The organism is Ruegeria sp. BG11, assembly GCF_056538565.1.
The window spans coordinates 561,821-783,386 of the sequence record NZ_JBQFTH010000001.1 but is presented as its reverse complement, the minus strand read 5'-3'; the positions used below and the strand labels follow the sequence as shown (position 1 = coordinate 783,386).

231 protein-coding genes, 1 tRNA gene, 1 pseudogene and 1 riboswitch (2 of these 234 cut by a window edge) are annotated in these 221,566 nt (G+C 59.0%); of the genes and pseudogenes, 116 read left to right on the top strand and 117 right to left on the bottom strand.

Features of this window, described 5'->3' with window-relative positions; genetic code table 11:
* The 3 genes in view from ACR0JF_RS03930 to ACR0JF_RS03920 are tightly spaced (each overlapping or abutting the next) and all read right to left on the bottom strand, a layout consistent with a single transcriptional unit that may run on beyond the window.
* Nucleotides 1-757, bottom strand: partial view of a quinone-dependent dihydroorotate dehydrogenase gene (locus tag ACR0JF_RS03930; RefSeq protein ID WP_170660278.1) — the 5' portion only. 302 nt of this gene lie to the left of the window's left edge; only the first 757 of its 1,059 coding nucleotides appear in the window; it begins with the start codon at nt 755-757; the stop codon falls past the left edge of the window.
* Nucleotides 754-1,185 carry a DUF1330 domain-containing protein gene (locus ACR0JF_RS03925; protein WP_170660277.1) on the bottom strand — a complete coding sequence of 144 codons (432 nt, stop codon included), beginning with the start codon at nt 1,183-1,185 and terminating at the stop codon, nt 754-756. The genes ACR0JF_RS03930 and ACR0JF_RS03925 overlap by 4 nt, the downstream gene beginning before the upstream one ends.
* Nucleotides 1,182-1,520 (bottom strand): DUF952 domain-containing protein, encoded by a 339-nt coding sequence (locus tag ACR0JF_RS03920; RefSeq protein ID WP_170660276.1) that lies wholly within the window; start codon nt 1,518-1,520, stop codon nt 1,182-1,184. The genes ACR0JF_RS03925 and ACR0JF_RS03920 overlap by 4 nt, the downstream gene beginning before the upstream one ends.
* A 108-nt stretch (nt 1,521-1,628) precedes the next feature.
* On the opposite strand from ACR0JF_RS03920, the gene ACR0JF_RS03915 reads away from it, so the two are divergent.
* From ACR0JF_RS03915 to mnmH, 3 genes are all read left to right on the top strand, one after another.
* Nucleotides 1,629-3,212 (top strand): bifunctional metallophosphatase/5'-nucleotidase, encoded by a 1,584-nt coding sequence (locus ACR0JF_RS03915; protein ID WP_170660275.1) that lies wholly within the window; start codon nt 1,629-1,631, stop codon nt 3,210-3,212.
* 88 nt (nt 3,213-3,300) lie between these two features.
* Entirely contained in the window at nt 3,301-3,966 is a 666-nt protein-coding gene (locus ACR0JF_RS03910; RefSeq protein WP_170660309.1) for an SOS response-associated peptidase, read from the top strand.
* A gap of 47 nt (nt 3,967-4,013) precedes the next feature.
* A complete protein-coding gene (mnmH, locus tag ACR0JF_RS03905) occupies nt 4,014-5,066 on the top strand; it encodes a tRNA 2-selenouridine(34) synthase MnmH (protein ID WP_170660274.1) in 1,053 nt (350 codons plus the stop codon).
* On the opposite strand, the gene selD is transcribed toward mnmH, so the two are convergent.
* Genes selD through ACR0JF_RS03870 form a run of 7 tightly spaced genes read right to left on the bottom strand, consistent with a single transcriptional unit; the run spans nt 5,057 to nt 13,140 of the window.
* On the bottom strand, nt 5,057-7,216 hold the full coding sequence (selD, locus tag ACR0JF_RS03900) for a selenide, water dikinase SelD (RefSeq protein WP_170660273.1): 2,160 nt from the start codon (nt 7,214-7,216) through the stop codon (nt 5,057-5,059). The genes mnmH and selD overlap by 10 nt on opposite strands.
* 5 nt (nt 7,217-7,221) lie before the next feature.
* A complete protein-coding gene (locus ACR0JF_RS03895) occupies nt 7,222-7,608 on the bottom strand; it encodes a Na+/H+ antiporter subunit G (RefSeq protein ID WP_170374220.1) in 387 nt (128 codons plus the stop codon).
* Nucleotides 7,609-7,615: 7 nt separating this feature from the next.
* Nucleotides 7,616-7,885, bottom strand: coding sequence for a K+/H+ antiporter subunit F (locus ACR0JF_RS03890; RefSeq protein WP_152457439.1), 270 nt, complete (start codon nt 7,883-7,885; stop codon nt 7,616-7,618).
* On the bottom strand, nt 7,882-8,379 hold the full coding sequence (locus tag ACR0JF_RS03885; protein ID WP_170467657.1) for a Na+/H+ antiporter subunit E: 498 nt from the start codon (nt 8,377-8,379) through the stop codon (nt 7,882-7,884). Before ACR0JF_RS03885 ends, ACR0JF_RS03890 begins: the two co-directional genes overlap by 4 nt.
* Nucleotides 8,379-9,914 carry a monovalent cation/H+ antiporter subunit D gene (locus ACR0JF_RS03880; protein ID WP_170660272.1) on the bottom strand — a complete coding sequence of 512 codons (1,536 nt, stop codon included), beginning with the start codon at nt 9,912-9,914 and terminating at the stop codon, nt 8,379-8,381. Before ACR0JF_RS03880 ends, ACR0JF_RS03885 begins: the two co-directional genes overlap by 1 nt.
* Complete coding sequence (locus ACR0JF_RS03875) at nt 9,911-10,270, bottom strand: Na+/H+ antiporter subunit C (RefSeq protein WP_170374216.1); 360 nt, start codon at nt 10,268-10,270, stop codon at nt 9,911-9,913. The genes ACR0JF_RS03880 and ACR0JF_RS03875 overlap by 4 nt, the downstream gene beginning before the upstream one ends.
* Nucleotides 10,270-13,140, bottom strand: coding sequence for a monovalent cation/H+ antiporter subunit A (locus tag ACR0JF_RS03870; protein ID WP_170660271.1), 2,871 nt, complete (start codon nt 13,138-13,140; stop codon nt 10,270-10,272). Before ACR0JF_RS03870 ends, ACR0JF_RS03875 begins: the two co-directional genes overlap by 1 nt.
* A 218-nt stretch (nt 13,141-13,358) precedes the next feature.
* On the opposite strand from ACR0JF_RS03870, the gene ACR0JF_RS03865 reads away from it, so the two are divergent.
* Together ACR0JF_RS03865 and ACR0JF_RS03860 are read left to right on the top strand one after the other, a co-directional pair.
* On the top strand, nt 13,359-13,829 hold the full coding sequence (locus tag ACR0JF_RS03865) for a rhodanese-like domain-containing protein (protein ID WP_170660270.1): 471 nt from the start codon (nt 13,359-13,361) through the stop codon (nt 13,827-13,829).
* The gene (locus ACR0JF_RS03860; RefSeq protein WP_170660269.1) at nt 13,829-14,653 is read left to right on the top strand and encodes an alpha/beta fold hydrolase; all 825 of its coding nucleotides are present in this window, start codon (nt 13,829-13,831) and stop codon (nt 14,651-14,653) included. Before ACR0JF_RS03865 ends, ACR0JF_RS03860 begins: the two co-directional genes overlap by 1 nt.
* On the opposite strand, the gene mdoH is transcribed toward ACR0JF_RS03860, so the two are convergent.
* From mdoH to cbiE, 13 genes are all read right to left on the bottom strand, one after another.
* The gene (mdoH, locus tag ACR0JF_RS03855; RefSeq protein WP_170660268.1) at nt 14,654-16,522 is read right to left on the bottom strand and encodes a glucans biosynthesis glucosyltransferase MdoH; all 1,869 of its coding nucleotides are present in this window, start codon (nt 16,520-16,522) and stop codon (nt 14,654-14,656) included.
* The gene (locus tag ACR0JF_RS03850; RefSeq protein WP_170660267.1) at nt 16,519-18,018 is read right to left on the bottom strand and encodes a glucan biosynthesis protein G; all 1,500 of its coding nucleotides are present in this window, start codon (nt 18,016-18,018) and stop codon (nt 16,519-16,521) included. Before ACR0JF_RS03850 ends, mdoH begins: the two co-directional genes overlap by 4 nt.
* The gene (locus ACR0JF_RS03845; RefSeq protein WP_170660266.1) at nt 18,015-19,235 is read right to left on the bottom strand and encodes an OpgC domain-containing protein; all 1,221 of its coding nucleotides are present in this window, start codon (nt 19,233-19,235) and stop codon (nt 18,015-18,017) included. The genes ACR0JF_RS03850 and ACR0JF_RS03845 overlap by 4 nt, the downstream gene beginning before the upstream one ends.
* Before the next feature lie 28 nt (nt 19,236-19,263).
* A complete protein-coding gene (locus ACR0JF_RS03840) occupies nt 19,264-20,634 on the bottom strand; it encodes a tetratricopeptide repeat protein (protein ID WP_170660265.1) in 1,371 nt (456 codons plus the stop codon).
* A 179-nt stretch (nt 20,635-20,813) separates the two neighbouring features.
* Nucleotides 20,814-21,998 (bottom strand): CoA transferase, encoded by a 1,185-nt coding sequence (locus tag ACR0JF_RS03835; RefSeq protein ID WP_170660264.1) that lies wholly within the window; start codon nt 21,996-21,998, stop codon nt 20,814-20,816.
* Nucleotides 21,985-23,604, bottom strand: a complete 1,620-nt coding sequence (locus ACR0JF_RS03830; RefSeq protein ID WP_170660263.1) for a thiamine pyrophosphate-binding protein — start codon at nt 23,602-23,604, stop codon at nt 21,985-21,987. Before ACR0JF_RS03830 ends, ACR0JF_RS03835 begins: the two co-directional genes overlap by 14 nt.
* 81 nt (nt 23,605-23,685) lie before the next feature.
* A complete protein-coding gene (locus ACR0JF_RS03825; RefSeq protein ID WP_480668893.1) occupies nt 23,686-24,144 on the bottom strand; it encodes a DUF302 domain-containing protein in 459 nt (152 codons plus the stop codon).
* Between the two features lie 77 nt (nt 24,145-24,221).
* Nucleotides 24,222-24,965, bottom strand: coding sequence for a precorrin-6A synthase (deacetylating) (cobF, locus tag ACR0JF_RS03820; protein WP_170660261.1), 744 nt, complete (start codon nt 24,963-24,965; stop codon nt 24,222-24,224).
* Nucleotides 24,958-25,686, bottom strand: coding sequence for a uroporphyrinogen-III C-methyltransferase (cobA, locus tag ACR0JF_RS03815; protein ID WP_170660260.1), 729 nt, complete (start codon nt 25,684-25,686; stop codon nt 24,958-24,960). The genes cobF and cobA overlap by 8 nt, the downstream gene beginning before the upstream one ends.
* Nucleotides 25,683-27,011, bottom strand: a complete 1,329-nt coding sequence (locus ACR0JF_RS03810) for a cobyrinic acid a,c-diamide synthase CobB (RefSeq protein ID WP_170660259.1) — start codon at nt 27,009-27,011, stop codon at nt 25,683-25,685. The genes cobA and ACR0JF_RS03810 overlap by 4 nt, the downstream gene beginning before the upstream one ends.
* Nucleotides 27,004-27,798 carry a precorrin-4 C(11)-methyltransferase gene (gene cobM / locus ACR0JF_RS03805; protein WP_170660258.1) on the bottom strand — a complete coding sequence of 265 codons (795 nt, stop codon included), beginning with the start codon at nt 27,796-27,798 and terminating at the stop codon, nt 27,004-27,006. Before cobM ends, ACR0JF_RS03810 begins: the two co-directional genes overlap by 8 nt.
* Nucleotides 27,795-28,163, bottom strand: a complete 369-nt coding sequence (locus tag ACR0JF_RS03800; RefSeq protein ID WP_170660308.1) for a cobalamin biosynthesis protein — start codon at nt 28,161-28,163, stop codon at nt 27,795-27,797. Before ACR0JF_RS03800 ends, cobM begins: the two co-directional genes overlap by 4 nt.
* A complete protein-coding gene (gene cbiE / locus ACR0JF_RS03795) occupies nt 28,160-29,359 on the bottom strand; it encodes a precorrin-6y C5,15-methyltransferase (decarboxylating) subunit CbiE (protein WP_170660257.1) in 1,200 nt (399 codons plus the stop codon). The genes ACR0JF_RS03800 and cbiE overlap by 4 nt, the downstream gene beginning before the upstream one ends.
* On the opposite strand from cbiE, the gene ACR0JF_RS03790 reads away from it, so the two are divergent.
* Nucleotides 29,358-30,122 carry a cobalt-precorrin-6A reductase gene (locus ACR0JF_RS03790; RefSeq protein WP_170660256.1) on the top strand — a complete coding sequence of 255 codons (765 nt, stop codon included), beginning with the start codon at nt 29,358-29,360 and terminating at the stop codon, nt 30,120-30,122. The genes cbiE and ACR0JF_RS03790 overlap by 2 nt on opposite strands.
* On the opposite strand, the gene cobJ is transcribed toward ACR0JF_RS03790, so the two are convergent.
* From cobJ to ACR0JF_RS03755, 7 genes are read right to left on the bottom strand one after another with little or no spacing between them, the layout of a single operon-like run.
* Nucleotides 30,095-30,847: a precorrin-3B C(17)-methyltransferase gene (gene cobJ, locus ACR0JF_RS03785; RefSeq protein ID WP_170660255.1), complete on the bottom strand. Its 753-nt coding sequence runs from the start codon at nt 30,845-30,847 to the stop codon at nt 30,095-30,097. The genes ACR0JF_RS03790 and cobJ overlap by 28 nt on opposite strands.
* Complete coding sequence (locus ACR0JF_RS03780; protein WP_170660254.1) at nt 30,844-31,572, bottom strand: precorrin-2 C(20)-methyltransferase; 729 nt, start codon at nt 31,570-31,572, stop codon at nt 30,844-30,846. Before ACR0JF_RS03780 ends, cobJ begins: the two co-directional genes overlap by 4 nt.
* Nucleotides 31,569-32,198, bottom strand: a complete 630-nt coding sequence (locus ACR0JF_RS03775; RefSeq protein WP_170660253.1) for a precorrin-8X methylmutase — start codon at nt 32,196-32,198, stop codon at nt 31,569-31,571. Before ACR0JF_RS03775 ends, ACR0JF_RS03780 begins: the two co-directional genes overlap by 4 nt.
* Nucleotides 32,198-33,325 carry a precorrin-3B synthase gene (gene cobG / locus ACR0JF_RS03770; RefSeq protein ID WP_170660252.1) on the bottom strand — a complete coding sequence of 376 codons (1,128 nt, stop codon included), beginning with the start codon at nt 33,323-33,325 and terminating at the stop codon, nt 32,198-32,200. The genes ACR0JF_RS03775 and cobG overlap by 1 nt, the downstream gene beginning before the upstream one ends.
* Complete coding sequence (cobN, locus tag ACR0JF_RS03765) at nt 33,322-36,615, bottom strand: cobaltochelatase subunit CobN (protein ID WP_170660251.1); 3,294 nt, start codon at nt 36,613-36,615, stop codon at nt 33,322-33,324. The genes cobG and cobN overlap by 4 nt, the downstream gene beginning before the upstream one ends.
* Before the next feature lie 5 nt (nt 36,616-36,620).
* Complete coding sequence (cobW, locus tag ACR0JF_RS03760) at nt 36,621-37,676, bottom strand: cobalamin biosynthesis protein CobW (protein ID WP_170660250.1); 1,056 nt, start codon at nt 37,674-37,676, stop codon at nt 36,621-36,623.
* Nucleotides 37,673-38,053 carry a DUF1636 domain-containing protein gene (locus tag ACR0JF_RS03755; RefSeq protein ID WP_170660307.1) on the bottom strand — a complete coding sequence of 127 codons (381 nt, stop codon included), beginning with the start codon at nt 38,051-38,053 and terminating at the stop codon, nt 37,673-37,675. The genes cobW and ACR0JF_RS03755 overlap by 4 nt, the downstream gene beginning before the upstream one ends.
* Nucleotides 38,054-38,136: 83 nt before the next feature.
* Nucleotides 38,137-38,340, bottom strand: a riboswitch (cobalamin riboswitch).
* 26 nt (nt 38,341-38,366) lie between these two features.
* Between ACR0JF_RS03755 and ACR0JF_RS03750 the strand changes: the two genes are divergently transcribed.
* The 5 genes from ACR0JF_RS03750 to ACR0JF_RS03730 all read left to right on the top strand — a co-directional run bounded on the left by ACR0JF_RS03750 (nt 38,367) and on the right by ACR0JF_RS03730 (nt 44,314).
* The gene (locus tag ACR0JF_RS03750; RefSeq protein WP_480668892.1) at nt 38,367-39,437 is read left to right on the top strand and encodes an NAD(P)-dependent oxidoreductase; all 1,071 of its coding nucleotides are present in this window, start codon (nt 38,367-38,369) and stop codon (nt 39,435-39,437) included.
* A gap of 232 nt (nt 39,438-39,669) precedes the next feature.
* Entirely contained in the window at nt 39,670-39,849 is a 180-nt protein-coding gene (locus tag ACR0JF_RS03745) for a hypothetical protein (RefSeq protein WP_170640978.1), read from the top strand.
* Nucleotides 39,850-40,009: 160 nt separating this feature from the next.
* Nucleotides 40,010-42,403 (top strand): VapE domain-containing protein, encoded by a 2,394-nt coding sequence (locus ACR0JF_RS03740; RefSeq protein ID WP_170747377.1) that lies wholly within the window; start codon nt 40,010-40,012, stop codon nt 42,401-42,403.
* Nucleotides 42,404-43,623: 1,220 nt separating this feature from the next.
* Nucleotides 43,624-43,986, top strand: a complete 363-nt coding sequence (locus ACR0JF_RS03735) for a hypothetical protein (protein WP_170640972.1) — start codon at nt 43,624-43,626, stop codon at nt 43,984-43,986.
* 28 nt (nt 43,987-44,014) lie between these two features.
* Nucleotides 44,015-44,314: a hypothetical protein gene (locus ACR0JF_RS03730; RefSeq protein ID WP_170640970.1), complete on the top strand. Its 300-nt coding sequence runs from the start codon at nt 44,015-44,017 to the stop codon at nt 44,312-44,314.
* Between the two features lie 307 nt (nt 44,315-44,621).
* On the opposite strand, the gene ACR0JF_RS03725 is transcribed toward ACR0JF_RS03730, so the two are convergent.
* Nucleotides 44,622-45,017 carry a thermonuclease family protein gene (locus ACR0JF_RS03725; protein ID WP_170640968.1) on the bottom strand — a complete coding sequence of 132 codons (396 nt, stop codon included), beginning with the start codon at nt 45,015-45,017 and terminating at the stop codon, nt 44,622-44,624.
* A 57-nt stretch (nt 45,018-45,074) separates the two neighbouring features.
* Nucleotides 45,075-46,004: a RadC family protein gene (gene radC / locus ACR0JF_RS03720; protein ID WP_170640966.1), complete on the bottom strand. Its 930-nt coding sequence runs from the start codon at nt 46,002-46,004 to the stop codon at nt 45,075-45,077.
* A gap of 491 nt (nt 46,005-46,495) precedes the next feature.
* Between radC and ACR0JF_RS03715 the strand changes: the two genes are divergently transcribed.
* The 4 genes from ACR0JF_RS03715 to ACR0JF_RS03700 all read left to right on the top strand — a co-directional run bounded on the left by ACR0JF_RS03715 (nt 46,496) and on the right by ACR0JF_RS03700 (nt 47,591).
* Nucleotides 46,496-46,768, top strand: coding sequence for a hypothetical protein (locus ACR0JF_RS03715; RefSeq protein ID WP_170640963.1), 273 nt, complete (start codon nt 46,496-46,498; stop codon nt 46,766-46,768).
* 91 nt (nt 46,769-46,859) lie between these two features.
* Nucleotides 46,860-46,988: a hypothetical protein gene (locus tag ACR0JF_RS03710; protein WP_480668399.1), complete on the top strand. Its 129-nt coding sequence runs from the start codon at nt 46,860-46,862 to the stop codon at nt 46,986-46,988.
* Nucleotides 46,988-47,371 (top strand): Fic family protein, encoded by a 384-nt coding sequence (locus ACR0JF_RS03705; RefSeq protein WP_170640961.1) that lies wholly within the window; start codon nt 46,988-46,990, stop codon nt 47,369-47,371. Before ACR0JF_RS03710 ends, ACR0JF_RS03705 begins: the two co-directional genes overlap by 1 nt.
* Nucleotides 47,372-47,390: 19 nt before the next feature.
* Nucleotides 47,391-47,591, top strand: coding sequence for a hypothetical protein (locus ACR0JF_RS03700; protein ID WP_170640959.1), 201 nt, complete (start codon nt 47,391-47,393; stop codon nt 47,589-47,591).
* 91 nt (nt 47,592-47,682) lie between these two features.
* Here the strand turns inward: ACR0JF_RS03700 and ACR0JF_RS03695 are convergent, their stop codons facing one another.
* Nucleotides 47,683-48,465, bottom strand: coding sequence for an HNH endonuclease signature motif containing protein (locus ACR0JF_RS03695; protein ID WP_170747376.1), 783 nt, complete (start codon nt 48,463-48,465; stop codon nt 47,683-47,685).
* A 328-nt stretch (nt 48,466-48,793) separates the two neighbouring features.
* Between ACR0JF_RS03695 and ACR0JF_RS03690 the strand changes: the two genes are divergently transcribed.
* Nucleotides 48,794-49,711 (top strand): HNH endonuclease, encoded by a 918-nt coding sequence (locus ACR0JF_RS03690; RefSeq protein ID WP_170640955.1) that lies wholly within the window; start codon nt 48,794-48,796, stop codon nt 49,709-49,711.
* 354 nt (nt 49,712-50,065) lie between these two features.
* Here the strand turns inward: ACR0JF_RS03690 and ACR0JF_RS03685 are convergent, their stop codons facing one another.
* The 3 genes from ACR0JF_RS03685 to ACR0JF_RS03675 are packed head-to-tail and all read right to left on the bottom strand — an operon-like array spanning nt 50,066 to nt 50,736.
* On the bottom strand, nt 50,066-50,404 hold the full coding sequence (locus tag ACR0JF_RS03685) for a hypothetical protein (RefSeq protein ID WP_170640953.1): 339 nt from the start codon (nt 50,402-50,404) through the stop codon (nt 50,066-50,068).
* A complete protein-coding gene (locus ACR0JF_RS03680; protein ID WP_170747375.1) occupies nt 50,401-50,589 on the bottom strand; it encodes a hypothetical protein in 189 nt (62 codons plus the stop codon). The genes ACR0JF_RS03685 and ACR0JF_RS03680 overlap by 4 nt, the downstream gene beginning before the upstream one ends.
* A gap of 9 nt (nt 50,590-50,598) precedes the next feature.
* Nucleotides 50,599-50,736 (bottom strand): hypothetical protein, encoded by a 138-nt coding sequence (locus ACR0JF_RS03675; RefSeq protein WP_170640949.1) that lies wholly within the window; start codon nt 50,734-50,736, stop codon nt 50,599-50,601.
* Between the two features lie 688 nt (nt 50,737-51,424).
* Here ACR0JF_RS03675 and ACR0JF_RS03670 point away from each other — a divergent pair.
* Genes ACR0JF_RS03670 through ACR0JF_RS03645 form a run of 6 tightly spaced genes read left to right on the top strand, consistent with a single transcriptional unit; the run spans nt 51,425 to nt 53,773 of the window.
* Nucleotides 51,425-52,039, top strand: a complete 615-nt coding sequence (locus ACR0JF_RS03670) for a hypothetical protein (protein WP_170526807.1) — start codon at nt 51,425-51,427, stop codon at nt 52,037-52,039.
* A 35-nt stretch (nt 52,040-52,074) separates the two neighbouring features.
* The gene (locus tag ACR0JF_RS03665; protein ID WP_170640947.1) at nt 52,075-52,287 is read left to right on the top strand and encodes a hypothetical protein; all 213 of its coding nucleotides are present in this window, start codon (nt 52,075-52,077) and stop codon (nt 52,285-52,287) included.
* Complete coding sequence (locus ACR0JF_RS03660) at nt 52,284-52,625, top strand: hypothetical protein (protein ID WP_170640944.1); 342 nt, start codon at nt 52,284-52,286, stop codon at nt 52,623-52,625. The genes ACR0JF_RS03665 and ACR0JF_RS03660 overlap by 4 nt, the downstream gene beginning before the upstream one ends.
* Nucleotides 52,622-52,987, top strand: coding sequence for a hypothetical protein (locus ACR0JF_RS03655; RefSeq protein WP_170640943.1), 366 nt, complete (start codon nt 52,622-52,624; stop codon nt 52,985-52,987). The genes ACR0JF_RS03660 and ACR0JF_RS03655 overlap by 4 nt, the downstream gene beginning before the upstream one ends.
* On the top strand, nt 52,984-53,235 hold the full coding sequence (locus tag ACR0JF_RS03650) for a hypothetical protein (RefSeq protein ID WP_170640941.1): 252 nt from the start codon (nt 52,984-52,986) through the stop codon (nt 53,233-53,235). Before ACR0JF_RS03655 ends, ACR0JF_RS03650 begins: the two co-directional genes overlap by 4 nt.
* 43 nt (nt 53,236-53,278) lie before the next feature.
* Entirely contained in the window at nt 53,279-53,773 is a 495-nt protein-coding gene (locus ACR0JF_RS03645; protein ID WP_170640939.1) for a GIY-YIG nuclease family protein, read from the top strand.
* Nucleotides 53,774-53,906: 133 nt separating this feature from the next.
* Here ACR0JF_RS03645 and ACR0JF_RS03640 read toward each other — a convergent pair whose 3' ends face one another.
* Entirely contained in the window at nt 53,907-54,701 is a 795-nt protein-coding gene (locus ACR0JF_RS03640) for a site-specific integrase (protein WP_170640937.1), read from the bottom strand.
* A gap of 107 nt (nt 54,702-54,808) precedes the next feature.
* Nucleotides 54,809-54,882: transfer RNA gene (locus tag ACR0JF_RS03635), tRNA-Cys, on the bottom strand.
* Between the two features lie 221 nt (nt 54,883-55,103).
* On the opposite strand from ACR0JF_RS03635, the gene ACR0JF_RS03630 reads away from it, so the two are divergent.
* The 3 genes from ACR0JF_RS03630 to ACR0JF_RS03620 all read left to right on the top strand — a co-directional run bounded on the left by ACR0JF_RS03630 (nt 55,104) and on the right by ACR0JF_RS03620 (nt 58,112).
* The gene (locus ACR0JF_RS03630; protein ID WP_170660249.1) at nt 55,104-55,757 is read left to right on the top strand and encodes a protein-L-isoaspartate O-methyltransferase family protein; all 654 of its coding nucleotides are present in this window, start codon (nt 55,104-55,106) and stop codon (nt 55,755-55,757) included.
* Between the two features lie 94 nt (nt 55,758-55,851).
* Nucleotides 55,852-57,270, top strand: coding sequence for a TolC family outer membrane protein (locus ACR0JF_RS03625; RefSeq protein ID WP_170660248.1), 1,419 nt, complete (start codon nt 55,852-55,854; stop codon nt 57,268-57,270).
* Between the two features lie 86 nt (nt 57,271-57,356).
* On the top strand, nt 57,357-58,112 hold the full coding sequence (locus ACR0JF_RS03620; protein ID WP_480668891.1) for a hypothetical protein: 756 nt from the start codon (nt 57,357-57,359) through the stop codon (nt 58,110-58,112).
* Nucleotides 58,113-58,116: 4 nt separating this feature from the next.
* On the opposite strand, the gene ACR0JF_RS03615 is transcribed toward ACR0JF_RS03620, so the two are convergent.
* Entirely contained in the window at nt 58,117-59,574 is a 1,458-nt protein-coding gene (locus ACR0JF_RS03615) for a cobyric acid synthase (protein ID WP_170660246.1), read from the bottom strand.
* 60 nt (nt 59,575-59,634) lie between these two features.
* Here ACR0JF_RS03615 and ACR0JF_RS03610 point away from each other — a divergent pair, with 60 nt between their 5' ends.
* The gene (locus ACR0JF_RS03610; protein WP_170660245.1) at nt 59,635-60,198 is read left to right on the top strand and encodes a cobalamin biosynthesis protein CobQ; all 564 of its coding nucleotides are present in this window, start codon (nt 59,635-59,637) and stop codon (nt 60,196-60,198) included.
* 67 nt (nt 60,199-60,265) lie between these two features.
* Here ACR0JF_RS03610 and ACR0JF_RS03605 read toward each other — a convergent pair whose 3' ends face one another.
* Nucleotides 60,266-60,586, bottom strand: a complete 321-nt coding sequence (locus ACR0JF_RS03605; RefSeq protein WP_108785849.1) for a DUF6280 family protein — start codon at nt 60,584-60,586, stop codon at nt 60,266-60,268.
* A gap of 218 nt (nt 60,587-60,804) precedes the next feature.
* On the opposite strand from ACR0JF_RS03605, the gene efp reads away from it, so the two are divergent.
* Nucleotides 60,805-61,368, top strand: a complete 564-nt coding sequence (gene efp, locus ACR0JF_RS03600; RefSeq protein ID WP_170459112.1) for an elongation factor P — start codon at nt 60,805-60,807, stop codon at nt 61,366-61,368.
* 56 nt (nt 61,369-61,424) lie between these two features.
* Here the strand turns inward: efp and ACR0JF_RS03595 are convergent, their stop codons facing one another.
* The 3 genes from ACR0JF_RS03595 to ACR0JF_RS03585 form a co-directional block, all read right to left on the bottom strand.
* Nucleotides 61,425-62,360: an ABC transporter transmembrane domain-containing protein gene (locus ACR0JF_RS03595; RefSeq protein ID WP_170465832.1), complete on the bottom strand. Its 936-nt coding sequence runs from the start codon at nt 62,358-62,360 to the stop codon at nt 61,425-61,427.
* Between the two features lie 108 nt (nt 62,361-62,468).
* Nucleotides 62,469-63,206: a CAF17-like 4Fe-4S cluster assembly/insertion protein YgfZ gene (ygfZ, locus tag ACR0JF_RS03590; RefSeq protein ID WP_170660244.1), complete on the bottom strand. Its 738-nt coding sequence runs from the start codon at nt 63,204-63,206 to the stop codon at nt 62,469-62,471.
* Nucleotides 63,207-63,295: 89 nt separating this feature from the next.
* The gene (locus ACR0JF_RS03585) at nt 63,296-64,123 is read right to left on the bottom strand and encodes a hypothetical protein (RefSeq protein ID WP_480668890.1); all 828 of its coding nucleotides are present in this window, start codon (nt 64,121-64,123) and stop codon (nt 63,296-63,298) included.
* 103 nt (nt 64,124-64,226) lie between these two features.
* On the opposite strand from ACR0JF_RS03585, the gene ACR0JF_RS03580 reads away from it, so the two are divergent.
* Complete coding sequence (locus ACR0JF_RS03580) at nt 64,227-64,997, top strand: alpha/beta fold hydrolase (RefSeq protein ID WP_170660243.1); 771 nt, start codon at nt 64,227-64,229, stop codon at nt 64,995-64,997.
* 13 nt (nt 64,998-65,010) lie between these two features.
* Here the strand turns inward: ACR0JF_RS03580 and ACR0JF_RS03575 are convergent, their stop codons facing one another.
* From ACR0JF_RS03575 to ACR0JF_RS03560, 4 genes are all read right to left on the bottom strand, one after another.
* Nucleotides 65,011-65,292: a DUF1496 domain-containing protein gene (locus ACR0JF_RS03575; protein ID WP_170660242.1), complete on the bottom strand. Its 282-nt coding sequence runs from the start codon at nt 65,290-65,292 to the stop codon at nt 65,011-65,013.
* A 460-nt stretch (nt 65,293-65,752) separates the two neighbouring features.
* Nucleotides 65,753-66,322 carry a hypothetical protein gene (locus ACR0JF_RS03570; protein WP_170660241.1) on the bottom strand — a complete coding sequence of 190 codons (570 nt, stop codon included), beginning with the start codon at nt 66,320-66,322 and terminating at the stop codon, nt 65,753-65,755.
* A 23-nt stretch (nt 66,323-66,345) separates the two neighbouring features.
* A complete protein-coding gene (gene parE, locus ACR0JF_RS03565) occupies nt 66,346-68,304 on the bottom strand; it encodes a DNA topoisomerase IV subunit B (RefSeq protein WP_170660240.1) in 1,959 nt (652 codons plus the stop codon).
* A 111-nt stretch (nt 68,305-68,415) separates the two neighbouring features.
* Nucleotides 68,416-68,964, bottom strand: coding sequence for an NYN domain-containing protein (locus ACR0JF_RS03560; RefSeq protein WP_480668889.1), 549 nt, complete (start codon nt 68,962-68,964; stop codon nt 68,416-68,418).
* Nucleotides 68,965-69,119: 155 nt separating this feature from the next.
* Between ACR0JF_RS03560 and ACR0JF_RS03555 the strand changes: the two genes are divergently transcribed.
* The 3 genes from ACR0JF_RS03555 (at nt 69,120) to ACR0JF_RS03545 (ending at nt 72,284) form a co-directional block, all read left to right on the top strand.
* Complete coding sequence (locus tag ACR0JF_RS03555) at nt 69,120-69,728, top strand: peroxidase-related enzyme (RefSeq protein ID WP_170660238.1); 609 nt, start codon at nt 69,120-69,122, stop codon at nt 69,726-69,728.
* Between the two features lie 124 nt (nt 69,729-69,852).
* A complete protein-coding gene (gene ppk2 / locus ACR0JF_RS03550; RefSeq protein ID WP_170660237.1) occupies nt 69,853-70,782 on the top strand; it encodes a polyphosphate kinase 2 in 930 nt (309 codons plus the stop codon).
* Between the two features lie 137 nt (nt 70,783-70,919).
* Nucleotides 70,920-72,284: an MATE family efflux transporter gene (locus ACR0JF_RS03545; protein WP_170660306.1), complete on the top strand. Its 1,365-nt coding sequence runs from the start codon at nt 70,920-70,922 to the stop codon at nt 72,282-72,284.
* A 3-nt stretch (nt 72,285-72,287) separates the two neighbouring features.
* Here ACR0JF_RS03545 and ACR0JF_RS03540 read toward each other — a convergent pair whose 3' ends face one another.
* Nucleotides 72,288-72,689, bottom strand: coding sequence for a hypothetical protein (locus tag ACR0JF_RS03540; protein WP_170482531.1), 402 nt, complete (start codon nt 72,687-72,689; stop codon nt 72,288-72,290).
* A 13-nt stretch (nt 72,690-72,702) separates the two neighbouring features.
* Nucleotides 72,703-73,905, bottom strand: coding sequence for a pyridoxal phosphate-dependent aminotransferase (locus ACR0JF_RS03535; protein ID WP_170660236.1), 1,203 nt, complete (start codon nt 73,903-73,905; stop codon nt 72,703-72,705).
* Nucleotides 73,906-73,997: 92 nt separating this feature from the next.
* Here ACR0JF_RS03535 and ACR0JF_RS03530 point away from each other — a divergent pair, with 92 nt between their 5' ends.
* The 3 genes from ACR0JF_RS03530 (at nt 73,998) to ACR0JF_RS03520 (ending at nt 75,221) form a co-directional block, all read left to right on the top strand.
* Nucleotides 73,998-74,396 carry a helix-turn-helix domain-containing protein gene (locus ACR0JF_RS03530; RefSeq protein ID WP_170660305.1) on the top strand — a complete coding sequence of 133 codons (399 nt, stop codon included), beginning with the start codon at nt 73,998-74,000 and terminating at the stop codon, nt 74,394-74,396.
* Entirely contained in the window at nt 74,389-74,646 is a 258-nt protein-coding gene (locus tag ACR0JF_RS03525) for a succinate dehydrogenase assembly factor 2 (RefSeq protein ID WP_170660235.1), read from the top strand. The genes ACR0JF_RS03530 and ACR0JF_RS03525 overlap by 8 nt, the downstream gene beginning before the upstream one ends.
* A 77-nt stretch (nt 74,647-74,723) precedes the next feature.
* A complete protein-coding gene (locus tag ACR0JF_RS03520) occupies nt 74,724-75,221 on the top strand; it encodes a MarR family winged helix-turn-helix transcriptional regulator (protein WP_170374133.1) in 498 nt (165 codons plus the stop codon).
* On the opposite strand, the gene ACR0JF_RS03515 is transcribed toward ACR0JF_RS03520, so the two are convergent.
* From ACR0JF_RS03515 to ACR0JF_RS03505, 3 genes are read right to left on the bottom strand one after another with little or no spacing between them, the layout of a single operon-like run.
* The gene (locus tag ACR0JF_RS03515) at nt 75,215-75,928 is read right to left on the bottom strand and encodes a DUF1194 domain-containing protein (protein ID WP_170660234.1); all 714 of its coding nucleotides are present in this window, start codon (nt 75,926-75,928) and stop codon (nt 75,215-75,217) included. The two genes, ACR0JF_RS03520 and ACR0JF_RS03515, sit on opposite strands and share 7 nt — an antisense overlap.
* Nucleotides 75,925-76,659, bottom strand: coding sequence for a DUF1194 domain-containing protein (locus ACR0JF_RS03510; protein ID WP_170660233.1), 735 nt, complete (start codon nt 76,657-76,659; stop codon nt 75,925-75,927). Before ACR0JF_RS03510 ends, ACR0JF_RS03515 begins: the two co-directional genes overlap by 4 nt.
* Complete coding sequence (locus tag ACR0JF_RS03505) at nt 76,626-77,054, bottom strand: VOC family protein (protein ID WP_170374130.1); 429 nt, start codon at nt 77,052-77,054, stop codon at nt 76,626-76,628. The genes ACR0JF_RS03510 and ACR0JF_RS03505 overlap by 34 nt, the downstream gene beginning before the upstream one ends.
* A gap of 177 nt (nt 77,055-77,231) precedes the next feature.
* On the opposite strand from ACR0JF_RS03505, the gene thyX reads away from it, so the two are divergent.
* Together thyX and ACR0JF_RS03495 are read left to right on the top strand one after the other, a co-directional pair.
* Nucleotides 77,232-78,143, top strand: a complete 912-nt coding sequence (gene thyX / locus ACR0JF_RS03500; RefSeq protein ID WP_170482552.1) for an FAD-dependent thymidylate synthase — start codon at nt 77,232-77,234, stop codon at nt 78,141-78,143.
* A 58-nt stretch (nt 78,144-78,201) separates the two neighbouring features.
* Complete coding sequence (locus tag ACR0JF_RS03495) at nt 78,202-78,504, top strand: hypothetical protein (RefSeq protein WP_170660232.1); 303 nt, start codon at nt 78,202-78,204, stop codon at nt 78,502-78,504.
* A gap of 87 nt (nt 78,505-78,591) precedes the next feature.
* Here the strand turns inward: ACR0JF_RS03495 and ACR0JF_RS03490 are convergent, their stop codons facing one another.
* Nucleotides 78,592-78,798 (bottom strand): cold-shock protein, encoded by a 207-nt coding sequence (locus ACR0JF_RS03490; protein WP_008758035.1) that lies wholly within the window; start codon nt 78,796-78,798, stop codon nt 78,592-78,594.
* A gap of 213 nt (nt 78,799-79,011) precedes the next feature.
* On the opposite strand from ACR0JF_RS03490, the gene ACR0JF_RS03485 reads away from it, so the two are divergent.
* Nucleotides 79,012-79,329 carry an ArsC/Spx/MgsR family protein gene (locus tag ACR0JF_RS03485; protein ID WP_170660231.1) on the top strand — a complete coding sequence of 106 codons (318 nt, stop codon included), beginning with the start codon at nt 79,012-79,014 and terminating at the stop codon, nt 79,327-79,329.
* Nucleotides 79,330-79,370: 41 nt separating this feature from the next.
* Nucleotides 79,371-79,739, top strand: a complete 369-nt coding sequence (locus tag ACR0JF_RS03480; protein WP_170660230.1) for a hypothetical protein — start codon at nt 79,371-79,373, stop codon at nt 79,737-79,739.
* 1 nt (nt 79,740) lies between these two features.
* Here the strand turns inward: ACR0JF_RS03480 and ACR0JF_RS03475 are convergent, their stop codons facing one another.
* From ACR0JF_RS03475 to thrS, 5 genes are all read right to left on the bottom strand, one after another.
* Nucleotides 79,741-80,259 carry a DoxX family protein gene (locus ACR0JF_RS03475; protein ID WP_170459064.1) on the bottom strand — a complete coding sequence of 173 codons (519 nt, stop codon included), beginning with the start codon at nt 80,257-80,259 and terminating at the stop codon, nt 79,741-79,743.
* Complete coding sequence (locus ACR0JF_RS03470) at nt 80,256-81,017, bottom strand: HvfC/BufC N-terminal domain-containing protein (protein ID WP_170660229.1); 762 nt, start codon at nt 81,015-81,017, stop codon at nt 80,256-80,258. The genes ACR0JF_RS03475 and ACR0JF_RS03470 overlap by 4 nt, the downstream gene beginning before the upstream one ends.
* Complete coding sequence (bufB, locus tag ACR0JF_RS03465) at nt 81,014-81,871, bottom strand: MNIO family bufferin maturase (protein WP_170465887.1); 858 nt, start codon at nt 81,869-81,871, stop codon at nt 81,014-81,016. The genes ACR0JF_RS03470 and bufB overlap by 4 nt, the downstream gene beginning before the upstream one ends.
* 73 nt (nt 81,872-81,944) lie before the next feature.
* Complete coding sequence (locus ACR0JF_RS03460) at nt 81,945-82,247, bottom strand: BufA1 family periplasmic bufferin-type metallophore (RefSeq protein ID WP_170374122.1); 303 nt, start codon at nt 82,245-82,247, stop codon at nt 81,945-81,947.
* A 221-nt stretch (nt 82,248-82,468) separates the two neighbouring features.
* Entirely contained in the window at nt 82,469-84,427 is a 1,959-nt protein-coding gene (gene thrS, locus ACR0JF_RS03455) for a threonine--tRNA ligase (protein ID WP_170660228.1), read from the bottom strand.
* Nucleotides 84,428-84,642: 215 nt separating this feature from the next.
* Between thrS and ACR0JF_RS03450 the strand changes: the two genes are divergently transcribed.
* The 4 genes from ACR0JF_RS03450 (at nt 84,643) to ACR0JF_RS03435 (ending at nt 87,838) form a co-directional block, all read left to right on the top strand.
* The gene (locus tag ACR0JF_RS03450; protein WP_170660227.1) at nt 84,643-85,392 is read left to right on the top strand and encodes an alpha/beta fold hydrolase; all 750 of its coding nucleotides are present in this window, start codon (nt 84,643-84,645) and stop codon (nt 85,390-85,392) included.
* Nucleotides 85,392-86,384: an alpha/beta fold hydrolase gene (locus ACR0JF_RS03445; RefSeq protein WP_170660226.1), complete on the top strand. Its 993-nt coding sequence runs from the start codon at nt 85,392-85,394 to the stop codon at nt 86,382-86,384. Before ACR0JF_RS03450 ends, ACR0JF_RS03445 begins: the two co-directional genes overlap by 1 nt.
* Before the next feature lie 40 nt (nt 86,385-86,424).
* Nucleotides 86,425-87,039 (top strand): hypothetical protein, encoded by a 615-nt coding sequence (locus ACR0JF_RS03440; RefSeq protein ID WP_170660304.1) that lies wholly within the window; start codon nt 86,425-86,427, stop codon nt 87,037-87,039.
* 82 nt (nt 87,040-87,121) lie between these two features.
* Nucleotides 87,122-87,838: an alpha/beta fold hydrolase gene (locus tag ACR0JF_RS03435; RefSeq protein WP_170660225.1), complete on the top strand. Its 717-nt coding sequence runs from the start codon at nt 87,122-87,124 to the stop codon at nt 87,836-87,838.
* Here the strand turns inward: ACR0JF_RS03435 and ACR0JF_RS03430 are convergent.
* Nucleotides 87,829-88,407, bottom strand: coding sequence for a DUF6151 family protein (locus tag ACR0JF_RS03430; RefSeq protein WP_170660224.1), 579 nt, complete (start codon nt 88,405-88,407; stop codon nt 87,829-87,831). The genes ACR0JF_RS03435 and ACR0JF_RS03430 overlap by 10 nt on opposite strands.
* A gap of 5 nt (nt 88,408-88,412) precedes the next feature.
* Nucleotides 88,413-89,684, bottom strand: a complete 1,272-nt coding sequence (gene phaZ / locus ACR0JF_RS03425) for a polyhydroxyalkanoate depolymerase (protein WP_170660223.1) — start codon at nt 89,682-89,684, stop codon at nt 88,413-88,415.
* Between the two features lie 111 nt (nt 89,685-89,795).
* Between phaZ and ACR0JF_RS03420 the strand changes: the two genes are divergently transcribed.
* From ACR0JF_RS03420 to ACR0JF_RS03405, 4 genes are all read left to right on the top strand, one after another.
* Nucleotides 89,796-91,598, top strand: a complete 1,803-nt coding sequence (locus tag ACR0JF_RS03420; protein ID WP_170660222.1) for a class I poly(R)-hydroxyalkanoic acid synthase — start codon at nt 89,796-89,798, stop codon at nt 91,596-91,598.
* A gap of 143 nt (nt 91,599-91,741) precedes the next feature.
* Nucleotides 91,742-92,188: a phasin family protein gene (locus tag ACR0JF_RS03415; RefSeq protein WP_170374114.1), complete on the top strand. Its 447-nt coding sequence runs from the start codon at nt 91,742-91,744 to the stop codon at nt 92,186-92,188.
* 134 nt (nt 92,189-92,322) lie between these two features.
* Nucleotides 92,323-92,871 (top strand): polyhydroxyalkanoate synthesis repressor PhaR, encoded by a 549-nt coding sequence (gene phaR / locus ACR0JF_RS03410; RefSeq protein WP_170552879.1) that lies wholly within the window; start codon nt 92,323-92,325, stop codon nt 92,869-92,871.
* Nucleotides 92,872-92,882: 11 nt separating this feature from the next.
* Nucleotides 92,883-93,638 (top strand): trypsin-like serine protease, encoded by a 756-nt coding sequence (locus ACR0JF_RS03405; RefSeq protein WP_170660221.1) that lies wholly within the window; start codon nt 92,883-92,885, stop codon nt 93,636-93,638.
* On the opposite strand, the gene ACR0JF_RS03400 is transcribed toward ACR0JF_RS03405, so the two are convergent.
* From ACR0JF_RS03400 to ACR0JF_RS03370, 7 genes are all read right to left on the bottom strand, one after another.
* The gene (locus ACR0JF_RS03400) at nt 93,626-94,840 is read right to left on the bottom strand and encodes an aminotransferase class I/II-fold pyridoxal phosphate-dependent enzyme (protein ID WP_170660220.1); all 1,215 of its coding nucleotides are present in this window, start codon (nt 94,838-94,840) and stop codon (nt 93,626-93,628) included. The two genes, ACR0JF_RS03405 and ACR0JF_RS03400, sit on opposite strands and share 13 nt — an antisense overlap.
* Before the next feature lie 115 nt (nt 94,841-94,955).
* On the bottom strand, nt 94,956-96,260 hold the full coding sequence (locus ACR0JF_RS03395) for an NAD(P)/FAD-dependent oxidoreductase (protein WP_170660219.1): 1,305 nt from the start codon (nt 96,258-96,260) through the stop codon (nt 94,956-94,958).
* Nucleotides 96,261-96,280: 20 nt separating this feature from the next.
* The gene (locus ACR0JF_RS03390; RefSeq protein ID WP_170374109.1) at nt 96,281-97,639 is read right to left on the bottom strand and encodes a glutamine synthetase family protein; all 1,359 of its coding nucleotides are present in this window, start codon (nt 97,637-97,639) and stop codon (nt 96,281-96,283) included.
* Nucleotides 97,639-98,319 carry a type 1 glutamine amidotransferase gene (locus tag ACR0JF_RS03385; protein ID WP_170660218.1) on the bottom strand — a complete coding sequence of 227 codons (681 nt, stop codon included), beginning with the start codon at nt 98,317-98,319 and terminating at the stop codon, nt 97,639-97,641. The genes ACR0JF_RS03390 and ACR0JF_RS03385 overlap by 1 nt, the downstream gene beginning before the upstream one ends.
* A 59-nt stretch (nt 98,320-98,378) precedes the next feature.
* Nucleotides 98,379-99,698, bottom strand: coding sequence for a glutamine synthetase family protein (locus ACR0JF_RS03380; protein ID WP_170660217.1), 1,320 nt, complete (start codon nt 99,696-99,698; stop codon nt 98,379-98,381).
* 129 nt (nt 99,699-99,827) lie between these two features.
* The gene (locus ACR0JF_RS03375) at nt 99,828-102,014 is read right to left on the bottom strand and encodes a xanthine dehydrogenase family protein molybdopterin-binding subunit (protein WP_170660216.1); all 2,187 of its coding nucleotides are present in this window, start codon (nt 102,012-102,014) and stop codon (nt 99,828-99,830) included.
* 3 nt (nt 102,015-102,017) lie between these two features.
* Nucleotides 102,018-102,482: a (2Fe-2S)-binding protein gene (locus ACR0JF_RS03370; RefSeq protein ID WP_170660215.1), complete on the bottom strand. Its 465-nt coding sequence runs from the start codon at nt 102,480-102,482 to the stop codon at nt 102,018-102,020.
* A 138-nt stretch (nt 102,483-102,620) separates the two neighbouring features.
* Between ACR0JF_RS03370 and ACR0JF_RS03365 the strand changes: the two genes are divergently transcribed.
* Nucleotides 102,621-103,232 (top strand): TetR/AcrR family transcriptional regulator, encoded by a 612-nt coding sequence (locus ACR0JF_RS03365; RefSeq protein WP_170552903.1) that lies wholly within the window; start codon nt 102,621-102,623, stop codon nt 103,230-103,232.
* Between the two features lie 32 nt (nt 103,233-103,264).
* On the opposite strand, the gene ACR0JF_RS03360 is transcribed toward ACR0JF_RS03365, so the two are convergent.
* The gene (locus ACR0JF_RS03360) at nt 103,265-105,277 is read right to left on the bottom strand and encodes a CocE/NonD family hydrolase (RefSeq protein WP_170660214.1); all 2,013 of its coding nucleotides are present in this window, start codon (nt 105,275-105,277) and stop codon (nt 103,265-103,267) included.
* Between the two features lie 191 nt (nt 105,278-105,468).
* Here ACR0JF_RS03360 and dusA point away from each other — a divergent pair, with 191 nt between their 5' ends.
* From dusA to ACR0JF_RS03345, 3 genes are read left to right on the top strand one after another with little or no spacing between them, the layout of a single operon-like run.
* Nucleotides 105,469-106,476: a tRNA dihydrouridine(20/20a) synthase DusA gene (gene dusA, locus ACR0JF_RS03355; RefSeq protein WP_170660213.1), complete on the top strand. Its 1,008-nt coding sequence runs from the start codon at nt 105,469-105,471 to the stop codon at nt 106,474-106,476.
* A gap of 38 nt (nt 106,477-106,514) precedes the next feature.
* Nucleotides 106,515-107,339, top strand: a complete 825-nt coding sequence (locus ACR0JF_RS03350) for a sulfite exporter TauE/SafE family protein (protein ID WP_170660212.1) — start codon at nt 106,515-106,517, stop codon at nt 107,337-107,339.
* Nucleotides 107,333-108,118: a hypothetical protein gene (locus ACR0JF_RS03345; protein WP_170660211.1), complete on the top strand. Its 786-nt coding sequence runs from the start codon at nt 107,333-107,335 to the stop codon at nt 108,116-108,118. The genes ACR0JF_RS03350 and ACR0JF_RS03345 overlap by 7 nt, the downstream gene beginning before the upstream one ends.
* 521 nt (nt 108,119-108,639) lie before the next feature.
* On the opposite strand, the gene ACR0JF_RS03340 is transcribed toward ACR0JF_RS03345, so the two are convergent.
* Genes ACR0JF_RS03340 through ccmI form a run of 3 tightly spaced genes read right to left on the bottom strand, consistent with a single transcriptional unit; the run spans nt 108,640 to nt 110,575 of the window.
* Nucleotides 108,640-108,870: a DUF1289 domain-containing protein gene (locus tag ACR0JF_RS03340; RefSeq protein ID WP_170374099.1), complete on the bottom strand. Its 231-nt coding sequence runs from the start codon at nt 108,868-108,870 to the stop codon at nt 108,640-108,642.
* Between the two features lie 17 nt (nt 108,871-108,887).
* Nucleotides 108,888-109,352 (bottom strand): Holliday junction resolvase RuvX, encoded by a 465-nt coding sequence (gene ruvX, locus ACR0JF_RS03335; RefSeq protein WP_170374098.1) that lies wholly within the window; start codon nt 109,350-109,352, stop codon nt 108,888-108,890.
* Nucleotides 109,349-110,575 carry a c-type cytochrome biogenesis protein CcmI gene (ccmI, locus tag ACR0JF_RS03330; RefSeq protein ID WP_480668888.1) on the bottom strand — a complete coding sequence of 409 codons (1,227 nt, stop codon included), beginning with the start codon at nt 110,573-110,575 and terminating at the stop codon, nt 109,349-109,351. The genes ruvX and ccmI overlap by 4 nt, the downstream gene beginning before the upstream one ends.
* 175 nt (nt 110,576-110,750) lie before the next feature.
* On the opposite strand from ccmI, the gene ACR0JF_RS03325 reads away from it, so the two are divergent.
* The 4 genes from ACR0JF_RS03325 (at nt 110,751) to ACR0JF_RS03310 (ending at nt 116,033) form a co-directional block, all read left to right on the top strand.
* Nucleotides 110,751-111,995 carry a sarcosine oxidase subunit beta family protein gene (locus ACR0JF_RS03325; protein WP_170660208.1) on the top strand — a complete coding sequence of 415 codons (1,245 nt, stop codon included), beginning with the start codon at nt 110,751-110,753 and terminating at the stop codon, nt 111,993-111,995.
* Between the two features lie 76 nt (nt 111,996-112,071).
* The gene (locus ACR0JF_RS03320) at nt 112,072-112,401 is read left to right on the top strand and encodes a sarcosine oxidase subunit delta (protein ID WP_170660207.1); all 330 of its coding nucleotides are present in this window, start codon (nt 112,072-112,074) and stop codon (nt 112,399-112,401) included.
* A 43-nt stretch (nt 112,402-112,444) separates the two neighbouring features.
* Nucleotides 112,445-115,474 (top strand): sarcosine oxidase subunit alpha family protein, encoded by a 3,030-nt coding sequence (locus tag ACR0JF_RS03315; protein ID WP_170660206.1) that lies wholly within the window; start codon nt 112,445-112,447, stop codon nt 115,472-115,474.
* On the top strand, nt 115,467-116,033 hold the full coding sequence (locus tag ACR0JF_RS03310) for a sarcosine oxidase subunit gamma family protein (protein WP_170660205.1): 567 nt from the start codon (nt 115,467-115,469) through the stop codon (nt 116,031-116,033). The genes ACR0JF_RS03315 and ACR0JF_RS03310 overlap by 8 nt, the downstream gene beginning before the upstream one ends.
* 106 nt (nt 116,034-116,139) lie before the next feature.
* Here the strand turns inward: ACR0JF_RS03310 and ACR0JF_RS03305 are convergent, their stop codons facing one another.
* On the bottom strand, nt 116,140-116,901 hold the full coding sequence (locus ACR0JF_RS03305; protein ID WP_170660204.1) for an FkbM family methyltransferase: 762 nt from the start codon (nt 116,899-116,901) through the stop codon (nt 116,140-116,142).
* Nucleotides 116,902-117,001: 100 nt separating this feature from the next.
* Here ACR0JF_RS03305 and ACR0JF_RS03300 point away from each other — a divergent pair, with 100 nt between their 5' ends.
* From ACR0JF_RS03300 to ACR0JF_RS03290, 3 genes are all read left to right on the top strand, one after another.
* Nucleotides 117,002-117,601: a superoxide dismutase gene (locus ACR0JF_RS03300; protein ID WP_170660203.1), complete on the top strand. Its 600-nt coding sequence runs from the start codon at nt 117,002-117,004 to the stop codon at nt 117,599-117,601.
* Between the two features lie 185 nt (nt 117,602-117,786).
* Complete coding sequence (locus ACR0JF_RS03295; protein ID WP_480668887.1) at nt 117,787-118,572, top strand: ABC transporter permease subunit; 786 nt, start codon at nt 117,787-117,789, stop codon at nt 118,570-118,572.
* Between the two features lie 244 nt (nt 118,573-118,816).
* Nucleotides 118,817-119,275, top strand: coding sequence for a baeRF12 domain-containing protein (locus ACR0JF_RS03290; RefSeq protein WP_170639532.1), 459 nt, complete (start codon nt 118,817-118,819; stop codon nt 119,273-119,275).
* Between the two features lie 36 nt (nt 119,276-119,311).
* Here the strand turns inward: ACR0JF_RS03290 and ACR0JF_RS03285 are convergent, their stop codons facing one another.
* Nucleotides 119,312-119,851, bottom strand: a complete 540-nt coding sequence (locus ACR0JF_RS03285; RefSeq protein WP_170660202.1) for a TIGR00730 family Rossman fold protein — start codon at nt 119,849-119,851, stop codon at nt 119,312-119,314.
* A 126-nt stretch (nt 119,852-119,977) separates the two neighbouring features.
* Between ACR0JF_RS03285 and ACR0JF_RS03280 the strand changes: the two genes are divergently transcribed.
* The 3 genes from ACR0JF_RS03280 (at nt 119,978) to ACR0JF_RS03270 (ending at nt 123,737) form a co-directional block, all read left to right on the top strand.
* The gene (locus tag ACR0JF_RS03280; protein WP_170660201.1) at nt 119,978-121,420 is read left to right on the top strand and encodes a LysM peptidoglycan-binding domain-containing protein; all 1,443 of its coding nucleotides are present in this window, start codon (nt 119,978-119,980) and stop codon (nt 121,418-121,420) included.
* Between the two features lie 77 nt (nt 121,421-121,497).
* Nucleotides 121,498-123,303: an ABCB family ABC transporter ATP-binding protein/permease gene (locus ACR0JF_RS03275; protein WP_480668900.1), complete on the top strand. Its 1,806-nt coding sequence runs from the start codon at nt 121,498-121,500 to the stop codon at nt 123,301-123,303.
* A gap of 98 nt (nt 123,304-123,401) precedes the next feature.
* Nucleotides 123,402-123,737, top strand: coding sequence for a hypothetical protein (locus ACR0JF_RS03270; protein WP_170660200.1), 336 nt, complete (start codon nt 123,402-123,404; stop codon nt 123,735-123,737).
* Between the two features lie 42 nt (nt 123,738-123,779).
* Here ACR0JF_RS03270 and ACR0JF_RS03265 read toward each other — a convergent pair whose 3' ends face one another.
* Both ACR0JF_RS03265 and ACR0JF_RS03260 read right to left on the bottom strand, forming a co-directional pair.
* Complete coding sequence (locus tag ACR0JF_RS03265) at nt 123,780-127,571, bottom strand: efflux RND transporter permease subunit (protein ID WP_170660199.1); 3,792 nt, start codon at nt 127,569-127,571, stop codon at nt 123,780-123,782.
* A complete protein-coding gene (locus ACR0JF_RS03260) occupies nt 127,568-128,800 on the bottom strand; it encodes an efflux RND transporter periplasmic adaptor subunit (RefSeq protein ID WP_170660198.1) in 1,233 nt (410 codons plus the stop codon). Before ACR0JF_RS03260 ends, ACR0JF_RS03265 begins: the two co-directional genes overlap by 4 nt.
* A gap of 225 nt (nt 128,801-129,025) precedes the next feature.
* On the opposite strand from ACR0JF_RS03260, the gene ACR0JF_RS03255 reads away from it, so the two are divergent.
* The 5 genes from ACR0JF_RS03255 to ACR0JF_RS03235 all read left to right on the top strand — a co-directional run bounded on the left by ACR0JF_RS03255 (nt 129,026) and on the right by ACR0JF_RS03235 (nt 134,425).
* Nucleotides 129,026-129,697 carry a hypothetical protein gene (locus ACR0JF_RS03255; RefSeq protein WP_170466010.1) on the top strand — a complete coding sequence of 224 codons (672 nt, stop codon included), beginning with the start codon at nt 129,026-129,028 and terminating at the stop codon, nt 129,695-129,697.
* A gap of 42 nt (nt 129,698-129,739) precedes the next feature.
* Nucleotides 129,740-131,062, top strand: coding sequence for a PQQ-like beta-propeller repeat protein (locus tag ACR0JF_RS03250; RefSeq protein WP_170660197.1), 1,323 nt, complete (start codon nt 129,740-129,742; stop codon nt 131,060-131,062).
* 48 nt (nt 131,063-131,110) lie between these two features.
* Nucleotides 131,111-132,574, top strand: a complete 1,464-nt coding sequence (gene der, locus ACR0JF_RS03245) for a ribosome biogenesis GTPase Der (RefSeq protein ID WP_170660196.1) — start codon at nt 131,111-131,113, stop codon at nt 132,572-132,574.
* A gap of 162 nt (nt 132,575-132,736) precedes the next feature.
* Nucleotides 132,737-133,726: a fatty acid desaturase gene (locus tag ACR0JF_RS03240; protein ID WP_170660195.1), complete on the top strand. Its 990-nt coding sequence runs from the start codon at nt 132,737-132,739 to the stop codon at nt 133,724-133,726.
* 72 nt (nt 133,727-133,798) lie between these two features.
* The gene (locus tag ACR0JF_RS03235; RefSeq protein WP_170660194.1) at nt 133,799-134,425 is read left to right on the top strand and encodes a helix-hairpin-helix domain-containing protein; all 627 of its coding nucleotides are present in this window, start codon (nt 133,799-133,801) and stop codon (nt 134,423-134,425) included.
* A gap of 60 nt (nt 134,426-134,485) precedes the next feature.
* On the opposite strand, the gene serS is transcribed toward ACR0JF_RS03235, so the two are convergent.
* Nucleotides 134,486-135,778 carry a serine--tRNA ligase gene (gene serS / locus ACR0JF_RS03230; RefSeq protein ID WP_170660193.1) on the bottom strand — a complete coding sequence of 431 codons (1,293 nt, stop codon included), beginning with the start codon at nt 135,776-135,778 and terminating at the stop codon, nt 134,486-134,488.
* Between the two features lie 88 nt (nt 135,779-135,866).
* Nucleotides 135,867-137,381 carry a mechanosensitive ion channel family protein gene (locus ACR0JF_RS03225; RefSeq protein ID WP_480668886.1) on the bottom strand — a complete coding sequence of 505 codons (1,515 nt, stop codon included), beginning with the start codon at nt 137,379-137,381 and terminating at the stop codon, nt 135,867-135,869.
* Nucleotides 137,382-137,726: 345 nt separating this feature from the next.
* On the opposite strand from ACR0JF_RS03225, the gene yajC reads away from it, so the two are divergent.
* From yajC to ACR0JF_RS03175, 10 genes are all read left to right on the top strand, one after another.
* Nucleotides 137,727-138,014, top strand: a complete 288-nt coding sequence (gene yajC / locus ACR0JF_RS03220) for a preprotein translocase subunit YajC (RefSeq protein WP_155151194.1) — start codon at nt 137,727-137,729, stop codon at nt 138,012-138,014.
* A 33-nt stretch (nt 138,015-138,047) separates the two neighbouring features.
* Entirely contained in the window at nt 138,048-139,709 is a 1,662-nt protein-coding gene (gene secD, locus ACR0JF_RS03215) for a protein translocase subunit SecD (protein WP_170660191.1), read from the top strand.
* A 2-nt stretch (nt 139,710-139,711) separates the two neighbouring features.
* The gene (secF, locus tag ACR0JF_RS03210) at nt 139,712-140,680 is read left to right on the top strand and encodes a protein translocase subunit SecF (RefSeq protein WP_170374075.1); all 969 of its coding nucleotides are present in this window, start codon (nt 139,712-139,714) and stop codon (nt 140,678-140,680) included.
* Nucleotides 140,673-141,419: a sulfite exporter TauE/SafE family protein gene (locus ACR0JF_RS03205; protein ID WP_170660190.1), complete on the top strand. Its 747-nt coding sequence runs from the start codon at nt 140,673-140,675 to the stop codon at nt 141,417-141,419. The genes secF and ACR0JF_RS03205 overlap by 8 nt, the downstream gene beginning before the upstream one ends.
* Before the next feature lie 9 nt (nt 141,420-141,428).
* Nucleotides 141,429-141,782, top strand: a complete 354-nt coding sequence (locus ACR0JF_RS03200) for an Mth938-like domain-containing protein (protein WP_170660189.1) — start codon at nt 141,429-141,431, stop codon at nt 141,780-141,782.
* A gap of 146 nt (nt 141,783-141,928) precedes the next feature.
* Nucleotides 141,929-142,543 (top strand): heme ABC exporter ATP-binding protein CcmA, encoded by a 615-nt coding sequence (ccmA, locus tag ACR0JF_RS03195; protein ID WP_170660188.1) that lies wholly within the window; start codon nt 141,929-141,931, stop codon nt 142,541-142,543.
* Entirely contained in the window at nt 142,540-143,196 is a 657-nt protein-coding gene (ccmB, locus tag ACR0JF_RS03190) for a heme exporter protein CcmB (protein ID WP_170374071.1), read from the top strand. The genes ccmA and ccmB overlap by 4 nt, the downstream gene beginning before the upstream one ends.
* A gap of 61 nt (nt 143,197-143,257) precedes the next feature.
* Complete coding sequence (locus ACR0JF_RS03185; protein ID WP_170482751.1) at nt 143,258-144,031, top strand: heme ABC transporter permease; 774 nt, start codon at nt 143,258-143,260, stop codon at nt 144,029-144,031.
* Complete coding sequence (gene ccmD / locus ACR0JF_RS03180; protein ID WP_170660187.1) at nt 144,028-144,186, top strand: heme exporter protein CcmD; 159 nt, start codon at nt 144,028-144,030, stop codon at nt 144,184-144,186. Before ACR0JF_RS03185 ends, ccmD begins: the two co-directional genes overlap by 4 nt.
* A complete protein-coding gene (locus ACR0JF_RS03175) occupies nt 144,179-144,718 on the top strand; it encodes a DsbE family thiol:disulfide interchange protein (protein ID WP_170553002.1) in 540 nt (179 codons plus the stop codon). The genes ccmD and ACR0JF_RS03175 overlap by 8 nt, the downstream gene beginning before the upstream one ends.
* On the opposite strand, the gene ACR0JF_RS03170 is transcribed toward ACR0JF_RS03175, so the two are convergent.
* Together ACR0JF_RS03170 and acnA are read right to left on the bottom strand one after the other, a co-directional pair.
* Nucleotides 144,715-145,416 (bottom strand): SDR family oxidoreductase, encoded by a 702-nt coding sequence (locus ACR0JF_RS03170; RefSeq protein WP_170660186.1) that lies wholly within the window; start codon nt 145,414-145,416, stop codon nt 144,715-144,717. The genes ACR0JF_RS03175 and ACR0JF_RS03170 overlap by 4 nt on opposite strands.
* A gap of 143 nt (nt 145,417-145,559) precedes the next feature.
* Entirely contained in the window at nt 145,560-148,250 is a 2,691-nt protein-coding gene (gene acnA / locus ACR0JF_RS03165; RefSeq protein ID WP_170660185.1) for an aconitate hydratase AcnA, read from the bottom strand.
* 221 nt (nt 148,251-148,471) lie between these two features.
* On the opposite strand from acnA, the gene ACR0JF_RS03160 reads away from it, so the two are divergent.
* Nucleotides 148,472-149,173 carry a DUF1223 domain-containing protein gene (locus ACR0JF_RS03160; protein WP_170660184.1) on the top strand — a complete coding sequence of 234 codons (702 nt, stop codon included), beginning with the start codon at nt 148,472-148,474 and terminating at the stop codon, nt 149,171-149,173.
* On the opposite strand, the gene ACR0JF_RS03155 is transcribed toward ACR0JF_RS03160, so the two are convergent.
* The 4 genes from ACR0JF_RS03155 to purB form a co-directional block, all read right to left on the bottom strand.
* Entirely contained in the window at nt 149,174-150,097 is a 924-nt protein-coding gene (locus ACR0JF_RS03155) for a lysophospholipid acyltransferase family protein (protein ID WP_170660183.1), read from the bottom strand.
* 84 nt (nt 150,098-150,181) lie between these two features.
* A complete protein-coding gene (locus ACR0JF_RS03150) occupies nt 150,182-151,267 on the bottom strand; it encodes a flagellar motor switch protein FliG (protein WP_480668885.1) in 1,086 nt (361 codons plus the stop codon).
* Nucleotides 151,268-151,344: 77 nt separating this feature from the next.
* Nucleotides 151,345-151,893, bottom strand: coding sequence for a tetratricopeptide repeat protein (locus ACR0JF_RS03145; protein ID WP_170660301.1), 549 nt, complete (start codon nt 151,891-151,893; stop codon nt 151,345-151,347).
* A gap of 174 nt (nt 151,894-152,067) precedes the next feature.
* The gene (gene purB / locus ACR0JF_RS03140) at nt 152,068-153,372 is read right to left on the bottom strand and encodes an adenylosuccinate lyase (protein WP_170458892.1); all 1,305 of its coding nucleotides are present in this window, start codon (nt 153,370-153,372) and stop codon (nt 152,068-152,070) included.
* Between the two features lie 117 nt (nt 153,373-153,489).
* Here purB and ACR0JF_RS03135 point away from each other — a divergent pair, with 117 nt between their 5' ends.
* The 4 genes from ACR0JF_RS03135 to ACR0JF_RS03120 all read left to right on the top strand — a co-directional run bounded on the left by ACR0JF_RS03135 (nt 153,490) and on the right by ACR0JF_RS03120 (nt 155,621).
* Nucleotides 153,490-153,918 (top strand): DUF6314 family protein, encoded by a 429-nt coding sequence (locus tag ACR0JF_RS03135; RefSeq protein ID WP_170660181.1) that lies wholly within the window; start codon nt 153,490-153,492, stop codon nt 153,916-153,918.
* A 72-nt stretch (nt 153,919-153,990) separates the two neighbouring features.
* Nucleotides 153,991-154,578: a biotin transporter BioY gene (locus ACR0JF_RS03130; protein WP_170458888.1), complete on the top strand. Its 588-nt coding sequence runs from the start codon at nt 153,991-153,993 to the stop codon at nt 154,576-154,578.
* Nucleotides 154,579-154,718: 140 nt separating this feature from the next.
* Complete coding sequence (locus ACR0JF_RS03125) at nt 154,719-155,276, top strand: hypothetical protein (RefSeq protein WP_170660180.1); 558 nt, start codon at nt 154,719-154,721, stop codon at nt 155,274-155,276.
* A gap of 9 nt (nt 155,277-155,285) precedes the next feature.
* Entirely contained in the window at nt 155,286-155,621 is a 336-nt protein-coding gene (locus ACR0JF_RS03120) for a hypothetical protein (protein ID WP_170466084.1), read from the top strand.
* Between the two features lie 12 nt (nt 155,622-155,633).
* On the opposite strand, the gene ACR0JF_RS03115 is transcribed toward ACR0JF_RS03120, so the two are convergent.
* Nucleotides 155,634-156,848 (bottom strand): bifunctional alpha/beta hydrolase/OsmC family protein, encoded by a 1,215-nt coding sequence (locus tag ACR0JF_RS03115; RefSeq protein ID WP_170466086.1) that lies wholly within the window; start codon nt 156,846-156,848, stop codon nt 155,634-155,636.
* Nucleotides 156,849-157,064: 216 nt separating this feature from the next.
* Between ACR0JF_RS03115 and ACR0JF_RS03110 the strand changes: the two genes are divergently transcribed.
* Nucleotides 157,065-157,256, top strand: coding sequence for a hypothetical protein (locus ACR0JF_RS03110; RefSeq protein WP_170466089.1), 192 nt, complete (start codon nt 157,065-157,067; stop codon nt 157,254-157,256).
* A gap of 7 nt (nt 157,257-157,263) precedes the next feature.
* Here ACR0JF_RS03110 and dddP read toward each other — a convergent pair whose 3' ends face one another.
* The gene (gene dddP / locus ACR0JF_RS03105; protein ID WP_170660179.1) at nt 157,264-158,604 is read right to left on the bottom strand and encodes a dimethylsulfonioproprionate lyase DddP; all 1,341 of its coding nucleotides are present in this window, start codon (nt 158,602-158,604) and stop codon (nt 157,264-157,266) included.
* Between the two features lie 124 nt (nt 158,605-158,728).
* Here dddP and ACR0JF_RS03100 point away from each other — a divergent pair, with 124 nt between their 5' ends.
* A complete protein-coding gene (locus ACR0JF_RS03100) occupies nt 158,729-159,472 on the top strand; it encodes a heme-dependent oxidative N-demethylase family protein (protein WP_170660178.1) in 744 nt (247 codons plus the stop codon).
* 36 nt (nt 159,473-159,508) lie between these two features.
* On the opposite strand, the gene ACR0JF_RS03095 is transcribed toward ACR0JF_RS03100, so the two are convergent.
* From ACR0JF_RS03095 to ACR0JF_RS03075, 5 genes are all read right to left on the bottom strand, one after another.
* Nucleotides 159,509-160,405: a hypothetical protein gene (locus tag ACR0JF_RS03095; RefSeq protein WP_170747494.1), complete on the bottom strand. Its 897-nt coding sequence runs from the start codon at nt 160,403-160,405 to the stop codon at nt 159,509-159,511.
* 199 nt (nt 160,406-160,604) lie between these two features.
* Entirely contained in the window at nt 160,605-161,396 is a 792-nt protein-coding gene (locus tag ACR0JF_RS03090) for a lytic murein transglycosylase (RefSeq protein ID WP_170553052.1), read from the bottom strand.
* A 63-nt stretch (nt 161,397-161,459) separates the two neighbouring features.
* Complete coding sequence (locus ACR0JF_RS03085; protein ID WP_170660176.1) at nt 161,460-162,104, bottom strand: MSMEG_1061 family FMN-dependent PPOX-type flavoprotein; 645 nt, start codon at nt 162,102-162,104, stop codon at nt 161,460-161,462.
* Nucleotides 162,105-162,207: 103 nt separating this feature from the next.
* The gene (glnA, locus tag ACR0JF_RS03080) at nt 162,208-163,614 is read right to left on the bottom strand and encodes a type I glutamate--ammonia ligase (RefSeq protein ID WP_170374049.1); all 1,407 of its coding nucleotides are present in this window, start codon (nt 163,612-163,614) and stop codon (nt 162,208-162,210) included.
* 33 nt (nt 163,615-163,647) lie between these two features.
* Nucleotides 163,648-163,986 carry a P-II family nitrogen regulator gene (locus ACR0JF_RS03075; protein WP_170325301.1) on the bottom strand — a complete coding sequence of 113 codons (339 nt, stop codon included), beginning with the start codon at nt 163,984-163,986 and terminating at the stop codon, nt 163,648-163,650.
* Between the two features lie 169 nt (nt 163,987-164,155).
* On the opposite strand from ACR0JF_RS03075, the gene ACR0JF_RS03070 reads away from it, so the two are divergent.
* The 3 genes from ACR0JF_RS03070 (at nt 164,156) to tig (ending at nt 168,748) form a co-directional block, all read left to right on the top strand.
* A complete protein-coding gene (locus tag ACR0JF_RS03070; protein WP_170660175.1) occupies nt 164,156-165,799 on the top strand; it encodes an NAD(P)H-hydrate dehydratase in 1,644 nt (547 codons plus the stop codon).
* A gap of 308 nt (nt 165,800-166,107) precedes the next feature.
* A complete protein-coding gene (locus tag ACR0JF_RS03065; protein ID WP_170660174.1) occupies nt 166,108-167,232 on the top strand; it encodes a porin in 1,125 nt (374 codons plus the stop codon).
* Nucleotides 167,233-167,416: 184 nt separating this feature from the next.
* Complete coding sequence (gene tig, locus ACR0JF_RS03060; RefSeq protein WP_170660300.1) at nt 167,417-168,748, top strand: trigger factor; 1,332 nt, start codon at nt 167,417-167,419, stop codon at nt 168,746-168,748.
* Between the two features lie 95 nt (nt 168,749-168,843).
* On the opposite strand, the gene ACR0JF_RS03055 is transcribed toward tig, so the two are convergent.
* The 6 genes from ACR0JF_RS03055 to rpsF form a co-directional block, all read right to left on the bottom strand.
* Nucleotides 168,844-169,698 (bottom strand): acyl-homoserine-lactone synthase, encoded by an 855-nt coding sequence (locus ACR0JF_RS03055; RefSeq protein ID WP_170660173.1) that lies wholly within the window; start codon nt 169,696-169,698, stop codon nt 168,844-168,846.
* A gap of 107 nt (nt 169,699-169,805) precedes the next feature.
* Nucleotides 169,806-170,507: an autoinducer binding domain-containing protein gene (locus ACR0JF_RS03050; RefSeq protein ID WP_170374044.1), complete on the bottom strand. Its 702-nt coding sequence runs from the start codon at nt 170,505-170,507 to the stop codon at nt 169,806-169,808.
* A 220-nt stretch (nt 170,508-170,727) separates the two neighbouring features.
* A complete protein-coding gene (locus tag ACR0JF_RS03045) occupies nt 170,728-171,213 on the bottom strand; it encodes a lytic transglycosylase domain-containing protein (RefSeq protein ID WP_170660172.1) in 486 nt (161 codons plus the stop codon).
* Nucleotides 171,214-171,364: 151 nt separating this feature from the next.
* Nucleotides 171,365-171,985, bottom strand: a complete 621-nt coding sequence (gene rplI / locus ACR0JF_RS03040) for a 50S ribosomal protein L9 (RefSeq protein ID WP_170660171.1) — start codon at nt 171,983-171,985, stop codon at nt 171,365-171,367.
* Between the two features lie 12 nt (nt 171,986-171,997).
* Complete coding sequence (gene rpsR, locus ACR0JF_RS03035; protein ID WP_005608650.1) at nt 171,998-172,225, bottom strand: 30S ribosomal protein S18; 228 nt, start codon at nt 172,223-172,225, stop codon at nt 171,998-172,000.
* A gap of 27 nt (nt 172,226-172,252) precedes the next feature.
* Entirely contained in the window at nt 172,253-172,606 is a 354-nt protein-coding gene (gene rpsF / locus ACR0JF_RS03030; protein ID WP_170660170.1) for a 30S ribosomal protein S6, read from the bottom strand.
* A 284-nt stretch (nt 172,607-172,890) separates the two neighbouring features.
* On the opposite strand from rpsF, the gene ACR0JF_RS03025 reads away from it, so the two are divergent.
* Together ACR0JF_RS03025 and ACR0JF_RS03020 are read left to right on the top strand one after the other, a co-directional pair.
* Nucleotides 172,891-173,409 carry a hypothetical protein gene (locus ACR0JF_RS03025; protein WP_170374041.1) on the top strand — a complete coding sequence of 173 codons (519 nt, stop codon included), beginning with the start codon at nt 172,891-172,893 and terminating at the stop codon, nt 173,407-173,409.
* Nucleotides 173,410-173,539: 130 nt separating this feature from the next.
* Nucleotides 173,540-174,112: a YceI family protein gene (locus ACR0JF_RS03020; RefSeq protein ID WP_170374040.1), complete on the top strand. Its 573-nt coding sequence runs from the start codon at nt 173,540-173,542 to the stop codon at nt 174,110-174,112.
* Nucleotides 174,113-174,172: 60 nt separating this feature from the next.
* Here the strand turns inward: ACR0JF_RS03020 and ACR0JF_RS03015 are convergent, their stop codons facing one another.
* The gene (locus ACR0JF_RS03015; protein WP_170660169.1) at nt 174,173-175,399 is read right to left on the bottom strand and encodes a cytochrome b/b6 domain-containing protein; all 1,227 of its coding nucleotides are present in this window, start codon (nt 175,397-175,399) and stop codon (nt 174,173-174,175) included.
* 174 nt (nt 175,400-175,573) lie between these two features.
* On the opposite strand from ACR0JF_RS03015, the gene fabD reads away from it, so the two are divergent.
* The 7 genes from fabD (at nt 175,574) to mltG (ending at nt 181,895) form a co-directional block, all read left to right on the top strand.
* Entirely contained in the window at nt 175,574-176,512 is a 939-nt protein-coding gene (gene fabD, locus ACR0JF_RS03010) for an ACP S-malonyltransferase (protein ID WP_170660168.1), read from the top strand.
* A gap of 42 nt (nt 176,513-176,554) precedes the next feature.
* The gene (fabG, locus tag ACR0JF_RS03005) at nt 176,555-177,292 is read left to right on the top strand and encodes a 3-oxoacyl-[acyl-carrier-protein] reductase (protein WP_170482831.1); all 738 of its coding nucleotides are present in this window, start codon (nt 176,555-176,557) and stop codon (nt 177,290-177,292) included.
* Between the two features lie 209 nt (nt 177,293-177,501).
* The gene (locus ACR0JF_RS03000; protein WP_008756330.1) at nt 177,502-177,735 is read left to right on the top strand and encodes an acyl carrier protein; all 234 of its coding nucleotides are present in this window, start codon (nt 177,502-177,504) and stop codon (nt 177,733-177,735) included.
* A 139-nt stretch (nt 177,736-177,874) separates the two neighbouring features.
* A complete protein-coding gene (locus tag ACR0JF_RS02995) occupies nt 177,875-178,414 on the top strand; it encodes a GNAT family N-acetyltransferase (RefSeq protein ID WP_170660167.1) in 540 nt (179 codons plus the stop codon).
* Nucleotides 178,415-178,538: 124 nt separating this feature from the next.
* A complete protein-coding gene (locus ACR0JF_RS02990) occupies nt 178,539-179,282 on the top strand; it encodes a 1-(5-phosphoribosyl)-5-[(5-phosphoribosylamino)methylideneamino]imidazole-4-carboxamide isomerase (protein WP_170374035.1) in 744 nt (247 codons plus the stop codon).
* Nucleotides 179,283-179,471: 189 nt separating this feature from the next.
* Nucleotides 179,472-180,737: a beta-ketoacyl-ACP synthase II gene (gene fabF, locus ACR0JF_RS02985; protein ID WP_170660166.1), complete on the top strand. Its 1,266-nt coding sequence runs from the start codon at nt 179,472-179,474 to the stop codon at nt 180,735-180,737.
* Nucleotides 180,738-181,895 carry an endolytic transglycosylase MltG gene (gene mltG, locus ACR0JF_RS02980; RefSeq protein WP_170660165.1) on the top strand — a complete coding sequence of 386 codons (1,158 nt, stop codon included), beginning with the start codon at nt 180,738-180,740 and terminating at the stop codon, nt 181,893-181,895.
* Between the two features lie 44 nt (nt 181,896-181,939).
* Here the strand turns inward: mltG and ACR0JF_RS02975 are convergent, their stop codons facing one another.
* Together ACR0JF_RS02975 and ACR0JF_RS02970 are read right to left on the bottom strand one after the other, a co-directional pair.
* A complete protein-coding gene (locus ACR0JF_RS02975) occupies nt 181,940-183,196 on the bottom strand; it encodes a DEAD/DEAH box helicase (RefSeq protein WP_170660164.1) in 1,257 nt (418 codons plus the stop codon).
* A gap of 319 nt (nt 183,197-183,515) precedes the next feature.
* Nucleotides 183,516-185,021 carry a peroxidase family protein gene (locus tag ACR0JF_RS02970; RefSeq protein ID WP_170660163.1) on the bottom strand — a complete coding sequence of 502 codons (1,506 nt, stop codon included), beginning with the start codon at nt 185,019-185,021 and terminating at the stop codon, nt 183,516-183,518.
* A 414-nt stretch (nt 185,022-185,435) separates the two neighbouring features.
* Between ACR0JF_RS02970 and ACR0JF_RS02965 the strand changes: the two genes are divergently transcribed.
* Together ACR0JF_RS02965 and ACR0JF_RS02960 are read left to right on the top strand one after the other, a co-directional pair.
* Nucleotides 185,436-185,780, top strand: coding sequence for a hypothetical protein (locus tag ACR0JF_RS02965; protein ID WP_170660162.1), 345 nt, complete (start codon nt 185,436-185,438; stop codon nt 185,778-185,780).
* Nucleotides 185,758-187,059, top strand: coding sequence for a DNA-packaging protein (locus ACR0JF_RS02960; protein WP_480668884.1), 1,302 nt, complete (start codon nt 185,758-185,760; stop codon nt 187,057-187,059). Before ACR0JF_RS02965 ends, ACR0JF_RS02960 begins: the two co-directional genes overlap by 23 nt.
* Nucleotides 187,060-187,131: 72 nt before the next feature.
* On the opposite strand, the gene ACR0JF_RS02955 is transcribed toward ACR0JF_RS02960, so the two are convergent.
* Both ACR0JF_RS02955 and ACR0JF_RS02950 read right to left on the bottom strand, forming a co-directional pair.
* Complete coding sequence (locus ACR0JF_RS02955; RefSeq protein ID WP_170553092.1) at nt 187,132-187,386, bottom strand: hypothetical protein; 255 nt, start codon at nt 187,384-187,386, stop codon at nt 187,132-187,134.
* Nucleotides 187,387-187,646: 260 nt separating this feature from the next.
* The gene (locus tag ACR0JF_RS02950) at nt 187,647-188,495 is read right to left on the bottom strand and encodes an SDR family NAD(P)-dependent oxidoreductase (RefSeq protein ID WP_170660161.1); all 849 of its coding nucleotides are present in this window, start codon (nt 188,493-188,495) and stop codon (nt 187,647-187,649) included.
* A gap of 239 nt (nt 188,496-188,734) precedes the next feature.
* Between ACR0JF_RS02950 and ACR0JF_RS02945 the strand changes: the two genes are divergently transcribed.
* The 11 genes and pseudogenes from ACR0JF_RS02945 to cysE all read left to right on the top strand — a co-directional run bounded on the left by ACR0JF_RS02945 (nt 188,735) and on the right by cysE (nt 196,229).
* The gene (locus ACR0JF_RS02945) at nt 188,735-189,895 is read left to right on the top strand and encodes a phage portal protein (protein ID WP_170660160.1); all 1,161 of its coding nucleotides are present in this window, start codon (nt 188,735-188,737) and stop codon (nt 189,893-189,895) included.
* The gene (locus ACR0JF_RS02940) at nt 189,888-190,106 is read left to right on the top strand and encodes a GTA head formation protein, RCAP_rcc01685 family (protein ID WP_170660159.1); all 219 of its coding nucleotides are present in this window, start codon (nt 189,888-189,890) and stop codon (nt 190,104-190,106) included. Before ACR0JF_RS02945 ends, ACR0JF_RS02940 begins: the two co-directional genes overlap by 8 nt.
* 26 nt (nt 190,107-190,132) lie before the next feature.
* A complete protein-coding gene (locus ACR0JF_RS02935; RefSeq protein WP_480668883.1) occupies nt 190,133-190,678 on the top strand; it encodes an HK97 family phage prohead protease in 546 nt (181 codons plus the stop codon).
* Between the two features lie 35 nt (nt 190,679-190,713).
* Nucleotides 190,714-191,892, top strand: a complete 1,179-nt coding sequence (locus ACR0JF_RS02930; protein WP_170660158.1) for a phage major capsid protein — start codon at nt 190,714-190,716, stop codon at nt 191,890-191,892.
* 171 nt (nt 191,893-192,063) lie between these two features.
* Nucleotides 192,064-192,663, top strand: a complete 600-nt coding sequence (locus ACR0JF_RS02925; protein ID WP_170660157.1) for a head-tail connector protein — start codon at nt 192,064-192,066, stop codon at nt 192,661-192,663.
* Nucleotides 192,660-192,998, top strand: a complete 339-nt coding sequence (locus tag ACR0JF_RS02920; RefSeq protein WP_170458826.1) for a phage head closure protein — start codon at nt 192,660-192,662, stop codon at nt 192,996-192,998. The genes ACR0JF_RS02925 and ACR0JF_RS02920 overlap by 4 nt, the downstream gene beginning before the upstream one ends.
* Entirely contained in the window at nt 192,995-193,369 is a 375-nt protein-coding gene (locus ACR0JF_RS02915) for a DUF3168 domain-containing protein (protein ID WP_170660156.1), read from the top strand. Before ACR0JF_RS02920 ends, ACR0JF_RS02915 begins: the two co-directional genes overlap by 4 nt.
* A 59-nt stretch (nt 193,370-193,428) precedes the next feature.
* A pseudogene (locus ACR0JF_RS02910) lies at nt 193,429-193,662 on the top strand (phage major tail protein, TP901-1 family); the annotation flags it as partial.
* Nucleotides 193,547-194,986: a phage tail protein gene (locus ACR0JF_RS02905; RefSeq protein WP_170660155.1), complete on the top strand. Its 1,440-nt coding sequence runs from the start codon at nt 193,547-193,549 to the stop codon at nt 194,984-194,986. The pseudogene ACR0JF_RS02910 and the gene ACR0JF_RS02905, both read left to right, overlap by 116 nt.
* Nucleotides 194,987-194,991: 5 nt before the next feature.
* The gene (locus ACR0JF_RS02900) at nt 194,992-195,288 is read left to right on the top strand and encodes a DUF7742 family protein (protein ID WP_170660154.1); all 297 of its coding nucleotides are present in this window, start codon (nt 194,992-194,994) and stop codon (nt 195,286-195,288) included.
* Between the two features lie 131 nt (nt 195,289-195,419).
* Complete coding sequence (gene cysE / locus ACR0JF_RS02895) at nt 195,420-196,229, top strand: serine O-acetyltransferase (protein ID WP_170374012.1); 810 nt, start codon at nt 195,420-195,422, stop codon at nt 196,227-196,229.
* 3 nt (nt 196,230-196,232) lie between these two features.
* Here the strand turns inward: cysE and ACR0JF_RS02890 are convergent, their stop codons facing one another.
* The 8 genes from ACR0JF_RS02890 to ACR0JF_RS02855 form a co-directional block, all read right to left on the bottom strand.
* Nucleotides 196,233-196,472 (bottom strand): hypothetical protein, encoded by a 240-nt coding sequence (locus ACR0JF_RS02890; RefSeq protein ID WP_170666536.1) that lies wholly within the window; start codon nt 196,470-196,472, stop codon nt 196,233-196,235.
* 149 nt (nt 196,473-196,621) lie between these two features.
* Nucleotides 196,622-197,926: a pyruvate dehydrogenase complex dihydrolipoamide acetyltransferase gene (locus tag ACR0JF_RS02885; RefSeq protein WP_170660152.1), complete on the bottom strand. Its 1,305-nt coding sequence runs from the start codon at nt 197,924-197,926 to the stop codon at nt 196,622-196,624.
* Nucleotide 197,927: 1 nt separating this feature from the next.
* Nucleotides 197,928-198,188, bottom strand: a complete 261-nt coding sequence (locus ACR0JF_RS02880) for a hypothetical protein (RefSeq protein WP_170374009.1) — start codon at nt 198,186-198,188, stop codon at nt 197,928-197,930.
* The gene (locus tag ACR0JF_RS02875; RefSeq protein ID WP_170660151.1) at nt 198,188-199,558 is read right to left on the bottom strand and encodes a pyruvate dehydrogenase complex E1 component subunit beta; all 1,371 of its coding nucleotides are present in this window, start codon (nt 199,556-199,558) and stop codon (nt 198,188-198,190) included. The genes ACR0JF_RS02880 and ACR0JF_RS02875 overlap by 1 nt, the downstream gene beginning before the upstream one ends.
* 15 nt (nt 199,559-199,573) lie before the next feature.
* Entirely contained in the window at nt 199,574-200,563 is a 990-nt protein-coding gene (pdhA, locus tag ACR0JF_RS02870; RefSeq protein WP_170660150.1) for a pyruvate dehydrogenase (acetyl-transferring) E1 component subunit alpha, read from the bottom strand.
* Nucleotides 200,564-200,693: 130 nt separating this feature from the next.
* Nucleotides 200,694-200,987, bottom strand: coding sequence for a DUF3144 domain-containing protein (locus ACR0JF_RS02865; RefSeq protein WP_170553144.1), 294 nt, complete (start codon nt 200,985-200,987; stop codon nt 200,694-200,696).
* Between the two features lie 80 nt (nt 200,988-201,067).
* A complete protein-coding gene (locus tag ACR0JF_RS02860; protein WP_170660149.1) occupies nt 201,068-201,367 on the bottom strand; it encodes a septum formation initiator family protein in 300 nt (99 codons plus the stop codon).
* Between the two features lie 161 nt (nt 201,368-201,528).
* On the bottom strand, nt 201,529-202,719 hold the full coding sequence (locus ACR0JF_RS02855) for a phosphoglycerate kinase (protein ID WP_170660148.1): 1,191 nt from the start codon (nt 202,717-202,719) through the stop codon (nt 201,529-201,531).
* Nucleotides 202,720-202,851: 132 nt separating this feature from the next.
* Here ACR0JF_RS02855 and ACR0JF_RS02850 point away from each other — a divergent pair, with 132 nt between their 5' ends.
* On the top strand, nt 202,852-203,358 hold the full coding sequence (locus ACR0JF_RS02850) for a peptidylprolyl isomerase (protein WP_170374004.1): 507 nt from the start codon (nt 202,852-202,854) through the stop codon (nt 203,356-203,358).
* Entirely contained in the window at nt 203,351-203,905 is a 555-nt protein-coding gene (locus tag ACR0JF_RS02845; protein ID WP_170374003.1) for a peptidylprolyl isomerase, read from the top strand. The genes ACR0JF_RS02850 and ACR0JF_RS02845 overlap by 8 nt, the downstream gene beginning before the upstream one ends.
* Nucleotides 203,906-203,962: 57 nt before the next feature.
* Here ACR0JF_RS02845 and aqpZ read toward each other — a convergent pair whose 3' ends face one another.
* The 6 genes from aqpZ to ACR0JF_RS02815 form a co-directional block, all read right to left on the bottom strand.
* Nucleotides 203,963-204,649 carry an aquaporin Z gene (gene aqpZ, locus ACR0JF_RS02840; protein WP_170660147.1) on the bottom strand — a complete coding sequence of 229 codons (687 nt, stop codon included), beginning with the start codon at nt 204,647-204,649 and terminating at the stop codon, nt 203,963-203,965.
* Between the two features lie 92 nt (nt 204,650-204,741).
* A complete protein-coding gene (locus ACR0JF_RS02835) occupies nt 204,742-205,557 on the bottom strand; it encodes a M90 family metallopeptidase (protein ID WP_480668882.1) in 816 nt (271 codons plus the stop codon).
* Between the two features lie 125 nt (nt 205,558-205,682).
* On the bottom strand, nt 205,683-206,183 hold the full coding sequence (locus tag ACR0JF_RS02830; RefSeq protein WP_170374000.1) for a bactofilin family protein: 501 nt from the start codon (nt 206,181-206,183) through the stop codon (nt 205,683-205,685).
* Complete coding sequence (locus ACR0JF_RS02825) at nt 206,173-207,504, bottom strand: DUF5930 domain-containing protein (RefSeq protein ID WP_170660145.1); 1,332 nt, start codon at nt 207,502-207,504, stop codon at nt 206,173-206,175. The genes ACR0JF_RS02830 and ACR0JF_RS02825 overlap by 11 nt, the downstream gene beginning before the upstream one ends.
* A gap of 174 nt (nt 207,505-207,678) precedes the next feature.
* The gene (locus tag ACR0JF_RS02820) at nt 207,679-208,497 is read right to left on the bottom strand and encodes a ferritin-like domain-containing protein (protein ID WP_170660297.1); all 819 of its coding nucleotides are present in this window, start codon (nt 208,495-208,497) and stop codon (nt 207,679-207,681) included.
* Between the two features lie 87 nt (nt 208,498-208,584).
* Entirely contained in the window at nt 208,585-209,046 is a 462-nt protein-coding gene (locus ACR0JF_RS02815) for a peroxiredoxin family protein (protein WP_170660144.1), read from the bottom strand.
* Between the two features lie 68 nt (nt 209,047-209,114).
* Here ACR0JF_RS02815 and ACR0JF_RS02810 point away from each other — a divergent pair, with 68 nt between their 5' ends.
* The 4 genes from ACR0JF_RS02810 to ACR0JF_RS02795 all read left to right on the top strand — a co-directional run bounded on the left by ACR0JF_RS02810 (nt 209,115) and on the right by ACR0JF_RS02795 (nt 215,657).
* The gene (locus ACR0JF_RS02810; protein WP_480668881.1) at nt 209,115-212,498 is read left to right on the top strand and encodes a YhdP family protein; all 3,384 of its coding nucleotides are present in this window, start codon (nt 209,115-209,117) and stop codon (nt 212,496-212,498) included.
* A 40-nt stretch (nt 212,499-212,538) separates the two neighbouring features.
* Nucleotides 212,539-213,585 carry a tRNA preQ1(34) S-adenosylmethionine ribosyltransferase-isomerase QueA gene (queA, locus tag ACR0JF_RS02805; RefSeq protein WP_170660142.1) on the top strand — a complete coding sequence of 349 codons (1,047 nt, stop codon included), beginning with the start codon at nt 212,539-212,541 and terminating at the stop codon, nt 213,583-213,585.
* A 112-nt stretch (nt 213,586-213,697) separates the two neighbouring features.
* Nucleotides 213,698-214,978 (top strand): MFS transporter, encoded by a 1,281-nt coding sequence (locus tag ACR0JF_RS02800; RefSeq protein ID WP_170660141.1) that lies wholly within the window; start codon nt 213,698-213,700, stop codon nt 214,976-214,978.
* Between the two features lie 100 nt (nt 214,979-215,078).
* A complete protein-coding gene (locus ACR0JF_RS02795; RefSeq protein WP_170660140.1) occupies nt 215,079-215,657 on the top strand; it encodes a DUF924 family protein in 579 nt (192 codons plus the stop codon).
* Here the strand turns inward: ACR0JF_RS02795 and ACR0JF_RS02790 are convergent.
* The gene (locus ACR0JF_RS02790) at nt 215,654-216,088 is read right to left on the bottom strand and encodes a hypothetical protein (protein ID WP_170660139.1); all 435 of its coding nucleotides are present in this window, start codon (nt 216,086-216,088) and stop codon (nt 215,654-215,656) included. The genes ACR0JF_RS02795 and ACR0JF_RS02790 overlap by 4 nt on opposite strands.
* Nucleotides 216,089-216,304: 216 nt before the next feature.
* On the opposite strand from ACR0JF_RS02790, the gene lpdA reads away from it, so the two are divergent.
* Nucleotides 216,305-217,699 carry a dihydrolipoyl dehydrogenase gene (lpdA, locus tag ACR0JF_RS02785; protein WP_170660138.1) on the top strand — a complete coding sequence of 465 codons (1,395 nt, stop codon included), beginning with the start codon at nt 216,305-216,307 and terminating at the stop codon, nt 217,697-217,699.
* A 136-nt stretch (nt 217,700-217,835) separates the two neighbouring features.
* Here the strand turns inward: lpdA and ACR0JF_RS02780 are convergent, their stop codons facing one another.
* Nucleotides 217,836-219,221 carry a dipeptidase gene (locus ACR0JF_RS02780; RefSeq protein ID WP_170660137.1) on the bottom strand — a complete coding sequence of 462 codons (1,386 nt, stop codon included), beginning with the start codon at nt 219,219-219,221 and terminating at the stop codon, nt 217,836-217,838.
* 328 nt (nt 219,222-219,549) lie between these two features.
* Here ACR0JF_RS02780 and hemA point away from each other — a divergent pair, with 328 nt between their 5' ends.
* On the top strand, nt 219,550-220,773 hold the full coding sequence (gene hemA / locus ACR0JF_RS02775) for a 5-aminolevulinate synthase (RefSeq protein ID WP_170660136.1): 1,224 nt from the start codon (nt 219,550-219,552) through the stop codon (nt 220,771-220,773).
* A 129-nt stretch (nt 220,774-220,902) separates the two neighbouring features.
* Nucleotides 220,903-221,566, top strand: partial view of a helix-turn-helix domain-containing protein gene (locus ACR0JF_RS02770; protein ID WP_170660135.1) — the 5' portion only. Its footprint extends 533 nt past the window's final position; the window shows 664 of its 1,197 coding nt (coding positions 1-664); it begins with the start codon at nt 220,903-220,905; the stop codon falls past the right edge of the window.

Genomic DNA, 221,566 nt, shown 5'->3' with positions numbered 1-221,566 from the left:
CTTTGTGCGCGCTAAGCAGCCCGTCGCGCGACAGGGTTGTGTTGGTGGCGATGACCGCGTCCACACCCGTCTCAGCAGCTACTTCGGCGATGTCCTGCAATTCATCCTCGGTCAGGTCAGGTGCGATTTTCAGGAAAATGGGCAGAGGGCGCGGCAGAGCGTCCCGCGTTTCGATCACACCACTCAACAAAGCGCCAAGGGCCGCCTTGCCCTGAAGATCGCGCAGTTTTTCGGTGTTTGGGGAGGAGACATTGACCGTCGCGAAATCCAGATGCGCGGCGCAATGGGCCAGCACTTTGGCAAAGTCGCCGGGCCTGTCATCGCTATCCTTGTTGGCACCGAGGTTCAGGCCGATCACCGCATCCTTAGGACGGCTGGCCAACCGTTCGGCCATCACTTCCATACCTTCATTGTTGAAGCCAAAGCGGTTGATGGCGGCTTTGTCCTCGGTCAGGCGGAACAGGCGGGGTTTCGGGTTGCCGGGTTGCGGGCGCGGGGTCACCGCTCCGACCTCGATGAACCCAAACCCTGCGCGGGAAAGAGGGGCCAGAACCTCTCCGTTCTTGTCGAACCCGGCGGCGAGGCCTACGGGGTTAGGCAGGCGCAGCCCTGCGAGTTCGGTCTGTAGACGCGATGACGTCACCGGTCCGGGTGTTGGGGCCAGGCCGGCCTGCAAGGCCTTGATCGACAGGCCATGGGCCGCTTCAGGGTCCATACAGTGAAGGGCGGCGAGGCCCAGTTTTTCGGTCAGTTTCATCCGAAAGACGCGCCTCCTTGCGCGGTGCCACAGCGGATCAGGCGGGAGGTTGCGACGGCGGCCTGACGGTGAACCACCGCAGACCGGTAAACCGGGTCTGTTACCATTTCAAGAAACGCATGGGCTGTAGGATATCGGGCGATGAACACTTCATCCCAAACCTCGTCCTGCGGTCCGATCAATGTGGTTTGAAACGCCCCACGCCACAGGATCGACGCGCCGATCCTGGCGATGATCGGGGCGGTTTCAGCGCCATAATGGCGATAAGCTTCAGCGCCCGTCAGATCTTTATTTGCCAAAGCATGGCCAACCGGGTAGTCGGCCTTGGCGCGAAACCTGACAAGGTTCAGCATCTCGATAGGTTGATCCCGATCCAATGCCTTGAAGGCTTCGAACTGTTCACGATCGGGATCAATATAGGCGGTCATACCATCTCGCTCGGGAATTGGTGAGTTTGGCCATCGAAGGGCAGGGGGCGGGACCAAACCACATCGCTGAGCCGGATTTGGCGGTAGAGATGTGGAAACAAGGCCCCACCGCGCGACACTTCCCATTTCAACTCGTCGCCCATGGCGTCAGCGTTGCAGCCAAGCAATGTCAGACCTTCGACGCCAGCAAAATGTTTGGCTGCGGTTTCCGCCGCCTGTTCGGCTGTCGAAAAGTGGACGAACCCGTCAGCGATATCAATTGGCGCGCCATCAGTTGCGCCATTTGCCTGCAACGCGGTCCATTCCTCGGCCCGGAATATCTTGTAGATCAGCATGAGGGTCTGATGCCCCGCATAGCCCGTGGAATCAAGCCGGATTTCCCCCTTTGACTCTTCCGCCGCATCAGCGCACGATCCCGAAAAACAATGACAGGGAGTTTCAACATGGTAAGCCGCCTTTTGACGTCGGTCGCGATCCTCGGCCTGAGTGCAGGCATCGCTGCTGCCGACTACAAGCTGACCATTCTGCACACCAACGACATTCACAGCCGGATCGAGTCGATCAACAAATACGATTCCACCTGCGATGCCGAGGATGAAGCCGAGGGGAAGTGCTTTGGCGGTGTGGCGCGCCTGAAAACAGCCGTTGACGCCAAGCGCGCTGAACTGGCGGATGAGAATGTGCTGCTGCTGGACGCGGGCGATCCTTTTCAGGGCTCGTTGTTCTATACGACCTACAAAGGTGCCGCCGAGGCCGAGTTCATGGAAGAGATCGGTTATGACGTGATGGCCGTCGGCAACCACGAATTCGATGACGGGCCGGAAGGTCTGGCGGCCTTTATCGATGCGGTCAGCTTTCCCGTGATCTCGGGCAATCTGGACCTGTCGTCTTCGGCTGAGCTGAAGGACAAGGTGCAAAACTACGTGGTGCTTGAGGTGGGTGGCCAGAAGATCGGCATCATCTCGGCCCTGGCCACGGATACGGTGGACACGTCCAGCCCGGGTAAGGACGTCGTTTTTCAGGATGAGGTCGAAAGCCTGAAGGCGGATGTGGCCGCTTTGGAAGCCGAAGGTGTGGACATCATCATCGCGCTGAATCACGTGGGTCTGGCTCAGGATATCAAGATCGCCGAACAGGTGCCCGGCCTTGATCTGGTGGTCGGTGGGCATTCGCACACCTTGCTGTCCAACACGGATGAGGATGCGGCAGGCGCTTACCCGGTGATGGTGGGCGACGTTCCGGTGGTTCAGGCCTATGCCTATTCGAAATATCTCGGCGAAATCACACTGACCTTTGATGATGACGGCAATCTGATTTCGGCAGAAGGTGAGCCGATTCTGTTGGATGCCTCCGTCATCCCGGACGAGGGCATCGCGGCACGCGTCGCAGAAATGGGCGCCCCGATTGAAGAGATGAAAGGCCGCGTTGTCGCCAGCTCAGCTGCTACGATTGAAGGCTCGCGTGATGTTTGCCGTGTGCAGGAATGCGAGATGGGCAACCTCGTCGCAGATGCCATGCTGGCCCGCGTTGCGGATCAGGGCGCTCAGATCGCGATTGCGAATGCGGGCGGTCTGCGTGCCTCGATCGACGAAGGCGAGGTCACCATGGGCGAAGTCCTGACGGTCCTGCCGTTCCAGAACACCCTGTCGACCTTTGAGATCAATGGTCAGGGCGTGATCGACGCGCTGGAAAATGGCGTGAGCCAGGTCGAAGAGGTCAAGGGCCGCTTCCCGCAGGTCGCAGGCCTGACCTTTACATGGGACCCCTCAGCCGCCCCGAACGAAGGGCGCATCACCGAGGTGATGGTTGCCGATGGTGACGGTTTCGTTCCGATTGATCCCTCGGCCACATATCTGGTTGTGACCAATAACTACGTGCGCAACGGTGGTGACGGCTACAGCGTCTTCGAAGGTGACGACAAGAATGCCTATGACTTCGGCCCAGACCTGGCGGATGTGACGGCGGAGTACCTCGCAGAAAACGCGCCGTATCAGCCTTATCTGGATGGCCGCATCAAACAGAAGTAAGACCTGAAAAGCCGTGCCCGTTTAGGTGCGGCTTTCTCTTTTGACTGAAATCGCATCCCGCAACGATCCGGGATTGGACAACGGACTGATGTGCGGACGGTTTGCAATCACTTTGCCCAATGACGCGATGGCGCAGCTGTTTGCCGCGCGCCCTGCCAATGCCTTGCCCAAGGTGCCCAACTATAACGTCTGCCCGACCAATCAGGTGCATGTCGTTCGCGCAGGCGATTCTGGTCGTCGCTTGGATGCAGTGCGTTGGGGTTTTCTACCCCATTGGTACAAGGCCGAAAATGCAGGCCCCTTGTTGATCAACGCACGGGCCGAGACGCTGGCCGAAAAACCCGCTTTTCGCGACGCCTGCCGATCGCGGCGCTGCCTGATCGTGGCGACGGGGTTCTATGAATGGACCAAGTCCCAGCAAGGGACGCGCCTGCCGTGGTATATCCACCGCAAGGACGGTGCGCCCATCGCCTTTGCAGGCGTTTGGCAGGATTGGGGGCCGGATGAGGCGCGGCAATCCACCTGTGCCATCGTGACGACTCAGGCGAACCAGAGCCTCTCGGCCATTCACCACCGGATGCCTTTGATCTTAGAGCCCGACGATTGGCCCCTTTGGTTGGGAGAGGCGGGCAAAGGTGCCGCGCGGTTGATGCAACCGGGTGCCGAAGACGTGCTGGAGTTTCATCGTGTCGATCCCGCCGTTAACTCCAATCGGGCGTCTGGCCCGGACCTGATCGAAGTCATCGAGGACTAGCTGCGAATGCGTTCCCTTCACTTGCGACTAAGAGACGGGCGCTTGGTATGGCACTGAAATTCACAGAATTACCGCAGCTGTACGCGCATGGGTTTGATACGGTCATCGACGTCCGCAGCCCGGCAGAATTTGCTGAAGACCACCTGCCGGGGGCGATCAATCTGCCGGTTCTGGACAATGAAGAACGCGCGCGGGTCGGTACCATCTACAAACAGCAAAGCCCCTTTCTGGCGCGAAAGCTCGGGGCGGCGCTGGTGTTTCGCAATGCAGCGAACCATATCGAACACCGCCTCAGCCATCATGAGGGGAACTGGCGGCCCTTGGTCTATTGCTGGCGCGGCGGGCAACGCTCGGGCTCGTTTACATGGACGTTGCAGCAGATTGGCTGGCAGGCGGATGTCGTCGATGGAGGTTATCGGACCTATCGCCGGCTAGTGAAGGCCTACCTGTACGACCAGCCGCTGCCCTTCCAACTGATCGCGCTGGATGGCTACACTGGCACCGCCAAGACCGAGTTGTTGCACCATCTGGATCGCCGCGGCGTGCAAGTGGTTGATCTGGAGGGGCTTGCCAATCATCGCGGCTCACTGCTGGGGGAAAGGCCAGGTGGGCAGCCCAGTCAGAAGGCTTTTGAGTCCGCCCTGTCAGCCGCATTTTGCGCCCTGGACCCATCTCGCCCTGTGGTGGTTGAGGCGGAGTCGTCGAAAATAGGCGATCGCATCCTGCCACCCAGCGTCTGGACCGCGATGTGCGCCGCGCCGCGTATTCATATAGACGCGCCTTTGTCTGCCCGGTCGGCTTACTTGACTCAGGCGTATGACGACATCTTGTCGGATACCGAGCGCCTTCGGGATCGCTTGTCTCCACTGCGATCTCATCGCGGGCATGAGGTCGTGGACGGGTGGTTGAACCTCATGTCGTCGGGCGACAAAGAGGCTCTGACCCGTGCGCTGATGGAGCAGCACTATGATCCAGCCTACGCCAAATCCCAACGTCAACACCCGGCCAAGATTTTGGCGCGGATCGAGATTGCGCAGTTGGATGACAATGGTCTGAGGGATGCGGCGGATCGCATCAAAAACACGCTGGATCAGCTTTGAAGCTTCAACCCCGGAGTATCGGTCAAATGCCCAATCCGCGCAGCCGGGTAACCCGCCGCTCGCAGATCCTCCAGCAGTTTGTCGGCGATCTCGGGTGCTACCGCAGCCAGCAGCCCGCCCGCTGTTTGCGGGTCGAACAACAGTGCGGCTTTGCCGTCCATGGGCAGCTCGGGTGCGATGGAGCGGTTATCTGCAAAAAGCGTCGATTGGATGCCGGCGTCGCTCAGCTCGATGGCTCCGGGCATCACGGGGACGGCCTCAAGATCAAGCACAGCGCCGCAAATTGATGCCTCGCACAGCCCGTTCAAGTGCCCGGCCAAGCCGAACCCTGTAACGTCGGTCATCGCGTGGGCCTCAGCCAGAATGCGGGACGCCGCGCCTTGCGGTTGGGTCATGATCTTATAGGCTTGCGCGACGGTTGCGCCCTCGGCCCGTCCGGCCATTTCGGCAGCCATCACAACGCCGCTGCCGATGGGTTTGGTCAAGATCAGCGCATCGCCGGGCCTGCCGCCCGCCAGAGTGATTGGGTCTTTCGTGCATAGTCCGGTCACCGTGAAGCCAATCGTCATCTCATCGCCCATTGAGCTGTGGCCGCCGACGATCTCGGCTCCGGCGTCTCGCATGACGTCGCTGGCGGTTTGCATGATCTCGAAAAGCGTCCGTTCCTGCAGGTCAGAGGATATGCGCGGCAGGATGAGAGTGGCCGTTGCGGCCTGCGGCGCGGCCCCCATCGCCCAAATGTCCCCCAACGCATGAACCGCAGCGATGCGGGTCATCAGGACGGGGTCATCGGTGACACTGCGCAGGTGGTCCGTGGTGATGACCTGCCGCGCCTTCCCGGTTGTCAGCAGCGCGGCGTCGTCTCCGGGCAGCGCCGTCACGTCTTGACGCAATGGCTCAGGCAGCGCAGCCAGAGCGCCGCTTAGCGCGCCACGACTGAGTTTCGCCCCACAGCCGCCGCACATGGGCTTGTCACCAAGGGTTTCGGCCATACCGGCGGCGTGGGGACGCGGGAGGTCGGGGGTTGCCATTGCCGGGAGATCGCGGAACTTGTTCATGAAGCTCTGGTCAATATGGTCCTTCCATCGCCACATCAGGGCACCGCTGAACGACGTGCCCATACGCTCGGCCAATGCAGACTTGTCGCCCAATGAGATCAGCTTCAGGTAGTCCTTTTGCGGCACATAGCGCTGCATGGTCCCAGCCCCCAGCGCCGCGCGCAGGTTGTTGAACAATACTGGCGCCTCGCGCACCGCGTAGACGCCTGCTTTGGGGCGCGGATTCTCGGTCAGGTGGGCGCAGTCTCCGGCGGCGAAGATGGCGGGGTCGCTGGATTGCAGGTGGCCGTTCACGCGGATGAAACCTTCGTACAGGTCCAGCCCGGTGTGCTGGATCCAGCTATAGGGTCTCGCCCCCGCAGCGCCGGTCGCAAACTCGGCAGGGATCTGGCGACCATCGTCCAGCGCGACGTGATCTGCGGCAATCTCTTTGATCGAGACGCTCTCAAGCACGTCGATGCCAAGACCAACCATCGCCTTGCGGATCGTCGCCGCGGCCTTGGGGCTGGTTGCTGTCATGGCCGAGGCATTGTCGATCAGCGTGATCCGCGCGGGTCTGCCTTTGGTTTTCAGCGCATGGGCCATGGCCATTGCCAGCTCGACCCCAGCGACGCCTCCGCCTATCACGGCCACCGAGGCAGGGCCGGTGCGGTCCAGATATGCAGACCAACGCGCGGCAAAGGCGCCCAAGGGTTTGGCCGGAACGGCATGGTCTGCAAAACCTGGCAGGGCGGGCATGTCCGAGGTGATCCCGACATTGAACGAGGCGACGTCATAAGCCACCGGAGGGCGCCCCGGCATGTGCACATGGCGCTGGTCGGTTTCGATCTCATCAACCGCGCCCAGAATGACCCGCGCGCCCGCGAAACGGGCCAGTCGGACCAGATCAATGTCCAGATCAGAGCGGGAGTAATGACCGGCGACAAAACCGGGCAGCATCCCTGAATAGGGCGCAGTGGGGCCGGGGTTGATCACCGTTACGCGCGCGCCGGGCAGAGGATTCATCCCCCATTTTCGCAGCAACAGAGCGTGGGTGTGACCTCCGCCAATCAAAACCAGATCACGGGTCAGGGGCAGCGGAGGGTTATGCATCAGGCTCAGTTCGTGCTGTGATCAGGGACGTCTTCAACCTGCTCGACCGCGTGAGTGGCCCAAAGCTCATCCTCACCTGCATCCGGCAGATCCTGCGGCTTTTCATGACGATGAATGTGCCATTTGGCAATGAACAGGGCCGTGATCGGGGCCGTCAGGAACAAAAACAGCGTGATCAGCAGCTCATGCATCGATAGCTTGCCCTCAAGCAACACGGAATGTGCAATCGAGGCCAGCAGCACGCCGCCTACACCCAGCGTTGTCGCTTTGGTCGGCGCGTGCAGGCGCGACATCGGGTCTTTCAGTTTGATCATCCCAAACGATCCAACGAAGCCGAAGATACCCGACATGATCAGGAAGGCGGCAATCAGCAATTCGACGAGAAATGTCATGTCGCCCTCACTCGATAATGTTGCCGCGCAGCATGAAGCGCGCATAGGCCACTGTTGAAACAAAACCCAGCATGGCGATGATCATGGCAGCCTCGAAGAAGATCTCGGTGCCTTGATCCAGCCCGTACAGGATCATCAGCGCGATGGTGTTGATCACCATCGTGTCCAGCGCCAGAACGCGGGTGCCGACACCATCGGCGGTGATGATCCGCCACAGGCACATCATGATTGCGGCTCCGAAGCAGGCGAAGGCGAAGTAGATCGCATAATCAATCATTCGAAAATCTCCTTCAGGCGGCGTTCGTAGCGCTGTTTGATCTGATCGCGCACGGCCTCGGGGTCAGGTGCATCGAGGCAATGGACCAGAAGGTTGTGCCCTTGCGCCGACAGATCACAGCTGACCGTTCCGGGCGTCATGGTGATTGTCCCGGCCAGTACGGTGATTGCCTCGGGTGTGCGCAGTTCAAGCGGGACGCAGATCCAGTTTGGTTGGCGAGCGTCGTCGCGTTTGAACAGGATGATCCGGGCGACGGTGATATTTGCGATAACGATGTCCCAGAGCACCACCAGGATGTATTCCGCTACCATGGGCCAGTTGCGCAGTTTGGGGCGATCTGGCCAATAGGGTTGGGTGATGAAGGGAATGATGATCCCTAGAATCAAACCAAAAACGAGCGAGTTTAACGACCCGTTATTGGCAAGCAGAACCCAGACCAGTGTCAGCAGAAAGCTCAGGTGAGGGTGCGGGAATATACGGTGTAGCAGCTTGATCATTCTGCCTCTCCCAATACGGCCGAGATGTAGTCTTCGGGTGTGAACAGTTGCTCGGCGGTTTTGCTGGTGTATTCTAGCGCGGGGCCTGCAAACAAGGTCAGCAGGATCAGACCGCTGACCAAACCGAAGACCGATGTAAACGCCAGACCCGGGTGCGGTTCAGGGGTGGGTTGAGGCTCGGCGTCTTCCCCCTCGGGCTGAGGGTTATGGTCCGCGTCGTGGCTTTTCCAGAAGATCAACGTGCCGGTCCGCGCGAGACCAACGATTGTGACAAAGGATCCGATCAGGATGACCGCCCAGACAGAGGTTGCGTCGGGTGCATCCCGGGCCGCGTCCAGAACCAGCAGCTTGCCGATAAAGCCGGACAGCGGAGGCATCCCGGCCATGGCAATCGCTCCGACGAAAAACAGCGCTGAGATCAATCCGGTCTGCGCCATTGGTCTCGTGGGCGCGATCGCACCACCGCGGCGTTCCATCACCAGATCGGCGACAAGGAACAACAGGGCCGTCGCAAGCGTCGAATGGAACACGTAGTAGAGCGCGGCTGCACTGGCATCCGGCGTGAACAGTGAAATGGCAATCAGCAGCGTCCCCATCGAGGCGATGGCACAAAAGGCGACCATCCGCGCGATATGTTGCGAGCCGAGGATGCCGATAGCTCCGACGGCAAGGGTGACCAGCGCAGCAGGTTGCAGCCAATTGCCGACCAGACCTTGCGTTGCCTCGACCTCCGGGCCGAAGGCCAGAGTGTACATCCGGATGATCGAATACGCCCCAACCTTGGTCATAATCGCGAACAAGGCCGCCACGGGTAGGGGAGCGTTGGCGTAGCTGGCCGGTAGCCAGAAATGCAACGGCAGAACGGCGGCCTTGATACAGAACACCAATAACAGCAACACAGCACCAACCCGCAGCAAAGCGGTATCCTCGGGCGGTATCTCGGCCACCCGGAGCGCAATGTCGGCCATGTTGAGCGTGCCAGTCACGCCATAGAGTGTGCCCAGGGCGAACAGGAACAGGGTCGACCCCAATAGATTATAGGCCACGTATTGCACGCCAGCCTTCAGCCTGACCGCACCGCCACCATGGGTCATCAGACCGTAGGAGGCGATCAGCAGGACTTCGAAGAACACAAACAGGTTGAAGGCGTCGCCGGTCAGGAAGGCCCCGCATACGCCCATAAGCTGGAAATGAAACAGTGCGTGAAAATGCTTGCCACGCTCGTCCCAACCCGAGCCGATGGCGTAGAGCACAATGGGCAGGGCCAGTAAGGCCGTCAGCAGAACCATCATGGCTGATAGCCGGTCCAGCACCATGACAATCCCGAAGGGGGCGGGCCAGTTGCCCAGTTCATAGACCTGAATGTCGCCTCCCGCCGCCTGCGCGGTGATGGTCAGGGCAATGCCCAGAAGGGCAACAACCCCCGCGACCGAGAAAATGCGCTGCAGGTCGAGGTGATAGCGCAGGACCATGATAATGAATGGGGCCAGGATCGCAGGAAGAACGATCGGCGCGACGATCCAATGGTTCATGCGTCTTCTCCCGGCGCGTCCACGCTGTCATGCGGGCTCATGTCGATATGGTCATCCTTCGAGGACAGATAGGCCGAGAGCGAGATCATCACGATCACCGCTGTCATTCCGAATGAGATCACGATGGCCGTCAGCACCAGCGCCTGCGGCAGCGGATCGGTATAGGGAACGTCTTCGTATTTGTTCAGAACGGCAGGTGAATTCAGCGCCAGACGTCCGGTTGCGAACAGGAACACATTCACCGCATAGGTGATCAGCGACAGGCCAAGAATGACCGGGAATGTTCGGCGACGCAGGATCAGGAAAATCCCGGCGGCGGTCAGAATACCTACGGCAGAGGCAACGAGCGCTTCCATCAGGCCTGCTCCTTCTCTTGTTCTTCTTCCGGCGGAGCGTCCCGCAGCGGGTTGATATCCATCGGGAACTCCTGTGCCATGCCCGGCTGCCATGCAAAGCGCGACAGGCTATCCAGCGCCAGCATCACCGCGCCCAGAACAGCGAGGAAAACTCCGGTGTCGAACAACATGGCGGTGGCCCATTCGAACTCTTCCAGCGGTGGCCAGTTGATGTAGCCGAAATCGCTGGTGAGGAAGGGGCGTTCATTGAACCAGGCGCCGAGACCGGTAGCGGCGGCGATCAGTACACCCCAGCCGATGGTGCCGTGATAGTAGAACCTTTGCCGTTCGATCGCCCAGGTGTAGCCGCTGGCCATGTACTGCATCAGATAGGCGATGGCGACGATCAGGCCGGCTATAAAGCCGCCTCCGGGCTGGTTGTGGCCACGGAAGAAGATGTAGGCACCCACCATCAGGGCAATTGGCATCATCACGCGGGTCACGACCACCATCATCAACGGATGGGAGTCGCCCGATTGCGGCCAATGCGGCTTGCGATTCAGCAGGTAGCCCCGGACGTTGCTGCTCAGGACCGCTTCGGTCAGGGCAAAGATTATCAGCGCCGCGATGCCCAGAACGATGATCTCGCCAAAGGTATCAAAGCCCCTGAAATCCACGAGGATGACGTTCACCACGTTGGTGCCGCCACCACCTTTGTACGAGTTGGCAAGGTGGAATTCGGAAATCGTCGGGAAGGCGAAATCACGCAGCATGATCGCATAGACCAGAGCACCTGTCCCAATCCCGGCCACGACCGAGATCGCGGCATCCCGCCAACGCCGCGCGGCGGTACTGTCCCATGGGGTCTCGGTCGGCAGGAAGTTCAGCGACAGCAGCAACAGGATCATCGTCACCACCTCGACTGAGATCTGAGTCAGTGCCAGATCCGGAGCCGAGAGGTAGTTGAACGCAACCGAAACGATCAGTCCGACAACACCAATCAGAACCAGCGACAACAGGCGGTTACGGTGGAACCACATGATGCCCAGCGTTGCGCCCACCAGACAGATCCAGCCAACGATCGGAATGATCTGCGCAGGCAGCGGCACGCGGGTTTCAACGCCGATCGTCCCGGTGGAATAGGCGTAGTAGCCAAGGCCGACGGTAAAGGCGACAAAGATGATCGCATACCGGCTGAGGACACCATTGTGCAGCTCATCTGTGATCCATTGGCTGAGCCGCGTAAACGCATTGATAATGGCCTCAAAGATCACTTTGGCCTCAGGCCGGGGCAGGGTGTTCCAAAGCTGCTGCGCGCGTTTGTGTTGCGACATCAGGAACAGACCGCCCAACGTCGCGACAACGGACATATACAGCGCAGGGGTAAAGCCGTGCCACAGTTTCAGCGAATAATAAGGCAGCTTTTCGCCACCGATCACGGCGCTGGATACGACGGCCACCAGCGGGCCGACGATGGCCGCTGAATAAAGGCCAATCAGCACGACCAGAACGACCATGAAGGCGGGTGCCAGCCAAAGCCCGACCGGAGGGTCATGCGGATGGGCCGGGTAATCCTCGCGCTTTGGTCCAAGGAATACATGGCTTACAAAACGGAAGGAATAGGCTGCCGAGAACAGTGCCGCCAGCAGGGCGAGACCCGGAACGAGATAGTGAGAGTTCAGCCATGTGGTGTGGACGGTTTCCTCCAGCATCATCTCTTTTGACAGGAACCCGTTAAGCGGAGGCAGCCCGGCCATGGACAAAGCTGCGATGGTGCCGATGGTGAAGGTGATCGGCATCAGATGACGCAAGCCGCCCAGCCGTTTGACATCGCGCGTTCCGGTTTCGTGATCCACGATCCCGGCGGTCATGAACAGCGCGGCTTTGAACGTCGCGTGGTTGATGATGTGGAACACGGCGGCCACGGCTGCAAACTTGGTGCCAAAGCCCAGCAGCATTGTGATCAAACCCAGATGCGACACCGTTGAGAACGCCAGCAGAGCCTTCAGATCGTCCTTGAACAGGGCGATCACGGCCCCCAACAACATGGTCGCCAGACCGGTTGTTGCGACGATATAGAACCACGCCTCCGTCCCCGCCAGAACCGGCCACATCCGCGCCATCAGGAACAACCCGGCCTTCACCATGGTGGCCGAGTGCAGATAGGCGGAAACCGGCGTCGGTGCAGCCATCGCGTGAGGGAGCCAGAAATGGAACGGGAACTGCGCCGATTTTGTGAAACAACCCAGCAGGATCAGGATCAGCGCGGGCAGATAGTAGGGCGAGGCCTGGATCAGCTCTTTGTTCTGCAAAATCACGCTGAGGTCATAGGACCCGACGATATTTCCCAAAATCAGCATCCCGGCAATCATTGCCAAGCCACCGCCTCCGGTGACAGCAAGTGCCATGCGCGCGCCTTGTCGACCTTCGGGAAGGTGTTTCCAATAGCCGATCAGCAAGAATGAACTGAGCGAAGTCAGCTCCCAGAAAATCAGCAAAAGCAGGATGTTATCAGACAGAACAATCCCGACCATCGCGCCCTGAAACAGCAGCAGATAGGTGTAGAACTGCCCCATCGGGTCTTCGCGCGACAGGTAGAACCGCGCATAAAGGATGATTAGCAGGCCGATGCCGAGGATCAGCAGAGCAAACAGAAAACCCAGCCCGTCCAGCATGAAATTCGCGTTCAGCCCCAGCCCCGGTATCCAGTCAAACCGCGCTGTCACGACATCCCCGCGCATCACGCTGGGGATATGGATCAGCAACCCCATCAAGGCAAGGAAAGTGGTCAACCCTGCGGCCGAGGCGGCTGCATTTCGTCCCGCCCGGATCAGGAGGGCTGGGAAAACAGCTCCGAGGAAGGGAAGGGCCGCGATGAGGAATAGGGACAAGTGCGATACTCCGGTCTGGGCGGTCAATATGACAGATTTTGTAGGATAATTTAATGATTGTCCAAAAATTGCAAGGTTTTGACAGATGTTAAAAGGTGTATATCGAACCTATCTTTCTGCGTGATAATGACGCGAACTTGATCCCGCTGCCGGAAATCCCCGGCGCGCGGTTGCAACCCTTGTGATAGAACCAAGCCATGAGTGCAGGAGAACGCCATATGGCAGACGGGAAAAGCCGAACGCGACGGTGGGTATTGATGGGCGGTGCAGGCGCAATTGCCGCAGGATTTGCCATTCGTGAATACCGCCTGATCCCGCAGGACTATGCGGGTGGCCAGCTAGAAGTGACGCAGGCGCATCAGAAGGCCGTCGCCGGAGATGTTTTGCTGGTGGACATCCGCACACCTCGGGAATGGAAGGCCACAGGCGTCGGGCAGGGTGCGCAGCCTCTGGATATGCGGCGCGAGGATTTCATTCCGGCCTTGGTGCAAATGGCTGGCGGTGACAAGTCCGCCCCTGTGGCGTTGATCTGCGCGCGCGGGGTCCGTTCGGCACGGTTGAGCAATCAACTGACCGCTGCCGGGTTTACCAATATCATTGACGTGCCTGAGGGTATGTTGGGCTCGGCCGCCGGGCCGGGCTGGGTACGGGCCGGTCTGCCGGTTGAGACCTTTGTTGAGGGGGCGTGATGAAACACAAATACTGGCTATCTTTCTGTCTGACTGCTGCGGCGCAACCCGCTCTGGCCGATTGTGGCCCGGATGAGGGCACCTGCGAGATCGCCTCGGGCGCGTATCACATCGAGCTGCCTGAAGCTGAAAACCCGCCTCTGGTCGTGTTTCTGCATGGCTACGGAGGCAGCGGCTCAGGAACGATGAACAATCGCAGTATGGTCGAGCCTCTGCTAGCGCGCGGCTATGCGGTTATGGCGCCGGAGGGGTTGGAGCGGCCGGACCGGGGCGGCATTCAAAGCTGGAACTTCTATCCAGGCTTTGGTGAGCGTGACGAAACGGCCTTTCTTAGCGAAGCGGTGGATGACGCTGCAGAACGGTTTGGCATTGACGGCGAACGCGTTGTTCTAGGAGGGTTTTCCGCCGGCGGTTTCATGGTGAACTACCTCGCCTGCGACGCGCCCGAGACCTTCTCGGCCTATGTCCCCGTCTCAGGTGGTTTCTGGCGTCCGCATCCTGAATCCTGCGCCGGGCCGATCCGCATGTTTCACACCCATGGCTGGATCGACAATGTCGTTCCGCTCGAAGGGCGTTTGCTGGGCGGTGGCCGTTTCCATCAAGGCGATATCTTTGCCGGTCTTGAGATCTGGCGCGAGGCAAATGGCTGTGTTGATACCAAGCCCAGCGGGTTCTCGACCACGGGCCAGTTCATGCGACGCAACTGGATGGGATGTGCCGAGGGCAGCGCGCTGGAATTCGCGCTGTTCCCCGGCGGTCATACGGTGCCCAACGGGTGGGCGGATTTGATGCTGGACTGGTACGAAGGATTGCCCGGCGGTTGATTATTCCGCCGGGGTCATGCTGCCCTTGCCCTCGATCAGGCGTTTCAATTCATTGCGATGACGACGGGCCGAGCGGGTGATGGCGGGCTCGGCAAAATCCTCGCGCATACCGACCATACGGCGGGCGGTTCCGGCGGACACACCGCTGAGCGCCGACAGCGGGATCGCCAGCGCAAGGCTTATCGCAATCGGGGCCAGCCAGACCGAGACCAGCCCGGCCAGAATACCAACGCTAAGTGCTATGCCACTGACGGTTTCCAGCGCGTGGCACAGGATCAGCGTACGCAACGAATAGCTACCCCCGTCACGCGCCTGAGGGGACCAGCCCTTTTGGATGCCCAATGCAGTGCGGAATACGGCGATCATTTGCTGCACCATCAGGATCGGCGCGTAGAGGATCGACAGGATGACCTCGAACAGGAACGAGGTGAAGAACCGCCGCCACCCGCCGAAATCGGAATAGCGCACTCCACTGAGGGGCAGGGCGGCAACACCCAGAACCTTGGGGGCCAGCAGCATCGCGTACATGACGAGAATGATCAGCACATGGCGTGTCTCAGACATCTCTGGCCATTGCGGGAACAGGGGGTTGTCGGGGCTGAAATAGTGTAGGACCGAGGCGTCCTCACCCTGACCAATCAACGCCCACATCAGCAACAGCGCAAACCACAAGGGCGACATCAGATAGCCGACCGCCCCGTGGAACATGTGAAACCGCGAGACGGACCGGAACCCGCGCGAGCCCAGCAGTTTCAGATGTTGCAGGTTCCCCTGACACCAGCGGCGGTCCCGCATGGCGTGGTCGATTAGGGTGGGTGGTGTTTCCTCGTAAGAGCCGCGAATGCGCGGCAGGAACCGCACGGCCCATCCGGCACGGCGCAGCAGACCAGCCTCGACAAAGTCGTGGCTCATGATCAGTTTTTCCTGACCGTTGAACGCGCGCAGCTTGGGCAGTCCGGCACAGGTGGCAAAGGCCTTGGTGCGGATTATGGCATTGTGGCCCCAATAGTTGCCCTCTTGCCCACACCAGCGGGCCAGACCTTCGGCAAAGGCGATACCGTAGACGCCATTGGCGAATTGCTGCATCCGGGCAAAGACCGACTGTGCACCAATGAGTTGCGGGTAGCTTTGAATCAAGCCCGCGCTGGGATCACGCGCCAAAGAATCCGTCAGCCGAGCAATCGCGCGGCCCGTCATCAAACTGTCGGCATCCAGCACCAGCATCGCGTCCCAATCTGCACCCCAGCGGCTGACCCAATCGGCGATATTGCCAACTTTGCGGTCGGTATTCTGTTCGCGACGGCGGTAGTAGAGCTTCAGGTCGGGGGCTAGCGTGGTGCGCAGTGCCTCAATACTGGCTTGCTCTTGCGCGGCGATGTCCGGATCGCGGGTGTCCGAGAGGATGAACATCGCGTATTCATGCTGCCCGCCTCGGGCGCGCAGTTCTTCCAGCATGGTGCGGGCATTGCCCAGCACGAACCACGGCACCTCGTTGTAGGTTGGCATCAGCAGGGCAACGCGCAGTGGTTGCGCGCGGTCTTGTCGGATCGGGCGCTCCTGCCGGGACAGCGAGATCATGCCGAGCAGCACGGTGCAGACCGTGAAGGAAATCCAGAAAAAGTTGAACGAAATCAGAGCCAGCAGGATGGCTTCGACAAGGTTTATGCCCTCGGACCCGAACCAGTCGCTCATGACCCATAGCAAACCTAGCGTGGCTGCCATTGCGGGCGAAAACGCCAGTGCGCGCCAGAATCCGGCCGATGGGTGGGCACCCGCAGGGACCTGTGCATCCCGGAACCCTGCTCGGAAGTCCTGCTCGGGCATTGCCAGCGGGGCCTCGGGTGGCATGATATGCAGGTCGCGGCTCATGCGGTCCAACGGTACAGCCAGACTTCGGAGGCGGGTTGCTTGCCGACCAGCAATTGCGCGCGAAGCTCCACATGGTCTCGTTCGCCCGGCTGGAACGAGAACGCCAGACGCACACCGCCGGTATCGGGGTTGCGCTGCAACACACCGTCCGAGGTTTCCGCATGAGGCGAATTCGCGAAAATGCTGAATGCCTCCAGATCGTCGAACAGAGGGCTGGGCTCAAAGTCGATCACGGCCAGACGGCCTTCGCCAAAGGTGTTCTCACCCATCGCCGTGTTGATGACCCGCGGCATCGGCGTGCGCTGTGGTTCCTCACCCCAGATCAGGCGGTAGCTCAGGTCTACCTGGCTGCCTGCGGCATAGGGCTCGGCGGGCCGCCAGTAGGCGACGATATTGTCATAGATCTCCTGATCGGCGGGGATCTCGACTAGCGTCACCGTGCCCTTGCCCCAATCGGAGCCGGGCTCGACCCACAGGCTGGGGCGTTTGTGATAGTTCGCCTCAAGATCTGCATAGTCCGAGAATTCGCGCTTGCGTTGCATCAGGCCAAAGCCCTGAGGGTTCATGTCCACGAAAGACGAGATTTGCAGACGGGTCGGATTCGCCAAGGGACGCCAGATCACCTCACCCGCGCCGTTGCGGATCAGCAGCCCGTCGCTGTCATGGACAGCGGGGCGGAAATCGTCGAACCGGCTGTGATTGGTCTGATCGAACAGGAACATCGAGGTGCCGGGTGCGATACCCACATGCGGCAGCTCTTCGCGGGGGAAGAGGGTGGCCTCGACATCCATGATGCAATCGGCACCGGCGGTGACGTTAAAGCGGTATGCACCGGTCACGCTGGGGCTGTCCATCAGGGCGTGGACAACCATGTTGCGGTGACCGGGTTCGGGACGTTCCAGCCAAAAGCGGATGAATTCGGGGAACTCCTCACCATCCGGATCGCCGGTTTTCAGGGCCAGACCGCGCGCGGACAGGCCATAGACCTCGTGCAGACCAATGGCGCGGAAATAGCTGGCACCCTGCCAGACGCAGAACTCATCAGTTTTGCCGGGGCGGTGCATTTCCGTGCGCAGCCGAAGGCCCGAGAACCCAAGCGTTTCGTCGATTGGAAGGGTCGGGACCTCTTCGGCCTTGTCGAACATCTCAAGGTCGAAAGCGACCGGCTTGGTCATCCCGTTCTCGACGGTCGAAACCTTGACCGTGCGCGGGAAATACAAGCCGGGGGTGAAGAAATCGACGTTGAAGGGGGTCTCGGTCTCGTACCACAGGGCGCGGTCCAGCCGGAAACGGATGGAGCGGTATTGCGTATAAGTCAGGTCCTGCCATTCCTGCGGCACCATCTCGCGCTCGGCAAAGGGGCGGCTGGCCAGTTCTCGGGCCAGTTCAACCACGTCGTTGCGGTCGAACGGAACCTCCGACCCCGAGGCAAAGGTGGCCGGCGCCAGAAACAGCGCGGAGGTCGAGGCCAGAAATGCGCGGCGAGTCAGATTCATTTCTTTGATTTCCATGGCTGAGATTTGAACCAGGCGGCCAGATAGGCCACCCCGATGATCATGGCAAAGCCAATCATGTTGGCGACAAAGACACTGGCAACATCCCGCTCGGTCCGATCCAACGCGACCCCGATCAGGCGGGCTGCGGCCATCGAGAAGACAAAGACCGCTAGGGATTGCTGCCCCACTTTGGTGATCAGTTTCAGAACCACCTGCCAGATGCGCGCGCCCAGAGAGTGCCCGGTGGCGATCAGGCGGTGACCATGCTCACCGGCGGCGACCCAGCCCAGATAGGCCAGCGACAGGAAATGGATGTAGCGGAACAGGCCGAACTCGGTCTTACCACGCAGTTCTTTGGTCAGAGGCCAAATCTCGCGGATTTGTTCGGCCAGACCGGGGGCCGCGGATTGAACCCACAGGAAAACCTTCCACGACCCGAAGGGCGCGGACAGAACCAGAAATGCAATGGCCGCCCAGATCAGTGCTTTTGATACCGGAGGCGCCGGAAGCCAGCCGCGCATAAAGGCGAACCCAGTGAAGAACAGCAGTTGCCAACCGAATGGGTTGAAGAACCATTGACGGTCCGACCACGGCTCAGCCGGAAGGGCCAGCACTCCGGTCTGGGCGACAAGCCAGATCGCGACCGACACAGCCGCCATCAGCCAAAAGCTGACACGGTAAAGGGCCATGTAGAGCGGCATCATCGCCAGAACGACCAAATACATCGGCAGGATGTCGAAGTAGTTGGGCACATAGGTCAGAGTGAAAATCCCGACCATTTGCGGCAGCGGGTCATTGAAGAAATGCTGCAGGTTCAGTGACGAGACATAGCTTTTTTCAAACAGGCCGGAATTGTCCAGCGCGGCCATGCTCATGGCGACAAAGAAGAACAGGCAGATATGCGCCCAGTAGACCTGCCATATGCGGAACGCCACGCGGGCCGTCCCCATCCGCCAGCCTTTGCGCAGGAACGCGCCGCCGAATGCAATGGCCGAGGCCATGCCCGAACAGAACACGAAGATCTCGGTCGCATCCGAGAACCCGAAACGGGCCGGGATCCATTTGGCCCAAGGATCGTTCGGGATATGGGCGATCAGGATAATGAACATCGCAATGCCGCGATAGAAATCCAGTCGCGGGTCGCGCACACGGGCAGTGGGCGCTGCGGCCGAGGCCGCAACAGTCGCAAAATCAGAAGCGGGCGAAACAGTCGCCATACGTTTTCTGTCCTTCTTGGTCTTTTTGTTATTCAGCCGGGACGCTTTGTGCGTCGCCGTTGTCGCGGGCTGCGTTGATCAGGGCGCGGCGCGCGAGTGCGTAATTGTCCTCGCCTCCGGCGCGTTTGGCGCGGCGGTCATCCAGAATACGCTCGACCGCGTCCAGGCGCCCGGCGCGCAGGCCGGAATCAATTGTGATGCGCTCGAATACATCACGTTGGGCGTGACTGCCACCGGCCAACTGCATGCCCGAGCGGGCGGTCGACAGGAAATCAAACGCCGCGCCGTACAGACCATCACCAAAGGCCTCAAGCCCTTTTGCAGCAGCAATGCCGGGGTCAGACATGCGGATCGGTGTGTCGCCTTGATTGCGCTGCGCGTCTTTCTGGATGCGCTGCAGCATCTTGCCCGTCGCGTCCGAGCGGTTGTCGCCGGTCAGAGCCAGCAGATAATGCAGGTCGGCGAAAATCAGGCAGCCATCTTCGGTCCGGGCGGCGCTGAGATCGGCCAACTCCTCCCAGCGGTCGCCAACATCAATGCCTTCGAGCTCCATCCTGGAGAGCAGCGAGGTTGCGTTCGAGATATCGCGATAATCGTCAGTCTTGTCCTTGCGGATATGCTGGTCATAGAGGTCGATGACCTGATCAACCTGACCCAGATCCAGATGCATCAGCGCCTTGTGCCACCAAACGTGATAGCGGAAGTTGTTGCAATGAGCCCAGGCGTCCTCACGCCCTGCCAGCCAATCCAGGCCGAGTTGAGCATTGCCCGTCATCTCGTGAACATGGGCGACCGCGTGCAGACCCCAGGCATCGTCGGACACCATCCACAGTGCCTGACGACCGGCAATCTCGGCCTTTTCGTAGGATCCGGTCTCTTCCAACGCGAAGGAATGACAGCCCAGCAAGTATCCGCGGCCCGCATGATCCGGCTCATAAGCGGGCATGACGCGTTCGATCGAGCGCCGCATGCCCTCCGCATCGCCCAGCACAAACCGGGTCGCATGGCTGAGCTTCATTGCCAGCGAGTCCGTCGGATACGCGCGCAGCACCTCTTCGAATTTCTGCACGGCCTGCGAGGGCAGGTCCGCCAGATAGAGGGACAGGGCCTCAACAAATAGCTGCTCTCGCTTCGAGATGGGCTGGCGTTTCATCGCTTCATTGGCGGCGCTCAGCGCGTCGACGGCTACGGGTAGCATCTCGCGTCGGCCCAGAAGAACCATGAACAGGCCCTTGACCGCGTGGCCCAAAGCGAAGTCGGGCTCGAGCTCCAATACGTTGCCCAAATGCTGGGGGGTAATCGCCGCATGCGCCATGAACCCAAGCAGAACACCGTCCCATGCCTCGACTGCCGCCGGGTGGGTCAGAGTGTTCATCTGTCCAAAAACGTCTTGTTTCATACTTGGGTCCAATCTGGTTGCGGTATTTGACACTGTTCGATTTACCAGAGTCTGCGACGGCCTCGTAACAGTATCGACCCTGCTCTCGAATTGGTGAAATCGCGTGTGTGAAAAAAGTGAAAAAAACCGCCGATTCAAGGGCATGTTTCAGCAAGTTGCTGCCGAAACATGCAAGTGTTTCAATCTTCGAACGGGTTTTCAGCGCTCAAAATATCATCAGTATCGGCCCCGAAGACCGGCGGCGCATGCCGATATGTTACAGGCGTGAGCGACAGGTTGAGCGGATTGCCGATCAGATTCACCTCTCCCGGTTGGGCCTGCATGGCGATCTTCATCTGCCGCGCGGCGACCTGATCGGTGTCAAACACCTGATCCACCGTTTGCACCGGGCCGACGGGCACCTTGAGGGCCTCAAGCTCGGAAATCACAGTCGTCGTCGGGCGCTGTTTCATCGCCGGGCGCAGGATAGTGTTCAGTGCGTCACGGTGCTCCAGTCGCGCCGGATTGGTGGCAAAGCGTGCGTCGTCGGCAAGATCCGCGTGGCCGATGAACGCGCAGAACCTGCGGAACTGGCTGTCATTTCCAACGGCCAAAATCACGTGACCATCTGCTGTCTCATAAACCTCATATGGGACAATATTGGGATGTCCGTTGCCGCGTCGCTGAGGTACCTGGCCCGAGGTCAGGTAGTTTGTGCCCTCATTGATCAACCATGAGATCTGGGCATCCACCAACGCAAGGTCGATCTGTTGCCCTTCACCAGTTAGGTCGCGGTGGCGCAACGCTGCCAGAATGCCAACGGTTGCGTACATGCCGCACATCACATCGGCGATGCCGACGCCTACCTTCATCGGCGCGCCCTCGGGGTCGCCGGTCAGGGACATGATCCCACCATACCCTTGCGCCATCAGGTCATAGCCGGGCTTGCTGGAGTTTGGTCCCGTCTGCCCGTAGCCGGAAATCGAGCAATAGACGAGGCCGGGAAGATCCTGCGACAAGCTGTTGTAATCCAGCCCGTATTTCGCCAGCCCGCCGGGTTTGAAATTCTCGATCAGGATATCAGCATGCGAGGCCAGCCGTTTGATCTCGGCTTGTCCTTCAGGCGTTGCAATGTCGATGGCGACGGATTTCTTGTTCCGGTTGGCCGACATGAAATAGGCGCTCAGGTCGGAACGGTTGCCCGCTTCATCCTCAACATAGGGAGGGCCCCATTGGCGCGTATCATCCCCACCGGTCGAGGGGTTTTCGATCTTGATGACACTTGCGCCCAGATCGCCTAGCAGCTGGGTGCAGGTCGGTCCGGCCAGAATGCGCGACAGGTCCAGAACCTTTACGCCTTTGAGCGGCCCATTAGATTCGGCCATCATATCCTCCACGCTCGATCTCGGCAGCGATGACGGTGAAGCGGTCGGCTTTGACTGCCTCATCCAGTGCTGCACGCAGTTCTGCGCGGTTGCGGACCGTGTGTCCATAGCCTCCGAACGCGCGGCCCAGGGCGGCAAAGTCATGTCGGTCGAAATCGACCCCGTTGTTGCCCATCTGCCGTTGGCGCTGTTTCAACTCGATCAGGGCGAGGGAGGCGTCGACAAAGACCAGAAAGATCGGGTTGCCGCCCATTTCGGCGGCGGTCGAAAGCTCACCGGCGACCATCAGAAACCCGGCATCGCCCGAAAAGCTGATCACCGGGCGGTTCGGTTCCGCCAGTTTCAGCCCGATTGCCATAGGAACAGCGCAGCCCATGGTACAAAGGGCCGACGACTGGATCAGCCCGCGTGGTTCCGAACACTCCCACATCTGGCTGAGGAGAATGCGGTGCGCGCCACTATCCGCCGTTGCCAGAGTATACGCGGGCAGGGCAGCACGGGTCTCGGCGATCACACCAGCTGGGCCCCAATCGTCTTCCTGCGGGAAGGCTTCCGCCAAAGCGGCTTTGACCTTCGCGGGTTCTCCGGCAGGCCATGTGGCACGGGCGGGGTTGCCTTTGGCGATGGCTTCGAGGGTCTGGCCAGTATCGGCGACAAGGTTCAGCCCGGCCTGATGCATGTAGTGATCATTGACCACGGCCGAGATGTCGATGACGCGCGTTTCCTCGGGATCCCAGATCTCGCGCCAGCCAGGGCGCATTTCGATAGGGTCATAGCCCAGGCAGAGAACCAGATCGGCCTGTTCCACCAGCGGGACAAGGTGTTTGTCGGCCAGAGGGGACAACCCGGCACCGCCCAAACAGAGCGGATGATCTTCGGGCACCACGCCCTTTGCTTTGTAGGTCGTGACGAAGGGGATGCTGAAATGCTCCAGAAACGCCTGAACCACGCTGCGCGAGTCGTCATAGAGGACGTCCAGCCCGATGATCGCAATCGGACGCTCGGCTTCGGCCACCCAGCGACGGGCCTTGGACAGGCAATCGCCTTCGGGCGCCACGGCGGCAACCTTGGCCAGACGGCGGCGTTTCGTCGATGAGACGCGGGTATCCGCGACCGAGATCGGCACGTCGATATGCACTGGGCCGGGGCGGGGTTGATTGGCAAGCGACACCGCTTTGTCGGCGATGATATCTGCGCCCTCGGCGGTCAGGGTAAAGGTCCCTTTGGTGATCGAGCGATAAACTAGGCTGTGATCCATGACCTGATGCGTGTAAGTCAGCGCCTCATCCGCGTCGACGCAGCCGGTCAGCACGATCATCGGGACCCGGTCTTGCAGCGCGTTGGCAACCACGTTGATCCCGTTCATCGCGCCGGGGCCGAGGGTTGCAACCAGTATCGCGGGCGCGCCATCGCGGTGATGGACGGCTTCGGCCATGAACCCGGCTGCGTTCTCGTGCTTGGTCAGATGAAAAGTGATGCCGGCCCGTTCCAGCGCGTCCACCAGCGTCAGAACCTCGCCGCCCGGCATGCCGAAAGCATGGCGGCACCCTGCCTCATACAATCGTTGAGCCAGTAGATCCGCCGCGCGGGGAGAGAGGTCCTGCATCAGTCATGCTCCGAGAAAAAGATATGTGACAGCAAATGTCTGACACACCGGCAAGAGGCAAGCGGGTTCACATCAGTGTGACTATTTGACGGCTGTTTCCGCGATGGATTGAAACTTTTGGTCCAGTTCTGCGGCAATATCGGACAGGGTCTGCCCGCCCTGATCCGCGTAAGGCTCAAACACAAAGCTGGGGGTTTTGTAGGACAAGCTCGCAGTGCCGTCGTCATTTTCGGTGACATATAGGCGAATCGGTGCCTCGATCATCGCCGCGGTCGAGGTTTCCAGGACCCGCACCGCATAGTCGTTGTTGAACACGCCGATAACTCGATTGCCCGGAATGGTGATCCCACGGGCCGCCGCCGCTTTGGTCGGCCCGGCCTGAGTGACAACGATCAGCCCGTGTTCCTTGACGGCAGCCTTGGTGTCAGCCACCAGCGCGTCATAGGATTTCACCGTGTCATGAACCGCCCATCCCGGCAGGGCCTGATCCGCCAAGGCAGGCGAAGCCAGCAAGTAGAACGCAGCACAGATTGCTCTCACCACAGGATCTCCGTCTTGTTGGTACCCTACTAGAGCAGGTTTCGCACATCGCTGCATTCACATTTTCGTATGAGTCTTCAGGACGACCGCTTTTGCAGCAGGTAGATATCCATGATCCAACCATGATCGGCCCGGGCCTGCGCACGGGTAGTCAAAATGGTCTCGGCCACCTTATCCAACGGGCCGTAAATCAGTACTTCTTCCTTCATGCCGACATAGGCGCCCCACCAGATATCGAACGCCTCCATATCCAGAGACTGAAACGAACACTCGCCGTCCAGCATCACGGCAACCTTGGTGGCGTCCGAGGGCCAGCCTTCGTCGCGAATACGACGACCAGTGGTAACAACATAAGGCGCGCCGATATCGTTGATGGGAATGGCATGGGCTGCCGTCAGTGCCTGTAGCGCGGTAATCCCAGGAATCACCCGTTTGCGCGGTTGTGGGTCCAGTCGAGAGGCAATCCGCAGGGAGCTGTCGTAAAGCGAAGGATCACCCCAGATCAACAGGGCGATCTTCGAGGCCTCAGGATGCGCCGTCATCGCTTCTTGCCAGCGCAGAGCAATGGCATCGTGCCATTCATCCACACCTTGCAGATATCCGTCATCCGAGCGGCGTTTGGGGATATCGAAATACGCGATCTGCGGAGGGGTCTCAGTGACCTTGGCGATGATCTCCTCCCGCAGCCCGGCAAGGTCGGCTTTGTTCTCACCCTTGCGCGGGATCAAGATCAAATCCGCCTCGCGGATTGCTTGCGCGCCTTGCAGGGTTACGTGATCGGGATTTCCGGTGCCGATGCCGATCAGGGACAGTTCATACATCCTCGTACTCCGCCAATGGACCATAGAGGATCAGGGCGGGGGCCGTTCCGATCTCGGATTTCAACTTTTCGGCCAGCGCGCCAATGGTCGAACGGTGCAGCTTCTGATCCGGTGTGGAAACGGATTCCGCCATCAGGGCGGGCGTATCCAGCGGAAGGCCGTTGGTGTGCAGCGCTTGGACCAACAGCGGAAAGGTTCGTTTGCCCATAAAAACAACAGTGGTTGCCGCAGCATCCGCCAAAGCGGCCAGATTCAGATCCGGAGGCAACTGCCCGCTGACATCATGCCCGGTAACAAACTGTACACGCCGGGCCGTCAGCCTGCGTGTCAGCGGAATACCGGCAGCGGCAGCGGCTGCGATGGCCGAGGGGATGCCTGGGATGATCTCATAGTCGATCCCGGCAGCGCGCAGAGCGACGACCTCTTCCTCAAGCCGTCCGAACATGCCGCCATCGCCAGATTTCAGCCGCACGACCCGTTGTCCGGTCTGCGCGTATTCCACGAGCAGGCGGCTGACATGATCCTGTTTGGGCGAGGGCCGCCCGGCCCGTTTGCCGACGCCCACAAGATCCGCATCCGGTTGTGCGTGGCTCAGAATCGGCCCGCTGCTCAGATCGTCGAACAGCACGGCGTCGGCCTTCTGCATCCGATCCACGGCCTTCAGGGTCAGCAATTCCGGGTCTCCTGGACCGGATCCGATGAATGATACAAACCCGCTCATGCCGAGGCCTCGGCGATGAGGTGAAAGAAGGTACCTGTGACGTTGCCACGGCGCGATCCGGTCTGCGGGCCTTCATCCCCTTCGGCATCGAACACGCGCGCCAGCGGTGCATCAGGCTGTTCGATGATCGAGGAATAGTGGAACTCATGCCCACGCAGCGATGCGCCTTGCGCAAACCCTGGCATCGGAGCCAGCAGTTCGGCCCGGCGATACCCCAGATTGAATTTGCGCTTCTGGTACGAGGTCTGCAGCCCAAGCAATCCGGCCATCTGGTGCGGCACGCCCTCCTTGTCGATCAGAACGTCACCAAGGGCCATGTAGCCACCGCATTCCCCATGCACCGGCTTGGTCTCCGCGTGATTCCGCAAACCGGTCAGGAATGTGTCTGCGGCAGCCAGAGTGCCTGCGTGCAGCTCCGGATACCCGCCCGGCAACCAAACCAGATCGGCATCATCGGCAGGGGCTTCATTGGCCAATGGCGAAAACGGCAGGATCTCGGCCCCCGCCGCACGCCAGCCCTCTAACAGATGCGGATAGGTGAACGAAAACGCGGCATCCCGGGCCAGCGCGATTCGTTGCGCCGGGGGCCGCGGTAGCGCGGCTGACGATGGCCCTTTGGGGCCTGAGGAAGCCGCCAGTTTGATCGCCTCAAGGTCCACATGTTCCCGCAGGAATGCGGCGTAACCTACGATGGCACTTTCCAGATCGGGATGCTCAATCGCTTGGATCAACCCCAGATGACGTTCCGGCAGGGTCAGGTCTCCGCGACGGGGCAATACGCCCAGAACCGGCAGGCCTGCCCGTTCCATACCCAACCGCGTCAACCGCTCATGCCGAGGGCTGGCGCAGCGGTTCAGGATAACTCCGGCAAAAGGCAGGTCAGGGTTGTACATCTTGAACCCCAGAGCGGTCGCCGCTGCCGATTGGGCCTGACCGCCCATGTCCAAAACCAATACAACGGGCCAGCCCATGCGTTGCGCGGTTTCGGCACTGGACCCGTGGCCCAGCTCGCCGGGTTTGGCGACGCCATCGAAAAGACCCATCGAGCCTTCGGCCACCACGATATCGGCCCCTTCGGCCTGATCCGAGATCGCGCCAAGCAGCCCGTCGCCCATCGCCCAACTGTCGAGGTTGAACGAAGCCCGCCCTGCCGCTGCGCGGTGAAAGGCCGGGTCGATATAATCAGGGCCGCTCTTGAACGGCTGTACGGTGAGGCCATCCTCAGCCAGCGCCCGCAAAAGGCCCAGCATCACGGTGGTTTTGCCGGTCCCCGAAGAGGGGGCCGAGATCAGAATGCCCGGAGGGTTCGTCATCGTGTCATTCATCCTCAGGGCTCCAGCTTGACCACGGGCTGTCCGCGCTCTGTGGGCGATAGCGGCGGTCATAGTCTTTCGAATACAGGCAGCTTTCGTCGAACCCTTCACCCGCCAGCGCAGGCCCGACCATGATCAGCGCGGTGCGCGAGATGCTCTCGTCCAGCATGTCTTTGAGGGTGGCAAGCGTCGCGCGGATGATCCGCTCATCCGGCCAGCTGGCCCGGTAGACGACCGCTACGGGGCAGTCCGCGCCATAGGCAGGGCTCAGATCGGCAATCACCTTGTCCAGGTTGCCGATCGACAAATGAATGGCCAGGGTCGCGCCGGTGCGGGCGAAGTTTTCCAGTGTTTCGCCTTCGGGCATCGAGGACGCACGGCCCGGGGTCCGCGTCAGGACCACCGATTGCGCCAGGCCGGGCAAGGTTAACTCTGTGCCCAAAGACGCCGCAGCTGCCGCGAATGAAGGCACCCCCGGGGTCACGCTGACGGGAATGCCCATCTCTTTCAGACGGCGGATTTGCTCACCCATCGCCGACCAGACGGACAGATCACCAGAATGCAGGCGTGCCACGTCATGGCCAGCCTGATGGGCCGCGTCGATCTCGGCCATGATCTGATCCAGATCCATCGGCGCGGTGTTGATGATCTTCGCGCCTTCGGGGCAGTGGCCTAAAATCTCTTCGGGCACCAAGGATCCCGCATAGAGGCAAACGGGGCAAGAGGCGATGATATCGCGCCCACGCAGGGTGAGCAGATCGGCGGCGCCCGGTCCGGCGCCGATGAAATGAACGGTCATGAGTGTCCTCCGATGGCAATGGCGCATGTCGCCAGCCGGTCGTCCGAGATATGTCTGGGTGAAAGAAGCCGCGCGCCATTCCCGGCGGCGACCAATGCGGATGCTTCGGCCACGCTACCAGTGCCATAGGTGGCGCGGCTGCGGTTCGAGCATGTCAGGGTGTGCTGCCCGGCCAGATCGGCTGCGGCAACGAAATGCAAGGGCAGGGCAAGGCCTTCTGCGAAACTGGCCAGAGCCAGGTGACCCTCTTTGTCGGCGACGGTTGCCAAGGCTTGAACGTCATGATCAGCGGCAGCGGCGTCATAAGCCGTGCGCAGGCTGTCCACTGTTGCGCTTGATGAAAAGCCAAGGCCTGCGACGATCATAGCGTCACAGTCCATTGCACGACCGGATAGGCCGATTTCCAACCACGCCGGGGGCCGAGTGGTGCCGAGTGCGCAAGCTCAATCCGCAAAAGATCTCCGCCCAATTCTTCGTGCCAGCGGGCCAGCAGTGCTTCGCTTTCCAAAGTAACGGCGTTGGCGACCAAGCGGGCGCCTGATGGAAGGGCATTGCGCAGCCACGCCAAGAGATCGGCGCTGAGACCGCCTCCAATGAACACAACATCGGGCAGAGGCAGACCTGACAGCGCATCCGGCGCCGTACCGTGAACGACATTCAACCGATCTTGCCCCAACGCATCGGCATTGCGCCGGATGCGTTCGGCGCGATCTACGCGGGGTTCGATGGTTGTGGCCGTCATGGTCGGATCACACATCAGCCATTCAATGCTGATCGAGCCCGTGCCGCCGCCAATATCCCACAGATGCTCGCCGCGTTGCGGGGCCAACGCCGACAGGGTTAGCGCTCGAATGGGGCGTTTGGTGATCTGGCCGTCGGTTTCGAAAATATCGTCGGGCTTGCCCGAGGCCTTGGGGAAAACGCGCCCTTCGCCCGCAACCTCCAGCCCGACGCAGACCGGGTGATCGAACGTGCCCAGAAGCGCTTCGGTCAACGAGACCGAGCGCGCGCGTTCACGCGGGCCGCCCAATGCCTCCATCACGTGCAACTGGGTATCGGCGAACCCGGTCTCAGTCAGATAGGTCGCAAGCTCTGCAACGGCAGCACCATTGCGCAACAGGATGATCGCCCTTAGCCCCGGAGACAGGTGCGGTCGCAAACGCGTCAGAGGAGCGGCGTGAAGGCCAAAGGTCTGGGTGCCCTCTAACGGCCACCCCAAACGCGCGGCGGCCAGCGAAAAGGTCGATTGGCCGGGTCGCGCTGTCCACTCGGCAGCCTCGAAATTGCGTGCAATCACCGAGCCCGCGCCGAACCAGAAGGGATCGCCCGAGGCCAGAACCACCGTCGCACGACCCCGAAGTCCGGTCAAGATCGGCAGACCGTCGGAGAAAGGCACCGGCCATTCGATCCGCTCAGCCCCTGTTTCCGGCACCAGCGAAAGGTGGCGAGGCGGGCCCATGATGACCTCGGCCCGATCCAGCACTTGACGGTTTGCGGGCGACAGGCCATCAAGCCCATCTTCACCAAGGCCCAGAACGGTTAGCCACGGAGTATCAGACATGACCAACCCCCTGATCCCCAATGTGCTTATTCTGGGCGGCACGACCGAGGCGAACGCTTTGGCCAAAACCGTTTCCGAACAGGGGCTTGCGGCGACCTATTCCTACGCAGGCCGGGTCGAAAATCCGCGCCCGCAGCCCTTGCCGGTTCGGGTCGGTGGGTTTGGCGGCGTGCAGGGTCTGGTTGCTTATATCCGCGACAACGGGATCAGCCATGTGATTGACGCGACTCATCCATTCGCCTCGCAGATGAGCCGAAACGCGATTGAGGCCTGCCGTGCAGCGCAAACGCCAATGGCCGCGCTGACGCGACCCGCTTGGCGCGCGCAGCCCGGTGATGACTGGCGACACGTTCCCGATATCCCCGCCGCAGTTGACGCGTTGAACGTCGAGGCGCAGCGCGTGTTCCTTGCCGTTGGCCGGATGCATCTTAAGGACTTCTCGGCCCAGCCCCAGCATCGCTATCTGCTGCGTCTGGTCGATGCGCCCGATGAGCTGCCCTTGCCGAATGCCGACGTGGTTGTCGCTCGCGGCCCGTTTGCCGAGGCTGACGATCGCGCGCTGATGCAAAGGCACGGGTCGCAGTTGGTTGTGTCCAAGAACGCAGGCGGCACCGGCGCGCGGGCCAAGCTGGACGCGGCGCGGGCGCTGGGCCTGCCAGTGCTGATGATCGACCGACCCGTCCTGCCAGAGCGGACCGAGCTGTCGACGATTGCACAGGTTCTGGACTGGCTGGCTCATTCTGGGGTGAACCTCGGGGTGTAGACGATCGGCGCGCCGTCGCGTTCGATCACGCGGGTGCGCGATGATCCGACAATGACCACCGTCTGCATATCCGCCATCTCGGGCGTGGCCTCGACCAGAGTGGAGATCCGGATCGCTTCGTCCTCGCGCGACACGGCGCGCGCGAAAAGGATCAGGCGTTCAGGCTCACATTCCTCACGCAGGATTTTCAGCGTCTTTACAAAGCCTTCTGGCCGCGACTTCGAGCGTGGGTTGTAAAAGGCCATCGAGAAATCCGCCTGCGCTGCCAGACGCAACCGCTTTTCGATCAGGAACCAGGGCTTGAGGTTGTCACTAAGGTTGATAGCGCAGAAATCATGCCCCATAGGCGCGCCTGCACGGGCAGACGCGGCCAGCATCGCGGTAATCCCGGGCAGCACGTCGATCTGAATGTTACGCCATTCTTTAGGGCCGTTCTCCAGCGCCTCGAACACCGCAGCGGCCATCGCAAAGACACCCGGATCACCCGAGGACACAACGACCACGCGTTTCCCCTCGGCCGCCATCTGCAGCGCGTGTTGCGAACGATCGATCTCAACCCGGTTGTCACTGGCATGCAGAGTCAGGCCGGGGCGTTCGGCCACGCGCGCGACATAGGGGATGTAGCCGACCACATCGGTCGCCTCGGCCAGCGCAGCGGAGACTTCCGGCGTGACCAGGTCTTCATTGCCTGGCCCGAGGCCTGCGATCTTGACCCAGCCGCTCATGGCCGTCGCCCCTGACCGTGTACGAGGATGATCGAGAAATAGGGGGTGATCCCCTCGCAATTTTCAGACAGTTTGCAGACGCGTTGGTTCGGCATTTGCGCGTATTCCACGATCCACGCGCGGTCATACATCCCAGCGGTCTTGAGCGCGCGCTTCACCTTGTCGATATTGCGCCCGATCTTCATCACGACCAGTGCGTCGGTCTGCGCCATACGCTCGGCCAGAACCTCTTCGGGCAGGGTGGCGGCCAGAACAGTCAGGATGTCGTCGCCCCATGTGATCGGATCGCCGGTTGCTGTCCAAGCGCCGGACATGCCGGTAATGGCCGGGACGACCTCGACGGGGGCGATGTCGCGCAAGCGGGTATAGAGATGCATGAACGAGCCGTAGAAAAACGGGTCGCCCTCGCACAGCACAACGACGTCTTCGCCCTTCTCAGCAAGGGCTTTCAGATGGTGCGCGCAGTCCTCGTAGAACGCCGCCAACAACTCATTGTAGCGCGGATCGTTCAGAGGGATCTCGGTTGTGACGGGGTATTCCATCGGGAACTCCACCGCGCCTTCCGGGATCATACTGTTGACGATCTTACGTGCCTGACCGCTACGGCCGGGCTTGCGGAAAAACGCCACGTGGCGGGCATTGCGCAGCAGGCGATCGGCCCGCACGCTCATCAGGTCGGGGTCACCGGGGCCGAGGCCAACGCCATATATCTTGCCGGCGCTCATTCGGCGCGGCTCGCGATGGCGTTGATGGCGGCGACTGTGATGGCGCTGCCACCGAGACGGCCTTTGACGATGCAGGACGGCACCGGCTGCGCCTCCCACAGGGCGTCCTTGGATTCGACCGCGCCAACAAAGCCCACCGGGCAGCCGATGATGGCAGCAGGGCGTGGGCAGTTGGGGTCTTCCAGCATGTTCAGCAGGTGAAACAGAGCCGTCGGCGCATTGCCGATAGCGACCACAGCGCCTTCAAGATGCGGGCGCCACAACTCTAGCGCCGCAGCAGAGCGGGTGTTGCTCATCTCTTCAGCCAGAGGGCGCACGCGCTCGTCATGCAGCGTGCAGATCACCTCATTTTCGGCGGGCAGGCGGAACCGGGTAACACCCTCGCTGACCATGCGCGCGTCACACAGGATCGGCGCGCCGTTTTCCAGCGCGGCCCGCGCGGAGGATACAAAACTGGGTGAGAAATGAACGAATTCTTCCAGCCCTACCATGCCAGCCGCGTGGATCATCCGAACGGCGACCTGCTCTTCATCGGCGTCGAATCGGGCCAGATCGGCCTCGGACCGGATGGTTGCAAAGCTCTCCTTGTAGATCGCCGCGCCGTCGGTTTCGTAAGTGTAGGGCATCAGGTGAAGTCCATCGTCATCAGTGTTTCGGGGTCCAGCCCGCGCAGGATTGGCTCATCCCCCGCACGGCCCTGTTTGACAAGATCAAATCGTTCGTTCTGGCCGACTAAAGTCACATCCGCGGGGCCCATACGGGCGCACCCTTTGGAACACCCCGAAACATGAAGTGTGCCGGGTACAAGCGGGGCCAATTCGCGCGCGATATCGCGGGTTTCCGCTTGCGCCTGCGGGCATAACGGAGCACCGGGGCAGGCGTCGGTGGTCATAAGCGGGTCGGTGCCGTCCATGACAAAACCCGGTGCGGGTATCGCCGCCCCGCCTTCCAGCAGGATCAGGCGCCAGGGGGTGACACGAAGGGCAGAGGCGCCACTGTCGCGGATCAGCACGTGCAGTTCATTTGCAGGGAGTTGACCGAAGGTCGCGCCATAGAGGCTGCCCAGATCGCAAGCGCCCGGTTGTAAAGATGAACCGATGGGGCCGGGGTCGCTCCCCTGCCATTCCGCAGGTAGACCAAACGCCACCACGGCCCGCGCCATGCGTCGGGTGTCTGGCGTGAAGACCTCGGCAAACCAAGTGGCCAGAGCAATCAGGTGATCAATGGCCTCCGCCTCGGAGACGACACGTCCGGTCTGCGCCCCATCTGCGCGAAGGATCAGACGTTCGGCGGAACGCTCCAACCGGATATCGGCCGAATCCGCCGCCAGCAGGCGCTCCGGTCCTGTATCGATGGCAAAGCCGAATTTGGCCGGCAGCGCGGGCAACTCGTTCAGGCGGTCGATCAATTTCTGCGTCAGCCGCGCGGTCAGATCGCCCGGCTGATAGAGAGGTGAGACCAGAATGTTGCGCCGGACCTCGATACCCGGCTCTACGTCCAGCAGCCCAAGCGCGGACAGCTCGGACAGCAATGCCTGGTGTTCACTTTCCTGCACGCCGCGCAACTGCAGGTTCGCACGGTTGGTCAGGTCGATTGTGCCGTTGCCGAATTGCTGGGCCAGTTCACACAGGCCAAGCGCTTGTGGCGCGGTCAGCCGAGCCAGCCGAGGGCGCACGCGCACCACCAGCCCATCCCCAGACATCATCGGTCGGTGGGCGCCGGGGCACCAACCTTGGACGATGGGCGCGCTCATCCCAGCCCCTCCAGATCCGCCCGGATCGAGTTACGCCGCGTATTCCACAACCCGGCATCCAGCAACGCGCGGAACCGGTCCTGCATAGCCTGATGGGCCTGCGGATTGGCTTGCTGCAGGAAGGCATCCACATCTTCATCGCCCAGTGTGGCATCGTGGTAGAGGTCGAACAGATGAGGCGCAACGGTACCCGAGAGATGCGCAAACGAGGCCATGTGATCCAAAGTTGCCGCGATCTCGGCCGCGCCACGGAAGCCATGCCGCTGCATCCCGGCGATCCAATCCGGATTGGCAGCGCGGGCGTGGACAACGCGGCTGATCTCTTCCGGCAGAGTGCGCGCGCGTGGGTTTTCGGGGTTGGTATTGTCCAGATGATAGAGCTGCGCGGTGCCACCCATTGCTTTCTTGGCGGCGGCAAAACCGGCCTCATGCGTGGCGTAGTCATTGGCCAGCAGCAGGTCTGTTTCGGTCAGGTCCTGCAGGTGAACAAAACTGTCGGCATGCGCCACGCGTTGTGTGATGCCCGCCTTATCCTGAACGATATTCTCGCCCTCCAGCGCAAAAGAGCTGGCCTCAAGCCACGCCTCACCCGCCTGCGCGCGGGCCTCGTCGGTGTAGACCTCGGACAGTTGGGTCATGTTGACGCCATAGCTGCCGGGGGCGGGGCCGAACACGCGGGCCGTCGGTGCCTGACCGGCATAGGGGTTCCAGTCGGTCGCCTCATCCCGCGCCGCCAACGCGCGGATCGCCTGACCGTAAAGCGCCGAGAGGGTTGGGAAGACGTCCCGGAACAGGCCCGACACACGAAGCGTCACATCCAGACGCGGGCGGCTGAGGTCAGTGATCGGCAGCACCTCGATCCCCGAGACCCGCTCGGACCCTTTATCCCAGACCGGTTTTACGCCCAGCAGATGCAGCGCCATGGCGAATTCCTCGCCAGCCGTGCGCATGGTGGCCGAGCCCCACAGGTCGACGATCAGCCCCTTGGGATAGTCGCCTTCTTCCTGAAGGTGGCGGCGGACCAGTTCCTCAGCCAGTTTGACGCCTTGGGTGTAAGCCGCCCGCGTCGGCACTGAGCGGGGGTCGGTAGTGAAAAGGTTCCGCCCGGTCGGCAGAACGTCTGAGCGTCCGCGATAGGGGGACCCGGACGGCCCGGCCTCGATTCGCTTCCCGGCCAGCGCGTCGATCAGAGCGCTGCGTTCTGCATGGGCCGAGGGCGCAGGGTCGAAAGTGCCGGACACCTCAGGCGCGCGGCCATAGATATGCAGCCCATCGCCAAACTGGCTTTCTTTGATATCGCAGACAAAGCGGTCGATGCGGGTGATTGCCTCTGCGGTGCAGGTGGCTTGATCGAGGCCCAGATCGCACTCCAACCCGATGGCGTGCGCCTCCTCGCGGATATCTTCCTGAAGGCGGTCGCGGCGTTTGGGATCCAGCCCGTCCGCGTTCGAAAACTCATCGAGCAGAGATTCCAGTCGTACCATACGATCTGGGGTGCCGCTTTCCTTCATCGGGGGCGGGATATGGCCCAGCGTGACAGCCCCGATCCGACGCTTGGCCTGCGCGGCCTCGCCCGGGTCATTGACGATGAAAGGGTAGATCACTGGCAGGTCGCGGATCAGCGCCTCGGGCCAGCAATTTGCCGACAGAGCAACGGACTTGCCCGGAAGCCATTCCAGAGTGCCATGCGCGCCGATATGGATCAAAGCGTCTGCGCCCAGCCCCTTGCGCAGCCACAGATAGAAGGCGACGTAGCTGTGACGCGGGGTGCGAGACAAGTCGTGATAGTCGTCATCGCGCTGTTCGGGCGTGCCGCGTTCGGGTTGCAGTGCAACCAGCGCGTTGCCTCGGCGCAGGGCGGTGAAGTGGAACGCTCCCTCGGTAAAAACAGGGTCGTCTTCGGGCTTGCCCCAAACGGTTTGGAGATCGGCCCGCAGTTGCTCAGGCAGGTCAGCTAGGGCTGCCTGGTAATCTTCCAAAGACCACGAAATGCGCGCGTCCAGCAGGGTTTCCGTAATCGGCTCAGCCGGTGCGGTGCTGTAGCCCTCGGCCTGAAGATCGGTCAGTATCGCCTCGGCCGAGGCCAGTGCGTCGAGGCCAACCGCATGCGCCATTTGCCAGTCCTTGCTGGGGTAGGTCGACAGAACAAGCGCAGGCACCTGATCTGCCTTGGGCTTCTCATGCAGGGTCAGCCAGCCGGTGACACGGTCGATAATCGCTTCGATCCGTTCTTGCTCAGCCCGGTGGGCAAAGCGGGAATATTCCAGATGCGGGTCACGTTTGCCCGGTTCTTTGAACGAGGCGATGCCCGCCGAAATGCGCCCGTCCACTTCGGGCAGCACCACATGCATGGCGAGATCGGCGGGGGAGAGGCCTCGTTCCGCCTCGGCCCAAGCCTTGCGGCGGGACGTGGCGAGGGCCATCTGAAATACCGGCACGCCCGCCGCATCCAAAGGGGATGTACCCGACGAGTCTTTGCCCGAGAAGGAGGTGGCGTTGATGATCGCCGAAGGCTTCAGAGCGACGATGTTGTCACGCAGCCATTCAGCGGCGGCAGGTGCTTTGAGCGAGGGCGCGAAGAGGCCCACCGCCTCGAACCCACGATCCCGCAAGCTGCGGATCACGGTGGCGACGGGGGCCGTGTCCGCCGAGGTCAGATAGGCGCGATAAAACGTGACGATGATACGTTTTGCGTCGCCCGGAAAAGCAGTCTCAACCGGAATCACGCCGCGATCAGGACACCACGCGCCAGATTCGGGCAGGGTTTTAGCCCCCATAACCGGGCCGGCATAGAGCCCCGCCGCCAATGCCATCTGCGCCAAGGCGGCCTGCGCTGCGACTTCACCGCCGGTGTCGCAGAGATGTACCAGACGCCGCAGGGTCGAGACGGGCAGGGTGGAATACTCATCCAGCCGCGTATCCTCACGCCCGTCGGCGGGCAGGACGGCCAGCGCGATCCCCTTGGCCTGCGCAAGTGACAGAACTTGCTGCAGTCCGTAGGCCCAGTAAGGCACGCCGCCAATCAGACGGATCAGAACGCCCTTGGCGCCCTCAAGCGTCTGTTCCACATAGGTGTCGACTGACAGAGGATGCTTCAACGCCGTCAGGTTCGCCAACCGCAGGGTCGGCATTCGCCCTTCCGGCCCGCCACCGCGATGCCAGCCTGCCGCGAAAGCGCCAAGGTCGCTGTCCGAGAAGGACAGCACCACCAAATCCGCCGGGCTCTGGCCCAGATCGGTTGGGGTTTCCGTTTCTGCTAACCCGTGGCTTTCGCGGAAGACGACGTGCATGGGCCTTACTCGGCGGCCTCGGTTACACTCGCGAGGATATCGCGGATTTCTGCTTCTTTGATGTCGTCATGCTCGGCGATCACCACCATGCGCGAGCGGCGGTCTTCACCGGGCTCCCACGGACGGTCATACTGGTGACGCACACGGGCCCCCACGGCCTGAACCAGCAGGCGCATAGGCTTGCCTTGAACGGCGGCATAGCCTTTGACGCGCAGGATGTTCAGCTCATTGGCCAGACGCTCGATCTTGGCAATCAAATCGGCAGGGTCGGACTGTTCAGGCAGATCAACGATGATGCTTTCGAAATCGTCGTGCTCGTGGTCGTGGTGACCGTCGTGATGCGACGGGCGGGCGTCCATGTCATCCTCGGCAGCCGCTTCAAGCCCAAGTACAACGCGGACGTCCACGGCGCCTTCGGCCACTTCGACGACGGGTAGCGGGCGAGGGGCCTCGGCGGCGATGATCTCTTTGGCTTTTGCCACGCCTTCGGGGCCGGCCAGATCAGGCTTGGTCAGCAGGATGATGTCGGCGCAGGAGATCTGATCCTCGAACACTTCGGATAGAGGCGTTTCATGGTCGATCGAATCGTCGGCCAGGCGCTGAGCGTCCACCGCTTCGACATTCGGCGCAAAGCGACCAGCGGCGACGGCCTCGGCATCGGCCAGCGCGATGACGCCATCAACGGTGATTTTTGACCGGATATCGGGCCAGTCGAACGCCTTCAACAGGGGCTTGGGCAGGGCGAGGCCAGAAGTTTCGATCAGGATGTGATCGGGGCGCGGCTCCAGCGCCATAAGGGCTTCGATGGTCGGGATGAAATCATCAGCCACGGTGCAGCAGATGCAGCCGTTCGCCAATTCCATGATGTTCTCCGCTGGGCAATCCGGGATGGCGCAGGATTTCAGGATGTCGCCATCGACGCCGACATCGCCGAACTCATTGACCACCACGGCCAGACGCTTGCCTTGCGGGTTCTGCATCAGGTGCTTCACCAGAGTCGTTTTGCCCGAGCCCAAGAAGCCAGTGATCACGGTGACGGGGAGTTTTTCCAAGTTGCTCATTTCAGGGCTCCAATCGGGGGAATGCGGGCTGCGCAGTTCTTGCGGAAATGTTCGGGGCGCTCGCGCCATTTGACCAAGCCGTCCTCGGTCGCAAGGTACTTGGTGGCACCGTCAACGATCGCGTCGACATGGTCGGTTTCGTTCAAATGTTCATAGACGAAGGTCCAGCGATCCGGGCCGCCGCGCAGCACGATGGAACAGCCCTCGTTGCAGTTCGACAAGCATTCCACGGCTCTCAGGGTAATCCCTTCCGGCAGCTCCGCCTGTTCAAGCGCCTTGTGCAACAGCGTGCCGGGACGTTGCGCGTCGTCTTCAACGGGCAGCCCGCGACGACAGGTGGTGCAAACCAGCAATTCGACCGGAGCGGTCTCGGTCATGTCTCTCATCCCCCCAACTCCTCATCGTGGGGGACGGGGTTTCATGCGGGTCCCTTGACCCGACACCGGAACACCCCGTCCGGTTTCATCTTCGGGCGCTGGCAGGTCTCCCGGCTTGCGGATGTCAGAGGCGTACTCTGTCGGATGTCCCGCCTTCCCGGCTTTGAGCCAGTGGCTTGGGCACCCTCTCCGGTCACGGTCGCGGGGGCGGCTGCGCTTGGCGGAAAACCCGTTGACGCATTCCCTTTTCATCTGTTCGCACAGACACCAACACGAGGCTCATGCGGCACGCACCCGCAGCTTGTCAAGCGCGATGCAGCTCAGACCGCTGCGGCACGTTGAAAAGCGACCTGCCAGCGTCGCTAGGCGGCATGAACAGGACGCTGATGCATGGTCGCATGGTCTCAAATCGCAAACGGAGGCGAAATCCATGAAAGTAGGTTTTATCGGGCTTGGGAATGTGGGCGGTAAGCTGTCAGGGTCATTGCTCCGCAATGGAATCGACCTGACGGTTCATGACCTAAGTTCCGATCTTGTTGAGGCTTTTGTCGCGCAGGGGGCCAAAGCGGCTGAAAGCCCGGCCCAGATGATGCGCGATTGCGACGCTGTGATCACCTGCCTGCCGTCGCCTGCGGCCTCGGACGCGGTGATGCAAGAGATGCTGCCCGAGGTTGGCCCCGGTAAAATCTGGATGGAGATGTCCACCACTGACGAGGCCGAGGTCAAGCGATTGGGGGCATTGGTTCTGGAGCGCGGAGGGGCTGCAGTCGATTGCCCTGTCTCGGGTGGCTGCCACCGTGCGGCGACGGGCAATATCTCGATCTTCGCCGGCTGCGACCGCAATACCTTCGAAAGCATTTTGCCGTTCCTGACCACCATGGGACGGCGCGTTCTGCACACCGGAGAGCTCGGCTCGGCCTCGGTTCTGAAAGTGTTGACCAACTATCTGGCAACGGCCAACCTGATCACCTGTGCTGAAGCGCTGGTCACCGCCAAGGCCGCCGGGATGGATTTGAACACCACCTATGAGGCCATCAAGATTTCGTCAGGGACCTCGTTCGTGCACGAAACCGAAAGCCAGGTGATCCTGAACGGCTCGCGCGATATTTCGTTTACAATGGATTTGGTGAAAAAGGATATCGGCCTGTTTCAGGATGTCGCCGACCGCGCCGGTGTTCCGCTGGAAATCAATCCGGTGATGATCAAGATATTTGAGGATGGCATCGCCCGGTTTGGCGAGCGTGAGCTGTCGCCAAACATCATCAAACGCCTTGAAGAAGCCACCGGCTTGGACATCCGCGCACCGGGTTTTCCTACGGAAATGCAGGACGATGAGCCGGAAGAACCAGGGTACGAAGTGGTGCCTCGGGGGCGTTCCTCCTGAAAACTGATTCCCGGAGACGGTATTTAGAGGAAGGGGATGTGGAGGCGAGTACCGGAATCGAACCGGTGTACACGGATTTGCAATCGACACTTTGCAGGTGTTTGCGGATTTCTTCTCGGTAGAGTTGTTCGATGTCTAGCATGTGGCTAAGTCCTTGTTACCTCTATGACAATTCATATAATTTCACAGAAAGTCATGAGTGTTGAATCAAACGTTTTGATACGTTGATGGCATGAAGCACACACCGATCCGCACCACATCGTGCATACAGAACCAGCGCAAATATGACGTTAAAACTGACCGTCTGACGCGGACTGTGATGGACCGTCGCAAGGCGTTGCATCACGCCGAACAGGCGCTTGCCGATCATCTGCTGAAAGAGAAAAACGCCCGACTGTATAGGGCGGGTTGACCCGCACGGGTCGAACGATCCAGCATACCGAGGCACCACAAGCCATCTCAGGGTGCCTCAAATGAAGTGACCCGGTGCGATCTGCACCGGGCCGCTAACATATCCCCCTGACCTCTCACAGCAGGGACCAAGCAACGATGGACCATGAAAGGACCACGCAATGGATGGCACAAAAGTAACACCCTTTAACACTGGCGATCAAGGTATTCTGGTACCCCAGATAGGGGGCACGCACATTCAGTGGTTACAGGCGGGGTTTTTAGACACCATCCCTGTGATCCCGGCTGGTGCCGCACTGCACGAGACGTCGAAGGTCGACCCGGATGCCCGAGGCAAATGCCCCGGCGACTACTTTGGAGGTGCTTGGGACGGGCTTGGATCGTGGCCCAGCTATGAGATGAACGGTGTAAAGGCCGCGCGGTTAGACGAACTCGGTGCGAACACAGGCTTAAAAATGGGGGGGCGGTGGACCGGCTTGGATGTCGACCTTACCGACCAAGATACCGCACAGGCCATGCTCAATCGTATCCATGAACTCGGTGGTGGTGAATACTTTGTTCGGTGGGGCCAAGTGCCGAAATTCATGGTCCTGTTCCAGATCGCACCCGGCGAAACGATCCGCAGGCGTCAGTACCCGATCCGACGTAATGGCGAGACCCAGCGTATTGAAATCATGGGTGTAACAGCCAAGGGGCGACCTTCTCAGGCCGTTGTAGCAGGTATTCACCCCAAGGGTGCCACATACCAATGGAACCGACCTCTACGTGCCGATTTGATCCATCAGGCGACGGCTGCCCAAATGGACTATCTGGTCAGTGAACTCATGACGATTGCCGAGGGGCACGGCTGGACCAAAGGTCGGGCTTCCAATGTGAACACCAGCAATGACGGCCTGTCGGGTCTGGGTAGCGAGCCGCACGACCCGCGCCTGATCGGGCCTGTGGTCGATCTGATCAGGAACGATGACTTGGAATATGACGACTGGATCGGAATCGCATACGCCATCAAGAACTCCTGCGGTGGTGGCGGCTGGGAAATGTTTGAGCGGTTCAGTGCGCAGGCACCAAAGAACGATCCGGCGTACACCAAGCGGATATGGGACGGTTTCGACGCGGACGGGTATTCCGGGTTCGGCAAACTGGTCTATTGGGCGCGTCAATCAAATGGCGGCGTGCTACCTGGTGATCTGGAATTGCGCGTTAAGCAGGGAATGGTACTCAAGCAGGCCATGCAGGCCGGGATGCCTGAGATTGCCCCACAGGTGCCCGTCCCGCTCGGTACGGTACCGGGGGCGGCTGTTACGGGTGAGGTGTTACCAGCAGACGGTCAGCCCGTGTTGGCCCATCACGGCGATGGGCAATTTCAATTCACTTCGGTCGACGGCAAGCTGGTTGCGAACTACGCGAACGTGCTGGCCACCCTGACCAACAATGACATTTGGCGCGGCGTCTTTGCGTTCGATACGTTCAACAACAAGCGCGTCATTATGCGAGACATGCCGTGGCTCAACGCGACAGCCGGTCAATTCGTGGCAGACGCCCACTATCGCGGCGTCCATGCTTGGATGCAGGCGCATCTGTTCAACAAGATCGGATACGGCGATGTGCTGCGTGCCGTTCAATACGCAGCCGACCGCAACACCTTTGACCCGCTCGCAACCTACCTGAACGGCCTGCAATGGGACGGTGTGCCCCGGATCGGTGCGTGGCTCTGGACTTACTGCGGTGTCGATGCGACGGCGTGCGATCCGGCATATATGCACTACCTTGCCGCAGTGGGCCGCAAATGGCTGATTGCTGCTGTGGCCCGCGCGCTGGAACCCGGCTGTCAGGCTGATAACGCCCTGATCTTTGAAGGTCCGCAGGGTGTGGGTAAATCCAGCGCTCTGGCGGCGTTGTGTCCAAACCGGGATTGGTTCGGGGATTCTTTGCCGGACTTCCATCACAAAGACGCCAAATCCTACTTACAGGGTCGCTGGATCATAGAGATGGCGGAACTGACGCAGGTCCATCGTGGCGAGTTGGAAAACATGCGGTCGTTTCTGACAACCCCGGTCGACATCTTTCGCCCGTCCTACGGCGTTGAGGAAATCATAGTTCCAAGACGGAACGTGTTTGCCGGATCGACCAACCGCGACGACTACCTGCGCGACCCGGCTGGTGAACGTCGTATGTGGATCGTGCAGACAGACGGCAAGTTTGATGTCGAAGGTCTGCGCGGTGTGCGTGATCAGTTATGGGCCGAGGCGGTGCGCGCGTACGGTAACGGTGAACAGTGGCACCTGACATCCGGTGAGGAAACATCTGCACGGCAGATACAGATGGACCGTGTACAGGTCGATCCGTGGCAGGACACGTTGGCGTCGTTACTCGCAAACAGACCTGAGACCAGCTTGCCCGAGTGTTTCGCGCTGATGGGTATTGCCGATAAGGAACGCACGACGGCACAACGCAACCGCATTAAGACAGCGTTAGCGGGTCTCGGTTACGTACGCAAAGGTCGCATCAAAGCGCGTGGAACGTATCGTGACGCCATCAAATACACGCTAAAATAAGTGGGGCACAAACGTGGGGCACGTTTTTGGAAAACCCCGCATATATGTGCAATGATATAAAATTCACTTTTGGGGCATCCACTTCTTACTTAAACGGACGTCCACTTGTACTATTCGGTAGTATCAATAAGTTAACCCTATATTTTTGTGCATAAAGGTGGGTCAAAAACAGGTCGTGCCCCACAGTTGTGCCCCAGCCTGTAGAGGTTAGGCGGAAATTAAATGCCCCATGCCCCAGCAACCAACGAAAGTATGAATACAGCATAGATGATCGGTCTATTATGGGGGCACATATAGGCGGGCTATGACGGACCACTGCGCACCGTGAACGCAACCCACCAGCAACCAACGATCAACGCAGACGCAGCGGTACAATGACCGGCAGGGGCGACGGGCATAGTGTAGCGGCATGGGTCGTGCGGTCCGTAACGGTATCTATGTTTCGCAATAGATGAACGTATGATCACTGCACGCTACGCACCACCCCACCAGCATGACCACCCCACACCTCGGTCACCCTCAGCACGTCTCGACACGTGACGTTGCACGTTGAGCGTTGCGGTTGCTGCGGCTGTGGTGGCTGGGCAGAGCGTAAGCCGGGGGGGATTGTGTGAAACCGTTCAAGGGGGTGCCGTCACCGCACCGGGGTGTTGATTTCTACAGTAACGCCTCAAAATGACCTTGGTAAAAATCAATTCATTGTTCTCGACCTAGATGGGCGTCTTGCAGCTTGCGGATACCCTCAGACAAGGAGCCAATTACACTGGTTAGCTACTCACTAGGCAAATTCGAACGTTAAACCTTCTAGTTGATGTAATCTTTGATATACTGCCGCTGCGCGCGCGCGCGCGCGCGATCGTTGGTCCTGAGCAACGCGCTAAAACTTGGCCCTAGTCGCTCAAGACTCGCAGGTGTCCAGCATGACCCATCTTGCACAGCTCAGTACCCCCCGCCACACCCGCCAACCGACCATTCACAACCGATCCGACAAACGCTACGAAATCACCGGCGGTTTAGTTTACATTTTTTGGTCGCGCCTGACAGAAAACCCATCAACGACATCTCACAGCGATAGATGGAAGTCATTGGCTCGCGAAACCTTCTTGTCTTTTTGAGGTTATGCCAAAAAACCGCTAACTCGCGGTTTTTTTGGCAGAATTTCGAATGCGAATTTTGGGTTTCTTTCCTAGATAACTCTTGAAGGAAAGGAGAACTTAGCAATGAAGATCAAGAAGACAATTCCAGTTTTGAGCGCATGCGGAACACTGTTCATATCCGCTTGTGCGCAACAACCGGGGGCAATAGCGCCGGTTTCAATGGGTGATACCTATGGCGATGTAGCGTGTTCCCGCGCCGCAAGTCTATACAAACAAGAGTCGGCAAAAGTTCCGACACTGGTGGCGGCGCAAAAGAATGCCGTAACGGGTGATGCGTTAGGCGTTTTCTTGATTGGCGTACCTGTCTCAAGCCTTTCAGGTGCCGACCTTGAAGGAGAGATTGCCGCTACAAAAGGGAAGCTAATCGCTTTGGCTGGCCGCCTAGAAGCATGCGGTTCGTCTCCAGCCGCTGTTGCCTGGGGTTGAGTTTCTAAAAGCGATGCGGACCAGATGCATGAAACGAACGATAGCAATCTTTGCACTAACGGCAGTTACGGCATGCGCCGTCGATGAAACAGAGCATTCTCCGACCTATACACCTGTGCCCGCGGCCGCTCCGACGGCTTCCGGCGCAGCATCCCCAGTTCATACCCAAGCGGTTTGGGTGAACCCCATTGATGGGCAGACATATATGCGTACGGGCAGCGAAGATATGTTCATGCACCTTGATACCAACGACATGTATATGCGGGTTGGCTCAACTCATGCGATGAACCTCGAAACCGGCGAAATTAAGTACATGGGCGGCTGGTGATGGAATAACTATTTGTAGTAATCGCGGGAGCGTTGGCGCTCTTTTTCTTGATCTGGCTGTATATCCTGCTGCCCGTAGGCATGGCGGCACGGAGAAATCGTAGACAACTGATTAGGGTTTTTGTCAGTTTTTTGGGGTCACCTATTCTAGCCTGTCTTCTTCTGCTGGCTTTGGGAGATGCAGAATGAGGTACACATTTACTGCCGCTATTCTCGCAGTGGGCTGCATTGCAGCATTGATTGGTCATGTAACGACGCTTAAAAGCAAAGTCGTACATGTCCGCGAAGCCGACACTCGCTCCAGTTCATCACCTACAATATCTAGCTCGCTTTAGTCTTGATTTAGCTGCTGGCGTCTCTAGGTGCCTGTATCGCCCCCCCGAGTACCGGCGACAATCCAGCGCATGTCCTGCAGCAATAACAGCGGCGCTAACGTTTTCTCCATCGGCGTAACATGTCCCGATATAGCGGTCTCCGTTCTTCTCGCCGGTCAGCTCGCATCGTATGGATTTCCCGCGAAGGTAGTTCACCATCCAACGCCTTCCGTCTTGACCGGCCAGTGTGTCCAGCTCAGGGGCATCAACGCCCTGAAACCTAACCGGGGTGCCGTCTACAACGATTGTGTCAGCGTCACGGACGTGTAGGGAACCCGCGTGGGCGGCGGCGGAAACTAAGACCAGCGCAAGAGAAAGAACGCACTTCATCAATCGGACTCTCTGTCAAACATCACAGTTCGCCAGATGCCTAAAGACTTACACGTCTTATAGCAATTCATTCGACCGAAATGAGTATTCTTCTTTTTTTCCAATGATGACATGGTCATGGATCAAAATGCCCATCGTGTCACAAGCGTCCTGAATGCGTTCTGTCATGGTGACATCCGACTTGCTGGGTGTGGGGTCGCCAGATGGGTGGTTGTGGACCAAAATGAGCGAACTTGCGTTGAGTTCCAAAGCACGTTTGACAACCTCGCGCGGATAAACCGGTACATGGTCAACAGTACCTCTTGACTGTTCTTCGTCAGCAATGAGAACGTTCTTGCGATCCAGATACAGGACACGGAACTGCTCAACTTCGCGATGCGCCATAGCAGTGCGGCAGTAAGTGACCAGTGCTTCCCATGATGACACGACGTCCCTTTTCATAACCTGGGCCTGAGCCATCCTGTGCCCGAACGCCTCGACCACGCGGAGATGGTAGTAGACCCAATCGGTTGCACCTTCGACCTGAAGAACACGATGCTTTGACGCAGCAATGACGCCGTTCAAATCACCGAACTCAGCCAAGAGGCGCTTTGCGAGTGGCTTTACGTCGATCCGTTGAATCGCGTTGAACAGTAGTAGCTCCAGCAGTTCGTATTCAGGCATTGGTTCGTGGCCGCCCTTAAGAAAGCGAGTTCTCAATCGCTCTCGGTGCCCCCAATAATGGGGCCGCTTGGCTCCGTCATCTCCCTTTACCAAACCGCCGCCAGCGGCATTTTTTGGCGATAGCCGGTCGCGGTTGACATAGGCTGGCGCATAAGCCGGTTCTAGTGCCGCGTCAGGCGGCGGTGTGCGTGCTTCGAGGTCCTTCAAACCTTGCAACGCATCTTCTGAAAAACCGCCTTGCCCATCGTATTTGACCAACTTTCCGAACTTCTTCTTGTCTCCGGTTAAGACCTTTTTGAGATTTTCAAGCATTTGGCTCTTCATCACTGTATCCGCTTTGGACGCCTACCAGGTGAACTTGCTCAAAGGTTGGTTAAAGGGTGGTAAACGCACGAAAGCAATCTATGTGGGCGCTCGATTTCAAAGCCTGCGCGACTCGCACCACTTGTTGCACGCGATGGTCGAAAACTAGAGTCAGGGCCGTTCCTCAGACCTGGGTTCTTGGTACTGCCTTCGCCAGCTAAAAAAGCGCGTTTACTCGACAGAGCGGTATGACACAGTCACTGCCACTTGCTGCTAGCGAATGTTGACAATCTCTTGTTTGAGGAACTGGCGAGCGGAAACCGCAGGCTCAAGAAACGAGACAATCGTTTGAGCAGCAAAGGCTTTGCCAAAATCGACTGCACAATATTAGTTGTCAACGCAACGGCTTTGTTTGATCAACACGGCCACCGCGCGTTTGATGCTGAACGATTACTAGGGTGGCTAGTGAATAAAACTACACGCGGTCAGAGACTGTGTTAAGGTTGTTGGCGATGTTAGAAACCATCTTCTTTATCTTAGGAGGTGCTTTGGTTCTTGTGATCTTAGCGCCTATTGTACTCGGTCTGATTTGGACTGTAATCGCCGCTTCGTTTTGGCTTTTACATAACCTGTACCTCATTGATGGTGGGGACTCAGATTTAGTACAGGGGCGTTTTCATAATGGGAAATGGGACTCCGATCAGCGTTCGCCGAGGAAGGCGGTGTGTTTGGTTGCGCTTATTGGATTTTTGGCGTTTCTAATTGCTTCGGGCAACCTCTTCTAAAATAGATCAAAATTTTGGTGTCATACCAATCATCGATGCTACCAGTTAAACACAGTTGACGATCCGGTGCGCAACGGATCATCCTAGGCGCATGACCAACGATCAGAAAACACAACCCGAACGCGTGACGAAAAAACCGTCTCGTGAAGAGGTTAAAGCGACGATCAAACGTACGGCCAAAGACATGAAAGACGTGTTGGATCGGCTGGCCGACAAGTAATGATTTACCAGGTCACTTATGACGACATCCTGCTGGCTTATTGTGAAGCGATGCGGGTGCCTGATGCCAAGCCGTACATAAAAAGTGAACACAGCATTCGAAGCGCTATTGCCAGACCGTATGCGTCTTTTGGTGGCAAGAATGTGTATCCAACATTGCATCATAAAGCCGCCGCGCTTTTGCATGGTGTCGCAAAAGCACATGGCTTTCACGACGGCAACAAACGTGCGGCTGTGCTTATCACCATGATTATGATTCGACTGTCGGGATACGATCTGCCGCCTGTTTCAATTGATTTTCTGGACAAGATCGTCGTGCGTCTGGTTGAGGGCAGCATGTCACAGGAAGCTGCCGCGACTTGGTTTCATATTGTTACTGAATAAACGAAAGGTAGGTTGAGTCATGGAAGGTTTAATTGGTGGACTATCCTTCATCCTCTTAGGTGTCTTTATCATCTGGCTCTACATTTTACCGATCACCATGGCAGGACGGCGCAACCGGTCTGGTTTGATTTGGTTTTTAATCGGTCTGGTTGGATCGCCACTGCTGGCAATTCTTTTGCTGTTGGCGTTGGGTAACGCACCTGAACAACCGACGAGTTAGCTTCATTAAACCACTCAAAAAGTTGACATTAATCCGCCCTAGATGTTGCTTATTGTCCGCAATATGGCAGTTGGATGTTACTATTATCGCTTCAATAAGGACGATAGCGTTTCTTTTCGAGAAAGCGCCTGCGGCTTTCAATCAATTCGACTTCGTCCTGAGTCCATTCGGGAAGGTGTGGGGCAATGTCTCTGCGATTGAGTATGCCGTTCAATTCCTCAATAGTGATCACGGTGCGCAATTTTGCCTCAAGATCATTACCGCTAGGGAGCGTCTCTCGACTAGCCGCAGTCGATCTGGGACGGGGTACCGGCACCACTCGACTAGCCGAAGTCGGCGTGGAGCGAGGGGTGAATGCTGGCCCCACTCGCTTCTGCCTTTGAGGGTCGAATGACCGATTCGACACCTCGAATTGCCTATTCTTCGTGGACAAATAAATATCGATTGCTGCCTGCGTTTTAGCCTGTTGGTTTTCGAATTTAGCTTTTCTTCGACTGACCCGCTTTCGTACTTTGTCTGGATTTGCAGCTTTCGAGGTATCCAGCCGCTGACGACGCCTTTCCCGGTTTACGGAAGGTGTAACAATCTCAAGATTTTCGGCTCGGTTATCGCTGGGGTCATGGTTGATATGATCGACTTCGGCTCTTCGATCCACCCAGTGACCTAACGCGCTGGCCGCAATAATCCTGTGAAGTCCCGTCATCGTCGGGCCATCCGGCCCCTCCAGCGGGACAATCATATACGGTTTGCCATCGCGGTTTTCTTGACTAAGGAAATACTCTAACTGACCAGCGTCAAGTTGTTCTAAGACCTCTTCAAGAGGTGGCAGACGCATTTCATGTTCATATCTTTCAATGTAATCACTCTTGTCCACTGTCATACCATTCCAGACTACGCACCGCCATTTGAGGCCACACTATCAATGGTCTCACAACCTACCTAGTTACTCTTGGCGACTCTCTAAATAGTATAAGCCCGTCGATCTGTCGCTTCATGACGGCCGGGAAATGGTCGAAGGGTTCATGCGTTACACTCAACAACCCACGTTGAATCAAGATCAACAAAGGTACTGTCAGACGAATTCGAAACGGTCTCAGCTAGGCCAGTAGAACTGCCCTTTTTGCCCGCGTTGGGCCGAGCACTACCACTGACTAGCTGAAAATCATTGGCTATAACGCGACGCATGCATCTATGTTGACTATATGAAAACACCTGATTTGCTTGAGTTCTTGCGCAGCCGGATGTCTATGGCGGACGTTTATCAGCCGGTCATCATCAAGCAGTTGCTGCTAAAGGATGGCGCTTGCACGAAAGCGGAACTGGCAACGGCTCTCGCTGGGCATGACTTTAGCGTGCAGGAATATTACGAGCGGATAGTTATGCGCTGGCCCAAGATCACTCTGACCAAGCACGGAGTAATCGATTACGAACGCAAGGGTTCGGTTTTTAGGCTGCTGGCTTACCCCGAGCATGCGGGGGATCGAGATCAAGCGATTGCCATTTGCGAAGAGAAGATCACCGGTTGGCTTGAACGAAAGAGACTACGTGAACGTGCTCCGGAAGCTGGAGCGTCAGTACGCTACGAAGTCCTAAAGTCCGCCAATGGTAGATGCCAGCTCTGCGGTATAGCTTCCGAAATCCGACCTATCGATATTGACCACATTGTTCCGCGCTCTAAGGCCAACAAGAATGGCAAAATACGACTCCACGGCAAGTTGATTGATGTGAACGATCCCGAGAATCTCCAGGCGCTTTGCTTTGCCTGCAATCGCGCGAAAAGAGATACTGACGAGACAGATTTTCGTCGTCGCGACAAACTTGTTCGTGACCGAATTCCAAACCTGATCAGAGCAGAAGGGCGAGAGCCGGTTGTAAAGGAACTGACAGGAAATGCGTTGACGAACGCACTATACGACAAACTGATAGAAGAGCATGCTGAGCTGATTTCTGCAAAAGATACTGGCCAAAAACGCGAAGAATTGGTCGATTTGATTGAGGTGATCTTGGCTCTTGGGGACCAGTACGGGTTGAGCAACGGAGAACTCATGCGACTTGTGCAGGACAAACGTGAAAAGAGGGGCGCCTTCAAAAAGGGATACTTCTACCAGCGTGATAGGTAGGTATCCGTATTAGTCTTCCAGCTTCCTCAACACTTGGTCGAAAGTATCTCGTAATGTCAAAATAGAAGTCTGTGGTTGCAAGGTTTACCTCGAGTCGTTTTGCGAACATTGAGAACGTGTAAGTCGCTTCCTCAGCTTGTTGATCATGTTTAAACTGCATGTGTTGAAGCCAGAACAGTGCGAACGTAAAACCTGCCACCCTAAGTGCCGCTGAGGACAGTGTTTCGCTGCTGAAAGTGACATAGGTAAATGCCTGACGTGCTGGTATCCTTGCAGACCGGGATACCCCCTATGCATTGGTTCTAAGCGCCTAATCTCGCCCGGTTTCTAGAATACCAAAGGGGAAATTTAGGCTCAAAGCGGCCAGCATACGGAGCCGCCATCAAGGTGATACTTGACCAGACACAAGCGGCCATCATTCAGCAGTATTGTTGTCCCGACGGTCAATTTGGTGGCGGTCCAAAGGCTGGCACCGAACGGTTTGAATTCAACACCACCTGATCTGATTGAACGCTGTGGCTGCCGCTGTTGTTGGTAGCGCTGCTGTTGTTGCTGGCGCTGTTGCTGACGCCGTTGCTGTCGCAGGTATTCACGTCGCCGTTCAATTCGGCGCTTGCGCCCCCGGCTCTTGGCCTCGGCTGCCACTGGTAGAGCAAAACTAGTAGCTCCAACTAGAAAGGCACGTCTGTTCATTCATCGTCTCCTTTAGCGCTGTCCACCAAGATGAACGCAGCGATACCGATGGCGGCCAACGCGGCCCAGAACATTGGCAGTCCCAAAGCGACGCCAAAGATGAGCAAAGGCACGACGAGTAGCATAGCTTTCAACATCTCACTTTCCTTTGCATCCAGACGCACTGCGGTTTCTGTCGCAACCACTAGGGTTTCTTATGTCCAAGGCCCTGCTGAATTAATCTTCATGTCGCGCCATTTTTCGAGCAACGCGATCTTGTCTTTTAGTTGTTTGATCTGTGTGTGCTGGTTCCACGCGACCACTGCGAGGATGACGATTGCTGCCCAAATCATTTTGTGGCTTCCTTTGTGTCGTCTTTGGTCAAGCCATTGACGTGAACTTCGCTCTGACTTGAAGTACTCAGGGTCGTAAGCAACGTCTCGTTTTCAGTCAATTTGACGAGAGCGCATTCCGCGACATCCATATAGCCTCGACCGAGACTCGAGTTTGTAGCGACAAACACAACGTGCTTTTGTGTGGTTGCAAGCCCGCCTTATAGGCGTTCTTCTTTGCGTCTTCGCGGCATCTTAGGCACTCCAATATCATTGATTGTGCTTTAAATGGGTTTGCCGCGCAGGCTCCACAAACGAATACCTGCCATTTAATTGCGATTTTTTGCCTTCTAACTGTGCCCCACTGGCCCTCTGAGTTCAGGTTCAGCCGGCAAGTTGTGATCAGGCGGCGTCACATCGTGACATTCTAGCCATTCGATAATCGTCAACCATTGGCTCTGAATGCTGGGAGCGTCCCGGTACTCATACAGTTGTTCTAACTTGCATCGCAGGTCGTACGGTATCTGTCTTGGCCATTTTTCCATGCCGTATGTTCTATCTTTGTTCACATGCGGGTCAAGCCTTGCGGTTGGCTACCTGGTACCGTCTGACCCTACGTCACGTTGAATTAGTTTGAATTAGTATTTGACGAATCTCCTATTAGTTTTCAATTAGTTTGCATCACTAATTGGCAATAAGGGGATTAGCCATGACTAAAGCGAGAGAAATTACAAACGCGCTGCGGGCCGCAGCGGTTCAGGCCGCTGAGGCTGCCGGTTATTCGGTTGAGCGCCAGACCGGCGTTGGTCGAGGCCCGAACCAGCGTCTGCTGCTTACCAAAGACGGTCAGACACGGACCGCAGCCCTGCGCACCAGCCGTGACATGTGGGTTGCGTTCGCACCGGATGGCGATGGTGGCTGGAATACACTAGGCGATGTCGATCTGGTCCTGCTGGCCATGGTCGATAACGTCGACACTCAGACAACCGGCACTGTCTGGTTGCTGGATGCGGCGGACCTGTTGCCTCGTTTTAACCTGATGGCTGAGACCATGACGGATCGCGGGCAGGAATTGCAGCCCGGTATGGGCGTCTGGATTCACGCGAACAAATTACCAAAAAGCAATCGCTACGCAGCCGGGTCCGGCATGGTCGAAGGCGTCAAGCCGCTGGTATCCGGTGTTGAACTGATACCCGGATCGACACCGGAATTGAGCCACGCCAGCCCAAATGATGTGTCGCCGCTGGATCAGGCCATTGCGGCTCTGGCGGATGAATTGGGCGTTGAACCGTCTCGGATCAGCATCAGCATCAGTGGGTCGTAAGCCCACCACCTCACACGAAACGAAAGGAACAAGCCTTGTTTACAACAATCGGAAAAGTATTGGCCGTGATCGGTTTCACGGCTGCCCTGCTGCTGACCGGGCTGGGTGTCATCATCTACGTTGACGTGATGGCCCCGCCCGAACTCGCATATGCCGCCATCGGCACGGGCGTGTCGCTGCTGATCGGCTCGACCGTCATCGGTATTCTGGCCGAGATTAGCCAGCGCGTGGAAGGCGGTGCGACATGAAATCCAGATCACACAGATTCACCCGCAAACCGTACGCTTGGATCGTAGACGTTGAGAACATCGGTATCGTGCCGGTGTTCCACAACACCAATTACAAAAAGCAGCGTTACATGCACGTGTCGGATACCAACCGGCACTTTGCGGCTCAGATGGACGCGTTGGAACAGTCCAAGATGGTCGTGTTCCAGATCGACAAGTCGGACACCGATTACACCTGTGTCGGATATGTGGGTGACACAAGCAGCACCGCAAACCTCGCTTACGTGTTCACCGTCGATAACATCCAGATCGACCGGGACACCCTGACCGTTTCTTTTGACGTGGTGGGGAAGGTATGACCGAGCATGGATTCACACGCGCCGGTCGGATGTACAAAAACACTGACGGTAAGGTGGTGGTCGAAGTGAACGCGTCGACCGCACCCGGCATTTACGCATTTGTCACCCACGACGGTACACCCGGCAAAGTCGGTCTAGGTACTGGCGGTGGTGGCGTCGTGGGTCGTCTGGCCACGTATGCGGCGTTTCTCAATCGGCAGCCGAAACCAGATCGACCGAATGAGGTCAAACTTCACCCGTTGATTCACGCCGCGCTGGATACTGGTGAGGTCGCGATATGGGTACAGTACACCGACGACGCGCGCGGGCTGGAAAAGTCCACCACAGCCGCTATCGGCCCCATGCCGTGGGTGCTGCGGTGACCCAGCACCCCGTCACCATCACGCGCCGCATAGGCAGCAACAGAGGCCGTACGCGGCTCTGGATCGAAGGTCAGCACCTTGACGCTGCTGGCCTCAGCCACGGCACCCTGTGGACGCTCACAGCGACCGAGACGGGTCTTGTGATCCAAGCGGACCCGAATGGTAAGCGTCGGATCGCAGGTGGCCAGATCGGCCCATTGTGGACATCGTGGGCCGGTTTGTGCCGTGGCCGTCCGGATCGACCGTAACGGTCACTTACGCACCCGACAGCGGTCGGATAGAGGTAGAACTATGGCACGACTGATCGACAGCATCACTTACAGGGCAGACGGCACGCCGCTGCTGCCGCTCTCCAAAGGCCGCGCGGCGGCTGTGCGCGATGCGTTACGGGCCGCGATGGATGCCGGATTGGTGGACAAACGCCACGGCGGTGTGATCACCAGCCTAGCGGACCTGTGTGCCGATGTGGCAGACGGTGCGGCACTGGATCACGACCAGCACCGCTGGGTCTATCTGCACGCCAGCCAAGACCACCCGGACCTGTGCAAGATCGGATATACCCGCGATCTGTCAAAGCGGCTGAGTCGGTCCACAGACAGCCCGTCCGGCCTGCATCGTGTCGCAGCTTGGCAAGTGGCCAATCTGGACGCAGCGCGCGCCTATGAGGCCGAGGCCGAACGGTTGCTACCTAAGCACACCGGCACGGGTGGCAGCGAATGGTTTGCCGTGTCACCTGCTGACGCGCTGGCCGTGTTGCAGGCCGCGTGGGGCAATCCCGATCAGTAAACAGCCCGTGCGGTCCGGATCGGCTAGGGTATCCGGCAACTTGTCGGAGACCACACGGACCGGGTGTCTTGCAAGTTGCAAGAGACCAAATGCACTGGGTGTCTAACAAGTTGTTAGACACGGCCTGTACCCCTCAGCCGAATAGCATCGCTTCCCATTGCTGGACTATCTCTCGACGCTGTGACAGCCGCTGTGCGCGGTTGTAGGTGCGCGCAACACCACGGGCCGTGGCAGATGCTACATGGTTCAGCAGGCGATCCACATCGGCTTCATTCTCACCCGCTTCGCACAGATGCGTGGCCATGGATCGTCGGATGTCCTGCAGCCGGAACGACAGGGGAATGAAAGCCGACCGAAACCAGCGGCGTTTGAAATGGGCCGTTGTCGCCTTGGTGGCGAACTGATTGGGCATGAGACCACCCAGCACGAACCCCTTTGGACCCAGCGGCACGATGTGGGGCATTCCGTTCTTAGAGGTCGGCAGGTGCATATCCTGACCCCGCAGTCGCGACGGACAGAACCGCATCAGGTCGCTATGTCTCTGGCCCGTCAGGATCAGCAACCGACCGTATTGTGCCCATGCCTGCCCTTGGTACGGCGCGGCCTCATACAAGGCGCGTAGCTGCGCTATGGTCAGCACGTTGTCGCGCGGCTGTTCCTTGCCGCCCATCAGCGTCGGGTGCAGATCGGTCCAACCCAGCGACCGCCCGTATTTCCAAAAGTGGGTCAGGGCGCTGCGATAGCGATTCCTTGTGGCACCGGACCAGCGACTGAGCATGGCCGACATATCAGCAGTCGTGATGGATGACATGTGGTCAGACATGCGCCCAGACAGTACCCGACTCAGTTGGGTGAAGCGTTCCGCACCCGTTTTGATTGTGTCGAGATGTTCGGTCTTATATTGAGTTAGAGCATTGTTGATAAGCATAGGCTTCACCTCAGAATCCGTGTACATGGTCTGATGTGTTGCCCACTGCTCTGTTGCCTCACGCGATTTGCCTTTGTTATCAAGGCTTTCTGTCGCGTCCGCACCTTTGGAGGCGAGTACCGGAATCGAACCGGTGTACACGGATTTGCAATCCGCTGCGTCACCACTCCGCCAACTCGCCTTTTCAAGTAAAATCAAATACTTGCCGTGGTGTGATGGGCGTTTTAGCAGCTTTCATCGGGGGCGTCCAGAGTATTGCCGTCGATTTTGGGCCGCAAATCAACTTTTGTGGGCGGCCGTTCTAAACGGATCGTGAACCAGGCTTGCGGCATCTGGGCCGTTGTCGAGACAGGTCGAGTGTGGCACAAGCCATTTATCCAAGGGATTGAAAAGAGAGATCAGATGTCAGATTTCGCAGCCCGGCGCCGCACCATGGTTGATACGCAGGTACGACCCTCGGATGTGACCAAGTTTCCAATTATCGATGCGATGCTGTCCGTTCCGCGTGAAAGCTTTGTGCCAACTGCACGGCGCGAAGCGGCCTATGTCGAAGGGTTGATCGATCTGGGCAACAGCCGCTGCATTCTTGAGCCGCGCACGCTAGCCAAGATGTTGGATGCGCTGAATATCTCGAATGACGAAATGGTCCTCGATATTGCGTCGGCCTACGGTTATTCGACCGCAATCGCCGCTAGAATGGCGCAGCTCGTGGTAGGCGTCGAATCCGACGAACATCTTGCGTCCGAAGCGCAAAGCGTGCTGACGGAAGAAAACGTCGACAATGCCGTCATTCATGTCGGACCTCTGGAAGAGGGAGCGGCCGAGCATGGCCCTTATGACGTGATTATGATACAAGGCGGTGTCGAACAGGTGCCCGACGCGGTGCTGGACCAATTGAAGGACCAGGGCCGGATCGCCTGTCTGTTTGTGGATGGGAAACTTGGTACGGTTCGCATCGGTCGCAAGGCCGGTGGTGTGGTCAGTTGGCGGGATGCTTTCAACGCCAGTGCGCTGGTTTTGGACGGTTTTTCCCAGGAGTGTGCATTTTCGCTATAGTCCGCTGACTGTTGTTTCCACCACCTTGATTAGTTGAACATAAAGACGCAAACTGCCGGAGAGGCAGCGTAATTTCGATTTGAGAGGATTTGGTATGCGTGGAAAGACAGCGGGAAAGCTGGTCAAAGCGCTTGCAGTGACTGCGGCCATTGCCCTGAGTACTGTTCCCGGACGGGTCGTCTGGGCTGATAACCTGACAGATGCGTTCATCGGAGCGTATAACACCAGCGGTCTGCTGGAACAGAACCGAGCTCTGTTGCGAGCGGCGGATGAAGACGTGGCAATTGCGCTTTCCGCACTGCGCCCGATCATCAACTGGACGGTTCAGGTCAGGCAGGATTACACGAGAACAAGAACTAACTCCGTCAGAACAAGCACCGACCCGTCGCGATTCTTCTCGGGCCTGACGCTCAGCCAGCTTTTGTATGATGGCGGGGCATCGGTGCTGGGCAAACAGTCCGCGCAGGAAACTGTACTGTCCACACGTCAGTCGCTAATTGATATCGAACAGCAAGTTCTGTCCCGGGCCGCAATCGCGTATCTGAGCGTCTTGCTGCAAGAGGAAACGGTTCAGATTCGGCAAAACAACGTTGATCTGTCGAGCGAGGAGCTTCGTGCTTCAAACGACCGCTTTGAAGTGGGTGAAGTCACGCGGACCGACGTGGCGCTTTCCGAGGCGCAGCTGGCCAGTTCGCGCGCGGATCTTGCGGATGCCAAAGGGGATCTCAGCACCGCTCAAGCCGAATATGTGAATGCGGTCGGCAAACTGCCGGGGCGTACAGCTGGGCAGCCGGGGCTTCCGAATCTCCCGCGCTCGCAATCCGAGGCAATCAGCCTGGCGCAGCGCAATCATCCGGCGATTCTATCGGCTCAGCACCAGGTGCGGGCGCTGGATTTGATCGTACAGCAACAACGCGCCAACCTTGGGCCCAGTGTAAGCCTGAACGCGGATGCGGGGGTGACGCAGCGATATGACAATGATGATTACATCAACGACGCCACGGTTTCGCTGAACTTCAACCAGCCGATCTATGCAGGCGGTCGTCTTGCGGCCAACGTACGTCGCGCGATGGCAACCCGGGATTCTTCACGGGCCAATCTGCTGAACGTGCAGAAGAACATCACTCAGGGTGTGACAGATGCCTTTGTCCGGTTCCAGACGGCAACGGCCAGCCTGACGGCCTCGACCGAGCGGGTCCGGGCCTCGCAAGTGGCGTTCGACGGGATTCGCGAAGAAGCAACGCTGGGCGCGCGGACCACGCTGGACGTGCTGACCGCTCAGCAGGATCTTCTGGATGCGCAGTTGGCCGAGGTCGCCTCGCGCACCGAACGGTCTTTGGCAGCATACCAGCTGCTGCAGGCGCAAGGTCTTCTGACGGCTGAACGTCTGGGACTTGCGGTACAGATCTACGACCCGACGCTGTATTACAACCTGGTCAAAAAGGCCCCGGCGCAAGTCAGCAAGCAAAGCAAGGATCTGGATCGCGTTCTCAAAGCGTTGCGGCGGGACTGATCTATACTACTAGTTGTGACGCCCTACGTGTTTGGCTACACTTGGTCTCAAGAATAGAGCGGTAGAGAACAATGTCGGATAGCGTCATGACCTCAGGTATCGAGGATGTACTGTCGTCGGTAAAACGACTGGTGAGCGAAGACGGTCGCAAAGTGTCGGATGCCGATACTGCGACCGCTCCACGCAAGCCGGGCCGATTGGTTTTGACGGACGCGCTGCGCATTGGTAACGCGCCGAAATCCGACCCCCTGAAACTGGATCCCAAATACAGTCCCGAGGATTCGGCCAAGCCGATGCTCCTGCGGGCCTGTGATATTGTTCAGCCGGGCGACGCAGCAAATCACGATGGTGCTGAGGAGGTCGGCGACGAGACCCCTTCGGAAAACCTGTCCGGCAGCCTGAGTGCCAAGATTGAAGCCCTTGAGGCCGCCATCGCACGAACCGAGGACCAGTGGGAGCCGGACGGAGACAGCGACGACGCGTATTCAGGTACGTCCTCGAAAGCATTGCATTGGATACCTGTGCCCTCCTTTGAGGATGAGGATGCCGAGGATGTGGATGCGCCCTCAGGCGAGGCGGATGCCGCGACAGAAGAACCGGCGACATTTGTTCGGCATGGGGACACTCCTAAAGCAGACCCAGTGGAAGACGACGCGTCTGAGGAAACGATCGAGGACGAGATCGGGTTGTCAGCGTCCGAGGAAGAAGCTCTGCGTGAGATGATCGCCGAAGTTGTTCGGTCCGAGCTTCAGGGCGCGTTGGGGGAACGCATCACCCGCAATGTCCGCAAGATGGTCCGGCGCGAGATTCACCGCGCGCTGACCGCCAAAGAGCTGGAATAATCGCTCAGGCCCGCTGCGGCGTCTGAGCAAGCTCCAGCAGCAGATCCAGATCCATATGCTGTTCAAGATGGTCTGCCAGATCATCCAGCGCCTGTTCGACTCCGTCTTCGTATGCGGTTTCGGATGTGACACCCAAACGCGATAGGTATTGCGCGCGGAAGGCATCGGATGAGAAAATCCCGTGCAGATAGCTGCCCAGAATGCGCCCATTGGCACTGGCTGCTCCTTCAGGGCGTCCTTGCACCTCAAGCCAGGCACGTGCGCAATCGGGCCCTTCGGTGCGGCCCATGTGGATTTCGTAACCGCTGACGGGTTCGCGATTGGGCAGGGCGCAAGCCTCGGTCAGGGTCACGTGTTTCTTGCCCGCCATGACCGTGTCAACGTCCAGCAGCCCGAGCCCCTCAACCGTGCCGGGGCGGCCATCCACGCCTTCGGGGTCTGATATCTTTTTCCCCAGCATCTGATATCCGCCACAAAGACCCAGCACATGACCACCACGGCGCACATGCGCGTATAGGTCGATATCCCAGCCCTGCTTCCGGAAATAGGTCAGATCACCGATGGTCGATTTGCTGCCGGGCAATAGCACCAGATCGGCATCACCGGGCAGCGGGCGGCCAGCGGGAATGATCTCGACACTGACGCCGGGCTCAGCCGACAGAGGGTCCAGATCGTCGAAATTGGCCATGCGCTCCAGCTGAGGCACCACAACCTTGCACGCCCCGCCGGTATGAGAGCGGATGTCCATCATATCTTCGGCGGGTAGTTTCCAGGCGTCGTGGAACCAGGGCACAACACCCAGGCAAGGCCAGCCGGTCCGCGCGGCGATATCATCGCGCCCTTCATCAAACAGAGATACATCGCCTTTGAAGCGGTTGACGGCAAAGCCACGGATCATCGCCAGATCGCCCTCGTCCAGCACGGCCTGAGTGCCCACGATTTGCGCAATCACACCGCCCCGGTGGATATCGCCAACCAGCACTACTGGAACCCCGGCGGCGCAGGCGAAACCCATATTGGCGATATCACCTTTGCGCAGGTTGGTCTCAGCCGGGCTACCCGCGCCCTCGATCAGGACCAGATCAGCGTCGCCGCACAGCCGGTCAAAGCTTTCCAGCGCGGCCCCCAGCAGTTTGGATTTGTCCTTGCGATAGTCGCCCGCCTTCATGGTCCCGGCGCGCTGCCCCTGCACGATTATCTGCGCGCCGGTGTCGGTTTCGGGCTTGAGCAGGATCGGGTTCATATCCGTATGAGTCGGGCGTTTGGCCGCGCGCGCCTGCAAGGCCTGGGCGCGTCCGATCTCGCCTCCGTTTTCTGTCACAGCCGCGTTGTTCGACATGTTCTGCGGTTTGAATGGAGCGACCTTCAGACCGCGCCGCGTGAACGCCCGCGCCAACCCGGCAACCAGAACCGATTTGCCGACATTGCTGCCGGTGCCTTGAATCATGATGGCGCGAACCATTGGCGTCTCCTATACGTTGGGGGCAAATGACCTGATTTGACGCCAAAGGGAAAGCCCCAGATGAACACGCCTGCGCATCTTTTGATCGGCGCAGCCACCTTTGCGCGGCCTGCACAGGGGCGCATTCTTTGGGCGGCTGTGCTGGGCTCGCTGTTGCCGGACCTATCGCTGTACCTGATGGCAGGGGTATCGCTGCATATTCTGAACATCCCGCCCCATGTGGTGTTCGATGAACTGTATTTTTCACCGCAATGGCAGACGGTTTTCGCAATCGACAACTCGTTCATCCTGTGGGGGCTGGCGCTGGGGCTCTGGCGGGGATGGCGGGTCCTGACGGTTGCGGCGTCGGCCGGATTATTGCATCTGCTGATGGATTTCGGTCTGCATGCGGGGGACGGGCGCCCTCATTTCTGGCCGCTGAGCGATTGGGTCTTTCACAGTCCGGTCAGCTATTGGGACACGTCGCATCACTCGATTTGGGTCATGCCGGTGTCAATTGCGCTTTGCGTCGGCTCTTATGTCGTGCTTTGGAGCAGGGGGCTGTCGCTGTCCGCAAAGCTCTTCTTTGCGCTGCTGCTGGCGGCCGAGATCTGGGTCGCGCGGCAGTGGATTCTGTTTTTCTAGACAGAGCCAAAGAAAAACGCGCCCCAAAGTCTGGGGGCGCGCTTTTTCGTAGTGAAATCGCCTTGGGTCAGGCGGCTTCGGCTTGTTGGGCGGCGTTGCGACGCTCGCTTTCTTCGCGCGACAGGGCGACGGAAGTCCGCACACCACGGCCAACGAAGTCCATCAGTCCGCTGACAACCCGCTCGTTCGGGTCGATACCCGCGCAGGACAGAACCTCGCGACCGTCGCGCGAGCGGGCCCAGCGGGCGATTTGTTCGGGGCCATTGCCGTATTTCTTGTCATCGGCGATGGCATCATCCAGTGCGGCCAGCACAACAGCCGCGAAAAGTTTACGCGCACGATTGCCTTGCTCATTGTTAAAGGCAGTGCCGTCAACGAAATCTCTCATCTCGTCTTCCTTGTTGTTCTTGCTCTTGCATTTTCGGCGTGACGGTCCTTATGACCTATTAGCTCCGATTCGGATACAGCTAAAATGCATAGTTGCGTTGCGTCATTTGCATGGCTTGCTGCATGTGCAGCACTAGGTGTCGTTGTCTTGTCAGGGATGGTCCTGCCAGATATAGGGACGACAACTGACGCATCAACCGTTTGTGAAGGAATTATGTCATGCCCAAGATCAATGGGAACGAAATTCGCCCCGGCAACGTGCTTGAGCATAATGACGGGCTGTGGGCGGCTGTAAAAGTAGATCACGTAAAGCCAGGTAAAGGCGGTGCTTTTGCGCAGGTTGAACTGCGCAACTTGCGCAACGGGTCAAAACTGAACGAACGGTTCCGGTCTGCGGACAAGGTCGAACGTGTGCGGCTGGAGCAGAAGGATCAGCAGTTTCTGTACGAATCCGACGGCATGCTGGTCTTCATGGATGCTGAGACCTATGAGCAGATCGAACTGCCTGCCGACCTGCTGGGCGAGCGTCGCCCGTTTCTGCAGGACGGCATGACCATCGTGGTCGAGTTCTACGAATCCGAGGCGCTGAATGCCACGCTGCCCCAAAAGGTCACCTGTCAGATCGTTGAGACCGAACCGGTGGTCAAAGGTCAGACGGCTGCGAACTCGTTCAAACCGGCGGTTCTGGACAATGGCGTGAAGGTCATGGTGCCTCCGTTCATCGGTCAGGACGAGATGATCGTGGTGAACACCGAAACCATGGAATATTCCGAGCGCGCCTGATAGCCGCACATTTGTACTCCGAAGAGACCGCGCCAGCCTGCCGCTGCGCGGTCTCTTCATGCGCGGTGGCGATAGCGTGTCGGGTCGGGGCCAAACAGCTCTAACATCAGCTCATATTTGATCCGGTTGGCGCTGACTTGCCGGTAGAAGGCGATCAGGAAGGCCGTCGGCCCCTGAATGCGGCCGAGGCCACTGGTGGCGGCCACAACGGTCCCCACATCGGTTTTGCCTTCAAGCACCAGCCAGCCGCCCAGCATCAATATGCCGACCGTTCCCGCGCCGTTGATCACGCTCAGCAGGAACTTGGCTGAAAGCTTCCACAGAAACATTCGTTTGCGGGTTTCATAGATGTCGTCGAACAGGGCATTGATATCCTGCTCGACCGCGTCAAGATCCTCGGTCGTTAGTTGATCTGTCGCGCTGCGCAGGATGCGGACGCGTTCGGCCACGAAGACATTCACTTTGCGCTGCGAGACCAGAACGATGATGATCTGCGGCACGATCATCGAAAAGGCGATCAGGCCCAGCCCCGGCTGCGTGGATGAGATATAGCCGATGACACTGATCAACGTGCCGATCTGGACCACCGGGTCCGAGAATGCGCCGCCTGCGAATTTGCCCAGCTCCTCCGCCTCGGCCGAGATTGCCGTGGTCATGGTGCCCTTGCGCACGCTCTCGCCGGTTTCGTTGATGTCTGAGGACCGCCAAAGCAGGCGTTGACGGATCAAGCGGATCATGTCCTCGCCCAAAGTACCCGCGCGGTAGCCCAGAACCCATTTCAACGCGAGGCTCAGCAAGATCACCCCCATCATGCCAAGCCCCAGATAGACCAGGCGTTCCGCCCCAACATCGAGCGAGGTCAGATGGTTGACGATTGCGCGTTGAAACTCCAGCGGGACAGCGGCCAGAGCGGCCACGGCCACCGAGAGTAGGATCAGTAGGATCTGACGCCCGGCGCTTGCGCGCCAGATTGCGGAATAAAGTCTGAGCATGCGGGTATCCGGTTCATTCGAATAGCCGCACTGTGGCAGGGCAGGGACCGGGGTTCAAAGGGTCAGCGTTGAGACCGCTTTGGTCACGTGCCGATTGGGCAACAAGTATTAGTCGATCAGACGGATCGTGGCAGCGTCGGCCTGCAAGTCACCGGTTGCCCGATCAAAGCGCAGATAGGCTATGGCGTGGCCGCCCGATTGCGTGAACAGCGTGCCCACCGGCTTGCCATTGGCTTCAATCGCGCTGCCCACAGGGGCTGCCCCGTCGATGGTGACGCGACACAGTCCTTTGCGCAGCTCAGTCTTGTGTTTCATGCGCGCGGTCACTTCCTGACCAACATAGCAGCCCTTTTTGAAGTCGACACCTAGCAGCGGCTCAAATCGGGATTCGAGGATATAGCTGTCGGGGTGCAATTCGATGCCGGTTTCGGGGATGCAATGGCGCACGCGGATTGCGTCCCAATCGGTACCATCATCGCTTTCCGTCGACGCGATGTAAGCCCGCCATCCCAAGTCAGGATGACGCGGGTCAGGCAAGGCGCCCTCTGGCGCAGGCCCGGTGCCGCGCTGCAGGTTCAGATCCGAGACTTCGATCGCCACATCCGCCCGCAGCTTGTACATGCTCAGCCGTTTGATCAGGCCATCCGCCAACGACTCGGCCACGTCCAGCAACACGGCGTCGCCGTCGCGTTTCAGGAAGAAATCGGCCAGGTATTTGCCCTGCGGCGTCAATAGGGCGGAATAGACCAGCCCTGCATCCAGCCCGCTGATGTCATTGGTGATCAGGTCCTGCAAAAAGCTCTCAGTATCCGAGCCGGTCAGGCGCAATATGCGGCGGGTTGGCATGGCGTGGTCCTTATCATCTGCCTCGGCCCCGAGATATAGGGAGTTTTGTGGCTGAGACCAGTGGGTTTCGGCGCTTTGCTACACCTGAACTAACTGTCCGTCTGCGCCTTGCTTGGGCCGTCAGGCGCTGTTTCGGCCACCTCCTGCGGCGCGTCGGGATGCAGCGTTGTGCGCAACTCGACAATGGATTTCCCCAATCGGAAGGGCGCGGCAAAGCTGACGAGGCACAGCGCCACGATCTGTAGAACAAGAATGTGGGCGTTGGCCTGCAGATACTCCCATTCATCTTTCAGCTTGCTGACCTGCTCGATCAGCTCATCGTAGCTTTGGGCGAGGATCAGATAATCTCCGGCAATTGCGGGGACCTTGCGGCGCATATTGTCGATGGCGGTCTGGGTTTCGTCATCCAGCGAGGTGAAGACCAGAAACTGTTCAATATCGAAGGCGTTGGCCTTGGCGGCCATCTCCTCCATCTCGTCCTTGTCTTGTCGTCCGAACAGGAAGTGCAAACCCTGCAGGGGGGCGACCTCATTCGTTACGGCGATGAATAAGGGCAGGTCGGTATTGCTGGCGGTTGAGGCCGAAAGAAACTCGACCTTTTCGCACAAGACACCAGTGTCGGGGTCATAGGCCGGGTCGCAAAACCGCAATCGGAACCGCGCGGCATCGCGGTCAAACGCCGAGGACGCCGCGTATGCCACATCAATCTGCCGATCCAGTCGCGAGCTGTCGGAAGTATAAAGCCCAGCCAGAACGGCCACCAGCGCACCGATCCCGCCGAGGACGACCCAAACCAGATCGGCCAGCTTCCACGCCCTGTGCCCAGCCGGTTTGCGAAACAGAAAGCCCGTTCCGACCGATCCGATCAGGAAGAACAGGATCAGCAGAGGCAATTGGTTTTCGGTCACAAAAGTCATGAGACAAGTTTAAGTGGTCCGCCCCCTCACGCAACAGCGATCACGCGCAGTTGTTTCGTCTTTCAGGATGATCATACTGGGCGGAAATAGGTGGGAGGTTTTGATGACGAAGCATATTGTCCTGATCCACGGCGCATTTGCCGGTCCTTGGTGTATGGAGAGTTACGCCGGTTTCTTCCGTGACCGAGGTTGGACAGTCCACACCCCGGCGCTGCGGTATCACGACGCCGACCCCAAGGCCGAGCCGGACCCGGGCCTGACCGACACAAGCGTCATGGACTATGCGGATGATATCGCGGCGTTGGTTGAAGGGCTCGACAGCAAACCCGTGCTGTTGGGCCACGCCATTGCCGGTGTCGTGGCGCAACAGGTCGCCGCGCGCGGCCTGGCCAGCGCCATTGTTCTGATTAACCCTAACGCGGCCTGGGGCACTCTGCCCGAGACCGACGACGAACGCGCCGTTCCACGTGCGTTGATGGAGGGTGGGGCCTTCTGGAAGCAGCCGATGCGGGTTGATTTCGATCTCATGGCCCCGTTCGCGCTGAATAAGCTGCCCGAGGCGCAACAACACGCGGTCTTCGATCGGCTCGGCCCGGAAAGCGGGCGCGTGATGTTCGAGATGTTCTTCTGGATGTTCGACGACTATCACGCGATGAAAGTGGACATCGAAAAGGTCGATTGCCCCGTGCTGATCGTCTCCGGCACCGAGGACCGAGCCGTGAACCCCAATACCTGCCGCGCGTTGGCGAACCTCTACGGAGACCGTGCGACTTTCATGCCCGCCGAAAACCACGCACATTTCCTGTTCATGGAGCCAAGGTGGGAGGGACCAGCCGCGCAGATCGCGGACTGGCTGGACCAAAAGGCGGGGTAGGGCGGTAGAGCCTTCAGTTGTTGGTGGAGAAGGTGCTCTGAGGTTTCCACTTCAGAGTGCCGTCACTGTCCCGATGGCAACGCAACAGGCGTTCTTGCACGGTTCGGACGGTATCGGTGACGGTGTTGTCGCCGACCATCAGGACGAAGGCGTCCTCGGAATAGGCCAAGCCTTCGTAGTAGCAGAACCGGGTCACGGCCCCATCCGGTATGGGCGATGCAAGGCTAAGCGTTTGCTGCGCGGCGGCGGTCGAGGCCATTACGGCCAGTGTCAGCCCGAGGGTTAGTGTTTTCATGTCGTCCTCCCGTTAGAAATTTTGTTCGTGGTTAAATTGGGTCTTGGACGCTCGGAACCTCAAATGTCATTCTTGGATGACGGATTGAGGGTAAGTGTGAACGGGATCAACAGGTTAGGCAAGGGGGTTGCGAGGTGCCGGGGTGAAGCCCTGAATGCGGTTTTTAGAGATGTGCTGGGCTGTCCCGCAATGCTTGATGGAAAGCACAAAGCACGAGCCCGACGCGCCCCGCCATAGGTGGGCGCAATGGCGGGTTATTTTCTAGATGCATATTCGTTCAAACGTGTCGTTAACGCACTTATGTCTGCCTCATAGTCGGCAACCGCGATGTTCTTTGGCCTAATACAAAAACCACGTTCTCGAACTAACAGAACACCCTTTTCATCTTTGATACCCCAAAGGATATTGCTTAACAGCTGCAACAACTTAACGCCCACGAGGTCTTTGTTTGGTTCGTTTACTACAACCTAAATGAACCAACTACAATGTCCGTTAAGGAAGCAAGGTGAGAGGTGCCGTTTAAAGTATTGTCTATCGACACGATGTTGCCGAGTTGGTAGGTTTTTTGACTATGATGAAACAAGATGCCAGTTTCGAAAATTTCCTTGAAATACTGTTCTTGCTTGAAGTCAGTCGTGCGATCGAACTTGACCACACCGGGAGCGTTTCCGTTCTCACGTAGGAACTGATCAAACTTCATTAAGAGCGTGTTAATTCCAAACTTCAGACGTTTGTCGTGAGGCTGACCTTTAGCAATCACATGTGGAGTAATGTAGCAGCGAGCCTTGCAATGATGCTTAGCAGCTAACCTCAAAACTGCGTTCTTAGCGTCAGTGTGCGCTTGTCGAGTAATATATTTGGATACCCCGCCGGGGGAGAATTTTAGCATGTCTTTTGGCTTGAAACCATACTTCCGACGTATGGCAATCATACCTTTATGGATTTTCAGCAGTTGATCAGATGGGAAAAATACACTGGCGTAAATTAGAAATTCTTTGCTACCGTCTTGATCAGCTTCGTCGGCGTACATGACGTATATTAATTTTCCTTATCTCAAACATCCAGCTCCTCTACAAACCGCGCGTTCTCTTGAATGTATTGGAACCGCAGTTCGGGTTTTTTGCCCATCAGACGCTCAACAAGGTCGCCGGTCTCGCCTGGTTCGTCCTCGTCAATGGTGACGCGGATCAGTTTGCGGGACGCCGGGTCCATCGTAGTCTCTTTCAGGTCCTTGGCGTCCATCTCACCCAGACCCTTGAAACGCGAGACGTCGATCTTGCCCTTGCCGCCCAGACCTTTCTCCAGCCACTCGTCGCGCTCGGCCTCGTCGAGGCAATAGATGCGCTTGGCGCCTTGGGTCAGGCGGTAGAGGGGCGGGCAGGCGAGGTAGAGGTGGCCCGCGTCGATCATGGGGCGCATTTGGGTGAAGAAGAACGTCATCAGCAGCGAGGCGATATGCGCGCCGTCCACATCCGCGTCGGTCATGATGATGATCTTGTCATAGCGTAGATCGTCGACGTTGAACTTGGTGCCGAGGCCCACACCCAGCGCTTGGGTCAGGTCGTTGATCTCGGCATTGGTACCCAGTTTCGAACTGGCCGCGCCCAGCACATTCAGGATTTTGCCGCGCAGGGGCAGCAGGGCCTGCGTTTTACGGTCGCGGCCCATTTTGGCCGATCCGCCCGCCGAGTCGCCCTCGACGATGAATAACTCTGTGCCGTCGCGTGTTGAACTAGAGCAGTCCACCAGCTTGCCGGGGAGACGAAGTTTCTTAGTGGCGGACTTACGTTGTGTTTCCTTCTCGGCCCGTCGGCGCAGACGTTCCTCAGCCCTCAGAATAAGGAAGTCCAGAATAGCGCCGGCGGATTTCGTGTCAGCCGCCAACCAGTTGTCGAAATGGTCGCGGACGGAGTTTTCGACCAGCCGCTGTGCCTCGACCGTGGCCAGACGATCTTTGGTCTGGCCGACGAATTCGGGCTCAGAAATGAAGCACGACACCAGCGCGCAGCCGCCGGTTATCAGATCGTCGCGGGTGATCTGACCGGCTTTCTTGTTGTTGATCAGTTCCCCATAGGCCTTGATACCCTTAAGAACCGCGGCCCAGAAACCGGCGACATGGGTGCCGCCTTCGGGCGTGGGGACGGTGTTACAGTAGGACTGGATGAACCCGTCGCGCGAGGGCGTCCAGTTGATCGCCCATTCGACTTTGCCCGGCGTTCCGAATTTCTCGTTAAAGTCCACGGTTCCGGCAAAGGGCTGCTCGGCATAGGTGGAGGAGCCGTTCATCGTCTCCTTCAGATAGTCCGACAGGCCGCCGGGGAAGTGGAACGTGGCCTCGGTTGGCGTTTCACCGTCATCAATGGCAGATTTCCAGCGGATTTCGACGCCCGAGAACAGGTAGGCCTTGGAGCGGATGGATTTGAACAGCCGCGCCGGTTTGAACTTATGGTGACCGAAGATCTCGGCATCCGCGTGGAAGGTTACGGTCGTACCGCGCCGGTTCGGCGCCGCGCCGACCTTTTCGACTGGACCCAGAGGAACCCCGCGCGAGAATCGCTGCTCGAACAGCGTTTTGTCTCGTGCCACCTGGACGACCATCGAATCCGACAAGGCGTTCACAACCGATGCACCCACGCCGTGCAGACCGCCCGAGGTCTGATAGGCCTTGCCCGAGAATTTACCACCCGCGTGCAGGGTGCACAGGATGACCTCAAGCGCGGATTTTTCGGGGAATTTGGGGTGCGGGTCGATCGGAATACCGCGCCCGTTGTCGCGCACCGTCAGGGCGTAGTCTGCGTGCAGCTCGACCTCGATCCGGTTGGCGTGACCAGCGACCGCCTCGTCCATCGAGTTGTCGAGGATCTCGGCGACCATATGGTGCAAAGCGCGCTCATCCGTGCCGCCGATATACATACCGGGGCGTTTTCGGACCGGCTCCAACCCTTCAAGCACCTCGATCGAGGAGGCGTCGTAGGTGGCGGTCGCGCTGGGCGTCAACAGATCGTCGGGCATCGGTGCTGCTCTTGTTTTTGAGTTTCCCCCATTATGGCAGGTGATGTGGTTCGGGGGAAGAGGGACCCGAGGTCTTGTGGATGGATTGCCTAGATGTCGGCGATTGACATCCTACAAAGACAGCCAAAGCGCCCCATCCCTGTACCCGCCACGCACGGAATATTCCGGTTGCAAAACCGCGCCAAACTCCTCGGCCCAGTCGCGGAAGCGGTCGTTTGATACGACGATTGCCCCATAATCTTTAGCAACTTGCAGCACCAGGGGGTCGGCGGGCGTGCCGCTGGGGGCCACCACGACGCGATCCTCGGGCAGGTTTAACAGATCGGCAAGGGCGTTGTGGTGCAAGTAGCGGCCATTGATCTTGTAGCCCACGTTAGCGTCGAAGACTACGCCGGGCGTTAGACCGGCGACGGTCAGTTTCTCGACTACTTCTCGCACCGTTTCTATGCGAGGCTCGCCATCCTTCCAATGCATGACATTCGATCCATCGACAACAGCCCAGCTACGAGGCTTGCGCTTAAGCAATCGTGCCAGGATCAAAAGCGCACTGGCCATGGCGCAAGGGGCAGCTAGCAAAAGCCAATCGGTAGAAATCAGAGAAAGGACGGCAAAGGCAGTAGCGGCGGAGGATAGAAGTAAAGCAAAAATGAGAATACGCACAGTGGCCTCTGGCAAGGAATCGCGTCTAGGGTGAAGAATCTGGAGGGAGTTCAACCCTTTTGGCATCTGTTTTCAATAGCGGTTGATTGTTTGCCTCAAATGTAGCCAAGCTGTGTGCGACCTAAAATGTTCAAGGAAAAAGGGGCTTCGTTTCAATGAGCTGGATCAAAACCGTGCCATTTCAGGAAGCGACCGGTAAGCTAAAAAAGTTGTATGACCGGGTGACTGGGCCCGACAACAATGTGGACAACATCATGATGGCGCATTCCCTGCGCCCGCATTCGATGGAAGGCCACATGACGCTGTACAAAAACGTGCTGCACCATTCGGCCAACACGATCCCCAAATGGTTTCTGGAGACGCTTGGTGTTTGGGTTAGTGCGTTGAACACCTGTTCCTATTGCGTCGAGCATCACTTCAACGGTCTGCAACGGCTACTGGCCGATCCGCCAAGGGGGGATGCGATCCGCGCGGCGATTGAGGTGGGCGATCCAGAGGCCGCGCCTTTGAACGCGGCGCAGATCGCAGCGATGCACTATGCGCGCAAGTTGACCGAAGCACCCGGCGCCATGGTCGAGGCCGATGTCACAGCCCTGCGCGACGCCGGGTGGGACGACGGAGAAATCCTCGAGATCAATCAGGTCTGCGCCTATTTCAACTATGCCAACCGGACGGTCTTGGGGCTTGGCTGTTCGACCAAGGGGGACGTTCTGGGGCTGTCGCCTAGCAACTCGGACAATCCCGATGATTGGGGGCATCGCTAGGCTGCTCGTCTCGGAACCCCAGGTTTTTTCGTCGAAATTCGTTCCAATTTGATCCCAATCAACGCAGGATCTTGCGCTTTCTGCTAGCTCGTTCTCAAGACAAGAACAACAAGAGGACAGCTGAATGGAAACGACCGCCCAGAAGAAACCCGAAGCCGTTAGCATCAAGGTAGTGCCCACACCTGCACCCGAACCGGCCGTGCCCAGCGCCGAGAAGATTCGGCACGCGTTCGAAAGCGGGAAGTACCCCTATGGTCGCAAGATGGCACGCAAGGATTACGAGACGCAGAAAGCCAAGTTGCAGGCCGAATTGCTTAAGGTTCAGCATTGGGCTCAGGATACGGGTCAGCGGTTCGTGTTGTTGTTCGAGGGTCGCGACGCTGCGGGCAAGGGCGGTACGATCAAGCGCTTCATGGAACATCTCAACCCGCGTCAGGCGCGTGTCGTCGCGCTCAACAAGCCCACGTGGGAGGAGAAAGGCCAGTGGTATTACCAGCGCTACATTCAGGAGCTGCCCACCGTTGGCGAAATGGTGTTCTACGATCGCTCCTGGTACAACCGTGCCGGCGTTGAGCGGGTGATGGGCTTTTGCGATCCCAACGAGTATCTGGAATTCATGCGTCAAACCCCGGATTTGGAACGGATGCTGGTGCGCTCGGGCATCAATCTCTACAAATACTGGTTCTCGGTCACGCAGGAAGAGCAACAGCGCCGCTTCAAGAGCCGTGAAACCGATCCGTTGAAACAGTGGAAGCTGTCGCCCATCGACAAGGCCAGCTTGGACAAGTGGGACGACTACACTGAGGCGAAAGAGGCGATGTTCTTCTACACCGACACCGCTGACGCGCCATGGACCGTTGTCAAATCTAACGACAAGAAACGCGCGCGCCTGAACTGCATGCGCCATTTCCTGTCGACGCTGGATTATCCGGACAAAGATGTGTCCATAGTTGATCAGCCTGATCCGCTGATCGTCGGTCAGGCGCATCATGTGATTCACCGCTCGGATCATATTCTGGGAACGGCGCTGCACCCGGACGCCAAATCCAACTAAAACGCAAAGTGGAAAGAAGCCGTTGAGTGCCAACCTGCAACGGCTTCTTCTTTCGGCGGGCATCCATCTAAAGTCTCACACTGAGTTTTTCTTTTCTGCCTTGATTTCGGGCAGGGCGCGGGCCTATGGCTGGCGAGATGACGAAAGTGATGACATATCCCGCCCATTTCCGGGCGATCGCTGTGCTTGGCCTGCCGCTGGTTGGCGGGCATTTGGCGCAGTTCGCAATTGGCCTGACCGATACGGTGATGCTGGGTTGGTACGGGGTTGAGGCCCTGGCCGCAGTGACACTGGCAAGCAGCTACTACTTTGTGTTGTTCCTGTTTGGGGCCGGATTTGGCTGGGCCGTCATGCCCATGGTGGCGACGGCCGCGGCGGAAGAGGATGAGACCAGCATCCGCCGCTCGACCCGCATGGGCTTGTGGTTGTCACTGCTCTATGCCGCACTGATGATGCCACTGCTATGGTGTTCCTATCCCATCCTGATTGCCCTGAAACAGGAGCCGCAGGTGGCGCAGACCGCCTCGGAATATCTTCGCGTTGCAGGATGGGGGCTGTTTCCTGCGCTGCTGGTGATGGTGCTGAAGTCTTATCTGGCCGCGTTGGAGCGTACTCAGATCGTGCTATGGATCACCGTGATCGCTGCGGTCGTGAATGGCGTCACGAATTATGCCCTGATCTTCGGCAATTGGGGCGCGCCCGAGCTTGGGGTCATGGGTGCAGCAATTGCGTCCGTGGTGACGCAGATCGTGTCTCTGGTTGCGGTTATCATCTATGCGGTTCGGGTTCTGCCAGAGCACAGTCTGTTTCAACGCTTCTGGCGCCCGGATTGGGATATGTTTGGCCGGGTTCTGCGGCTGGGTGTTCCGATTGGCCTGACCACACTGGCCGAAGTCACGCTGTTTGCGACCTCGGCGATCATGATGGGGTGGCTGGGGCAGGTGCCGCTGGCGGCGCATGGGATTGCGCTCAACCTCGCTTCGGCCACCTTCATGGTGCATCTAGGCCTGTCAAACGCGGCGACCATTCGTGCGGGCAATGCGCTGGGTCGCCGCGACCGCGCGCATCTGGAGCGTGGCGCGATTGCGGTTACCGGCATGTCTCTGGTCGTGTCTGTCCTTACGATCATACTCTTCCTGACCTGTGCTGAGCCTCTGATCTCGCTATTTATGGAGGCCGACAATGCGCAGCGCGTCGAGATTCTGGCGATTGGCACCGGCCTCCTGGCCATGGCGGCCCTGTTTCAGCTGGTCGATGGTGCGCAGGTGATCGCGCTGGGCCTGCTCCGCGGGTTGCAGGATGCACAAGTGCCGATGATCATGGCAGCCCTCAGCTATTGGGTGATCGGAATCCCGGCCTCGTACTATTTCGGCTTCGTCCAGGGCATGGACGGAATCGGCGTCTGGATGGGCCTTGTGCTCGGGCTGGCCTTTGCGGCGGTTCTGCTGATGGCGCGGTTCTGGATGCGATCTGTCCGCGAGGTGGGCGTACCGGCCGAGTAACCCTCAGCCGCCTTTCAGCCGGTCCGCTTTTTTGCGCACCAGAACCGAGCGCAGATCGTGCATCGCCATCAACAGCCGGTCGGTCACCTCTTCAAGCTGTTCTTCCGAGGCTTTGGACTGCGCCCATTGAGTGGTCAGGTTCAGGTAGTCGACGGCCCGGTGAATATCGTCGATATCGCGCTGGGCCAGCAGGGCCTTGCGCGCATCCATCCATCGGGCGATCTCGGCCTTGTCGGCCTCGGTCAGGCTGCGTTGACCATGTGGTTTGACCTCGCCATTGCGGATGTTGATGACCGCGATCTGATCCATCTCGATCCGCTGCTGCCGGTTCTCGGTGTCGATCCTGAAAACCACGGCCCCGTTTTCTCGGACGCGGAAATAATACTCTGGCAGCTCTGCGGTCATGCGTGGCTCCGGCTTAGGTCAAAGAGGCACAAAAACGCTGGATACGCGTGCAGGCCTCGGTCAATGCCTCATCCGAGGTCGCGTAGCTGACCCGGAAGTTCGGCGACAGGCCAAAGGCCGCACCGAAAACGACGGCCACGTCATGTTCTTCCATTAGGGCGGTGGCAAACGCCTCATCCGAGTCGATCACCGTGCCTTGCGGCGTGGTCTTGCCAATCAGCCCAGCGATTGAGGGGTAGACGTAAAACGCGCCTTCGGGTGTCGGGCAGGTGATTCCGTCGATGGCGTTCAACATGCCGACGACCAGATCGCGACGGCGTTTGAACGTCTCGTTGTTTGGGGCCAGAAAGTCCTGCGTGCCGTTCAACGCTTCTACCGCTGCCCACTGGCTGACCGAGCAAGGGTTCGACGTGGACTGAGACTGAATCTTGCGCATCGCGGCGATGATTTCGACCGGACCGGCCGCGTAGCCAATCCGCCAGCCGGTCATCGCATAGGCTTTGGAGACGCCATTGCAGGTCAGCGTTCGATCATAGAGGCCGGGCTCAACCTCGGCAGGGGTGCAAAACTCGAACCCGTCATAGGCGAGGTGTTCATACATATCGTCCGACATGATCCAGACATGCGGGTGGCGCATCAAAACGTCGGTCAGCGCTTTCAATTCGTCCCGGCTATAGCCCGCGCCTGTAGGATTCGAGGGCGAGTTGAAGATGAACCATTTGGTCTTAGGCGTGATCGCGGCTTCAAGTTGTACGGCTGTCAGCTTGAAGCTGTTCTCCAACGTGGTCTCGACCACAACAGGCGTTCCGCCCGCCAGCAGGACCATATCGGGATAGCTGACCCAATACGGCGCGGGGATCAGAACCTCATCGCCTTCGTTCATTGTCGCCATCAACGCGTTATAGAGCGTTTGCTTACCGCCTGTTCCGACCGAGATCTGCGCGGGCGTATAGTCCAGCCCATGATCGCGTTTCATCTTGGCGCAAGCCGCCTGTTTCAGCTCGGCAATGCCATCGGGTGCCGTGTATTTCGTCTTGCCCGCCGCAATGGCTGCGACAGCTGCATCCTTGATGTTCTGCGGCGTATCGAAATCCGGCTCACCCGCGCTGAGGGCGATGATATCGCGCCCGGCGGCTTTCAACTCGGCCGCTTTTGCGGTCATCGCGACGGTCGGAGAGGGTTTTACGCGTGACAATGTCGCAGACAGGAAACTCATGAGCGGCCTCGGTTTGTATGTTCAACCTGTCTGTCATAGGGTTCGCCCGATTGACGATCAAGCTGTATGACACACCAGAATTGGAGACCCCGATGAACGACGAAACCGACTGGTACGGACCGGATGCTGCAACGTTCGGAGACAGACTGGCCGGGGCGCGCGAAGCAGCGGGGATGACGCAGGCACAATTGGCGCGTCGTCTGGGTGTCAAGAAGGCGACGATCGCGGCGTGGGAGAACGACCTGTCCGAACCGCGCGCCAATCGCTTGTCGATGATGGCAGGCATGATCAATGTCTCGATCATGTGGCTGCTGACCGGTGAGGGCGAAGGCATGGAGGCCCCGGTAGAAGAGGGCGAGGCCAGTCTGGAACTGGCGGGCGCGGTCGCCGAATTGCGTGCCATTCGTGGTGAGATGCGTGCCAGCGCAGAGCGGGCCGCCCGCTTGGAAAAGAAACTGCGTTTGATGCTGGAGCAGGACAGGAATGACTGAAACACGCGAGGTTCGGATCAAACGCCTGCAGATGCGCTCCATGCGGCGGGGGATCAAAGAGATGGATCTGATCCTGTCAGCTTATGCCGAGCGCAACCTGAACTCGATGGATACGGCCGGGCTGGACTTGTATGACGCGCTTCTGAAGGAAAACGATCAGGACCTGTATCAATGGGTCACTGGGCAGGTGAACACGCCCGATCCTTTCGCTGACCTGATCGCGGATATCGCGCAAACATTTCAAAAATAAAGAAAATCAGACTTAACCGATTTTTCGGAAATTCAGGTCATCGTGTCTGAAACGACACGGCTGAATCGGAGGGTCGGATGAGTATGGAAATGCAGGTCTCTGCGTCGGGGGCCAAAGGTTTCATGACCAGCTATCTTGAGGCGCTCGCGCTGGTCGAGCGTCTGCATCGTCTGTTGCTGGATGTCATCAAGGATGAGTTCGAACGGGTGGGCGTGCTGGAAATCAACGCGGTTCAGGCGCTTTTGCTGTTTAACATCGGCGACCATGAGGTGACCGCCGGCGAATTGAAAAGCCGCGGCTACTATCAGGGCAGCAATGTCAGCTACAACCTCAAGAAGCTTGTGGAGATGGGGTATATGCACCACCAACGCTGCGAGATTGACCGGCGCTCGGTCCGCGTTCGTCTGACGCCACAGGGGCGCGAGATTCGTGATATCGTGTCTGAGCTGTTCTTGCGCCATGCCGAAGGACTACAGAACCGCGGCGTTCTGGGGGCGGAAGGGATCGAGGATATCACCACTTCGCTGCGTCGGGTCGAACGCTATTGGACGGACCAGATTCGTTATATCTACTGATCAGAGGCTTGGGATAGGATGATCCCCTGCAGCTCTCGGATCAGTTTGCGGGTCATGGCATCCTCATAGGCCTCAAAACCAAGTGCGACCTCGACAAACGCATCAGGGCCGAGGATGACCCAAGCGTTGTAGTAGGCGGACAGCTCTCCAATCTGGACATCCCGTTGGTCGCCATAGTTGGAGTCGTCGACACCGATCACCAAACCGTTGATGGTGATGCCGTTGTCCTGCAGCAGCGCCTTGGCTGCGCGTGGGTGGAGACCGAGATTGTGTTTCCCATCTCCGGACAAATCCAAAGTGCGCTTCCAACACTCCGGTTGTTGATTTAAGAGGTCCGCGCCAAACAGCATCGCATTGCCCACGGCTGTGCCTTGCGGCGCGGCGCTGCGGGTCACGTCTCCCAGTCTCGCCGCGATCCTGCCTAGATCAGATTCGGTGCGGATTTCGGTCCATTTTACAAGCACGCGCTGATGGCCGGGTTCGCTCCATTCGAACACCGCAAGGCGAACGGGAAATGCGAGGTTTGCCAAAATGATCTTGCGGATTTCAGGGCGCCGCAACGCAGCAGCCAAACCATCGATCTGCAACCTGTACTCGTGAACGTCGACAGAGCCGGACACATCCAACCCAAGCGCCAGAGCTTGACGGCATTGCGCCGAAACGGATCCTGCCAGAAGGCAACAAACAAGCGCGAGCAACCGTGTCATCTATGGCCTGTTTCTTGCAGAGATCCCAATTGTAGGCCGCTCAATTCTCGTTCCAGCTTGCGGCGCATGGCACGCTCAAAGTCTTCAAACCCCTGCGCGATTTCAAGAAAAGCACCCGGTCCATGCAGGACGTTTTCCTGGAAGAATGGAACCAGAAACAACTCGCCCTCGAAATCGGCGGCATTGATCACCAACCCGTTCACCGTGACAGCGTCGAAGGGAAAATGCTTGTAAGCGATTTTAGGGCCATAACCGTCATTGTTCGCCCCATCTCCGGAGAGATCAATGGTCCGAAACAGACAGTCCGGACCATCCTTTAGCATGGTGGCCCCGTATGCCAGCGCATGCCCCATTGCGGTGGCAGACCCTGAATCCGAACGCTCGGACTGGCTGATCCGGGTTGCGGCGGCCAGCAGGTCGCCTTCGTTTTCGATCAACTTCCACGGCAACACGACATGCTGAGTGGATCGGCCGCTCCATTCATAGACGGCCAGCGCAACAGGCGCGGGAGACGAGAAAAAAGCGGCTTGAACCTCGGGTGCGAGCATCGCGGAGGCAAGGCCCTGACGTTGCAGCGCATCCTCGGCCTGATCTACAGAGACCGAGATATCCAGCGCCAGCAAAAGGGCCAACCGGCAGTCTTCGGCCTGCGCGGGGCTGGCCAACGCGGCCAACCCCAGTGCTGTCAGAGTGCGGATCACCAGTGCCCGGTACTCTCCATGCTGCTCCATGGCTCGGCGGGCTCTAGTGCGTCACCGTTCTGCAGCAACTCTACCGAGATGTTGTCGGGCGAGCGAATGAAAGCCATCCGACCGTCGCGAGGCGGGCGGTTGATCACCACGCCATTGTCCTGCAGGTGCTGGCAGGTCTCATAGATGTTGTCGACACCATAGGCGAGATGACCGAAATGACGACTGTCACTCGGCAGCGCATCGTCACCGTCCCAGTTATAGGTCAGCTCGAGCGGGCGATCCTCCTGCCCGGGAGGGGCCATGAAGATCAGCGTGAACCGGCCTTGTTCACTTTCGTGGCGGCGCGTTTCCTTCAGGCCTAGCAGCTCATAGAACGCCATTGATTTCTCAAGATCCTTCACGCGGACCATGGTGTGCAAGTATCTCAGCCCCATCTTGGCCTTCCTCCTTTTCTTCGCTTGATGCGCAGCTTAGCGCGGTTGTGCGAGGTGTCGAGAGGGGCCGGGAACACGATTTCGAACTTCGCGCCTATTACAGCAGATATCGCGGTTCCAGTGGTGGAGTTGACGATATATAGTGGGTGTCGACTCATTCTTGGAAAGGATAATTTCATGCCTCTGTCTGCCGACCAACTGGCCGAGATCGAAGCGCAGCGCGCGCAATCGCATCCAACTCGCCGCGTTGTAGCACCGGGCATGGAAGACCATCTGTACACGGCCCATCAGGTGTTGGACCACGGTTTTGTCCGGGTCATCGACTATATGGGCGACGATGCAGCCATCTGTCAGGCAGCGCGTGTGTCCTACGGCAAAGGCACCAAATCCGTGCAAAATGACGAGGGCCTGATCCGCTATCTGATGCGTCACTGGCATTCGACCCCGTTTGAGATGTGCGAGATCAAGCTGCACGTAAAACTTCCGGTTTTCGTCGCGCGCCAGTGGATTCGCCACCGGACCGCCAATGTGAACGAATACTCGGCGCGCTATTCGATTCTCGACCGTGAGTTCTATATTCCCGCCCCTGACCACGTGGCCGCGCAGTCCGAGGTCAACAACCAGGGTCGAGGGTCCGCCTTGGAAGGGGAAGAGGCCGCGCGCGTGCTGGAAATCCTAAAGGCCGACAGCGCCCGCTGCTATGACAACTATGAGGCGATGATCAATCAGGACGGGCAACAAGGTTTGGCGCGCGAACTGGCGCGGATGAACCTGCCCGCAAACATCTATACGCAGTGGTATTGGAAGGTGGACCTGCACAATCTGTTCCACTTCCTGCGTCTGCGCGCTGACCCGCATGCCCAATACGAGATCCGGGTCTATGCCGATATGATGTGCAAGATCGTCGCCGATTGGGTGCCTTTCGCCTATAGGGCGTTCGAGGATTATCGGCTGGGTGCCGTTAACCTCTCGGCCCAAATGGTCGACAGCCTGCGCCGGATGTTGGCAGGTGAGACTGTGACCCAGGAGAACTCGGGCATGACGGCGCGAGAATGGCGTGAGTTCGAGGATGTAATCCGTAAGGATTGAGCCTCAGAAGCATATCTTTTGTATATACGTTTTGTCATGAAGATGTTACATTGGCTTCATGACTTATCTGTTTCGCCTGATCCCACTGTGTCTTGTGCTGGCGTCACCTGCGCAGGCAAAATCACCTATAGCCGAAATACTGTGTGAAGCGACCCCTAGGCTGCAAGAGAAATTGACCCGCCAATTCGGCGCCGAACGCGTGGCAACCGGCATGCGCGGGCCCGAGCAGATCATGGAGGTCTGGAGCAGCGACCGCGGCGACTGGACCATGGTCGTTACTTACGCGACAGGAACGTCCTGCATCGTGGCAATGGGCGAAGACTGGCATGCCCGCACCAACGAGACATCGACGCGTGGGTAACGCCGATTTCTAGGGAATATTTGGCTGACGGCCTGAAATTGGCCGTCAGCCTTGATTGGAAACACCCCACATCTGGCGGGGTGGAGGTTACAACGGCTTCAAATCAGCTGCCATCTGGCGGCCGTCACGCCCGTCCTGCAACTCGTACGAGACTTTCTGATTGTCTGCGAGTCCGGTGAGGCCGGATCGTTCTACGGCCGAGATATGAACAAACACATCTTTGCCCCCCTCATCAGGGGCAATAAACCCATAGCCTTTGGTAGTGTTAAACCATTTCACGGTGCCGGTTGGCATGTCCCGTGTCTCCTTCTACTTGCGCATTGTCCCACAAATTGGTGGGGGCTGTGTCGACGTCATGGCGTATCGGGCTGATTTCTGGGTCAGATACAGTCCGAAATGCACGTTTCGTCTTTTTCAACATTGCACGGTGAAGTAAAAAATCAAGAATTACCGCTGGAAACCAACCAGTTTGCATAAAAAAGTTACAAATGCAGGAGCAGCTCAAAAATGCGCCTTTATGGTTTGAAAAACTGCGATACGTGCCGTAAGGCGCTGAAATCGCTACCAGAAGCGACTCTCGTGGATGTAAGGGCGGACGGAGTTCCGGCTGAGACCCTTTCGCAAGCTTTTGCCACGTTCGGCGAGGCTTTGCTCAATACCCGGTCAACCACGTGGCGCGGATTGGACGAAGCCGAGCGCGCACGGCCGCCGCTGGAGTTGCTGGCCGATCATCCGACGCTGATGAAGCGCCCTCTGATCGAAAAGGACGGAGAGTTGTTTCTGGGGTGGACCGCTGAAACACGGGCCTCTCTTGGTGTTGCGTAGCCGCGTACCTATCTGCTGATACGAACTGTAAAGGAAGATACATGCGAAACGCTGCCATGATTTTGGGCGTCATCGCCGGTTTGATCGGTATGATTGTCGGTTTTTTCGGATATGGCTATGTCGAAGCCATCAAGCATTTTGGCGATATCGAAGGGATTGCCGAGCAGGTGGATAACCCTGACCTGATTCAAGCGGCCTCGATCGTTGCGCCTTTGTTGGCGATCGCGGGTGGGGCCATGGCCCATGCGCGGGCGTTGATTGCGGGGATCTTGCTATTGGCCTCGGCTGCTGGGATGTACTATGCGTTCGGTTTCGGCGTCTTCACCATGTTCCCGATTGCCTTTGCCGCGGTAGCCGGGGTGCTCGGGCTCGCCGCGGGAAAACCGGACGAACCCAAGGCTCATTTCTGAGTTATTTCAGGCGCAGGATGCGGTCCAACGACAGCGGGCCTGCGCCATTGATGACCATAACCAGAAACAGGAAGGTCCACATGGTGCGCTGATCCACAAGGTCAGGCGCGGCATTGAACAGGCTGCCCAGTTTCACGCCATGGCCGGTCACGTCGACAATGGTCTGCACCCAGACAAACCCGATCATTGCGACCGCCGCCAGACGCGTGAACAGACCAACCAGCAGCAGCGCGGGCAGGACGAACTCGGCCACGGTGCCAAGGAAGATCACGATCCGCTGGAAGAACGTCATTTGCGTGACGTCCCAAAGCACGGCTTCGGCGGCTTTCGGAAAGATTTGCCCAAACGCACCACTGGATGGCGAGAAGATCGACCCATCAATCTTCAGCATCGCCGAGTTCCAGTAGTAGACGAGCAATACAGCAATAAACACGAGCCGGGCGAGGGTAGGCGTCAGCCAACCGGACGCATGGTCCACCTTTCCCAAAACGGAGTTGTGGATTGAGATGAGCGCAGTCATGACTCCAGCCTTTCGATAGTCACAGAGGTTATTGCACCGCCTTGCAAAAGCAGTGCCAGAGTGGTTCCAAGATCAAAATCGGGCGTGTCGGCAGCGGTTTTTTCGAACGCGCTGCCGATGGTGTCGCCCGCTTGCATATGTGCGATCCAGTCTGCTCCGCCTTTGGGCAGCAGATGTGGGGCTGGATCATATTCCGGGCGGGTGACCAGAACATCCTCGGCTTGAGCGGCCGGTTTAGGGGCGTCCGCTTCCGAATTGTAGCGCCAGATCGCGTGGATCGGCCAATCCGACTGGATCACCCGCATCGCCGGGGCAAAACTCAGCCGTGCGCGCATCACGTCTTCCGGGGGAACGGCCAGCGCATCGGCGGGTGCGGGCGTGCTGTCTGCCGCGTGGTAGGAGTGGCGCAGGGCAAGTTCCAGCCGCGCCATATCGGCAAGGTAGCCCAGATGGGACAGCTGAGGCATTCCGGCGACAAAGGCGGGAAACTCCTCACCATAAAACATCATCAACGGGGATGTAGGCGGGTGCTGGCGTAGGAAAATGCCCGAAAGGCCATCCATGTTCTGTGGTCCAAGCAGCTTGGTGATCACGGGAAAGGCCTGCTGCATGGCCTCGGTCAGTGAGACAGCGACATTGTTGCGATAGACGCTGAACCGCCGACCGGCGGGTTGGTTTTCAGAATCCAGCAAACCCTCCGGGACCGGGGTAGTGGCGTCCAGAAGCGCGGCGCGGAACTGGGTTTGCGACACGCTCATGCCGGGATCCGCTCCAGAGCCGCCTGGGCGCGCACGGCCTCGTCCCGCAGGACCGGCCAGTCAGGAACATCCGTGTCCCACTCGACCAAGAGAGGCTTCGGCCCCGACCGATCCAGAACATAGTCCAAAAGCGCCCAGACCGGATCAACGACCTCGCGACCGTGGCTGTCGATCAGCAGAGGTTTACCGTGGTCGTCTTCGTCTTCATCGTGACCGCCGAGGTGAATCTCACCAACCTTTTCAAGCGGGTAGGCATCGATATAGCCCTGGGGCGAGAAGTCCAGATTGGTGGCCGAGACAAAGACGTTATTCACGTCCAGCAACAGCCCGCATCCGGTTCGGTTCGAAACTTCGCGCAGGAAATCGGGCTCGGACCAGGTGCTTTCCTCAAATGCCAGATAGCTGGAGGGGTTTTCGAGCAGCATTTGCCGTCCAACCACCTCTTGTACCTGGTCGATATGATCGCAGATGCGGGTCAAAGTGGCATCGGTATAGGGCAGGGGCAGAAGGTCGTTCAGGAAGTGGCTGTCATGAGTCGACCAAGCCAGATGCTCAGAGAAGCTGGCCGGGTTCAGCCAGCCGACCAGATGTTTCAATCGCGCCAGATGGTCTGCATCCAGCGGGCCTTCGCCGCCGATGGACAGGCCAACACCGTGGACCGAGATTGGGAATTGTTCTGACAGATGGCGCAGTTGCGCCAGCGGGCGGCCGCCGTCGCCCATGTAGTTCTCGGCGTGGATTTCCAGCCATGCGACGGGCTGTGCGTGTTCAAGGATCTGTGCAAAGTGCTGCGGTTTATACCCAACACCCGGCGCTGCGGGCAGTCGGTTCGACCTGAGTGCGTCGTCCAGCATGAGGCAGTTCCCTATGATCACGTCAAAAGGGGCGGGCGACTTGGCCCGCCCCGTGGATCTCGTATGGCAGATATTATGCCGGCAGGTCGCGGTTCAGTTCTTCCAGCGAACCTTTGCGCGGGGTGCCGTCTGCCTGTGCAGGCAGTTCGATATCGGCGCAGGTGCCTGCATCAACCAGAGTCCAGGCGTTGCCCTGATAGTCAACAGTCGAGGTGCCCGCGCATGTGGTGCCGGGGCCTGCGGCGCAATCGTTCTGACCGGCCAGCGAAACGCCATAGCATTTCTCTTTCGCTTGTGCGGAGGCGGTGGTTGCTGCGCCCGAAACGGCGGCTGCGACGGCTGTTGCGATAACCAGGGATTTGGCTGTGTTCGACATCTCGGTAATCCTTTTGATGACTGCGTATGTCTGCTTGTGACAATGACAAAGGTAACGACTAGTGAGCCACAGTTAAATTCACGAGGCCGTGTCTCACAAGCGCGTCAGGCATTGTCATGCCCTCTTGCAGGTTAACAAATTGTTTTTGAATTGAAAAAAGGAAAATGTTTCAATCCGGCCCCGATTTCAGGGCCGGATGAGGGGTCAAAAACTGACTTATGTTACAGCAGGTCCGGTGGGGTGGCTGCCTTGGACAGCTCATTTGTTACAGTCTCAAGAGATTGAACCTGCGTTTGTTTTTCGCCCAGTCGGCGGACACTTACAGTGCGATCATCAACCTCGCGGTGACCCACCGCCAGGATGACCGGAACCTTGCCGACCGAGTGCTCGCGGACCTTGTAGTTGATCTTTTCGTTGCGGATATCCGCCTCGGCCCGGACGCCAGCGGCGCGGAGCGTTTCAACAACTTCGGCCACATAGTCATCCGCATCCGAGGTGATCGAGGCCACAACGACCTGCCGCGGCGCCAGCCAGAACGGCAACTTGCCCGCGTGTTCTTCGATCAGAATGCCGATGAACCGTTCGAACGACCCAAGGCAGGCCCTGTGCAGCATGTAGGGGCGATGCTTGGACCCGTCAGCGCCGATGAAATTCGCATCCAGACGCTCGGGCAGGTTAGGGTCGACCTGAAGCGTGCCGCATTGCCAATTCCGGCCGATGGCATCTGTCAAAGTGAACTCCAGCTTCGGACCGTAGAATGCGCCCTCGCCTTCCAAGACCTCGTACTCATACCCAGCGGCCTTGCAGGCATCGCCCAAAGCTTTCTCGACGAAATCCCAGCTTTCATCGCTGCCGATCCGCTTTTCCGGGCGGGTGGACAGTTTGATGGTCCAGTCGTGGAAGCCAAGGTCGGCGTAGACCTTCGACAGGAAAGCAATGAACTTTGCGGTCTCGGATTCGATCTGATCCTCGGCGCAGAAGATGTGACCGTCGTCCTGAGTAAAGCCGCGCACCCGCATGATCCCGTGCAGCGCGCCCGAGGGCTCATAGCGCGCGCAGGAGCCAAACTCGGCCATACGCAGCGGTAGATCGCGATAGGATTTCAGGCCCTGATTGAACACCTGCACATGGCAAGGGCAGTTCATCGGCTTCAACGCATTGATCGCCTTTTCGCGGGCATGCTCTTCGTCGACTTCAACGATGAACATGTTTTCCTGGTACTTGTCCCAGTGGCCCGAAGCCTCCCACAGTTTGCGGTCTACGACCTGTGGGGTGTTGACCTCGACATAGCCGTCACGGTCCTGCATCCGGCGCATGTAGTCCTGCAGGGTGGTGTAGATTTTCCAGCCGTTGGGATGCCAGAACACCTGACCCGGAGCCTCTTCCTGCATGTGATACAGGTTCATCTCGCGGCCCAGCTTGCGGTGGTCGCGCTTGGCGGCCTCCTCCAGCATGTTCAGGTGCGCTTTGAGCTTTTCCTTTCCGGTGAAGGCTACGCCATAGATGCGCTGCAACATCGCGCGGTCGCTGTCGCCACGCCAATAGGCACCCGCAATGCTCATCAGCTTGAAGGCATCGCCCGGCAGTTGACCGGTGTGCTGCAGGTGCGGGCCGCGGCACAGATCCTGCCAATGGCCGTGCCAATACATGCGGAGAGGCTCATCACCCGGAATGGCTTCGATCAGCTCGACCTTATAGGGCTCGTTGTTGGCCTTGTAGAATTCGATCGCGCGGTCACGATCCCAGACCTCGGTGGTGACGGGGTCGCGCTTGTTGATGATCTCTTTCATCTTTTTCTCGATGAGGCCGAGATCTTCGGGCGTGAATGGCTCTTCGCGGTCAAAGTCATAGTACCAGCCGTTTTCGATAACGGGGCCGATGGTGACTTTGGTCGCGGGCCAGATTTCCTGCACGGCGCGGGCCATCACATGCGCCAGATCGTGGCGGATCAGCTCATTGGCCTGATCTTCATCCTTCATGGTGTGGATGGCGATTTGGGCATCTGCATCGATGGGCCATTGCAGGTCCCAGTGCTGACCGTTCACTGTGGCCGAGATGGCTTTTTTCGCCAGCGAGGTTGAGATGTCGGCAGCTACCTGCGCGGGCGTTACGCCTGCGTCATAGGAACGTGCATTGCCATCGGGAAAGGTGAGAGAGACGGATTTTGAATCCAGGGCCATATCGGCTCTCCTCGTCGGTTTGGCGCCCACTGAACGCCCGGTTGCGGGTTATTTGCGTCTGGCTGCTTTGGCAGGTGGTGGGAATTGTGTCAAGAGCGGGAGCGAGGGGCCAGCCCCTCGCGCTACCCGAGGTATTTTTAGCCAGATGAAGGGGGATCACGGAATTGCACTTGGACGGGGGGCGTGCATGATGTCAGGAAAGCAAAGAGGGCTTCATGGCAGCAACAGATTTTTTGGAAACGGCGCAGGGGCGGCGGTTGGCTTATCACAAGAGTGAAGGGGCCGGTCCGACCATTGTTTTTCTGGGCGGTTTGAAATCGGATATGGAGGGCACCAAGGCCGTTCATCTTGAGGCTTCGTCGAAAGCACGGGGGCAGGCGTTCTTGCGGTTTGACTATTCAGGGCATGGCGAAAGCTCTGAGGCGTTCACAGACGGCTGCATTGGAGATTGGCACGAAGACACGCTGGCAGCGGTGGGTGCCTTGACCGAGGGGCCTTTGGTGGTCGTTGGGTCCTCGATGGGCGGTTGGCAGGCGCTGCTGCTGGCAAAGGCGTTGCCGGAGCGAATTGTTGGCATGGTGACCATCGCGGCAGCCCCGGATTTTACCGAGGACGGCTATTGGGCGTCCTTCTCAGATGCGCAGAAGGCAGCGCTGGAGGAGGTTGGGCATGTGGAATTGCCCTCAGACTATATGGAGCCTTACATCATCACAAAGCATATGATCGAGGATGGTCGGCAGCGCCTGGTTCTGCGGGACGCGTTGGATCTGCCGTTTCCCGTGCGTTTTTTGCAGGGTACGGCTGATACGGCGGTATCGACTGAAACAGCCGTACGCCTATTGGAGCATGCGACTGGCCCGGATATGAGATTGTTGCTGGTCAAGGATGCGGATCATCGGTTCTCCGACGGGCCGTGTCTTGGTTTGATCGAGAACGCCGTGCTCGACGTTCTGGGGGATGGGTAATGCGTTGGTTCGGATGGGTGCTGGGGCGAATTTTACTGGCGCTGATCGTCGTCGGGGGCCTGCTCTATTGGTTCGGGCCGCGGGAAGAGGTGAACCTGAACCCAGATTTCGACTCCCGCAAGTTTGGCGAAGGTGTTCAGGTCTATTTGGAAAGCACGGAGTCCGCCTTTGACGATATCGTTCCCGGTGTCGAAAAGCGTGTGATCTGGCAGGACGGGTTCAAAGAACAGCGGACGCCTTTTTCGGTGCTATATGTCCATGGCTTCTCGGCTAGTTCAGAAGAGATCCGTCCCGTGCCTGATATGGTCGCTGATGCTTTGGGCGCCAATCTGGTATATGCGCGATTGCAAGGTCATGGCCGAGATGGTTCGGCGATGGGCGATGCGACCGCCTCGGGTTGGATGAAGGACATGGCCGAGGGGCTGGCGGCGGCCAAAGCTGTTGGTGACAAAGTTGTAGTCATTTCGACATCGACCGGGGGCACGCTGGCGGCGGCGGCGGCTTTGAACCCGGACCTCAGCGAGGATGTCGCGGCGATGGTGTTCGTATCACCGAATTTCGGGGTAAATGCGGCAGGGGCGTTTATACCCGGTCTGCCTTGGGCTCGGGATTGGTTGCCACTGCTGATGGGGCCGGAACGAGATGTATCCGGGCCAGATCCAGAAAAGAACAAGTACTGGACTTCGGTTTACCCGTGGGAGGCCGTGGTGCCGATGACAGTTCTGGTCGAAACGGTCTACGGTCTTGATTTCTCAAAAGCTTTGGTGCCGGCGTTGTTCTGGTTTTCCGATAATGATCAGGTCGTACGCCCGGACAAGACCCATAAGGTGGCCGAGGGATGGGGTGCGCCAGCAACAGTTGAGCTTGTCACCATGGGGCCGGGGGATGATCCGATGTCGCATGTGATTGCCGGTCGCCTGATGTCTCCGGACCAGACAGAGCCGACGGTGAATGGGATATTGGCGTGGTTGAAAACGCAGGGGATCGAATGACCCCTTGTTCAAGGGCATAGCGATGCGCAAGCCGGGTAGTATGTGGAGCCTTGAGACGCTGGGTCGTGTGCGTCTGTCCCGGCATTTCTTCATGCGCGACTTCCTGTACTCCGAGATCGGGAATTTCCACCAAAAGCAGAACCTGCCTGAGAACCCGGACCTTGCCATAGAAACCGGTAGCGCCTTTTGCCAAACCTTGCTTGACCCGCTTGAGGAGACCTTTGGCCGGGTCGCAGTGCGCTCGGGCTATCGGTCGCTGTCCTTGAATGCGTTTGGCAACGAAAACCGACTGAACTGCGCGCGCAATGACAATCCGCTGGAGTGCCATATCTGGGACTGGGGGCAGGGTGAGGCGCGGGTCGCTGGTGCATCTATCGTGATCCCCTGGTTTGCGGATCGCTACGCGCAGGGGCGGGACTGGCGCGATCTCGCGTGGTGGATGCATGATCATCTTGACTATTCCGAGATCTGGTTCTTCCCGAAACTCTGCGCATTCAATCTGGTGTGGCGTCCAAAGCCTCAACGCCGGATCGACAGCTATATCGCGCCCAAAGGTTGCCTTTTACGACCGGGGGCCGAGCCGGCCGAAACCCTTTCTGCCCGTCAGAAACGCTATGCTGATTTCCCACCATTCCGTGGAATCGCCTATCCGTAAAGATTCACTTGCTGGGCTGATCCAAACCTTCCATCCTGATGAGAAGGAACGACTCGGATAACCGAGCAGAAGGAGGCCCCACGTGATTGAGCCGCTGGTGTTGTTGCCGGGTTTGATGTGTGATGCCCGGCTGTTTCATCCCCAAATTGATGCGTTTTCACGCCGCCGTGCCGTGGTCGTCTCGGCGATCAGTCGGGGGGAGCGTATTGAAGAGATCGCCTCGGACCTACTGGATCAGTTGTCCCATCGGTTCGCGCTGGCAGGGCACGGGCTGGGCGGCGTGGTGGCGTTGGAGCTTGTTCGACGTGCCCCGGATCGGGTGTCGCGCCTGTGCCTGATCTCGACCGATGCGCAGGCCGACACCCCGCAGATCGCGGCGGGGCGGGAGGATCTGATCATCGGCGCACAGGCCGGTCGGCTTGAGGAGGTGATGCGGCAGGTTGTCGGGTCGGACACTCTGGCGCCGGGGCCGCACCGCATACCTGTGTTGAATGACCTGCTGGCAATGGCAATGGATTTAGGCCCCGAGGTTTTTGTCACCCAGATGCGCGCGTTACAGAGGCGCGCGGATCAGCAGGGCACACTGCGCCGGATCAAAGCGCCCAGCCTGATCCTGTGTGGAAAGCATGACCGGCTGACGCCCGAGCGCAAGCATGCCTTCATGGCGGACATGATCCCAAATGCGGTGATGCACACAATCGACGCGGCTGGATATCTGCCAACGCTGGAAGCGCCTGGGCAGGTGATCGACCTGATGCAAGCATGGCTAGATGAACCCTTGCGCATGGCCTACGGGTAGAGCGCTGCGCGTTCCTCTTTGCTGATCACCGTCGGTGTCACGACGGGTTCAAAACTCTCAGGATCAAAGAACGGCGTGTTTTTCCACCCACCGGATAGTCTTGATTTGATCACGCGGCGCAGCAACCCGATTGCCGCCGGGGCCAGATTTTCGTGCTTTTGCTTGCCGTTGGGCCGAGGCACGAAGCCTCGGGTCGAGATCGGGCCAAGCCGTGTGCGATCATCGATACGCAATGCGATGAACCCAGCAAAGGGGAATCTGGCGGTGCGTGGCGTGGTTGCCAAGGGTGCATTGCAGCATTTGGCATACCATCGCAGCATGCCCTTCGGGCTCAGAGACATCGCCGCCAAATGTTCGGCGCCGCTGTCAATCGTGGCCTCGTCGGGGGCGATTTGAAACACCTCAACCGGGCCGGGGGCCGGGTCGGGTTGGCCGAAGTAAAGTTGGGCCGCACGGCAGTCGTGGCAAAAACATTCGGCATGGGTACCCAGACGCGCACCACCAGATGTGATGCGGCCTGTCAGTGTCCCGCAGACGCAAGAAAATGTGAGGTCAGACTCTGACGCCAAAGCCCTTACGCGACTTTGTTGCTGTTGGCCGCCCGACGACGCGGTTTGCGGCTGTTCTCATTCATGAAATCGATGACCAGCGGGCGGATATTGTCGCGCCAGCTGCGGCCAGCGAAGATGCCGTAATGCCCCGCACCGGGTTCGACATGGCTGGCTTTCTTGCTGTCCGGCAGACCGGTACACAGATCAAGCGCAGCGATACACTGCCCAGGCGCCGAAATGTCGTCATTCGCGCCTTCCACGGTTTTCACAGCCACATCGGTGATCTTGCCCATATCAACCTTGTGCCCGGCGACGACAAATTTGTTTCGCCCGATCTCGCGGTTTTTGAAAATGCGTTCGACCGTGGAGAGATAAAATTCGGCCGGCATATCCATGACGGCGAGGTATTCATCGTAGAAGCGGTTATGGGCATCATGGTCCGAGGCTTCCCCCCGCATCACGCGCTGGATCTGATCCGTGAAGGCTGTAGAGTGGCGTTCGGCATTCATCGACATGAACGAAGCCAGCTGCAACAGGCCGGGATAAACCATCCGACCCACGCCTTTGTATTTGAAACCAACGCGCTGGATCATGGTCTCTTCCAACTGGCCCATCGTCACGCGACGGCCAAAGTCGGTTACGTCGGTCGGGGTGGCGTCGGGATCGACCGGGCCACCAATCAGGGTCAGGGTACTGGGTTGGGCCTTTGGTTCGACCTCGGCCAGATAGGCGGTTGCTGCTAGCGTCAACGGCGCGGGCTGGCAAACCGCGACGACATGGGTATCCGGGCCAAGCTCTTTCATAAAATCGACAAGGTAGAGGGTGTAATCCTCGACATCGAACTTTCCGGCGGACACGGGGATATCGCGCGCGTTATGCCAATCGGTGATGTAAACTTCGCAATTGACCAGAAGGCTTTTGACGGTCGAGCGCAGCAAAGTTGCGTAGTGACCGGACATCGGAGCCACCAAAAGCACCTTGCGAGGTTGCGTTTCGCGCCCGTTTACCTTGAAATGGAGAAGGTCCCCAAAGGGACGCTCCAGAACCGAGGTGACTTCGACCAGATGATCTTTGCCATCTTCACACGTGAAAGTCCGGATGCCCCAATCGGGCTTCGCGACCATGCGTTGAAAGGTGCGCTCGGTCACTTCACCCCAGGCGGCCATCCAGCTGAACGCCGGGTTCGGGACCATCGAAAACAGTGGGTAGGAGGCCATCGCATTTGCCGTCGAACCAAGCCATTGGTTCGTATTGCGCATGGTTTCCATCAGATCGTAGGTCATCATGTAGCGCATCGAAGGATCCTCCGGAGTATCAACCTGAGAGTTCGGACCATTCGTCGCTTTGTCGACCAACGTCCGCGACGTTATTCTGCATAGCAGCGAGAGTAGGGGTGAATTGTTAAAATGACAACAAGTGAAGACACTACGGGCAAAGTTACCGAAGAACATATTGAACGCATTAAAGAAAATATGGAGAAGGTTGAGGCTCTCTCCAAGCGCCTGATCGAAGTCATGGCTTCGAAAAAGTCTCATGTCCCGGCATTGGACGGCCCGAATCAAGAGCTTTATGCACGTGCGGCAACGGCCTACTGGGCAGACGCATTGCAGAATCCCGCCAAACTGCTGGAACAGCAGATCGAATACTGGGGTAAGTCCGTTCTTAACTTTGCCGAGGCGCAGCAGGCACTGACCACAGGCGAAGTGGATGAAGACGAACCCAAGTCCAAGGACAAACGCTTTTCCAACCCGCTTTGGGACACCAACCCCTATTTTCGCTTGATCCGCCAGCAGTACCAGACCAATGCCGAAGCCATTGCGCAGGCAGTGTCGTCGGTTGAGGACCTTGAAGAGAAGGACAAGCAGCGCCTTCAGTATTTCTCGCAGCAGATCATCGATCTGATGGCCCCCACCAATTTTCTGGCAACCAACCCCGATGCCTTGGAGAAAGCTGTCGAAACCGAGGGGCAATCCCTGATCCAAGGGCTTGAGAACCTCGTCTCGGATCTAGAGGCCAACGATGGTGAGCTTGTGGTCAAGCTTGCCGATGACAGTGCATTCGAGGTTGGGGTCAATATTGCGACCAGCCCCGGCGATGTTGTCTATCGCAACCGCATGATGGAGCTGATCCAATACAAACCGGCAACCGAGACGGTGCACGAAACGCCCATCGTTCTGTTCCCGCCGTGGATCAACAAATTCTACATTCTCGACCTCAAAACCCAGAACAGCCTGATCAAATGGGTGACCGAGCAGGGATACACTCTGTTTGTCGTCAGCTGGATAAATCCCGACTCCACCTACGCCGATGTGGGGATGGAGGACTATATTCAGGATGGGTTCCTGACTGCGATCGAGACGGTCAAGAAGATCTGCAAAGTAAAACAGGTCAACGCCGTTGGGTATTGCATTGCGGGCACGACGCTTAGCCTGACCCTGTCACTGCTCAAACAGCGCGGGGACAAATCGGTCAAGTCGGCGACCTTCTTTACGGCTCTGACCGATTTTGGCGATCAAGGAGAATTCACGCCGTTTTTGCAAAACGACTTTGTGGATGGGATCGAGGATCAGGTCGCCAAGGATGGCCTCCTCCGCGCATGGATTCTTGGGCGCACCATGTCATTCCTGCGTTCGCGCGACCTGATCTACACGCCAGCGATCCGCAGCTATATGATGGGAGAGACCCCTCCGGCCTTTGACCTGCTGTATTGGAACGGCGACGGCTCGAACCTGCCGGGGAAGATGGCGGTGCAGTATCTGCGCGGCCTGTGCCAGCACAACGAATTCGTGGGCGACGGCTTCGAGATGCTGGGCCACAAGCTGCATGTCAGGGATGTGGATGTCCCCCTGATGGCTATCACCTGCGAGACGGACCACATCGCCCGCTGGAAAGACTGCTATCGCGGTGTTCAGAAGATGGGGTCCAAGTCCAAGACTTTTGTTGTGTCAGAGTCCGGCCACATTGCAGGGATCGTGAACCCGCCCAGCAAGAAGAAATACGGCCACTACACCAACCCTGATCTGAAATTGGATGCCGAGGCCTGGTTGAAAGACGCTGACTTTCACGAAGGATCTTGGTGGCCGATGTGGGGAGCATGGCTGAAAAAACGGTCTGGCAAGCAGGTCCCGGCGCGCGAAACGGGTGATTCGGAGCATCCGAGCCTGTGTCCGGCGCCTGGAAGCTATGTTTTGCTAAAGGCAAATCGTTGAGCAAATCGTTGATTTCAAAATGAAACTCGATTTTTTCTGCATTGCAGCAAGAAAAAGCTTGTAATGCTGCAATGCAGAAATCATATTGTCCTCAAGCCGATGGAAACCGGGGTGGGCCCGGTTCGGTGAAAAGGATTAGGACAATGGCAAAGACCCAAGACTTCACCGCGATCATGAAAGACGTCATGGGCGCGTTTCCGGTAGACACCACCGCAATGGAAGGTGCCTTCAAATCGACCGCAGCGCTGAACGAAAAGCTGTCGGGCGTTGCTCTGGACGCGGCTGAGAAATCGGCTGAAATCTCGAACAAATGGACCAAGGACACCCTGGCCAAGCTGACCGAGATGTCGAAAGCAAAGGCCGAGCCTGCTGACTACGCAAAAGCCGCAACCGACTTCGCAAGCGCGTCGGCTGAAGTTGCTGCTGAAAACCTGGCTGCTTTCGCTGAAATCGCGAAAAAAGTTCAGTCGGAAACCGTTGAGCTGCTGATGGCCGCTGGCAAAGACGCTGCTGAAGAAGCAACCGCAGCTGTCAAGAAAGCGACTTCTGAGGTGACAACTGCTGCCAAGAAAGCTGCAGCTGCCAAGTAAGAACGTCCGCGACGAGCATCTTATCCTCCCTATAGGTGCCATCGCGTTGGGCAGGTCGATTGACCTGCCCTTTCTTTTTGTGCTGCAGTCGCATAACCTCTGCTGCAACGCATCATCCTTGGGGAGGGTACAAGGTGTCGGACAAAGAAAAACCGCTGTTGATCAAGCGCTATGCCAGCCGCCGGCTATATAACACCGAGACCAGCGATTACGTGACGCTCGAAGATATTGCGGGGTTCATCCGCGACGGGCGCGAAGTTCAGATCATTGATCTGAAGACGGGCGATGACCTGACCCGCCAATACCTTTTGCAAATCATTGCCGAACATGAAAGCCGGGGCGAGAACGTCCTGCCGGTGAATGTCCTGAACGATCTGGTGCGCAGCTACATGGTGCCGGGCGGGGGTATGATGCCGCAATTCCTGCAAAGCTCATTCGACATGCTGCGCGAAAGCCAAAGCAAGATGATGGAGAATATGAACGCCATGAACCCCATGTCTCAGATGCCGGGGTTCGAGGCGATGCAGGCGCAGCAACAGGCGTTCCTCAAGGCGATGACGGGCGGGTTGTCCGGCAACTGGTCTGGCCCCGACAAAGAGGACGAGTCCGAGCCGAAAGAGGATCTGGACGACATCAAAAAGCAATTGGCCGAGTTGCAGCAGAAGCTTTCGAAATTGAACTAGAGGCATAGGCGATGCGCTGGCTGGTCCTGTGTGTCGCTATTTTGTGGTCGCAAGCAGTTTGGGCCGAAGGGCAGTTCTCTGAAAACTGGTCAGCAGTTTGTCGGTTGGGGACAGATACCTCTGCCGGATGTCAGGATATTCGGGCGCGTGAGATACTCGATGCGTCCGAGGCCCCTTGGCGCGCGATTGGTCGTGTGAACTACGCGGGGCGGGACCAACGATCTCATTGTACGGGTGTTCTGATCTCGGAAAACCATGTACTGACGGCGGCACATTGTCTCTACAATCGATCACGCAAACGCTGGATACCACCCGAGAGTATTCGATTTGCTGCCGGGTACCAGCGGGGAGAGGCGGTCTCGGTTGCGCGGGCCGATGACTATATCTTGCCTGCAGGTCAGGATGTATCGGCCAGCTTCTCCGATCAACCCGAATTGGACTGGGCTATTCTGGTGCTGGACGCTCCGATCGGGGCCGAGGTCGGTTTCGTTAAGCCGGCAAATCAAGAGGTCGAGGCGGGTTTCGTCGCGGGCTATCCGGGGCTAAGACCTCATGTCCTGAGCCAGACAGAGACTTGCCCCATGCGTATATATGCAGGCCAAATGCTGCATGGGATCTGCCCTGTGATGATGGGGGATTCCGGCGCACCGCTGTTGGTGAATACCTCGGACGGGCTGCGGGTGGCTGCTATCTTGTCCCGCATCGCACCGACCCCCGAAGGGATCGACGCATTGTTCGTCTCAGTGCTCGGAGTTCATGTACCGTAAGCGGGGACAGGGCCAATCACCTCACCGACCGAGGCCAGCAAGATATCGGCGATCACGTCCAATTCCTCGCGCGTCAGGCGCACGGGCAGGCGCACGTCACAGGCTGTCATCAGCATGGCCCGGGTTTGCGGCAGCTCGAATTGCTCAGGCAGGAATTGCCAGTTCCAGAAGGCGCGGGCATTGTCTTCACTCATGCCAAAGACCTGAACCTTGACGCCGCGCGCCTCGGATGCGGCGGCAAAGGCACGGATTTCACCCTCATCCATGCCGACCAGATTGAACTGAATCGAATCCGGCGCACGACGTTCGGGCGCAAGCGGGGCGGGAACGTCGATATAGTCCGAGCTGTTCAGACGTTCGGCTACATAGTCGTGGTTCGCCAGCCCATCGCGCACGCGGCGCGCCAGTTCTGGAACCTGAGGGCGGATCACTGCGGCGCTGAGGTTGCTCATCCGCAAGTTATAAAGCGGCAGTTTGTTCTGCCAGCGTGCAAAGGCCTGCTCCAACTCAGGTGAGTTGTCGCCATGCGGAGTTTTGTGCTTCTTCCAGTTATGCTCATAAGCGCCGGACATGATCACGGTGCGCGCCACCAGATCGGCGTCGTCGGTGATCAGAATGCCACCTTCGCCCGCGTTGATCATCTTGTAGGACTGGAACGAGAAGCAGCCAATTTTGCCGATGGTGCCGATGTTGCGCCCATGCCAGGTGGTGCCCAGCGAGTGGGCGGCATCCTCGATCACCGGGACATCGCGCGCGTCGCACAGCGCCATGATCGCATCCATATCCGAGGTATGGCCGCGCATATGGCTGATGATCACCGCTTGTACATCGTCCAGCTTGGCCTCGAAATCAGCCATGTCGATGCGGTAGTTCGGACCAACTTCGCACAGAACCGGAACGCAATCTGCATGCACGACCGACGATGGCACGGCAGCGAAGGTAAAGCCGGGGATCAGAACCCGTGCGTCCCGCGGCAAGCCCAGTGCCTTCAGCGACAGAAACAGAGCAGCCGAGCAGGACGAAACGGCCAAAGCGTATTTCGTGCCCAGCAGGGCGGCGAACTCGGATTCCAGCAAAGAGACCGGCGCGTCCTGCGGCGCGGTGTAGCGAAACAGGTCGCCTGACTGCATCAGGGCGTCGATTGCGTCTCGTGCGGCGGCGGGGATGGGTTCGGCGTCATGAACGTTGGGTGGCAGCGTCATATTTGGTTTTCCCGAATTCTAACTTTCACTTTATTAAATCAAGCATCCCGCCCGTGCCAAGCCCCCAATCGCAAGATCGGCAAAATTTCACCAAATTGTCGTATGGAAACGGGGGCTAGATCCCCAGCCGATCCCGCATCGCGTACCATGTCATCGCCAGCACCAGCAGAGGGTTCCGCAGGGCTGGACCACCGGGAAAGGGCAGGGCCGGGACGCGGGCCATGGTATCGAACCCTTCGGCCTGCCCTTGGATGGCCAATGCCATAAGCTGACCGGCATGCGTTGCCGTGCCGACGCCATGGCCGGAATAGCCAGAGGCAGACAGGATATTGGGCGCGACGCGCGTTAGGTAGGGCATCCGCCGCATGGTAATCGCCAGAGTACCGCCCCATGCGTAGTCGAGCCTGACGTCCCGCAGATGGGGAAAGATCTCGGTCATTGGTTTGCGCACGGTAGCGGAGATATCCGAAGGGAACCGGTAGCCATAGCTTTCGCCTCCGCCAAACAGCAGGCGTCCGTCAGCGCTGAGGCGGAAGTAATTCACCACGAATTTTGTATCTGCAACGGCGACATCCTGCGTCAGCACGCGCGCGGCCTCAGCCCCAAGCGGTTCTGTCGCGGCGATGAAGTTGTTGATCGGCATCACCCGCGCCGCGACCTGCCGGTTCAGCGTCCCAAGGTATCCGTTGCAGGCCAGAATGACGTGTCGGGCGCGGACCTTCCCGCCTTCGGTTAGAACAGTAGCCGGGTCGCCTTGTTCGATCCCTGTCACCTCGGTGCCTTCAAAAATACGCACGCCCGCGGCCTCAACAGCACAGGCCAGACCGAGCGCATAGTTCAACGGGTGCAGATGCGCCGCCCCCATGTCCAGATACCCACCCTTGTAAGCGGGTGAGGGGCAGAGGGCGTGGCCCGCCTCTTCATCCAGCAGCTCGATCTGATCGTAGCCGTAACGGTTCGACAAATGCGCGGCATGGGCATGCAGATCGCTGCGCTCGGACGCTGACAGGCCCAGGTTGGCGATGCCGGGCTTCAGGTCGCAGTCAATTTTGTGCTTTTCAATCAGCGATTTGACCAAGGCCTTCGCATCCTCGGCCAGTTCCCAAAGTTTGGTAGCGTCGTCCTGCCCGACGAGCCGCTCCAGATCCTCCTGGTCCATGCGCTGGGCGCTGCCCAACTGGCCGCCATTGCGGCCTGATGCGCCGAAGCCCACTCGGTGTGCCTCAAGCAGGACAACGTCCATCCCGGCCTCGGCCAGATGCAGCGCAGCGGACAAACCAGTATAGCCGCCACCGACGATGCACACATCGGCGCGCGTTTCGCCCTTGAACTCAGGGAACCGCGCGAGAGGATTGGCTGTCGCGGCATACCAGCTTGCCGGATACTCGGCTTTGCTATCGTTAGAATAGAGAAGGTTCATCCCTGGCGACCCCAAAAGGCTCAGACGTTCAGCAAGAGATGTTCCCGTTCCCACGGAGAGATCACCTGCAAAAACTCTTCATACTCGGCCCGTTTGACGATGCCGTAGACGCGGGCGAATTCGGGGCCCAAAATCTCATGCAACTCAGTGGCTCCGTCAAACAAGTCCAGAGCATTCCCCATCACCTGCGGGATATCCCCTTCGCCCTCATAAGCGTCACCGTAGAACTGCCGACGTGGACGTTCCTGTTGGACCAGCCCCAGATAGCCACAGGCCAGCGACAGCGCGATCCCGAGATACGGGTTGCAGTCCATCCCGGCGATACGGTTTTCCACGCGCCGCGCCTCAGGCCCCGACAGAGGCACCCGGATGCCCGTGGTGCGGTTGTCCCGCGCCCATTCCAGATTGATCGGCGCGGCATGGTCTTTCACATAGCGACGGTACGAGTTCACATACGGCGCCATCACGGCAAGACCGGCGGGCAGGTGGGTCTGCAGGCCCGCGATGAAGTGGTAAAACGCGTCCGTCTCACCGCCTTGCGGACCGGAGAAGATGTTCTGGCCGGTCTCTATGTCGATGATCGAATGGTGGATATGCATCGCCGATCCCGGCTCATCCTCGATCGGTTTCGCCATGAAGGTCGCAAAGCAATTGTGACGCAGCGCGGCCTCGCGGATCAGGCGTTTGAAGTAGAAAACCTCGTCCGCCAGCTTCACTGGATTGCCGTGGCGCAGGTTGATCTCAAGCTGGCCTGCGCCGCCTTCCTGAGTGATCCCGTCAATCTCAAACCCCTGATGTTCGGCGAAGTCATAGATGTCGTCGATCACCGGGCCGAATTCGTCCACGGCCGTCATGGAATAGGCCTGACGCGCGGCGGCAGGACGGCCCGAGCGGCCCATCATTGGTTCAATCGACTGCGCCGGGTCGACGTTGCGGGCGACCAGAAAGAACTCCATCTCGGGGGCGACGACCGGCTTCCAGCCTTTGTCGTGATAGAGCTGCACGACACGCTTCAACACGTTGCGCGGGCTGTAGGGGATCGGATTGTCGTCGCGGTCATAGGCGTCGTGGATTACCTGCAGCGTCCAGTCGCCAGTCCAAGGCGCAGCCGATGTGGTCGAGAAATCCGGTTTCAGGATCATGTCGCGTTCAATGAATCCGTCCTCACCGGCGGCTTCACCCCAGCCGCCCGTAATCGTCTGGTAGAAGATACTGTCAGGCAGGTGGAAATAGGATTGCCGCGCGAATTTCGATGCGGGAACGGCCTTGCCTCGGGCAATGCCCGGCAGGTCCGAGATGATGCACTCGACCTCATCCAGCCGATGTCCGGCGATGTAGTCTTGTGCGGCCTGCGGTGCTGCGTCTGTCCAATCGGCCATCAGGCCCTCGCTTTCTTCAGAAAATCCGCCATGATCTGCGCGATCCGGGCATTATGGTCTGGTGCTGTTTGTCTGTTCGCTGCGGCTTGCATGAGGTCATCAGGCACCAAGCCCTTGCCGCGCGTGCGCATCAGGCCCGAGACGAAATCGTTGGAAAATTCAGGATGCGCCTGCACGGTCCAGATCTGGTCACCGTAGCGCAGCATGGCGTTTTGGCAGAAATCGTTGCTGCCGATCACCTCGGCCCCGTCGGGCACGGCCACGACCTGATCCTGATGCCAGGCGTTCAGCCAGACGTTGTCGCCATCGAAGTTATATTCGGTCCGTCCAACCGACCATCCACCTTGGTACTTTTCAACTTTGCCGCCCAGGGCCTGCGCGATGACCTGATGGCCAAAGCACACGCCCACCAGCGGCTTTTCGCTTTGGTGAATCTGGCGGATCAGATCCTCAAGCGGGGGAATCCATGGCAGGTCCTCATAGGCCCCGTAGCGAGAGCCTGTAATCAGCCAGCCATCCGCGTCTTCTGCGCTGTCGGGGAAGATCCCGTCAACGACCGCGAACGTTTTGAATTCAAAGCCATGTCCGTCCAGCAATGCTGGGAACAGAGAGTCATAGTCCCCGAAATCCTGCATGAGCGCATCGGGGGTGTGGCCAGTTTGTAGAATGCCGATTTTCATGAGTCACCGAATTTGATCAAATTCAGAAATACCCGAGAGTGTGCCTTCGGGCAAGGGGGTCACACGGCCTCGAGATAGCTTAGCCAGTGTTCGTCCTCGGGGCGATCTGCAAAACGTGCGATTTCCTGCCGTTTGGTCATCGACAGATTGCGGATCAATTCCGATGGGAAAAGCCGGGCAATGATCGGGTCTTTCTCGAACAGGTCGATGGCGGCGGACCAGTCGCCAGCCAGCTGAGGCAGGCCGTCAATCTCATAAGCATTGCCCGAGATCGGGGCAGGGGGCACCATGCCGTCCTCGATGCCTACCAGCGCTGCGCCCAGAACGGCACTCAGCATCAGGTAGGGGTTTATGTCGCCCCCGGCCACGCGGTGCTCGATACGTCGGGCCGAAGGCGCTCCGCCCGGAATACGGATGGCGGCGGTTCGGTTTTCAAAGGCCCAGCTTGCACCGGTGGGTGCATGAGCGCTGGGCACAAGCCGCGCGTATGAATTCCCGTGAGGTGCAAAGATCAGAGTGCTGGCCGGCATGGCAGCAAGGCACCCGGCCACGGCTGAGCGCAGCAGGTCGGTGCCCTCGGGCCCGCCATCGTCGAAGATGTTCCGCCCATCTTGGTCTAGGACTGAGAAATGCACATGCATCCCGTTTCCCGCGTCTTCAGCATAGGGTTTCGACATGAAGGTCGCGGCAAAGCCGTGTTTGCGGGCCAAACCACGCGTCAAAGTCTTGAAAAGCCACGTATCATCGGCGCAGCGCATGGCATCCTGATGATTGAGGTTGATCTCGAATTGACCGATACCGCTTTCGGAAATTGCGGTTTGTGCGGGGATGCCCATCGCGGCGCAACCGTCATAGAGGTCGGTGAAGAACGCCTCGAATGCGTCCATTTCGGCGACGGAAAGAACTGCCTCGTCTGTCAGGCGGCGACCAGTGATCGGGTTGAGGGGGGCTAAGGGTTGGTTCCCAGACGCGTCGACAAGGGTGAATTCCAACTCGGTCGCCGCAACGACTGACCAGCCGCGCTGCGCGTAGCGCGACAGCACGGAGGCTAGCGCATGGCGCGGGTCGCCCGCAAAGGGAACGCCGTCGTCGTCATAGAGGCTCATGGGAACCAGGGCGGTCGATGTTTCCAACCATGGCACTGGCACAGCCCCGCGCTCGGTCGGAAGCAGGATGCCATCAGCGTCACCGGTTTCGAACACGAGGGGGCTTCCATCGATATCCGCGCCCCATAGATCGACATTCAACGCTGAGAACGGCATGCGCACGGCACCCTTGCTCAGCTTGTCGGCATAGGAAGGCGGGACACGTTTGCCACGCATCTGACCGTTCAGGTCGCAGGCGGCAACGCGGAAATTGTGCAAGGCGATCAGGTCCATTGGGGCGGTAGCTCCTCTCGGTTATCCGAGATGTAGCGAAGCCAAACGGCCTTGTCACGAAATTTGATCAAATTTCAGAGGTGGAAAAAAGCGTCGGCACAAATTGCGCCGACGCCACGTGTTTTAGGATCAGACGAACGTTACGCCGTTTTCCGCCATGGGCAGGGTCGTGACCTTCACGCCCGAGAGCGCGCGGATGGCATTCGCCAAGGCCGGGGCGGACGGAGGTGTGCCCGGCTCGCCGACGCCCGTGGGCGCTTCGGCTGACGGAACGATATGGACGTCAATCGCCTGGATGTCACCGATCCGCAGAGGTTCGTAATCCGGGAAGTTGAACTGGTCCACTGCACCGCTGGTCAGCGTGATCTGGTCCCGCATGACGTGACCGATGCCATAGCCGACACCACCTTCGATCTGCGCTTTGACCACATCGGGGTTCACCGCAATGCCGCAATCCACGGCACAGGTTACTTTTTCGATACGAACTCCGCTGTCCAGATCGCCTGATACCTCGACCACTTCGGCCACATAAGAGCCAAAGGACTTGTGGACCGCGATCCCCTGCGCGCGCCCGGCTGGAGCGTTGCCCCATCCGGCCTTCTCAATCGCCAGCTTCAGAACTCCGGCCTTGCGTGCCTGATCTGCGTTGCTGTCATCGCTCAGATGCGCCAGGCGGAACTCGACCGGGTCGCGACCGGCGGCCTCGGCGGCCAGGTCCATCATGGCCTCCATCGCATAGCCCGTATGGGTGTGTCCGACCGAGCGCCACCACAATACAGTCGTCGCTTTCGGTGTATCCGTCAGACCTACGGCCATTCCGGGGATGGCGTATGGGCTGTCAGAAACCCCTTCGACCGAGCTGTGGTCGATGCCGTCATGCACCAGAACGGCTTCGAAGGGCGTACCTTTGATGACCGACTGACCGGCGATTTGATGGTGCCATCCGACGATGTTTCCTTCACCGTCCAGACCGACGCGCACTTTGTGACCAAAGGCGGGGCGGTAGTAGCCGCTGCGTATGTCATCTTCACGCGTCCAGACAAGTTTGACCGGGCGAGAGCGGTCGGTGACCACGAAGGCCAGTGCAGCCTCGACCTGATAGTCCGCATCTGGTGTTGCGCGGCGGCCAAAGGATCCGCCTGCCAGCATCGTGTTGATATGAATCTTCTCGGCCGGAAGTTCAAAGATCTGCTGGTAGGCCATATGCGGGCCGGTCGGCATCTGCGCGCCATCGTGCAGGACAATGTCTCCGTCCGCAGTCTGTTCGATGGTGCAGTTCAGCGGCTCCATCGGCGCATGGGCCAGAAGCGGGAAGTAGAATGTCCGCTCAACCACTGTGTCAGCGCCGTCGATGGCGGCAGAGACGGCTGCAAAATCGGCCTTGTTGACGTTGTAGGTAGGCTCGGCATCCAGCGCGTCCATGATCTCGGCCATAATCTGATCCGAGTCGCGGGTTTCAGCGCCCGACATATCCCATTCGACCTCAAGCGCATCGCGCGCCTGAATCGCGGCCCAGGTGTTTTCCGCGTAGACGGCGACACCCGCTTGGTTGGGGAGAACGGCGGCACTGATGTAGCCTTTGACCTCTTTCGAGGCGCTATCGTCAAACCCTAGCGCAATTCCGCCTTTGGATTCGGGGCGTTTGATCATAGCGATCATCTGGTTGGGAAGGTGAACGTCCATGGCATACATGGCCTGACCATTGCCCTTGATCGCCGAATCCTTACGCCGAACGGCTTCGTTTCCGATCAGGCGGAACTCTGACGGGTCCTTCAGGCGCGGCTCGGAAGGAGCGTCCAGCTGAGCAGTTGCGGCCACGAATTCGGCAATCGGAGCGGACGTGTCGCCGGATTTGACAATGCCTTCTTCGATTGTAATGCCCGATGCGTCGACGCCCCAGCTTTGGGCCGCCGCGTTGATCAGCATCTCACGCGCGGCAGCACCGGCCTGACGGTATTGCAGCCACGAATTCGCCATCGCGGTCGACCCGCCCGTGCCCTGGAACGGTCCGAACAGCAGGTTGTTGTAAACGTTGGGATCAGAGGGCGCGAATTCGTATTCGATCTGGTCCATTGTCAGGCCGATTTCTTCGGCGATGAGCGTGGGCAGGCCGGTCGCAGGGCCCTGACCCTTCTCAAAGTGTTTGACGATGGCGGTCACGGTGCCATCCGCATCAATTTTCACGAAGGGGTTGAACTGAGCGGTCTCGGATGAAGCCGCCGCCAGTGCGCCATCCGGACGCGCGCCAACCAGCAGGACGGCACCAGCAGCAGCTGCGCCTTTCAGAAATCCACGGCGAGAGGTGTTGATGGTCATGGATCAGGCCTCCAGAATTTCAGATGCGCGCTGGATGCCGGCACGGATACGTTGATAGGTGGCACAGCGGCAGGCATTGCCGTACATGTACGCGTCGATTTCCTCTGTGCTGGGCTTGGGGTTCTCAGCCAGCAGGCCAACGGCCGACATCACCTGACCCGACTGGCAGTAGCCGCACTGAACCACGTCCAACTCGACCCAGGCCTGTTGGACAGCTGCACCGATCTTGTCCTCACCGACGGCTTCAATTGTGGTGATCTCGGCGTCTTCGACGTCTTCGATATAGGTCTGGCACGAGCGGACGGGCTCGCCATTAAGATGCACGGTGCAGGCGCCGCAAGACGCGACACCGCAACCGAATTTGGTTCCTGTGAGCTTCAGCTCATCCCGGATCACCCAGAGCAGGGGCGTGCCGGGTTCGGCGTCGACTGTATGCGTCTCGCCGTTCAGTTTCAGATTGATGGCCATGAGGGGATACTCCGTGTTGGCTTGCTACCTGAGTCGGTAAACTGGCGGGTTTACATGTGGCACAGAAAGTCGAGCCTGTAAACTCCCGCGTTTACCTAGTGTTTGACCCGATGCTGTCAATGGGTCTATAGCAATGACATGAATGAGATCAGCGCGCCCAATGCGTCCAAATATGCACAGATCATCGAAGCTGCCGTGGCCGAATTCCAGGAAAAGGGGTTCGCGGCGGCCAGCATGGATCGTATTTCGCGCCAGGCTGAAGTCTCTAAAAGGACGCTTTATAAGTATTTCGAAAGCAAGGAAAATCTTTTCCGCTCAATCGTGACGGAACTTTCCAGTCGCTTTGCAGAAGTGCTTGAGATCAGGTACGAAAAAGGGCGCGATGTTCGCGAACAACTGACTGAGCTGGCCTGGGCCGAGGGGCGTATTCTGATGCTGCCGGATGTGATGGCCATGTCCCGCATGGTGATCAGCGAAATCCTGCGCAACCCGACCTTGGCCGAACAAGCGCAGGGCAAGCTGGACAAGACGGCCTCGTTCATCGACATGCTGCGCGAGGCCGCAGCGGACGGGCAATTGAAGATCGACGACCCCGAACAGGCTGGGCGCGAATTCATCGGCCTGATCAAGGCGCGGGCGTTCTGGCCGCTGTTGTTCTCGGGAACGGTTCTCAGCCATGAGGAAATGGCGGACACGATCAACAACAGTGTCGAGATGATGATGCGCAGATACGGCCCGGACACCGCGTAGAGTTCAACGGAATAGGGCGGACAAACGCGCCACTACATGCCGTTGCGAGGGATCGCGTGATTCCATTCCGTTTTGAAAAACAGCGTGTCTCCGTCCCAGCATTCGACCGTAGCGTTCAGCACGAAATCGGTCGTCGTGGCCGTCTGCTGAGACCAGGTCTTGATACGTGCATCCCAATCGCCACGCTCAAAGCGGGTTTCCTGCCGCATGGTCGCGATCGCGGATAGGGGATCATCGGGCAGAATGGAGTAGATCCGCTCGGACGTGTCGGAAATCTCGGTCCCTGTTTCCAGCACTTTCTTCGCTGATGGGCCCATGACGCCGCCACCGATGAAGACGCGCTCCGTCAGCCTGCCGGTGTGGGTGTCCCGTGTCAGCGTCGTCTCGGACCCGCCCTGACCTCTGGTCGAGGTCTCGGGTACCGAACCCGGGGTCGGAACCGGAAGGTCTCGAGGCACCGGCGCATCCGGCGCATTGGAGCGAACGGGCAGGGACAAGGCCGAGGAGCCAGGCACGACGGTAGCGCAAACCGGATTCGGTGCAGGCCACAGGATGGGCCAATAGGCGGTCGCGAGCTGCACCATGATCCGGTGACCGACAGGAACGTTGTAGCCGATGGCGTGCAACTGGATCGAGATCTCCATCTCTTCTCCGGGCACGACCGGAGTTGGTTCTGTGTCACTTTCACGGTGCATCAGGTTAAAGAACCCGCGCGAGATCAGGGTTTGCGCGCCGTCGGGGGCCTCATCAATCAGCAGGGCTGCGACAAAGGCCTGAGGCTGGTCGACACTGACCCGCAGCGCGAGTTCAGGTTGGCCCAGAATATCCAGCGATGCCTCCAGCGTGTCACTGCGGAACACCATCGCCCCAGCGGCGTCGATCCGACAATCCAAAGGCAAATCGCCCGGAATACCGAAAGAACACATAACCCCACCGGCCGAGCCGAACGTCTGTGGCGAGGTGATCTGTATCGGCGCGCCTGTTTGCGCTTGTGTGTCCAGCGATCCCGCGTTCAGCCAATAGGTCTCGTTCGACACGTTGGGCGAGGGCCAGCTGGGCTCCTCGACCCAGCGCCCGGGGCGGTGTGTTTGCGTTCCAGCGGGGCGCGCGCTGTCCATCATGTATAGGTGCAGCGGTGGCTCCTCCTCGATCCCGGTGTCGATCCCCTTCAGCCAATAGTCCCAGAACCGTAATACCTCGGCGACGAAATCGACCTGAGGGGTGGGCTTACCCTCATGAGGGTAGAGGTGAGACCACGGGCCCATCATCACCTTGACCGGCACGTTCAGGTGTTCCGAGATCCGGAACGGCGTGTCGCGATACAGGTCGGCCCAGCCGCCGAAATAGTAGACGGGCACGTTGATTGCGTCATAGTCCTCGCAGATCGAGCCGCGTCGCCACATCTCGTCATGGGTCTGATGTTCCAGCCACATGGCAGGCCAGAACTCCATCGCCTCAAGACGTTCACGCCAGAGGTCGCGCCACTTGTCCTCGCCCACGATTTCGGGGTCCGGAGGGAAGGCGTTCAGCAATTGCATGATCGAGCCCCACCAGAAATTGTCGCCAGCAAGAACGCCTCCGTAGAAATGGATGTCTTCGCGCCAGCGGTCGTCGCAGCCCATCACCGGCGCGATGGCTTTCAGCGCAGGGGGGCGTTTGGCTGCAACCTGAAACGAGTTGTAGGCCCCCCAGCTTTTGCCGAACATACCGACATTGCCGTCGCACCATGTCTGTTCGGCCAACCACGCGATGACATCAACGCCGTCCTGGGTTTCCTGGTGCGAATATTCATCCTCGGCCAGCCCACCGCTATCGCCGTTGCCGCGAATATCCACCCGGATCGAGGCATAGCCAGCCTCGGCAAAACGCGGATGCATTGTTTCGTCGCGCAGACGGGTGCGATCTCGGCGACGATAGGGGATGTATTCCAACAAGCAGGGCACCGGATTCTCCCGCGCATTGGATGGCAACCACAGACGCGCGGCGAGTTGCGTGCCGTCGGGCATCGGAATCCAGACGGTTTCGATCACCTCTACGCTATTCATGGCTGGGTCCTTCCTGTTGTTTTGGCTTGTGTTTCTCTCAAGCACCTGTGTCGCGTCGCCGCTTTTGGTCGTATGAAACGCACAACCCGTTCAGCGCGCAAGCTAATAGGAGGCTTCGGGTCGCAAAATGTGACTCAAGTTTGCCATCCCGCTGTGATAGCCACACGCAGGCACAGACCGGGATTTGTCAGGTGACAGAGAAAAACGTGAAAAACTTGGACCGAGCAGCGCGCTTGAGCGTGGCACCCATGATGGATTGGACCGACCGTCATTGCCGGTTTCTGCATCGGTTGCTGAGTGAGCAGACGCTGCTTTACACCGAGATGGTCACCGCGCCCGCGCTGGTGCGTGGCGGGGCGCTGCATCTGTTGGACTATAGCCCGCAAGAACATCCTGTTGCTCTGCAGTTAGGTGGCTCGGACCCAGAAGAGCTGGCGCAGGCCGCGCGGCTTGGAGCTGAGGCCGGGTATGATGAGATCAACCTGAATTGCGGCTGTCCCTCGGACCGGGTGCAATCGGGCACGTTTGGGGCTGTGTTGATGAAAGACCCCGCGCGGGTCGCCGACTGCGTGGCCGCCATGCGTGAGGCCGTCTCGGTCGATGTGACCGTCAAATGCAGGATCGGCGTGGATGATCAGGAACCGCGCGACGTGCTGCCCGGCTTTCTGGACAATATACAGCAGGCCGGGTGCCGACGGGTGACGATCCACGCGCGCAAGGCGTGGCTGCAGGGGCTCAGCCCGAAAGAGAACCGCGATATCCCTCCGCTCGACTATGACCTCGTGCATCAGATGAAGGCCGATTTCGCGGATCTCCATATTTCGATCAATGGCGGCATCACCTCGTTGGACGAGGCGCAGACGCATTTGGAGGCCGGGCTGGACGGGGTGATGATCGGACGAGCGGCCTATCACCAGCCCTCGGACATTCTGTCTGAGGCGGATATGCGGATTTATCAGAGCGGCAGCGCTCGGGACCCGATCCAGGTGGCCCGGCAAATGGTGCCCTATATCGAACAGCACCTTGCCAACGGAGGGCGTTTGCACCAGATCACGCGGCATATGCTTGGCCTCTTTGCCGGTCGCCCCGGTGCGCGGGCCTGGCGGCGCGCGCTGTCGGAAGGGGCGGTGCGGGATGGGGCAGGGCCCGAAGTGATGCTGAAGGCGCTCGATCACGTGGCGCCTCTGGCCGAGGTTTGAACGAATGAAGCCCGGTTTCTGACCGGTTTGGGGGGAAGATGCCCGAGACGATGTTGCTGGCCCAGATGCTGGGCCTTTTGCTTGTAATCGGCGCGCTCGCGGGCGTTCTGGCGGGGCTGCTTGGCGTTGGCGGAGGCATCGTGCTTGTACCCGCGTTTTTCTATGCGTTCCAAACGCTTGGATATGGCGGGCCGCAGTTGATGCAGCTGTGTCTGGCGACCTCGCTGGCGACGATCATCGTAACCTCGATCCGGTCGGTGCTGGCCCATAACAAGAAGGGCGCAGTCGATTGGCAGATTCTGCGCGGTTGGGGGCCTGGCATCGTCGTGGGGGCGGTTGTTGGCGTGCTGGTCGCCTCGTCCCTCCGGACTGAAGCCTTGCAGGCGCTGTTTGGCGTTCTGGGCATGGTGATTGGTGCGTATCTGGGCTTTGGTCGCTCGGAATGGCGTTTGGGGGATGCGATGCCCAAGGGGATCAAGCGCGCGGTTCTGTCCCCATCCGTAGGCTTCCTGTCGGTACTTATGGGAATCGGAGGTGGCAGTTTCGGCGTCCCCCTCATGAGCCTTTACAACACGCCCATCCACCGCGCCGTGGCAACGGCTGCAGGGTTCGGAGTGATCATCGCCGTGCCGTCGGTGCTGGGCTTTCTGTTTCTGGAGATCGCCCCTGAATACAGGCCTCCGCTGACGATCGGGGCCGTGAACCTCGTGGCCTTCGGGATAGTGGTCGCGATGACGATGATCACAGCCCCGTGGGGCGTTAAGCTAGCTCATGCGATGGACCCGAAGCCGCTCAAGAGGGTCTTTGCACTGTTCCTGACACTGGTCGCTTTGAACATGCTGCGGAAGGCGTTGGGATGGTAGAGGATTTCTGGGCGAAGGGTTGGGTCAAATTCCCATTCGACCCGGCTCTGGCCGAATGGGTTGGGCAGGTTTTGCCCGCCGCTCAGCAGTCGGTCACAGCGCCTGAGCATGCCCAATGGCTGGATTGTGAAGGCACGTGGTTTGTCGGGGTCGATGCCTTGCCCAACAATGAACTAGGGCAGGTTGGGTCGTCAAAACCGCTGTCCGGGATGGCTATGGATTTCATCTCCGTGCACTTGGGCAGCTTGCCGCTGCATCCGGGGCAAGTGTCGATCATCTATCCGGGGTATCCCCGCCCTCGGAAGGGTGAAAGCGAGGCTGCCGGGCGCTACAGGCGCAACCGTGACGCGGCCCATGTGGATGGGTTGCGACCTATGGGTCCGGATCGCCGCCGTCGTGTGGATGAACCGCATGCGTGGATTTTGGGCATTCCCCTGTCGGAAGCCAGCCCCGATGCCTCGCCCATGGTGTTGTGGGAAGGTAGCCATATTCCCATGGGCAAGGCCTTCAGAGCGGCTTTTGCGGATCAGTCCCAGACCGATCTGCGTCAAGTCGACATCACCGATATATATCAGGCGACCCGCCGCGAGGTCTTCGAGACCTGCCCAAGGATCGAATTGCCTGCCAAACCTGGCGAGGCCTATCTGCTGCACCGCCATTGCCTTCACGGAGTCGCGCCATGGCCAGATGGGGCGACCGCCGGGCCGGATGGACGGATGATTGCCTATTTCCGCCCCGAATGCGCCAACGGCGTCGCGGAATGGATTGAAACACGCTGATGTCTCGTGTGGGAAACGGTTCCCCCGAACTACCCCAGCAGACCACGCCCACATCTGCCCGTTTCGCAACTTGTGGGCTTCAAAACCCGACCTGTCACGAAAAATGACGTAAGGTCACTTTGCGATAAGTTTATTGATTGCTGAGTCAATGAATATACAACGGAAGGCGTTTTCTTCGTCGTTCCGGCTGAAAACTCTTTAGCCAGACCGTGCCACTGCGGGTCGCCACTCACTCACGGAACCGGCTTTCGCCTCGCATTTTTCGAGGCGTGCGTCCGGCCCGCAGCAGGCACACTTAATTGATTGGTTCTTAATGTCTTTCAAAAGCTTTCTACGACGCTTTTCCAAGCTGCGAGATCACGCGCAACCCGTGACTGTCGATACCAAGATGGAACGGCCTGCAAAACATCCAAGAACCAGCCGGTCCGAATACTCAGACCTGTTCAAGGATGAACTAGCGACCCGACAGGCGGGCAGGCGTGACAAAGCAAAGGAAGAAACCAGCCCGGTGGACTGAGCGGTTAGCTTTTTAGGCGGGCCGAACGCCCGCCGCGCCGTTTGGCAAGGCGTGGTTTGCGGGCGGGCAGAGCCTCCATGATTTCGGCGCGTTCGCTGCTGTCCATGCGGGACCAACGCGCGATCTCATCAAGGGTGCGGTAACAGCCGGTGCAAATCTGTTCTGTCGGGTGGACAACACAGATTCGTACACAGGGGCTTTCGACCTCATCGCGCTGCCAAACCATGTTCGTCATTCGTGGTCTCCGACCCGTTACAAAAAGCGCAGCCTGTCCAGCGCTCCCTGCAAGATATACCCTGCTGCAACGTGATCAATAACCTGTCCGCGACGTTTTCGTGTCGTATCCGCCTCTAAAAGTGCCTTTTCTGCCGCAACTGTGCTCAGACGCTCGTCCCAAAAGCCGATGGGGCAGTCGGTCAGACGGGTTAAGTTGCGGGCAAAGGCACGGGTAGATTGGCAACGGGGGCCTTCGGAACCGTCCATGTTTTTTGGTAGCCCGAGGATGACGCCGCCTATCTCGCGATCCTTGATCAACTCAAGCAAGCGCGCGGAATCGACGGTGAATTTCTTGCGGCGCACGGTCTCCAGAGGGCTGGCCACCCCGCGCATCCGGTCCGAGACCGCCACGCCGATGGTCTTTTCACCCAGATCCAGCCCCATAAGCGCCGTCATCGGCGACAGGGAAGCGGCGAAACCCTCAAAATCGTCGTGGATCATTGGGCAATACCGGCTTGCAGGGCGGCTGCGTCGATCATCTCAAGCGCCTCGGGGTTGTCGGCAAAGAGGATCTCGGCTTCGTCGTGAATATCTATTGCACGCTGGGCCTGACCCAAAACGCCAAGCGCCGCGATCAGGCGCGCCCAGTCCTGAGGAGGACCGCCCTCAGTCGCCAGGCGATCAGACAGACGGTCAACCATGCCTTGGATCATCTCTTGCCGTTCTTCCGGGGTCATATCGGCTGCGGCGGCGACATCGTCCTGACTTGGGCCAGGCTGGCCCAATGAGCTGGGGTCGGGGCCGTTGAAAACCCCAGCGCGGAAGGCAAGCTCATCCAACTGAGTGCGAATGGCATCACCCCAGGGTGCGCCCGCCGGCGCATCCCGCGCGGTGTCGACCCAGACACGATAGGCGAGGTCTGGACGCCCGGTCTGGGCCAGCATTTGCCCCCAGTAGTAGCGCGCCGGGCCGTGTCGGGGATCACGTTCAAGCGCGGCGGCCAGAACTTGCTCAGCCTCGGGCGAGATGTAGCCGCCTGCTGCAAGGATCATCTTTTCGGCCAGATCCGAGTAGTCATCGGCTGTTGCAGCCTGACCCGAAAGCTCTATGACGCGTTGCTGCGCGGCATAAGCGGCCTTGAAGTTGCCCGCATTGGCTTCGTGCTGTGTCAGCAGGATATGCCCTTGCAGGTCATTCGGCCGGGCCGCCACGGTGTCGCGCAGTTGCTGGAGCAGCGTTGCGTAGCTTTCTTCCAGTTGTCGCGGCTGCGGCGGGGTGGCAAGGGCTTCGGCCGCTTCTTGCGCTGGGCGGTTTGTCCGGACCTCCTCGGCCAGTGCCAGCCGTGCTGTCAGGGGTTGATCGGGCAAGCCGACGGCACCGGTTCGGTAATACATCGCCAGCGCGCCGCCGATAACGATCAGCATCACGATCGCGATGCTGACGACGGAAACCCCGCGCGACGGGCCCGAGGCCACCCGGTCACCCTGCATCTGGGCGTCCGCTGCCAGAATGCGGCGTGAGATCTCGGTACGGACCCTCTCGGCATCGGCTTCGCCAATGACTCCTCGGGCCAGATCACGGTCCACACCGGCCAGTTGTTCGCGGTAGACGCGCAGATCGTAGGCTGCGGTTGGCTCGTCCGCGCGGCGGCCGCGCAAAAGCGTGTTGCCGAGGAACCCTGCGACCAGCAGCGCGATCAGACATGAAATGACCCAGAACGTCATGCTCTCTCCTGAAATTCTGCCCTGACTTAGACCTGCGGGCCGCCTAAAAAAAGGGACAAATGGCCGCGAATGTGCCACATGTCGCAATAGTGCTATATTGCGGCGTTGACCGGCGTGGATATACCCGGTCGACGCGGCATACCTGCGCCAATCACCGAACCGGATGGATTCGCTTATGAAACACTATTCAGCCTTTGCTGTCGCGCGCGAAGCGTTGCGCTATCACACCGGATGGGAGCGCGCGTGGCGCTCGCCTGAGCCGAAGAAAAAATACGACGTGATCATCGTAGGTGCCGGGGGGCATGGTCTGGCGACCGCCTACTACCTGGGTAAAAACTACGGCATCCAGAACGTCGCCATCATCGAAAAAGGATGGCTGGGCGGCGGGAACACGGGCCGGAACACGACCATCATCCGGTCGAACTACCTGCAGGATCCTTCGGCGGCGCTCTATGAAAAGGCGCGGGGCCTTTATGAGGACCTGAGCCAGGACCTGAACTACAACATCATGTTCAGCCCGCGCGGTGTGATCATGCTGGCGCAGACCCAGCACGAAATTCGTGGTTATCAGCGCACGGCGCATGCCAACGCGCTGCAGGGCGTAAAGACCGAGTGGATCGGGCCCGAACGCGTGAAAGAGTTGGTGCCGATCATCAATCTGGATGGTCCGCGCTATCCGGTTCTGGGTGGCCTTTGGCAGGAACGCGGCGGCACCGCGCGTCACGACGCGGTGGCGTGGGGCTACGCGCGCGCCTGTTCGGCGATGGGTATGGACATCATTCAGAAATGCGAAGTCATCGGCGTACGCTCGGACAATGGTCGCGTTGTTGGCGTTGATACAACCAAGGGCGCGATCGACTGCGACAAGCTGGGGATCGTGGTTGCGGGCCATTCCGGACAGCTGGCCGGGATGGCAGGCTTCCGCTTGCCGCTGGAAGCCGTTGCGCTGCAGGCCCTGGTGTCCGAGCCGATCAAGCCCTGCATGGACGTGGTCGTGATGGCCAACACTGTTCACGGCTACATGTCGCAGTCCGACAAGGGCGAGATGGTGATCGGCGGCGGTACCGACGGGTTCAACAACTTCACCCAGCGTGGCAGCTTCCATCACATCGAGGAAACCGTCCGCGCATTGGTCGAGACCTTCCCGATGATCTCGCGCCTGAAAATGCTGCGCCAATGGGGCGGGATTGTGGATATGACCGGTGACCGGTCTCCGATCCTGTCGAAAACACCGCTTCAGGGCTGTTTCATCAACGCAGGTTGGGGCACCGGTGGCTTCAAGGCCATTCCGGGCTCGGGCTGGGGTATGGCTCAGCTGATGGCCACAGGTCATTCACCGCTGACCGAAGCCTTCTCGATGGATCGCTTCAAAGAGGGCCGCTTCATCGACGAAAGCGTCGCCGCCGGGGTGGCTCACTAAGGGCGCTGCCCGAGGTGGCCACAACACAGAATTCTGGTCGGCCCGAGTGCCGACCAACCGAGAAAAGGATGACCATATGCTGATCCTGAATTGCCCCTATTGCGGCGTCGATGCCGAAGAAACTGAACTGGCCGCCGGCGGCGAAGCGCATCTGAAGCGCTTTGGTCCTGGCTCGTCGGATGATGATTTCCACGACTACCTGTTCATGCGCGAGAACCCAAAAGGCGTTCATTTCGAACGTTGGCGCCACGCAAATGGCTGTGGCAAGTGGTTCCACGCGGCGCGCTGCACCAACACGCTTGAGGTGTTCGGCACATATCCGGCACAGACCACCGAGCCACCGCAAGAAATCAAGGACGCCATTGCCGCCAAGCGTCCCGGCTGGACGTGGAGAGAGTTTAAATGATCCGCCCAGCCAACCGTAATTCCGCCTGCGAAAGGTCCGCAACATGAGCACCCGTCTCGCAAATCAAGGCCGGCTGATTGACCGGTCGAAACAGGTTACCTTTACCTTCAACGGCACCTCGATGCAGGGCTACGAAGGCGATACCCTTGCATCCGCCCTGCTGGCCAACGACCAGATGATGATGGGCCGGTCGTTCAAATACCACCGTCCGCGCGGCGTCGTCGCCACTGGCGCGGAAGAGCCGAACGCTCTTGTCGGTCTGGGCGAAGGCAACCGGTTCGAACCGAACCAGCGCGCCACCACGACCGAGCTGTTCAACGGTCTGACATCTGTGTCGCAGAACCACTGGCCGAACCTCGAGTTCGACATCGGGTCGATCAACACCCATCTGTCGCGCTTTCTGCCTGCTGGCTTCTACTACAAGATGTTCATTCATCCGAAGCCGTTCTGGAAACACGTCTACGAGCCGTTCATCCGTCAGTCCGCCGGTCTGGGTAAAGCGCCCGACAAGGACAATCGTGACGCAGACACCTATGAGCATTTCTACCACTTCACCGATGTTCTGGTGATCGGTGGCGGTGTCGCCGGTCTGCAGGCGGCCAAAACGGCAGCTCAATCCGGTGCCAAGGTCATGCTGATCGAGCAGACTGCGCATTGGGGCGGTCGTGCTCCGGTTGATGGCGGCACGATTGACGGTGAGCCTGTGGATAAGTTCGTGGAACAATTAGTTTCTGAACTCGAAACAATGGACAACGTCATCCTGCGCAATCGCTGCATGGGGGCAGGGGTCTATGACCACGGTTACGTACTGGGTTACGAGCGCCTGACGGACCACACTCCGGGCGTGCAAGGCCCTCGTCACCGCCTATGGCGCATCCGTGCCAAACAGGTTGTCACAGCAACCGGCGCGATTGAGCGTCCGCTGTCTTTCGCGGGCAACGATGTTCCGGGCGTGATGCTGGCCTCGGCCATGCGGGATTATGTGGTGAACTGGGGAGTGACCCCGGGCGACCGCGTTATCGTTGCGACCAACAACGACGACGCCTACCGCACCGCGATTGCCCTCAAGAAAGCCGGTGTGGATGTTCTGCGCGTGGTTGATGCCCGCGCAAGCGCCGGACCTCTGGCGGAAGAGGCGCGTCAGTTGGGCATCCGTGTTGATCCCGGCAAGGCCATCGCCAAGGTCAAGGGCGGCAAGCGCGTCAAAAAAGTTGCGCTGTGCAACCAGGAAGGCATCGGTGGTGCGCGGGAAGAGGTCGAATGCGATGCAGTCGCCATGTCGGGCGGGTGGTCTCCGGTCGTTCATATGTGGTCGCATTGCGGCGGCAAGCTGATCTGGGATGAGGCGAACGCCCATTTCCGCCCCGACCCCGAGCGTCCTCCGCTGGGTGCAGACGGTGAAGGCTTCGTGATCGCTGCGGGTTCGTCCAACGGTCCTCTGGCTCTCGGTGACGTTCTGACCGACGCGGATGCTGCAGGCAAAGCAGCGGCGAAGGCGGCCGGTTTCAAGGCGAAACGCACCAAGGCTCCTGCGGGCGAAACGACGGCCGAGGCTCCGATGGCTGCTGTCTGGTTGATGCCTGCGAATGCCGACATTCAGTTGCGCATGAAATCGTGGTTGGACTTCCAGAACGACGTGAAGGTCTCGGACGTTCAGCTGGCTGCGCGCGAAGGGTATGAAAGCGTCGAACACACCAAGCGCTACACCACGCTGGGCATGGCGACCGATCAGGGTAAGTTGAGTAACATCAACGGCTTAGCGATCCTTGCTGATGCACTGGATTCCGAGATTCCGAAGGTCGGTACCACCACATTCCGCCCGCCCTATACGCCTATCTCGCTGGCGTCGATCGGTGGTGAAGCACGGGGTGAGGTGTTCCAGCCGATCCGCCAGACCCCGATGCACAACTGGCACGACCAGAACGGCGCAGACTGGGAGCCGGTCGGCCATTGGCGCCGGACCTATGCCTATGTCCGTCCCGGTGAATCCGTGCATGATGCGGTGAATCGCGAGGTGAAGAACACCCGCGAAAACCTCGGCCTGCTGGACGCCTCGACACTGGGTAAACTGATCGTCAAAGGCCCCGATGCCGGCAAGTTCCTGGACATGATGTACACCAACATGATGTCCACGCTGAAGGTTGGCAAATGTCGCTATGGCCTGATGTGTTCGGAAAACGGCTTCCTGATCGACGACGGTGTTGTTGCCCGCATCGACGAAGATACATGGCTGTGCCACACCACCACCGGCGGTGCCGAGCGCATCCATGGTCACATGGAAGAATGGCTGCAGACCGAGTGGTGGGACTGGAAAGTCTACGTCGCCAACGTCACCGAGCAATATGCTCAGGTTGCTGTTGTTGGCCCCAACGCCCGCAAGGTGCTAGAGAAGCTGAATGCCCAAGCAGGTGGCGGTATGGATCTGTCGAAAGAGGCGCTGCCCTTCATGGAATGGCGTGACGGCAAGATCGGCGCGTTCGACGCGCGGGCCTACCGCATCTCGTTCTCGGGTGAGCTGTCCTATGAGATCGCGGTCCCTGCAAGCCAGGGTCAGGCGTTCTGGGACGCTTTGGTCGACGCGGGCAAAGAGTTCGGCGTGATGCCTTACGGCACCGAATGTCTGCACATCCTGCGGGCCGAGAAGGGCTTTATCATGATCGGCGACGAGACCGACGGTACCGTGATCCCGCAGGATCTGGGGCTGCACTGGGCGCTGTCCAAGAAGAAAGAGGACTACCTCGGCAAACGCGCCCATTCGCGGACCCATATGGCCGATCCGGAGCGTTGGAAACTGGTCGGTCTGGAGACTGTGGATGGATCGGTTCTGCCGGACGGTGCCTATGCGGTGGGCGAGGGCGTCAATGCCAACGGTCAGCGCAACATGATCGGGCGTGTGACCTCGACCTACTACTCGGCCAATCTGGGCAAAGGCATCGCCATGGGTCTGATCAAGCACGGTCCTGACCGCATGGGCGAGATTGTCGAGTTCCCGGGAACCGATGGCAAAACCTACAAAGCCAAGATCGTCGATCCGATCTTCTACGACAAGGACGGGGAGAAGCAGAATGTCTGAACCCATCAGCGCACTGAACCACGCCAGCTATGACGGCATCGCCAAAGTGGCAGAGGTCGGCCTGCAGGGCATGATCACCCTGCGCGGCGATCTGTCCGACAAGGTGCTGGCCAAGGCGGTCAAGGATGCAACCGGGCAGAACATGCCCGGCCAGCGAGAGGCTCTGGTCGATGGCGATACCGGCGTATGCTGGATGTCCACCGACGAGCTGCTGGTGCTTGTGCCCTATGCGGAGGTCGAGGCCAAACTGGCCGAGATGACCAACGCGCTTGGCGGCACGCATGCACTGGCCGTCAACGTCTCGGACGCCCGTGCGGTGTTCACGGTCTCGGGCAGCAACGCGCGCGAAGTTCTGGGCAAGGTTGCTCCGGTCGATCTGTCGTCTGCGGCTTTCCAGCCCGGTCAAATCCGCCGCTCGCGTCTTGCTCAGGTCGCTGGCGCCTTCTGGATGGACGACGCCGAGACCCTGCGCATTGTCTGCTTCCGTTCGGCGGCTGACTATGTGTTCAAACTGCTCAAGGTTGCAGCGCAGCCGGGCAGTGAGGTCGGGGTTTACTAAAGACCCGCGACTGATGTCAAAAAAGGCTCCGGTTTCTGCCGGAGCCTTTTGCGTTCTGACCTTGGGAATAAGCTAAGAGTGATCGGAGGCTCTAACGGCGACCGCTTCAATCATGCAAAAGGATCGTTTGATAGCGGCTCAGTGCCATGGGTTCCAATAGCGCCTGCACCGTCACCGGCTGCCTATTTTCGTCGCACAGATGGCTATAGAATTGTAGGCTGTCCAGCAGGCCTTCCATACGGGAACGTCGGTCTGCCTCTTCCAGAAGCGGCGCATGAAGGGACAGAAACAGGGCGGGACGTTTCTGTTTCAGCCAGCCCAGAAGCGTAGGCAGGACAAAGAACTCTGCCCCTTCGATATCCATTTTCACCAGCGAGACCCGGCTTAAATCCTGGGTAGCCTGGAACTGATCCCAAGCGATTGTCAAAGCATCCGTCCCATGCGCCGCGTCATGTAAAAGGGAACTGGTAGAATCGCCGGGCTCTCCTCGGGTTGAGGCCATGCGGGCCACTCCGAACTGATCTGACAACGCCACTCCGAAGGCCGAGACATTGTGGATATCGTTCAGATCCAGGTTCCAGGCCAGATGGCGAAAGGCGGTCGGGTCGGGTTCAAAGCAATACACATGGTGGGCTTTGCGCGCACCGTAGAGGACCGTCGGCCCGATCCACGCGCCGATATCCAGATAGTCGTTTTCCGGGGACAGGAACTGATCGAGAACGGCGAAGGTCTCAGGCTCCCAATCTCCGGCCGAGGCTTTGCGCCAGAATTTGGAATGGTAGGGATCCAGCCGGAACGCCTGACCATTCAGGTTCCCAGCATAGTATCCGCGGGCGCGGTAAAACATCTTGCGCGCCTGTGTCAGCATCGCGGACCTCCGGGTTTTATTGTCTCGCCCCTTGACCTGCGGCGGTTGCCAAAGCATTTAACCCTTGGGAACCGCAACTTTTATTTTACAGGGGGCCGACATGGCTTTTGAACTTCCTGATCTTCCTTATGCACATGACGCGCTGGCAGCCAAGGGCATGTCCGCCGAAACGCTGGAATATCACCACGACCTGCACCACAAAGCCTATGTCGACAACGGCAACAAGCTGATCGCCGACACCGAGTGGGACGGCAAGTCGCTGGAAGAGATCATCGTAGGTACCTACGACGCAAACGCCGTCGCGCAGAACGGTATCTTCAACAACATCAGCCAGCTATGGAACCACAACCAGTTCTGGGAGATGATGGGCCCCGGCGAAAGCGCGATGCCTGGCGAACTTGAAAAAGCGCTGACCGAAAGCTTCGGCTCGGTTGACGAGTTCAAGTCGCAGTTCAGCGCGGCTGGCGCGGGTCAGTTCGGCTCGGGCTGGGCATGGCTGGTCAAGAACGCAGACGGCTCGCTGGCCGTGACCAAAACCGAAAACGGCGTGAACCCGCTGTGCTTTGGTCAGACCGCTCTGCTGGGTTGCGACGTTTGGGAGCATTCCTACTACATCGACTTCCGCAACAAGCGCCCGGCTTACCTGTCGAACTTCCTCGACAACCTGGTGAACTGGGAAAACGTCGCATCGCGCATGTGATCTGAGAGTCCCGTTTGGGCACAAGGGCCTGCTGGCGGAGACGCTTGCAGGCCTTTTTCATTGGTATAGTTTTCATGTGGCACGGATGGTCATTCCGCGCTGCAAGCCTTGCGAGACCGCGTCAACCGTGACAGTCCTGCTGTAACCAATTGGCAAACTGCCATTTTAACGATTGGACCCCAAGTTTGCGCGGAAACCATCTCCTCGATCACGCGATTCTTCTGGCGGGCGTTGCCTTGATGTGCGGGCCGGTCTGTCTGCTGCTTTGGCAGTTGATCACGGCCCTTGATCTGCCCGAGCTTTGGGCCTTGGTTCAGCGGGTCTGGCGTGGTGGCCTCAGCAGCGCTGGCATTGGGGCAGGGGCGATGATGTGGAATTCGCTGGTACTGGCCCTTGGCGTTGCCATCTTGAAAAGCGTGATGTCGATGATGGCCGCCTACGCGTTGGTGTTCTTTCGATTGCCTTGCAGCGGGTTGATTTACGGCGTAATCCTGATCGCGATGTTCTTTCCGATCGAGACCCGGATCTTGCCGACCTTTGCTGTAGCCAGTGATCTTGGGCTGCTCAATTCCTACGCCGGGATGATCCTGCCGATCACGGCCAGCGGTCTGGGTGTTCTGGTCTTTCGCCAATACATGCGCCAGATTCCCAATGAAGTGATGGAGGCCGCCCAGATGGACGGCGCCGGACCGCTGCGTGTGCTGGTCGACATCGTTATCCCTCTGTCTCTGCCAATGATCGCGGCTGTGTTTGCGATCCTGTTTGTACTGGGATGGAACCAATATGTCTGGCCGATCATGATCACCACCACCAGTCAAGACCACGATACCTTGGTGCGCGGTATGGCCTACTCGGGCTTTGGCGGTACGGCGGGAATGGTCTTGGCGCTTTTGGCGTTGCTACCTCCGGCGATCGTCGTGATCGCACTGCAGCGATGGTTGATGCGGGGTCTGACAGCAGGCATTCACTAATGCCGCCAAAGCCGCAGTCGACCGAATTGTGAAGCTCAGGTGAAAACTTGCCGATACGTCAAGTTTCGGTATGAGACGGGATTGTACCCGGTCCGCCAGTGCTTAAGTAAATACAGCGGAGGGAGAGAACCGCACCCATTTGGAAGCACAAGCAAACACCGCGCCAGAACGCTCTGGCCGCGAAGCAAAGAACTTGTGGCCAATTCATGAGGGATAGCCATGAAAACCACTACGGGAGAGCATAATGGCTGCACTTGAACAGGGAACCTGGGTTGTTATCGCGGATGGGGAAAAGGCGCTGTTTGTCGAGAACATCACCGATGCCGAAGACCCCAATCTGGTTGTTGTTTCGGTTGAGGAGCAAGAGGCGCAAGACCGCCCTACTGATCGGGCTGGGCGACGGTCTGATCCGGGGCCGAACCAGAAATCGGCGGTTGAGGAGCCGGACTGGAAATCCCATGCGAAATCGCTGTTCGTGCAGGACCTTGCCAATCTTTTGAACCGCAAAGGGCTGAAAGGCAAATTCCAAAGGCTTGTTCTAGTGGCCAGCCCCCATGTCCTGGGCCTGCTGCGTCGCAGGCTACATAGCGAGGTGCTGGCCAAAGTCGTGGCCGAGGTGGATAAAACCCTGACCAACCACCCGCTTCACAAGGTCGAACAGGTGCTGAAACAGCGCCTTCGCCCTGCGCCACGTCTGGCTTGAATGAAAACGGGCGGCCGCGGCCGCCCACATTTTTGCCTACCGCAAAGCGGCGATGACCGCGTCGGCATCCTCGACCCAAGTCACGAAACTTGAAAGAGATTGATCGGCAAATCCCTGTTCGATCACCTGTTCCAGCAGGTCGCGGAGCTTATCCCAGTAGCCCCCCACATTCACCACCAAAATCGGCTTATCATGCAGGCCCAACTGCCGCCATGTCAGCGCCTCGAACAGCTCGTCCAGTGATCCCGGCCCTCCGGGCAGCACCACGACGGCATCCGCATTCATGATCATGACTTTCTTGCGCTCGTGCATCGTCTCAGTGATCACGTAATGCGTCAGGTCGCTTTTGCCGACTTCACGCTGGACCAGATGCACCGGGATAACGCCGAAGGTTTCGCCCCCAGCAGATTGCGTGGCGCGCGCAACTTCCCCCATCAGACCCACATCTCCGGCCCCGTAAACCAACCGCCAGCCTTCCTGCGCCAGCGCGATTCCCAACTGCTTGGCGGCGTCAGAATAGGCGGGATTGGTGCCATTGCGTGACCCGCAATACACACAGACGGATTTCTGGGACATGACAGGTGCGCTCCGGGCTTGTTTCAGACGTTTTGACCCCTGATAGCGAGATTGATAGGTTGGCTCAACTGTCCGCCGGAACACGAGTCACTCACATCAGTTTCGCGGCGGAATGAAAGGGAAAGAATGAACGGCACATCGGGAAGCGGAAGCTCGGGCAGCTTCATCTGGGGGCTGCTTGTCGGCCTTGTGGCAATTCTTGCGGCCGGTGGTCTGTATTTGTCGGGCGTGTTTTCAAGCAGCCCCGAACCGGTGCAGGAACAGGTTGAGGTTGCAGGGGAAACTCCTTCGCCTGAGGTTGAAGCTGAAGAACAGGCCCCGCAGGACCCCGCACCCGCGCCAGAGGAAGCTACCGCCGAAGCTGAGGCTGAGGAACCCGCCGCAGAAGACCCTGAAGCCCAGCCCGAAGAGGTCGCGGTTGAGGCCGCTCCCACGACACCTCCGGCGTTGGACCAGATTTTCGTGTCGCCGGACGGCAGCGCGCTACTGTCGGGTGAGGCAGAGCCGGGCAGTGATGTTGACGTGGTGCTGAACGGCGAGGTCGTGCATCAGTTTTCGGTCGATGAGACGGGCCAGTTCGCCGAATTCGTTGCGGTCCCGTTCAGCGATGATCCGCGCGGCCTTGTTCTGCAGTCGACCGATGGGGATGAAACCGTTCGATCTGACGACTATCTGATCGCAGCCCTGCCAGAACCCGCCCCCGAGGAGCCAGCGCCAACGGTTGAGGAAACGTCCTCGGAACCGGAAGTTGCTGAAGATCCCGAGCCTGAGGCGGAAGATACGACTGCGGCAAATGTTGAGCCCGATCAGTCGACGGAAACCGCAGACGCTGGTAAGGAAGCTGAGGACGCCAGTACGGAAACTGCAGACGCGGGCACAGAAGCCGAGGGCACCGTTACAGAAACTGCAGATGCCGGTGCCGAAACCCAGAACACTGGTGCGGATACAGAAGAGGCCGTTGCTGAGGCTGAATTGGCCCCGGAAGAAGAAACCGAAACCCCTGCTGAAAATCAACAGGTTGCCATCCTGCGTTCAGGCGAGGATGGGGTAGAGCTGGTGCAATCCCCGTCCCAAGAGAACTCCGCGCCCCAGCAGGTTGAGCTGGACACAATCGGCTATTCAGACACCGGCGATGTGCAACTGACTGGCCGTCTCAACGAAGGATCGGCTGTACGGATATACCTCAACAACCGTCTGGTGGCCGATGTGACCCCGCAAGAGGATGGCAATTGGCGGGGCGACCTCGAAGGGATCGACCCCGGCGTTTACACCCTGCGAGTGGACGAGGTGCATTCGGACGGCACAGTCCTAAGTCGTGTTGAAACGCCTTTCAAACGTGAACCCGTTGAGGTGTTGCAGGCGGCCGAGGCGCAGACCTCGGAGCAACCGCAGGAAACCGTTGCACCGATCCGGTCGGTCACGGTTCAGGCGGGCGACACCCTGTGGGCCATCTCGCGTGAGCGGTTCGGAGACGGCGTGCTGTATGTCCGCCTGTTCGATGCCAACCGCGAGCTGATCCGCGACCCGGACCTGATTTTCCCGGGGCAGGTGTTCACCATTCCTGAATAAGCTCAGGCTCTGGCCTTTCTCAGGCCGGGGTCCATATTGCACTTCACACTAGGCAGGTAATGCGACGTATGCCCCCCATGACATCGGACGAATTGGCCGGAACTGACGAGCGCCGCTCTGGCTGGCGGACGATACGCAAGGTTGCGCCTTACATGTGGCCGGATGATGAGCCATGGGTGAAGCGCCGCGTTGTGATTGCCATGGCGATGCTGGTTTTGGCCAAGCTGATCGCCGTCTATACGCCGATCCTTTACAAAGGCGCGGTGGATGGTTTGGCGGGCGAGGGCGTGCCTCCCTTGGCCCTTGGCGCGGTGGGGCTGACGGTGGCCTATGGTGTCGCCCGGATGATGACCGTGGGCTTTCAGCAATTGCGCGATGCAGCCTTTGCCCCCGTTGGCCAACGGGCCTTGCGAGCGCTCGCGTTGGAGACTTTTCAGCATATCCACCAACTGTCCATGCGCTATCACGTTGGACGCCGGACCGGCGGCCTCAGCCGGATCATCGAGCGCGGGGTCAAGGGTGTCGAGTTCCTATTGCGGTTCCTGCTGTTCTCCATCGGGCCACTGATCTTGGAGCTGCTGCTGGTCGCCATCATCCTGATGTGGCTGTTCGATGTCTGGTATCTGGTCGTCGTGGCCGTCACCATCGCGCTCTACATCTGGTTCACCTTTGCCGTCACTGAATGGCGCGTGAAGCTGCGCCGCGAGATGAATGATCAGGATACCGAGGCGAACCAACGCGCCATCGACAGCCTGCTGAATTTCGAAACCGTCAAGTATTTCAACGCCGAACAGCGTGAAGCGAACCGGTATGACGTGTCGATGAAGGCCTATGCCGGGGCGGCCTTGAAGACCGCCTATTCGCTGGCCTTCCTGAATTTTGGGCAGTCCTTCCTGATCACCTGTGGCCTAATCGGGGTGATGGTCCTGGCGGCAATCGGGGTCCAGAACGGCACGCTCACCGTTGGTGATTTCGTCATGGTGAATGCCTACATGATTCAGATCACCGTGCCGCTGAACTTCCTGGGCACCGTGTATCGCGAGATCCGGCAGGCGCTGGTCGATATGGGTCAGATGTTCGACCTGCTGGAGCAGCCCGCCGAAGTGAAAGACAAGCCGGACGCCCCGGACCTGAAGGTCAATGGAGGCGAGGTGACCCTCCAGGATGTGCGCTTCGGCTATGACCCGGAGCGCGAGATCCTCAAAGGGGTGTCGCTGTCGGTGCCTGCTGGACAGACCGTTGCGATTGTGGGCGCGACGGGGTCCGGGAAATCCACCATCGGGCGCTTGTTGTTCCGGTTCTACGACGTGACTGGCGGGGCGTTGAAAATTGATGGTCAGGACGTACGGGATGTGCGTCAGACCAGTCTGCATGCGGCCATTGGCGTTGTGCCGCAGGACACGGTGCTGTTCAACGACACCATCCGCTACAACATTGCCTATGGCCGTGACGGCGCAACGCAGGACGATGTGGAAGAGGCCGCGCGCGCAGCACAAATCCATGATTTCATCGCCTCTCTGCCCGAAGGATATGACACCAAGGTGGGTGAGCGTGGGCTCAAGCTGTCAGGCGGAGAAAAGCAGCGTGTGGGCATCGCTCGGACGCTGCTCAAGAACCCGCCCATTCTGCTGCTGGATGAGGCGACGTCGGCCCTCGACACCGATACTGAGCAGGAGATCAAGGATGCTCTTGCCCGTGCGGGCGAAGGGCGGACCGTGATCACCATCGCGCACCGTCTGAGCACTATTGCCGAGGCCGACCAGATTGTGGTTCTGGAAAGCGGTGAGATCATCGAGCAGGGCACCCATGATGCGCTATTGGCGCGCGAAGGTCGTTATGCCCAATTGTGGAGCCGCCAACAGGCCGACACACAGGCTGCCTGAGATTTTCTGTTTGACGCGACTCGTCCACTGGTTGAAACCCCAACCAGCGCAGTATCGCGCCAGGTTTGGTTTTGCCATCGAACAGGAAAGAGCAAAGATTGAAGAAAATTGTCACATCCTTGACACTCGGTTTGACACTCGCAGCATCTGCCGCGTCAGCCGAAGATCTGGAATTTCTGCTGGTCAATGAAACCAGCGCGGATCTGGTCGAGTTCAATGTCTCCTCCGCGTCATCCGGCAGTTGGGAGGGGAACCTTCTGCAGGGTGGATACCTCGCGCCAGACTATGAGATCGATGTGTTGATCGCGGATGGGCTTGTGACCTGTGTCTACGACATTCGCGGCGTGTTTGATGACGGCAGCGCGGTTGAGGATTACGACCTGGACCTGTGCGATCTGGGCGAATACGCTATTCTCGGAATAGAAAACGTTTGAAGAAACAAAAATGGCGGGCCTTTGGCTCGCCATTTTTGTTAGTTACTCGGCTGCTTTTAGCGGTGACCCGGGCGGGATGGTCGGGTGATCCTCTTCCGTCCCTGTAGCCTGCTCGGGTCGAGGCGCAGGCTGTTCGCCCCAGACGATCTCGGTCGCTTGAGCGGCCCGAGCGCTTTGGCCGATAGCCATGTCCTTCGCGATCTGGCTTGATCGGCCTGCTGTGACCCGCGCCAGAAGTTTGCCCAGCCAGATGGCATAGGTTGTCACCCAAACCCGCAGGGCCAGCATCGATGGCGTCACGATCAGGGTCAGCACGGTGGCGATGCCGAGGCCAAAGACCACAGCGGTGGCCAGCTGTTTCCACCACAGTGCTGTCGGGCTGTCGATGGTGTAGCCGCCGTTGATGAAGTCCAGCGACAGGCCAAACATCATCGGCGTCAGACCGGCCATAGTGGTCAGCGTTGTCAGCAGAACGGGGCGAATCCGAGCCTCAGCCGTACGCACGATCGCGTCGATCCGCGGCATATAGCGGCTGTACTCCTGATAGGTGTCGATGAGAACGATGTTGTTGTTCACAACAATCCCTGCCAAAGCGACGATCCCAGTACCGGTCATGATGATCGAGAAGGGTTGCTCCATCACCAGCATCCCGATCAGAACGCCGGTCGTCGACAGTACAACCGCCAGCAAAACCAGAACCGAGTTGTAAAAGCTGTTGAATTGCGCCAGCAGGATCACGAACATCAGCCCCAGGGCCGCCAGAAACGCGCTGGATAGGAAGGCCTGGCTTTCGGCCTGTTCTTCCTGATCACCGGTCCACTCCCATGTGATCGAAGGGTCGAACGGGTTGGAGTTCAACCATTCGGTCAGGACGGCAATACGTTCATTGGGATTGATCGGCGCGATGCTGGCCTCGCCATTCTCAATGGCGGTCCGCAGCTCTTCAGTTGTCTCAGCCCCGGTCAATTGCACCAGATCGTACTGCTTGCCATTGGGCGCAGTGATCGCGGCTGAGGAGGGCTCAGCCTCATCCGCAACCGCGCGCAGAACGGCCAAACGTTTTTCACCACCGTCTGGTCCAGCGACCACTGCTTTGCTGAGGCCAGCTTCGACATCGGCTTTGACGTCATAATAGCGTTCCTGATCAACACGGTTGATTTCGGCCAGTTTGGCGACCGGCTGGCGGGTGACGAAGTTGGAAAGAGGCACAAGGCCGTCCGCCGTGCGCACCTTCAGCGTGTCCAGCGTTGACAGGACACGGTCCTCTTCGGGCAGGCGGACACGGATCTCGATCTCTTCATCCGTGGTGTCGGGGCGCATTTCGCCCAGAAGGATACCGCGTGTGACCAACTGCACCATGGCCCCAACAGTGGCCACATCGGCGCCAAATCGGCCTGCTTTGGCGACGTCAACGTCGATCTGCCAGTCGATGCCGGGCAGGGGCAGGGTGTCTTCTATCTTGATCAGGCCGGGGGTCGTGTCGAAAACCTCTCGGGCGGCGACAGTAGCGGCGGTCAGAGGCTCCCATCCGTCACCCTTGATCCGCAGATGCACGGGTTTGGCCGAGGCTGGGCCTTGTTCTAGCGCCAGAATCTCCACCTCGAAACCGGGCAGCTCGGCCAGTTGGGTGTTCAGCTCTTCCAGAACATAGTCGCCATCATATTCAGGCGCGATGAAATGCCGGTCGAACAGCCCGCCCAGAATGGGTTCCGATACGTTGGGGCGGTCTTCCCATGGGATGATTTCGAACTGAACGCGTCCGACCGTGTCGGCTGGGTCTTGCGCGCCGCCATTGTTCTGCGTCAGCCCGCCTTCGCCCGCAAACGAGAAGACGTTGATCACGGCCGGGTGCGCGGCAATCACCTGTTCGGCGGCCAGCACCATGGCGTCTTTTTCCATCAACGAAAGGTTGCCCCGCGCGCGGACGTAAGCGGTCGCCTGCTCCGGTTCGCTTTCGACGAAGAACTCGACGCCTCGGTTGTTTTCGCCGAACACCGAAATCACCGTCATCACAGCCATGATAACGGCAGCAATCGAGACAATTGGCATCACCGGATTGCCCACGAGGAACTTGATGACATAGCCGAAGGGCGTGTGTTCCTTGGCCGTGTGAACCTTGGTGTCGGGTTTGCGCTCGATCCGGGCCGCGCCCAGTGTAACCGATCCGGCGAAAGCTCCGAGGATCATCAGCACGGCTCCAAGGAGTGAACCGCCACCCTCGACCAGATAGGAGGGGTTCAGCACCTGCATCGCGCCGAGGAAGACCAGATAGAAGGACGGTGGCACCAGTACGGCGCGCAGCCACCACGGCGTTCGGCCGCGCAACCAGTCAGAGGCGCGGTCGAAGATGCGGCTCAAACGACCCGAGACACCGCCCATAACCGGCAGATAAATCAGCGCCACGATCAGCGAGGCGGAGAGAACAAAGATCAGCGTGACCGGCAGCATGCCCATGAACTCACCCGGGATACCCGGCCAGAATAGCATCGGCAGGAAGGCACAGAGGGTCGTGGCCGTGGAGGAGACGATGGGCCAGAACATGCGCTGTGCCGCTTCGACATAGGCATGCATCGGGCCGACGCCCTCTTTGATGCGCTTGTCGGCATATTCGACCACAACGATCGCGCCATCCACCAGCATGCCAACGGCCAGGATCAGACCGAACATAACGATGTTCGAAATGCTGACCCCCATGACCGCAAGAAAGGCAAAGCATAGTAGGAACGAGGTCGGAATCGCAAAGCCTACCAATAGCGCTGCCCGCGACCCCAGCGAAGCCAGGACGACGATCATCACCAGCGCAATCGCCGTCAGGACCGAGCCCTCCAACTGGCTGACCATGGACCCTACGATCCGGCTTTGGTCATTCGAGGTGCCCACGTCCACCGCAGCCTGCAATTCAGCGGGCCATTTGGTTTGCGCTTCGGCGATTGTCGCTTTGACCTGCTCGACCGTGTCGATCAGGTTGAAGCCCTTGCGCTTCACCACCTGCAAAGCGACGGTTGGCACATTGTCGAACCGGGCCGTGCCCTCGCGGTCCTCAAACGTGTAGTTGATTTCGGCCAGCTCACCCAGAGTGACCACGCGGTCGCCGTTGACTTTGATCGGCAGGCCATACACGTCCTGCGCGGTTTTGAAGGACGAGGGGATCTTGACCGAAAAGGCACCTTGCGCACTGTCTACCTCGCCCGCTGCGATCAACTGGTTGTTGTTTTGTACAACCGTGATCAGCTCATTCGCGGTGACGTTGTAGGCCTCAAGACGCAATGGGTCGATGATCACCTCAAGTAGCTCATCCCGATTGCCTGCGATCCCAGCCTCAAGCACGGAGTCCAGCGCTTCGATATCGTCCTGCAGGTCCTTGGCGATGCGCGCCATGGTTCGTTCGGGCACCGCGCCGGTCAGGTTGACGATGACGATGGGGAACTCGGAGAAGTTCAGCTCGCTCAGCGAATATTGCTCGGCCCCGTCCGGGAACTCAGCCTGCGCGCTGTTCATCGCGTCGCGGACGTCTGCGGTGATCGCGGTCTTGTCCCAGCCGAATTCAAACTCAAGGAAAAGGCCTGCATAGCCTTCGGCAGCCGTGGCGGTCATCTCTTTCAGACCATCCAGATCTGCCAGCTCTGTCTCCATCGGTTTGACCAGCAGGTTTTCGGAATCCTCGGCCGAGATTCCGGGGAAGACGACCGAAACGAACAGGGCAGGTACCTCGATATCCGGCTCGCCCTCTTTCGGCAGATTGACATAGGCGAACCCGCCGATGACTAGCGAGATCAGGATGAAAGCCAGAACCATGCGGGCCCGGTCAGCGGCCCAGCTGACGATACCCGTCATTGCGTGACCTCCTGATAGGTCGGGTTCACGGTGACGCCTTTGACAACGAACTCCTGCCCCACCACGATGATGTCCGTAGTTTCAGGCAGACCGTCGATCCAGACGCCCTCTGCCGTATCGCGCAACACGCGAACCGGCATGAAATCGACCACATCCCCCGCGCCGACGGTGCGCACGCCTAGCTGCCCTTCATTGCTAAGGGTCAGGGCCGATTGCGGCAGCAGATGCGCCTTGGCCCCTTCAGCCGAGATACGGATTGTCGCCGTCTGGCCATCGCGAATGGTCAGATCTTCATTCGGTACGGTGATCTCGACCTCAAAGGTGCGGGTTGTCTCATCTGCCGAGCGGCTGAGGAAGGTCACGCGGCCTTCGACCTGACGACCGGTGACCAACTGAGCCGAAGCCAGCGCCCCGACCTGAACGCGGTTAACTTCGGTCTCGGGCACGAATCCAACAAGCTTGATCGGGTCCAGCTGGATGATCGTGGCGCAGAGCGTCCCAGGCTGCATTAAGCTGCCCAATTCGGCGGTGTCGCTTTCCAGCAGGCCTTGAAACGGGGCCTCAATCGTCAGCCGATCCATTTCACGTTGGGCGGCTTCAACCTCGGCCGCAGCGGATTCGATTCCAGCGCGGGTTGCTTCCAGCCCGGCTTCAGCCGATTTGATGCCTGCCTCGGCGCTGCTCATCGCGGCCTCGGAGGAGACGCGGCGGGTTTCCGAACCAAAGCCCGTCTCGGACAGTTTGCGGGCCGCTTTCAGGTTGATATCGGCCTCGGCCACCAAAGCATGTGCTTCTTCCAGACGCGCCTCAGCCTCGGGGATGCGGCTTTCGGCCTCAAGCTTGCCTGCCTTCGCTTCAGCTAGGCTGGCGGGGCGGGTGCCGGGATCAAGCTCACACAGCAGATCGCCCGCCTCAACAAAAGCACCGCGGCGCATAGGTTCTGAGATTACGGTCGAGGTCGTCTCGGCCAGCACTTCGACCTGACGGTTGGCTTTTGTTTGGCCGCGCAGCAGGACGGCGCTGTCAATCTCGCGCGCGACCGAGCGCAGGGCGACCACGCGCACAGCATTTTCATTGGCCAGCGAAACCACCGCCTCTTCGGTCTCTGATGGCGTGCTTTCCTCTACGTCACCTCTGCCTGCAAAGGCGAACAGCGCGTCACGCTCAAAAACAAGGAAATACAGCGCGACAATCACCAAGGCGGCATTGATGAATGAAATCAGACGCATAAAGCTGGTCTCCTTAAAAAATTCGCCGGCTTAGACCGGGGTAGTATAGTGAAAGATGGGCGTCGGCTTGTGTATTTTCTACGCTAAACTGATTAGTTCGGTTTATTTTTTTTCGCAAGGGCGCATGCAGTCAGCGGAATTGTGCAAAATCCGACCCTTGGCTTGGCCGTGGTGCCGGGGTATGACATGGCCCACCAAGACAGGATACACAGCCCGGGGGCAGGTATGAGCGATACCGACAGTTTCATTGATGAGGTCACAGAAGAGGTGCGCCGCGACCGGCTGTATCTGCTTTTGCGGCGTTGGGGCTGGGTCGGTGTTGTTGCCGTCGTGCTGATCGTCGGTGGGGCCGCCTTCAACGAATACCGCAAGGCGCGGGACACGTCGCAGGCTCAGAAGCTGGGCGATGACATTCTGGCCGCGCTGGCGGAAAACGATACGGCCGCACGCGTCGCTGGCCTTGAGCAGGTGGACGTACTGACGCCGGGTGGTGAGGCTGTGCGCAACATGCTTCTGTCGGCTTCACAGCTCGATGCTGATTCCCGGCAGGATGCAGTCGACAGTCTGAATGCTGTGGCCGTTCAGGGCGATCTGCCCGAGATTTATCGTGCCATTGCAAGCTTCAAGGCACTGCTGCTTCAATCCGACACAATGCCCGCTGCAGATCGGCGACAACAGTTCGAGGCTTTGGCCGCACCCGGCGCCCCGCTGCGCCTTCTGGCTCAAGAGCAACTGGCCCTGATAGACATCGCCGAGGGTGATACGGATGCCGCGTTGGAACGGTTGCAAGCGCTGCGTCAGGACGCAGAGGTCAGCGTGGATCTGCAACAACGCGCGGCGCAATTGATTGTTGCACTGGGCGCTGAGCCCGAGCCATTGGTCGCTCAGCAGGGCTGATCGGGCGGAACACAGGTTAATGACAGGCGAGTTCGGATTAAAATGGTAACAAGACTTTTCTCTCGCGTGGGACTGCCGATTGTGGCGCTGGCCCTGACCGCTCTGGCCGCTTGTGAAGAACCCGAACAGATTTTGCCGGGCGTGCGCGAGGATATCCGACCTGCCTCAGACCTTGAAACGGTTGCCAAAAGCGGTTCGCAACCCATTAGCCTGCCATCGCAGAGCGCAAATGCAAGCTGGCCTCAAAGCCCCGGCACGCCGGCCTTCCGGACGTCCAATGCTTCGCTCCGTGCGACACCTCAACGTATTTGGTCGGCCTCTATCGGGGATGGCGATTCCCGTAAGCAACGGATTACGGCCGACCCAGTTGTTGCGGGGGGGCTGGTCTATACGCTTGACGCAGGGGCGACGGTTTCGGCGGTGACACCGCAGGGACAGGTCGCCTGGAGCACCAATCTGATTCCAGCAACCGACGGAGACGCGGATGCCACGGGCGGTGGAATGGCCTATTCGGGGGGCGTTCTCTATGTCTCCTCCGGTTTTGGCCGTCTGACGGCGTTGGATGCAAAGACCGGTGCGATCCGGTGGCAGAAGCGCTTGAACGCAACTGGCAGTGGCTCGCCTTTGGTGAGTAACGGGCTGCTGTACCTCGTTGCTGGGGATGAGACCGGTTGGACCGTCGACACAAAGGATGGCCGCATCCAATGGCAGATTGAGGGTACCCCTAGCGTCGGCAACGTTCTGGGGGCACCTGCGCCGGTTGTGACCTCGGACCTAGCTGTCTTTGCCTTTGGTTCAGGTGATATCGCCGCGACGTTCAAGCGGGGCGGGATCAGCCGGTGGAATGCCTCGGTGGCGGGGGGGCGCCGTGGACGCGCGACTGCGCGGATCGTCGACGTGACAGGTAGCCCAATGGTAGTGGGCGACACCGTCTTCATCGGTAACCACTCTGGCCGTACCGTTGCTTTTGACGCGGGAACAGGTGAGCGTCGCTGGACTGCAGATGAAGGCGCGGTTGATACCGTCTGGCCCGCAGGCAACAGCATCTTCCTGATCAGCGACCGCAGCCAGCTGGTGCGTTTGAACAGCGCCGATGGTTCGGTGATCTGGGCGCAGGACCTACCGGGCTTTGTAAAGGACAAGCCAAACCGTCGCGGTCCGATCGTGGCCCATTATGGCCCGATCCTGGCCGGAGGGCGCATTGTGATCGCTTCGAATGACGGGTTCCTGCGGTTCTTCAACCCGGTGAACGGGGCGCTTTTGCATCAGGTCGAAGTCCCCGGAGGCGCGACCACCGCGCCCGTCGTCGCCGGACAAACACTGTATGTCGTGTCGACCAAAGGTGATCTACACGCTTTCCGTTGACCAAAAGATGCGCTAAAGGGCGCGTCTGAGTCTTGAAAGTTGAGTATCATGTCGCTGACCCTCGCCATCGTGGGCCGCCCGAACGTGGGCAAATCCACATTGTTCAACCGCCTCGTGGGCAAACGTCTGGCCTTGGTCGACGACCAGCCCGGCGTGACGCGCGACCTGCGCGAAGGTGAAGGACGGCTGGGCGATCTGCGGTTCACCGTGATCGACACGGCAGGTCTTGAGGACGCGACCGACGACAGCCTTCAGGGTCGCATGCGCCGCCTGACCGAGCGCGCTGTGGATATGGCCGATGTCTGCCTGTTCATGATCGACGCGCGCACCGGCCTGACTCCGACCGACGAGATGTTTGCCGAGATCCTGCGCAAACGCTCCAAACACGTGATTTTGGCTGCCAACAAGGCCGAAGGGTCGGCTGCTGATGCCGGTGTTCTTGAAGCCTATAACCTTGGCCTTGGCGAACCAGTGCGCCTTTCCGGCGAGCATGGCGAGGGGATGACCGACCTTTACGCCCAGCTGATGCCTCTGGCAGATGCGGCTGAGGAAGAGGCCGAAGACGACGCTCCCGTGGTCGAGATTGAGCTGGATGAGGATGGAGAGGGGGAAACCCCTCTAATCACCGCAGCGAAGCCGTTGCAGGTTGCCGTCGTAGGCCGCCCGAATGCAGGTAAATCCACCCTGATCAATAAAATCATGGGTGAAGACCGCCTTCTGACCGGTCCCGAAGCCGGGATCACCCGTGACGCGATCAGTCTTCGGGTCGATTGGGCCGATCCGGATGGCGAAAGCACTCCGATGCGGATTTTCGACACTGCGGGCATGCGCAAAAAGGCCAAGGTTCAAGAGAAGCTCGAAAAGCTCTCGGTCTCTGATGGACTGCGTGCGGTGAAATTCGCCGAAGTGGTTGTCGTCCTGCTGGATGCGGCCATTCCGTTCGAGCAGCAAGACCTTCGCATTGCCGATCTGGCCGAGCGAGAAGGCCGTGCGGTCGTGGTCGCCGTCAATAAATGGGACGTTGAGGAAAACAAGCAGGAGAAGCTGCGTGAACTCAAAGAGTCCTTCGACCGACTGCTGCCGCAACTGCGGGGCGCACCTCTGATCACCGTGTCAGCCAAAACGGGCCGGGGGCTGGAACGTTTGCGCGCCGCCATCTTGCGTGCGCATGATATCTGGAACCGCCGGGTACCCACCGCCGCGCTGAACCGCTGGCTGAACGCCATGCTCGAGCAGCACCCGCCGCCAGCCCCGCAAGGCCGCCGCATCAAGCTGCGCTACATGACCCAGGCAAAAACGCGGCCGCCGGGCTTTGTCGTTATGTGCTCGCATCCCGACAAGATGCCGGCCAGCTATTCTCGCTATCTGGTCAACGGCCTGCGTGAGGATTTTGACATGCCCGGCACGCCGATCCGCCTGACGTTGCGCGGGCAAGGCGACAAGAACCCTTACAAAGGGCGGCGCAAGAAAAACGCCGGTGCCTTGGCTAAACACCTCAAGGGACGCGCGTAACTGCGCCAATTTCAAGCATTTTCAGCGCAAGGGCGTGACAGCGCCGTTTCTGCACGCTAGCATTCAGGAGCGTGCATTTGTTTCCTGTGCGCGGCCCGTCCTGCGGCGGGTCTGAATTCCTTTTGCTTCTCATTTAACCGGGCCATCGTGGGAGAGGGCTTGATGAATCTAAGAGACTACACGCGGCAATACGCGGTTCAGGACAACAGGCTTGCAGCCCTGAGCTATTTCGGAACCTTCGCCGTCTATTTTGCCTCGCTGGCCCTGGCGATCGTGAACGTGGACCATTGGTATGTCATGGTTCCAGCTGGGATTATTTTCGCGTTTTCCGCAGTGCGACTTTACGTGCTGCAACATGACTGTGGCCATCATTCCCTGTTCGAAACGCGCCAGCAGAATGAATGGGCCGGGCATGGCCTGTCGCCTTTCACCTTTGCCCCTTTTGAGGTGATGAAGCAGAACCACAATCTGCATCATGCGGGGATCGGCAACCTCGAGCATCGGGAGACCGGTGAAATCCACACCATGACCCTGCGGGAATGGAACGAGGCGGACTGGCTCAAACGTCTTGTCTATCGCCTGTACCGCAACCCGTTCATTCTGGTGCCGGTGGGCGCTCTGTTCACCTATTTCATTCGCTACCGTTGGCCCAAAAACACCGTACGGTTTGGCGTGAAGGGCGTTGTTCTGCACAACCTCTCGATCGTCGTTTTTCTCGGGCTGCTCTACCTGATCGCCGGGACGACCGGTATTCTGGTCTGGCTTGTGTTTTCCTTGTTGGGTGGGATGCTGGGCGTATTCCTCGTCTACCTGCAGCACAATTTCGAGGACACGTATTGGGATCGTCGCCCGGAGCTGGATCCGCAGATCGCGGCGCTTCAGGGCTCGTCAGCGCTGGATTTCGGTTGGTGGTTCGACAATGCGGTGGCCTGTATCACCTTGCACGACATTCACCATTTCAACGCTCGCATCCCGTCCTACCGGTTGCGCGAGTGCCACTATAACCTGCCGCCCGAATTCACGCCGCGTCGGATCAAGTTCCCCGAAGCCGTGGCAGCGTTGAACCTGAAACTATGGGACGAAGACGCCAAGCGGCTGGTGCCTTTTCCAAAAAAAGGGCAGACTGCTGACTTGGCCCATGGATCGTCATAAGCGCAGGGCCGCTTGAGGAGCGTATATCCTGTGTATATACAGGTGACCAGGGAGACAGAGAAAGGACCCAGAATGACCGCATTGACCGAGATAAAAGGCGTTGGCGATACGCTCGCCAAAGGTTTGGCGGATAACGGTTTCAAGACCGCCGAAGCCGTTGCGAAAGCGAAACCGGAAGATCTGGTCAAGGTCCCGCGTGTCGGTGCGGCGCGCGCAGCCGTCCTGATTGCCGCAGCAAAAGAGGCGAGCACTGCGAAACCGGCGGCTGCCAAACCAGCCCCGCGTCGCGCAGCCGCTCGCAAACCTGCTGCCCGCAAGCCCGCTGCGCGTAAACCAGCGGCTCGACGCCCCGCTGCACGCAAGACAGTTGTCGCCGCTGCTGCCGAGAGGCGCGCCGCCGAAGCCGCGCGCAAAGCGGCCGAGGAAAAAGCCGCTGCAGAAGCCGCAGAGGCGAAGGCCAAGAAGAAAGCCAAGGCAAAAGCCAAGGCTGAAAAAGCTGCGAAAAAGCGGGCCGAGATGGAGGCCGCGTTCTCAAAGGCCAAGGACAAGGTGAAGGCCAAGTCCAAGAAGGGGAAGAAATCCAAGAAGGACGACAAGTCCAAGAAGGCCGACAAGAAGAAAGATGCGGGCAAAAAGGACGCCAAGAAGTCGGACAAAAAATCTGACAAGAAGAAGGATAAGAAAAAGGCAAAGAAGTAACCCTTCCTCGCCCTTTCAAGTGTTTCGAACCGGCACCGCGCAACGCGGAGGCCGGTTTTCTTATGCCAGCGTTCCGTCCAGTTGCAGCGTCAGCTTGCCACCCAGATAGGGGGCAAGGACATCGGGCAGGGTGACCGTGCCGTCTGCGTTCTGACCGTTTTCTAGAACGGCGATCAGGCAGCGACCCACCGCAAGGCCAGAGCCGTTCAGCGTGTGGACATATTCTGGCTTGCCACCGCCTTCGGGCCGGAAACGCGCATTCATGCGTCGGGCCTGGAAATCACCACAGGTCGAGACCGAGCTGATCTCGCGATAGGTGTCCTGACCGGGAAGCCATGCCTCGATGTCAAAGGTACGGCGGGCGCCAAAGCCCATGTCGCCGGTACACAGGATAACGGTGCGATACGGCACGCCCAGCTTTTCCAGAATGCCCTCGGCGCAGCGCACCATGCGTTTTTGTTCGTCATCCGAGGTCTCGGGATGGGTGATCGAGACCATCTCGACCTTTTCGAACTGGTGCTGACGCAGCATTCCGCGGGTGTCTTTGCCCGCCGAACCGGCCTCGGACCGGAAGCAGAGCGAATGCGCGGTATAACGGCGGGGCAGGTAGCTTTCCTCGATCATCGTGTCGTTGACGATGTTGGTCAGCGAAACCTCGGAGGTCGGGATCAACCACCAGCCTTCGCGGGTCTGATAGCTGTCCTCGCCGAATTTTGGCAGCTGGCCGGTGCCCTGCATCATCTCGGACAGAACCAGAACCGGGCCGTTGACCTCGGTCAGTCCGTTTTCGTTGATATGCGTGTCCAGCATGAACTGGGCCAGTGCGCGGTGGATACGCGCAACGCCGCCGGACAGCAGCACAAAGCGCGAGCCAGAGAGTTTCGCGGCGGTTTCGAAATCCATACCGTTTTGAACGGCCTCAATCTCAAAATGCTCTTTTGGGGCAAAGTCCATTTCGCGCGGGGTACCCCAACGGCTCACCTCGACATTGTCGTTCTCGTCGGCGCCCTCTGGCACATCGTCGGCGGGTAGGTTGGCAATACGGATCAGTTGGTCTGTCAGCAGAGCGTCCAGATCCTTGGCCTCGGTCTGCATCCGGGCGATTTCGGCCTTCTTTTCGGCGACCAGCGCGCGCAGACTTTCAAACTCGGCCTCATCACCGCGGGCTTTGGCTGCGCCGACCTCTTTGCTGGCCTTGTTCTGTTCGGCCTGCGCCGTTTCAGCAGCCAAAATCTTGGCGCGGCGGCTTTCGTCCAGCCTCAGCAGGTCTGACGACACCGGCGCGTCCCCACGGCGCGCGAGTGCGGCGTCGAAAGCAGCTGGGTTTTCGCGAATGGCGCGGATGTCGTGCATAGTTCAGATCCTTGAATGCAGTGAATCACTGCGACTGCTTATGCACCATATATCTCGGAGGGTGTAGCGCTGGTTAACCAAACTGCGCCTAACTGTCCGGCTCCTCATCGTGATGAGCCAGATGTCCGTCCCATTCCCCGGTCGGGATCTTTGGTTCGGGCGGATCAGCGATATAGGAGGGGGTCATGATCTGCACGTTATTCTCGTTGAAAACGGCCACAATATTGCGATGTAGATCTGACCGGATCTTGGGAATAATACTGCCTCGGGTCGTGTATCCGTTGATCTGGTAGTTGATCGCGTAGTCGGCCAGCGCGGTCCACAGGACAAAGGGTTCAGGCTTGGACTTGATCCCTTTGGTGCGATTGGCGGCCTCGATCAGCATTGCCTCGATCTTTTCGGGTGGCTCTTCATAGCCGATGCCAACGGTTGTGTGCAGCAATAGCCCGCTGCCATCTGTTTTCTTCGAGAAATTCACCACGTCCGAATTCATCAGCTGCGCGTTGGGGATTGAGATCAGCTCGTTCTTGATGGATTTCAGATGGGTTTCCATCAGCTTGATCTGCACCACGTCGCCAATGTGATCCCCAATCTGAATACGGTCCCCGATCGAGGTCGAGCGGCGATAGATCACGAAGAGACCGGCCAGCATGTTAGACACGACCGAGTTCGCGCCCAACGACAGCATCGCACCGACCAGAATGGTCAGGCCCTGAAATGCCGCCGAATCCGAGCCTGGAATGTAGGGCACGGCAAAGACCAGCGCGATCAGTATCACGACCACTCGGGCAATGTTGAAGGTCGGGTTAACCCAATGCTTCTCAAAATCGCCCATATCGAACGATCCCGCTTCGACCGCGTCGAAGAAGACCCGCATGCCCTTGATAATATACAAAGTTACCCAGGCGATCAGGCCAAGCATGATCATGTTTGGGATATAGCTGAGGATGCCTTTGAAGATAAGGAGGACCGGCTCGGTCAGATAGGTCAGCAGCAATTGCGCGAAATACCGGGTTTCGGCAAAGGCCAGTAAGACGAACGACAGGTAGTAGTAGAAACCCAGGAAGAAAATCACCAAAAGAACGAAATTTAGACCGTAGCGCACCAAGGCTGCAATGGCCTCAGCTTGAACGCTCTTGGCAGTGGCGGTTTCCACGTCCTTCAGGTAGCGCTTCACGAATCTCAGTGTCCGCCGCCGGATTCTGCGGTGCAGCCACAAGATCACCACGATAAAGACAACGAAGCCCAAGGTCCAAGCTGCGGCTTCGATAGCGCCTGAAACCCGCGCCTGTTCAGTTCGGTTCAAACGGTAGGCTTCAATAGCCTGTTTGATTGCATTGCCGTGCAGAACGCTGACAACGCTGAGTTCCATCTGGTCCAATTCTGCATCGGCTTCGGTGACGATCGAAACCCGTTCACCATCAACCAGAACCCAGGTGCCGAATTCGGTTTCCTCAAAGCTGATCGTAACCTCGGACGCGTCCGACGCTTCGGCGATTTCTATGATCTTGTCTTGAACTTCTTCGGCACGCTCGGGGGCGGGTAGTGCGCTTGAGCCTCGAACCTGAAACAGAACGTCCCCGTCTATTATCACTGGGGCCATAAAAGTTTCTGATTCTGCAGCTTCTGGTGCAGGCGCATCGGTCGGTGACTCTTGTGCCTCGACAGGTTGGCATAGCCAAAGGGCCGTCGCCATTGCAGTCAGCAAATAACGTAGCAAATGGAAGGGTTTGAATTGCCGTGCCATGTGTCCCCCTTGTTTGGAACTATACCCGGTTTAAACAGTGTTCCTAGGACATATCTGCAACGTTTTGACGGTTCTTATGGTGGCAGGTGTGCGTTCAGGTGGGTCACGCTGCCGCCATTGCTTGCAAACACGCATATCAGCGCATAGGTTCCCGCCAAATTTGCGGAACGGTGCCGCAGGTCAAAGAAAAAGGAATATCCCATGGAAGGTGGCGCAATCGCCCAGTTTCTCCCGCTGATCCTGATCTTCGCGATCATGTATTTCCTGCTGATCCGTCCGCAGCAAAAGAAGATGAAAGAACACCAGGCCATGGTCGAAGCCGTGCGCCGTGGCGATCAGGTCGTCACACAGGGTGGTCTGATCGGCAAGGTGTCGAAGGTCAAGGAAGGCGACAACGAGATCGAGGTCGAGATCGCCGAGGGCGTTAAGGTTCGTGTGGTCAAGTCAACCATCGCTCAGGTTCTGAACAAGACCGAACCTGCGAAGTAACTTCGCCTTACAATTCCTTGAAAAGGCAGGGTTATGCTGCAAATTGATACCTGGAAGCGGGTTCTGATCTGGCTGGTCTGTGTGACCGGCCTGCTCTTGGCTCTGCCGAATGCGTTCTACACCCGGGTCGAACAATCCAACGACGCCAAAGCCGCGATTGAGCTTGGCGCGGATACGCCCGAAAATCAGGCCGTGGCGGCGCAGTGGCCGAACTGGCTGCCGTCCTCCTTGGTCAATCTGGGCCTCGATCTGCGGGGCGGTGCGCATCTGCTGGCCGAGGTCAAGGTCGAGGATGTCTACGAATCCCGGATGGAGGCGATGTGGCCTGAAATCCGCGACGCCCTGCGGGATGAGCGTTCCACCGTTGGCACGATCCGCCGTCAGGACTCGGACCCCGATCAGATTCGCGTCCGCATCAGCCAGCCCGAGGGGATGTCTCGTGCGCTCGAAACCGTTCGTGGTCTGGCCCGTCAGGTTCAGACGCTGACAGGTGTCGGTGCGACCGATATCGAAGCTTTTGCCGATGGCGATACAATCGTTGTGCAGCTCTCCGAGGCGGAGAAGCTGGCCTCGGATGATCGCACCGTGCGCCAATCGCTTGAGATTGTGCGACGCAGGATTGACGAAGTTGGTACGCGTGAACCTACCATTCAGCGACAGGGTGCAGACCGCATCCTGATTCAGGTCCCCGGCATCGGCAGTGCAGGCGAGTTGAAAGAGATCATCGGCACCACGGCGCAGCTGACGTTCAACCCGGTTGTCGGTCGCGGCACGGACCCGGATGCCGCTGCAGGTATCGGTGAAGAAGTTGTGCCGTCGATTGACGAAAGCGGGGTGTACTACACGCTTGAATCCTCTCCGGTCGTGACTGGGGAGGAACTGGTTGATGCGCAACCCTCGTTCGATCAGAACGGCCGTCCCGCGGTCAGCTTCCGGTTCAACACGTCGGGCGCGCGGAAATTCGGTGACTATACGCTGGAAAATATCGGCGCGCCGTTCGCGATCGTGCTGGATGATGAGGTGATCTCGGCCCCTGTGATCCAAAGCCACATTCCCGGCGGCTCAGGCATCATCACCGGCAACTTCACAGTCGAGGAAAGCACCAATCTTGCCATCTTGCTTCGGGCAGGGGCCTTGCCTGCCGAGCTGGAGTTCCTCGAAGAACGCACCATCGGCCCCGAATTGGGTCAGGACAGCATCGACGCCGGTAAAGTCGCCACTATGGTAGCCTTTGCCGCGGTGCTGGTTTTCATGGCGCTCAGCTACGGTTTGTTTGGCCTTTTCGCCAACATTGCCTTGATCATCAACGTGGGCCTCTTGTTCGGTCTGCTGTCGCTGATCGGCGCGACGCTGACGCTGCCGGGTATCGCGGGTATCGTTCTTACGGTCGGTATGGCTGTGGACGCCAACGTGCTGATTTTCGAACGTATCCGAGAGGAACTGAAATCTGCCAAAGGTCCCGCGCGTGCTATTGAGCTGGGCTATGAAAAGGCTCTGTCGGCCATCGCGGATGCCAACGTGACCACCTTCATCACGGCGGTGATCCTGTTTGCCATGGGCAGCGGCCCCGTGCGCGGATTCGCCATCACTCTGGGCCTGGGTATCCTGACCTCGGTCTTCACCGCGATCTTCGTGACGCGCCTGATGGTCGTCATGTGGTTCGAACGCCGCCGTCCGAAAACGATCGAGGTTTGATCATGAGACTGAAACTCGTACCCCAAAGCACCTCGTTCGATTTCTTCAGCCGCTGGAAGCTCTGGCTCGGCATTTCGGCCCTGATGATGGTTGTGGCCTTCGCCTCATTCATGTTGCAGGGCCTCAACTTCGGTATCGACTTCCGTGGTGGCACAACGATCCGTACCGAAAGCACCCAGCCGATTGACGTGGGTGTCTATCGCGACGCAATTGCACCTCTCGAACTGGGCGACGTCTCAATCACCGAGATTTTCGACCCGACCTTCGGACCAGAAGACAACGTCGCAATGATCCGTATTCAGGCGCAGGCAGATGCAGAAGCTGTCGAAGCCTCGACCATCACAGCTGTTGAGGGCGCGTTGCAGGCCGTGATCCCCGATATCCAATTCGTATCGGTGGAGTCGGTTGGCCCCAAAGTCTCGGGCGAGTTGATCCAGACAGCCGTGATCGCCATCGTTTTGGCCATCGGAGCGGTGCTCGTCTATATCTGGCTGCGGTTCGAATGGCAGTTCGCTCTTGGCGCGGTCGCGGCGCTTGTGCATGACGTGATCCTGACAATCGGCATCTTCTCGGAGCTTCAAATCCGCTTCGATCTGGCCATCATCGCGGCGCTTCTGACCATCGTGGGATACTCACTGAACGACACTGTGGTCGTGTTTGACCGCGTGCGTGAGAACCTGCGGAAGTACAAGAAGAAAGACCTCAAAGAGGTGCTCAACATCTCGATCAACGAAACCCTCAGCCGGACGGTGATGACGTCGGTCACGACCCTTCTGGCGCTGATCTCGCTCTATGTGCTTGGCGGGGACGTGATCCGAGGCTTTGTCTTCGCGATGATCTGGGGTGTGATCGTAGGGACCTATTCGTCAGTCTTCGTGGCCTCGACCATCCTGTTGTGGCTGGGTGTCAAGCGTGACTGGTCCAAGCCGTCCAATAACGCGGGCAACCAGTTTGCCAACGTAGATGCCTGAGATCTTCGGCCAGTCCCCACAGGGTCTGGCCGTTGTCTTATTTGCAGCCTTTCTTGGGGGCGTCGTTCGCGGTTTCTCGGGGTTTGGCACCGCTTTGGTTTTCCTGCCTATCGCCACCCCATATCTCGGCCCGTTCGAAGCGCTGATCGGCCTAACCATCATGGACATCTTTGGCCCCCTGCCGAATCTGCGTCGGGCATGGAGCGCCGTGAACAAGGGCGATCTGGCACGTCTTCTGCTCGGCTGCGCACTGGTCCTGCCGCTAGGGCTGTGGGTGCTGACGCAAGTCGCGCCCGAGGTTTTCCGCTATGCGGTCAGCGGTCTGGCCCTTGCGATGCTGGCCATTCTGATCCTCGGTCTGCGTTATCACGGTCATGTCAGCCGCATGATGGTCACAGGCATTGGCGGAGCCGCCGGGTTCCTTGGTGGCGTAGCCGGGCTCCCTGGTCCGGCCGTCATCCTGTTCTACATGTCGCGCCCACTGCCGGTGGATGTCATTCGCGCAACGATCCTGTTGTTTCTGTTCGGGTTCGACTTCCTGCTTCTCGGCTACCTTACGGGCATGGCGCAGGTCACCCTCGCCGCTGCCGGGCTGGGGCTTCTTCTGGCGATACCCAACCTGCTAGGCAATTGGCTGGGCGGGTGGCTTTTCCGACCAGACCGAGAACGCCTCTACAGCGCGGCCGCCTATCTGGCGATTGCACTGGCGGCCTTGTCCGGCCTGCCGCTTTGGGGGTAAACACAGCGCATGCGATTGAATGAGATCAACTACACCAACGCCGAACCGGTCGATGGATACGGCCCCGGCTTTTTCCGGATCGGAGGGCGCGTTCATCAAGGCGCAGTGCTGACTGGCCCGAAGGGAACGCAGGCGTGGGGCGGATACTCAGACGACGCGCCACTGCGCGAACTGTCCGAGGTCGTCGATGTCCTGTTCATAGGAACCGGAGCAGAGCTTGCCCACATCCCGCCCGAGCTGCGCCAAACTCTCGAGTCCGCTGGGATCGGCGTAGAGATCATGAACTCACCGGCCGCCTGCCGCACCTACAACGTCCTTCTGTCAGAAGGTCGCCGCATCGCGCTCGCTCTTATCCCGGTCTGACGGGATCCCCTTCATCTGGCCAAAAATATCCCGGGGAGCGCGAGGGGCAGCGCCCCTCGCATCCGAACCCATCCAAGCGCACTGCCCTAGCTCCCTGCGTCAAATCCAACCTTTTGCCTGCGTCCCCAATCGGATAAGCGAGTCTCATGACACTAACCGTTTCCGATCTGACCATCACCCGCGGTGGCGTGCCCGTGCTCGAGGGGTTGAGCTTTAAACTCACGCCTGGTCAGGCGCTCATTTTGCGTGGGCCAAACGGAATCGGAAAAACAACGCTGCTGCGCACTCTGGCAGGGCTACAACCTGCTTTGGCGGGACAGATCGAAGGTGCCGAGGACCAGATCGCCTACGCCTCACATTCCGATGGTTTGAAACCAACCCTAACAGTGGTCGAAAATCTGGCCTTCTGGGCGTCGGTTTTTGGTACCCATGACATCCAGCCGGCTCTGGACGCCTTTGCGCTGAATGACCTTTCCGATCGCCATGCGGGCAACCTGTCGGCTGGGCAAAAGCGCAGGCTAGGCCTTGCACGGATGCTGGTCACGGGGCGGCCGATCTGGATGCTGGACGAACCAACCGTCTCGCTCGACAAAAACGCCGTTCAGATGTTCGCCGGCGCCGTACGTGGGCATCTGGGGCAGGGTGGCTCGGCCCTGATTGCAACCCATATCGACCTCGGCCTCGACGGAGAGGTTCTGGACGTCGGCCCATACAAAGCCAAACCGCAACCCATCGATGACTTTGACGGAGGCTTCCTGTGATCGCCCTGTTGCTGCGCGACCTGAAGCTGGCCTTCCGCGCAGGCGGAGGCTTTGGTCTCGGCCTGGCCTTCTTCCTGATCGTGACTGTTCTGGTGCCTTTTGCCGTAGGCCCCCAATCGTCGCTGCTATCGACCATCGCGCCGGGAATTCTGTGGCTGGGCGCGTTGTTGGCCTGCCTGCTGTCCCTCGACCGCCTTCTGGCTCTGGATTGGGAGGACGGATCGCTGGACCTTTTGGCCACCGCTCCTCTGCCGCTAGAGGCCGTCGTCTCGATCAAAGCGCTGGCGCATTGGATCACGACCGGTTTACCTCTGGTTCTTGCGGCACCGTTTTTGGGCGTCTTGCTGAACCTTCCCACGCCGGGGTTCTTCTGGCTGGTGATCTCGCTCCTGCTCGGCACGCCCGCCATGAGCGTCATCGGCACATTCGGCGCAGCCCTGACCGTCGGCCTGAAACGCGGTGGCCTGCTGTTGTCACTGCTGGTTCTACCGCTATACGTCCCAACCCTGATCTTCGGCGCAGAAGTCGCCCGCCGGGGTGCCGCCGGGATGGAGACCCAAACCCCACTTCTGATGCTGGCGGGGATCACGATGGCCACGATCGCTCTGCTTCCATTTGCCAGCGCAGCGGTCCTGCGCATCAATCTGCGGTGAAGCGCCACAACTTTGAGCAAGGTCAATTGAGAATGAACCCGAGTCAGACTAAATAACGGCCATGTCTATCGCAGCCAAAGCCAACGCCCTCTGGGAATATGCCAACCCGCGCAAGTTTCTTGCCACCAGCGAGCGTGTCTTGCCCTTTTTCTGGATCACCTCGGTGGTTTGCATCGTGGTCGGGTTGGTCTGGGGCTTCTTCTTCACGCCCGATGACTTCCGGCAGGGCTCGACGGTCAAGATCATCTACCTGCACGTCCCATCGGCACTGATGGCGATCAATTGCTGGCTGATGATGTTGGTGACATCGCTGGTCTGGCTGGTGCGCCGCCATCACGTCAGCGCTCTGGCCGCGCGTGCCGCCGCACCTGTGGGCATCGTGATGACCCTAATCGCATTGGCGACCGGGGCGATTTGGGGCCAACCGATGTGGGGCACCTGGTGGGCCTGGGATCCACGCCTGACCTCGTTCCTGATCCTGTTCCTGTTCTATCTCGGCTACGTCGCCTTGTGGGAGGCCATCGAGGACCCAGACACCGCCGCCGACCTGACCTCGGTCCTGTGTCTTGTGGGATCGGTCTTCGCGATTCTCAGCCGTTATGCGGTAAACTTCTGGAACCAGGGGCTGCATCAGGGGGCCTCGGTCATGCGGGCCGGAGCGGTCACGGGAACGGATACCGAAGAGAAAGTCAGCAACGTGTTCTTCTATCCATTGCTGACCTGCATCATTGGCTTCGTTCTGCTGTTCATTGCATTGGTTCTGTATCGCACCGGCACCGAAATCCGTGCGCGTCGGGTCAAAGCGTTGTTGGCACGTGAAAGGGTGGGCGCATGATGCCTGATCTTGGAAAATACGCGGACGCTGTCTTGTCTTCTTATGCCGCTTCGATCCTGCTGCTCGTGGTGCTGGTCGTCTTCAGCGTGATCCGGGGTCGCAAAGTGCGAGCCGAGATGGAGAAAATCGAACAAAGGATGTCGCGCAATGGCTAAGATTTCGCCTTTGATGGTCGCGCCGCCGCTGATCTTCGGTGCTTTTGCCGTTCTGGCCGGGATCGGAATGTTCCGAGACGACCCCAACGCCCTGCCATCCGCCCGCGAAGGGCAACCCGCCCCTCCGGTCGTCCTGACCGAGTTTCCTGGCAAAACGCCTTTCGACGACGCGACCTTGCGGGACGGGCAGGTCAAGCTGGTCAACTATTGGGCCAGCTGGTGTGCCCCCTGTCGGGCAGAACATCCAAACCTTGAGGCGCTGTCGAACGAAGGCATCCCGGTCTACGGTGTCAACTACAAAGACAAATTGGACAATGCGCAAAGCTTTCTGACTGAACTCGGCGATCCCTATACCGGCATCGGTCGCGACGAGCAGGGCCGCATGGCTTTGGATTGGGGGCTTTACGGCGTTCCCGAAACCTATGTGATCGACGGGGAGGGCACCGTGATCCTGCGTTTCGCCGGTCCGATCACCCAACGTGTGATCGAAAGCACGATCCGCCCGGCGCTTGAAAAAGCGGCTGGCGGTTAGAGCCTGTAGCCACCGGTCACAGCCAAGGTCTCACCCGTGATGAATGCGGCGTCGTCTGACGCCAAGAACCGCACGGCCTTCGCGATATCGTCGGGCTTCCCAATCCGCCCTATGGCCGTGTTCTCGACGAACAAGGCGGTCAAGTCTTCGGGGCGCGGGTCTTCGGGGATGTTGATCGCCCCCGGTGCCACAGCGTTGACCCGAATACCCTGAGGCCCAAGTTCCTTTGCCATCCCGCGTGTCCACAGGTTCAGGGCTGCCTTGCTTGCCCCATAAATCACCGCGTCTTTCGGTGGCAAAACGGCGTTCATCGAGGAAATGCTGATAATCGCCGCGCCGGGTTTCAAATGGGGCAGAGCAGCCGCCAACAAAGCAGCGGGGACCAGCAGATTTAAATCCACAATGGAGCGATGATCTTCCCAGTCAAAATCCTCTTTCGGTGTAGACCGGACCAAACCCGCATTGTTCACGATCACGTCCAGCCGTCCGAAACGTTCCACAACGTCGCGTATAGCCGCTTCAGGCTGTCCGTCCTGCGTCAGATCGGACCGTATCGGTTGCAAACTTTCCCCTTCCAACACCGGATCGGGTTCGGTTGACAGCCACGTGAAAGCAACACGATGATCGCGCCGTAGGTCTTCCACGATGGCGCGCCCGATCCCCCGCGCGCCGCCGGTTACCAAAGCCACTTTCTCCATACCAACCTCCTGCGCACGGTTGATAGTCCACTCAGGACACAATCAACTTCTTCTGTTCAAAAATACCTCGGAGCGCGAGGCAGAGCCTCGCTTAAAAAAGGACGCCGTTCGGCGTCCTTTTCAGTCTGTGGATCAACACCACGTCAACCCGCCTTCGCGAGATTTCGCAGCACATAGTGCAGAACACCGCCGTTCTCGATGTATTCGATCTCAGGGGCTGTATCTATGCGGCATTTCAGGGTGATGGTCTTCTCGGTCCCGTCGCCATAGGTGATGGTGCAGGGCACCTCCTGCAGCGGCTCAATCGTGTCCAGACCGTGGATCGAGACCGTCTCATCCCCCTTCAACCCAAGCGTTTTGCGCGTGTCTCCACCGGTGAACTCAAACGGAATCACGCCCATGCCAACGAGGTTTGAGCGGTGGATGCGCTCAAAACTTTCGGCAATCACGGCTTTGATACCCAGCAGAGCGGTCCCCTTCGCGGCCCAGTCACGGGAAGAGCCCGCGCCATACTGCTCACCGCCAAAGACGACCAGAGGGGTGCCATCCGCCTGATAGGCCATCGACGCGTCATAGATCGAGGTTTGCTCGCCGTTCGGCCCTTTGGTGTATCCGCCTTCGACACCATCCAGCATCTCGTTCTTGATGCGGATATTGGCGAAAGTGCCGCGCATCATGACCTCGTGGTTGCCCCGGCGCGAGCCGTAGGAGTTGAACTCACGCGGCTGAACCTGCCGGTCCATCAGATACTTGCCCGCAGGCGAGGTTGTGGCAAACGACCCGGCCGGTGAGATATGGTCGGTTGTGACCATATCGCCCAAGATCGCCAGCACCTTGGCCCCTTCGATGTTCGAGATCGTGCCCGGCTCAGCCCCCATGCCCTGAAAATAGGGCGGGTTCTGGATATAGGTCGAGGTCGGCGGCCAGTCATAGGTTTCCTGCTGTGGAACCTCGACCTCCCGCCACTTTTGATCGCCCTTGAAGACGTCAGCGTATTTGGACTGGAACGCCTCGCGGGTGACGGTTGCCTCGACCAGTTCGGCGATTTCGCTCTGGCTGGGCCAGATGTCTTTCATGAAGACATCATTGCCGTCCCGATCCTGACCGATGGGTTCGGATGTCAGGTCGATATCCATGGTTCCTGCCAGCGCGTAAACAACGACCAGAGGCGGCGAGGCCAGATAATTGGCGCGCACATCCGGCGAAATCCGCCCCTCGAAGTTGCGGTTACCCGACAGAACTGAGGTGGCGACCAGATCGCCCTCGGCAATCGCTTCGCTGATTTCTCGCTGAATCGGGCCAGAGTTGCCGATACAGGTGGTGCAGCCATAGCCCACAAGGTTGAACCCGATCTTGTCCAGATCGTCCTGAAGACCTGCGGCCTCAAGATAGGCCGAGACCACCTGCGAACCTGGCGCTAGCGAGGTCTTCACCCATGGCTTGCGGTCCAGACCCAGCGCGGCGGCCTTGCGGGCAACCAGACCCGCTCCGATCATCACATAGGGGTTCGAGGTGTTGGTGCAGGAGGTGATCGAGGCGATCACGACCTTGCCCGATTCCATACCGTAATTCTCGCCCTTGACTTCGACCTGCTTGCCCATCGGACGTTTGAAGGTCTTCGCCATCTCGTTCAGGAACGCGGCCTTCGCTTCCGTCAGCGCCACATAGTCCTGCGGACGTTTCGGCCCCGAGATGGCAGGAACGATGGTGCCCATATCCAGCGACAGGGTGTCGGTATAGATCGGCGCGTAGTTCTCATCACGCCACAGCCCGTTTTCCTTGGCATAGGCTTCGACCAGCGCAAGACGGTCTTCGTCGCGCCCGGTATTGCGCATATAGCGCAGGGTTTCGCCGTCGATTGGGAAGAAGCCGCAGGTTGCGCCATATTCGGGGGCCATGTTGGCGATCGTGGCACGGTCTGCCAAAGGAAGGCGATCCAGACCTTCGCCATAGAATTCGACGAATTTACCCACCACGCCCTTTTCCCGCAGCATCTCGACGACTTTCAGCACAAGGTCCGTACCGGTCGTGCCCTCGACCATCGCGCCGGTCAGTTCAAAGCCCACGACCTCGGGGATCAGCATCGAGATCGGCTGGCCGAGCATCGCTGCCTCTGCCTCAATCCCGCCGACGCCCCATCCCAGAACGGCCATGCCGTTGACCATAGTGGTGTGGCTGTCGGTGCCCACGAGGGTGTCGGGATAGGCAACCTCTTCGCCATTCTGATCAGTATCCGTCCAGATGGTTTGGGCCAAATATTCAAGGTTCACCTGATGGCAGATGCCGGTGCCGGGCGGTACGACGCGGAAATTGTTGAACGCGTTCTGACCCCATTTCAGGAATTGGTAGCGTTCCATATTGCGCTCATATTCACGGTCCACATTCATCTGGAACGCACGCGGGTTGCCGAACTCGTCGATCATGACCGAGTGGTCGATGACCAGATCCACCGGGTTTAGCGGATTGATTTTTTGCGCATCTCCGCCCAAAGCTTTGATCCCATCGCGCATCGCCGCCAGATCAACCACGGCAGGCACACCGGTGAAATCCTGCATCAGCACGCGGGCAGGGCGATAGGCGATCTCACGCGGGTTCTTGCCCCCGTTTTCGCCCCATTCCGCAAAGGCCTTGATGTCGTCTACAGAGACAGAGAATCCGTCATCCTCGAATCGAAGCATATTTTCCAGCACCACTTTCAACGCGGCGGGCAGCTTGGAGAAATCACCCAGACCGGCCTCCTGAGCGGCGGGGATGGAGTAGTAGGAAATGGTTTTACCATTCACGCTCAGGCTGCGGCGTGTTTTGGCGGTATCCTGTCCGGTTTTGATAGGCATCCTGTGGCCTCCCTCTCAAATAACTTGGAAAATGGGATTCGCTGCGGTTTATCTTGATCACGTTTGTCCGGGGTTCAAGCGTCAGTTACTGACAAGATGAAGGTGTATACTGTGGTATGCAAATGAAGGGCAGGGGACCGCCTCGTCTCAAGAAACCTTGATTGGAGCTTGAAGAGCAAAACGTTTATCCGTTTTACAAGATTTTCAAGCCGAGGGGACTCATGTTCAAATCCGCCCTAGCAGCCGCCATTCTATCCGCCTGTGCCGCCTTTTCAGTATCGGCGCAAGAGGATCCGGTTGTGATTGAGCTGTTCACCTCGCAAGGGTGTTCGTCCTGCCCCCCGGCGGATCGGCTTTTGCACGAGCTGATCAAGCGCGATGACGTGATCGGGCTGGCGCTGCACGTGGACTACTGGGATTACATCGGCTGGAAGGACGAATACGCCATTCCTGATCATACGTTGCGGCAGCGGGCCTATGCCCGCAATGGTGGCCGGTCGATGATCTACACGCCACAGATGGTGATCAATGGGCGGCACGACGTGGTTGGCGCGCAAGTGCAGGAATTGGATCGGTTGATCAAGGCGCATCTGATCGCCGCGCCCACAGCCGAAGTCGAAGCCGAGCGTTCGGGGCAAGAGGTGAAGGTGCGCGTGACGCCGATCGACTTGCCAGCTGGGGATACCTACGACGTGCGGATCGTCCAATACACGCCACTACGCCACGCCTCGATACGGCGTGGAGAGCTTGCGGGCCATGATCTCGACTATGCCAATGTGGTGGAAAGCTGGCAGATGGCCGGGCGCTGGGATGGGGTCAATGAGCAGGCGTTTGCAGCACAGTTGGATTCGGACCTGCCAGCGGTTGTTTTGGTGCAACGGGCAGGTCACGGGCCGATCATCGCGGCCGCGCATGTGAAGTGATCAGGGCATATCTTCGGGCTGAACGCCAAGTCCGTTCCAGGCCTTCCAGCGGCGGTGAATCCAGAACCATTGGCCCATATGCTGGCGCACCATTTGTTCCAGATCGTCGTTGATATGCTGCGTCATGGTTCTGGGGTCGGAATGTGGCACCGGGTCGTGTAACACAATCTCGAAATCCAGACCGTTGGGTTGGCGTACTGCATAGCAGGGGATCATGACCGCATTGAACTTCATCGCAAGTTCGGCATTCAGGAGGGATGTGACGGCGGGTTTGCCAAAGAACATTAACTCCTCCCCGCCATGAACGTGCAGGTCCGAGACGATAGCGATCATTTCACCCCCTTTGAGGGAGCGCACCATCTCAACCATCCCACGCCGGCCCTGTTCGAACATGGGTGAGCCGGTTTTGTAGAAGGCTTTGACATAGGCCTCGTTGAAATAGGGGTTGGCCATGCGACGGTATAGGCAGCCTATTGGGCGCCCGCTGCGGGCCTGCAGCGCGATTCGCGCTGCCAGGTAGTGGCCGAAATGCGCGGCGATGATCATGACCGGTCGCCCTTCGGCGGCAGCGGCATCAAAAGCAGCCACACCGGGGCCGGACAGCTTGGCGTTGCGTTGGCGCGCTGTGAACCCCTCGGGTGAGAAGTGCTCCATCATGGCCCGACCTGCATTATCCGAGACCTCAGCCGAGATACGGTTGATCTCACGCTCTGACAGCTCGGGGCAGGTGAGTTTCAGGTTGTCTCGGACCCGTTTGCGAAACCCAACCAACGGGGCCAATCCGCGCACCAAGGTCCCCATTGCCGCGATGCGGGTCCCATAGGGCAGCAACCGCATGCCACCGATCACGCCTTTCAGGAACAGACTGGCGACATAGTATTTCCCAAGCTCAAACCGGCTGAGCTCTGACTTTTCGACAGGCATGGAGGTGTCTCACGGCGTGTTGCGTTTTGCTGGGCCAGACATACAGGCCCGGCCCGGCAAGCTCAAGCACTCTGCCAGTTGAGGTCAGTCTTCGTCTTCTTCCGGCTCGACCAATGTCAGCGTGCCATCGTCCACCAAGGTGCGGATTGCGCCTACGATCTCGGTCATCGCCTCTTCGGCCTCGGACTGTTTCACTCGCCCTCGCTCAGCCATTTCTTCGCGAAGATTGTCCGCCATACGAGAAGATATGTTGGAGAGGATAAACTCGACCGAGGCCTTGTCATCATCGGCGGCGGCGCCGGTCAACGCGGTTACAAGGCTGGCCTGTTCGACTCCGCGCAGAATGGTGGGCACATCGCGCGTGGCGATACGGGCCGGGATGTGCGCGAAGGTAAAGATGGATTGACGCACGATATCCGCGAATTCGGCATCCTCTTCGTTCAGGGCCGTAAGCAACCCATCGCGGGTCGAGGCTGCCGATTGGTTCAAGATGGCCCCCACGCGCGCTCCGGGGCCATCGGAGAAGGCCTGCGACGGGCGTTGATCCAATTGAGCAGCCAGCGACCACCCGATCCGTTCCACCGCTTCGGGGGTCACATTGGCTGTTTTGGAGATCGCATAGGTGATGCGTCGTGCAATGGGGCCGGGTAGGTGCCCCAGCAATTGCGCGGCTTTGGCCGTGTCGAGCTTGGACAACATCACGGCGGCCACCTCGGTACTTTCTGCCTGAGCCATCTGGGCCAGATCCTCGGCTGAAACCTCTCGCAGTCGCTGCCACGGATCGCCGATTTGACGTACGCCGGCGATCTTACGCAATCGCGCTGCGGTGGCGGGGGCAATCTTGCCGTTTACCGCATCCAACTCTCCAGCGAGTCCATGGGGGAAGGACAGGCCTACGCTATCCAGCGCATTGCCGAACTCCTGCGCAACCGCATCCAGCGTCACACGGTCTACAAGGCCCATCTGACCCAGTTGATGCGTGAGTGTTTCCTGCAATTCGTCGGGCAGTTCTTCTAGTGGAATGTCCGCCCCTTCATTCAGCAACAGACGCACCACGATAGCGGCCTTTTGGCGATTGCTAAGAGTGCGTGGGACGACGCGGGGCGCGTCGTCCGCCTGACCTGCGCCCGAGGGCTGAGCCCCCGGTGCCACCTGAACCAAAGTATTCATGTCCTGCATCTGCCTGCGGTGCCAAAGTTGCGTTACACAGGTAGGTTAGCGGGAATCAGGTAAAGAAAGGTTGAACCTCAGTAGTTGTAGGTCAGCCCGGTCTTGATGGCCTCGCGCAGAGACGCCTCGGCCCAGGTGCCTTCGCCGCCACGTGCCTTGATTTCGCGCCATTGGGCGATGGCCAGATCAGTTTTTCCTTCAGAAACGAAGCCCTGAGCCATATAGCTGCGCGCCAGAAGGTTATCGGGGTTTGTGGCGATGGCCTGCTCGTAATATTCGTTTGCCAGCTCAATGTTGCCCATCTTGCGATGCGTGAAGCCCCAGTAGGTCAGAACACGGTCATCGCTTTGATCGCTCATGACGCGCAGGATGCTCTGGGCGTTTTCCAACTGACCATCATAGGCCAGCTCGCGCACGGCTTCATAGAGGTCCTCATCGGTGAAATTCGTCGCGCTCGGTTTGACGCAGCGCCCGCGGTCTTCGCTCCAGACCCGACCGAACAGGCATTTCTTGGTCGTGTTGGTGGGCTTGGGGGGATTGGCACCGCCGCCACCGGCCGCGTGGGCCGCGATGGGGGAAAAGGCGAAAGAGGTCAGTGCAATCGCGGATGCAAGAAGAATGCGCATAGTTTTAACTCCGTGGTCAGGTCTGCTCATTGAAATCATAGTGTGATCTTCAAAAAAGCTAACACCGGAGCTTTTCGATTTATTCACAAAGCAGACAGAATTTTTGTTCACGAAGTGCGTGATGATGCAAAAAGCGCCCGGTTGATGAGGGGCCGGGCGCTTTTCTGGGATGGTTTATTCGCCGAAGACACGCTCGAAAATCGTGTCGACATGCTTGGTGTGGTAGCCCAGATCGAATTTCTCTTCGATCTCTTCCACGCTGAGGGCAGCGGTGACCTCGGCATCGCCCAGAAGTTCGGTTTTGAAGTCCTTGCCTTCTTCCCAAACCTTCATCGCGTTGCGCTGAACCAAACGGTAGGCATCTTCGCGGCTGACACCGGCTTGGGTCAGGGCCAGCAGCACGCGCTGGCTCATCACCAGACCGCGGAACTTATTCATGTTGGCCAGCATGTTTTCCGGGTAAACGACCAGCTTGTCGACCACGCTGGTCAGGCGCGACAGCGCGAAGTCCAGCGTCACGGTGGTATCAGGGCCAATATTCCGCTCGACCGACGAGTGCGAGATGTCACGCTCGTGCCACAATGCCACGTTCTCCATCGCGGGTACGACGGCCATGCGGACCAGACGGGCCAGACCGGTCAGGTTTTCAGTCAGAACCGGGTTGCGCTTGTGCGGCATCGCCGAGGAGCCTTTTTGGCCTTTCGAGAAGAACTCTTCGGCCTCGAGAACCTCGGTCCGCTGCATGTGGCGGATTTCGATGGCGATGTTCTCGATACTGCTGGCGATGACGCCCAGAGTTGCAAAGAAGGCCGCGTGGCGATCACGCGGGATGACCTGAGTGCTGATCGGCTCGGGCACCAGACCCAACTGGTCGCAGACATGCTCTTCGACGCGCGGGTCGATGTTTGCAAAGGTGCCAACTGCGCCGCTGATCGCGCCGGTGGCGATTTCGGCGCGCGCGTCACGCATACGAGACAGGTTGCGGTCCATCTCGGCGTAGAAGCGGGCGAAGGTCAGGCCCATCGTCGTCGGCTCAGCGTGGATGCCGTGGCTGCGGCCGATGCGAACCGTGTCTTTGTGTTCGATGGCGCGGCGTTTCAGAGCAGCCAGCAAGCCTTCGAGGTCTGCGATCAGAATATCGGCGGCGCGGGTCAGCTGCACGTTGAAGCAGGTATCCAGAACGTCTGAGCTGGTCATGCCCTGATGCACAAAGCGGGCCTCTTCGCTGCCCACATGCTCGGCCAAGTGCGTCAGGAATGCGATGACGTCGTGCTTGGTGACGGCCTCGATTTCATCAATGCGGGCCACGTCGAATTCCACGTCCTTGGCTTTCCACACCGCGTCGGCGTTTTCACGCGGGATCACGCCCAGATCAGCCATGGCTTCGCAGGCATGCGCCTCGATCTCGTACCAGATGCGGAACTTGGTTTCGGGCGACCAGATGGCAACCATCTCGGGGCGGGAATAACGAGGAATCATTGGCAGCAGGACCTTATTGTGATTTGGCAGAGAGCGTTGCGGCGGGGTTTAACGCCGCAGGCGTATGGGAACAAGGCATGAGTGCCCGATTGCGGCGATCTGGCCGGGATAGTGAAAATGACGACTGCACCGACAACATTGTCCGATTTCGAAGGGCGCTGGCGCCTGACGCGCACGATCCACGATGCGCGGGCCGGGCAGGTCGTGCAGGCTGAGGGAGAGGCCCAGCTGCTGCGATCCGAGGACGGGCTGATCTACACCGAAGAGGTGACGCTCAGCATCCCCGGCCAGCCTCCGATGAAAGGGACCCGCAAGTATTTATGGCGCGACGGCGGAGATCGCGTGTTGATCCATTTCGACGACGGGCGGTTTTTCCATGCCTTGACGCTGGGCAAGCAAAACGCCTCGGACCACCATGATTGTGCGCCTGACAGTTACGATGCGGTCTATGATTTCCACGACTGGCCCCGCTGGTCGGTGCAATGGACGGTGAGTGGGCCGCGAAAATCCTACGAAATGACCACAGACTATGCTGCGGTAGCGTAATCATGTTGCAGTTTGAGCGCTGACAAGGCATTGCTGGTGCAGAAATCTTGGTCCGAATTGGGAGAAGTTAAGATGAATGTAAACGTTCTGGCCAATGCGTTTGGCCCGCGTGAAGGTACGGCGCTGCTTGTAAAGCAGGTTGTACTGGTCGCTCTGGGCATCGTGGCCCTGGCGGTTGCCGCGAAAATCAAAGTGCCGATGTGGCCTGTTCCGATCACCATGGGCACCTTTGCCGTTCTGACCATCGGCACCGCCTATGGCGCACGTCTGGGTCTGATCACCATGCTGGGCTACCTGCTGGTCGGCGCGCTGGGCTTTGACGTATTCGCAGGTTCCTCGGCCGAGAAATTCGGTCTGACCTACATGATGGGCGGCACCGGCGGCTATCTGGTCGGCTACCTGATGGCGACCGTTCTGCTGGGCGCTCTGGCCGCGCGCGGCTGGGACCGCTCGGTTACCAAACTGGCACTGGCGCTGTTGCTGGCCAACGTTCTGATCTACGTACCGGGCCTGCTGTGGCTGGGTCAGCTTTACGGTTGGGACAAGCCGATCCTGGAATGGGGTCTGACACCGTTCCTGCTGGGCGATGCAATCAAGCTGGGTCTTGCAGCCCTGCTGATCCCCGCCGTCTGGAAACTGGTTGGAGACGCGCGCAGCTAAGCGCCTGAGCCTGCTGAAATTCTAACCCGCGCCCCGAGATCCGAGGCGCGGGTTTTTTCTTTTCCAGGCAAGGCGGTGCTGGACAAGAGCGACCGTGGCGGGCCAATCTGCGGTCAGTGAAATAATTAGGCAATTGAGATATGCATATTCGTTTAAAGACGGCTCTGGCGGCCTGCGCGGCCCTTTGGGTCTGGGCGGCTGTGCCAGCTGCCGCAGATACTCCGGTGACTTATACCGACGCCGGGCGTGCGCTCTTCAGCTTTGCGGTGCCGGACTTCTGGGTGCTGCGTACAGGCGGGCCACGCGACATTGAAGACACGGAGCTGGGCGACCCCCGCGCAGTAGCGCGTGTGATGGGGTTCAAGCCGGTCACGGATGACTCGGTCTGGATGGGCTTTGTCTCGCCGGCCGGAGTTAACAGCATTCAGGACGGGTTGCGGTATCTGGAGGATATCGACAAGTTTCTGGTGAATGATCCCACGGTCACCAGCACCAGCGACACTCGGATTACAGGGCTGCCCGCCAAAGTGATCCGGGGCACCGGCACGCGAGACGGAGGCGTAAGTTTCACCGCCACCATCATCGATCTGCCCCGTGGGCGCGTTGCGATCGCCGTGACGATCCTGCGCAACGGGGCCGATCCTGCCTATGTAGATGATCTGAACGCCGTGTTCGCGTCGTTCCGGTCGTTGCAATAGGAGGCTCAGATGAGACGTAAACTGATGAAGCGATCCGTTCTTGTGTTGGGTCTGGGGATTTCAAGCCTGACGTTGGCGGCCTGTGATGGCGTCAGCGTCGGGGTAGGGGTCGGATATGGATATGACCCCTTCTACGACTCGATGCTGTGGAACGATTATTACCACGACGTGGATGTGGATATCGATATCGACCGTCCGGACAGGCCGGATCGACCGCCGGTCAATAGACCTCCGGCACGTCCGACGCCGCCGATCGCGAAGCCTCCGGCGCGCCCACGGCCTCCGGTTGCGCGGCCGCCAGCAGCACGGCCTCCGATCCATCGGCCCGCGCCTCGTCGGGGCTGAGAATCGTCAAGCTCAGGGGAGGAGTTCGGTCGTGATATGTGCCGAACCCTCCAACGTGCGATGCACCGGGCATTTGTCGGCGATTTCCAGAAGACGGTCGCGCTGGGCCTGATCCAGAGGCCCCTCAAGCCGAATCTTGCGGCGGAACAGATCGACCTTGGCATCGCCGTTCAGCCCCGCATCCTGCGCGTGGACTTTGTTGTGACAAACATCGACCGACACACTGGTCAGCGGCCACTTCTTGCGCCGCGCATACATGCGGATCGTCATTGACGTGCAAGCCCCAAGCCCCGACGAGACAAAGCCGTAGGGCGACATACCGCGATCCGTGCCGCCGTATGATACGGGCTCATCCGCGACGACGTGATGGCGCGGTCCGACTTGGATATCCTGCAGGAAGCCATTGGGATCGGCCTCGGTCACTCGGACAACACCCTCAGGCGCGCCCGGTGGCGGGGCAGGTGGGCGGAGTTCGATATAGCGCGAAACCCATGCTGAAATAACGTCAGCGGCATATTCGGCGTCTTTGGCCCGCGTGATCAGGTGATCGGCATCGTCGAGCGTCACGAAGCTTTTGGGATGTTTGGCCGCCATGAAGAGCGTGCTGGCATTGTCGATGCTCACCGTCTCATCCCGCGGCGCGTGTAGGATCAAGAGCGCGGCCTTGAGGTCGGCAACCGAGGGGGTCAGCGCAGCCTCCGAAATATCATCGACAAAGGCCTTGCCGATGCGGAAGGGGCGACCGCCCAGAGAAACCTCGGCGCTGCCCTCTTGTTCGATCTCGGGCAGGGCCTGTTCGAAATGGTGCGAGACGTGTCCCGGATCGGCTGGCGCACCAAGCGTTACCACCGCCTTGACCGAAGGAATGCCTGCCCGCGCGCGCAGAACCGCAGCGCCCCCGAGGGAATGCCCGATCAGCAGCGTAGGGGCCATGTCTCGGCCGGCAAGGTAGTGCGCGGCCGCGATCAGGTCTTCGACATTCGAGGTGAAGGTTGTGTTTGCGAACTCGCCCTCGGAATGGCCCAGCCCTGTGAAATCAAAACGCAAAACGGCAATGCCCATTGCCGCCAAACGGGCCGAGATCCGACGCGCGGCAGGAATGTCCTTTGAGCAGGTGAAGCAATGCGCAAACAGAGCGGTCGCCAGGACGGGTCCTTCCGGCAGGTCGAGTCGCGCAGCCAGACGACCGCCGTCGTGACCGGCAAAAGTGATGCGTTCGGTGGGCATGGCAGTTCCTTGGATTTCGGTATGGGATCAATAGTGTGCAGTTGTGCCGGATGTCTCAACCCCATTGTAGGAAGCGTCACGGGAAGGTGAGCAAAAACCAGTGAATATTTCGGTATTCACGAAATGTGATGATACACACATCAAATATTCGTTTTCATAATTGATCTCTTCCCCCCATCTTGCAGTTGTCACACCAAGCAAGACAAGGAGACCGAGATGACACATACAGCATGCGCCCCACGCCAGCATAACCTCCGCGCTGATCTGCTGATCCTCATCGCGCTCAGCGCTGTATTGGGCTTTTCACTGGGCCAGAATTGGGAAAGGACGACCCCGACCATTGTCGAAGCCGCCCTTCCATCCGAGGATTGGCACGGGAATGTCCGGCGCTCGACCTGGCCGGACTGAGTGCTTACTACAGCCCCATCAAGCGGGCATCAAACGGGTATTTGGTCAGGTTCTCATAGCCGTCTTCGGTGATCAGAACCTGATCCTCTAGCTTGATCGAAAAGTCCCCGCCGACCTCACCAACAGCGGCCTCGACGCACAGGACCATGCCAGGTTCGAGCGCGTAGTCATAGGCGCCCGCGACCGCTTTGTCCGGGTAAGCGACCAGAGGCCATTCATCGCACAGACCGACGCCATGCATCAGGCAGCCGTATTTCTGGGCCTGGAATTTGTCATCCAGCTTGTGCGCATTGGCGGTAAGCTCAGGGATCATGACGCCGGGTTTCAGCATCTCCATGTTGGTCATGATATGCTCATGCGCGTGCTGCATGGCGTAGACCATGTCCGGGCGCGGCTTCTGGTCACCGATCCACCATGTGCGTGAGATATCTATGCAGATCCCGTATGAACCGACCAGATCGGTATCGAAGGCGATGATCTCGTTCTGTTGTGTGATACGCGGACCACATTCCTGGAACCACGGGTTGGTGCGCTGACCCGAAGCCAGCAGGCGGGTTTCAATCCACTCGCCGCCGCGACGGATGTTCTCGGCGTGTAAAACCGCCCAGATGTCATCTTCCGAAGTCTTGCCATCCCCAACATTTGCGCGGGCGAATTTCTCCATCTCGGCCACGGCTGTTTCACAGGCGTGGCTGGCGCAGCGCATGGCCAGAATCTCATCCGGGCCTTTGATGGCGCGGGTCTTCTCGGTTAGCTCTTCGCCTTCCATTACCGCGAAACCCTGCGCCTCAAGTGCGCGCAGACCGTGCAGCATAATCTTGTCTACGGCCAGACGCTTGTTGCCGCCGCTATGTTCCTCGATCAGGATCCGCACCTCGTTCGAGAACACATCGGCTGCGACATCCACCTTGTCGCCTCGGTCGAAATAGAACAGGTCCGCTCCCGAGCGCTGCTCGCGCACAAGCGGGTTGAATTCGGACAGGAAGGGTGAGTTCTTGTAGTCCCAGATCACCATATACCCGTCAGCGCAAAGCAAAACGGCCCGGAATGGGTTGTGGGTGTTCCACAGCTGCATGTTCGTACTGTCGGTTGCATAGCGGATATTGAGCGGGTCAAAAATCAGCAACCCGCCATATCCACGATCCACAATGGCTTGGGTCAGACGCTTCCAGCGATGCTCACGCATACGCTCCAGGTTGGGCAGGGCCAGCCCGGTCGCGGCCCATTCCTCAAAGGCAAGCTGGGTGGGCCCGATTTCGATTCGGTCATTGTCATTCGGCGTACCATCGCCGAGCGTTGCGCCTCGGGTCGGGTCAATTTTACGCGTGTCGCGGTAATGCTGGTTCATGACTGGCCTCTGCTGGTTCACCCGAGAGGTATCAAACTTCGGTCTGGGGTGTCCCAGAAGAATACGACGGATTCTTGGTCGCTTTTTTGCCGACAGTCGGTCAGGCCAATGATAAGCGGATGGCATGGTTGCCATTTTACAGTCCAGTATCCCATACGATCCTAGCCAAACCCGTGCCTTGCCAGGCATTCAGCCCACCGATATGTCGGAATGGTTGCACCAGGACGATGCATTCGCTGCGCAGATGGCGCACCGTGCCGCCCTGTTGAAAAACCGGCGGGACGATGTTCTGACCCTGTCCCCCGAGGCGGAGCCAGCCGCGCAGGAGTTGATACAGCTTGTTCTACGTCAAACCTACCCAGAGGCGACTGACTGCGCATTGCGCCCGGATGGCGTGCGTGTGCCGATTGATTTTGCAAACCCGTTGGATACGCTGTGCAATCTGGTGCAAGAGGATTTCTGCATCCTCCAGAAACACGGGGATGAGCATGTTCTGACCGGTGCGATCCTGTGCTTTCCGGCCAGTTGGCTCTTGCGTGAAAAGTTCATGCGGCCGTTGGTTGGAATTCATGTGCCCGTGGACAGCTATGATGACAATATCGCTCGTCGCGTGCAGCGTCTGTTTGACGGGATACAACCGGGGCGACCACTCTGGCGGTTCAATGCCCTATGGTACGACGACCCCGAGCTGCACCAGCCCCGTAGCGCCAGCGATCGGCGTGAAATCCGCGATCATGGTCGCGCCCCATATTTGCGTAGCGAACGTCAGACCCTTCTGCGCCTGCCGGAAACGCGCGCAGTGGTGTTTTCGATCCATACCTATGTTTTGGCCGCAAACCAGATGCCAGAAATGGAAAACCCCGCCTGACGGCGGGGCCTCCAAGGAGGGTCTTCGGTAGTTGGGTTACATGCCGAGCGCGGTGGCGACATCGGCAAAGGCGTTGCTGGCGTTCAGCGCCACGATGGCAAAGGTAAAGACCAGAACCTGAGTGTTCAGGCGGAAATCCTCGCCCCGGATCAGGTTGACCGCGGCCATCGACACAGCGATCGGAGCAGACATGCTGGCGACGACACCCGTCAGGCACCAGCTGCTCAGACGCAGGGCGTCGCTGGGGCGGTCGGACGTGTCCTCTTGCGGATCAGGCGTTGCCTGCGCCACCGGGTCATCTTCAGTGCGAAAGGCGATGCTCAGCAATTGCTCATCGGTCAGTTGGATGGGGCGGGGGGCAGGTTTGGCAATCTCGGACTCTTCGGGTTCCGGATAGTTCAACCCTGCAAACTGTCCGCTGACCGACTGAAAGATCTGTTTGCGATTTCTGGGTTTGGTCGGTGCGAGCGTGTCAAAGGCGCTCATGAACTGCTCGACTGTCAGAACCGTATGAGGCGACAGCCATTCCACCCGCTGGGATGAGCAGATGTCGACCATGCGATACAGGATAACCACCAACATCAACTCCGAGATTTCGGAATCATCCAGCAAAGGGGACACTGGGGAGATATTGATAACCAAACGGTTGCGAGGACGCGACGCAGACGGCCTAACCAAGGTCTTCAGGCCGGCGGCACGATCCAGGCGCTCATGCCGGTCGTCGGGCTGCAGCTCCTCGGTCTCGAGCGTCAAACGAACGAGATACTGGCTGCAGACGATGCTGGCCTCTGTGTTGCTTAGCAGGGCCTTGCGCTCAACGAGGTGGCCGTAGTCTTCTAAGGTCGCAGCGACAATTGTTCCGAAACGCTCGACCGCGCCGTCGGTGTCGCCTGCAAACTGCAAGCCGCCATGATAGCTGTGCTTTTTGGTCACTGCGCATTCCTTTGCCGCAAGTCGTCTCGGGCATCATTCTAAAGCGCGATGTGGGGCAGAATTTGACGAAATTACAAAAAAATCGAAATTCAGATGGATTGACTACGCTTTGGAAACCAAGCGATTGAGGCTTTTTCCGTGCAACTATGGCGATATTGTGGCTGAACTGTGAGGGGCGCGCGGCGGGATCGCGGCCGGGCTATCCATCGATTCGGGCAGCCATTATCGCGATAGATTGCTGGTAGACCGAGGCGGCGTTCCACTGTTGGATAACCTTGAAATTTGGCTGCCCCGGCTGGTAGCCGCGACCGGGTTTCCAGCCTTTCTTGCGCAGGAAATTGGCGGTTGAGGCCAGCGCATCCGTCATGTTGTAGAAGTCCACACGCCGGTCCCCAGTGGCATCGACACCGTAGGTCAGCGCGTTGCCGGGCAGAAACTGGGTGTGGCCCAACTCGCCATGTTTTGCCCCCTTTGTCGCCATGGTGATACTACCCTGATCAACCAGCTTCAGTGCCCCAATTGCATGGGGAATAAAGAACTCGGATCGGCGACAATCATAGGCCAGAGTGGTTATTGCTGACACAACCTGACTGTCGCCCATAAAACCCCCAAAGCCGGTTTCCATACCGTGGATGGCGATCAGAACCCCGGCGGGAACTCCATATTGACGTTCCAACGCGGCGTAGAACTCCGGGTTTCTGGCCTTCCGTTTGCGTCCCTGCGCAACAATGGTGTCGGCCCCGCGCACACGCATGAATTTATCCAGCGAGTATTTGAAGCTTTTCTGGTTTCGATCCGCGGCAATGGTTCCGGTCGCATATTGCGTCTGTGCAAGGGCTTGCAGGCCCTTCTTCTTCACCCCGGATTTCTTGGCCTGCTTGGCGAAATCGGCTTTCCAGGCCTCGAACCCGGCACTGGTGTTCCCACAGGGGGCCGCGAGACCAAGCGTAGGTGCAGATAGGGCGAGCGTCAGGGTTAGAATGCGCAACATCAGGTCAATGTCCTCATACAATCTGCATCAAGGCTAAACGCCAGTTCCTGCTTCGCAAAGGGTTTAATACAGGTCCAACTCGCCTGCTTGCTTGAGGTCTTCGAACCATTCATCGGGGGTTTTATCGATCTTGGCGTGTTTGACCATCATCGCGTTCATATTCGGCAGGTCTGAGGAGTCAGGCCAGTTCTCCGGCTGCCAGAGGTTGGAGCGGATGACGCATTTGGGGCAGTGGGCAAAGGCGGTTTCGACATGGACCAGCAGCGCCAGCTTGGGCGCTTTGCCTTTGATAGCCATGGTCCCCAAAAGCGTTTCATCGGCACAGATACGCGCCGTACCGCGAAGGCGCAGCGTCTCCATCTTGCCGGGGACGAAGAAGATCACACTGACGCGTGGGTCCTTCAGAACGTTGTGAAAAGTGTCGACGCGTTTGTTGCCGGGTCGGTCTGGAATGGCGAGCATCTGGTCCGAGATGACACGCACGAACCCTTCGGGGTCGCCACGCGGAGAGATATCGAGATACCCGTCCGGGTTGGCTGATGCGATCAGGCAGAAGGTGGACCTGTCGATGAAGTCCCGGCACATCTGATCCAGAGCCGACAGTTCCTTTGCGATGATCTGAGGCAATGGCGCACCGGTAATGCCTTCAAGCTGCTCAGCCGAAGTCACATATTCGGTGAATTGCACGAACGGGTCATCGGGTGACATGCGCTCTCTCCCAACCTGTTTTGACGGCCAGTTTGAAAGATCACGCCATATGAGACAAGGGCGCCCGAATGGACGCCCTTGGAATGGTAGGTCTGCAACCGGCTTAGCAGCTGTAGTACATGCCGTATTCTACCGGGTGCGGTGTGTGCTCGTAGGTTTCGACCTCTTCCATCTTCAGTGCGATGTAGCCGTCGATCTGGTCTTTGGTGAACACGTCGCCCTGCAGCAGGAAGTCGTGATCGGATGCCAGAGCTTCCAGAGCCTCACGCAGCGAACCGCAAACGGTCGGGATGTCGGCTAGTTCTTCGGCAGGCAGATCGTACAGGTTCTTGTCCATCGCTTCGCCCGGATCGATCTTGTTCTTGATGCCGTCCAGACCAGCCATCAGCAGCGCAGCAAACGCCAGATAGGGGTTGGCAGCTGGGTCAGGGAAGCGAGCCTCGACGCGCTTGGCTTTCGGGCTTTCGGTCCACGGAATACGGACACAACCCGAACGGTTACGGGCCGAGTAGGCGCGCAGAACAGGTGCTTCGAAGCCCGGGATCAGGCGCTTGTAGCTGTTGGTCGACGGGTTGGTGAAGGCGTTCAGAGTCTTCGCGTGCTTCAGAACGCCGCCAATGAAGTACAGTGCTTCGTCCGACAGGTCGGCGTATTTGTCACCAGCGAACAGAGGCTTGCCGTCTTTCCAGATCGACATGTTCACGTGCATGCCGGTGCCGTTGTCACCTGCGATAGGCTTCGGCATGAAGGTGGCCGATTTGCCGTAGGCATGTGCAACGTTGTGGATGACGTATTTGTACTTCTGCAACTCGTCAGCTTGCTTGGTCAGGCTGTCAAAGATCAGGCCCAGCTCGTGCTGACAGGACGCAACCTCGTGGTGGTGCTTGTCCACTTTCATGCCCAGACGCTTCATAGTCGACAGCATTTCCGAACGCAGGTCTTGTGCTTCGTCAACTGGGTTCACGGGGAAGTAGCCGCCCTTGACGCCCGGACGATGGCCCATATTGCCCATCTCGTACTCTGTGTCGGTGTTCCACGACGCGTCGGTTGCATCAACTTCGTAGGATACCTTATTGATACTGTTCGAGAAACGGACGTCGTCGAACAGGAAGAATTCGGCCTCTGGGCCCATGTAGGCTACATCACCGATGCCCGAGGATTTCAGGTAAGCTTCAGCTTTCTGAGCGGTGCCGCGCGGGTCACGCTCATAGGCTTCGCCGGTGTCGGGCTCAACAATCGAGCAGTGCAAGCAGATGGTCTTTTCTGCATAGAACGGGTCGACATAGGCGCTTTCGGTGTCGGGCATCAGTTTCATGTCCGACGCTTCGATCGACTTCCAGCCCGCAATGGACGAACCGTCGAACATGAAGCCTTCTTCCAGGAAGTCTTCATCTACCTGGTCGGCCATGATGGTCACGTGCTGAAGCTTGCCGCGCGGGTCGGTGAACCGGATGTCGACGTACTCTGCGCCTTCTTCCTTGATCAGCTGAAGAACTGCGTCCTTGCTCATTCTCTTGATTCCTCTGAGTTGAAGATGGGTGTGTTAAAGGGCTTCCGAACCGGTCTCGCCGGTACGGATGCGAATGGCTTGCTCGACAGGCGAGACAAAGATCTTGCCGTCACCGATCTTGTCGGTTTTCGCGGCCGAGACGATGGCTTCGATCGCGGCGTCAACCTGATCATCGTCTAATACGACCTCAACTTTTACTTTTGGCAGAAAGTCGACGACATATTCCGCGCCGCGATACAGCTCGGTGTGACCTTTCTGGCGGCCAAAGCCTTTGACTTCGATCACGCTGAGACCCTGGACACCAACGTCCTGCAGTGCCTCTTTCACTTCGTCCAGTTTGAACGGCTTGATGATCGCTTCGATCTTTTTCATTCCGGCTCACCTTGCATGGTTGTCTGAGGTGCAGTGATCACGTCTAAAGGGATGCAGCAATCCGATTGCGCGCTTCGGCGTGATCTGGTGCATTGAAAAAAGGCGTCTGGTTAAATTTTGATCAGTTTGCACAAAAAGTAGTCGAAATTGAATCGCATGAGGATTTGAGATGGTTGATTTGCTGACGGCTGCGCAGATGGGTGCGCTGGAACGGGCGGCTATCGACTCGGGCGAGGTGACCGGGCTGGAGCTGATGGAGCGCGCTGGTCAGGGCGTTGTGGATGCGATCTTCGAGGAATGGCCAGAGCTGAGGGATCGAGGGACCAGCCCCTCGAGCTCCCCGGAATATTTAAGGCCAGATGAAGGGGATCCTTTGCGCGCCATGGTGCTGTGCGGACCCGGGAACAATGGGGGCGACGGGTTTGTTGTGGCGCGGTTGCTTCGACAGCTTGGGTGGGCGGTTGAGGTGGTCTTGTTTGGTGACCCGTCAAAACTGCCTAAGGACGCGCGGACGAATTATGAGCGGTGGGGTGGACCAACACGCGCGGCGGCGGATTTGGGGGGCGAGGATTTGCGCCACCCGGATGCGTCGATTGATGCGCTGTTTGGGACAGGGTTGGCGCGGCCAATCGATGATCCTGCGCTTTGGGAGCTCCTTTGGGCGCATTATGATGCAGCAGATGCCTGGGCTTTGCTGCGGCAGGGGCGCGGTACAGGTATCGTGCCGCCGCGGACGGTTGCGATTGATCTACCCTCGGGGCTTTGTTCAGACTCAGGAAAGGTTTTGGGGGGTGCGTTTCCGGCACATGGCCGGCGCTGTGCCCGCTCGGCCCTGACGGTCACGTTTCATTCGCGCAAACTTGGGCATGTGCTGGAGGATGGGGCGTCCTATTGCGGGAAGCTGGTCGTCAAGGATATCGGGCTTAAGGGTGAGCCGAGCGCGCCCGAGGTGGTGACGGCGGTTCAGCAGCCGTCTGGCGAGGAGTTAGGGAAGGGAGCGCCAGGCCACAAATACGCGCATGGGCATGCTTTGATTTTGACGGGTGGGTTAGGAAAAACCGGAGCTGCGCGACTTTCGGGGCGGGGGGCGTTACGGATTGGGGCAGGGTTGGTGACATTGGGTGTGCCGCCCTCGGCGCAGATGGAAGTGGCCTCTCAGATCACGACCCTTATGATGAAGCGGGTCGAAGGAGGAGATGATCTGCGTGACATTCTGGCGGATCATCGATTGAACGCTTTGTGTCTTGGCCCCGGACTGGGCGTTGTGCGGGCGGCGGATCTGGTACCCGTTGCCCTCGCGGCGCAGCGCGCAACGGTGTTGGACGCGGACGCGCTGACGGCATTTGCCGAAGACCCCTCGGCCTTGTTCGCTCAGCTACATGAGGCGTGTGTTCTGACGCCTCACGGCGGCGAATTTGCGCGGCTGTTTCCTTATATTGCCGAGAAGCTCTCCGCCCCACCGACCCGTGGTCCCGCCTTTTCTAAGGTGGATGCAACGCGTGAGGCTGCAAAGCGTGCGGGCTGTGTGGTGCTGTTCAAAGGGCCAGATACAGTGATCGCCGCCCCGGACGGGCGGTGTTCGGTTCATTCGGCGCAGTATGAGCGCGCGACACCTTGGCTGGCGACGGCTGGGTCCGGGGATGTGTTAGCCGGTTTCATCACCGGATTATTGGCTCGGGGGTTCGACGCGATGGGCGCGGCGGAGACGGCGGCGTGGCTTCATGTGGAATGCGCGCGCCACTTCGGTCCCGGATTAATCGCTGAAGATCTGCCTGAGGTCTTGCCTGATGTTTTTAAGTGTATGAATATGTAAGTGCGTCTTGCGCGACCGGGATGCGAAAATCACATCTGATCGCGCGTTCGTTACAGGAATTTCCCTGTGCGCGTAGCGGCTATTTGCTGCGCTCATGAGAAGCTGTTGGATTTTTCTTGGGGGCAGCCCGTTGTTTTTGCGAGAAGGCAGTTAGATGATTGAATTAAAACAACTTATCTTGATTGCACCAAGATGTTCTATTGCGGATTCGTCACCTTCTTTCGGCGTAGGGCGCGCGCCATTGGAACGGCTCGGTGTGGTTAACATGTGAGCAAGACCAAATAACAAACCCTTTAAAGGTGAGTGACATGACCCTTAACCTGAAAACCTCGTCTGCTGCCGCGCTTTTCGCGGCGACCACGGCCATTCCAGCTGCAGCTGAGCTAAAATACGAAAACAATAGCGGCGGATATGTAGAGCTCTACGGGCAGTTCAACCCCGCGCTGATCTCAGTTGACGACGGACAAGACACCGAGACACGTTTGCTGGACAACGACCTGTCCAACAGCCGTGTCGGCTTGCGCCTTATGCAGCCCTACGGCAGCAACGAATTTACGTTTCGGCTCGAAACCGGACTAGGGCTGCCAAACTCGAGCGAATGGAACCAGCTGGGCACGGATTTCAGCGGTTGGACGCGGGAAGATATCCGTCACGTGGATTTTGCGCTGAAGGGCGGTTACGGCAAGTTCTCAGCGGGGCAGGGCAGCATGGCTTCGGACGGAGCGGCTGAGACGGACCTGTCTTATGTTGGAACGGCGCTCTATTCGTTCACCAACGATGAAAACTCGGGCTTCTTCTATCGCGGAACCGATGGGGTACTCAGCGACATCACGGTAGGTGACTCCAGCAGCAACTTTGACGGTGGCCGCCGGACGCGCGTGCGCTACGATACGCCTGACTTCAACGGGTTCAGTGCAGCTGTCGCCTATGGTGAAAACGCGCTCTCCAGCAGCGACGATGACACGTATTACGACTTTGCGATCGCGTACAACAACACCTTTGCCGGTGGCGTCGAGTTTGCTGCCAGCGTGGCCTATGCCGTGCGAGATTTCGACAATGTATCGGGTGAGCGCAAGGATACCATAGGATCTGCCTCGGTTCTGCTGCCCAGCGGGTTTAGCTTTACCGCTGCTGCAGGGTCGCGGGACGACACCGCAAGTGGCGCATCGGACCCAAGCTTCTGGTACGCAAAAATAGCATACGAGGGCGAATGGGTGGCCTGGGGTAAAACCGGTGTGGGCATCGACTACTACGATGGCTCAGACTTCAACAATGACGGGTCGGACACCAAAGCATGGGGTATCGCTGTCGTGCAGCGGATCGACTCGATCAACACGGATGCCTACCTGAAATACCGCAACCACGATTTCGAAGATGGGACTTCGTTCGACAAGAACGAAGCCTGGGTCTTGGGTGCGCGCTGGCAGTTCTGATCAGCGATAGATGTTTCACAAAACGCTCCGGTTCACGCTGGGGCGTTTTTTTGCTGGTGAAGATGGTAAAACCGGGGTGATCCGGGCATTGCCCCCTTGCACGTGGGCGGCTGGGCAAATAGAAGGCGTCAAATTTGCCCGGCGCGCCGTTTTGCGCGCCCCGAATCCTATGGGGACTACCATAATGCAGGTTACCGAGACGCTGAACGAAGGTCTGAAACGTGGCTACAACATCGTTGTGACCGCAGCCGAGCTGGACGACAAGGTCAACGAGAAACTGACCGAAGCGCAGCCCGAAGTCGAGATGAAGGGTTTCCGCAAAGGCAAGGTGCCGATGGCGCTGCTGAAAAAGCAGTTTGGCCAGCGTCTGCTGGGCGAAGCTATGCAGGAAACCATCGACGGTGCGATGAACAAGCACTTTGAAGACAGCGGCGACCGCCCTGCGCTGCAGCCCGAGGTCAAGATGACCAACGAGGACTGGAAAGAAGGCGACGATGTCGAGGTCGCGATGTCCTACGAGGCGCTGCCGGAAATCCCCGAGGTCGACCTGAAATCGGTGGAGCTGGAAAAGCTGGTTGTCAAAGCGGACGACGCAGCCGTTGAAGAAGCGCTGAACAACCTGGCCGAAACCGCGCAGGACTTCAAAGCGCGCCGCAAAGGTTCGAAAGCCAAAGACGGCGACCAGATCGTGTTTGACTTTGTCGGCAAGGTTGATGGCGAAGAATTCGAAGGTGGCTCGGCCGAAGACTACCCGCTGGTTCTGGGCTCCAACAGCTTCATCCCCGGTTTCGAAGAGCAACTGGTTGGTGTGAAAGCCGAGGAAGAAAAAGACGTCAACGTCACCTTCCCCGAGGAATACGGCGCCGAGCATCTGGCCGGTAAAGACGCTGTCTTCACCTGCACCATCAAAGAAGTGAAAGAGCCGGTAGCAGCCGAGATCAACGACGAGCTGGCAACCAAATTCGGTGCCGAGGATCTGGAAGCCCTGAAGGGCCAGATTTCCGAGCGTCTGGAAGCCGAATATGCCGGTGCTGCGCGCGCTGTCATGAAGCGTGGTCTGCTCGACGCGCTGGACACCAAAGTGTCGTTCGACCTGCCTCCGTCGCTGGTTGAAGCCGAAGCCAAGCAAATCGCACACCAGCTGTTCCACGAGGAAAACCCGGATGTGGAAGGTCACGACCACGGCGAGATCGAGCCTTCGGATGAGCACAACAAACTGGCCGAACGCCGCGTGCGTCTGGGCCTGCTGCTGGCAGAGCTGGGTCAGAAGGCCGAGGTCGAAGTCACCGATGCCGAGATGACTCAGGCGATCATGAACCAGGCGCGTCAGTACCCTGGACAAGAGCGTCAGTTCTTTGAGTTCGTTCAGCAGAACGCACAGATGCAGCAGCAGCTGCGCGCGCCGATTTTCGAAGACAAGGTCGTCGACTACGTGTTCGAACTGGCTCAGGTCTCTGACAAAGAAGTCAGCAAAGACGACCTGCAAAAAGCCGTTGAGGCACTGGAAGAGGAATAATCCTCTTCTGCCCCTTTCGGGGCGCCGAAATAGAAGCGGAGCCGCCTGATCAGGGCGACTCCGCTAGGGTGGCTTTGTACTATGAGGTGAGGGGGTCAGGCCTCATGAGCAAAAGCACGGGGGGTATGTAGCAGAGCGGTCTTCTGCTCTGGCGTGAAGGTGTTGGAGAGCGTCTCGATGAGCCTCAGAACATCTTGCCGTTCGGCCTCGGTCCGCGCTGCGTTCATCTGCTCCACAAAGTATTTCTCAAGCTCTGTGAGCGGTTTGTGGTCGCGATTTGCAGGGTTCTGATCAACCAGCTTCTTGCTGTTGAACAGCTCGAGCGCCTTGTCTTCTTCCAGGAAGACATCGGTTTTGATGCCTGAAAAGTCCCGAATGGCGTCGATACGTTCATCGGTGCAATCCAGAAGGGCGGCAAGGGCCGAGACTTTGCCCATCGGCACGGTTTTACCCACATAGTCATAGGGCGCACAGTTCGACCGTTTCAGCACCCGATCCATGATTGGGTCAATCACAGTGATGATGTCCTGAATACCGGCGTTCTTCGCATATTCCAGCGAACCGATCATCAGCTCACAGGTTGCGTAAGATACCGAGTTCTTATCTTTGCCGCGATTCAGCCGTTGGGTGTCGACGCAGAAGCGGGTGGATTCCCACATTGTCGCGCTGCGGATCGGAGGTTCGCCGTCAAGGATGGCCGAGAATACGTCCGACAACATGTGCGGTCCGGTGGTCTGCAGGGCACGCACGGCTGCGACGACATTCCCCCCGTCGTCGAGTCCGATTACGTATGCAGGATCAAGATGATCGAATTCATCGATTTCTTTGCCGTCTTCGATTTTGACGTCCCAGCCCAAGCGCTCGCCGAAAACGCGCGCGCGCAGTTCAAACATTTCGTCAAGGACGTCGCTGAATTGGTGTCTGTTCAGCCCATCTACTACGATGATCATGGTTTCCCCCTTCGAGTGGTTGTTCGGTAAACCGATCGTTACTCGTTTGAAGGGAGATTTCTATTGGGGGTTTCCCGTATTTTGACCGAATTGTGTGATTTTTGTGTTTATCCCGGGGTGATAAGCCCAATCGCGATCGCCCGCCCAACGGCCTGAGGCGTCGTCAAAGCGCTGAGTTTTTCGCGGCTGGAGCGCAGATGAACCTCAACCGTGCGGTGCGAGATCGACAGAATGTCGCCGATATCCTGCTGAGATTTCCCTGCCGCGACCCATTGCAGGATCTCGGCCTCGCGGGTCGAGAGGTTCGGGTGATAAAGCGCACCTGTCAGCTCATCCGAGGTCACCACGTTGTCATGGATATGCACGGCCATGGACTGCAGATCGCTGATCACATGGGTATACAGCTTACGCCATTCTTCCTTGGAGCAATCCCGCGTCGCGCTCAGGAACCCGATATCCCCGTAAGGGCCGCGAACCGGTATCGTAACGCCTTGATTGGACAAGCCAAAATCATGTGCATCGCGGAATACGCGTTGGAAGTCGGGGCTGCGTTCCAAGCGGCTCCAATCAACGGGGGCGATGCTGCGTTTTGCCATGTGAAGTGTCGGGTCAATCATGACCAGACCCTGTTTCTGGTAATGCTCGTTCCAGGCATCATCATAGGTCACAAAGCCAGCAACTTTGCCCGCAGCGGGGTTCATCCCAGCGTAGGCGGCGTGATCCATATCGTGTTTTTCGCACACCTGCTTAAGAAACTCGGTGTAACGAGTTTCTGAGTCCGGCAGAGTGCTCAGATCAACGATCTCCATCTTTCGCCTACGACCTGCGGCTTGTCTTGAAGTCCGGTGGTGTGGCCGGACTTGCAATTTACCTAGAGTGGAACCCAACTTACCTCACGGCAATCAGGACATCACATAATTCAAAACATGACAAGTCAATGCAGGAAATGTCTAAGCTTTTGGCGTGTTGTTTCAGGCTATAGAGCATTTTTGTCACTATTTTGCCCAAACTGCTAACAGCGCACAGGGCCTAGGGCGCGGGTCGTAGCCCTGTTTCGACAAGCATGCCGCGCGCCTTTGCTTCGGGGTAAAACCCTTTGGCGTAAAGGAAAATTGCGCGTTGTTGATCTCCGTCCGCCAGCATCCAAGCACCGCGTAGGTACTTGCCTGCATATTCAAGATTTGTGTCTGCATCCAGCAAACCTTGGGCATTTCCCTTGTATCCCATCGAACGTGCGGTAGCGGGAAGGATCTGCAAAAGCCCGTAATACGGCCGGTTTACAGCCCATGGCCTGTGCGTGCTTTCGCGTATCGCAAGTTTGTGGACCAGCTCTCGGGGGAGTTCGTAGTGATCGGCCCATTTGTTGATCGATGCCCTCAGCTCGGGCGTTTCGTTGGGGTAGAGCGGCGGATCGAAGGGATCGGGGTCGCCGCGTGAAACCTCGGCACCGCTGCACGCGGCGAGGGCAGACAGGGCAAGGAATGCAATGATGCTGCGACGTGAGAATAGGGCCATCAAACTACTCCGAACTTCAGGCGGCGATCATATGGATCACGGGTCTTGTCGCAACCTTAGCTTTAAAATTTGGCTGAATTTTGCTCGTTCCGATACGAAAAAGGGCCGCGCGATTGGCGCAGCCCTTTTCAATCTTGTTGCGTCAGCCAGATCAGGCTTTGGCTTCGTCTTCGTCCGCCTGAGCGGCCTCGGGCGCCAGATCTTCGTCTTCCGACGCGGCCGAACCGATGTCGTCAAACAGTTCGGCGATTTCGAATTCAGCAGCGGCTTCTTCTTCAGCAGCCAGTTCCTGAATCGATTTGCCCGATGCCTGCAGTTCGGCTTCTTCTTCCGAACGAGCAACGTTCATCTTGATCTCGACTTCAACCTCGGGGTGCAGGCGAACTGCAACCGCGTGCAGGCCCAGTTCTTTGATCGGAGCGACCAGAACGACCTGTTTCTTGTCGACGGTGAAGCCTGCTTCGGTCGCAGCGTCTGCGGCGTCACGAGGCGTGACCGAACCGTACAGAGCACCAGCATCGGATGCCGAGCGAATCACGATGAACTGCTGACCGTCCAGCTTTTCAGCCAGCGCTTCAGCTTCTTTCTTGGTTTCCAGGTTGCGCGCTTCCAGCTGCGCTTTCTGGGCTTCGAACGACGCGATGTTGGCGTTCGATGCGCTCAGGGCTTTGCCTTGGGGCAGCAGGAAGTTGCGGGCGTAGCCGGGCTTAACGTCAACGACGTCGCCCATTTGACCCAGTTTCGCAACGCGTTCCAGAAGGATAACTTGCATGTCAGTCTCTCCTTACTTCACAGCGTAGGGCAGCAGGGCGAGGAAGCGGGCGCGCTTGATAGCACGAGCCAGTTCACGCTGCTTTTTCGCCGAAACGGCGGTGATGCGCGAAGGTACGATCTTGCCACGCTCAGAGATGTAGCGCTGCAGCAGACGGGTGTCTTTGTAGTCGATTTTCGGCGCGTTCTCACCCGAGAACGGGCAGACCTTGCGGCGGCGGAAAAATGGTTTTGCGGCCATGGTTTATGTCCTTTCGTCAGGCGTTGATCAGCGGCGCTCGCGGCGGCCTTCGCGCTCATCGCGCTTCTGCATCTGGACCGAGGGGCCCTCGGCATGCTCGTCGACCTTGATGGTCAGAACGCGCATAACGTCATCATGCAGGCGCATCAGGCGTTCCATTTCCTGAACCGCACCCGAAGGGGCATCGGTTTTCAAGAAGGCGTAGTGGCCTTTGCGGTTCTTGTTGATCTTGTAAGCCATCGTCTTGACGCCCCAGTACTCGCTGTCGACGACGTTGCCGCCGTTGTCAGCCAGAACGGTGCCGAAATGTTCGACAAGGCTTTCTGCCTGCGCGTTGGACAGATCCTGACGCGCGATCATTACATGCTCATACAGTGGCATGTGCACTCCTGTTTATATCAAGGCGCATTTCAAAGGCGGGGCCATCTGGTCCTTCGCGACCCTGCCACGAGAGGCTGCGCGATTCATATCTCCTGCGAAGGATGGCCTCGTATACACGTTTGAGCGGGCGGGGCAAGCCCTGCCACATATGCCTCTGTGAAGTCGCCCAATTTCCACTGCTGCGCCCAATTCCTGACGCTTTTCGCCCCGAAGTTGATAAGCAACCCGGAAATAACCGGATTGCACAGACTTACGACGGTAACCTTAATAAGGGTATGGATGTTATGACCGCGATTCAGACAAATACGCTCGACAATAAAACTACGGGTACGAGCTTTGAGCATTCCGTTCCGGTCATGATCACGTTCAAAGCGAACTGGCAAGCACGGCTGGTTCTGGCGCGCGCCGTCGGAGCCTTCCTGATCGTTTCCGCCTTTTCGATGTGGCTGATGCCCGGTTCGATGTTGGGAGCCGAGGTTTGGCCGATCAAAATGGTGGCCTCGATGGTGTTTTTGATCGTTGGCGTAAGCCTGTTGACGATCGAAGTGATGGACAGCCGCCCGGATGCCTATTTTGATCCGATCCGCCGCGAGGTGCGCGTGCTGCAGAAGAATGAAAACGGACGCCCTCAGACCGTTCTTCGTCGCAGCTATGACAGCCTGGGTGGTGCAAAGTTCGAGGATGACGAGGTGCAGTTGTTCGATGTTGACGGCAGCCTGCTGATGAAACTGCCACTGCAATCGGCGGATGTCAGCCGAGCGCTGAAAGGGCAACTCAGCCAAAGTGTAACAATTTTCGCCTGAGATTTATTCTGTTCAACCAAGCACAGAAATTGTGAATCAAAAAGACTTGTGTGCTGCCCTTGGGCAGCACATTTTTGTTTCCGAGCAAACGCACTATGTTTGCGTATAGTCCACAAACCCGGAGACAGTCATGAAATCCACCCTCCTTGCTGCCGCGCTTGCCCTTACGGCAACCACTGCTTTCGCCAGCGCCGAAAAATACGTTCTGGACTCTAGCCATAGCCAGGTGCTTTTCAGCTACGATCACCTTGGTTTCTCGACCACTTACGGCATGTTCTCGGGCTTTGAAGGCGAGATCATGTTCGATCAGGAAGACCCCGCCGCGTCGAGCGTTTCGGTCTCTATGCCGGTTCTGGAGATGTTCACAGGCTGGAAGCCGCGTGAAGATCACTTCATGACCGAGGATTTCTTTGGCGCCGCCGAAGGGGACCTGATTACGTTCACCTCGACCTCGATCGAAGTGACCGGCGAAAACACCGCAAACATCACCGGTGACCTGACCATGAACGGCGTTACCAAATCGGTCGTTCTGGACGCCAAGCTGAACAAGGCTGACAACCACCCGATGGCAAACAAGCCTTGGGCCGGCTTCGACGCCACGACGACGCTGGTGCGCAGCGAGTTCGACCTGGGTCAGTTCGCGCCCTTTGTCAGCGATGAAGTTCAGGTGCAGATCTCTGTCGAGGCTCAGAAAGCCGAGTAAATCTGCGCTGATCCTTTGGATCACAACCGCCGGGGACCAAAACCCCCGGCGGTTTCTTTTTTATTCAGAACGTTTCGCCGTCAGGTCAACGGAGACCGTAACGTTGAAGCCCAGAGACTCCTCGGTCGGTTGGGATGTGCCGACATCGAACGCCATGCGGTTCAGTTCTAATGTGCCGGACATGCTTGCCGTGTCGTCCTCGAGTAGCAGGGAGAAGGGCAGTATGACGTCCACCGATTTGTCTCGGATAGTCAGGGGGCCTCGGGCCTCGTAGCCTGTATCTGTCTTGAACAGGTCAGCTTTGAACTGGGCCGTTGGGAATTGCGCGCTGTCGAAGAAATCAGCGCCCATGGCTTGGTCCGTGACTGTCCCGAGGCTGAGCGACGCGATGGCGATGGTCACATCCACCGATCCCGCAGGGCCCGGTTGGGCGGGTTCTTCAAACGCGATTGCGGCCGTCCACTCGCCGAAGCTGCCAGTGACGGGGCTGCCCAACTGCGAGATTGTGATCGCAAGGGTGCCTTCTTCGACGTTCCAGTCGGATTGCACATCGCCAAGCTCGGCCGCGTCCACGGCGCCTTTTGCGTGATCCTCGAACACTCCGATGGACCAGCCGCCGACCAGAACGGCACCCCAGATGGCCAAGGCTGCAAATGCAGGTACGGGTGAGTGGTGTTGCGTTGGAGGTTCGGGCGCGTCAGCTCGTCCCGGCAGCATCCGTCGCAGGGTGCTGTCCTTGTCCACGACGTGATGTTTCAGCGCACCCGCGATGTGCAGCGCCAGCGACCCGGCAAGAACCCAGATGAACAGCCAATGCAGGTTTGCCGTCACCTCGGACAAATAGAGGGATTTGGGCACGAAGGGCAGGTTTTGGCCGAAGGGCCACCAAATGGGTGCAAAGCCTTCGGTCGCGGCGTGGTGTATCCAGCCGGTCAAGGGCACCAGAACAAGCGAAGCGTAGAGCATCCAGTGAACGGTCTCAGCGGCGAAAGCCTCGGGCTTGTTGTCCGCATTCAGCAGGCCGGGTTTGGTTTGGGTCAGCGCCCAGAGGATACGCGCCAGCGCCACGAAGAACACGGTGACCCCGATCGTTTTATGCAGGGAAAACAGCGTTGCGGCCCGCGCGATATCGGATTCGCTGGTCGGGATGTTCGGGTCGTAGATGGCATGCGCCAGATCATTGGCAAACCAGCCCAAGGGCAGGGCGGTCAGGATCAGCAAAGCGGTCAACCAGTGAAAGGTTTTGGTCACGCTGCCATAGCTTGAAAAGGTATTGGTCGAGGGCATCTCTTGCACGCTCCGGATTCGATTGTCTGACTTGAACCTAAAGCCAGACGGATTCGGCACAAGCCCGACCCGCGCACAGATATGGTGCCCGAATGCAGAGCGCAGGCCCTACTTGTGCCGCGTCCTCACACGGTTTACACCCCGCCGCAACCTAACGTCATCCAAGAGGTTGCAATGACACGCGCGTTCGTTTTCCCAGGGCAGGGTGCCCAGACCATCGGCATGGGCAAGGCTCTGGCCGAGGCATACCCGGCAGCTCAGGCCATCTTTGAAGAGGTGGACGACGCGCTTGGCGAAAAGCTGAGCCAGCTGATCTGGGAAGGCGAAATTGCCGATCTGACCCTTACGCAGAACGCGCAACCGGCGCTGATGGCGACCTCGATGGCGGCGATGCGCTCGCTTGAGGCCGAAGGCGTCTCGGTCACCGATGCCGCTTTTGTGGCCGGGCATTCATTGGGTGAGTATTCCGCACTTGCTGCAGCTGGTGCGTTGTCGGTGGCCGATACCGCACGTCTGTTGCGGACCCGTGGACAAGCCATGCAAAGCGCCGTGCCGGTGGGCGAAGGTGCGATGGCTGCGATCTTGGGGCTGGACCTCGATGCCGTGCGCGCTGTGGCTGAAGAGGCCGCGCAGGGTGAGGTTTGTCAGGCGGCCAATGACAACGACCCGACCCAGGTTGTGGTTTCTGGCGCGAAGGCTGCTGTGGAGCGCGCGGCTGAGGCTGCCAAGGAAAAGGGCGCAAAGCGCGCAGTTATGTTGCCCGTCAGCGCTCCGTTCCATTGCGCGCTGATGCAACCTGCTGCGGATGTGATGGCCGAGGCACTGGCCGCCGTTGAGATCAAGGCACCGGCCGTTCCTCTGATCGCCAATGTGCGAGCCGAGGCAGTCGTCGACCCAGGTTTGATCCGCCAATTGCTGGTCGAGCAGGTCACAGGCTCGGTCCGGTGGCGGGAAAGTGTGCAATACATGGCAGCGCAAGGTGTCACCGAGACATGGGAAATTGGCGCGGGCAAGGCTCTGTCTGGTATGATCCGCAAGATTGACCGGGCAATTGCGGGCAAGGCCGTTGGTACGCCCGAGGATGTTCAAAAGGCCGTTCAGGCCGAATCGTAAGCATAGAACGCGGCCTTCGGGGCGCCTCACGAGGGAAATAGAATGTTTAATTTGACAGGTAAGAACGCGCTGATCACTGGTGCTTCGGGTGGTATCGGAGGCGATATCGCACGGGCTCTGCACGGCGCGGGTGCCTCGGTCGGTCTGTCCGGCACGCGGGTTGAACCGCTTCAGAAACTGGCCGATGAACTGGGCGAACGCGCCCACGTGCTGCCGTGCAACCTGAGCGATTCCGAAGCCGTCGAGGCCCTGCCTAAGCAGGCAGCCGAGGCGATGGGCTCCGTCGATATCCTGGTCAACAACGCGGGTATCACGCGTGACAACCTGTTCATGCGCATGTCTGACGAGGAATGGCAGAGCGTGATTGACGTGAACATGACCTCGACCATGAAGCTGTGCAAAGGCGTGATCCGCGGCATGATGAAGGCGCGCTGGGGCCGGATCGTGAATGTTTCGTCCGTGGTTGCGGCGATTGGCAATCCTGGGCAGGCGAACTATGCGGCCTCCAAGGCGGGGATGATCGGGTTCTCGAAAGCTTTGGCGCATGAGGTCGCAACGCGCGGAATTACCGTGAACGCGGTGGCCCCTGGCTTTATCACGACGGCGATGACGGAAAAGCTGACGGACGAGCAGAAAAAGGGTTTGTTGCTGAAAGTTCCGGCCGGTCGCATGGGTGACCCTGAGGAAATCGCCGCAGCTGTTCTGTACCTGTCCAGCCCCGAGGCCGGATACGTGACCGGAACAACCTTGCATGTGAACGGCGGCATGGCCATGTTGTGACCGCAACCAAGGCGGTGCGAAAGCGTTTGCCTTGCGCGTCGACTATGCTATAGGCGGCGCATCCATGCTGGGGCCGGTCGTTTTGGTCGGCCCTCGACTTTCCCGGACAGCCGGGAGCCAAACCGCCCGGAACGGGCAAAACAAGTCCATCCCGAGCGGGCAAGGGCAGAACCGGGCGGATCGCCCTGAAGAAAGAATGAGGAATAGACATGAGCGACGTCGCAGATCGCGTGAAGAAGATCGTTGTTGAACACCTGGGTGTTGAAGAAGACAAAGTAGCGGAAAACGCTTCGTTCATCGACGACCTGGGCGCAGACAGCCTGGATACCGTTGAACTGGTCATGGCCTTCGAAGAAGAGTTCGGCATCGAGATTCCCGATGACGCAGCCGAGACCATCCAGACCTTTGGCGACGCCGTCAAATTCATCAGCGAAGCGTCCTAAGCGTATCGTACTGATAGAAAAGCGGCGCTTCCGGGCAACGGAGGCGCCGCTTTTTTGTGCCTGCGTTAAATTCAGGGTTGCACGAGGCGATTTCGATTCGCACTGTTTCCACTGAGGCACAATTCAAGGTGGGCAGGACATGATAAGATCCACCCCGATGATAAATACGGCGCGTTTAACACTCTGTGCGATGCGCCCTGAGGATTTTGAACGGTTCGCCGAGATCTGGCGCGACCCGTGTGTAGCGCGCCATATCGGTGGCACCCCGCGGTCGCGCGGTGAGGCCTGGGACTCGTTTCTGCGCAATGCAGGGCATTGGCAGATGGCCGGGTTCGGGCAATGGGGCGTACTGCAACAATCGAATCGCAAGCTGATCGGTCAGGCCGGTTTCTTCTATGGAAACCGTGCGATGGGCGAGGATTTTGACACTTATCCCGAAGCCGGTTGGGTTCTGGCCCCCGAAGCACAGGGGCTGGGTCTGGGATATGAGGCCGCTCAGGCCGCCCATGATTGGTTTGATCGGATCATGCCGGGCCGATTGGTGGCGATGGTGAACGCAGCCAACGCGTCGTCGCAGAAGCTGGCGAAAAAGCTGGGCTATGTCGTGATGCGTGAGGCCGAGTACAACGGCACCCCTGTCCATCTTCTTCGTCGCAACGGTCCTCCGGCGCGGGCGTAATACCGCCAACACGCCGCAATGCCGCAAACAGCGCAAACAATGCCGATCCTAGTCGCAGCAGGCTCGGAAGTGAGCGTGTATGTTACTATGAGACTTTAGGGCGCTTGGGCGGAGGAGAAAGCTCATGAGAATCTACCCCACAATGGAACTTCAGAACGGTCGCTGCGTCACCTTGGACAAAGGGCGTCTGGAGGATGCGATGATCTGGCATGTGAACCCGGTCGAAACCGCGCGGGGTTGGGCAGAGGCCGGGGCCGAGTGGATGCATCTGACAGACTTCGATGCCGTAGAGGGCCGTGATACCAACTCGGAACTGGTGGAAGAGATCATTCGGTCGGCCGAGATCCCCGTGCAATTGGCTGGGGGTATGCGCACCCGCGAGCAGGTCGAATACTGGATCGACAAAGGCGCGGGTCGCGTTGTGATCGGGACGCTTGCGGCGCGAGACCCCCATTTGGTGAAAGAGCTGGCCAAGCTCTACCCGGATCAGATCGTTCTTGCGGTCGATGTCTGGCAGGGGTTTGTCATGACCGACGGCTGGCGGAGCCAAAGCGCGTTCACACCCGAGGCGTTTATTGATGCCTTTGACGGCACGCCTTTTGCAGCCATCGTTGTGACCGATATCGACAGTGACATGGAAGACGTTGAGGCGCAGCTGGGCCTGATCTCCGGCCTGGCGCAGCATTCGCGGACGCCGGTCATTGCCAGTGGCGTGGTGCGTACTGCGGACGATATCTCGCGTCTGTCCTACATCCCGAACATTGCGGGCGCGATTGTCGGCCGAGCTTTGTTCCGGAAAACAGTCGATCTGTCCGACGCTCTGGGCGTAGCGGCTGGCGCGCATGAGCCAGTGGCGCAGTTCCAGTAACGGAACCGAAAATGAAACTCTCTCGCCCTGCTATCTCAGCAGGGCGAGCGGGATTTGCAGGCGTGGGATCGCCCAAAATCAAGCTGAAACCGCAAGATGCATACAGGGAATGGAGCGTGGCCCTTGCCCCCGCACCCCGGGCCGGGGTATGAGCGGTTCGCATAACAGTAAGCAGGCAAGAGGCACTTCATGCGCAGAGTCGTCGTAACCGGTCTGGGGTTGGTCACTCCTTTGGCCAGCGGAGTCGAGGAAACCTGGTCGCGTCTGCTGGACGGAGAGTCCGGCGCAGGGCCAATCACACATTTCGATGCCGAGGCAAGCGGGGTCACCACGACCTATGCCTGCGAGGTGCCGCGTGGGGACGGAACAAACGGAACGTTCAACCCCGATGACTGGATGCCTCCGAAAGAACAGCGCAAGATCGAAGACTTCATCCTGTACTCGATCGCTGCGGCAGAAATGGCGTGCAAGGATGCGGGCTGGACCCCTGAGGGTGAGGAAGATCGCCTGCGCACTGGCGTTTTGATCGGCTCGGGCATTGGTGGGCTGGGCTCGATTGCGGATACAGCTAACTTGATCCGTGACAAAGGCCCGCGCCGTGTGTCGCCTTTCTTCATTCCCGGCGCGCTGATCAACCTGGCGTCCGGTCAGGTGTCGATCCGGTTTGGGTTCAAAGGTCCGAACCACTCGGTCGTGACTGCGTGTTCGACAGGTGCACATGCGATTGGAGACGCCAGCCGCATTATCCGCGCTGGCGACGCCGATGTCATGGTGGCCGGTGGCGGCGAGGGCTGCATCTGCGAGATTGGCATCGCAGGTTTTAACGCCTGTAAGGCGTTGTCGACCAAGTATGCAGACGATCCGAAGAAAGCCAGCCGCCCCTACGACGTTGACCGCGACGGTTTCGTCATGGGCGAGGGCGCAGGCATCGTCATTCTGGAAGAATACGAACACGCCAAAGCGCGCGGCGCGAAAATCTATGCCGAGGTTCTGGGCTACGGCATGTCGGGCGACGCGTATCACATCACCGCACCATCCGAGGATGGCGACGGGGCTGAGCGTTCGATGAAAGCCGCCCTGCACAGCGCTGGGCTGGAGCCGAAAGATCTGGACTACATCAATGCGCATGGTACCTCGACCATGGCGGATACAATCGAACTGGGTGCTGTTGAGCGTCTGCTGGGTGACCATGCATCGAATGCCACTATGACCTCGACCAAGTCTGCCACCGGGCACCTGCTGGGTGCCGCAGGCGCGATTGAGGCGATCTTCTCGATCCTTGCGATCCGCGATCAGGTGGCGCCTCCGACCATCAACCTCGACAATCCGGCGGTTGAAACGCCGATTGATCTGGCTCCGAACGAAAAGCGCGAGCGTGAGATCAACGTGGCCCTTTCGAACTCGTTTGGGTTTGGTGGCACCAATGCCAGCGTGATCTTCGGAAAGGCCAGTTAAATGTGGCGGGCCATTGCATCGAACGCGCTGACCATCCTGGTGGTCGGCCTGTTTCTGGTGGGCGGTCTGATCCTTTGGGGCCAGACCCAGTATCAGTCAGAAGGCCCGCTGGAAACCGCGATTTGCCTGCGGGTAGAAAGCGGTTCGAACATGACTCGGGTCAGCCGTGAGCTTGAGGATCAGGGCGCCATTACCAACGCTACGATCTTCCGTATGGCCGCCGACTACACCGACCGGGCACAGCAGTTGAAAGCAGGCAGCTTTCTGGTGCGTGAAGGCGCGTCGATGGAGCAGATCATCTACGAGATCACCAGCAGCGGCGCGAGCACCTGCGGCTCAGAGATCGAATACCGCATTGGCGTGACCCGCGCCCAGACCCGCGTGCGCGAGTTGAACCCAGCCACGCTGGAATTCGACGAAATCGCCGAGTTCGACATGGCCGAGGAAGAAACACCGGCGGCCTATCAGGAGAAGCGCCAAGAGGCAGACACGCGCTATCGTGTTTCACTGGCAGAGGGCGTGACGTCATGGCAGGTGGTTGAGGCGTTGAAGGCTTTTGAAGCGCTAAGCGGCGAGGTTTCCGAGATTCCCGCCGAAGGCTCGCTTGCGCCAGACAGCTACGACGTTTCCGCTGGTCAGGATCGCAACGACATCCTGAAAGCGATGCAGGACAAGCAACAACTGCGCATCAATGCTGCCTGGGAAAACCGCCAAGAAGGTCTGCCGCTGGAAAGCCCCGAGGAAATGCTGATCCTTGCCTCGATCATCGAGAAGGAAACGGGCGTTCCCGGAGAGCGGGGCCAGGTCGCTAGCGTCTTCGTGAACCGTCTGAGTCAAGGCATGCGCCTTCAGACCGACCCGACGGTAATCTACGGCGTGACCAAGGGGCAGGGTACTTTGGGCCGAGGTTTGCGCCGCAGCGAGCTGAACCGGCCAACGCCTTGGAATACCTATCAGATCGACGGGCTGCCACCGACGCCGATCGCCAACCCCGGTCTGGCGAGCCTCGAAGCCGCAGTTGCGCCCGACAACACGGACTACGTGTTCTTTGTTGCGGATGGTACCGGAGGTCACGCTTTTGCCGAGACGTTGCAGGAACATAACCGCAATGTCGCGAAATGGCGCGAGATTGAGGCCGAACGAAACTCGGGCAACTAAACCAAAACGAAAAACAGCGCCACTTTCGGCGCTGTTTTTTTAGGTCAGGCTGCGGGTTTGCGACGGGGGCGTCGGCGCTTGTTGTGCGCGGGTTTCGAGCTTCCATTTGCTGGTCTCGGCTTGAAGCGCCGGTTGTTCTGGCGACGCCCGCCGCGTTCAGCTTCAACAGGTTCTGGCTGTGTGCCGCTGGCGACCGGGATGTCGATCTTCATCAGTCTTTGGATTTGACGCAGCAGATCGACCTCTTCCGCCGAGCAGAACGCAATCGCCTCGCCTTCGCGACCGGCCCGGGCCGTACGGCCAATGCGGTGGACATAATTGTCGGGCACCTCGGGCAGGTCGTAGTTGATCACATAGGCCACACCGGGAATGTCGATCCCGCGCGCGGCGACATCGGTTGCGACCAGCACGTTGATCTCTCCGGCGCGGAAGGCCTTGATGGCGCGGTCACGCTGTCCCTGGCTTTTGTTGCCGTGGATCGAGGCTGCGTTGTAGCCATCGGCAACCAGCCCCTTCATCAGCTTCTCGGCCCCGTGCTTGGTGCGCGAGAAGACAAGGGTCAGGGCGTCGGTGTCCTGCGACAGGATCTCACGCAGTTTGCCAGGTTTCTCGGGTTTGGTGACGAAGTGAACCGATTGCGTGATCTTGTCCGCCGCTTTACCTGGAGGCGAGACTTGCACCCGCTGCGGATTGGTGAGGTAAGCCCGGCTGATCTCTTCCATCTGCTTTGGCATCGTGGCCGAGAATAGCATGGTCTGACGCGGTGTGCCCAAGGCGGGCGCGATTTTGCGCAGCGCGTGAATGAAGCCCAGATCCAGCATCTGATCGGCTTCGTCCAAAACAAGGTGGCGAACCGACCCTAGGTCGACGGCCTTCCGCTCCATCAGGTCGATCAGACGCCCCGGTGTGGCCACCAGAATATCTGTGCCACGACCCAGAAAGGCGATCTGTTTGTTGATGGACTGACCACCAACAACAGTTGCCACGCGCAGTTTGGTCTTGCCGGTCAGAACCCGCAGGCTGTCGGCAATCTGATTCACAAGCTCGCGCGTGGGTGCAAGGATCAATGCCTTGGCCGTTTTGGGTGCAGGTTTGCCGGGTTGGTTCAGCAGGTGATCAATCAACGGCAGGCCAAAGGCCAGCGTTTTTCCGGTACCGGTCTGCGCCAACCCCAGAATGTCATGCCCATTCAGAGCCAGCGGGATCGCTTGGTTCTGGATCGGAGTGGGCTGCGAGAAATTCGCACTTTTCAGTGCATCGTTGAGCGCTGGTGCAAGGCCCAGCATATCGAAGTCGAACAATATTTATCCTTTGCCGCCCGCAACATTCGCCAACGGGCAAGTCGTGATTGGCCGCATTCGCGACCGGTAGGGTCAAGCGGGACCTCGGGACAGGCAGGCGGATCCTGCTCTATCTGGTCGTCGCGTTAAGAACCCTGCGTGATGGGGAACTGGAGAAATCTGTGGCGCTGTGGGGCATATGGTGCCCGCCGAGGCTCACGCGTAAGCGCTGGTCAGAGGCACATGATGCGTGGCGACTGAATTGTCAAGGCTTGTGAGTGATGGTTCCTTGGTCGTGCGAAAGCCCTGATCCCGCTTATTGGATCAGGGCAGCGCAGGTTTATGTGCGAAGGTCCTCGGCATGTGCGATGCTATCGCGATTGGCTTCGACGAATTTCAGCATATGCCCCATCGAATACGTTCCATCGTCATCGGCGCCAAGTTCTTTCCATGGCTTAAAGTCGTGGGTCGAGCAGACCAAACTTTCCGGGTCAAGATACAGAAGCCGTAGCAGCACCGTTGCCACGATCGTGCCGCCTACCGGCCCAAGTCGACCGCCATGACCCTCAGCCTCTTGCAGACAGTAGTACCACAGCGGTGTCTTGGTGACGCCGTGGTCTGACAGCTCAGGCGGAGCGGCAAGTTCGGGCACATGCATCTTGCGCGCCATTTGCTGACCTGAGGCCAGCTCCAACGTGAGGCGGTCGCGCAGCAGGTTGCGCAAGGGAAGTTTGCGGTTCTGATCTTCGGTCATTGTGGCGCCGCCGATATCGGCCGTGCCGCTGATGAAGGGGAGCGCGAAAATGGATTGCGCCATTTTGCGCCCAATGGGGCGCGCACGCGCGTCTGCAGTTTGACCGGGATAGTCGAACAATTTCTCAAAGTGAATATTCAGGTCTGACGGTCGGAAGGAGAACTCGGGCCGTCCTAGCTTGAACAGGTCGAAATCCAGATTGTCATGATTGAGCTGATATTTGGACTGCACTGTGGCGTGCCCGAAGCGGTAAGCAGCGCCGGAGAATTCTATCGGCATAACCGGAGAGTCATCTTTGAAAGGATTCGGAAGTGTCCCACCTTCGAGATGTTCGCGCACATGTTTTAGAATGTGGGCGTCTACGAATGCCTGAAGCAAATCATGGGCCACGAGATACTGATAGTGCAGCCGACAGATTCGGCGCGCAACCTGGAAAGGCTCCTCGCTCTTCTTGAATGTATGCATGGCTGCCGCTGAAATGCCGGACAAGGCTTTGCGCGCCATGCCACTGTCTGCCTCCAAGGCTGTCATAACGATGTTGTGTAGGCAGATAAATGCGCCCTGCAATTGCGATACGATCTGGTTCTCGTCGTTACGAGGGTCGCCAATAAGGGCTGTACCTTGCTTGGTTCGGGCAAGATCGAGATGATTGTCAGCGTTTCCAAAAAGAAGGAAGCCGTGATGGTCCGGGTGATAGAGGTGCGGCGATGCTTCGGGGCCATCGCCGTAGACGCAATCGAGGTCCAGTGTCGGGGTGCGGATATTACGAATGGTAGCTGGATCAATAACTGTCCCAATGGCCGAGGTCGCGTCCAGCGTTACATCGTGGTCGACGAATTGACCGAAGAAGGTCATACCGGCGGCGACGTCATGCCCCTGTGGGTCATTGGCATCTTTCATAGAGTCGACCGCTGCATCAAATGCGGCGAGGACATCAGCGGTATCAAAGGGCTCACCGCCTGGGGCGATGCCTGAGAGAGGGTTGCGATGCCCAATTCGTCCAAACGTATCCGGCAGCGGCGGGCGTGGGGTATCTGCGCATTCTTTTACCAGCGTTTCATATCGGCTGAGCCCATGGGGTTGGCGTGACATAACTACTCCAAAAAATAAACAACTTCGTTCTAGGTTGAATCATGCTCACAAAATGATGAGCATAATGGCCAAAATAGCACAAATGAGGATCAACTTCCTTCTTTTTCTCAAAACAGGAAACGAAATCGGGAAATAAGTCTGTGTTTAATCTGCATATGCGAGCTGTATTGGTGGGGTTTTTCTGTCGATAGGGTGGTTCGCGCAGGAGGGCGCTCGCAAAAGGTTGTGAAAAATTTAATTTGAAGAACGGCTTAGGTGTTGCAGTCCGTTGCTGCCTAACTTGACACTACGCACTTAGTCTCGTATAGGTTGTGTCATGCTAGAAGAAGTGGGCAACGGTCCCGGGGCAACCCGGTGGCCGTTTTTTCGTTTCTCTCGTGCGGAGAAAACTCACGCATGAGGTCACAGGCAAACATGATTTTGATTACCCCGGAAGAGCGGATTTCCCAGACGGCTGACTTGTTGCAGTCGCTCGAGAGGCCCATTCGCGATCTGCGCCATGCGGCGGAAGAACTGCGCCAGCAGATCGGAGCCGGGGAGGATGCAGACCTTGCCGGAACAGGCAAGCAACTCGGCCAGCTAGAGGGGCTGATCCGCAGTTGCCAGAAAGTGGAGACAAGCTTTGTCGAACAACATCACAGACAAGCCGGAATTGCCCAAGGGGGATACGCACTCGACCTTGACCGGGCTCGGTTTGAGGTCGGGTGCAGGCTGGCTCGCCTCCGCACCTGTTGCGGTGCAGGACAGATTTCTGAGTGAGATCGGGGAGGGGGGGCTATGTGCCCTCCCTTTCCTTTTCGAGTTCTGGGCGCTACCGCATCAATTGCCACCCGAAGGCGACTGGCGGTCTTGGGTGATTATAGGCGGGCGCGGGGCGGGCAAGACGCGCGCGGGGTCTGAATGGGTGCGGTCGATGGTCGAAGGGCCCAAGCCTTTGGACAAGGGCGCCGCGTCTCGTGTGGCTTTGGTGGGTGAGACCTTCGATCAGGTGCGTGATGTGATGATTTTTGGCGATAGCGGTATTTTGCAATGTTCGCCGTCCGATCGACGGCCCTTGTGGAAAGCCTCGGAACGCAAGCTGATCTGGCCCAACGGGGCCGAGGCGCAGGCGTTTTCAGCGCATGATCCCGAGGGGTTGCGCGGCCCTCAGTTCGATGCGGCCTGGGTGGATGAGTTGGCCAAATTGAAGAAGGCCGGTGAGACCTGGGATATGCTGCAATTTGCTTTGCGTTTGGGGGATCAGCCTCGGGTTTGCGTGACGACCACGCCGCGCAATGTGAAGGTTCTGAAAGAGTTGCTGGCGTCTCCTTCCACCGTTCAAACCCACGCGCCAACCGAGGCGAACCGGGCCAATCTGGCTGCGTCCTTTCTCGAGGAGGTGCGCGCACGCTACGCAGGCACACGGCTGGGGCGGCAGGAGTTGGATGGGGTGCTGCTGTCGGATGCCGAGGGGGCGTTGTGGACGGGCTCGATGTTGGAGGCGGTGCGTTGCGCGCATTTGCCCGAACTGGACCGGGTGGTCGTAGCGCTGGACCCGGCGGTAACGGCGGGATCGGATGCGGATGCCTGTGGGATCGTGGTCGCGGGCGCACAACTACAAGGCCCGCCGGAGGAGTGGCGCGCCTATGTGCTGGCCGACCGGACGGTGCAGGGCGTCGGCCCGGCGGGCTGGGCGCAGGCGGCGATTGACGCGATGGATGAATTTGGGGCCGAGCGGTTGGTGGCCGAGGTCAATCAGGGCGGGCAACTGGTGGAAGAGGTCGTGCGGCAGGTGGACCCTTTGGTCCCGTTCCGCGCTGTGCGAGCCTCTCGCGGTAAGGTCGCGCGGGCCGAGCCTGTGGCGGCGTTGTACGAGCAGGGGCGGGTGGGCCACGTGATTGGCCTGGACGCGTTGGAAGAGCAGATGTGCCAGATGACTGCGCGCGGGTTCGATGGGCAAGGCTCACCCGACCGCGCCGACGCGCTGGTCTGGGCTCTGCATGATTTGATTGTAGGGCCTGCAGGATTGTATCGGCGGCCAAGGGTGCGGAGTTTGTGAACTCTAAGAAGTTTGCTTGCCATCAATCACATTTTGCATAGCGGACTGATCCCTTGTTGGAAGCACTCAGGTTCAGGACATCGGCTTCCCTTGGCTCCAACTATCCTCATATTCACCGAGCAATCGGGACAACGCCAACAGCGAAGAAAACAGCCTTGCATAGACATCCGGTGACATCATTGTTTTGTAGTCATCAAGCACCTGCACAAGATTGACTACACTTGACGCAAACGCCTCGTAGACGTGTTTGTCAGCAGCGGTAGGTTCATTTGTCCAGATATCGTGCGCATCGTAGTAGATGGGCGGGACAGGGTCTTTTTCATTCATCGTGTGCCCTCATGCATTCGAAGCGCACGTGGGGGGCATATGAGACGCAAACAACATCTCTGGCATGAATTCAAAAGACTTTGGCTGCGACTGAAAAGGAATTTGGTTCAAAGTTCAACGAGCGGCCAATTCTTAAAGTTGGCCATGTCGGACTCAGGCAAGGTTCGCCCGACCACGTCGACGCGCCGGACAGGGCCCTGCACGAGTTGATGGTGGGGCCCGCGGGGGCGTATCGGCGGCTTCGGGCGTGGTGCCTTTATTTATTGCTCACCAGTTTTCTCGAATTTAGCAAATGCTTCTGCGTAATCGGGGTGCCAGCGAGAGAGTGGGGGGCGGTTTTCGGTAATGTCTTGAATAGCCCATTGTGCTCGACGTCGGTCGCGTGTCTCGTCGACATCGTTGTCCGGGCAAAGGATATAAAAATCACCATTGGCCATTCGATTGAACAAGTAATCAACCGTTTGTTCGCTAGTCCACGCCGCGGGCGGTTTTTCCGGGAGGAAAGACGCAATCATACCAGTGTATGTAAAACCTGGCACAAACAAGTGAACAGAAATTGGCGCTCCGGCTTCTCGCAACTCATGAGCCAATTGTTCGCTGAGCACTTTGACTGCGGCCTTGGTGACATTATAGCCGGGGTTGCCCGGCGGTGTTGTAATACCCTGTTTCGAGCCGGTATTTATGACTAAAGCAGGGCGGTTCGCTTCGACCATGCGAGGCATAAAGACCTGCACGCCTCGCAGAACGCCAAAAAAATTCACCTGCAAAAGCCGCTGCCAGTTTTCCATTTCGGACCAAGCGGTTGTCGGCAGGCTTGTCCCCGCGTTGTTCATCAAAGCAGCAATTGGACCTATCTCAAATGCGCGATCGGCAAGTCTGTTTACCTCTTCATTTGATGTCACATCAGTCGGTATGCCTTCAATAGGTGCGTCAGCGGACGCCAATTGGCGTGCTTCTTGAACTGTTGCGTCAAGTTGTGCTCCGGGTAGATCTGCCAGAACGACGCCCAAACCCGCGTGCGCAAACCGTAGTGCCGCAGCGCGCCCGACCCCACTTGCTGCCCCGGTAACAACCGCAACGCCACCACGTTTCACTGCCTCGTTGAACATTTTGCGTTCCTTCCCGATCCATAAACCTGCGCAAATTTGAAATGGTCATCCAAAAATAACAAAGGTTGCCTCAATAGAGTATCAGGCTCATCACCAATTCTGTCTACTACTCAGACCACAGATGATCTTGGGTGCTTGTGTTGCTCACTCTCCGCGCGCGCCATTCCCGAGGTTTAAACGTCTTTCCGACATAACTCCTTTCAACAAGCCGGGCAGAGCAGCGGCAGAAAGGAGCACTGATGGTATTCGATTTCTTGCGTCGTGGATCGGCTGGCGAGGCACCCGAGGCGAAGGCGAGCGCAGCAGGCCCCGTCGTGGCTTTGCAGACGGGTGGGCGCGTGGCGTGGAGCCCTCGGGACGCAGTGTCGCTGACGCGGACAGGGTTTTCGGGGAACCCGGTGGGGTTTCGCTCGGTCAAGTTGATTGCCGAGGCGGCGGCGGCTTTGCCGTTGGTTTTGCAGGATCAGGCGCAGCGGTTTGATACCCATCCGATTCTGTCGCTGATGCGCCGTCCGAATGCGGCGCAGGGGCGGGCGGAGTTGATGGAAGCCTTGTTTGGGCAGTTGCTGTTGTCGGGCAATGCATATGTCGAGGCGGTTCAGGCGGATGAAAGCCTGCCGGTTGAGCTGCATGTCTTGCGCTCGGACCGGATGAGCGTGGTGCCGGGGGCCGATGGCTGGCCCAAGGCGTATGATTACGCGGTGGGCGGCAAGAAGCACCGGTTTGCGGCGGAAAATATCTGCCATATCAAGTCGTTCCACCCGCAGGATGATCACTATGGGTTTTCGCCGATGCAGGCGGCGGCGATGGCGATTGATGTGCATAACAGCGCGTCTCGCTGGTCGAAATCGCTGCTGGATAATGCGGCGCGGCCTTCGGGGGCGCTGGTGTGGAAAGGCGATGGCCATGGGGTGATGGCCGAGGATCAGTTCCGTCGTCTGTCGGACGAGATCGAGCTGAACTATCGCGGGGCGCGCAATGCCGGCCGGCCGATGGTTCTGGAAGGGGGACTGGATTGGAAGCCGATGGGGTTCTCTCCGTCCGATATGGAGTTTCAAAAGACCAAGGAAGCCGCCGCCCGCGAGATCGCGCTGGCCTTTGGAGTCCCGCCGATGCTGCTGGGGATCCAGGGCGACGCGACCTATTCGAACTATCAGGAGGCCAACCGGGCGTTCTATCGCCTGACCGTGCTGCCCCTGGTGACGCGGGTGGCGGCGGCGGTGTCGGAATGGCTGGCGGGCTTTACCGGTGAGGATCTGGTGCTGAAACCCGATCTGGATCAGGTACCCGCGCTGTCTGCGGAACGCGATGCGCAATGGGCGCGGGTGAGCGGGGCTGAGTTCCTGACGGATGCCGAGAAACGCGCGTTGCTGGGGCTGCCGGAGCGTGGCGATGGGTGACGGGTATCCTCCGTTCGACTGCGCGCCGGGTTTGCGTCTGGCCGCACATGAGCGGGTGGCCGAGATCCAGCATGCGCACTTGTGCAGGCGTCTGGATCAGATCGAAGAGATGATGGAGCGGCTGGAGAAGCGGTTGTGGCTGACGGTCTATGGCGTGGCGGCGGTGATCCTCGCGCAAGCGTTTCAGTCCATCATGGTGGTAACGCCATGAGTTCAGTAAGTTACATGGAGAAGTTCATGGATTTAGAACATAAATTCGCACGGTTCGGAGACGGGTTGTCGGTGACCGAGGATGCGGTGATCGAAGGTTACGCTAGCCTGTTTGGGCAGGTCGATCAGGGCAGCGATGTGGTGCAGCGCGGGGCGTATCGCGGCTCGCTTGAGGGGCTCAAGGCCGCTGGCCAGCGGGTCAAGATGCTGTGGCAGCATGATCCGGCGCAGCCCGTCGGAGTCTGGGACGAGGTGCGCGAGGACGACACCGGCCTGTGGGTCAAAGGGCGTCTGCTGGAGAGCACACAGAAGGGCCGGGAAGCGGCGGAGCTGATCCGGGCGGGCGCGATGGATGGCCTGTCGATCGGCTATCGCACCAAACGGGCCGTGAAGAATGACAAGGGCCAGCGGGTCCTGACGGAACTGGAGCTGTGGGAGGTGTCGTTGGTGACGTTCCCGATGCTGCCCAGTGCGCGGGTGGCGGCGAAAGGTGTTGAGCCTGACGCTGAAAACACCTGGCGCAGTATTGCCGAGGTGTTCAACGACGCCCGGCAGGAGCTGGCGCGAACCTAGCGCGCCTCAATACCCACCCAAAAAAGGACATGCTGATGAGCAAGACCGAGAGCCCGGCCTTGACCGGAGCGGGTGCGCCCCTGGTTCAGGAGGTGAAGCAGGCGATGGCTGGCTTCGTGAATGAATTCAAGGGCCTCAAGGCCGAAGTTAAAACCAAACTGCAACAGACAGAAGAGCGACTGACCATGCTGGATCGTAAATCAACCATCGCGGCGCGTCCGCACCTTGCGGCATCGATCGAAGACGGAGCCCCGCATCAGAAGGCGTTTGATGCCTATGTGCGTTCGGGCGAGGATGACGGGCTGCGCGGGCTTGAGATGGAATCGAAATCTCTGTCGACGGCGGTGAACAGTGATGGCGGCTATCTGGTTGATCCGCAGACCGCAGAGACGATCAAATCGGTCCTGAATTCGACCGCGTCGATCCGGTCGATTGCCTCGGTGGTGAATGTTGAAGCGAATTCGTTCGATGTGCTGATCGACCACACCGATGTGGGCGCGGGCTGGGCGGATGAGAATTCGGCCGCTGCGGAAACCGGAACCCCGGCGATTGACCGCATCTCGATCCCGCTGCACGAGCTGAGCGCGTTGCCCAAAGCCTCGCAGCGTTTGCTGGATGACAGCGCGTTCGATGTCGAGAGCTGGCTGGCTGGTCGTATTGCCGACAAGTTCGCCCGCGCCGAGGCCGCGGCGTTCATCAATGGCGATGGTGTCGACAAGCCGAAGGGTATTCTGACCCATGGCACCATGGCGGATGACAGCTGGGCTTGGGGTCGTCTGGGCTATGTGCCCACCGGCATTGATGGTGGCGTCGATGCGGATGCGATTGTCGATGTGGTTTATGCGCTGGGTGCGCAGTACCGGGTCAACGGTACTTTCGTGATGAACTCGAAGACCGCTGGTCTGATCCGCAAACTGAAGGACAGCGATGGCCGCTTCCTGTGGTCCGATGGTCTGGCCGCCGGTGAGCCTGCGCGTCTGATGGGCTATCCGGTGCTGATCGCCGAGGATATGCCGGATGCGGCGACCGACAGCTTCTCGATTGCCTTTGGCGATTTCCAGGCAGGCTACACCATTGCCGAGCGTCCCGATCTACGCGTGTTGCGCGATCCGTTCAGCGCCAAGCCGCATGTTCTGTTCTACGCGACCAAGCGCGTTGGCGGCGACGTAAGCGACTTTGCTGCGATCAAGCTGGTGAAATTCGGCACCGCCTAAAGCGGGCTGAATCCGGGGGGCCTTAGGGCCCTTCGGGCGGCGGGCGCGGGCCGGGGTGAGATCCCCCGCGTTGTCTAGCTGCTCCCCTCCGTCCGAGCAACGTGGGGCGGCGCGTGCCCGTCATTTTCAAGGATACGGCCCCGGAGGGGTCCGAGATTGCGGAGTGAATGGATGATGTTGATCGAAGAAACCGCCATCGCGGATGCGGCGCTGCCGGTGGATCAGTTCAAGGCGCATCTGCGGCTGGGCACGGGCTTTGCCGAGGATGATGTGCAGGACGAGGTGCTGAAGGGTTTTCTGCGCGCGGCGATTGCAGCGATTGAGGCGCGCACCGGCAAGGTGCTGATCGCGCGGGGGTTTTCGTGGTCGCTGAACGGCTGGCGCGATCCGGAAAGCGAAACTCTGCCGGTGGCCCCGGTGGTTTCCGTTGGCGCTGTGACACTGACAGATGCGCTGGGCGCTGAAACCGTGGCGGACAGCGCGACGTACCGGTTGGAGAGGGATGCGCAGCGCCCTCGGGTGCGGGCGGTGGAATCTTGTTTGCCGAGAATCCAGACCGGCGGATCGGTAAAGATCGCCTTCACGGCGGGTATGGCCGCAGATTGGGGTGGATTGCCTGCCGATCTGGGACAGGCGGTGCTGCTGTTGGCGGCGCATTACTACGAATATCGCGACGAAACAGCCTTAGGTGCAGGGTGCATGCCCTTCGGTGTGACCAGCCTGATCCAACGGTATCGCACGGTGCGCTTCGGCGCTGGGGTGATGCAATGAACGCGCCTCGATTGAACCGCAAGCTGGAGCTTGAAGCACCGGTTCGCACCGCTGACGGTGCTGGGGGCTATACCGAAACCTGGGCCGCTTTGGGCTCGCTCTGGGCCGAGGTGACGGCGCGTAGCGGGGCGGAGCGAGCGGTCGGTGGGGCTTCGGTCTCGCGCGTTGGCTACCGGATCGTTGTGCGGGGCGCGCCTGAAGGGTCGAGCATGCGGCCCGCTCCAGACCAGCGGTTCCGCGAAGGTGCCCGCCGGTTCGTGATCCGCGCAGTCGCCGAGCGGGATCCGCGCGGTCAGTACCTGACCTGTTTTGCAGATGAAGAGGTGGCCGCATGAGTTATGGCGTTTCAGCCGCATTGCAGGCGGCGGTGTTTCAACAGCTGTCAGGCGATGCGCAGGTCAGCACGTTGTCGGGCGGGGCGATCTATGACGCGGTACCTGCGGGGACCATGCCGCAAACCTACGTGACTTTGGGCCCGGAAGAGGTGCGAGAGGCCTCGGACCGCGCAAACGCAGGTGCTGTGCATCGCTTCACGGTCTCGGTGGTGTCCGAGGCGGCAGGCTTTGGCGCTGCCAAGACGCTGGCCGGCGCGGTTTGTGACGCACTGGAAGGTGCGGCGCTCAGTTTGGACCGGGGTCATCTGGTGGGGCTGTGGTTCGAACGGGCCAGCGCCCGACGCACGGGAACTGGCGGCGCGATCCGCTAGATCGACCTGAGATTCCGCGCCCGCGTGGAAGACGACTAAGCAATCAACGGAGAGAGCATATGGCTGCCCAGAACGGAAAAGACCTGTTGGTCAAAGTAGATATGAACGGCACGGGCCTGTTCGAAACCATCGCCGGCCTGCGCGCCACGCGGATCAGTTTCAACGCAGAAAGCGTCGATGTCACCAGCCTGGAAAGTCAAGGCGGATGGCGCGAGCTGCTTTCGGGGGCGGGGGTCAAATCGGCCTCGATCTCTGGCTCGGGTGTGTTCAAGGATGAAGGCACAGATGACCGGACGTGTCCGCCTGCGCTTTGTTCAATCGGATGCCGATCACGATCTGATCGCGGAAGAGGCCGTGCTGCCCGACGCGCAGGCCCATGCGGTTGCGGTCAATGAGATGCCCCTGTCCATGACCCGTGCCGAGGGTCGCCAGACCGCCGAGCGCTGGCTCAGCGAGGCACGCGTGTCTCGCGATACCGACCGGTTTGCCTTGCCCCCGTCTATGTTGCATCTGGGGGCTGGAGACGTGATCCGCCTGTCTGAACAGGAGGGCAGTGCGCTCTATCGTATCGACCGGTTGGAAAAAGCGGATCTGCAATTGGCCGAGGCGGTGCGAATCGAGCGTGGCGTCTACACGGCCAACGGGTTGCAGGACGATCCGGTCGCGATCCGGCCCTTCGTCGCGCCTGTCCCCGTCGTGGCGGTGTTCATGGACGTGCCGCTGTTGACGGGGACAGAGGCTCCGCACGCGCCGTATCTCGCTGTTTCGACCGATCCTTGGCCCGGTAGCGTCGCCGTTCATGCCTCGGCCAGGGATGAGGACTATGCGCTGCGCGATGTCATTTCGGACCAGGCGGTGATGGGCTTTACGGAAACGCCGCTGCATCGCGCCTCAGCCGGGATCTGGGATGAGGGCGCGCCTCTGCGGGTTAAGCTGATTGACGGCATTCTGGAATCCCGTCCGCGCACATCCTTGCTGAACGGGGCCAATCTGGCGGCCATCGGCGACGGAACACCGGGCAATTGGGAGGTGTTCCAGTTCTCTGACTCCGCCCTGCAAGAACCGGGCATCTACGTTCTGTCCGGTCGTCTGCGCGGCCAGTTGGGAACGGACGCCCTGATGCCAGACATTTGGCCCGAAAGGTCAACTTTTGTCCTGCTGGATGAACGCGTTGCGCAAACCAGCCTGTTACCGAGCGAACGGCGTGTGGCCCGGCATTTTCGGATCGGTCCGGCCTCGCGCGGGTATGACGACCCATCCTACGAGTATCTGGTCGAGGCTTTCGACGGGAACGGCCTACGCCCGTATGCGCCGGTGCATGTGTCTGTGCAGGCCGCGTCGAATGAGTATACGTTCAGTTGGATCAGGCGCACGCGGATCGAAGGGGATGACTGGGCGGGTCTGGATGTGCCGCTAGGCGAGGAAAGCGAGTCCTACCTCATCCGTGTCCGGGCCAACGGTGCCTTAGTCCGCGAAGAGATCGTGGGCGAACCGCGCTGGGCCTATACCGCAGCCATGAAGTCCGCCGATGGTTTGACAGGTGGGTATGCGGTCGAGATCGCGCAAATCTCGGCCATATACGGCGCCGGTCCGGCGGCGCGCATTCAGGTCGCGTAGGACTTATGCGCCCCGTCCTCCACGGAGACGTCAGCGCTGCGGCGCGTGCCTTGTTGGCCGTGCCGCAGCGCAGCTGCCGAAAACTCTGTATCAAGATGGTGGCAGAGGCCGAACTGGCCGACCGCCATGTCCAGCGCACTGGGCGGATGCATCCCGTCTATGGCAATGGATCCCTGATGACAGCCGCCCGCACGCGGGTGCTGGCGGATGAACCGGGCTTTGACGATCCGACCTATTGCCAGTGCTTTGCGATGGTTTTGCGCCAGTTGATACGGCATCAGTCCCGGCGAGCTTTGGGCTGACTGCCTTGACTGCCAAGAGGCGCAATCCCCCTCTCGGAACACATTCATTTTGGTTAAGTTACAGATCACGGGTTTGCGTTTGGCGTTTTTGCCACTAAATGGCATGCTAGGCGCAGCAAAGGATCAAAGCCATGTTTGAAAAGCGCAGCCACGTGACCCCCGTCGACCCGGTCTGGAACCGGATCACGACCGAGGCCCATACCGCCGTTGAGCAAGAGCCGCTGATGGGCGGGCTGGTGCATGCCTGTATTCTGCATCACCGCAGCCTTGAGCGGGCATTGTCGTACCGAGTGGCGGCCAAGCTGTGTTCGAACGAGATGTCGATGATGGTCCTGCGTGAGATCGTGGACGAGGCTTATGCTGACGACCCAAGCTTGATTGAGGCTGCCCGCGCGGACCTGATGGCCGTCTATGAGCGTGACCCAGCCTGCCACCGCCTTCTGCAGCCGATCCTTTATTTTAAAGGCTATCAGGCGATGCAGGCCTATCGCGTGGCCCACTGGTTGTGGCGCAAAGGACGGCATGATCTGGCCTATTTCTTCCAGATGCGCTCGTCTGAGATTTTCGGCATCGACATTCACCCCGCCGCCAGGATTGGCAAAGGGATCATGATCGACCACGCCCATTCCATCGTGATTGGTGAGACTGCCGTGGTTGGTGACAATGTCTCGATGCTGCATTCTGTGACGTTGGGCGGAACCGGCAAGGAAGAAGAGCAGCGCCACCCAAAGATCGGTGATGGAGTTCTGATCGGTGCCGGGGCCAAGGTACTCGGTAACATTGAGGTCGGCCATTGCAGCCGGATCGCCGCCGGATCGGTGGTGCTACAAGAGGTTCCCGCCTGCAAGACAGTTGCCGGCATCCCGGCCAAAATCGTGGGGGAGGCGGGGTGCGATCAGCCCTCGATCTCGATGGACCACATGCTGGGCAAGGACCAGTAAACCTCAGTTTGAGCGGTTGTTCTTTCTGTTCAACCGCTCCTGCCGTCTTTGCTCCCTGCGTTCCTTACGCTCTTCGATGCGTTGCTGGCGCTCAGCCTTTTGCTGGGCGATCACAGCTGGATCACTGGATTTGAACCTGGAGTTTTCGCCCGGATAGCTGTTGGGTTTTGCGAATGCCATGTCCGCCGCAGTTGCGGACGCGGCAACGACAAGCAATATCTTGGTCAAATCAAAAAAGCGCATGGACCACCTTTGGCTTTCAAAACCGTCTGTTTTTTAAGGTGGGAGAGTGCGGTTGCTGCGGCAACCTTTGGGGCGATCACACTTGCTCACATCGTGGCCGTGATCGTGAGAGCACCCGCCGAGGTCGGACCCCGGCGGGTAGAGTTTTTTCAGGCCAGCATGACCATCGGATTTTCTAGGTTTTCGACGATGGCTTGCAGCAACTGTGCCCCAAGCGCGCCGTCGATGACCCGGTGATCCACCGACATCGTGACGGACATCACGGTAGCGACCGTCAGCTCTCCGTCTTCGCCTACAACCGGTTTCTTCAGGCCGGTGCCGACCGCAAGAATACCTGCATGCGGTGGGTTCACGATGGCGTCGAAATTGTCGATGCCGAACATGCCGAGGTTCGAGACCGCGAATGTGCCGCCCTGGTATTCATGCGGGGCCAGCTTGCGTTCGCGGGCGCGACCGGCAAGGTCCTTCATCTCGGTCGAAAGAGCAGAAAGAGACTTGGTGTCGGCATCCTGCAGGACTGGAGTGAACAGACCGCCTTCGATCGCAACCGCAACGGCCACATCAGACGGTTTCAACTGCAGCACGCGGTCGCCCGCCCAGACTGCGTTGCATTCGGGCACCTGCTGTAGCGCGTTGGCGACGGCTTTGATGATGAAGTCGTTGACGCTGAGCTTCACGCCACGACCTTCTAGCTGCTTGTTCAACTGGCTGCGGAACTTGAGAAGCGCGTCCAGTTTGATATCGCGGCGCAGGTAGAAATGTGGGATGGTCTGCTTGGCCTCGGACAGGCGTGCGGCGATGGTCTTGCGCATGCCGTCGAGCTTGATTTCCTCGTAGTCGCGACCATCGTACATCTTGGCCACAGCATCTGCCGATGGGCCAGCCGGTGCCGCCGTTGCGGGCGCGGCTGCTGCTGCAGGGGCCGGAGCGGCTGCAGCTGGCGTCGCAGTTACGCTTTCGACATCCGCTTTGACGATGCGGCCATGCGGGCCCGAGCCAGTGATCTGTGCCAGATCAAGGCCCTTTTGCGCTGCGATGCGACGGGCCAGCGGTGAGGCGAAAATACGACCGCCATCGGCCTTGGCCGGTGCTGCCGGGGCAGGGGCGCGCGCCTCGGACGCCGCTGGCGCGGCGACCTCGTTGCCCGCGGCAGCTGCAGGCGCAGCCGCTGGGGCCGGGGCCGGTGCAGCGCCGATGTCATCGACGCTTTCGCCATCTTCCAGCAGGACTGCGATGGCAGTGTTTACCTTGACCCCTTCGGAGCCTTCCGGGATCAGGATCTTGCCGATGGTGCCTTCGTCAACGGCCTCGAACTCCATCGTGGCTTTGTCGGTTTCGATCTCGGCCAGCAGGTCGCCGGAGGAGACGGTGTCGCCCTCTTTGACCAGCCATTTGGCAAGGGTGCCTTCCTCCATAGTCGGAGACAGGGCGGGCATTAGGATTTCGGTGGGCATTTCAGCGCTCCTCAATCAGAGTAATTTGGTCAAAGGGCGCCTTGGGGCGCCCGGTGCCGCGTGCGAGCGTCGCAATCGCAGCCTCGATTTTTTCTTTGTTCTCCGCCATCCAGACATAGGCGGTCTGGTGAGAGGGGCGCGCGCCTATCAACCGCATATCCGCCGCCAATCGTTCGGGCACAAGCGCCCGTACGATGCGGTTGTCGATGTCAATCTCGACACGGTAGCATTCGGTTGCTGGATCGCGGCCCCTGATCTCCATTACCGGTAGGTCACCTGTTTGACGGCAGCGATCACCTCATCCGTGGTGATCAGGGCCAGCTTTTCGAGGTTCGCGGCATAGGGCATCGGAACATCCTTGCCTGTGCAGTTGATGACCGGCGCATCGAGATAGTCGAACGCTTCTTGCATCACGACCGAGCTGATGTAGCTGCCGACCGATCCTTGCGGCCAGCCTTCTTCGACGGTGACCAGACGGTTGGTCTTCATCACCGAGTTGATGATCGCGCCTGTGTCCATCGGACGGATGGTGCGCAGGTCGATGACCTCGGCGCTGATGCCCTCTTCGGCCAGTTTGTCGGCGGCTTCGAGGGCATATTGCATACCGATGCCGAAGCTGACGATGGTCACATCCGAGCCTTCGCGCCAAATGCGAGCCTTGCCCAGAGGAATGGCTAGATCATCCACTTGCGGCACGTCGAAAGTGCGTCCGTAGAGGATTTCGTTTTCCAAGAAGATCACTGGGTTCGGATCGCGGATTGCTGATTTCAGCAGGCCTTTGGCATCAGCGGCCGAGTACGGCATCACGACTTTCAGGCCGGGGATCTGCATGTACCATGCGGCGTAATCCTGAGAGTGCTGCGCGGCCACGCGGGCGGCGGCACCGTTGGGGCCACGGAACACGATGGGGCAGCCCATCTGACCGCCGGACATGTAGAGCGTCTTGGCGGCGGAGTTGATGATCTGGTCAATCGCCTGCATGGCAAAATTGAAGGTCATGAACTCGACGATGGGTTTCAGGCCACCAAAGGCCGAACCCACGGCGATACCGGCAAAGCCATGTTCGGTGATCGGGGTGTCGATCACACGTTTGGGGCCGAACTCGTCCAGCAGGCCTTGGCTGATTTTATAAGCGCCCTGATATTCGGCGACTTCTTCGCCCATCAGGTAAACGTCTTCGTCGCCGCGCATCTCTTCGGCCATCGCGTCGCGAAGCGCTTCGCGGACGGTTTCGGATTTCATTTCCGCATCTGCGGGCCAGTCGGGTGACAGGTCCACGACCGGTGCGGCAGGGGCAGCGGCAGGAGCGGGGGCCTCAACCGCCGCAGGGGCGGCCTCGGTCACCGCTGCGGCTGCAGGGACAGCCGCGGGCAGGGCGGAGGCGTCTTCGCCTTCTTCCACAAGGATCGCGATGGGGGTGTTGACCTTGACCCCTTCGGTGCCCTCGCTGATCAGGATTTTGCCGACGATACCTTCGTCAACGGCCTCAAACTCCATCGTGGCCTTGTCGGTTTCGATCTCGGCCATGATGTCGCCGGAAGATACGGTGTCGCCTTCCTTGACCAGCCATTTGGCCAGCGTTCCCTCTTCCATTGTGGGCGAAAGGGCGGGCATGAGAATTTCGGTTGCCATGTCTTATTCGTCCTCTCAGGCGTAAATATCTGTCCAGAGCTCGTCCAGCGACGGCTCGGGGCTTTCTTTCGAGAATTCGGCGGCCTGGTTGACGACCTCTTTGATCTCTTTGTCGATCGCCTTCAGGTCATCTTCGGTCGCGTGTTTGCCGGTCAGCAGCAGCTCGCGCACATGTTCGATCGGGTCGCTTTGCTCGCGGACCTTCTGAACTTCTTCGCGGGTGCGGTACTTGGCCGGGTCGGACATCGAGTGACCACGGTAGCGGTAGGTTTTGACCTCAAGGATGTAGGGGCCTTTGCCTGCGCGGCAGTGGGCGACGGCTTTCTCGCCTGCGGCTTTGACGGCCAAAACATCCATGCCGTTGACCATTTCGCCCGGGATCTCGAAGGCCTGACCACGGTGATAGATATCCGCCGAAGAGGTCGAGCGTGCCTGAGCGGTGCCCATCGCATATTGGTTGTTTTCGATCACGAAGACGACCGGCAAATCCCAGAGGGCGGCCATGTTGAATGTCTCATAGACCTGACCTTGGTTGGCCGCGCCGTCACCAAAATAGGTGAAGGTCACCCCACCGTTTTCCTTATACTTGTCTGCAAAGGCCAGACCCGCGCCCAGCGGGACCTGAGCGCCAACGATACCGTGGCCGCCGTAGAAATGCTTCTCTTTCGAGAACATGTGCATCGAGCCGCCTTTGCCCTTGGACAGGCCGCCCTCACGCCCGGTCAGCTCGGCCATCACGCCGCCCGGATCCATGCCGCAGGCCAGCATGTGGCCGTGGTCGCGATAAGATGTGATGCGTTTGTCGCCTTCTTTTGCTGCAGCCTCAAGGCCGACAACAACCGCTTCCTGTCCGATGTAGAGGTGGCAGAAACCACCAATCAGACCCATACCGTAAAGTTGCCCTGCCTTTTCTTCGAATCGACGGATCAACAGCATTTCGCGGTAGTAGGTTTTCAGCTCTTCCGCAGAAACGTTTGGTTTCTTTGTGGTTTTTCGCGCAGCCATTGTGGCGATCTCCCCCTTTCGGACAGATAGTTTAGCGTTAAACTATCTTTTAGAGCATTTCTTGCGATCTGGCGAGCGTAAATATGACGCAGCGTAGTTTACCATCCAAACAAGAGCGTTCGAATTGCTCTCAATCCGGATCAAGCCTCATGTAGCCTTCGAAATTTTCGATGTAGTCATCCAGGTTTTCTGACAGCATCTTTCTGTACTCCTGAACAAAATACTCAATAGTTTCTTCCTTCATATCTCGCATGTCGGAGCCGTTTTCAAAACCGCAGGCACTTACCCAAGCATTGTATCTTGCGGTCGCGTATAGGAGTGAGGCGCTGACTTTTCCGCGAGTCACTTGCTCTAGAAATGTGTTGGCCAAATTTATTACGGCATCAGCACGATCAAAAAACTGGTCATCGAATTTGTTGTTCACGCCAAGAGAACCTTATTGCTGAGGAAAGATAGTCACCGCCGGAACTGAGACAAAGGAACTTGCAACAGACAGGTTTACGACTACCGAATAACGATTTCATCCGCGCGGATCATGCCCAGTACGGATCGGGCCTGTTGATCCAGTAGGTCGAGATCAAGGTAATTGTCCGAAAGACGGCGGGTGAGGTTTTCCATCTCGGCGATCTCAGCTTTGAGCGCCGCGAGGTCGCGTGACAGGGCGTCCCGTTCCGCCGAAATCTCAACCCGTCGAAACAGGCCATAGTCTCCTTGAATGGCGGCAAAGGTGAAATATACACCCAGCATAAAAGCCACCGAAAAGAAAAAAACTGCGCCCAAACCGGGCCGATGGGAACGGGACACTCTGTTGACCGCCGTATGAAGTCTGCCTCAATAACGGGCCCTTTTTGGACCTCTGATTGCACTATGTCACAGGTGATTCGGGATGTGAATCCCCTGATTCGCAAAAATTTCGCGGTTGAGTCAGATTGTCTCGCGGCCCGGTTTTGCGCGCGCCGCGATGATCACTGTTCTAACGCTGCGACGCCGGGTAGGGTCTTGCCCTCCATCCATTCCAGGAAAGCTCCGCCTGCGGTTGAGATATACGAGAAGTCCTTGGCCGCGCCCGAAGCATTCAGGGCGGCAACGGTATCCCCACCACCTGCGACCGAGATCAACTGACCCGCGCGTGTCAGCGCAGCGGCTTTTAGGGCGGCGGCGTTGGTGGCGGTGTCAAACGGCTCTAACTCGAACGCGCCGAGCGGGCCGTTCCAGATCAGGGTCTGGCTTTTGCCGAAGATCTCGGTGATGACGGCGACGCTTTCAGGGCCTGCGTCTAGGATCATGCTGTCTGCGGGGCATTGATCGGCGGGCAACACCTGATGCGGCGCGTTTGCTTCGAATTTCTCGGCGACCACCACATCAACGGGCAGCACGATGCTGCAGCCGGATGTTTCGGCCTTGGCCAGAATCTCTGCGGCAGTGTCTTTCATCGCGGTTTCGGCCAGCGATTTTCCGACATCAACGCCCTTGGCGACAAGGAACGTGTTCGCCATACCGCCGCCGATGACCAGATAGTCGACCTTGTCGATCAGGTTGCCCAACAGCTCCAGCTTGGTGGATACTTTCGCACCGCCGACAACAGCAGTCACCGGACGCTTGGGCGCGCCCAGAGCGCCCTCCAGCGCTTCAAGCTCGGCCTGCATCAGGCGGCCGGCGCAGGCGGGTAGCAAACGGGCCAGCGCCTCGGTCGAGCTATGGGCGCGGTGCGCCGCCGAGAACGCGTCATTGCAGTAGATATCGCCCAGACGGGCCATGCCAGCGGCCAGATCGGGGTCGTTCTTGGTTTCAGTCGCGTGAAAGCGGGTGTTTTCCAGCAGCAGAACCTCACCGGGCTGCAATGCGTCGGCGGCCAGTTCAGCCTCAGTGCCCACGCAATCGGCGGCGAACAGGACCTTCGCTCCGAAAGCAGACTCCAAGGTCGGGACAAGTTGGTTCAGCGACAGGCTTTCACGTCGCTCACCGCCGGGACGGCCGAAATGGGCCAGAAGGATGGGTTTGCCGCCAGATGCCAGGATGTGCTGCACCGTGGGAACAATACGCTGAATACGGGTGGCGTCGGTCACAACACCGTCAACGACCGGCACGTTGATATCCACGCGCACCAGCACGCGTTTGCCGTTCAGGTCCATATCGTCCAGTGTTTTCCAGCCCATCACGCAATCCTTGTGTTTTGATACCCTTTGGGCGGTTCTTTTCCTGCATTTTGCCCTCAGGTCAATGCGTCACTTGGCATTCAGGCGCTTGGCGCATAGGTATTTGCGCAAGACAAACGACAGGAGGGCCAGATGGCCGAGATCAAGGATCCCGAAAACACAATCATCATTGAGCTGAAAGACGGCAATGTCGTCATCGAGCTGCTGCCTGACGTGGCACCTCTGCACAGCGCCCGGATGAAGGAACTGGCCCGTGGGGGTGAGTATGACAACGTGGCTTTCCACCGTGTAATTGACGGCTTCATGGCCCAAACCGGCGACGTCCAGCACGGCGACATGGAAGACGGATTCAACATCCGCATGGCGGGCACAGGCGGGTCGTCGCTGCCGAACGTTCCGGCGGAATTCTCGAAACTGCCGCATGACCGTGGAACTCTGGGCGCTGCGCGCTCGCAGAACCCGGATTCGGCAAACTCGCAGTTTTTCATCAACTTCAAAGATAACCACTTCCTGAACGGTCAGTACACGGTCTACGGTCGCGTGATCGACGGGATGGAGCATGTAGACGCTATTGTACGGGGCGAGCCGCCTGCGAGCCCGGACCGCATGATCAGCGTCAAGGTAGCGGCAGATGCATAAGCTCGCCGCCGCTTTTGTCCTGCTGGCCAGCCCCGCGCTGGCCACCGGGCTGCAGATCGAGGTTGAGGGTGAGGCCAATGGCACCATCACCGTTGACCTGTTCGAAGATGTCGCACCCAAGCACGTTGAGCAGATCACCGCGCTCGCCAACGCAGGTGAGTATGACGGGGTCGTCTTCCACCGCGTGATCGAGGGGTTCATGGCCCAGACCGGAGATGTTCAGTTCGGCAACCAGACCAAGGGCAGCTTCAACGCTGCCAATGCAGGTCGTGGTGGCTCGGACCGTCCTGATCTGCCGGCCGAATTCTCGGACATCACCTTTGATCGCGGTGTAGTCGGCATGGCGCGGTCTCAGAACCCCAACAGCGCGAACTCACAATTCTTCATCATGTTCGAGCCGGGACCGTTTCTGGATGGCCAGTACACCGTTGTCGGTCAGGTCACGGACGGGATGGACGTGGTCGACGCGATCAAACGCGGTGCGGGCCAGAACGGCGCTGTTGTCGGCCAGCCTGACGCGATGAAAAAGGTCACCGTGACCGAGTAACGAAAAACCCCGGCGCAGGCCATGCGCCGGGGATTTCTTGTGGGCTAGGGACTGAGATCAGTCGTCGCCCATTGCTTTCCAGATCAACGCACCGATGGCACCCCCGATCAGCGGGGCGACCCAGAACAGCCAGAGCTGTGCAAGGGCGGGGCCATCCGCAAACAGGGCCACGCCCGTGGACCGTGCCGGGTTAACCGACGTGTTGGTGACAGGGATTGAGATCAGGTGGATCAAGGTCAACGCCAGGCCGATGGCAATCGGGGCAAAGCCCGCAGGCGCTCCGCTTGAGGTCGCGCCCAGAATGATGACGATGAAGAACGCAGTCAGTACGATCTCGATCACCAGCGCGGACATCATGGAATACCCTTCGGGTGACGCTTCGCCATATCCGTTTGAGGCGAACCCGCCCACGCCTTCAAAACCAGGCGCGCCACTAACGATCACATACAGCGCCACCGCTGCCGCAATTGCACCCAGCACCTGAGCGACCCAATAAGGCAGTAGGTCTTTGGCGGGGAAGCGCCCTCCGATCATCAGGCCGAGGCTGACCGCTGGGTTGAAATGCCCGCCCGAAATATGGCCCACGGTATAAGCCATGGTCAAAACGGTCAGGCCGAAGGCGAAGGATACACCGAGCCATCCTATGCCGACATCAGCGACCCCTGCTGCCAGAACCGCGCTGCCGCAGCCCCCCAGAACCAGCCAGAACGTGCCGAAGAACTCGGCCATGAGTTTTGATGACATGAATAGTCCTCCATTAAACAATGAGAACCAGAGTAATTCAAAAACCGTTATTTGTGAAACTTGCGTTTGGGGGAATTTTCACGGCCTGCGCGTCAGTTAGGCCTTTCGCCCCATGTCGCGGGATCGAGGTTGAACAGCGCGGCAAGCTGTTCATAGACATGAGGTGCCGCCTTTTGCAGATCGTGAGGGCGCTCAAAGAACACCTCGACCGAGACGGCAAAGAACTCCTCATGGCCTTCGGCTCCGTAAGGGTCGATGACGGTGCGTTGCCCGGCCTCTACTGCCGCGACATGGTCGGAATAGGCCGTTAGAAAGACCTTTTCCCACTCTGCATAGCTCTGTCCCTTTGCCAAGACCGGAACTCCGTTGGTGCCACCCGACAGGTCGTCGATCTGGTGCGCGAACTCGTGGAACACCACGTTGTGCCCGTCATGGTCGTTCATCGCGCCCTGCTTGCTATGCGCCCATGACAGGATCACCGGCCCACGGTCCCAGCTTTCGCCGGTTCGGATGATCTCTTTCTCGGTGATCACATAGCCGCTGCGCCTCTGCTGACGAGACTTGAAGGCGTTGGGGTAGATCAGAACACTAGTCAGGTTATCGTACCAAGTGTCGGTGTTCACCACGAGCAGGCAGGCTTGCGCGGCGATGGACAATTGCATCTCATCGGTGACTTCCAGCCCGTCGCAGCCGTAAAAGCTCACCTGTTCCAAAAACAAGTTGATCTTGCCATCCAATTTCTCACGTAGGTCGGATGGGACGCGTTGGAGGATTGGGACTTGTGCTGCGATGATGCGCCGGTCGTCTTCGCTCAATGGCTCGGCCAGAAGCGCAGTGCGCGCCTTTTTCTTGGACCAGGACCAGTATAGAAACGCGCCTGCGACGGCTGCGACAAGAGCAAAAAACATCCACATGGGCGGAGTTTAGCCGTATCAGTTCAAGCTTGGAACTGGATTCAGAGCAAGACGTGCAGTTGAATCGAAAACGCCGCAGGATGGCCTGCGACGTTTCAAAAAACCGGGTTGGATTTGCTTTACTGTTTGACTTCCGCAGCCGGGTTGGCACCCGGTTTCGCGCCGCGGCCAGGGTTCAGGGGGTCGTCCTGGCGCTGAACCGAACCTTCGAAATGCGCGCCGCTTTCGATGGCGATTGTCTTGTGGATGATGTCGCCTTCGACCCGTGCGGTCGAGGTCAGGCGGACCTTCAGGCCACGCACGCGACCCACGATGCGGCCGTTGACCACGACGTCGTCTGCAGTGACTTCGCCTTTGATGGTCGCGGTTTCGCCGATGGTCAACAGATGCGCGCGGATGTCGCCTTCGACAGTGCCTTCAACCTGAATGTCACCGGTTGTCTTGATGTTGCCGGTGATGTGCAGGTCCGAAGACAGGACCGATGCGGGTGGCTTGGGCTTGGGCGCCGTGCTGGCCTTGGGTTCAGAAGGGGCAGGGGCCGCCGGAGTCGCCGGAGCAGCAGGTTTTGCCGCCTCAGAATCCTTGGATGCGGGCTCGTTGATTTTGCTCTTAGAAAACATTTCTCGCAGCCTTGATGTAAGTCATTGGGTTTACAGGTTTTCCGTTCACGCGCACCTCATAGTGCAAATGCGTGCCGGTGGACCGTCCGGTGCTACCCATATCAGCAATATGATCCCCGCGCGAGACCCTTTGGCCGACCTTCACACGGATCTTGGTGTTATGAGCGTAAAGTGTCTCAATCCCGAAGGCGTGTTTGATCCTCACAAGTCGTCCAAAGCCGGACTGCCAGCCGGCATGTGTGACCACGCCATCTGCGGTTGCAAAGATATCGGTGCCTTGGGGACCCGCGAAATCGACACCGTTATGCATCCGGCGTCCGCCCGTTTTGGGGTCGCGGCGAGAGCCGTAGCCGCTGGTAAACCGAACAGCAGAATGAACAGGGTTCGCAAAGGGGGCTTTTTCGGCCGCCAGTCGATAAAGGTTCAGCTGATCCATTTGTTGCAGAAGCTGGTTTGCGCGCACCTCGTCGGCGGAGATGTCACTCTCCTCGCCGCGGGTGCTCAGGGATAAAGGGGTCAGCGGACCGCCCATACCGCTATATCCGCGCCGCACCTCTTCTATGATGCGGTCCGTGGGCATACCCGCTTGGCGGAACATCTTGTCCAGAGGCTCGACCGAGATCACCATCGCCTCTTCCAACTGGCGGAAAATCTCGTCACTGCGTTCTTGCATCAGCCGGATTTCCAGCTCCAGATCATCGCGCTGGTCCAGCGCATCGCGCGCGTCGGCGGCGATCTGATCCCGCTCTTCCGCAGTGCGGGTCAAAGCGTCGGTCATGAATTCCATCTGCGCCGGGGCCGAGGCGGCCACGACATAGGCGTCCGTTGTATCCGCATCCTGTTGCAGCTTCGCCAGCTCGCCACGGGCCTCTTCGCGTTGCTTCATCGTGGCGCGCAGAGTCGTCTGGATCACCTCGATTCCGGTTTCCAACTCGCGCCGACGGTTTTCCGAGGCCAAAAGCTCGGACTGCATCGCCGAGACCTGCGCCAGAGCAGCGTTGAACCGGTCTTGCGCGGCCAAGGCTTCCTGCGCGCGGGCGTCACGCTCGGCGGACAGGATGTTGAGACGTTCTTGATAGGTGGCCTGATCGCGTTTGGCTTGTTCGCGGAAGTTGCCAGATCCGATGCTGTCCATCAGCAGAATCGCAGTGGCGACGGCGGTCCAGCCAACCATTACGGCCACACCGGCCACCGCAGCGATCTGCGTTTCCGAGCTGAGACGGATGTACCGTGTGTCTTTGTCAGATTTCAGAAAAACCCGGCGTTCCGGGAAATGCCGTTCGAGCAGCGAGTGAAATTTAATTGCCAGACGTGTTCTCACGCGTCTTACCTCTCATCCCCAAGATCGGGACCGGTCGTGGTGCAGTAGCCGTCCCTTGGACGGGATGCTTAATAGGGTCTCAGCATTCGGGCAAGTTTGTTGACCAATTTGTCGTCGAAGGTGCAGTTTTCCCCCTACGGATCGGCGAAAACCTGCCGAAATTATCCTTTAACCTCAGTCTGAGACCTGACCCGGCGCGGGCATATCCTCGGTGAGTGGCCAGTAGAAGTCCGGCGGCAATCCTGCCTCGGCGCGCTTTTCTTCGTTAAAGGGCGGTTTCAAGGCACCGTGGAAATAGCGCCGAACCAATTGGTGGAAGACGTCCTTGGGGTCGGCGTTTTCGCGTCCACAAAGAAAATGGAACCACTTGGAACCATAGGCGACGTGGCCAACCTCTTCCGCATAGATCACCTCGAGTGCAGCGATGGCCTGTTCCGCCTTGGCCCTGCGAAAGATATCGATCATGCCGGGTGTGACGTCCAACCCGCGTGCCTCCAGCACCATGGGAACCACCGCAAGGCGGCCCATCAGATCCTCGGCGGTGTCTTCGGCGGCGCGCCACATGCCTGCATGGGCGGGCAGGGCGCCGTAAAAGCTGCCCATCTGTTCCAGACAATCGCAGACCATCTCAAAATGGCGCGATTCTTCTTCGGCGCATTTGACCCAGTCATCATAAAAGCCGATCGGCATGGGTACATGACCAAAGCGAGCAATGATGTCCCAATGCAAATCCACCGCGTTCAGCTCGATATGCGCAACGGCGTGCAAAAGCGCGATGCGTCCGGCCTCGGACCCCGGTTTGCGTTTTGGCACTTCGCGGGGTGAGAGCAGCTCGGGCTTTTCAGGGCGTGCAGGATTCAAAGGTGGGGTGGCGGTGCCGATTTCAATCGTGTCACCCTGGCCTTTGCGCGACGCGAACCACGCGGCGGCATGGTATTTGGACAGGGTGGTTTTCTCCCGCCCGTCCGCTGTTGTCAGAACCTCGGTTGCCATCTGTGTCAGTGTTTTGGGCACTGGTACGCTCCGCCTTGTCGTGTCGAGGCCGGGGATAGACCGGATGGCGCGCGGGGTCGAGGGGGGCTACATCGCCTTTACGGCTTCAAGTACCGCGTCCACGTGGCCCGGCACTTTGACCTTGCGCCAGACTTGAGCGATGCGGCCCTCGGCGTCGATCAAAAAGGTCGAGCGTTCGATGCCCATGGATTTGCGGCCATACATGTTCTTTTCGACCCAGACGCCGTAGTCCTCGCAGACGGTCGAGTTTTCATCTGACAGCAAAGGCGTGGTCAGGTCGTGTTTGGCGACGAACTTGTCATGTTTGGCCACGCTGTCGCGCGAGATGCCGAAGACCTGAGCGCCAGCATCGGCAAAGGACTGAAGCTGTTCCGAGAAACCGATGGATTCCTTGGTGCAGCCCGGCGTATCATCGCGGGGATAAAAGAATAATACGACGGCACTGCCGCGCAGATCCGCGAGGGATACCTCACCGCCGCCGTCTCGGGGAAGGGTGAAATCAGGGGCCATGTCTGAAACGTCGGGCATTGGAAACTCCGCTAAAGGTTTTTAAACGCTGCCCGGTATCATAGGGCAACGCGGACGGGTTGAAAGGCGTGGAACGCAAATTGGTGCAGCGGGATCAGGACAATAGCGAAGAGAGGGGTCAACCGAAACGCCGCCGCTCGCGCCGTCGGACGGCGGGCATCTGGACGTTGCGCGGCGTTGTTTTGCTGGTCGTTCTGGCTGTGTTCACGGGGTTCATGGTGCTGGGCCAGCGTATGCACGCCCCGGCCTGGCTGCGCAGTCACGTTGAGGCGCGGTTGGAGGAAAATCTGGGCGGTCTCCAGATCCGCTTTGGCGATGTCAGCTTTATCATTCACGAAGGCTGGCGGCCCCGTTTGCGTCTGACGGATGTGTCCATCAGTGATCAGGCCGGACAACAGATCGCTCAAGTGTCGGATATGCGGGCCAGCCTGGCGATGCGGCCTTTGCTGCGCGGTCATGTGCGGCCCAAGCGGATCATACTCAGCGGGGCGCAGATCGCCCTGACCCGAGGTGAGGATGGCGCGCTGACCCTGACAGTGGGCACTGGCAGCGCGCCCGTGCAAAGCGCATCGAACCTGGCCGAATTGATTGAGGCCGGGGATGAGGTGTTCCTGTCTCCGGTCCTGTCTGCGCTGACCTCGGTGCAGTTGGATGCGATCACGCTGGACTATCGCGATCTACGGCTGGGACGGTCCTGGATATTGGACGGCGGCCACATACAGTTGACGCGCAATGACGATGACATGCGGTTGGCGACTGGGTTCTCGGTCTTGTCCGGTCGCGATTTTGTCAGCCAGATCGAGGCCAACTATACCAGCATTCTGGGCACGCCCGAGGCGCGCTTTGGCGTGACGATCACCGACCTGCCGGCCGAAGACATATACGGCCAAAGCCCGGCATTGGCGTGGTTGCAGGTTCTGAAAACGCCGATCTCGGGCGCGGTAAGGGGCAGTGTGGATGGTTCAGGGGCTTTCGGCCCTGTTTTCGCGACGCTCAATCTGGGAGCCGGGGCGGTGCAACCGAATCCAGAGACACGTGCCATCCCGTTCGATTCCGCTCGCACCTATTTCACCTATGATCCCAACCGGCAGGAGCTGGACTTCAACGAGGTCTCGATCGATTCCGCCTGGGGATCGGTGCAGGCTGCGGGCAAAGCCTATCTGCAAGGGGTGGAAAACGGGACGCTCGACAGTCTGGATGGGCAGTGGAGCCTGACGGGGATCAACGTCAACCCAGCCAACCTCTTCCCCGAGCCGCTGAACCTGAAAAGGGCCGATCTGGACGTTCAGATGAAATTTACCCCGTTCCGGCTGCGCGTAGGTCAGATGACGATCGAGGATGGCGGCCACCGCGTGCGGGCCTCGGGTCTGCTGGTCGGGCTGGCCGATGGCTGGTCGGCCGATCTGGATGCGCATCTCAACCAGATGGATTCTGAAGAAGTTCTGAACTATTGGCCCGAGCGTCTGGCGCCGAAGCCGCGGGAATGGGTGACCAAAAACCTTTCCAAGGGCGCCTTGTCGGATATGGATTTCGCGCTGCGTCTGCGACCCGACAACAAACCCGATATCTATCTGGATTTCGGGTTCGAGGATGCCACCATCCGTTTTGCCAAGACCCTGCCTCCGGTCGAAGGCGCGCAGGGGCAGGCCAGTCTGATTGACGACCGCTTTACCGCAACCGCGCAGCAGGGTGTGGTGATGGCCGATCAAGGCGGGGCGGTGGATGCGTCGGGGACGTCCTTCATCATTCCCGATACCGAAATCAAAAAAAATACGCCGGGTATTGCACGGATAAGTGCGACGGGGGGTGTCACTGCCGCGCTATCCCTACTGGATCGCCCGCCGCTTAGCCTGCTCAGCAAGGCAGGGCTGCCGGTCGATATGGCCGAGGGGAACGTTGCGCTAGCGGGTACGTTGTCCTTGCCGCTGATCAAGGGCCTAAAGTTTCAGGACACGCAATTTCACTTTGCGGGCAAGCTGGGAGACCTGAGCAGCGACCGTCTGGTACCGGGATTTTCCGTCAGTGCACCGATGCTGGAGTTGTCCGGAGACCAGACTGGAGTGCAAATCGAAGGGCAGGGCCTGTTCGGCGATGTGCCCGTGCAGGCCAAATGGCAACAGCCGATTGATGGCGAAACGGCGCAGCGCAGCACTGTGACGGGGCAGATTGAGCTGTCTCAGCGTCTGATGTCCGAATTGAAGGCCGGGTTGCCACAAAGCTTCCTCAGCGGGTCTGGCACGGCGGATTTTACGCTCGGTATCGGTGCAGGCGCACCGCCGCAACTGTCGGCCTCATCCGATCTGGTTGGCGTCACGCTGGCTATCCCCGAGCTGGGATGGCGCAAGCCCGCGTCGACCAGCGGCACGCTGACTGCTGATGCAACGCTGGGCGATGGGTTGAAGGTTGATGCCCTGAACCTACAGGCGGCGGGGTTGCGGACCGCAGCGTCGATCACCTTTCGGGACGGCGATTTTGACCGAGTTTCCTTCAGTTCCTTCGATCTGGGCAACTGGCTGGCTGTTCCGGCCGAACTGATCGGACGGGGCAACGCCGCACCCGACATTCGCGTTCTTGGCGGGGTGCTGAACCTGGGCCGTGCCACATTCGGCGGGTCCGAGGGCGGCGGCAGCGGGTCGGCCGCTGGGCCGAATCTCGACGTCACGCTAGACCGTCTGCAAGTCACCGAGGGCGTGGCCCTAACCGGCTTCAAAGGCGCCTTTCAAACGACCGGTGGGGTCAACGGCACCTTCAACGCCCGTGTCAACGGAGGGGCTGCCATGCAAGGCCGCCTCACCCCGCGGGGCGCGCGCAGCGCGGTAGAGCTGACTTCGAACGATGCCGGTGCCGTCTTGCGCTCAGCGGGTTTGCTGACGCAGGCACGGGGCGGAACGTTGGATGTGCAGCTTGAGCCAGTAGCGGCCGCTGGCAGCTATGATGTGATCCTCAGCATCGTGAGTACTCGCATACAGGATGCGCCTGCGATGGCCGCGCTGCTGAACGCGATTAGTCTGGTCGGGTTGCTGGATGAGATGGCCGGGCAGGGTATCTTTTTCTCGTCCATCGACAGCCGGATGCGGATCACCCCGACTGAGGTCAAGATCCTCAGCGGAAGTGCTGTTGGCCCGTCCATGGGCCTGTCTTTTGACGGAACGGTGAATACGGTGGCCGGGACGCTGAACTTGCGGGGTGCCATTTCACCGATCTATTTGCTGAATGCGGTCGGCAGCGTTTTTACCAAAAAGGGCGAAGGGGTCATCGGGTTCAATTATTCTCTTACCGGGCCGTTGGCGGACCCGAAGGTCTCGGTGAACCCGCTGTCGGGCCTTGCGCCGCTGTTCCTGCGCAACCTTCTGCGTCCTCCAGCCCCGACGGTTTCAGACGGGCCGAACGCCCAACCGCGCAAACCTGACGAACCGAAGCGGACTTACGGAGCCCCTAAAAGCGACCGCTAGGGATATGGCCGAATCTCTTGCGGCCTTGTATGGCGCGGCCATGAAACTCAGCGATTTTGATTTCCACCTGCCCGAAGACCTGATTGCCACCCGGCCCGCCAACCCGCGCTCGTCTGCGCGTTTGCTGGTGGCCGAGCGCGAGGCGATCTCGGACAGCCATGTGTTCGATCTGCCCAACTGGCTGCGCCCCGGCGATCGGCTTGTTTTGAACGATACGCGCGTGATCCCGGCAAGGCTCAGCGGACGGCGGCACCGCGACAGCGCGCAGGGGCCGGTTTCCGCTGCTATCGAGGCGACGTTGCTGGAGCCTCAGGCGAATGGATTCTGGACCGCGCTCATCAAGCCGTTGAAAAAGGTCAAACCGGGCGAAGAGATTGTGTTCTCCGACGATCTCAGTGCGGCTCTGGATCGGGTCGAGGACGGGCAAGCCTATCTCCAGTTTAACCTCAGTGGTGAGGATTTCGACGCCGCCCTTGAACAGGCCGGTGCTATGCCTTTGCCACCGTACATCGCCGCCAAACGTCCAGCGGATGAGCAGGACAAGACGGATTACCAAACCATCTGGGCGCGCAACTCGGGCGCTGTGGCCGCACCAACCGCGTCGCTGCATTTCGATAGTGCGTTGATGGCTGCGCTGGCAGAGCGTGGGGTGGAATTCAGCCACGTGACCCTGCATGTGGGCGCGGGCACGTTTTTGCCGGTCAAGGTGGAGGACGTGACAACCCACAAGATGCATGCCGAGTGGGGCCGGGTCAGCCAGCAGGCTGCTGATGAGATCCGCGCCACCAAGGCGGCAGGGGGCCGGGTGATCCCGGTCGGTACCACCGCACTGCGCCTGATCGAAAGCGCCGCGCGCAGTGGGAAGATCGCGCCTTGGGAAGGGGAAACCGACATCTTCATCTATCCGGGCTTTCAGTTCCACGTGACGGACGCACTGATGACCAATTTCCACCTGCCCAAGTCGACCCTGCTGATGCTGGTTTCGGCTCTGATGGGGCAGGAGCGTATGCGTTCAGTCTATGCCCATGCGATTGAACAGAAATATCGCTTCTTCTCATATGGGGATTCATCCCTTCTGATCCCCTAAAACCCTCAGCCGCGACACTGTCAGACAGGGAATGTCGTAGACAGGCGCGATCTGCATTTGTTTTGATCGCAAAACGACTCGCAATTCAGCTTGGCACATCCCGGAGGCCCAAATGATTCAGGTTCTGTCCACCGCTTGGGCGCTTCTTCTCGGCATGGGTCTGCTGATGGTCGGCAACGGCCTGCAAGGCACGATTCTGGGTGTTCGCGGTGAAATCGAAGGTTTCTCGACCCTCGAGATGTCCTTTGTGATGTCGGCCTATTTCATGGGATTTCTAGGCGGATCACGCCTCGCGCCTGAGATGATCCGCAGGGTCGGCCATGTGCGTGTCTTCGCAGCCCTGGCCTCGTTCATTTCAGCGGTCATGATCATGTATCCGATGCTGACCGACCCGATCGCGTGGTTCCTGGGGCGTGCCGTGATCGGCTTCTGTTTCTCGGGCGTGTACGTGACCGCTGAAAGCTGGCTCAACAACGCGGCCAGTAATGAGAACCGGGGGCAGGCACTGTCGCTCTATATGATTGTGCAGATGCTGGGGATCATTTCGGCTCAGGGATTGGTCTTGCTGGGCGATCCCGCAGGGTATGAGACGTTTGTGATCGCGTCGATCCTCGTTTCCGTCTCGTTCGCGCCGATCCTTTTGTCGATTTCTCCGACTCCTGCATTCGACACCACCAAACCCATGACCCTGCGCGAGCTGATGGGCAAATCCCCCTTGGGCTGTGTCGGTATGTTTCTGTTGGGCGGGGTGTTCTCGGCGCAGTTCGGCATGGCGGCGGTCTATGGCGCGCGCGCCGGGTTGAGCCTGATCGAGATTTCGACCTTCGTGGCCGCCTTCTACATCGGCGCTATCGTGCTGCAATACCCGCTGGGATGGTTCTCGGACCGAATGGATCGGCGTTTCCTGATCCTGCTGGCGGCAGCCATAGGCGGTGCCAGTGCCGTAGCTGGCATGCTACTCGGGGTGAATTTCCCGATCCTGCTGGTAACCGCTTTCTTTATTGGCGGTATGTCAAACCCGCTCTATTCCCTGCTGATCGCCCATACGAACGATTTTCTGGATCGCGAGGACATGGCCGCTGCATCTGGTGGTCTGCTTTTCATCAACGGCTTGGGCGCGATTGCTGGCCCGCTGATTACGGGTTGGTTGATGGGGGACGGGATCTTTGGACCTCCGGGCTTTTTCCTGTTCATCGCGGCGTTGCTGTTCGCGATGGCTGGCTATGCAATGTACCGCATGACGCAGCGCGCGGCGATACCAGTCGACGAAACCGGCACTATGTCGCCTCTGTACCCGTCCGCATCCCCCGTTGCACTTGAGGTGGCCCAGGAAGTGGCCATCGAAGCCGCCGAGGCCGAGGAGGACGCACAAGATGTTTCCGCTAACGCCTAAATATGTCCGAAATGTAGTAATATTTTACTGTTACAAATCTGTAAAACAGCCTTAAATGACCTTACGTCCCTGGGGAGGGCAACACACGGAGTTAAGGGCAATGGTTGGTCCTGAAGACGTATTGAGTTTTTGGTTGGATGAGGTCGGCCCCAAGGGGTGGTACATGCAGGACGACGCGCTGGATCAGAAGATCCGCGACCGTTTCCTGACCACTTGGGAAGCCGCGACAGAGGGCAAGTTTTCGCTCTGGCTGACATATCCCAGCGGGTCGCTGGCCTATATCATCCTAACAGACCAATTCCCGCGCAACATGTTCCGGGGCGAGGCACGGGCCTTTTCGTCGGATCGGGCGGCTCTGGCCGCTGCGAAATGTGCGGTGGACAAGGGCTGGGATGTGAAAATCGACGAACCCGCGCGGCAGTTCTTTTATCTGCCGATGATGCATTCCGAGAACCTGTGTGATCAGGAACGCTGTGTGCGTCTGATGTGCCAGAACCTCAGCAGCGAAGATTCCAGCAACCTGCTGCACGCGCGCGCGCACCGTGAGGTAATCCGAAAATTCGGACGCTTCCCCTATCGGAATGAGGCCCTGTCACGTACCCCAACCGTGCATGAGACCGCCTATGTCGACATGGGCGGCTATGGCGCCACTGTGCGCGAGTTGCAAGCAGCCGGTTAACTTTCGGGCCCGCATCCGCGGATAGCAATGATCCGGTCGGCTACCACGTCGGCCGAGGTCTCAATTGCATGGTCAATCAATTGGTCAGGTGATTCCGCCAACTCTGCAAACCGGGTCTGAACGGTCTGCAGTTTGGTTTCTATCGTTTCCAGTTTATCCAGCGTATTGGACATTCGCAGTGAAACAACGGTGTTGCTCACCAGACCGTCCTCTTGAACTCGGGCCAAATCACTGCGTAGCCCTGAAAGCTGCTCGCGAATACCCTGCGCCTCGTCCCGCAACGGGGCGACAACTTGCAGCTTTTCCGACAGGACCGAGGTGACGTCCTCGGCGGTCGAAGCCAGTTTCCATCCCAAAAACAGGCAAAGCGCGACAAGGATCAGCGTTGCATTCAGAAGTGCAAGGAGAAGGTCTTTGAGGGTCTTGGCCATGATAAGTCTTTCGAATGCTTTGTGAATATAAGACGGGCGGAAGCCCCGGCTGTTCTTTTCTAGCCTTTGAAAATGCTTGGGTATAGGCTGAAAACTGCACGTATCGACCATAACATACCGACGTCGCTTTTGTCGCGGTATGTCTATATTGATGCGCTGTGAAAAATAGTTTAATACTAAACTAAATTTCTAACCGACCTGGGCCGAGAGGGACACATGGCTGAAAAATCTTTTGATCTGATCGTAATCGGTGCTGGTCCGGGCGGCTATGTGGCCGCAATCCGCGCGGCGCAGCTGGGCCTCAAGACCGTCGTGGTCGAGCGGGAGCATCTGGGCGGCATTTGCCTGAACTGGGGCTGCATCCCAACCAAGGCAATGCTTCGCTCTTCGGAAGTCTTCCACCTGATGGAGCGCGCGAAGGACTTTGGTCTGACAGCGGACAAGTTCGGTTACGATCTGGACGCGGTGGTCAAACGCTCACGTGGCGTTGCCGGCCAGTTGTCGGGTGGGATCGGCCACTTGCTGAAGAAGAACAAAGTCAGTGTCGTGATGGGCGAGGCGACGATAACCGCAAAAGGCAAAGTCTCAGTCAAAACCGAGAAGGGCACCGAAGAGCTGACCGCCAAAAACATCGTCCTCGCCACCGGCGCACGAGCGCGCGAGCTTCCAGGGCTGGAAGCGGATGGCGATCTGGTCTGGACCTACAAACACGCACTGCAGCCGCCGCGGATGCCGAAGAAACTGCTCGTCATCGGCTCGGGCGCCATCGGGATCGAATTTGCCAGCTTCTACAACACGCTGGGTGCAGACACGACCGTGGTTGAAGTGATGGACCGCGTGCTTCCGGTTGAAGACGCTGAGATCAGCGCCTTCGCGAAGAAAGCCTTCAACAAGCAGGGCATGACCATCATGGAAAAGGCGATGGTCAAGCAGCTTGATCGCGGCAAGGGTAAGGTCACCGCGCATATCGAGGTCAAAGGTAAGGTCGAGAAGCACGAGTTCGACACGGTAATCTCGGCCGTTGGCATTGTAGGCAATGTCGAGAATCTGGGACTGGAAGCACTCGGCGTGAAAATCGACCGTACGCATGTTGTGACGGATGAGTTCTGCCGCACCGGCGTTGATGATCTCTATGCGATTGGGGATATCGCCGGCGCGCCTTGGTTGGCTCATAAAGCTAGCCACGAAGGCGTTATGGTGGCCGACCTGATCGCAGGCAAACACGCGCATCCGGTCAAACCCGAAAGCATCGCAGGTTGCACCTATTGTCATCCGCAAGTGGCCTCGGTCGGCTATACCGAAGCCAAAGCCAGAGAACTGGGCTACGACATTAAAGTCGGCCGCTTCCCGTTCATCGGGAACGGTAAGGCGATTGCGCTTGGAGAGCCTGAGGGCATGATCAAGACGATCTTCGACGCCAAGACCGGTGAGCTGCTGGGCGCGCATATGATCGGCGCGGAAGTGACCGAGATGATTCAGGGCTACGTTGTAGGTCGTCAGTTGGAGACGACGGAAGAAGACCTGATGAACACCGTCTTCCCGCATCCGACACTGTCAGAAATGATGCATGAAAGTGTTCTGGATGCGTATGATCGCGTGATCCATATGTAAGGGGTGAGGGGGCTCTGCCCCCGCCGCGGCAAGCCGCGACTCCCCCGGGATATTTACAGCCAGATGAAGCATGGGATCCGTCCTTCATCTGGCCGAAAATACCTCGAAGCGCGAGGCAGAGCCTCGCAAAAGTCTCCTATGAATTCAAAGCATCCAGAATGCGGGCCCAAGAGCGAATGCCCTTGTGGAAGCTTTTGACATCGTATTTCTCGTTCGGAGAGTGGATGGCATCGTCGTCATTGGCGTAACCCACCAGCATCGAATCCAAGCCCAGAACGGTGTCGAAGTAACCAACGACCGGGATTGAGCCGCCCATTCCGGTGAACACAGCCTCGCGGCCCCATTCGTCAGATAGCGCAGCGCGGGCTGCTTCGAACTCAGGGCGATCCAGATTCATGACCGAGGCTGGGGACCCTTCGAGGTCATTGTCCCAGACAACTTTGGCATCCGGGGACAGGTGCTCCTCTACATGTTTACGAATCTTGTCGCGCAAGGCGTCGGGGTCCATGTCGCCGACAAGGCGGCAGGTGATTTTGCAGTGAGCTTCCGACGGAATCACCGTTTTAGATCCGGCACCATTGTAGCCGCCCCAAAGGCCGTTGACCTCAAGTGTGGGGCGTGCCCATTGCTGTTCCAGCGTGGAATAGCCTTTTTCGCCATGCGGTTGGCTATAGCCCACCGAGTTCAGATATTCAGCTTCGTCGAAACCGCAGTTTTCCCACTGGCGCAGCTGATCTGCCGGGACTTCGTGAACGCCTTCATAGAAACCTTCAATAGCGACGCGTCCGGTCTCATCGTCATAGAAAGAAGCCACGATCTTGGACAATTCGCGCAGCGGGTTCAGACCGGGGCCGCCATAGTGGCCGGAATGCAGGTCGATGCGGGGGCCAACGATGGTGAACTCATCCTTCAGCATTCCGCGCAGTTGCGACGCGATAGAAGGCACTCCGCGTGACACCATCGAGGTGTCGCAAACCAGGGCCAGATCGGCCCGCAATTCGTCTTTGTTCGCTTCGAGGAACGGCACCAGCGAGGGCGAGCCTGATTCCTCTTCACCTTCGAAGAAAAAGGTGATGCGGCAGGGCAGGGTGCCGTGGACGGCTTTCCAGGCACGGCAGGCCTCGACAAAGGTCATCAGCTGGCCCTTGTCGTCGGATGAACCACGGCCTCGAATGACGGGTCCATATTCGGTCTCCTCGATGGCGGGGTCGAACGGATCGCGGTTCCACAGGTTCAGCGGATCGACGGGTTGCACATCATAATGCCCATAGAACAGCACATGTGGGCCTTCGTTACCGTCACCCACATGACCCACGACCATAGGATGACCGGGTGTTTCGCGCTTTTCCGCTGCAATACCAATGCTCTGCAGGTCCGAGACCAGCCAGTCTGCAGCCTTGTCGACCTCGGCCTTGTAGGCGGGATCGGTTGAGATCGATTGGATGCGCAAAAGCTCCATCAGGCGATCGATCGAGGTTTGCAGATCAGAGTCGATCCGGCTCAGCACGGCGTCTAGCGACATAACAGGGCTCCTGCTTGGGAATGATTTGCGCGAACCCTATCAGTGTTGGCGCTGCCGTCCAGAGCAGAGTGCGCAGCACTGCCCCGTAGTGAACGGCTGAAGTTAAGCTTCTGTACCTGCGTCGTTTCCCCGCGTCTTTTAGACGTAAGTTTACTTGCTGCGCGGCTATGAAGCTTATATTTGATGCAAATCAAAGTTGGGTTCTAACTAGCGGCTTTAATAAGGTCGAACGTGCTAACACAAAGCTGCTTTAGGGGCAATGTCCTGTAAGGTGGCGGAATACAGGCTTTGGGTGAGGGGTTTGCCCGAGGCGATCAAGGAGGGTCCGTTGGACTATACTGCTCAGCTCGATTCAGCGATTGCCAGGCTGCATGACGAAGGACGTTACCGGACCTTTATCGATATCGAACGCCGTAACGGGCACTTCCCGCATGCCGTTCGGACCCGTCCCGATGGAACACAACAGAACATTACCGTTTGGTGCGGCAACGACTATCTTGGCATGGGCCAGCACCCGGTGGTCCTGAACGCAATGCACGAAGCCGTCGATGCGGCCGGTGCTGGGTCGGGCGGAACACGTAACATCTCGGGCACGACTGTATATCACAAGCGTCTTGAGGCTGAGCTTGCCGATCTGCACGGAAAAGAGTCCGCCCTGCTGTTCACCAGCGCTTACATCGCCAATGACGCGACGCTTTCGACCTTGCCGAAACTGTTCCCCGGTCTGATCATCTATTCGGACGCGCTGAACCATGCCTCGATGATCGAAGGCGTGCGGCGCAATGGCGGCGCCAAGCGTATCTTCCGCCACAACGATGTCGCGCACCTGCGTGAGCTGCTTGAGGCCGACGACCCCAAAGCCCCCAAGCTGATCGCTTTTGAGTCAGTCTACTCCATGGATGGTGACTTTGGTCCGATCGAAGAGATTTGCGACCTGGCTGATGAATTCGGTGCTTTGACCTATATTGACGAGGTCCATGCGGTTGGCATGTACGGCCCGCGCGGTGGTGGTGTGACCGAGCGTGACCGTCTGGCGCATCGCATCGACATCATCAATGGCACTCTGGCCAAAGCCTATGGCGTGATGGGGGGCTATATCGCAGCCAGCGAAAAGATGTGTGACGCCGTGCGCTCTTACGCGCCGGGGTTCATCTTTACCACGTCTCTGCCGCCCGCTGTCGCGGCTGGTGCGGCGGCCTCGGTCGCGCATCTGAAAGTGACGCCGGAACTGCGCGAGCAACATCAGACACAGGCCAAAATCCTGAAGCTGCGCCTGAAAGGCTTGGGCCTGCCGTTGATCGACCATGGCAGCCATATCGTGCCTGTTATCGTCGGAAACCCGGTCCATACCAAAATCCTGAGCGACCGGTTGCTGGACGATCACGGTATCTATGTGCAACCGATCAATTTCCCGACGGTTCCACGTGGTACGGAACGCCTGCGCTTTACCCCATCTCCGGTCCATGGGCCCGGAGAGATGAACCGTCTGGTTCAGGCGATGGACGAACTTTGGTCACATTGTGCGCTAAATCGCGCCGAACTTGCCGGTTAACCTCACGCTAAAGTGTGCAACGTGTTTGCCGCGTGTTAAGCTTACGCTAACAAAATAAGTGGACGAATCGTTATGGGGACGATTCGCCATTAGCGTGAAACACGCGACAGGCAAAATGGGGCGGCAGGAATGATTGGGCGCAGATCACAGCGCGATTCCGAAGAAGGTTTAGAAGTCAGACCAAAGGGTTTTGACGACTACGAAGTACGCCTTGGTGATCAGATGCGCGGCGAACGCGCAACCATGGGCAAATCCCTTCTGGATGTTCAGCGCGAACTGCGGATCAAAGCCAACTACATCGCTGCCATTGAAAACGCCGATCCTGATGCGTTCGATACACCCGGCTTCATCGCCGGGTATGTGCGTTCTTATGCCCGGTATCTGGGCATGAACCCGGATGAGACCTTTGCGGCCTTCTGCAAGGAAAGCGGCTTTGAGGTCGCGCATGGCATGTCCGCCGAGGCATCGGTTGTGCGTAAACCGACCGGAGATCTTCCGGCCCGTGGCCCGATGGGGCGGGATCCGTTTGTGTCTCCGAACACGCCTTATATCCCTAGTAAAGAATCCTTCGTCAGTCAGGTTGAACCGCGCGCGATTGGCTCATCCCTAGTGTTGCTGGCCGTTATCGGCGGCATTGGCTATGGCGGCTGGGCCGTGCTGAACAAAATCCAGCAGGTGCAGGTCAGCCCGGTTGAGCAAGCACCTGTTGTTCTGTCGGACCTCGACCCCCTTGATGCGGCGCGTAGCACTGAGACCGTCGAGACCGCTTCGACCGAAGCGCTGGATCGACTCT

Excerpts from the sequence above, each read along its gene's own strand:
- ACR0JF_RS03620 (WP_480668891.1), top strand. The coding sequence starts at position 57,357 with ATGACCTCAGGTATCGAGGATGTACTGTCGTCGGTAAAACGACTGGTG.
- ACR0JF_RS02815 (WP_170660144.1), bottom strand. The coding sequence starts at position 209,046 with ATGCCCGACGTTTCAGACATGGCCCCTGATTTCACCCTTCCCCGAGAC.
- ACR0JF_RS03160 (WP_170660184.1), top strand. The coding sequence starts at position 148,472 with ATGTTCAAATCCGCCCTAGCAGCCGCCATTCTATCCGCCTGTGCCGCC.
- ACR0JF_RS03655 (WP_170640943.1), top strand. The coding sequence starts at position 52,622 with ATGACCGAGCATGGATTCACACGCGCCGGTCGGATGTACAAAAACACT.
- ACR0JF_RS02940 (WP_170660159.1), top strand. The coding sequence starts at position 189,888 with ATGGGTGACGGGTATCCTCCGTTCGACTGCGCGCCGGGTTTGCGTCTG.
- dddP (WP_170660179.1), bottom strand. The coding sequence starts at position 158,604 with ATGAACCAGCATTACCGCGACACGCGTAAAATTGACCCGACCCGAGGC.
- ACR0JF_RS03790 (WP_170660256.1), top strand. The coding sequence starts at position 29,358 with ATGACCAACCCCCTGATCCCCAATGTGCTTATTCTGGGCGGCACGACC.
- aqpZ (WP_170660147.1), bottom strand. The coding sequence starts at position 204,649 with ATGTCATCAAAACTCATGGCCGAGTTCTTCGGCACGTTCTGGCTGGTT.
- yajC (WP_155151194.1), top strand. The coding sequence starts at position 137,727 with ATGGAAGGTGGCGCAATCGCCCAGTTTCTCCCGCTGATCCTGATCTTC.
- ACR0JF_RS03700 (WP_170640959.1), top strand. The coding sequence starts at position 47,391 with ATGGAAGGTTTAATTGGTGGACTATCCTTCATCCTCTTAGGTGTCTTT.
- ACR0JF_RS02920 (WP_170458826.1), top strand. The coding sequence starts at position 192,660 with ATGAACGCGCCTCGATTGAACCGCAAGCTGGAGCTTGAAGCACCGGTT.
- ACR0JF_RS03780 (WP_170660254.1), bottom strand. The coding sequence starts at position 31,572 with ATGAGCGCCGGCAAGATATATGGCGTTGGCCTCGGCCCCGGTGACCCC.
- ACR0JF_RS03490 (WP_008758035.1), bottom strand. The coding sequence starts at position 78,798 with ATGCCAACCGGCACCGTGAAATGGTTTAACACTACCAAAGGCTATGGG.
- rpsF (WP_170660170.1), bottom strand. The coding sequence starts at position 172,606 with ATGCCACTGTATGAGCATGTAATGATCGCGCGTCAGGATCTGTCCAAC.
- purB (WP_170458892.1), bottom strand. The coding sequence starts at position 153,372 with ATGATTCCTCGTTATTCCCGCCCCGAGATGGTTGCCATCTGGTCGCCC.
- ACR0JF_RS02890 (WP_170666536.1), bottom strand. The coding sequence starts at position 196,472 with ATGCGCTTTTTTGATTTGACCAAGATATTGCTTGTCGTTGCCGCGTCC.
- rplI (WP_170660171.1), bottom strand. The coding sequence starts at position 171,985 with ATGCAAGTTATCCTTCTGGAACGCGTTGCGAAACTGGGTCAAATGGGC.
- ACR0JF_RS03045 (WP_170660172.1), bottom strand. The coding sequence starts at position 171,213 with ATGGCCCTATTCTCACGTCGCAGCATCATTGCATTCCTTGCCCTGTCT.
- ACR0JF_RS02950 (WP_170660161.1), bottom strand. The coding sequence starts at position 188,495 with ATGTTCAACGAGGCAGTGAAACGTGGTGGCGTTGCGGTTGTTACCGGG.
- cobJ (WP_170660255.1), bottom strand. The coding sequence starts at position 30,847 with ATGAGCGGCTGGGTCAAGATCGCAGGCCTCGGGCCAGGCAATGAAGAC.
- ygfZ (WP_170660244.1), bottom strand. The coding sequence starts at position 63,206 with ATGCCAACCCGCCGCATATTGCGCCTGACCGGCTCGGATACTGAGAGC.
- ACR0JF_RS02900 (WP_170660154.1), top strand. The coding sequence starts at position 194,992 with ATGCGCCCCGTCCTCCACGGAGACGTCAGCGCTGCGGCGCGTGCCTTG.
- ACR0JF_RS03585 (WP_480668890.1), bottom strand. The coding sequence starts at position 64,123 with ATGACTTTTGTGACCGAAAACCAATTGCCTCTGCTGATCCTGTTCTTC.
- ACR0JF_RS03515 (WP_170660234.1), bottom strand. The coding sequence starts at position 75,928 with ATGACACGGTTGCTCGCGCTTGTTTGTTGCCTTCTGGCAGGATCCGTT.
- ACR0JF_RS03025 (WP_170374041.1), top strand. The coding sequence starts at position 172,891 with ATGACCGCGATTCAGACAAATACGCTCGACAATAAAACTACGGGTACG.
- ACR0JF_RS02800 (WP_170660141.1), top strand. The coding sequence starts at position 213,698 with ATGATTCAGGTTCTGTCCACCGCTTGGGCGCTTCTTCTCGGCATGGGT.
- ACR0JF_RS03810 (WP_170660259.1), bottom strand. The coding sequence starts at position 27,011 with ATGAATGACACGATGACGAACCCTCCGGGCATTCTGATCTCGGCCCCC.
- ACR0JF_RS03570 (WP_170660241.1), bottom strand. The coding sequence starts at position 66,322 with ATGTACGCCGACGAAGCTGATCAAGACGGTAGCAAAGAATTTCTAATT.
- ACR0JF_RS02850 (WP_170374004.1), top strand. The coding sequence starts at position 202,852 with ATGGCCGAGATCAAGGATCCCGAAAACACAATCATCATTGAGCTGAAA.
- ACR0JF_RS03750 (WP_480668892.1), top strand. The coding sequence starts at position 38,367 with ATGCAGCTCAGACCGCTGCGGCACGTTGAAAAGCGACCTGCCAGCGTC.
- ACR0JF_RS02880 (WP_170374009.1), bottom strand. The coding sequence starts at position 198,188 with ATGGAGATCAGGGGCCGCGATCCAGCAACCGAATGCTACCGTGTCGAG.
- ACR0JF_RS03710 (WP_480668399.1), top strand. The coding sequence starts at position 46,860 with ATGACCAACGATCAGAAAACACAACCCGAACGCGTGACGAAAAAACCG.
- ACR0JF_RS03730 (WP_170640970.1), top strand. The coding sequence starts at position 44,015 with ATGAAACGAACGATAGCAATCTTTGCACTAACGGCAGTTACGGCATGC.
- ACR0JF_RS03530 (WP_170660305.1), top strand. The coding sequence starts at position 73,998 with ATGAACGACGAAACCGACTGGTACGGACCGGATGCTGCAACGTTCGGA.
- ACR0JF_RS03375 (WP_170660216.1), bottom strand. The coding sequence starts at position 102,014 with ATGACCATCAACACCTCTCGCCGTGGATTTCTGAAAGGCGCAGCTGCT.
- ACR0JF_RS03615 (WP_170660246.1), bottom strand. The coding sequence starts at position 59,574 with ATGGTTCGCGCCATCATGATTCAAGGCACCGGCAGCAATGTCGGCAAA.
- ACR0JF_RS03385 (WP_170660218.1), bottom strand. The coding sequence starts at position 98,319 with ATGAAAATCGGCATTCTACAAACTGGCCACACCCCCGATGCGCTCATG.
- ACR0JF_RS03890 (WP_152457439.1), bottom strand. The coding sequence starts at position 7,885 with ATGATTGATTATGCGATCTACTTCGCCTTCGCCTGCTTCGGAGCCGCA.
- glnA (WP_170374049.1), bottom strand. The coding sequence starts at position 163,614 with ATGAGCAAGGACGCAGTTCTTCAGCTGATCAAGGAAGAAGGCGCAGAG.
- ACR0JF_RS03305 (WP_170660204.1), bottom strand. The coding sequence starts at position 116,901 with ATGCTGACACAGGCGCGCAAGATGTTTTACCGCGCCCGCGGATACTAT.
- ACR0JF_RS03000 (WP_008756330.1), top strand. The coding sequence starts at position 177,502 with ATGAGCGACGTCGCAGATCGCGTGAAGAAGATCGTTGTTGAACACCTG.
- ACR0JF_RS03495 (WP_170660232.1), top strand. The coding sequence starts at position 78,202 with ATGACTTATCTGTTTCGCCTGATCCCACTGTGTCTTGTGCTGGCGTCA.
- cobA (WP_170660260.1), bottom strand. The coding sequence starts at position 25,686 with ATGAGCGGGTTTGTATCATTCATCGGATCCGGTCCAGGAGACCCGGAA.
- ACR0JF_RS02930 (WP_170660158.1), top strand. The coding sequence starts at position 190,714 with ATGAGCAAGACCGAGAGCCCGGCCTTGACCGGAGCGGGTGCGCCCCTG.
- ACR0JF_RS03475 (WP_170459064.1), bottom strand. The coding sequence starts at position 80,259 with ATGACTGCGCTCATCTCAATCCACAACTCCGTTTTGGGAAAGGTGGAC.
- ACR0JF_RS02935 (WP_480668883.1), top strand. The coding sequence starts at position 190,133 with ATGGATTTAGAACATAAATTCGCACGGTTCGGAGACGGGTTGTCGGTG.
- ACR0JF_RS03840 (WP_170660265.1), bottom strand. The coding sequence starts at position 20,634 with ATGAAACAAGACGTTTTTGGACAGATGAACACTCTGACCCACCCGGCG.
- ACR0JF_RS03625 (WP_170660248.1), top strand. The coding sequence starts at position 55,852 with ATGCGTGGAAAGACAGCGGGAAAGCTGGTCAAAGCGCTTGCAGTGACT.
- ACR0JF_RS02990 (WP_170374035.1), top strand. The coding sequence starts at position 178,539 with ATGAGAATCTACCCCACAATGGAACTTCAGAACGGTCGCTGCGTCACC.
- der (WP_170660196.1), top strand. The coding sequence starts at position 131,111 with ATGTCGCTGACCCTCGCCATCGTGGGCCGCCCGAACGTGGGCAAATCC.
- ACR0JF_RS03225 (WP_480668886.1), bottom strand. The coding sequence starts at position 137,381 with ATGGCCCCAGTGATAATAGACGGGGACGTTCTGTTTCAGGTTCGAGGC.
- ACR0JF_RS03175 (WP_170553002.1), top strand. The coding sequence starts at position 144,179 with ATGGCTAAGATTTCGCCTTTGATGGTCGCGCCGCCGCTGATCTTCGGT.
- ACR0JF_RS03280 (WP_170660201.1), top strand. The coding sequence starts at position 119,978 with ATGAACGGCACATCGGGAAGCGGAAGCTCGGGCAGCTTCATCTGGGGG.
- ACR0JF_RS03640 (WP_170640937.1), bottom strand. The coding sequence starts at position 54,701 with ATGCTTATCAACAATGCTCTAACTCAATATAAGACCGAACATCTCGAC.
- cobG (WP_170660252.1), bottom strand. The coding sequence starts at position 33,325 with ATGAGCGCGCCCATCGTCCAAGGTTGGTGCCCCGGCGCCCACCGACCG.
- ACR0JF_RS03145 (WP_170660301.1), bottom strand. The coding sequence starts at position 151,893 with ATGCGCATTCTTCTTGCATCCGCGATTGCACTGACCTCTTTCGCCTTT.
- ACR0JF_RS03580 (WP_170660243.1), top strand. The coding sequence starts at position 64,227 with ATGACGAAGCATATTGTCCTGATCCACGGCGCATTTGCCGGTCCTTGG.
- cysE (WP_170374012.1), top strand. The coding sequence starts at position 195,420 with ATGTTTGAAAAGCGCAGCCACGTGACCCCCGTCGACCCGGTCTGGAAC.
- ACR0JF_RS03365 (WP_170552903.1), top strand. The coding sequence starts at position 102,621 with ATGAATGAGATCAGCGCGCCCAATGCGTCCAAATATGCACAGATCATC.
- cobN (WP_170660251.1), bottom strand. The coding sequence starts at position 36,615 with ATGCACGTCGTCTTCCGCGAAAGCCACGGGTTAGCAGAAACGGAAACC.
- ACR0JF_RS03505 (WP_170374130.1), bottom strand. The coding sequence starts at position 77,054 with ATGGGGCTGAGATACTTGCACACCATGGTCCGCGTGAAGGATCTTGAG.
- ACR0JF_RS03480 (WP_170660230.1), top strand. The coding sequence starts at position 79,371 with ATGCGAAACGCTGCCATGATTTTGGGCGTCATCGCCGGTTTGATCGGT.
- ACR0JF_RS02845 (WP_170374003.1), top strand. The coding sequence starts at position 203,351 with ATGCATAAGCTCGCCGCCGCTTTTGTCCTGCTGGCCAGCCCCGCGCTG.
- ACR0JF_RS03380 (WP_170660217.1), bottom strand. The coding sequence starts at position 99,698 with ATGGACCTGATCGCCTTGCACAATTTCCGCGTTGCCGCCTGCGACCTG.
- ACR0JF_RS03130 (WP_170458888.1), top strand. The coding sequence starts at position 153,991 with ATGAATGTAAACGTTCTGGCCAATGCGTTTGGCCCGCGTGAAGGTACG.
- ACR0JF_RS03405 (WP_170660221.1), top strand. The coding sequence starts at position 92,883 with ATGCGCTGGCTGGTCCTGTGTGTCGCTATTTTGTGGTCGCAAGCAGTT.
- ACR0JF_RS03470 (WP_170660229.1), bottom strand. The coding sequence starts at position 81,017 with ATGAGCGTGTCGCAAACCCAGTTCCGCGCCGCGCTTCTGGACGCCACT.
- cobM (WP_170660258.1), bottom strand. The coding sequence starts at position 27,798 with ATGACCGTTCATTTCATCGGCGCCGGACCGGGCGCCGCCGATCTGCTC.
- ACR0JF_RS02780 (WP_170660137.1), bottom strand. The coding sequence starts at position 219,221 with ATGTCGCTAGACGCCGTGCTGAGCCGGATCGACTCTGATCTGCAAACC.
- ACR0JF_RS03090 (WP_170553052.1), bottom strand. The coding sequence starts at position 161,396 with ATGTTGCGCATTCTAACCCTGACGCTCGCCCTATCTGCACCTACGCTT.
- ACR0JF_RS03595 (WP_170465832.1), bottom strand. The coding sequence starts at position 62,360 with ATGCTCAGACTTTATTCCGCAATCTGGCGCGCAAGCGCCGGGCGTCAG.
- ACR0JF_RS03685 (WP_170640953.1), bottom strand. The coding sequence starts at position 50,404 with ATGAACAGACGTGCCTTTCTAGTTGGAGCTACTAGTTTTGCTCTACCA.
- phaZ (WP_170660223.1), bottom strand. The coding sequence starts at position 89,684 with ATGCGCTACATGATGACCTACGATCTGATGGAAACCATGCGCAATACG.
- ACR0JF_RS03865 (WP_170660270.1), top strand. The coding sequence starts at position 13,359 with ATGGCAGACGGGAAAAGCCGAACGCGACGGTGGGTATTGATGGGCGGT.
- ACR0JF_RS03850 (WP_170660267.1), bottom strand. The coding sequence starts at position 18,018 with ATGAATCTGACTCGCCGCGCATTTCTGGCCTCGACCTCCGCGCTGTTT.
- ACR0JF_RS03020 (WP_170374040.1), top strand. The coding sequence starts at position 173,540 with ATGAAATCCACCCTCCTTGCTGCCGCGCTTGCCCTTACGGCAACCACT.
- ACR0JF_RS03645 (WP_170640939.1), top strand. The coding sequence starts at position 53,279 with ATGGCACGACTGATCGACAGCATCACTTACAGGGCAGACGGCACGCCG.
- ACR0JF_RS03070 (WP_170660175.1), top strand. The coding sequence starts at position 164,156 with ATGGTTGATTTGCTGACGGCTGCGCAGATGGGTGCGCTGGAACGGGCG.
- ACR0JF_RS03360 (WP_170660214.1), bottom strand. The coding sequence starts at position 105,277 with ATGAATAGCGTAGAGGTGATCGAAACCGTCTGGATTCCGATGCCCGAC.
- ACR0JF_RS03705 (WP_170640961.1), top strand. The coding sequence starts at position 46,988 with ATGATTTACCAGGTCACTTATGACGACATCCTGCTGGCTTATTGTGAA.
- secF (WP_170374075.1), top strand. The coding sequence starts at position 139,712 with ATGAGACTGAAACTCGTACCCCAAAGCACCTCGTTCGATTTCTTCAGC.
- thrS (WP_170660228.1), bottom strand. The coding sequence starts at position 84,427 with ATGGCCCTGGATTCAAAATCCGTCTCTCTCACCTTTCCCGATGGCAAT.
- lpdA (WP_170660138.1), top strand. The coding sequence starts at position 216,305 with ATGGCTGAAAAATCTTTTGATCTGATCGTAATCGGTGCTGGTCCGGGC.
- ACR0JF_RS03205 (WP_170660190.1), top strand. The coding sequence starts at position 140,673 with ATGCCTGAGATCTTCGGCCAGTCCCCACAGGGTCTGGCCGTTGTCTTA.
- cbiE (WP_170660257.1), bottom strand. The coding sequence starts at position 29,359 with ATGTCTGATACTCCGTGGCTAACCGTTCTGGGCCTTGGTGAAGATGGG.
- cobF (WP_170660261.1), bottom strand. The coding sequence starts at position 24,965 with ATGTATGAACTGTCCCTGATCGGCATCGGCACCGGAAATCCCGATCAC.
- ACR0JF_RS03450 (WP_170660227.1), top strand. The coding sequence starts at position 84,643 with ATGGCAGCAACAGATTTTTTGGAAACGGCGCAGGGGCGGCGGTTGGCT.
- ACR0JF_RS03835 (WP_170660264.1), bottom strand. The coding sequence starts at position 21,998 with ATGGCCGAATCTAATGGGCCGCTCAAAGGCGTAAAGGTTCTGGACCTG.
- ccmD (WP_170660187.1), top strand. The coding sequence starts at position 144,028 with ATGATGCCTGATCTTGGAAAATACGCGGACGCTGTCTTGTCTTCTTAT.
- fabG (WP_170482831.1), top strand. The coding sequence starts at position 176,555 with ATGTTTAATTTGACAGGTAAGAACGCGCTGATCACTGGTGCTTCGGGT.
- radC (WP_170640966.1), bottom strand. The coding sequence starts at position 46,004 with ATGAAGAGCCAAATGCTTGAAAATCTCAAAAAGGTCTTAACCGGAGAC.
- ACR0JF_RS03895 (WP_170374220.1), bottom strand. The coding sequence starts at position 7,608 with ATGACATTTCTCGTCGAATTGCTGATTGCCGCCTTCCTGATCATGTCG.
- ACR0JF_RS03120 (WP_170466084.1), top strand. The coding sequence starts at position 155,286 with ATGAGACGTAAACTGATGAAGCGATCCGTTCTTGTGTTGGGTCTGGGG.
- ruvX (WP_170374098.1), bottom strand. The coding sequence starts at position 109,352 with ATGATCCACGACGATTTTGAGGGTTTCGCCGCTTCCCTGTCGCCGATG.
- ACR0JF_RS03265 (WP_170660199.1), bottom strand. The coding sequence starts at position 127,571 with ATGACGGGTATCGTCAGCTGGGCCGCTGACCGGGCCCGCATGGTTCTG.
- ACR0JF_RS03575 (WP_170660242.1), bottom strand. The coding sequence starts at position 65,292 with ATGAAAACACTAACCCTCGGGCTGACACTGGCCGTAATGGCCTCGACC.
- ACR0JF_RS03460 (WP_170374122.1), bottom strand. The coding sequence starts at position 82,247 with ATGTCGAACACAGCCAAATCCCTGGTTATCGCAACAGCCGTCGCAGCC.
- ACR0JF_RS02925 (WP_170660157.1), top strand. The coding sequence starts at position 192,064 with ATGATGTTGATCGAAGAAACCGCCATCGCGGATGCGGCGCTGCCGGTG.
- ACR0JF_RS02970 (WP_170660163.1), bottom strand. The coding sequence starts at position 185,021 with ATGTCACGCCAACCCCATGGGCTCAGCCGATATGAAACGCTGGTAAAA.
- ACR0JF_RS03415 (WP_170374114.1), top strand. The coding sequence starts at position 91,742 with ATGGCAAAGACCCAAGACTTCACCGCGATCATGAAAGACGTCATGGGC.
- ACR0JF_RS03535 (WP_170660236.1), bottom strand. The coding sequence starts at position 73,905 with ATGAGTTTCCTGTCTGCGACATTGTCACGCGTAAAACCCTCTCCGACC.
- ACR0JF_RS03310 (WP_170660205.1), top strand. The coding sequence starts at position 115,467 with ATGTCTGAACCCATCAGCGCACTGAACCACGCCAGCTATGACGGCATC.
- ACR0JF_RS03260 (WP_170660198.1), bottom strand. The coding sequence starts at position 128,800 with ATGCGTCTGATTTCATTCATCAATGCCGCCTTGGTGATTGTCGCGCTG.
- ACR0JF_RS02995 (WP_170660167.1), top strand. The coding sequence starts at position 177,875 with ATGATAAGATCCACCCCGATGATAAATACGGCGCGTTTAACACTCTGT.
- ACR0JF_RS03860 (WP_170660269.1), top strand. The coding sequence starts at position 13,829 with ATGAAACACAAATACTGGCTATCTTTCTGTCTGACTGCTGCGGCGCAA.
- bufB (WP_170465887.1), bottom strand. The coding sequence starts at position 81,871 with ATGCTGGACGACGCACTCAGGTCGAACCGACTGCCCGCAGCGCCGGGT.
- ACR0JF_RS03510 (WP_170660233.1), bottom strand. The coding sequence starts at position 76,659 with ATGGAGCAGCATGGAGAGTACCGGGCACTGGTGATCCGCACTCTGACA.
- secD (WP_170660191.1), top strand. The coding sequence starts at position 138,048 with ATGCTGCAAATTGATACCTGGAAGCGGGTTCTGATCTGGCTGGTCTGT.
- ACR0JF_RS03520 (WP_170374133.1), top strand. The coding sequence starts at position 74,724 with ATGAGTATGGAAATGCAGGTCTCTGCGTCGGGGGCCAAAGGTTTCATG.
- ACR0JF_RS02955 (WP_170553092.1), bottom strand. The coding sequence starts at position 187,386 with ATGAATGAAAAAGACCCTGTCCCGCCCATCTACTACGATGCGCACGAT.
- ACR0JF_RS03660 (WP_170640944.1), top strand. The coding sequence starts at position 52,284 with ATGAAATCCAGATCACACAGATTCACCCGCAAACCGTACGCTTGGATC.
- ACR0JF_RS03055 (WP_170660173.1), bottom strand. The coding sequence starts at position 169,698 with ATGATCATCGTAGTAGATGGGCTGAACAGACACCAATTCAGCGACGTC.
- efp (WP_170459112.1), top strand. The coding sequence starts at position 60,805 with ATGCCCAAGATCAATGGGAACGAAATTCGCCCCGGCAACGTGCTTGAG.
- ACR0JF_RS03320 (WP_170660207.1), top strand. The coding sequence starts at position 112,072 with ATGCTGATCCTGAATTGCCCCTATTGCGGCGTCGATGCCGAAGAAACT.
- ACR0JF_RS03540 (WP_170482531.1), bottom strand. The coding sequence starts at position 72,689 with ATGACCGCAGAGCTGCCAGAGTATTATTTCCGCGTCCGAGAAAACGGG.
- ACR0JF_RS03065 (WP_170660174.1), top strand. The coding sequence starts at position 166,108 with ATGACCCTTAACCTGAAAACCTCGTCTGCTGCCGCGCTTTTCGCGGCG.
- ACR0JF_RS03100 (WP_170660178.1), top strand. The coding sequence starts at position 158,729 with ATGGTTGCCATTTTACAGTCCAGTATCCCATACGATCCTAGCCAAACC.
- ppk2 (WP_170660237.1), top strand. The coding sequence starts at position 69,853 with ATGGAAACGACCGCCCAGAAGAAACCCGAAGCCGTTAGCATCAAGGTA.
- ACR0JF_RS03275 (WP_480668900.1), top strand. The coding sequence starts at position 121,498 with ATGACATCGGACGAATTGGCCGGAACTGACGAGCGCCGCTCTGGCTGG.
- pdhA (WP_170660150.1), bottom strand. The coding sequence starts at position 200,563 with ATGGCTGCGCGAAAAACCACAAAGAAACCAAACGTTTCTGCGGAAGAG.
- ACR0JF_RS03845 (WP_170660266.1), bottom strand. The coding sequence starts at position 19,235 with ATGGCGACTGTTTCGCCCGCTTCTGATTTTGCGACTGTTGCGGCCTCG.
- ACR0JF_RS02905 (WP_170660155.1), top strand. The coding sequence starts at position 193,547 with ATGTCACCAGCCTGGAAAGTCAAGGCGGATGGCGCGAGCTGCTTTCGG.
- thyX (WP_170482552.1), top strand. The coding sequence starts at position 77,232 with ATGCCTCTGTCTGCCGACCAACTGGCCGAGATCGAAGCGCAGCGCGCG.
- ACR0JF_RS02965 (WP_170660162.1), top strand. The coding sequence starts at position 185,436 with ATGATTTTGATTACCCCGGAAGAGCGGATTTCCCAGACGGCTGACTTG.
- ACR0JF_RS03075 (WP_170325301.1), bottom strand. The coding sequence starts at position 163,986 with ATGAAAAAGATCGAAGCGATCATCAAGCCGTTCAAACTGGACGAAGTG.
- ACR0JF_RS03250 (WP_170660197.1), top strand. The coding sequence starts at position 129,740 with ATGGTAACAAGACTTTTCTCTCGCGTGGGACTGCCGATTGTGGCGCTG.
- ACR0JF_RS02855 (WP_170660148.1), bottom strand. The coding sequence starts at position 202,719 with ATGGGCTGGAAAACACTGGACGATATGGACCTGAACGGCAAACGCGTG.
- ACR0JF_RS03150 (WP_480668885.1), bottom strand. The coding sequence starts at position 151,267 with ATGAATACTTTGGTTCAGGTGGCACCGGGGGCTCAGCCCTCGGGCGCA.
- queA (WP_170660142.1), top strand. The coding sequence starts at position 212,539 with ATGAAACTCAGCGATTTTGATTTCCACCTGCCCGAAGACCTGATTGCC.
- ACR0JF_RS03420 (WP_170660222.1), top strand. The coding sequence starts at position 89,796 with ATGACAACAAGTGAAGACACTACGGGCAAAGTTACCGAAGAACATATT.
- ACR0JF_RS03200 (WP_170660189.1), top strand. The coding sequence starts at position 141,429 with ATGCGATTGAATGAGATCAACTACACCAACGCCGAACCGGTCGATGGA.
- ACR0JF_RS03395 (WP_170660219.1), bottom strand. The coding sequence starts at position 96,260 with ATGAACCTTCTCTATTCTAACGATAGCAAAGCCGAGTATCCGGCAAGC.
- ACR0JF_RS03135 (WP_170660181.1), top strand. The coding sequence starts at position 153,490 with ATGACGACTGCACCGACAACATTGTCCGATTTCGAAGGGCGCTGGCGC.
- mltG (WP_170660165.1), top strand. The coding sequence starts at position 180,738 with ATGTGGCGGGCCATTGCATCGAACGCGCTGACCATCCTGGTGGTCGGC.
- ACR0JF_RS03690 (WP_170640955.1), top strand. The coding sequence starts at position 48,794 with ATGAAAACACCTGATTTGCTTGAGTTCTTGCGCAGCCGGATGTCTATG.
- ACR0JF_RS03325 (WP_170660208.1), top strand. The coding sequence starts at position 110,751 with ATGAAACACTATTCAGCCTTTGCTGTCGCGCGCGAAGCGTTGCGCTAT.
- ACR0JF_RS03715 (WP_170640963.1), top strand. The coding sequence starts at position 46,496 with ATGTTAGAAACCATCTTCTTTATCTTAGGAGGTGCTTTGGTTCTTGTG.
- mdoH (WP_170660268.1), bottom strand. The coding sequence starts at position 16,522 with ATGAGCCGCGACCTGCATATCATGCCACCCGAGGCCCCGCTGGCAATG.
- ACR0JF_RS02835 (WP_480668882.1), bottom strand. The coding sequence starts at position 205,557 with ATGTTTTTTGCTCTTGTCGCAGCCGTCGCAGGCGCGTTTCTATACTGG.
- ACR0JF_RS03115 (WP_170466086.1), bottom strand. The coding sequence starts at position 156,848 with ATGCCCACCGAACGCATCACTTTTGCCGGTCACGACGGCGGTCGTCTG.
- ACR0JF_RS03400 (WP_170660220.1), bottom strand. The coding sequence starts at position 94,840 with ATGACGCTGCCACCCAACGTTCATGACGCCGAACCCATCCCCGCCGCC.
- ACR0JF_RS03740 (WP_170747377.1), top strand. The coding sequence starts at position 40,010 with ATGGATGGCACAAAAGTAACACCCTTTAACACTGGCGATCAAGGTATT.
- ACR0JF_RS03675 (WP_170640949.1), bottom strand. The coding sequence starts at position 50,736 with ATGATTTGGGCAGCAATCGTCATCCTCGCAGTGGTCGCGTGGAACCAG.
- cobW (WP_170660250.1), bottom strand. The coding sequence starts at position 37,676 with ATGAGCAACTTGGAAAAACTCCCCGTCACCGTGATCACTGGCTTCTTG.
- ACR0JF_RS03300 (WP_170660203.1), top strand. The coding sequence starts at position 117,002 with ATGGCTTTTGAACTTCCTGATCTTCCTTATGCACATGACGCGCTGGCA.
- ACR0JF_RS03920 (WP_170660276.1), bottom strand. The coding sequence starts at position 1,520 with ATGCTGATCTACAAGATATTCCGGGCCGAGGAATGGACCGCGTTGCAG.
- ACR0JF_RS03255 (WP_170466010.1), top strand. The coding sequence starts at position 129,026 with ATGAGCGATACCGACAGTTTCATTGATGAGGTCACAGAAGAGGTGCGC.
- parE (WP_170660240.1), bottom strand. The coding sequence starts at position 68,304 with ATGCCCGACGATCTGTTGACGCCCAGCGCGACCGCCACCTACGACGCC.
- selD (WP_170660273.1), bottom strand. The coding sequence starts at position 7,216 with ATGCATAACCCTCCGCTGCCCCTGACCCGTGATCTGGTTTTGATTGGC.
- fabD (WP_170660168.1), top strand. The coding sequence starts at position 175,574 with ATGACACGCGCGTTCGTTTTCCCAGGGCAGGGTGCCCAGACCATCGGC.
- ACR0JF_RS03875 (WP_170374216.1), bottom strand. The coding sequence starts at position 10,270 with ATGGAAGCGCTCGTTGCCTCTGCCGTAGGTATTCTGACCGCCGCCGGG.
- ACR0JF_RS03605 (WP_108785849.1), bottom strand. The coding sequence starts at position 60,586 with ATGAGAGATTTCGTTGACGGCACTGCCTTTAACAATGAGCAAGGCAAT.
- ACR0JF_RS03185 (WP_170482751.1), top strand. The coding sequence starts at position 143,258 with ATGTCTATCGCAGCCAAAGCCAACGCCCTCTGGGAATATGCCAACCCG.
- ACR0JF_RS03925 (WP_170660277.1), bottom strand. The coding sequence starts at position 1,185 with ATGACCGCCTATATTGATCCCGATCGTGAACAGTTCGAAGCCTTCAAG.
- serS (WP_170660193.1), bottom strand. The coding sequence starts at position 135,778 with ATGCACGACATCCGCGCCATTCGCGAAAACCCAGCTGCTTTCGACGCC.
- ACR0JF_RS03340 (WP_170374099.1), bottom strand. The coding sequence starts at position 108,870 with ATGACGAACATGGTTTGGCAGCGCGATGAGGTCGAAAGCCCCTGTGTA.
- ACR0JF_RS03015 (WP_170660169.1), bottom strand. The coding sequence starts at position 175,399 with ATGCCCTCGACCAATACCTTTTCAAGCTATGGCAGCGTGACCAAAACC.
- ACR0JF_RS03915 (WP_170660275.1), top strand. The coding sequence starts at position 1,629 with ATGGTAAGCCGCCTTTTGACGTCGGTCGCGATCCTCGGCCTGAGTGCA.
- fabF (WP_170660166.1), top strand. The coding sequence starts at position 179,472 with ATGCGCAGAGTCGTCGTAACCGGTCTGGGGTTGGTCACTCCTTTGGCC.
- ACR0JF_RS02790 (WP_170660139.1), bottom strand. The coding sequence starts at position 216,088 with ATGGCCAAGACCCTCAAAGACCTTCTCCTTGCACTTCTGAATGCAACG.
- ACR0JF_RS03125 (WP_170660180.1), top strand. The coding sequence starts at position 154,719 with ATGCATATTCGTTTAAAGACGGCTCTGGCGGCCTGCGCGGCCCTTTGG.
- ACR0JF_RS03290 (WP_170639532.1), top strand. The coding sequence starts at position 118,817 with ATGGCTGCACTTGAACAGGGAACCTGGGTTGTTATCGCGGATGGGGAA.
- ACR0JF_RS03735 (WP_170640972.1), top strand. The coding sequence starts at position 43,624 with ATGAAGATCAAGAAGACAATTCCAGTTTTGAGCGCATGCGGAACACTG.
- ACR0JF_RS03545 (WP_170660306.1), top strand. The coding sequence starts at position 70,920 with ATGACGAAAGTGATGACATATCCCGCCCATTTCCGGGCGATCGCTGTG.
- ACR0JF_RS03745 (WP_170640978.1), top strand. The coding sequence starts at position 39,670 with ATGAAGCACACACCGATCCGCACCACATCGTGCATACAGAACCAGCGC.
- ACR0JF_RS03775 (WP_170660253.1), bottom strand. The coding sequence starts at position 32,198 with ATGCCCTACACTTACGAAACCGACGGCGCGGCGATCTACAAGGAGAGC.
- ACR0JF_RS03440 (WP_170660304.1), top strand. The coding sequence starts at position 86,425 with ATGTGGAGCCTTGAGACGCTGGGTCGTGTGCGTCTGTCCCGGCATTTC.
- ACR0JF_RS02915 (WP_170660156.1), top strand. The coding sequence starts at position 192,995 with ATGAGTTATGGCGTTTCAGCCGCATTGCAGGCGGCGGTGTTTCAACAG.
- ACR0JF_RS03800 (WP_170660308.1), bottom strand. The coding sequence starts at position 28,163 with ATGATCGTCGCAGGCCTTGGCTTTTCATCAAGCGCAACAGTGGACAGC.
- ACR0JF_RS02820 (WP_170660297.1), bottom strand. The coding sequence starts at position 208,497 with ATGGCAACCGAGGTTCTGACAACAGCGGACGGGCGGGAGAAAACCACC.
- ACR0JF_RS02795 (WP_170660140.1), top strand. The coding sequence starts at position 215,079 with ATGGTTGGTCCTGAAGACGTATTGAGTTTTTGGTTGGATGAGGTCGGC.
- ACR0JF_RS03445 (WP_170660226.1), top strand. The coding sequence starts at position 85,392 with ATGCGTTGGTTCGGATGGGTGCTGGGGCGAATTTTACTGGCGCTGATC.
- ACR0JF_RS03085 (WP_170660176.1), bottom strand. The coding sequence starts at position 162,104 with ATGTCACCCGATGACCCGTTCGTGCAATTCACCGAATATGTGACTTCG.
- ACR0JF_RS03485 (WP_170660231.1), top strand. The coding sequence starts at position 79,012 with ATGCGCCTTTATGGTTTGAAAAACTGCGATACGTGCCGTAAGGCGCTG.
- ACR0JF_RS03285 (WP_170660202.1), bottom strand. The coding sequence starts at position 119,851 with ATGTCCCAGAAATCCGTCTGTGTGTATTGCGGGTCACGCAATGGCACC.
- ACR0JF_RS03155 (WP_170660183.1), bottom strand. The coding sequence starts at position 150,097 with ATGCCTGTCGAAAAGTCAGAGCTCAGCCGGTTTGAGCTTGGGAAATAC.
- mnmH (WP_170660274.1), top strand. The coding sequence starts at position 4,014 with ATGGCACTGAAATTCACAGAATTACCGCAGCTGTACGCGCATGGGTTT.
- ACR0JF_RS03110 (WP_170466089.1), top strand. The coding sequence starts at position 157,065 with ATGACACATACAGCATGCGCCCCACGCCAGCATAACCTCCGCGCTGAT.
- ACR0JF_RS03315 (WP_170660206.1), top strand. The coding sequence starts at position 112,445 with ATGAGCACCCGTCTCGCAAATCAAGGCCGGCTGATTGACCGGTCGAAA.
- ACR0JF_RS03235 (WP_170660194.1), top strand. The coding sequence starts at position 133,799 with ATGACCGCATTGACCGAGATAAAAGGCGTTGGCGATACGCTCGCCAAA.
- ACR0JF_RS02885 (WP_170660152.1), bottom strand. The coding sequence starts at position 197,926 with ATGCCCACCGAAATCCTAATGCCCGCCCTGTCTCCGACTATGGAGGAA.
- ACR0JF_RS03725 (WP_170640968.1), bottom strand. The coding sequence starts at position 45,017 with ATGAAGTGCGTTCTTTCTCTTGCGCTGGTCTTAGTTTCCGCCGCCGCC.
- tig (WP_170660300.1), top strand. The coding sequence starts at position 167,417 with ATGCAGGTTACCGAGACGCTGAACGAAGGTCTGAAACGTGGCTACAAC.
- ACR0JF_RS03610 (WP_170660245.1), top strand. The coding sequence starts at position 59,635 with ATGAACACGCCTGCGCATCTTTTGATCGGCGCAGCCACCTTTGCGCGG.
- ACR0JF_RS03910 (WP_170660309.1), top strand. The coding sequence starts at position 3,301 with ATGTGCGGACGGTTTGCAATCACTTTGCCCAATGACGCGATGGCGCAG.
- ACR0JF_RS03880 (WP_170660272.1), bottom strand. The coding sequence starts at position 9,914 with ATGAACCATTGGATCGTCGCGCCGATCGTTCTTCCTGCGATCCTGGCC.
- ACR0JF_RS02830 (WP_170374000.1), bottom strand. The coding sequence starts at position 206,183 with ATGTTTTCTAAGAGCAAAATCAACGAGCCCGCATCCAAGGATTCTGAG.
- ACR0JF_RS03350 (WP_170660212.1), top strand. The coding sequence starts at position 106,515 with ATGCCCGAGACGATGTTGCTGGCCCAGATGCTGGGCCTTTTGCTTGTA.
- ccmI (WP_480668888.1), bottom strand. The coding sequence starts at position 110,575 with ATGACGTTCTGGGTCATTTCATGTCTGATCGCGCTGCTGGTCGCAGGG.
- rpsR (WP_005608650.1), bottom strand. The coding sequence starts at position 172,225 with ATGGCCGCAAAACCATTTTTCCGCCGCCGCAAGGTCTGCCCGTTCTCG.
- ACR0JF_RS03050 (WP_170374044.1), bottom strand. The coding sequence starts at position 170,507 with ATGGAGATCGTTGATCTGAGCACTCTGCCGGACTCAGAAACTCGTTAC.
- ACR0JF_RS02875 (WP_170660151.1), bottom strand. The coding sequence starts at position 199,558 with ATGGCAACCGAAATTCTCATGCCCGCCCTTTCGCCCACAATGGAAGAG.
- ACR0JF_RS03830 (WP_170660263.1), bottom strand. The coding sequence starts at position 23,604 with ATGCAGGACCTCTCTCCCCGCGCGGCGGATCTACTGGCTCAACGATTG.
- ACR0JF_RS03555 (WP_170660238.1), top strand. The coding sequence starts at position 69,120 with ATGAGCTGGATCAAAACCGTGCCATTTCAGGAAGCGACCGGTAAGCTA.
- ACR0JF_RS03390 (WP_170374109.1), bottom strand. The coding sequence starts at position 97,639 with ATGGCCGATTGGACAGACGCAGCACCGCAGGCCGCACAAGACTACATC.
- ACR0JF_RS03370 (WP_170660215.1), bottom strand. The coding sequence starts at position 102,482 with ATGGCCATCAATCTGAAACTGAACGGCGAGACGCATACAGTCGACGCC.
- ccmA (WP_170660188.1), top strand. The coding sequence starts at position 141,929 with ATGACACTAACCGTTTCCGATCTGACCATCACCCGCGGTGGCGTGCCC.
- ACR0JF_RS03670 (WP_170526807.1), top strand. The coding sequence starts at position 51,425 with ATGACTAAAGCGAGAGAAATTACAAACGCGCTGCGGGCCGCAGCGGTT.
- ACR0JF_RS03630 (WP_170660249.1), top strand. The coding sequence starts at position 55,104 with ATGTCAGATTTCGCAGCCCGGCGCCGCACCATGGTTGATACGCAGGTA.
- ACR0JF_RS02945 (WP_170660160.1), top strand. The coding sequence starts at position 188,735 with ATGGTATTCGATTTCTTGCGTCGTGGATCGGCTGGCGAGGCACCCGAG.
- ACR0JF_RS03345 (WP_170660211.1), top strand. The coding sequence starts at position 107,333 with ATGGTAGAGGATTTCTGGGCGAAGGGTTGGGTCAAATTCCCATTCGAC.
- ACR0JF_RS03170 (WP_170660186.1), bottom strand. The coding sequence starts at position 145,416 with ATGGAGAAAGTGGCTTTGGTAACCGGCGGCGCGCGGGGGATCGGGCGC.
- acnA (WP_170660185.1), bottom strand. The coding sequence starts at position 148,250 with ATGCCTATCAAAACCGGACAGGATACCGCCAAAACACGCCGCAGCCTG.
- ACR0JF_RS03525 (WP_170660235.1), top strand. The coding sequence starts at position 74,389 with ATGACTGAAACACGCGAGGTTCGGATCAAACGCCTGCAGATGCGCTCC.
- ACR0JF_RS03240 (WP_170660195.1), top strand. The coding sequence starts at position 132,737 with ATGAATCTAAGAGACTACACGCGGCAATACGCGGTTCAGGACAACAGG.
- ACR0JF_RS03755 (WP_170660307.1), bottom strand. The coding sequence starts at position 38,053 with ATGACCGAGACCGCTCCGGTCGAATTGCTGGTTTGCACCACCTGTCGT.